At 61.8% G+C, this 223,760-nt stretch carries 224 protein-coding genes, 1 other RNA gene and 2 pseudogenes (2 of these 227 cut by a window edge); 106 read left to right on the plus strand and 121 right to left on the minus strand.

The window, feature by feature from the left end; translation table 11 throughout:
• The 13 genes from mdcH to J3P91_RS25760 form a co-directional block, all read right to left on the minus strand.
• Positions 1-419 carry the start of a malonate decarboxylase subunit epsilon gene (mdcH, locus tag J3P91_RS25700; RefSeq protein WP_434602108.1) on the minus strand. 502 nt of this gene lie to the left of the window's left edge, so the window shows 419 of its 921 coding nt (coding positions 1-419); its start codon is at positions 417-419; its stop codon lies beyond the left edge, outside the window.
• Entirely contained in the window at positions 416-1,039 is a 624-nt protein-coding gene (locus tag J3P91_RS25705; protein ID WP_434602109.1) for a malonate decarboxylase holo-ACP synthase, read from the minus strand. The genes mdcH and J3P91_RS25705 overlap by 4 nt, the downstream gene beginning before the upstream one ends.
• On the minus strand, positions 1,033-1,836 hold the full coding sequence (mdcE, locus tag J3P91_RS25710) for a biotin-independent malonate decarboxylase subunit gamma (protein ID WP_434571210.1): 804 nt from the start codon (positions 1,834-1,836) through the stop codon (positions 1,033-1,035). The genes J3P91_RS25705 and mdcE overlap by 7 nt, the downstream gene beginning before the upstream one ends.
• On the minus strand, positions 1,833-2,684 hold the full coding sequence (locus tag J3P91_RS25715; protein ID WP_434602110.1) for a biotin-independent malonate decarboxylase subunit beta: 852 nt from the start codon (positions 2,682-2,684) through the stop codon (positions 1,833-1,835). The genes mdcE and J3P91_RS25715 overlap by 4 nt, the downstream gene beginning before the upstream one ends.
• Positions 2,677-2,976, minus strand: a complete 300-nt coding sequence (locus J3P91_RS25720) for a malonate decarboxylase subunit delta (RefSeq protein WP_305498200.1) — start codon at positions 2,974-2,976, stop codon at positions 2,677-2,679. The genes J3P91_RS25715 and J3P91_RS25720 overlap by 8 nt, the downstream gene beginning before the upstream one ends.
• A complete protein-coding gene (locus J3P91_RS25725) occupies positions 2,976-3,851 on the minus strand; it encodes a triphosphoribosyl-dephospho-CoA synthase (RefSeq protein ID WP_434602111.1) in 876 nt (291 codons plus the stop codon). Before J3P91_RS25725 ends, J3P91_RS25720 begins: the two co-directional genes overlap by 1 nt.
• The gene (gene mdcA / locus J3P91_RS25730; RefSeq protein ID WP_305498198.1) at positions 3,852-5,522 is read right to left on the minus strand and encodes a malonate decarboxylase subunit alpha; all 1,671 of its coding nucleotides are present in this window, start codon (positions 5,520-5,522) and stop codon (positions 3,852-3,854) included.
• Positions 5,523-6,078: 556 nt separating this feature from the next.
• Positions 6,079-6,540, minus strand: a complete 462-nt coding sequence (locus J3P91_RS25735; RefSeq protein ID WP_434571205.1) for a chemotaxis protein CheW — start codon at positions 6,538-6,540, stop codon at positions 6,079-6,081.
• Positions 6,533-12,454, minus strand: a complete 5,922-nt coding sequence (locus J3P91_RS25740) for an Hpt domain-containing protein (protein ID WP_434602112.1) — start codon at positions 12,452-12,454, stop codon at positions 6,533-6,535. Before J3P91_RS25740 ends, J3P91_RS25735 begins: the two co-directional genes overlap by 8 nt.
• A 185-nt stretch (positions 12,455-12,639) precedes the next feature.
• Complete coding sequence (locus J3P91_RS25745; RefSeq protein WP_434602113.1) at positions 12,640-14,700, minus strand: methyl-accepting chemotaxis protein; 2,061 nt, start codon at positions 14,698-14,700, stop codon at positions 12,640-12,642.
• A 153-nt stretch (positions 14,701-14,853) separates the two neighbouring features.
• A complete protein-coding gene (locus J3P91_RS25750; RefSeq protein ID WP_434571202.1) occupies positions 14,854-15,393 on the minus strand; it encodes a chemotaxis protein CheW in 540 nt (179 codons plus the stop codon).
• Between the two features lie 10 nt (positions 15,394-15,403).
• Positions 15,404-15,769, minus strand: a complete 366-nt coding sequence (gene pilH / locus J3P91_RS25755) for a twitching motility response regulator PilH (RefSeq protein WP_186612056.1) — start codon at positions 15,767-15,769, stop codon at positions 15,404-15,406.
• Positions 15,770-15,817: 48 nt separating this feature from the next.
• A complete protein-coding gene (locus J3P91_RS25760) occupies positions 15,818-16,246 on the minus strand; it encodes a response regulator (protein ID WP_434571200.1) in 429 nt (142 codons plus the stop codon).
• A 224-nt stretch (positions 16,247-16,470) separates the two neighbouring features.
• On the opposite strand from J3P91_RS25760, the gene gshB reads away from it, so the two are divergent.
• The 7 genes from gshB to J3P91_RS25795 all read left to right on the plus strand — a co-directional run bounded on the left by gshB (position 16,471) and on the right by J3P91_RS25795 (position 22,518).
• Positions 16,471-17,442, plus strand: coding sequence for a glutathione synthase (gene gshB / locus J3P91_RS25765; RefSeq protein ID WP_434571198.1), 972 nt, complete (start codon positions 16,471-16,473; stop codon positions 17,440-17,442).
• Between the two features lie 96 nt (positions 17,443-17,538).
• A complete protein-coding gene (locus J3P91_RS25770; protein ID WP_434571196.1) occupies positions 17,539-18,435 on the plus strand; it encodes a TonB family protein in 897 nt (298 codons plus the stop codon).
• A 190-nt stretch (positions 18,436-18,625) separates the two neighbouring features.
• On the plus strand, positions 18,626-19,195 hold the full coding sequence (locus J3P91_RS25775) for a YqgE/AlgH family protein (RefSeq protein ID WP_305498183.1): 570 nt from the start codon (positions 18,626-18,628) through the stop codon (positions 19,193-19,195).
• A complete protein-coding gene (gene ruvX / locus J3P91_RS25780; protein ID WP_305498182.1) occupies positions 19,195-19,632 on the plus strand; it encodes a Holliday junction resolvase RuvX in 438 nt (145 codons plus the stop codon). Before J3P91_RS25775 ends, ruvX begins: the two co-directional genes overlap by 1 nt.
• Positions 19,633-19,714: 82 nt before the next feature.
• Positions 19,715-20,221, plus strand: coding sequence for a bifunctional pyr operon transcriptional regulator/uracil phosphoribosyltransferase PyrR (gene pyrR / locus J3P91_RS25785; protein ID WP_305498180.1), 507 nt, complete (start codon positions 19,715-19,717; stop codon positions 20,219-20,221).
• A gap of 24 nt (positions 20,222-20,245) precedes the next feature.
• Entirely contained in the window at positions 20,246-21,250 is a 1,005-nt protein-coding gene (locus tag J3P91_RS25790; RefSeq protein WP_003177495.1) for an aspartate carbamoyltransferase catalytic subunit, read from the plus strand.
• Complete coding sequence (locus tag J3P91_RS25795; RefSeq protein ID WP_434602114.1) at positions 21,247-22,518, plus strand: dihydroorotase; 1,272 nt, start codon at positions 21,247-21,249, stop codon at positions 22,516-22,518. Before J3P91_RS25790 ends, J3P91_RS25795 begins: the two co-directional genes overlap by 4 nt.
• 123 nt (positions 22,519-22,641) lie before the next feature.
• Here the strand turns inward: J3P91_RS25795 and J3P91_RS25800 are convergent, their stop codons facing one another.
• Entirely contained in the window at positions 22,642-23,070 is a 429-nt protein-coding gene (locus J3P91_RS25800; RefSeq protein ID WP_434602115.1) for an NINE protein, read from the minus strand.
• Between the two features lie 249 nt (positions 23,071-23,319).
• Here J3P91_RS25800 and J3P91_RS25805 point away from each other — a divergent pair, with 249 nt between their 5' ends.
• Positions 23,320-23,931: a C40 family peptidase gene (locus tag J3P91_RS25805; protein WP_434602116.1), complete on the plus strand. Its 612-nt coding sequence runs from the start codon at positions 23,320-23,322 to the stop codon at positions 23,929-23,931.
• Positions 23,932-24,078: 147 nt separating this feature from the next.
• Here the strand turns inward: J3P91_RS25805 and J3P91_RS25810 are convergent, their stop codons facing one another.
• The gene (locus J3P91_RS25810) at positions 24,079-25,113 is read right to left on the minus strand and encodes a type IV pilus twitching motility protein PilT (protein WP_434571187.1); all 1,035 of its coding nucleotides are present in this window, start codon (positions 25,111-25,113) and stop codon (positions 24,079-24,081) included.
• Between the two features lie 55 nt (positions 25,114-25,168).
• On the opposite strand from J3P91_RS25810, the gene J3P91_RS25815 reads away from it, so the two are divergent.
• The 9 genes from J3P91_RS25815 (at position 25,169) to J3P91_RS25855 (ending at position 31,924) form a co-directional block, all read left to right on the plus strand.
• Entirely contained in the window at positions 25,169-25,861 is a 693-nt protein-coding gene (locus J3P91_RS25815; RefSeq protein ID WP_434602117.1) for a YggS family pyridoxal phosphate-dependent enzyme, read from the plus strand.
• Positions 25,862-25,889: 28 nt separating this feature from the next.
• Positions 25,890-26,708, plus strand: a complete 819-nt coding sequence (gene proC, locus J3P91_RS25820; RefSeq protein WP_434571183.1) for a pyrroline-5-carboxylate reductase — start codon at positions 25,890-25,892, stop codon at positions 26,706-26,708.
• Between the two features lie 10 nt (positions 26,709-26,718).
• Positions 26,719-27,309 carry a YggT family protein gene (locus tag J3P91_RS25825; protein ID WP_434571181.1) on the plus strand — a complete coding sequence of 197 codons (591 nt, stop codon included), beginning with the start codon at positions 26,719-26,721 and terminating at the stop codon, positions 27,307-27,309.
• 255 nt (positions 27,310-27,564) lie between these two features.
• Positions 27,565-28,704, plus strand: coding sequence for a homoserine O-succinyltransferase MetX (gene metX, locus J3P91_RS25830; protein WP_434571180.1), 1,140 nt, complete (start codon positions 27,565-27,567; stop codon positions 28,702-28,704).
• A gap of 7 nt (positions 28,705-28,711) precedes the next feature.
• On the plus strand, positions 28,712-29,332 hold the full coding sequence (gene metW, locus J3P91_RS25835) for a methionine biosynthesis protein MetW (protein WP_434602118.1): 621 nt from the start codon (positions 28,712-28,714) through the stop codon (positions 29,330-29,332).
• Positions 29,333-29,358: 26 nt separating this feature from the next.
• Positions 29,359-29,793: a DUF4426 domain-containing protein gene (locus J3P91_RS25840; RefSeq protein WP_434602119.1), complete on the plus strand. Its 435-nt coding sequence runs from the start codon at positions 29,359-29,361 to the stop codon at positions 29,791-29,793.
• Entirely contained in the window at positions 29,790-30,386 is a 597-nt protein-coding gene (gene rdgB, locus J3P91_RS25845) for an RdgB/HAM1 family non-canonical purine NTP pyrophosphatase (protein ID WP_186612071.1), read from the plus strand. Before J3P91_RS25840 ends, rdgB begins: the two co-directional genes overlap by 4 nt.
• The gene (gene hemW / locus J3P91_RS25850) at positions 30,383-31,582 is read left to right on the plus strand and encodes a radical SAM family heme chaperone HemW (RefSeq protein ID WP_434602120.1); all 1,200 of its coding nucleotides are present in this window, start codon (positions 30,383-30,385) and stop codon (positions 31,580-31,582) included. Before rdgB ends, hemW begins: the two co-directional genes overlap by 4 nt.
• A gap of 18 nt (positions 31,583-31,600) precedes the next feature.
• Positions 31,601-31,924 (plus strand): DUF3392 domain-containing protein, encoded by a 324-nt coding sequence (locus tag J3P91_RS25855; protein WP_014340681.1) that lies wholly within the window; start codon positions 31,601-31,603, stop codon positions 31,922-31,924.
• Positions 31,925-32,046: 122 nt separating this feature from the next.
• Here J3P91_RS25855 and trmB read toward each other — a convergent pair whose 3' ends face one another.
• The 4 genes from trmB to J3P91_RS25875 form a co-directional block, all read right to left on the minus strand.
• On the minus strand, positions 32,047-32,772 hold the full coding sequence (gene trmB, locus J3P91_RS25860) for a tRNA (guanosine(46)-N7)-methyltransferase TrmB (RefSeq protein WP_434602121.1): 726 nt from the start codon (positions 32,770-32,772) through the stop codon (positions 32,047-32,049).
• 9 nt (positions 32,773-32,781) lie between these two features.
• Positions 32,782-33,576 carry a thiazole synthase gene (locus tag J3P91_RS25865; protein ID WP_434602122.1) on the minus strand — a complete coding sequence of 265 codons (795 nt, stop codon included), beginning with the start codon at positions 33,574-33,576 and terminating at the stop codon, positions 32,782-32,784.
• Between the two features lie 53 nt (positions 33,577-33,629).
• A complete protein-coding gene (thiS, locus tag J3P91_RS25870) occupies positions 33,630-33,830 on the minus strand; it encodes a sulfur carrier protein ThiS (RefSeq protein ID WP_434571171.1) in 201 nt (66 codons plus the stop codon).
• A gap of 91 nt (positions 33,831-33,921) precedes the next feature.
• Entirely contained in the window at positions 33,922-34,302 is a 381-nt protein-coding gene (locus tag J3P91_RS25875) for a DUF423 domain-containing protein (RefSeq protein ID WP_434602124.1), read from the minus strand.
• A gap of 73 nt (positions 34,303-34,375) precedes the next feature.
• Between J3P91_RS25875 and mtgA the strand changes: the two genes are divergently transcribed.
• Entirely contained in the window at positions 34,376-35,098 is a 723-nt protein-coding gene (gene mtgA / locus J3P91_RS25880) for a monofunctional biosynthetic peptidoglycan transglycosylase (protein ID WP_305498154.1), read from the plus strand.
• A 195-nt stretch (positions 35,099-35,293) separates the two neighbouring features.
• Here mtgA and rpoH read toward each other — a convergent pair whose 3' ends face one another.
• From rpoH to ftsY, 4 genes are all read right to left on the minus strand, one after another.
• Positions 35,294-36,148 (minus strand): RNA polymerase sigma factor RpoH, encoded by an 855-nt coding sequence (gene rpoH, locus J3P91_RS25885; RefSeq protein ID WP_305498153.1) that lies wholly within the window; start codon positions 36,146-36,148, stop codon positions 35,294-35,296.
• A 112-nt stretch (positions 36,149-36,260) separates the two neighbouring features.
• Entirely contained in the window at positions 36,261-37,283 is a 1,023-nt protein-coding gene (gene ftsX / locus J3P91_RS25890) for a permease-like cell division protein FtsX (RefSeq protein WP_434602125.1), read from the minus strand.
• Positions 37,280-37,951, minus strand: a complete 672-nt coding sequence (gene ftsE, locus J3P91_RS25895) for a cell division ATP-binding protein FtsE (RefSeq protein ID WP_024778908.1) — start codon at positions 37,949-37,951, stop codon at positions 37,280-37,282. The genes ftsX and ftsE overlap by 4 nt, the downstream gene beginning before the upstream one ends.
• On the minus strand, positions 37,948-39,381 hold the full coding sequence (gene ftsY / locus J3P91_RS25900) for a signal recognition particle-docking protein FtsY (RefSeq protein WP_434602126.1): 1,434 nt from the start codon (positions 39,379-39,381) through the stop codon (positions 37,948-37,950). Before ftsY ends, ftsE begins: the two co-directional genes overlap by 4 nt.
• 343 nt (positions 39,382-39,724) lie before the next feature.
• Between ftsY and J3P91_RS25905 the strand changes: the two genes are divergently transcribed.
• From J3P91_RS25905 to J3P91_RS25920, 4 genes are read left to right on the plus strand one after another with little or no spacing between them, the layout of a single operon-like run.
• Entirely contained in the window at positions 39,725-41,080 is a 1,356-nt protein-coding gene (locus J3P91_RS25905) for a M16 family metallopeptidase (protein WP_434602127.1), read from the plus strand.
• A complete protein-coding gene (locus tag J3P91_RS25910) occupies positions 41,073-42,563 on the plus strand; it encodes a M16 family metallopeptidase (RefSeq protein WP_434602128.1) in 1,491 nt (496 codons plus the stop codon). Before J3P91_RS25905 ends, J3P91_RS25910 begins: the two co-directional genes overlap by 8 nt.
• Positions 42,563-43,174, plus strand: coding sequence for a 16S rRNA (guanine(966)-N(2))-methyltransferase RsmD (rsmD, locus tag J3P91_RS25915; RefSeq protein ID WP_434602129.1), 612 nt, complete (start codon positions 42,563-42,565; stop codon positions 43,172-43,174). The genes J3P91_RS25910 and rsmD overlap by 1 nt, the downstream gene beginning before the upstream one ends.
• Positions 43,175-43,195: 21 nt before the next feature.
• A complete protein-coding gene (locus tag J3P91_RS25920) occupies positions 43,196-44,200 on the plus strand; it encodes a hydrolase (RefSeq protein WP_434602130.1) in 1,005 nt (334 codons plus the stop codon).
• A gap of 153 nt (positions 44,201-44,353) precedes the next feature.
• Here J3P91_RS25920 and J3P91_RS25925 read toward each other — a convergent pair whose 3' ends face one another.
• Positions 44,354-45,208: a sulfurtransferase gene (locus J3P91_RS25925; protein ID WP_434602131.1), complete on the minus strand. Its 855-nt coding sequence runs from the start codon at positions 45,206-45,208 to the stop codon at positions 44,354-44,356.
• A gap of 34 nt (positions 45,209-45,242) precedes the next feature.
• Complete coding sequence (locus tag J3P91_RS25930) at positions 45,243-45,914, minus strand: TetR/AcrR family transcriptional regulator (RefSeq protein ID WP_434571157.1); 672 nt, start codon at positions 45,912-45,914, stop codon at positions 45,243-45,245.
• A 149-nt stretch (positions 45,915-46,063) separates the two neighbouring features.
• On the opposite strand from J3P91_RS25930, the gene J3P91_RS25935 reads away from it, so the two are divergent.
• The 5 genes from J3P91_RS25935 to J3P91_RS25955 all read left to right on the plus strand — a co-directional run bounded on the left by J3P91_RS25935 (position 46,064) and on the right by J3P91_RS25955 (position 50,782).
• On the plus strand, positions 46,064-47,494 hold the full coding sequence (locus tag J3P91_RS25935) for a coniferyl aldehyde dehydrogenase (RefSeq protein WP_434602132.1): 1,431 nt from the start codon (positions 46,064-46,066) through the stop codon (positions 47,492-47,494).
• Between the two features lie 26 nt (positions 47,495-47,520).
• A complete protein-coding gene (locus J3P91_RS25940; RefSeq protein ID WP_434602133.1) occupies positions 47,521-48,066 on the plus strand; it encodes a twin-arginine translocation pathway signal protein in 546 nt (181 codons plus the stop codon).
• Positions 48,067-48,206: 140 nt separating this feature from the next.
• Entirely contained in the window at positions 48,207-49,802 is a 1,596-nt protein-coding gene (locus J3P91_RS25945) for a GMC family oxidoreductase N-terminal domain-containing protein (RefSeq protein WP_434602134.1), read from the plus strand.
• A 115-nt stretch (positions 49,803-49,917) separates the two neighbouring features.
• Positions 49,918-50,397, plus strand: coding sequence for a pantetheine-phosphate adenylyltransferase (coaD, locus tag J3P91_RS25950; protein WP_007897855.1), 480 nt, complete (start codon positions 49,918-49,920; stop codon positions 50,395-50,397).
• Between the two features lie 133 nt (positions 50,398-50,530).
• On the plus strand, positions 50,531-50,782 hold the full coding sequence (locus tag J3P91_RS25955; RefSeq protein ID WP_434571149.1) for a YfhL family 4Fe-4S dicluster ferredoxin: 252 nt from the start codon (positions 50,531-50,533) through the stop codon (positions 50,780-50,782).
• Positions 50,783-50,931: 149 nt separating this feature from the next.
• On the opposite strand, the gene J3P91_RS25960 is transcribed toward J3P91_RS25955, so the two are convergent.
• From J3P91_RS25960 to J3P91_RS25970, 3 genes are read right to left on the minus strand one after another with little or no spacing between them, the layout of a single operon-like run.
• A complete protein-coding gene (locus J3P91_RS25960; RefSeq protein ID WP_305498139.1) occupies positions 50,932-51,252 on the minus strand; it encodes a multidrug transporter in 321 nt (106 codons plus the stop codon).
• A gap of 55 nt (positions 51,253-51,307) precedes the next feature.
• Complete coding sequence (gene mutM / locus J3P91_RS25965; RefSeq protein WP_434602135.1) at positions 51,308-52,120, minus strand: bifunctional DNA-formamidopyrimidine glycosylase/DNA-(apurinic or apyrimidinic site) lyase; 813 nt, start codon at positions 52,118-52,120, stop codon at positions 51,308-51,310.
• A gap of 30 nt (positions 52,121-52,150) precedes the next feature.
• Positions 52,151-52,966, minus strand: a complete 816-nt coding sequence (locus J3P91_RS25970) for an HDOD domain-containing protein (protein WP_434574069.1) — start codon at positions 52,964-52,966, stop codon at positions 52,151-52,153.
• 231 nt (positions 52,967-53,197) lie between these two features.
• Here J3P91_RS25970 and J3P91_RS25975 point away from each other — a divergent pair, with 231 nt between their 5' ends.
• The 6 genes from J3P91_RS25975 (at position 53,198) to ilvD (ending at position 60,790) form a co-directional block, all read left to right on the plus strand.
• Positions 53,198-53,737 (plus strand): type 1 glutamine amidotransferase domain-containing protein, encoded by a 540-nt coding sequence (locus tag J3P91_RS25975; RefSeq protein WP_434602136.1) that lies wholly within the window; start codon positions 53,198-53,200, stop codon positions 53,735-53,737.
• A 110-nt stretch (positions 53,738-53,847) separates the two neighbouring features.
• Positions 53,848-55,044, plus strand: a complete 1,197-nt coding sequence (locus J3P91_RS25980; protein WP_434571144.1) for a class I SAM-dependent rRNA methyltransferase — start codon at positions 53,848-53,850, stop codon at positions 55,042-55,044.
• Positions 55,045-55,450: 406 nt separating this feature from the next.
• A complete protein-coding gene (locus J3P91_RS25985) occupies positions 55,451-56,533 on the plus strand; it encodes a SagB/ThcOx family dehydrogenase (protein WP_434602137.1) in 1,083 nt (360 codons plus the stop codon).
• Positions 56,530-57,483, plus strand: coding sequence for a diiron oxygenase (locus J3P91_RS25990; protein WP_434602138.1), 954 nt, complete (start codon positions 56,530-56,532; stop codon positions 57,481-57,483). The genes J3P91_RS25985 and J3P91_RS25990 overlap by 4 nt, the downstream gene beginning before the upstream one ends.
• Entirely contained in the window at positions 57,476-58,681 is a 1,206-nt protein-coding gene (locus J3P91_RS25995; protein WP_434602139.1) for an MFS transporter, read from the plus strand. The genes J3P91_RS25990 and J3P91_RS25995 overlap by 8 nt, the downstream gene beginning before the upstream one ends.
• 267 nt (positions 58,682-58,948) lie before the next feature.
• Entirely contained in the window at positions 58,949-60,790 is a 1,842-nt protein-coding gene (gene ilvD / locus J3P91_RS26000) for a dihydroxy-acid dehydratase (protein ID WP_434602140.1), read from the plus strand.
• A 220-nt stretch (positions 60,791-61,010) separates the two neighbouring features.
• Here ilvD and J3P91_RS26005 read toward each other — a convergent pair whose 3' ends face one another.
• Positions 61,011-62,066 (minus strand): haloacid dehalogenase-like hydrolase, encoded by a 1,056-nt coding sequence (locus tag J3P91_RS26005; RefSeq protein ID WP_305498132.1) that lies wholly within the window; start codon positions 62,064-62,066, stop codon positions 61,011-61,013.
• A 241-nt stretch (positions 62,067-62,307) separates the two neighbouring features.
• Between J3P91_RS26005 and J3P91_RS26010 the strand changes: the two genes are divergently transcribed.
• On the plus strand, positions 62,308-63,699 hold the full coding sequence (locus tag J3P91_RS26010) for an L-cystine transporter (protein ID WP_434602141.1): 1,392 nt from the start codon (positions 62,308-62,310) through the stop codon (positions 63,697-63,699).
• A 119-nt stretch (positions 63,700-63,818) separates the two neighbouring features.
• Here the strand turns inward: J3P91_RS26010 and J3P91_RS26015 are convergent, their stop codons facing one another.
• Positions 63,819-64,331, minus strand: a complete 513-nt coding sequence (locus J3P91_RS26015; RefSeq protein ID WP_434571137.1) for a dihydrofolate reductase — start codon at positions 64,329-64,331, stop codon at positions 63,819-63,821.
• Positions 64,332-64,408: 77 nt separating this feature from the next.
• On the opposite strand from J3P91_RS26015, the gene J3P91_RS26020 reads away from it, so the two are divergent.
• Both J3P91_RS26020 and J3P91_RS26025 read left to right on the plus strand, forming a co-directional pair.
• A complete protein-coding gene (locus tag J3P91_RS26020; protein WP_434602142.1) occupies positions 64,409-65,776 on the plus strand; it encodes a DUF2868 domain-containing protein in 1,368 nt (455 codons plus the stop codon).
• Positions 65,769-67,142: a GTPase/DUF3482 domain-containing protein gene (locus J3P91_RS26025; RefSeq protein WP_434602143.1), complete on the plus strand. Its 1,374-nt coding sequence runs from the start codon at positions 65,769-65,771 to the stop codon at positions 67,140-67,142. The genes J3P91_RS26020 and J3P91_RS26025 overlap by 8 nt, the downstream gene beginning before the upstream one ends.
• 172 nt (positions 67,143-67,314) lie before the next feature.
• Here the strand turns inward: J3P91_RS26025 and J3P91_RS26030 are convergent, their stop codons facing one another.
• Positions 67,315-67,806 carry a DUF523 domain-containing protein gene (locus J3P91_RS26030; RefSeq protein ID WP_434602144.1) on the minus strand — a complete coding sequence of 164 codons (492 nt, stop codon included), beginning with the start codon at positions 67,804-67,806 and terminating at the stop codon, positions 67,315-67,317.
• A 2-nt stretch (positions 67,807-67,808) separates the two neighbouring features.
• Positions 67,809-68,441 carry a 2OG-Fe(II) oxygenase gene (locus tag J3P91_RS26035; protein WP_305498123.1) on the minus strand — a complete coding sequence of 211 codons (633 nt, stop codon included), beginning with the start codon at positions 68,439-68,441 and terminating at the stop codon, positions 67,809-67,811.
• Positions 68,442-68,581: 140 nt separating this feature from the next.
• Between J3P91_RS26035 and J3P91_RS26040 the strand changes: the two genes are divergently transcribed.
• Positions 68,582-69,325, plus strand: coding sequence for a DUF2059 domain-containing protein (locus J3P91_RS26040; RefSeq protein WP_305498122.1), 744 nt, complete (start codon positions 68,582-68,584; stop codon positions 69,323-69,325).
• Positions 69,326-69,435: 110 nt separating this feature from the next.
• Here J3P91_RS26040 and J3P91_RS26045 read toward each other — a convergent pair whose 3' ends face one another.
• A complete protein-coding gene (locus J3P91_RS26045; protein WP_434602145.1) occupies positions 69,436-70,383 on the minus strand; it encodes an alpha/beta hydrolase in 948 nt (315 codons plus the stop codon).
• Between the two features lie 108 nt (positions 70,384-70,491).
• On the opposite strand from J3P91_RS26045, the gene J3P91_RS26050 reads away from it, so the two are divergent.
• The 14 genes from J3P91_RS26050 (at position 70,492) to J3P91_RS26115 (ending at position 80,232) form a co-directional block, all read left to right on the plus strand.
• Positions 70,492-71,067, plus strand: coding sequence for a DUF6436 domain-containing protein (locus J3P91_RS26050; protein ID WP_434602146.1), 576 nt, complete (start codon positions 70,492-70,494; stop codon positions 71,065-71,067).
• A 406-nt stretch (positions 71,068-71,473) separates the two neighbouring features.
• Positions 71,474-72,397 carry a sigma 54-interacting transcriptional regulator gene (locus J3P91_RS26055; protein ID WP_434602147.1) on the plus strand — a complete coding sequence of 308 codons (924 nt, stop codon included), beginning with the start codon at positions 71,474-71,476 and terminating at the stop codon, positions 72,395-72,397.
• 92 nt (positions 72,398-72,489) lie between these two features.
• Entirely contained in the window at positions 72,490-72,699 is a 210-nt protein-coding gene (locus tag J3P91_RS26060; RefSeq protein ID WP_003206573.1) for a hypothetical protein, read from the plus strand.
• 59 nt (positions 72,700-72,758) lie between these two features.
• A complete protein-coding gene (locus J3P91_RS26065; protein WP_434602149.1) occupies positions 72,759-73,688 on the plus strand; it encodes a type III secretion protein in 930 nt (309 codons plus the stop codon).
• A gap of 28 nt (positions 73,689-73,716) precedes the next feature.
• A complete protein-coding gene (gene sctI / locus J3P91_RS26070) occupies positions 73,717-74,091 on the plus strand; it encodes a type III secretion system inner rod subunit SctI (RefSeq protein WP_434602150.1) in 375 nt (124 codons plus the stop codon).
• Positions 74,092-74,104: 13 nt separating this feature from the next.
• The gene (gene sctJ, locus J3P91_RS26075) at positions 74,105-74,980 is read left to right on the plus strand and encodes a type III secretion system inner membrane ring lipoprotein SctJ (protein ID WP_434602151.1); all 876 of its coding nucleotides are present in this window, start codon (positions 74,105-74,107) and stop codon (positions 74,978-74,980) included.
• Positions 74,977-75,564 (plus strand): hypothetical protein, encoded by a 588-nt coding sequence (locus J3P91_RS26080; protein WP_434602152.1) that lies wholly within the window; start codon positions 74,977-74,979, stop codon positions 75,562-75,564. The genes sctJ and J3P91_RS26080 overlap by 4 nt, the downstream gene beginning before the upstream one ends.
• Positions 75,542-76,123: a type III secretion system stator protein SctL gene (gene sctL / locus J3P91_RS26085; RefSeq protein ID WP_434602153.1), complete on the plus strand. Its 582-nt coding sequence runs from the start codon at positions 75,542-75,544 to the stop codon at positions 76,121-76,123. Before J3P91_RS26080 ends, sctL begins: the two co-directional genes overlap by 23 nt.
• Before the next feature lie 263 nt (positions 76,124-76,386).
• Positions 76,387-76,611, plus strand: coding sequence for a serine kinase (locus J3P91_RS26090; protein WP_434602154.1), 225 nt, complete (start codon positions 76,387-76,389; stop codon positions 76,609-76,611).
• Complete coding sequence (locus J3P91_RS26095) at positions 76,598-77,023, plus strand: type III secretion system chaperone (RefSeq protein ID WP_434602155.1); 426 nt, start codon at positions 76,598-76,600, stop codon at positions 77,021-77,023. Before J3P91_RS26090 ends, J3P91_RS26095 begins: the two co-directional genes overlap by 14 nt.
• Positions 77,016-79,166 (plus strand): type III secretion system outer membrane ring subunit SctC, encoded by a 2,151-nt coding sequence (gene sctC, locus J3P91_RS26100; protein ID WP_434602156.1) that lies wholly within the window; start codon positions 77,016-77,018, stop codon positions 79,164-79,166. The genes J3P91_RS26095 and sctC overlap by 8 nt, the downstream gene beginning before the upstream one ends.
• Positions 79,163-79,372 (plus strand): HrpT family type III secretion system protein, encoded by a 210-nt coding sequence (hrpT, locus tag J3P91_RS26105; protein ID WP_434571108.1) that lies wholly within the window; start codon positions 79,163-79,165, stop codon positions 79,370-79,372. Before sctC ends, hrpT begins: the two co-directional genes overlap by 4 nt.
• Positions 79,373-79,378: 6 nt before the next feature.
• Positions 79,379-79,756, plus strand: coding sequence for a type III secretion protein HrpV (locus tag J3P91_RS26110; protein ID WP_434602157.1), 378 nt, complete (start codon positions 79,379-79,381; stop codon positions 79,754-79,756).
• A gap of 26 nt (positions 79,757-79,782) precedes the next feature.
• Positions 79,783-80,232, plus strand: coding sequence for a type III secretion system chaperone (locus J3P91_RS26115; protein ID WP_434602158.1), 450 nt, complete (start codon positions 79,783-79,785; stop codon positions 80,230-80,232).
• A gap of 133 nt (positions 80,233-80,365) precedes the next feature.
• Here the strand turns inward: J3P91_RS26115 and J3P91_RS26120 are convergent, their stop codons facing one another.
• The 12 genes from J3P91_RS26120 to J3P91_RS26175 form a co-directional block, all read right to left on the minus strand.
• Positions 80,366-80,884: a type III effector gene (locus tag J3P91_RS26120; RefSeq protein ID WP_434602159.1), complete on the minus strand. Its 519-nt coding sequence runs from the start codon at positions 80,882-80,884 to the stop codon at positions 80,366-80,368.
• 115 nt (positions 80,885-80,999) lie between these two features.
• Complete coding sequence (gene sctU / locus J3P91_RS26125) at positions 81,000-82,100, minus strand: type III secretion system export apparatus subunit SctU (protein ID WP_434602160.1); 1,101 nt, start codon at positions 82,098-82,100, stop codon at positions 81,000-81,002.
• A 15-nt stretch (positions 82,101-82,115) separates the two neighbouring features.
• A complete protein-coding gene (sctT, locus tag J3P91_RS26130) occupies positions 82,116-82,913 on the minus strand; it encodes a type III secretion system export apparatus subunit SctT (RefSeq protein WP_305498098.1) in 798 nt (265 codons plus the stop codon).
• Positions 82,913-83,167, minus strand: a complete 255-nt coding sequence (gene sctS, locus J3P91_RS26135; RefSeq protein ID WP_305498097.1) for a type III secretion system export apparatus subunit SctS — start codon at positions 83,165-83,167, stop codon at positions 82,913-82,915. The genes sctT and sctS overlap by 1 nt, the downstream gene beginning before the upstream one ends.
• Positions 83,168-83,176: 9 nt before the next feature.
• Positions 83,177-83,830: a type III secretion system export apparatus subunit SctR gene (gene sctR / locus J3P91_RS26140; RefSeq protein ID WP_305498095.1), complete on the minus strand. Its 654-nt coding sequence runs from the start codon at positions 83,828-83,830 to the stop codon at positions 83,177-83,179.
• Positions 83,827-84,927 (minus strand): type III secretion system cytoplasmic ring protein SctQ, encoded by a 1,101-nt coding sequence (sctQ, locus tag J3P91_RS26145; RefSeq protein WP_434602161.1) that lies wholly within the window; start codon positions 84,925-84,927, stop codon positions 83,827-83,829. The genes sctR and sctQ overlap by 4 nt, the downstream gene beginning before the upstream one ends.
• Positions 84,924-85,478, minus strand: coding sequence for a type III secretion protein (locus J3P91_RS26150; protein WP_434602162.1), 555 nt, complete (start codon positions 85,476-85,478; stop codon positions 84,924-84,926). Before J3P91_RS26150 ends, sctQ begins: the two co-directional genes overlap by 4 nt.
• The gene (locus J3P91_RS26155) at positions 85,468-85,887 is read right to left on the minus strand and encodes a hypothetical protein (protein ID WP_434602163.1); all 420 of its coding nucleotides are present in this window, start codon (positions 85,885-85,887) and stop codon (positions 85,468-85,470) included. The genes J3P91_RS26150 and J3P91_RS26155 overlap by 11 nt, the downstream gene beginning before the upstream one ends.
• Positions 85,874-87,232 (minus strand): FliI/YscN family ATPase, encoded by a 1,359-nt coding sequence (locus tag J3P91_RS26160; RefSeq protein WP_434602164.1) that lies wholly within the window; start codon positions 87,230-87,232, stop codon positions 85,874-85,876. Before J3P91_RS26160 ends, J3P91_RS26155 begins: the two co-directional genes overlap by 14 nt.
• A complete protein-coding gene (locus J3P91_RS26165) occupies positions 87,232-88,125 on the minus strand; it encodes an FHA domain-containing protein (protein WP_434602165.1) in 894 nt (297 codons plus the stop codon). The genes J3P91_RS26160 and J3P91_RS26165 overlap by 1 nt, the downstream gene beginning before the upstream one ends.
• 159 nt (positions 88,126-88,284) lie before the next feature.
• The gene (sctV, locus tag J3P91_RS26170; RefSeq protein ID WP_434602166.1) at positions 88,285-90,372 is read right to left on the minus strand and encodes a type III secretion system export apparatus subunit SctV; all 2,088 of its coding nucleotides are present in this window, start codon (positions 90,370-90,372) and stop codon (positions 88,285-88,287) included.
• A complete protein-coding gene (locus J3P91_RS26175) occupies positions 90,369-91,364 on the minus strand; it encodes a TyeA family type III secretion system gatekeeper subunit (protein ID WP_434602167.1) in 996 nt (331 codons plus the stop codon). The genes sctV and J3P91_RS26175 overlap by 4 nt, the downstream gene beginning before the upstream one ends.
• A 450-nt stretch (positions 91,365-91,814) precedes the next feature.
• On the opposite strand from J3P91_RS26175, the gene J3P91_RS26180 reads away from it, so the two are divergent.
• A complete protein-coding gene (locus J3P91_RS26180) occupies positions 91,815-92,366 on the plus strand; it encodes an RNA polymerase sigma factor (protein WP_305498082.1) in 552 nt (183 codons plus the stop codon).
• Entirely contained in the window at positions 92,363-92,959 is a 597-nt protein-coding gene (locus J3P91_RS26185) for a GNAT family N-acetyltransferase (protein WP_434602168.1), read from the plus strand. Before J3P91_RS26180 ends, J3P91_RS26185 begins: the two co-directional genes overlap by 4 nt.
• 108 nt (positions 92,960-93,067) lie before the next feature.
• On the opposite strand, the gene J3P91_RS26190 is transcribed toward J3P91_RS26185, so the two are convergent.
• Entirely contained in the window at positions 93,068-94,282 is a 1,215-nt protein-coding gene (locus J3P91_RS26190) for a cytochrome P450 family protein (protein WP_434602169.1), read from the minus strand.
• 166 nt (positions 94,283-94,448) lie between these two features.
• Between J3P91_RS26190 and J3P91_RS26195 the strand changes: the two genes are divergently transcribed.
• Positions 94,449-95,606 carry a serine hydrolase domain-containing protein gene (locus tag J3P91_RS26195; RefSeq protein ID WP_434602170.1) on the plus strand — a complete coding sequence of 386 codons (1,158 nt, stop codon included), beginning with the start codon at positions 94,449-94,451 and terminating at the stop codon, positions 95,604-95,606.
• A gap of 159 nt (positions 95,607-95,765) precedes the next feature.
• Here J3P91_RS26195 and J3P91_RS26200 read toward each other — a convergent pair whose 3' ends face one another.
• Positions 95,766-96,884, minus strand: coding sequence for a transglycosylase SLT domain-containing protein (locus J3P91_RS26200; RefSeq protein WP_434602171.1), 1,119 nt, complete (start codon positions 96,882-96,884; stop codon positions 95,766-95,768).
• Between the two features lie 151 nt (positions 96,885-97,035).
• Between J3P91_RS26200 and J3P91_RS26205 the strand changes: the two genes are divergently transcribed.
• The 4 genes from J3P91_RS26205 to J3P91_RS26220 all read left to right on the plus strand — a co-directional run bounded on the left by J3P91_RS26205 (position 97,036) and on the right by J3P91_RS26220 (position 102,845).
• Positions 97,036-97,524, plus strand: a complete 489-nt coding sequence (locus J3P91_RS26205) for a CesT family type III secretion system chaperone (RefSeq protein ID WP_434602172.1) — start codon at positions 97,036-97,038, stop codon at positions 97,522-97,524.
• A 213-nt stretch (positions 97,525-97,737) separates the two neighbouring features.
• A complete protein-coding gene (locus J3P91_RS26210; protein ID WP_434602173.1) occupies positions 97,738-99,660 on the plus strand; it encodes a type III effector in 1,923 nt (640 codons plus the stop codon).
• A 344-nt stretch (positions 99,661-100,004) separates the two neighbouring features.
• The gene (locus tag J3P91_RS26215; protein ID WP_434602175.1) at positions 100,005-102,413 is read left to right on the plus strand and encodes a penicillin acylase family protein; all 2,409 of its coding nucleotides are present in this window, start codon (positions 100,005-100,007) and stop codon (positions 102,411-102,413) included.
• 90 nt (positions 102,414-102,503) lie between these two features.
• Positions 102,504-102,845: a carboxymuconolactone decarboxylase family protein gene (locus J3P91_RS26220; protein WP_014340738.1), complete on the plus strand. Its 342-nt coding sequence runs from the start codon at positions 102,504-102,506 to the stop codon at positions 102,843-102,845.
• Positions 102,846-103,036: 191 nt separating this feature from the next.
• Here the strand turns inward: J3P91_RS26220 and J3P91_RS26225 are convergent, their stop codons facing one another.
• The 8 genes from J3P91_RS26225 to J3P91_RS26260 all read right to left on the minus strand — a co-directional run bounded on the left by J3P91_RS26225 (position 103,037) and on the right by J3P91_RS26260 (position 112,228).
• The gene (locus J3P91_RS26225) at positions 103,037-103,924 is read right to left on the minus strand and encodes an ABC transporter permease subunit (protein WP_305498066.1); all 888 of its coding nucleotides are present in this window, start codon (positions 103,922-103,924) and stop codon (positions 103,037-103,039) included.
• Positions 103,921-104,841, minus strand: coding sequence for an ABC transporter permease subunit (locus J3P91_RS26230; protein WP_434571068.1), 921 nt, complete (start codon positions 104,839-104,841; stop codon positions 103,921-103,923). Before J3P91_RS26230 ends, J3P91_RS26225 begins: the two co-directional genes overlap by 4 nt.
• Positions 104,838-105,980 carry an ABC transporter ATP-binding protein gene (locus J3P91_RS26235; protein ID WP_014340741.1) on the minus strand — a complete coding sequence of 381 codons (1,143 nt, stop codon included), beginning with the start codon at positions 105,978-105,980 and terminating at the stop codon, positions 104,838-104,840. Before J3P91_RS26235 ends, J3P91_RS26230 begins: the two co-directional genes overlap by 4 nt.
• A 71-nt stretch (positions 105,981-106,051) precedes the next feature.
• Positions 106,052-107,149: a polyamine ABC transporter substrate-binding protein gene (locus J3P91_RS26240; protein ID WP_434602176.1), complete on the minus strand. Its 1,098-nt coding sequence runs from the start codon at positions 107,147-107,149 to the stop codon at positions 106,052-106,054.
• A 185-nt stretch (positions 107,150-107,334) separates the two neighbouring features.
• Positions 107,335-108,432 (minus strand): polyamine ABC transporter substrate-binding protein, encoded by a 1,098-nt coding sequence (locus tag J3P91_RS26245; protein WP_434605230.1) that lies wholly within the window; start codon positions 108,430-108,432, stop codon positions 107,335-107,337.
• A gap of 198 nt (positions 108,433-108,630) precedes the next feature.
• The gene (locus J3P91_RS26250; RefSeq protein ID WP_434602177.1) at positions 108,631-109,995 is read right to left on the minus strand and encodes an aspartate aminotransferase family protein; all 1,365 of its coding nucleotides are present in this window, start codon (positions 109,993-109,995) and stop codon (positions 108,631-108,633) included.
• A gap of 57 nt (positions 109,996-110,052) precedes the next feature.
• Positions 110,053-111,411: a glutamine synthetase family protein gene (locus J3P91_RS26255; protein WP_434602179.1), complete on the minus strand. Its 1,359-nt coding sequence runs from the start codon at positions 111,409-111,411 to the stop codon at positions 110,053-110,055.
• A 40-nt stretch (positions 111,412-111,451) separates the two neighbouring features.
• The gene (locus J3P91_RS26260; RefSeq protein ID WP_434602180.1) at positions 111,452-112,228 is read right to left on the minus strand and encodes a gamma-glutamyl-gamma-aminobutyrate hydrolase family protein; all 777 of its coding nucleotides are present in this window, start codon (positions 112,226-112,228) and stop codon (positions 111,452-111,454) included.
• A 278-nt stretch (positions 112,229-112,506) separates the two neighbouring features.
• Here J3P91_RS26260 and J3P91_RS26265 point away from each other — a divergent pair, with 278 nt between their 5' ends.
• Both J3P91_RS26265 and J3P91_RS26270 read left to right on the plus strand, forming a co-directional pair.
• On the plus strand, positions 112,507-113,883 hold the full coding sequence (locus tag J3P91_RS26265; RefSeq protein ID WP_305498052.1) for a glutamine synthetase family protein: 1,377 nt from the start codon (positions 112,507-112,509) through the stop codon (positions 113,881-113,883).
• A gap of 278 nt (positions 113,884-114,161) precedes the next feature.
• Positions 114,162-114,794, plus strand: a complete 633-nt coding sequence (locus J3P91_RS26270; RefSeq protein ID WP_434571059.1) for a TetR/AcrR family transcriptional regulator — start codon at positions 114,162-114,164, stop codon at positions 114,792-114,794.
• Between the two features lie 77 nt (positions 114,795-114,871).
• Here J3P91_RS26270 and J3P91_RS26275 read toward each other — a convergent pair whose 3' ends face one another.
• The 7 genes from J3P91_RS26275 to J3P91_RS26305 form a co-directional block, all read right to left on the minus strand.
• Positions 114,872-115,087, minus strand: coding sequence for a TOBE domain-containing protein (locus J3P91_RS26275; protein ID WP_003177394.1), 216 nt, complete (start codon positions 115,085-115,087; stop codon positions 114,872-114,874).
• A 24-nt stretch (positions 115,088-115,111) separates the two neighbouring features.
• Positions 115,112-115,918, minus strand: a complete 807-nt coding sequence (ssuB, locus tag J3P91_RS26280; RefSeq protein ID WP_434602181.1) for an aliphatic sulfonates ABC transporter ATP-binding protein — start codon at positions 115,916-115,918, stop codon at positions 115,112-115,114.
• Positions 115,915-116,697, minus strand: coding sequence for an aliphatic sulfonate ABC transporter permease SsuC (ssuC, locus tag J3P91_RS26285; protein WP_434571056.1), 783 nt, complete (start codon positions 116,695-116,697; stop codon positions 115,915-115,917). Before ssuC ends, ssuB begins: the two co-directional genes overlap by 4 nt.
• A 7-nt stretch (positions 116,698-116,704) precedes the next feature.
• A complete protein-coding gene (gene ssuD / locus J3P91_RS26290) occupies positions 116,705-117,853 on the minus strand; it encodes an FMNH2-dependent alkanesulfonate monooxygenase (RefSeq protein WP_434602182.1) in 1,149 nt (382 codons plus the stop codon).
• A 24-nt stretch (positions 117,854-117,877) separates the two neighbouring features.
• On the minus strand, positions 117,878-118,843 hold the full coding sequence (locus tag J3P91_RS26295; RefSeq protein WP_434602184.1) for a sulfonate ABC transporter substrate-binding protein: 966 nt from the start codon (positions 118,841-118,843) through the stop codon (positions 117,878-117,880).
• 91 nt (positions 118,844-118,934) lie between these two features.
• Positions 118,935-119,528 (minus strand): NADPH-dependent FMN reductase, encoded by a 594-nt coding sequence (ssuE, locus tag J3P91_RS26300; protein ID WP_434602185.1) that lies wholly within the window; start codon positions 119,526-119,528, stop codon positions 118,935-118,937.
• Positions 119,529-119,838: 310 nt separating this feature from the next.
• The gene (locus J3P91_RS26305; protein ID WP_434602186.1) at positions 119,839-120,477 is read right to left on the minus strand and encodes a peroxiredoxin; all 639 of its coding nucleotides are present in this window, start codon (positions 120,475-120,477) and stop codon (positions 119,839-119,841) included.
• A 333-nt stretch (positions 120,478-120,810) separates the two neighbouring features.
• Between J3P91_RS26305 and mntA the strand changes: the two genes are divergently transcribed.
• Both mntA and hepT read left to right on the plus strand, forming a co-directional pair.
• Entirely contained in the window at positions 120,811-121,206 is a 396-nt protein-coding gene (gene mntA, locus J3P91_RS26310) for a type VII toxin-antitoxin system MntA family adenylyltransferase antitoxin (protein WP_434602187.1), read from the plus strand.
• On the plus strand, positions 121,196-121,624 hold the full coding sequence (hepT, locus tag J3P91_RS26315) for a type VII toxin-antitoxin system HepT family RNase toxin (protein WP_305498042.1): 429 nt from the start codon (positions 121,196-121,198) through the stop codon (positions 121,622-121,624). Before mntA ends, hepT begins: the two co-directional genes overlap by 11 nt.
• 84 nt (positions 121,625-121,708) lie before the next feature.
• On the opposite strand, the gene J3P91_RS26320 is transcribed toward hepT, so the two are convergent.
• From J3P91_RS26320 to argE, 3 genes are all read right to left on the minus strand, one after another.
• Complete coding sequence (locus J3P91_RS26320) at positions 121,709-123,037, minus strand: OprD family outer membrane porin (protein WP_434602188.1); 1,329 nt, start codon at positions 123,035-123,037, stop codon at positions 121,709-121,711.
• Positions 123,038-123,455: 418 nt separating this feature from the next.
• Positions 123,456-124,754, minus strand: coding sequence for an amino-acid N-acetyltransferase (gene argA / locus J3P91_RS26325; RefSeq protein WP_434571047.1), 1,299 nt, complete (start codon positions 124,752-124,754; stop codon positions 123,456-123,458).
• Between the two features lie 132 nt (positions 124,755-124,886).
• The gene (gene argE, locus J3P91_RS26330; RefSeq protein ID WP_434602189.1) at positions 124,887-126,044 is read right to left on the minus strand and encodes an acetylornithine deacetylase; all 1,158 of its coding nucleotides are present in this window, start codon (positions 126,042-126,044) and stop codon (positions 124,887-124,889) included.
• A 159-nt stretch (positions 126,045-126,203) separates the two neighbouring features.
• Here argE and J3P91_RS26335 point away from each other — a divergent pair, with 159 nt between their 5' ends.
• Positions 126,204-127,571, plus strand: coding sequence for an inorganic triphosphatase (locus J3P91_RS26335; protein WP_434602190.1), 1,368 nt, complete (start codon positions 126,204-126,206; stop codon positions 127,569-127,571).
• Between the two features lie 85 nt (positions 127,572-127,656).
• Positions 127,657-129,026 (plus strand): IS3 family transposase gene (locus tag J3P91_RS26340; protein WP_434605130.1). Its coding sequence is split into 2 segments (ribosomal slippage): positions 127,657-128,130 and positions 128,133-129,026, totalling 1,368 coding nucleotides; the frame shifts between segments, so codons are not numbered across the junction.
• A gap of 125 nt (positions 129,027-129,151) precedes the next feature.
• Here J3P91_RS26340 and J3P91_RS26345 read toward each other — a convergent pair.
• On the minus strand, positions 129,152-129,622 hold the full coding sequence (locus tag J3P91_RS26345; protein ID WP_434571043.1) for an Lrp/AsnC family transcriptional regulator: 471 nt from the start codon (positions 129,620-129,622) through the stop codon (positions 129,152-129,154).
• Positions 129,623-129,748: 126 nt separating this feature from the next.
• Here J3P91_RS26345 and J3P91_RS26350 point away from each other — a divergent pair, with 126 nt between their 5' ends.
• The 3 genes from J3P91_RS26350 (at position 129,749) to J3P91_RS26360 (ending at position 132,429) form a co-directional block, all read left to right on the plus strand.
• Positions 129,749-130,087, plus strand: coding sequence for a hypothetical protein (locus tag J3P91_RS26350; RefSeq protein ID WP_434602191.1), 339 nt, complete (start codon positions 129,749-129,751; stop codon positions 130,085-130,087).
• 151 nt (positions 130,088-130,238) lie between these two features.
• Positions 130,239-132,023 (plus strand): GspE/PulE family protein, encoded by a 1,785-nt coding sequence (locus J3P91_RS26355; RefSeq protein ID WP_305498037.1) that lies wholly within the window; start codon positions 130,239-130,241, stop codon positions 132,021-132,023.
• A gap of 85 nt (positions 132,024-132,108) precedes the next feature.
• Complete coding sequence (locus tag J3P91_RS26360) at positions 132,109-132,429, plus strand: DUF2388 domain-containing protein (protein WP_186707601.1); 321 nt, start codon at positions 132,109-132,111, stop codon at positions 132,427-132,429.
• A gap of 170 nt (positions 132,430-132,599) precedes the next feature.
• Here J3P91_RS26360 and gcvH read toward each other — a convergent pair whose 3' ends face one another.
• The 8 genes from gcvH to J3P91_RS26400 form a co-directional block, all read right to left on the minus strand.
• Positions 132,600-132,983: a glycine cleavage system protein GcvH gene (gcvH, locus tag J3P91_RS26365; protein WP_434602192.1), complete on the minus strand. Its 384-nt coding sequence runs from the start codon at positions 132,981-132,983 to the stop codon at positions 132,600-132,602.
• A 52-nt stretch (positions 132,984-133,035) separates the two neighbouring features.
• A complete protein-coding gene (gene gcvT, locus J3P91_RS26370) occupies positions 133,036-134,118 on the minus strand; it encodes a glycine cleavage system aminomethyltransferase GcvT (RefSeq protein WP_434602193.1) in 1,083 nt (360 codons plus the stop codon).
• A 161-nt stretch (positions 134,119-134,279) separates the two neighbouring features.
• Positions 134,280-135,902 (minus strand): ABC transporter permease, encoded by a 1,623-nt coding sequence (locus tag J3P91_RS26375; RefSeq protein ID WP_434602194.1) that lies wholly within the window; start codon positions 135,900-135,902, stop codon positions 134,280-134,282.
• Positions 135,903-136,089: 187 nt separating this feature from the next.
• Complete coding sequence (locus J3P91_RS26380) at positions 136,090-137,094, minus strand: extracellular solute-binding protein (protein WP_434602195.1); 1,005 nt, start codon at positions 137,092-137,094, stop codon at positions 136,090-136,092.
• 200 nt (positions 137,095-137,294) lie between these two features.
• Positions 137,295-138,512, minus strand: coding sequence for a 2-octaprenyl-3-methyl-6-methoxy-1,4-benzoquinol hydroxylase (locus J3P91_RS26385; protein ID WP_434574065.1), 1,218 nt, complete (start codon positions 138,510-138,512; stop codon positions 137,295-137,297).
• A gap of 61 nt (positions 138,513-138,573) precedes the next feature.
• A complete protein-coding gene (gene ubiH / locus J3P91_RS26390) occupies positions 138,574-139,761 on the minus strand; it encodes a 2-octaprenyl-6-methoxyphenyl hydroxylase (protein ID WP_434571034.1) in 1,188 nt (395 codons plus the stop codon).
• Complete coding sequence (gene pepP / locus J3P91_RS26395) at positions 139,758-141,092, minus strand: Xaa-Pro aminopeptidase (RefSeq protein ID WP_434602196.1); 1,335 nt, start codon at positions 141,090-141,092, stop codon at positions 139,758-139,760. The genes ubiH and pepP overlap by 4 nt, the downstream gene beginning before the upstream one ends.
• Positions 141,093-141,119: 27 nt before the next feature.
• Entirely contained in the window at positions 141,120-141,674 is a 555-nt protein-coding gene (locus tag J3P91_RS26400; protein WP_047226083.1) for a YecA family protein, read from the minus strand.
• A 130-nt stretch (positions 141,675-141,804) separates the two neighbouring features.
• On the opposite strand from J3P91_RS26400, the gene J3P91_RS26405 reads away from it, so the two are divergent.
• From J3P91_RS26405 to J3P91_RS26420, 4 genes are all read left to right on the plus strand, one after another.
• On the plus strand, positions 141,805-142,014 hold the full coding sequence (locus J3P91_RS26405; RefSeq protein ID WP_003177365.1) for a TIGR02449 family protein: 210 nt from the start codon (positions 141,805-141,807) through the stop codon (positions 142,012-142,014).
• Positions 142,011-142,328: a cell division protein ZapA gene (locus J3P91_RS26410; protein WP_039590276.1), complete on the plus strand. Its 318-nt coding sequence runs from the start codon at positions 142,011-142,013 to the stop codon at positions 142,326-142,328. The genes J3P91_RS26405 and J3P91_RS26410 overlap by 4 nt, the downstream gene beginning before the upstream one ends.
• Before the next feature lie 30 nt (positions 142,329-142,358).
• A non-coding RNA gene (gene ssrS / locus J3P91_RS26415) (6S RNA) lies at positions 142,359-142,538 on the plus strand.
• A 119-nt stretch (positions 142,539-142,657) separates the two neighbouring features.
• Positions 142,658-143,263: a 5-formyltetrahydrofolate cyclo-ligase gene (locus J3P91_RS26420; protein ID WP_434571030.1), complete on the plus strand. Its 606-nt coding sequence runs from the start codon at positions 142,658-142,660 to the stop codon at positions 143,261-143,263.
• Positions 143,264-143,295: 32 nt separating this feature from the next.
• Here J3P91_RS26420 and J3P91_RS26425 read toward each other — a convergent pair whose 3' ends face one another.
• Entirely contained in the window at positions 143,296-143,442 is a 147-nt protein-coding gene (locus J3P91_RS26425) for a hypothetical protein (protein WP_305498028.1), read from the minus strand.
• 195 nt (positions 143,443-143,637) lie between these two features.
• Between J3P91_RS26425 and J3P91_RS26430 the strand changes: the two genes are divergently transcribed.
• Positions 143,638-144,090, plus strand: coding sequence for an EVE domain-containing protein (locus J3P91_RS26430; RefSeq protein ID WP_434571026.1), 453 nt, complete (start codon positions 143,638-143,640; stop codon positions 144,088-144,090).
• A gap of 119 nt (positions 144,091-144,209) precedes the next feature.
• Here J3P91_RS26430 and J3P91_RS26435 read toward each other — a convergent pair whose 3' ends face one another.
• On the minus strand, positions 144,210-144,626 hold the full coding sequence (locus tag J3P91_RS26435; RefSeq protein ID WP_434571024.1) for a flagellar basal body-associated protein FliL: 417 nt from the start codon (positions 144,624-144,626) through the stop codon (positions 144,210-144,212).
• A 150-nt stretch (positions 144,627-144,776) separates the two neighbouring features.
• Here J3P91_RS26435 and J3P91_RS26440 point away from each other — a divergent pair, with 150 nt between their 5' ends.
• Both J3P91_RS26440 and glpT read left to right on the plus strand, forming a co-directional pair.
• Positions 144,777-145,754 carry an NADPH:quinone oxidoreductase family protein gene (locus J3P91_RS26440; RefSeq protein ID WP_434602197.1) on the plus strand — a complete coding sequence of 326 codons (978 nt, stop codon included), beginning with the start codon at positions 144,777-144,779 and terminating at the stop codon, positions 145,752-145,754.
• Positions 145,755-145,969: 215 nt separating this feature from the next.
• Positions 145,970-147,319, plus strand: a complete 1,350-nt coding sequence (gene glpT, locus J3P91_RS26445; protein WP_434602198.1) for a glycerol-3-phosphate transporter — start codon at positions 145,970-145,972, stop codon at positions 147,317-147,319.
• Here the strand turns inward: glpT and J3P91_RS26450 are convergent.
• From J3P91_RS26450 to J3P91_RS26475, 6 genes are all read right to left on the minus strand, one after another.
• Entirely contained in the window at positions 147,295-147,963 is a 669-nt protein-coding gene (locus tag J3P91_RS26450; protein WP_434602199.1) for a gamma-glutamylcyclotransferase, read from the minus strand. The two genes, glpT and J3P91_RS26450, sit on opposite strands and share 25 nt — an antisense overlap.
• A 309-nt stretch (positions 147,964-148,272) precedes the next feature.
• Positions 148,273-149,241 carry a CDP-6-deoxy-delta-3,4-glucoseen reductase gene (locus J3P91_RS26455; protein ID WP_434571016.1) on the minus strand — a complete coding sequence of 323 codons (969 nt, stop codon included), beginning with the start codon at positions 149,239-149,241 and terminating at the stop codon, positions 148,273-148,275.
• On the minus strand, positions 149,241-150,707 hold the full coding sequence (gene ubiD, locus J3P91_RS26460; RefSeq protein WP_434571014.1) for a 4-hydroxy-3-polyprenylbenzoate decarboxylase: 1,467 nt from the start codon (positions 150,705-150,707) through the stop codon (positions 149,241-149,243). The genes J3P91_RS26455 and ubiD overlap by 1 nt, the downstream gene beginning before the upstream one ends.
• Before the next feature lie 119 nt (positions 150,708-150,826).
• Complete coding sequence (gene rho / locus J3P91_RS26465) at positions 150,827-152,086, minus strand: transcription termination factor Rho (RefSeq protein ID WP_003206716.1); 1,260 nt, start codon at positions 152,084-152,086, stop codon at positions 150,827-150,829.
• Between the two features lie 240 nt (positions 152,087-152,326).
• Positions 152,327-152,656 (minus strand): thioredoxin TrxA, encoded by a 330-nt coding sequence (gene trxA, locus J3P91_RS26470; protein ID WP_003206727.1) that lies wholly within the window; start codon positions 152,654-152,656, stop codon positions 152,327-152,329.
• Between the two features lie 121 nt (positions 152,657-152,777).
• Entirely contained in the window at positions 152,778-153,485 is a 708-nt protein-coding gene (locus J3P91_RS26475) for a FadR/GntR family transcriptional regulator (RefSeq protein WP_434571012.1), read from the minus strand.
• A 254-nt stretch (positions 153,486-153,739) separates the two neighbouring features.
• On the opposite strand from J3P91_RS26475, the gene J3P91_RS26480 reads away from it, so the two are divergent.
• From J3P91_RS26480 to ppx, 5 genes are all read left to right on the plus strand, one after another.
• The gene (locus J3P91_RS26480) at positions 153,740-154,525 is read left to right on the plus strand and encodes a transporter substrate-binding domain-containing protein (RefSeq protein WP_434602200.1); all 786 of its coding nucleotides are present in this window, start codon (positions 153,740-153,742) and stop codon (positions 154,523-154,525) included.
• A gap of 21 nt (positions 154,526-154,546) precedes the next feature.
• Positions 154,547-155,215 (plus strand): amino acid ABC transporter permease, encoded by a 669-nt coding sequence (locus J3P91_RS26485; RefSeq protein ID WP_305498009.1) that lies wholly within the window; start codon positions 154,547-154,549, stop codon positions 155,213-155,215.
• A complete protein-coding gene (locus J3P91_RS26490) occupies positions 155,212-155,862 on the plus strand; it encodes an amino acid ABC transporter permease (RefSeq protein ID WP_434602201.1) in 651 nt (216 codons plus the stop codon). The genes J3P91_RS26485 and J3P91_RS26490 overlap by 4 nt, the downstream gene beginning before the upstream one ends.
• On the plus strand, positions 155,849-156,583 hold the full coding sequence (locus tag J3P91_RS26495; protein ID WP_039590243.1) for an amino acid ABC transporter ATP-binding protein: 735 nt from the start codon (positions 155,849-155,851) through the stop codon (positions 156,581-156,583). The genes J3P91_RS26490 and J3P91_RS26495 overlap by 14 nt, the downstream gene beginning before the upstream one ends.
• 258 nt (positions 156,584-156,841) lie before the next feature.
• Positions 156,842-158,344 (plus strand): exopolyphosphatase, encoded by a 1,503-nt coding sequence (gene ppx / locus J3P91_RS26500; protein WP_434571006.1) that lies wholly within the window; start codon positions 156,842-156,844, stop codon positions 158,342-158,344.
• 198 nt (positions 158,345-158,542) lie between these two features.
• Here the strand turns inward: ppx and ppk1 are convergent, their stop codons facing one another.
• Together ppk1 and hemB are read right to left on the minus strand one after the other, a co-directional pair.
• The gene (gene ppk1, locus J3P91_RS26505; RefSeq protein WP_434602202.1) at positions 158,543-160,759 is read right to left on the minus strand and encodes a polyphosphate kinase 1; all 2,217 of its coding nucleotides are present in this window, start codon (positions 160,757-160,759) and stop codon (positions 158,543-158,545) included.
• Between the two features lie 17 nt (positions 160,760-160,776).
• A complete protein-coding gene (gene hemB / locus J3P91_RS26510) occupies positions 160,777-161,790 on the minus strand; it encodes a porphobilinogen synthase (protein ID WP_434571002.1) in 1,014 nt (337 codons plus the stop codon).
• Positions 161,791-161,994: 204 nt separating this feature from the next.
• Here hemB and J3P91_RS26515 point away from each other — a divergent pair, with 204 nt between their 5' ends.
• Positions 161,995-162,618 carry a DedA family protein gene (locus J3P91_RS26515; protein WP_305498000.1) on the plus strand — a complete coding sequence of 208 codons (624 nt, stop codon included), beginning with the start codon at positions 161,995-161,997 and terminating at the stop codon, positions 162,616-162,618.
• Here the strand turns inward: J3P91_RS26515 and J3P91_RS26520 are convergent.
• Complete coding sequence (locus tag J3P91_RS26520; protein ID WP_434602203.1) at positions 162,599-163,834, minus strand: sterol desaturase family protein; 1,236 nt, start codon at positions 163,832-163,834, stop codon at positions 162,599-162,601. The genes J3P91_RS26515 and J3P91_RS26520 overlap by 20 nt on opposite strands.
• Before the next feature lie 122 nt (positions 163,835-163,956).
• On the opposite strand from J3P91_RS26520, the gene elbB reads away from it, so the two are divergent.
• Positions 163,957-164,625 carry an isoprenoid biosynthesis glyoxalase ElbB gene (gene elbB, locus J3P91_RS26525; protein ID WP_434570998.1) on the plus strand — a complete coding sequence of 223 codons (669 nt, stop codon included), beginning with the start codon at positions 163,957-163,959 and terminating at the stop codon, positions 164,623-164,625.
• Between the two features lie 119 nt (positions 164,626-164,744).
• Here elbB and J3P91_RS26530 read toward each other — a convergent pair whose 3' ends face one another.
• Both J3P91_RS26530 and J3P91_RS26535 read right to left on the minus strand, forming a co-directional pair.
• Positions 164,745-165,200, minus strand: a complete 456-nt coding sequence (locus J3P91_RS26530) for a YaiI/YqxD family protein (protein WP_434602204.1) — start codon at positions 165,198-165,200, stop codon at positions 164,745-164,747.
• Between the two features lie 53 nt (positions 165,201-165,253).
• Positions 165,254-167,152, minus strand: a complete 1,899-nt coding sequence (locus J3P91_RS26535) for an FTR1 family protein (RefSeq protein WP_434602205.1) — start codon at positions 167,150-167,152, stop codon at positions 165,254-165,256.
• Between the two features lie 312 nt (positions 167,153-167,464).
• Here J3P91_RS26535 and J3P91_RS26540 point away from each other — a divergent pair, with 312 nt between their 5' ends.
• The 4 genes from J3P91_RS26540 (at position 167,465) to J3P91_RS26555 (ending at position 170,737) form a co-directional block, all read left to right on the plus strand.
• Entirely contained in the window at positions 167,465-168,859 is a 1,395-nt protein-coding gene (locus J3P91_RS26540) for a COG3014 family protein (RefSeq protein WP_434570992.1), read from the plus strand.
• An 18-nt stretch (positions 168,860-168,877) separates the two neighbouring features.
• A complete protein-coding gene (locus tag J3P91_RS26545; RefSeq protein WP_434602206.1) occupies positions 168,878-169,249 on the plus strand; it encodes a DUF1425 domain-containing protein in 372 nt (123 codons plus the stop codon).
• 153 nt (positions 169,250-169,402) lie between these two features.
• Positions 169,403-169,990 carry a penicillin-binding protein activator LpoB gene (gene lpoB, locus J3P91_RS26550; RefSeq protein WP_305497989.1) on the plus strand — a complete coding sequence of 196 codons (588 nt, stop codon included), beginning with the start codon at positions 169,403-169,405 and terminating at the stop codon, positions 169,988-169,990.
• Positions 169,991-169,993: 3 nt separating this feature from the next.
• A complete protein-coding gene (locus tag J3P91_RS26555; RefSeq protein WP_305497988.1) occupies positions 169,994-170,737 on the plus strand; it encodes a penicillin-binding protein activator LpoB in 744 nt (247 codons plus the stop codon).
• 140 nt (positions 170,738-170,877) lie between these two features.
• Here J3P91_RS26555 and rhtB read toward each other — a convergent pair whose 3' ends face one another.
• The 3 genes from rhtB to J3P91_RS26570 all read right to left on the minus strand — a co-directional run bounded on the left by rhtB (position 170,878) and on the right by J3P91_RS26570 (position 174,096).
• Positions 170,878-171,510, minus strand: coding sequence for a homoserine/homoserine lactone efflux protein (gene rhtB, locus J3P91_RS26560; protein WP_434570989.1), 633 nt, complete (start codon positions 171,508-171,510; stop codon positions 170,878-170,880).
• A gap of 94 nt (positions 171,511-171,604) precedes the next feature.
• The gene (locus J3P91_RS26565) at positions 171,605-172,186 is read right to left on the minus strand and encodes a mechanosensitive ion channel family protein (protein ID WP_305497985.1); all 582 of its coding nucleotides are present in this window, start codon (positions 172,184-172,186) and stop codon (positions 171,605-171,607) included.
• A complete protein-coding gene (locus tag J3P91_RS26570) occupies positions 172,186-174,096 on the minus strand; it encodes an ATP-binding cassette domain-containing protein (RefSeq protein ID WP_434602207.1) in 1,911 nt (636 codons plus the stop codon). The genes J3P91_RS26565 and J3P91_RS26570 overlap by 1 nt, the downstream gene beginning before the upstream one ends.
• 50 nt (positions 174,097-174,146) lie before the next feature.
• On the opposite strand from J3P91_RS26570, the gene J3P91_RS26575 reads away from it, so the two are divergent.
• Positions 174,147-174,611, plus strand: coding sequence for a TIGR02444 family protein (locus tag J3P91_RS26575; RefSeq protein ID WP_434602208.1), 465 nt, complete (start codon positions 174,147-174,149; stop codon positions 174,609-174,611).
• On the opposite strand, the gene J3P91_RS26580 is transcribed toward J3P91_RS26575, so the two are convergent.
• Positions 174,608-175,738, minus strand: a complete 1,131-nt coding sequence (locus tag J3P91_RS26580) for an AlgP family protein (RefSeq protein WP_434602209.1) — start codon at positions 175,736-175,738, stop codon at positions 174,608-174,610. The two genes, J3P91_RS26575 and J3P91_RS26580, sit on opposite strands and share 4 nt — an antisense overlap.
• A gap of 193 nt (positions 175,739-175,931) precedes the next feature.
• On the opposite strand from J3P91_RS26580, the gene J3P91_RS26585 reads away from it, so the two are divergent.
• Entirely contained in the window at positions 175,932-176,597 is a 666-nt protein-coding gene (locus J3P91_RS26585) for an FKBP-type peptidyl-prolyl cis-trans isomerase (RefSeq protein ID WP_434602210.1), read from the plus strand.
• A gap of 57 nt (positions 176,598-176,654) precedes the next feature.
• On the opposite strand, the gene rsd is transcribed toward J3P91_RS26585, so the two are convergent.
• The 9 genes and pseudogenes from rsd to J3P91_RS26630 all read right to left on the minus strand — a co-directional run bounded on the left by rsd (position 176,655) and on the right by J3P91_RS26630 (position 183,454).
• Complete coding sequence (gene rsd / locus J3P91_RS26590; protein ID WP_305497980.1) at positions 176,655-177,113, minus strand: sigma D regulator; 459 nt, start codon at positions 177,111-177,113, stop codon at positions 176,655-176,657.
• A 164-nt stretch (positions 177,114-177,277) separates the two neighbouring features.
• Entirely contained in the window at positions 177,278-177,832 is a 555-nt protein-coding gene (locus tag J3P91_RS26595; protein ID WP_434602211.1) for a disulfide bond formation protein B, read from the minus strand.
• Positions 177,833-178,085: 253 nt separating this feature from the next.
• On the minus strand, positions 178,086-179,321 hold the full coding sequence (locus J3P91_RS26600; RefSeq protein ID WP_434602212.1) for a heme biosynthesis protein HemY: 1,236 nt from the start codon (positions 179,319-179,321) through the stop codon (positions 178,086-178,088).
• A complete protein-coding gene (locus tag J3P91_RS26605) occupies positions 179,318-180,448 on the minus strand; it encodes a uroporphyrinogen-III C-methyltransferase (RefSeq protein WP_434605232.1) in 1,131 nt (376 codons plus the stop codon). Before J3P91_RS26605 ends, J3P91_RS26600 begins: the two co-directional genes overlap by 4 nt.
• 84 nt (positions 180,449-180,532) lie before the next feature.
• Positions 180,533-181,231, minus strand: a pseudogene (locus J3P91_RS26610) (uroporphyrinogen-III synthase); the annotation flags it as partial.
• Positions 181,228-182,169 carry a hydroxymethylbilane synthase gene (gene hemC / locus J3P91_RS26615; RefSeq protein WP_434602213.1) on the minus strand — a complete coding sequence of 314 codons (942 nt, stop codon included), beginning with the start codon at positions 182,167-182,169 and terminating at the stop codon, positions 181,228-181,230. The gene hemC and the pseudogene J3P91_RS26610, both read right to left, overlap by 4 nt.
• Positions 182,170-182,296: 127 nt before the next feature.
• Complete coding sequence (locus tag J3P91_RS26620; protein ID WP_305497976.1) at positions 182,297-183,043, minus strand: LytR/AlgR family response regulator transcription factor; 747 nt, start codon at positions 183,041-183,043, stop codon at positions 182,297-182,299.
• Positions 183,040-183,189: pseudogene (locus J3P91_RS26625) on the minus strand (sensor histidine kinase); the annotation flags it as partial. The gene J3P91_RS26620 and the pseudogene J3P91_RS26625, both read right to left, overlap by 4 nt.
• 43 nt (positions 183,190-183,232) lie before the next feature.
• Positions 183,233-183,454, minus strand: coding sequence for a hypothetical protein (locus J3P91_RS26630; protein WP_434602214.1), 222 nt, complete (start codon positions 183,452-183,454; stop codon positions 183,233-183,235).
• A 51-nt stretch (positions 183,455-183,505) separates the two neighbouring features.
• Here J3P91_RS26630 and argH point away from each other — a divergent pair, with 51 nt between their 5' ends.
• Positions 183,506-184,900 (plus strand): argininosuccinate lyase, encoded by a 1,395-nt coding sequence (gene argH, locus J3P91_RS26635; RefSeq protein ID WP_434570970.1) that lies wholly within the window; start codon positions 183,506-183,508, stop codon positions 184,898-184,900.
• 138 nt (positions 184,901-185,038) lie between these two features.
• On the opposite strand, the gene J3P91_RS26640 is transcribed toward argH, so the two are convergent.
• The gene (locus tag J3P91_RS26640) at positions 185,039-185,698 is read right to left on the minus strand and encodes a glutathione S-transferase family protein (RefSeq protein ID WP_434602215.1); all 660 of its coding nucleotides are present in this window, start codon (positions 185,696-185,698) and stop codon (positions 185,039-185,041) included.
• Positions 185,699-185,822: 124 nt separating this feature from the next.
• Between J3P91_RS26640 and J3P91_RS26645 the strand changes: the two genes are divergently transcribed.
• From J3P91_RS26645 to J3P91_RS26655, 3 genes are all read left to right on the plus strand, one after another.
• Positions 185,823-186,107, plus strand: coding sequence for a hypothetical protein (locus J3P91_RS26645; protein ID WP_434602216.1), 285 nt, complete (start codon positions 185,823-185,825; stop codon positions 186,105-186,107).
• Positions 186,108-186,345: 238 nt separating this feature from the next.
• A complete protein-coding gene (locus J3P91_RS26650) occupies positions 186,346-186,591 on the plus strand; it encodes a TIGR02647 family protein (RefSeq protein WP_150724924.1) in 246 nt (81 codons plus the stop codon).
• Positions 186,592-186,766: 175 nt separating this feature from the next.
• Positions 186,767-189,610: a class I adenylate cyclase gene (locus J3P91_RS26655; RefSeq protein ID WP_434602217.1), complete on the plus strand. Its 2,844-nt coding sequence runs from the start codon at positions 186,767-186,769 to the stop codon at positions 189,608-189,610.
• A 6-nt stretch (positions 189,611-189,616) separates the two neighbouring features.
• On the opposite strand, the gene rnk is transcribed toward J3P91_RS26655, so the two are convergent.
• From rnk to cyaY, 3 genes are all read right to left on the minus strand, one after another.
• The gene (gene rnk, locus J3P91_RS26660) at positions 189,617-190,027 is read right to left on the minus strand and encodes a nucleoside diphosphate kinase regulator (RefSeq protein WP_305497965.1); all 411 of its coding nucleotides are present in this window, start codon (positions 190,025-190,027) and stop codon (positions 189,617-189,619) included.
• 258 nt (positions 190,028-190,285) lie between these two features.
• Positions 190,286-190,504: a DUF1289 domain-containing protein gene (locus tag J3P91_RS26665; RefSeq protein ID WP_305497964.1), complete on the minus strand. Its 219-nt coding sequence runs from the start codon at positions 190,502-190,504 to the stop codon at positions 190,286-190,288.
• A 4-nt stretch (positions 190,505-190,508) separates the two neighbouring features.
• Positions 190,509-190,841: an iron donor protein CyaY gene (gene cyaY / locus J3P91_RS26670; RefSeq protein WP_434570964.1), complete on the minus strand. Its 333-nt coding sequence runs from the start codon at positions 190,839-190,841 to the stop codon at positions 190,509-190,511.
• 184 nt (positions 190,842-191,025) lie between these two features.
• Here cyaY and lptM point away from each other — a divergent pair, with 184 nt between their 5' ends.
• Genes lptM through J3P91_RS26700 form a run of 6 tightly spaced genes read left to right on the plus strand, consistent with a single transcriptional unit; the run spans position 191,026 to position 195,638 of the window.
• Complete coding sequence (lptM, locus tag J3P91_RS26675; RefSeq protein ID WP_264428547.1) at positions 191,026-191,205, plus strand: LPS translocon maturation chaperone LptM; 180 nt, start codon at positions 191,026-191,028, stop codon at positions 191,203-191,205.
• A gap of 9 nt (positions 191,206-191,214) precedes the next feature.
• Positions 191,215-192,462: a diaminopimelate decarboxylase gene (gene lysA, locus J3P91_RS26680; RefSeq protein WP_434602218.1), complete on the plus strand. Its 1,248-nt coding sequence runs from the start codon at positions 191,215-191,217 to the stop codon at positions 192,460-192,462.
• Between the two features lie 4 nt (positions 192,463-192,466).
• On the plus strand, positions 192,467-193,297 hold the full coding sequence (gene dapF / locus J3P91_RS26685) for a diaminopimelate epimerase (protein ID WP_434570960.1): 831 nt from the start codon (positions 192,467-192,469) through the stop codon (positions 193,295-193,297).
• Between the two features lie 12 nt (positions 193,298-193,309).
• Positions 193,310-194,035, plus strand: coding sequence for a DUF484 family protein (locus tag J3P91_RS26690; protein ID WP_434602219.1), 726 nt, complete (start codon positions 193,310-193,312; stop codon positions 194,033-194,035).
• A gap of 2 nt (positions 194,036-194,037) precedes the next feature.
• A complete protein-coding gene (gene xerC / locus J3P91_RS26695) occupies positions 194,038-194,937 on the plus strand; it encodes a tyrosine recombinase XerC (protein WP_434602220.1) in 900 nt (299 codons plus the stop codon).
• Positions 194,934-195,638, plus strand: coding sequence for an HAD family hydrolase (locus tag J3P91_RS26700; protein ID WP_305497957.1), 705 nt, complete (start codon positions 194,934-194,936; stop codon positions 195,636-195,638). Before xerC ends, J3P91_RS26700 begins: the two co-directional genes overlap by 4 nt.
• Positions 195,639-195,973: 335 nt before the next feature.
• Here J3P91_RS26700 and sutA read toward each other — a convergent pair whose 3' ends face one another.
• The 4 genes from sutA to glnK form a co-directional block, all read right to left on the minus strand.
• The gene (sutA, locus tag J3P91_RS26705) at positions 195,974-196,297 is read right to left on the minus strand and encodes a transcriptional regulator SutA (protein WP_007941277.1); all 324 of its coding nucleotides are present in this window, start codon (positions 196,295-196,297) and stop codon (positions 195,974-195,976) included.
• A gap of 101 nt (positions 196,298-196,398) precedes the next feature.
• Positions 196,399-196,824: a secondary thiamine-phosphate synthase enzyme YjbQ gene (locus J3P91_RS26710; protein ID WP_434570954.1), complete on the minus strand. Its 426-nt coding sequence runs from the start codon at positions 196,822-196,824 to the stop codon at positions 196,399-196,401.
• Positions 196,825-197,037: 213 nt separating this feature from the next.
• On the minus strand, positions 197,038-198,372 hold the full coding sequence (locus J3P91_RS26715; RefSeq protein WP_305497956.1) for an ammonium transporter: 1,335 nt from the start codon (positions 198,370-198,372) through the stop codon (positions 197,038-197,040).
• A 34-nt stretch (positions 198,373-198,406) separates the two neighbouring features.
• A complete protein-coding gene (gene glnK / locus J3P91_RS26720) occupies positions 198,407-198,745 on the minus strand; it encodes a P-II family nitrogen regulator (RefSeq protein WP_002555808.1) in 339 nt (112 codons plus the stop codon).
• Between the two features lie 414 nt (positions 198,746-199,159).
• On the opposite strand from glnK, the gene J3P91_RS26725 reads away from it, so the two are divergent.
• The 5 genes from J3P91_RS26725 (at position 199,160) to J3P91_RS26745 (ending at position 202,043) form a co-directional block, all read left to right on the plus strand.
• Positions 199,160-199,420 (plus strand): accessory factor UbiK family protein, encoded by a 261-nt coding sequence (locus tag J3P91_RS26725; RefSeq protein WP_434602221.1) that lies wholly within the window; start codon positions 199,160-199,162, stop codon positions 199,418-199,420.
• A 400-nt stretch (positions 199,421-199,820) separates the two neighbouring features.
• On the plus strand, positions 199,821-200,252 hold the full coding sequence (locus J3P91_RS26730) for a hypothetical protein (RefSeq protein ID WP_434602222.1): 432 nt from the start codon (positions 199,821-199,823) through the stop codon (positions 200,250-200,252).
• 99 nt (positions 200,253-200,351) lie between these two features.
• The gene (locus J3P91_RS26735) at positions 200,352-201,152 is read left to right on the plus strand and encodes a hypothetical protein (RefSeq protein ID WP_434602223.1); all 801 of its coding nucleotides are present in this window, start codon (positions 200,352-200,354) and stop codon (positions 201,150-201,152) included.
• Positions 201,153-201,211: 59 nt separating this feature from the next.
• Positions 201,212-201,763, plus strand: coding sequence for an ABC transporter ATP-binding protein (locus J3P91_RS26740; protein WP_434602224.1), 552 nt, complete (start codon positions 201,212-201,214; stop codon positions 201,761-201,763).
• Positions 201,764-201,821: 58 nt separating this feature from the next.
• Positions 201,822-202,043, plus strand: coding sequence for a hypothetical protein (locus tag J3P91_RS26745; protein ID WP_434602225.1), 222 nt, complete (start codon positions 201,822-201,824; stop codon positions 202,041-202,043).
• Positions 202,044-202,087: 44 nt separating this feature from the next.
• Here the strand turns inward: J3P91_RS26745 and J3P91_RS26750 are convergent, their stop codons facing one another.
• The 8 genes from J3P91_RS26750 to J3P91_RS26785 are packed head-to-tail and all read right to left on the minus strand — an operon-like array spanning position 202,088 to position 208,970.
• Entirely contained in the window at positions 202,088-203,254 is a 1,167-nt protein-coding gene (locus J3P91_RS26750) for a spermidine synthase (RefSeq protein ID WP_434602226.1), read from the minus strand.
• Positions 203,255-203,301: 47 nt separating this feature from the next.
• A complete protein-coding gene (locus tag J3P91_RS26755) occupies positions 203,302-204,606 on the minus strand; it encodes an MFS transporter (RefSeq protein ID WP_434602227.1) in 1,305 nt (434 codons plus the stop codon).
• A gap of 47 nt (positions 204,607-204,653) precedes the next feature.
• Positions 204,654-205,781: a molybdopterin-synthase adenylyltransferase MoeB gene (gene moeB / locus J3P91_RS26760; RefSeq protein ID WP_434602228.1), complete on the minus strand. Its 1,128-nt coding sequence runs from the start codon at positions 205,779-205,781 to the stop codon at positions 204,654-204,656.
• Position 205,782: 1 nt separating this feature from the next.
• Positions 205,783-206,055 carry a MoaD/ThiS family protein gene (locus tag J3P91_RS26765; protein WP_434602229.1) on the minus strand — a complete coding sequence of 91 codons (273 nt, stop codon included), beginning with the start codon at positions 206,053-206,055 and terminating at the stop codon, positions 205,783-205,785.
• Between the two features lie 3 nt (positions 206,056-206,058).
• Positions 206,059-206,829, minus strand: coding sequence for a hypothetical protein (locus J3P91_RS26770; RefSeq protein WP_434602230.1), 771 nt, complete (start codon positions 206,827-206,829; stop codon positions 206,059-206,061).
• 1 nt (position 206,830) lies between these two features.
• Complete coding sequence (locus J3P91_RS26775; RefSeq protein ID WP_434602231.1) at positions 206,831-207,505, minus strand: TfuA-like protein; 675 nt, start codon at positions 207,503-207,505, stop codon at positions 206,831-206,833.
• Complete coding sequence (locus tag J3P91_RS26780) at positions 207,486-208,742, minus strand: YcaO-like family protein (RefSeq protein WP_434602232.1); 1,257 nt, start codon at positions 208,740-208,742, stop codon at positions 207,486-207,488. Before J3P91_RS26780 ends, J3P91_RS26775 begins: the two co-directional genes overlap by 20 nt.
• A gap of 51 nt (positions 208,743-208,793) precedes the next feature.
• Positions 208,794-208,970, minus strand: coding sequence for a hypothetical protein (locus J3P91_RS26785; protein WP_434602233.1), 177 nt, complete (start codon positions 208,968-208,970; stop codon positions 208,794-208,796).
• 354 nt (positions 208,971-209,324) lie between these two features.
• Here J3P91_RS26785 and J3P91_RS26790 point away from each other — a divergent pair, with 354 nt between their 5' ends.
• Positions 209,325-210,818, plus strand: coding sequence for a YifB family Mg chelatase-like AAA ATPase (locus J3P91_RS26790; protein ID WP_434602234.1), 1,494 nt, complete (start codon positions 209,325-209,327; stop codon positions 210,816-210,818).
• Positions 210,819-210,823: 5 nt separating this feature from the next.
• On the opposite strand, the gene J3P91_RS26795 is transcribed toward J3P91_RS26790, so the two are convergent.
• From J3P91_RS26795 to J3P91_RS26805, 3 genes are all read right to left on the minus strand, one after another.
• A complete protein-coding gene (locus J3P91_RS26795; RefSeq protein ID WP_434602235.1) occupies positions 210,824-212,038 on the minus strand; it encodes an aldose 1-epimerase family protein in 1,215 nt (404 codons plus the stop codon).
• 648 nt (positions 212,039-212,686) lie between these two features.
• Positions 212,687-214,663 (minus strand): methyl-accepting chemotaxis protein, encoded by a 1,977-nt coding sequence (locus J3P91_RS26800; protein ID WP_434602236.1) that lies wholly within the window; start codon positions 214,661-214,663, stop codon positions 212,687-212,689.
• 181 nt (positions 214,664-214,844) lie between these two features.
• Complete coding sequence (locus tag J3P91_RS26805) at positions 214,845-215,765, minus strand: LysR substrate-binding domain-containing protein (RefSeq protein WP_434602237.1); 921 nt, start codon at positions 215,763-215,765, stop codon at positions 214,845-214,847.
• 158 nt (positions 215,766-215,923) lie between these two features.
• Here J3P91_RS26805 and J3P91_RS26810 point away from each other — a divergent pair, with 158 nt between their 5' ends.
• The gene (locus J3P91_RS26810) at positions 215,924-217,318 is read left to right on the plus strand and encodes a NorM family multidrug efflux MATE transporter (RefSeq protein ID WP_434602238.1); all 1,395 of its coding nucleotides are present in this window, start codon (positions 215,924-215,926) and stop codon (positions 217,316-217,318) included.
• Between the two features lie 109 nt (positions 217,319-217,427).
• Here J3P91_RS26810 and J3P91_RS26815 read toward each other — a convergent pair whose 3' ends face one another.
• Positions 217,428-219,098 (minus strand): putative bifunctional diguanylate cyclase/phosphodiesterase, encoded by a 1,671-nt coding sequence (locus J3P91_RS26815; protein ID WP_434602239.1) that lies wholly within the window; start codon positions 219,096-219,098, stop codon positions 217,428-217,430.
• A gap of 274 nt (positions 219,099-219,372) precedes the next feature.
• On the opposite strand from J3P91_RS26815, the gene rep reads away from it, so the two are divergent.
• Together rep and J3P91_RS26825 are read left to right on the plus strand one after the other, a co-directional pair.
• The gene (gene rep, locus J3P91_RS26820) at positions 219,373-221,382 is read left to right on the plus strand and encodes a DNA helicase Rep (RefSeq protein ID WP_434570938.1); all 2,010 of its coding nucleotides are present in this window, start codon (positions 219,373-219,375) and stop codon (positions 221,380-221,382) included.
• A 54-nt stretch (positions 221,383-221,436) separates the two neighbouring features.
• Positions 221,437-222,009, plus strand: coding sequence for a xanthine phosphoribosyltransferase (locus J3P91_RS26825; RefSeq protein WP_434602240.1), 573 nt, complete (start codon positions 221,437-221,439; stop codon positions 222,007-222,009).
• Positions 222,010-222,116: 107 nt separating this feature from the next.
• On the opposite strand, the gene J3P91_RS26830 is transcribed toward J3P91_RS26825, so the two are convergent.
• Positions 222,117-223,760, minus strand: the 3' portion of a protein-coding gene (locus J3P91_RS26830; protein ID WP_434602241.1) for an acetyl-CoA hydrolase/transferase C-terminal domain-containing protein. Its footprint extends 291 nt past the window's final position; 1,644 of the gene's 1,935 nt are visible here — the last part of the coding sequence; the start codon falls outside the window, past its right edge — the gene reads right to left on this strand; its stop codon occupies positions 222,117-222,119.

Below are 223,760 nucleotides of genomic sequence, written 5' to 3' on the forward strand. Positions count from 1 at the left end.
CTGTGTACCTGGGCCAGCAAGGCTTCCACCACCGCGAGGTCCAGGCCGATGATTGCCGTCATGCCGTAGCCTTGCGGGTAGGCCTGCTGCATCAGTTCGCCGCGCAGGCTGACCAGTCGCAACGCATCCTCGAAAGCCAGCGCTCCGGCCACTACTGCCGCCGGATACGCACCGATGGACAGGCCCGCCACATAGTCAGGCGCGGGAGCCTGTTCCAGCAACCGACGGGCTGCCGCCACGCCGGCGATCAACAGGCACAGCTGCACGGCGCGGGTCGATTGCAACGCATGGGCGGTGTCCAACCGCAACACGTCCTCACCGAGCACAGCACTCGCCTCGTCCAGGATCCGCGGCGCCACCCCATGAAGCATGCCCACGCGCTGCGCACCCTGGCCGGGAAAGACGAAGAGGCTGCTCACGCGACCTGCTCCAACGAAGGCTGCCAGGGATCGCCCACCAGCCGGGCCTGAACATCATCCTTGAGCAAGACCCGACGGGACGAGCCCGCCCATTCGCGCAAGGCCACGGCGCCGCAAGGGGTTTGCAACTGCATGTCCACGGCGCATACCGAAGCATCCAGTAGCGCCAGCAACTCCTTGGCCTGGAGCCGATCCAGGCACTGCGGCGTGCGCAGAATCAGATCCAGGTCGCTGCGCTCATGCAGTGCCTCGACACCGGTGGCGAGTTCAAACCCGGCGCTGCCGCTGACACCCCAGGCCCAGCCACTGGCGTCGAGCAGCGGGCGCAACTCGGCCAGCGCTTGCAAGGCCGGGAGGTCGCGCGGGGATTGAACATGGCAGAGGTCCTCCGGGTGCACGCGACGCCGGATCGCCGCCACCGGCATTGATGCGGCGTAGCGCTGTTCGCGAGAGCGACCGCGCAAGCCCACGGCGATGTGTCCAGGCGAGGACAGCGCGCGGCGCACCACGACCGGTTGCCCGAGGTCGAGCGACTCGACAGCCCAGCCCGGCGCATCCGCAGGCAACTGCAAAGCAGTCATCCCCCAGAGCAGGTCATGGGCCAGGAGCATGCTCACCATTGCGCCCTCAACAATTGCCGAACGTGGCTGGACGCTGCCCGGTGAACAGCGCCCAGGCGACCGCTGAGATCCCGAGGCGTGCCCGCCACGTCGTTGATTGCCTGGAGCAAGCAGTCGCTCACCCGCGCCAGGTCCGCCGCCGTCGGCTGCTCGATCTGTTCGACCGACAAGGTCTCCCAGAGCAGTCCAAGGCTGGCAAAACTGTCAATGTCGTAGGCCATCGGCGGCACGCTGGCGGCCAGGGCTTCGAGTTCCTCGACGCTGCGCAGGGTGACCCGCGCTGCCGAAGCCTTGCCCATCGCATGGACCATCACGCCCGGGTCGCGCAAGGCGATCAACCGGTTGGCCTGGTAGCCGTGGGCGAGGAACGCACCGGACATCGCCTTGCCTACCAGCAAACCGATCACTGGATGCCCGGCCAGTCGGGCCCGGGCATAACTGTCCGCCGCGCCGGCCAAAGCCTGATGAATGCCCAGCGCTTCCTCACGCCGACCGTAGGCCTGGCTCGGCACATCGACGATGGCGATCAGCACACGTTTGCTGGCCGCGTTGCGATCGGCCTCGATGGCGTCGTCCACGGCGTTGGCCAGGCCCCAGCCTTCGAGCAAACCGACTTCGCCATTGCGCGCCCGAGGGAAACGGTTGGCGGGATCGGCCACGACAGCCAATAGACGCGCGGTTTGTTCGCCGAGTTGGACATCGGCCACTTTCAGCGAAGCAGGCAAGCCTTCCAACGGTTTGACGCCACCGCTCAAGGCCTCGAACCAGCGCAGGCCCCTCAAAGAATATGTATTCATGGACGTTCTCCCTGATACAACTGGCGAACCGCTGCCGGTTCGATTTGCACCTCGGTGTCCAGGCGCGACAGGCGCTGGAGGAACAATCTGGCTTGGCCACTGCGGTGTTCAGTGGGCACACCCAGATGCAACAGTTCGCAGACCTGACGACGAATCTGCGTCACGTCATCGGCGACGTAGCGGTCCACCAGCCCGGTCGCGAAACGTTGTTCACCACCGGTCAGGCTCCAGATGAACGGACGGTCGCGGGAGTCGTACTCATCGATGCCAGCTTCCTGCTCGATCACCTGCGGACCGTTCAGCCCCAGCCGCGCTTCCTGCGTCACCAGCAGATAACTGCACAGCCCGGCGGCGATGGACATGCCGCCGAAACAGCCGACGCTGCCAGCGACTACGCCAACCACCGGCTGGTATTGGCGCAGGTCGATAATCGCCGAATGGATCTCGGCAATTGCCGCGAGCCCGAGGTTGGCTTCCTGTAAACGCACGCCGCCGGTTTCCAGCAGCAACACGGCGCGGGTCGGGATGCCTTTGCGATTGTCCTCGGCCGCCAGCTCCAGGGCACCGGCGATCTTTGCCCCGCCGACTTCACCGAGGCTGCCACCCTGGAACGCGCCTTCAATGGCGGCGATGACTACCGGCAAACCGTCTAGCTCACCCTTGGCGATCACTACGCCGTCGTCGCTTTGCGGGACCACGCCCTGGCGCAGCAACCACGGCGACATGATCCGCTGGAACGGGTCGAGCAATTCGCGGAACGTACCGACATCGAGCAAGGCCTTGGCCCGTTGCCGGGCGCCGAGTTCGACGAAGCTGTGCTTGTTGAGCAACGCTGCGCTGTCAGTCATGACCGATCTCCTCGAAGCCTTGTTCCAGGCGCAGGCGCACCACGCCGGGGGTGGCGCCGAAATCGTGGATTTCAATGGCCATCGCGGGGGGCGTCTGGCCGTCGAACATGCGCGCGAACAAGTGTTGCCAGCGTTGCTCGCTGCCATTGACCGAGGTCTGCACCTGGATGGTCAGCTTGCCCGCCAGCCCGGGCTCGATCAGCACTTCGAGATCGCCCGAGCCGACGCAGCCGACCAGCGCCCGGCCCCGTGGCGGCTGCCCGGCGGTGAATTCAAAGGATAAGGTTTGCATCAGCACACTCCTGGGAAGAGGCCATCGCTGCGCTCGATACGGTCGAGAAACAGGCAAGCGGCGAGCAGGTCGGCAGCGCCGCCGGGCGAGGCGTTCAAGGCAATCAGTTGTTGGTCCAGCACGTGCAGCTGGCGACGACCGCCCAGGCTCGCACTGCCTCCGGCGTCGAGCACCGCCCTGGCGCCCTGCTGCATCGCCTGCAAACCCGCTTCGCCGGCGCGATAGAGCACGCAGGTGTCGGCCAGGCGGGTCATGATTGCCAGCAAGGCGTCGAGGCGGGCGTTCTGTTCGCCGACGCCGGCCGCGCGGCTGCGCTTGAGTTGCGGCAGGCCCAGGGTTGTCACCGCCGGAAATGCCAGTTGCGCTTCCTCCCGGGCACCGCGGGCGCCGTAGCGCTGGGCCACTTGGGCACCGTGGCTCAAGGGTTGAGGCGCATGACAGTCGTTGAGCAAGGCCAGGCGGGCGGCACGCAACGTGACGGCGCCAGCGCCACTGGACTCAGGTTCCAGCGCCGCCGCAGCGACCAACAGGCCCAAGGCCCAGATCGCGCCCCGGTGAGTATTCACACCGCCCGTGGTGGTGAGCATCGCGGCTTCACCTTCCCGGCCGATGCGCCCCAGGGCTTCACGCAGTGGCAAGCCGATCTCGCCACAGTCGAACGCGGCCTCGGCCATTTCCTTGAATGCCGGCCACAACGACAACGCCGAAGCGTGCATCAAGCCCAGGTGCAGATCGGTATGGGCGCCGCTACCGCGACGGTCCACCAAGGCCGGTTTGGGCGAGAGGTCGGCTTCATCGATCAACGCGTCCACTGCCAGGTCGGCCAAACGCTCAGCCAGGGATAAAGTTCCGGGTTGCAGATTCAGGGCGCGCATTTACCAACTCCTGAACTTGGCGGGTGGGTTGTAGAGGCCACCGGACCATTCCACCAGATCGGCCACACTCTTGGCCGCGAGCAACTCGCGGGTGGCGTCGGTGCGGCGGATGCCGAGGTCTTCGGGCAAGGCGATCAGCCCTTCGCGGCGCATCCGCGCGGTGTCTTTCGGGTCGTGGCGCAGGCCGATGGCGGTGACCCCGGCCACGGCGGCGATCATTGCCTGGCGTTCTTCCAGGGAGCGGGCCTTGTACAGGTAGGCGATGCCTTCTTCGGTCAGCAAATGGGTGACGTCGTCGCCGTAGATCATGATCGGCGCCAGGGGCATGCCGGCTTTCTTCGCCACGTCCACCGCGTCGAGGGTGTCGACGAAGGTCGGTTTGCCGCCCTCCTGGAACGTCTCGACCATCTGCACCACCAGTTTCTTGCCGCGTTCGAGCAGCGGCGCCTCGCCGTCGCCATGGCGCATGTCGAGCCAGGCCGGCGTGCCGTGACGGCGACCGCGCGGGTCGTGACCCATGTTCGGCGCACCGCCGAAACCGGCCAGTCGGCCACGGGTCACGGTGGAGGAATGGCCGTCGCCGTCCACCTGCAACGTGGCGCCAATGAACAGGTCCACCGCGTACTGCCCGGCCAGTTGGCAAACCATTCGATTGGAACGCAGCGAACCGTCGTGCCCGGTAAAAAACACATCAGGCCGGGCGGCGATGTAGTTTTCCATGCCCAGTTCGGTGCCGAAGCAATGCACGCTCTCGACCCAGCCACTTTCGATGGCCGGGATCAGCGTCGGGTGCGGATTGAGCGTCCAGTTGCGGCAGATTTTGCCCTTCAGTCCGAGTGATTCGCCGTAGGTCGGCAGGATCAATTCGATGGCGGCGGTGTTGAAACCGATGCCGTGGTTGAGCGACTGGACGTTGTGTTTTTCGTAGATCCCGCGAATCGCCATCATTGCCATCAAGACATGCACTGGCTTGATGTGGCGCGGGTCGCGGGTGAACAGCGGCTCGATGTAGAACGGCTTGTCGGCCACCACCACGAAGTCGACCCAGGATGCTGGAATGTCTACGCGGGGCAGGTCGCTGACGTCGTCCACCAACTGATTGACCTGAACGATGACGATACCGTCGCTGAACGCCGCCGGTTCGATCAGCGCCGGGGTGTCTTCGGTGCTGGGACCGGTATAGATATTACCGGCGCGGTCGGCCATGAAACCGGCCGAAAGCACCACGTTGGGAATCAGGTCGACCACCAGCCGGGCGTAGAGCTCGATGTAGGTGTGGATCGCGCCGATTTCCAGCAGGCCGTCTTCCAGCAATTGGCTGATGCGCAGGCTCTGGGTGCCGGCGAAAGAAAAATCGAGCTTGCGGGCGATGCCGCGCTCGAACAGGTCCAGGTGCTCGGACCGGCCGACGCTCGGCATGATCATGTGCAGGTCATGCAGCTTGCCCGGATCGGTCTTCGCCAGGGAACGCGACAGGAAATCCGCCTGCTTCTGGTTATTGCCCTCCAGCACCACACGGTCGCCAGGCAGGATCAACGCCTCCAGCGCCGCGACGATCTTGTCGGTGGGCAGGACCACACCGTCGGCAAGCCCCTTCACCAACGCCAGGCGCCGCTGCTTTTCGCTGCGCCGCCGCGTCCATCGCGAGTCGGGGGATATTGTTGTTGTCATGACCACTCCACGGGTTCGCTGTCGTGGAGCTCACCTTAGGAGTGTTGTGGCGTGGGCATCAATCAAGCTCGGCGGCGGATCGTTACGGTGGGAGTAATGGTTAGCCCGGATTGATGCGACCCTGTGGGAGCGAGCTTGCTCGCGATGGCGGTGTAAAAGCCAACATTGATGTCGCCTGACACTACGCTATCGGGAGCAGGCTCGCTCCCACAGGGTTTGAGGTTGACCTCTGATCCTGTGGCGAGGGGATTTAGCGAAACGTCGCACCACCCGTTGGGCGCGAAGCGGCGACGAGAGCGGGCATTGATCACCGAGTGCGGCGAGTTTCCGTGCAGTATTAATAGCGAGTCCTTAAAAGGGACTTATCGGTCCCAGTCTGGGACCAATCGCTGGCAGAGGCGACGCCGGGTTAGTGGCATGCCTGAAGTTCAATGCTCACCACGTACCCCTGTGGGAGCGAGCCTGCTCGCGATGGCTGCGCAACAGTCGACATTGATGTCGCCTGACCCACCGCTATCGCGAGCAAGCTCGCTCCTACATTAGTCAGATGGCTGACTCAGGCTCTTACCAACCCCGCCGCAACCACCAACTCTTCCAACGCCAGCAGATCCGGCACTTTCGCCACATGCTCGCCCACTTGCACGGCCGCCTGCTCCAACCCGCACAGCGGCACGTCGACGTAGCTCAACTGGGTGTCGAGCTTGCAGGAGCGCGGGATGCCCTGGACCAGCAGCGCGATGAAACGCAGTTCCGGGCGGCCGCCCAGGGCGTTGAGCACGACGATGCGGGCGCGCTCGCCGATCACGGTCTTCTGGCCGCAGGCCGACTCGAAGCTCAGCAGCGGGATCTGCCGTTCGCGCCAGCTTACCCAGCCCAGGAACCAGGGCGGGGTGTCCAGATCGAACACGCTGCTCTGGTAGTCGATCAACTCGGCCACGGCCACGTTCGGCAGGATCAGGTGACGGTCGGCCAGGGGCAGCAACAAACCAGTGAGATGGCTGGTGCGGTGCTCATGCATGGGTCTTGCTCCAGTGGGCGATGCTGTCGAGCAGCACCGACTCCTGGTACGGCTTGCCCAGGTAGTCGTTGACGCCGATGGCCATGGCGCGGTCGCGGTGTTTCTGGCCGGTGCGGGAGGTGATCATGATGATTGGCAGATGCGCCAGGCGCGGGTCGTTGCGCACTTGCGTCGCCACTTCGAAACCATCCATGCGGGGCATCTCGATGTCCAGCAGCATCAGGTCTGGCGAATGTTCGGCCAGCAATGCCATGGCGTCCACGCCGTCCTTGGCGGCGAGCACATGCATGCCGTGGCGCTCCAGCAGGCGACTGGTAACCTTGCGCACTGTTACCGAATCGTCCACTACCAGCACCAGCAAAGGCCGCTGCTGCTCGCCCTCGCCTTGCACCACGGCCGGACGGCGCGCCGCCTGGTTGGGCAAGGCGCGGATCGGCGCGAGCAGGTCGAGGATCAGCACCACCCGGCCGTCCCCCAGGATCGTTGCCCCGGACAAGCCCTGGACCGCCGAGAATTGCGGGCCGAGGCTCTTGACCACGATTTCCCGGGTGCCGGCGGTGGCGTCTACCTGCACCGCGACGTGTCGTTCGTTGCATTGCACCAGCAGCACCGGTAATGGCTGGCTCTGGCCGAGCAATTTCGGGCGGGCCCCGGTTTTCAGCAACTCGCCCAGGTAGCACAACTCATAACGTTGCCCGGCGTAGGTGTAGGTCGGCGGATCGAGCTGGTAGTAGCCATCCAGTTCGGCGGGCAATACCCGGACGATGCTCTCGATGGTGTTGAGCGGGATGGCGTATTGATCTTCGTGACACTGCACCATCAGCGCCCGGTTGACCGCCACGGTGAATGGCAGCCGGATACGAAAATGCACGCCCTTGCCCGGCGTCGAATCGATGACCATGCTGCCGCCCAGTTGCCGCACTTCTTCGTGGACCACGTCCATGCCGACGCCGCGCCCGGAGATCTGGGTGATTTTTTCCGCCGTGGAAAAACCTGGCTGCAGGATGAACTGCAGCACGTCGCGGTCGCTGATATCGCTGTCGGGCGCCAGCAGCCCACGCTTTATCGCCTTGCGCCGCACCGCGTCCAATGGCACCCCGGCGCCGTCGTCACGGATGTCGAAAATGATGTCGCCGCCTTCGCGGGACAGGTCCAGGCTGATGCGTCCCCGCGCCGGTTTGCCGGCTGCGATGCGCACATCGGCGGGCTCCAGGCCATGATCAACGGCATTGCGCAACATATGTTCCAGAGGCGCCGCCATGCGTTCGAGCACGTTGCGGTCCATCTCGCCTTCGGCATTGTCGACCACGAACTCGACGTCCTTGCCCAGCTCCTGCGCCACCTGCCGGACGATGCGCTTGAGGCGCGGCAGCATGCGCTCGAACGGCACCATGCGCGTACGCATCAGGCCTTCCTGGAGCTCGGTGTTGATGCGCCCCTGCTGTTGCAGCAGGTTTTCGGCGTCGTGGTTGCTGCGGTCGAGGGTTTCCTTGAGGTCAAGCAGGTCCGAGGCAGACTCGAACAGCGCCCGGGACAGTTGCTGGAGCTGGGAATGGCGATCCATTTCCAGCGGGTCGAACTCTTCGTAGCCCAGTCGCTCGGCGTCCACCTGCTGGCGGCTGAGAATCCGCCCCTGGGTTTCGGTATCCAGGCGTCGCAGTTGATCGCGCATGCGCTCGATGGTCGTTTCCATCTCGTTCAGGGCGATGCGCGCATCGTTGACCTGTTGCTCGATGCGCCCACGGAAAATCGACGTTTCCCCGGCCAGGTTGACCAGATCGTCGAGCAGTTCGGCAGAGACCTTGACCATGTCCGCGCCATCGCCCGGCGCGGCGGGCTCGGCTCGCATCGGCGGCGCGACCTGGGCCGGTGCCGGCTCGACCGGCATAACGACCTGGGGCGCCTCGCTGTCCTGCGGATGATTGACCGCCTGGATCTGCGCGATCAGCCGGTCGGCCGGCGGGCACGGCTGCCCGGCACGGACGGCGTCGAGCATATGGGCCAGCCGGTCATGGCTGCCTTGCAGCAAGGCAAAAAGCGCCGGGCTCGGTTGTAACAGGCCCGCCGACAACCCTTCGTAAAGGTTCTCCAGTTCGTGGGCAAGGTCGCCGATGGGCCCGATCTCCACCATCCGCGCGCCGCCCTTGAGGGTGTGCAGATCGCGCAGCAGGGTTTCCACCGCCTGACGGTTCGACGGCTCTTCCTGCCAGCGTTGCAACGCCGCCCCGGAACTGTCGAGGATATCGAAACCTTCCTCGAGAAAGATTTCCAGCAACTCCGGATCATGGCCCGCCGCGTCATTTTGCCGATGCCCCGCCACCTCGATGGCGCTCGGCTTGTCCTGGCGGAAACGATGAATGGCGTCGATCAGCGCCACGGGATCGCCCAGCGGTTGGCCTTGTTGCAGTTGCCCGAGCAACAGGTCGAGGCGTTCATGACTGCTGTTGAGCAGTTGCGCCAGCTCCTCGCTGTAACTGTAGCGGCGATCCACCAGTCCTTCGTATAGGGTTTCAAGCTCCCCGGCAAGGTCGCTCACCGGCCGCACATCCGCCATGCGCGCGCCGCCCTTGAGGGTGTGCAAGTCACGCTGCAGCGAGGACAGCGGCGCGCCGTTCTCCGGGTCGGCGAGCCAGCGCTGCAAGGCCTGTGCGGCACTTTCGAGAATATCCTGGGCCTCTTCGAGAAAGATCGCGGCAATATCGTCATCCACCGAAACAGCCGCCGGCGAACTGCGCTCCATCTCAGCCGTCGCATGACCCAGCTCGCGGATGCTCAACGTGCGGCTGCCGTCACTGCGGATCAGTCCCGTGGCCGTCGGGTCGAGGCCTTCCTGGAGCAGGCTGCGCAGGGCCTGCACCCGGGCAGGTTGCGCACGCACGTGCTGGCCGGCAGCCAATTCGTCGAGCATGTCGATCAACGCTTCGTGAGCAAGCTGCGCCTCATGGAAAAACCTGTCGCTGACCGCCAGGCTGCTCTCCTCGACGGCGCCATACAGGTCCAGCAAGGCTTCGCAGAGCTCGTCCACCGGGTGCAGGTCGGCCAGATGCGCGCCTTCGCCAAGGGTGGTCAACTCATCGAGCAGCGCGCTCAGCTCCTGGCCCTCGCCGGGGTGTTGCTGCCAGCGCCGCAGCAGGTTCTCCGCGTCCAGCAGGATATCCATGCCCTGGGCGAGAAAATTGTTGATCAATTGCGGGTCGCGCTTGGTCCGCACACCCTGGTCCGGCGTGTTGAGAGCCGTTTGCAGGCGTTCGACGGACAGTGCCTGGGTTCGCTGGATCAGGTCCGCGGCGCCGGGAATCGCTGCCAGCGGCTCGTTATGCAGTTGGCGCAGACCGCGGCGCAGCAACCCTTCAGCCTCCAGCAGCAGCTCGATCTCATCCAGGTCGAAAGCGATCAGGTGCGCCTTGTATTCCCGGGCCATCTCGTCCATCGCCCCGGCCAGTTCGGCGATCGGCAGCACACCGGCCATCGATGCACTGCCCTTGAGCGTGTGCAAGGCCCTTTGCAGCTCGTCGCTGGCCTGCAATGGCAGATGTTCGGCGGCCTGGTCGAGGAATCGATCAAGCGCGGCCAGATGCCCCTGGGCTTCGTTGTCGAAGATTTTCAGCAGCAAGGGGTCGAGAGCGACCACGTCCTGCTGGTCGTCATCTTCCTCATCGCCACCCTTGGCCAGGGCATGGGCGCGAGCGGCCAGACGGTCGACGTCGTCGCGCTGGCATTGACGCTGGGCAGCGAATTCAGCGACCAGTTCCGGCAGCAATCGCACCGCGTCCTCAAGCATTTGCCGAACCGAAGCGCCCGGCTCGACGCTGCGCTCCAGCACGCGGTTGAGCAGGTTTTCCACCGCCCAGGCCAACTCACCCAGCACCAGCGCCCGAACCATCCGGCCGCTGCCCTTGAGAGTATGGAAGGCCCGGCGCAGCTCAGTGAGCGCACCTTGGTCGTCGGGCTGCGCAGCCCAGCGCGGCAGGTATTCGCGCAGGACATCGAGCACCTCGTCGGTTTCCTCGAGGAAGACCTCCCGCAGCTCGTCGTCCACCGGATGCTCATCCACGGGCGGCGGCAGCAGGCTGCCGGGCATGCCTTTGGCCGGCGGGTTGACCGCCGAGACCGGGCTGGCCAGAACATCAGCGAGGGATTGCACAGTCTGTGGGTCGTCCAGTTCCTGCAAATCCTGCATGACCTGGGCCTCGTTCGGGCTCAGCCGGTCATCAAGCAAGGGCACGCGGGCTTCGTCGGGAAAGTAGCCGAGGGCGCCCAGGCTCCGCTCGACGCCGTCGAGCAGATTCTCGGCCGGCATCAACGGGTCTTCGCTCAAACGCTCCAGGTAATATTCCAGGCCGGTAATCACATCGGCCAGGTGATCGAGTGCTTCCCACCCCGGCTGGGCAGGGTCGAGCAGCAGGTGTTCACGGATGAAATCGTTGCAAGCCTCCACCAGGCGGGCGGCGCGGCTCAGGGGAATCATCGCCAGCGCCCCGCGGACCTGGGTCAGCAGCGCCGGCAATGGCTCAAGCTGCGCGCTGTTCCAGTGTGCGTCGATGTAGTCGACGATCATGTCCTTGGCCTGTTGCAGGCAGGTATGGGCTTCCTTGATCACGATCTGATGGATCTGGGTCAGGTCGGTCGTCGGCAGGCGATTGTCTTCGCGGCTTTCAGGCTCGACGGTGCCGACCATTCCGGCCAGGGTTGCCTCGACATACAGCAAGGCCCCGGCAACGTCCATGAGCGTCGCGTCATCAGGCTCGCGCTGGCCCTGGGCGAGGCTCAGTACGACGGCCAGTTGATCGATGATGACCTTGCGCGGCTGGCCGAAACCCAGCACCGCCAGGGTGTCGGCAATCTGCCGCAGGGGCGCCAGCAGGCTGTCCAGCTCCGAGGCATGCTGGCGGTCGCTGCGCACGAACAGGTCAAGGCGCTCCTTGACCCGCACCAGCTCCTCGCAGAGCGCTGCCAGCACCGAGCGCATGGCATCGCGGTCGGGCCCGGCCAGGCGCGCGCGTTCTTCGTCGACCATGGCGCTGTCGGGCAGCGCATCGTCCAGTGAGTAGCGTTCTTTCATGATCTGCATCTGCCCGCTGGGATGTTCGGCCTTGGCAATATAGAACAACAGACTCTTGAGCAGGTGTGGCGGGGCCGCTTGGTTGATGCCGGGCATGCCTTGCTCCAGCAAGCGCTTGAGTTCCTTGTCAGCATCCTTGAACAGGCTGCGCAGCGCCGGGCTGTTGGCGATACGCCCCTCGCGCATGCCTTCGACCAACGCCGAAGCGACCTGCCACAACGCATTGAGCGGCGCTGCGGCGCAAAGCGCTTCAAGGCGCTGAAAGACTTTGGCCAGGTAACCGAGGTGAGTCGCGTCGTCCTGCTCGCGCAACAGGCCCACCAAGGCCACCTGCAGGGTCTGGCGCAATTTGCGCAAGGTGCCCGGCAGGTCCGCCGGCGCGAGCCGCTTCAAGGCGTCCTCGCCCAGCGGCGCGATATCGGGCAGTTCCGGGCTGAACAGGCTGGTCTCCGACAACAGGCTTTCGCCCCGCGCACTGCGCAGGTCGTTGAGCAAGGGCAGCACCGCCAGCGGCAGGTCGCGACGAGCACCCTGCACCCGCTCGAGGTAGACCGGCAACTGGCCCAGGGCCTGGCGCAACAGGCTGATCGCCTCCTCGCGGTGGGCGATGCGGTTGTCCTGCAGCGCGCTGCACAGTTGCTCCATTTCCTCGGCCAGCAACGCCGCGCCGTAGAATTCGATCATCTGCAGGCCGCCATGGACCTGGTGAATGCAGGCCAGGCATTGGACAAGCGCATCCGACGCCTGGGGGTCGTCCACCAGGCGATTGAGGGCCAGGTGGGCCTGCTTCAGCGTTTCGGCAATCTCGCCCTTGACCCATTCCAGGGCCACGTAGTCGTGCCGATCACCCATAACCACTCCAAATCAACAGGCGTATGCCTGTGGTACGGCCGAGGACTCCGTGGCGAGGGAGCTTGCTCCCGCTTGAGTGCGCAGCGCTCACAAAATCTTTGGGGCGGCTACGCCCCCCAGCGGGAGCAAGCTCCCTCGCCACAAAAGCGCCCTTGCCACAGGGACATATCCTCCCAGCAGCCCAATCACACCTTATCCTCATCCGCCACAGGCGCCGCGGGCAAGGTAAACCCGGACACCGAGCGGCGCAGTTGGCTGGCCATTTTTGCCAGGTTGCCGATGCTCTCGGCCGTGGCGGTTGAGCCGGACGAGGTCTGGCTGGTGATCTGCTGGATCACGTTCATGGTCAGCGAAATCTGTCCCGCCGAGGTTGTCTGTTGCTGCGCCGCGTTGGAGATGCTCTGGATCAGCGCCGCCAGGGTCTTGGAAACGCCCTCGATTTCCTCCAGGGCGACGCCGGCATCCTGGGCCAGTCGGGCACCGCGCACCACCTCGGTGGTGGTCTGCTCCATGGAGATCACCGCTTCGTTGGTGTCGGCCTGGATCGCCCGCACCAGCGTCTCGATCTGCCGGGTGGCCGCCGAGGAGCGCTCGGCCAAGCGCTGCACTTCGTCGGCCACCACCGCAAACCCCCGGCCGGCATCGCCCGCCATGGAGGCCTGGATCGCCGCGTTGAGCGCAAGGATGTTGGTCTGGTCGGCGATGTCGTCGATCAGGCTGACAATGTCGCCGATTTCCTGTGACGACTCACCCAGGCGCTTGATGCGCTTGGCGGTGTCCTGGATCTGCTCGCGAATGTTGTCCATGCCATGAATGGTGTTGTGCACCACCTCGTTGCCCTTGTTGGCGATTTCCACGGAGCGCTCGGCCACCGCCGACGACTCGGCCGCATTGGCCGATACCTGGTCGATGGACTGGGCCATTTCATTGATTGAAGTCGAAGCTTCGGAAATTTGCTGGGCCTGGTGTTCCGACGCCTGGGCCAGGTGCATCGCCGTGGCCTGGGTTTCCTGCACGGCGGCGGCCACCTGGCCGGCCGTGAGGTTGATGGTCGCCACCAGATCGCGCAATTGGTCCACCGAATAGTTGATGGAATCGGCGATGGTCCCGGTGAAGTCCTCGGTAACCGAGGCGGTGACGGTCAGGTCGCCATCGGCCAGGTCCTCGATTTCGTCCAGCAGGCGCATGATCGCGTTCTGGTTGCGCTCGTTCTTTTCCGCGGTTTCGCGCAATTGGCGGTTGGTTTCACGCACCATCACCAGGCCGATGAGGATGATCGACATCAGTGCCAGCAGGCCCAGCACATACCCGCCGATGCTGTTGACGGAACGACCGCCGGCGAGGTTCTCGAAAGCGGTGGCCAGGTGAGAGGCTTCGTCGAGCAGGGTCTGCGACAGGTTGAAGATGTTGCCCGCCGACTCGCGGACTTTGAACAGCTCCGGTGAGGTCTCGAGGATTTCGTCCACCGACCCCGAGACGAATTCGAACAACTCGCTGATTTCCGTCAGGCGCGCCCGGGCGTCACGATCCTGGACCTGGGGGATCTTCAAGGTCGGGTCGCCTTGCAGCATGCCATTGAGCACCTGGCCAAAACGCACGGCGTCACGGCCGAAGGTGTCGGCAGCCTGGCTGGCGTTCTCGTCGCCGGCCAATACGGTATTCACCGCGCCGAGAATACGCTCGGCCAGCAGTGACTGGCGCTGGGCCATGGCCACCTGTGAGGCCGGGGCGCCTCGCTGCAAGAGGATTTCGACAACTTTTTCGTATTCGACCTGCAGTTGCGGCACGGTTTCGGCGAGGGTTGCCGCCACCTGGTGCAGCGACAGGACGGTCTGCTCACTGGAAAGAATCGCATCGGTGTTCTTCAGCAGGCGCTCCCAGTCCAGCTGTACCGCGCGCATCTGCGGGCGCAGGGTGGCGGGCGCCGGGGGCAGGCCGGTCACCGGGTCACCCTGCTTCAGGTAACCCCAGCGCTGGGCGAAATCGTTGCGCGCATCACTCAGCAACTTGAACGCGGCGGCCTTGCCGGCCGCGGCTTCGGTGGCGTTCTTGGCAATGCGCTGGGACAGCACCCGCAGCTCACCGGCGTGGCCGATGTACTGTTTGTCATAGGTGGACTGGGTGTTGAGGTACGCGAAATTGGCGAATAACAGCATGATGAGGACAATCAGCGCGACGAACAGCACGATGATCTGCGACCGACTGCGCGACGCTTCCAGAGGCTTGCCTGTTTTTGCTTTGATCATCGGTACTCGCCTGTCCCCAAAACCTCAAACCACTGCCATTCCAATGTGGGAGCGAGCTTGCTCGCGATAGCGGCGGTACAGCTTGCATAAATGTTGACTGTACTGGCGCCTTCGCGAGCAAGCTCGCTCCCACAGAGGCCGCGCTGCGGCCTGTCAAACCGCCACATTCATGAACCCTGGCGAACGCGTCACGGCAAACGGGCTGAACACCTGCCACTGCCGATCGCCAGGAAAACGGCCCTGGACGAAGGCCGATTCCGGGCCATCGAGGTAGCCAGGCAAAACCGGTTCCAGGCTGCCCTGGGCGAAATGCTGCAGCCCGAGGACTTCGTCCACCAGCAAGCCGGCGAAGACTTCTTCGTTATCGACCACCAGCACCCGCCGCTGCTTGCGCACACTGGACAGCTCGTGACCGAAAAAACCGCACAGGTCCATCAGCGGCAATAAACGCCCGCGCAGGTTAGCCACTCCGCGAACCCATGGCTTGACCCCGGGCAACGACGTGTAGCGCGGCTCGTGCAGCACTTCGCTGACCTCGCCCATGGGCGCCACGTACCAATGCTCGCCGAGGCGAAAACCGATCCCGCTCCAGCTGTCGCGATGGGTTGGCTGGGACGGCAGGTCCGCGCCCAGCAGCCGACAGCGCCGATCGATCTGAAGCAACAGTTCGAATGCGGTCAGGGAGTGGCTCATGGCCGCGCGTTCAACCCGCCAGTACTTTGTTCAAGGTCGCGATCAGGGTTTCTTCGTCTACCGGTTTGGTCAGGTAGTCCTTCGCCCCTTGGCGGGTCCCCCAGACCTTGTCGGTTTCCTGGTCCTTGGTGGTAATGATGATGACCGGGATATGCCCCGTGTCCGGGTCCTTGGTCAGCTGGCGCGTGGCCTGGAACCCGTTGAGGCCGGGCATGACGATGTCCATCAGCACCGCGTCGGGCTTTTCCTGGCGGGCCAGGGCCACGCCGTCGGCGCCATTCTCGGCTTTCAAGACCTGATGGCCGTGCTTTTCCAGCATGCCGGTCAATTTGTACATTTCGGTCGGCGAATCATCGACGATCAGAACTCGTGCCATGGTGTTCCCCATTTCTTCTGTAGACCCCAGGCCGAAGGCCGAGCGTCATTAATGTGCCTGGTGCGGCTGGACAGCGGCAAAACCCGGGACATGGGCCTGTATCGCGCCCAGCAATTCTTCCTTGCTGAAAGGCTTGGTCAGAAACTGATCGGAGCCGACGATGCGCCCCTTGGCCTTGTCGAACAGACCGTCGCGGGACGACAGCATGATCACCGGCGTCGCCTTGAAGGCGCTGTTGTTCTTGATCAGGGCACAGGTCTGGTAACCGTCCAGGCGCGGCATCATGATGTCGACAAAGATGATGCCCGGATGGTGGTCGACGATCTTGGCCATGGCGTCAAAACCATCGACCGCCGTGATGACCTCGCAGCCAACGTTGCGCAGCAAGGTCTCGGCGGTGCGGCGGATGGTCTTCGAGTCGTCGATGACCATGACCTTCAAGGCGCTGGGTTGCTGCTGCGTGAGATGCTCTGCCATTGCCACTGCAAACCGGTTTTTAACGCGTAAGTGTGATCGACAGCGCAAACCCTTGATGTTCAAGGCCCGCACGTCACATGGCAGCCTTTTTAGCACAGTCTCCATCGCCGATCTATCAGCCGCTCGGCACGGCGGTTTTTCCTTGACCGCCAAACTTCGGGGCGCCACTCTGACGCCACTTTTTCAAGCCATTCGTGCCCACCCCATTTTCGAGGAACCAAGCCATGAGCGTACGCGTCGGCATTGTCATGGACCCAATCGCCAGCATTTCCTATAAGAAGGATAGCTCGCTGGCCATGCTGCTGGCCGCTCAGAAGCGCGGCTGGGAGCTGTTCTACATGGAACAGCGCGACCTTTACCAGGCCGAGGGCCAGGCGCGCGCGCGAATGAAGCCGCTGAAGGTCTTCGCCAACCCTGAGAAGTGGTTCGAACTGGGCGCGGAAAGCGACGCGCTGCTGAGCGACCTGGACGTGATCCTGATGCGCAAGGATCCGCCGTTCGACATGGAGTTCGTCTACTCCACCTACCTGCTGGAGCAGGCCGAAAGCGCCGGTGTGCTGGTGGTCAACAAGCCCCAGAGCCTGCGCGACTGCAACGAGAAGCTGTTCGCCACGCTGTTCCCGCAGTGCACGCCGCCGACCATCGTCAGCCGTCGCCCGGACGTGCTGCGCGAATTCGCCGATCACCACGGCGATGTGATCCTCAAGCCGCTGGACGGCATGGGCGGCTCGTCGATCTTCCGTCACACCGCCGGCCATCCGAACCTGTCGGTGATCCTCGAAACCCTGACCTTGCATGGCAAGCAGCAGATCATGATCCAGGGTTACCTGCCGGCCATCGTCGACGGCGACAAGCGCATCCTGATGATCGACGGCGAGCCGGTGGACTATTGCCTGGCCCGCATCCCGGCGGCCGGTGAAACCCGTGGCAACCTGGCGGCTGGCGGCCGTGGCGAAGCCCGCCCGTTGACCGACAAGGACCGCTGGATCGCCGCCCAGGTCGGCCCGACGCTACGCGAGAAAGGCCTGCTGTTCGTCGGCCTGGACGTGATCGGCGAGCACCTGACGGAGATCAACGTCACCAGCCCGACCTGCATCCGCGAGATCGACAATGCCTTTGGCACCGACATCGGCGGGATGCTGATGGATGCCATCGAGAAGCAGTTGCAAGCGGCAAGCCACAAGCGGCAAGTCTGATGCAGCTTGTCGCTTGCAGCTTGAGGCTTGAAGCTAAAAACCAACATTGCGTTATCATGCCCGGCCTGTGAAACCCGCGATGTTGGTTTTTTTGTCATGACACTCCCGTCCGATCTGCCCCAAGAGCTCGCCCATCGTGGCGTGCGCCCGGCTGATCGCCTCGGTTTTACGCTGTTCCTGGCGGCACTGATCCACCTGGCGGTGCTGCTGGGCGTCGGGTTTGCCACGGTCGAACCCAAGCAGATCAGCCAGACCCTGGAGATCACCCTGGCGACCTTCAAGAGCGAAACCAAGCCCCAGAAGGCCGATTTCCTTGCTCAGGAAAACCAGCAGGGCAGCGGCACCCTGGAGAAGAAAGCGATTCCCAAGACGACCGAAATCGCGCCGTTCCAGGACAACAAGGTCCAGAAGATCACCCCACCGCCGGCCGCCAAGCCGGAAGTTCAGGAAACCGCGCCCAAGGCCGCCGTGACCACTACCGCGCCGAAACCGAAAAAGGCCCCGGTCAAGGAAGAGGTCAAGCCCGATCCCAAGCCCAAGGCGCCGGAACCGACCTTCGACAGCTCCCAGCTGTCCAGCGACATCGCCAGCCTGGAGGCCGAACTGGCCCAGGAACAGCAGCTGTACGCCAAGCGCCCGCGCATCCACCGCCTGAGCGCCGCGTCGACCATGCGCGACAAGGGTGCCTGGTACAAGGATGAATGGCGCAAGAAGGTCGAGCGTATCGGCAACCTGAACTACCCCGAGGAAGCCCGGCGCAAACAGATCTACGGCAATTTGCGGCTGATGGTTTCGATCAACCGCGACGGCTCGCTGTATGAAGTGCTGGTGCTTGAGTCCTCCGGCCAGCCGCTGCTGGACCAGGCCGCCCAACGGATCGTGCGCCTGGCCGCGCCGTTCGCGCCGTTCACTGGGGACCTGTCGGACATCGACCGCCTGGAAATCATCCGCACCTGGAAATTTGCCCGGGGTGATCGGCTGTCCAGTAACTGATCTTCAGGCAGTAACAATACCCTGTGGGAGCGAGCCTGCTCGCGAAAGCCATTGGTCACTCGGCATGGATGGCGGCTGGTACACCGCATCGCGAGCAGGCTCGCTCCCACAAGGGAATTTGCGTGCGCCGGACCATTTGCAGCACATCCCCGGCTTGTCAGTTCGGCCATGCGCCGCCACACTAGCGCCTATGAAAAACGTCAGCCCCACCTACCTCAAGCATCATTTCCTGATTGCCATGCCGCACATGGCCGATCCGAACTTTGCCCATACCTTGACCTACATCGTCGAGCACACGGCCAATGGGGCCATGGGATTGGTGGTAAACCGCCCGCAGGAGCTGAACCTGGCGGATATCCTTGAGCAACTGCGTCCCGAGGTCGAGCCGCCACTCCTGTGTCAGCACGTACCGATTTTCATCGGCGGCCCGGTGCAGACCGATCGCGGTTTCGTGCTCCATCCGTCGGGTCCCAAATTCCAGGCCACCGTTGATCTGAACGGCGTGTCGCTGTCCACTTCCCAGGACGTGCTATTTGCCATCGCCGACGGCGTCGGCCCGGAAAAGAGCCTGATCGCCCTGGGCTATGCCGGTTGGGAACCCGGGCAGCTGGAAGCCGAGCTGGCCGACAACGCCTGGCTGACGTGCCCGTTCGATGCCGACATCCTGTTCAACACCAGCAGCGAGTTGCGCCTGGAAGCGGCGGCCAGCCGATTGGGCGTGAACCTGGGCCTGCTTACCAGCCAGGCGGGCCACGCCTGATGGCCCTGCGCCTGCTGCTGGGCTTTGATTACGGCACCAAACAGATCGGCGTCGCGGTCGGCCAGGTCATTACCGGCCAGGCCCGCGAGCTGTGCACATTAAAAGCGCAGAACGGCGTTCCGGACTGGAACCAGGTCGAAGCGCTGATCAAGGAATGGAAACCCGACGCCGTGGTGGTCGGCCTGCCATTGAACATGGACGGCACGCCCAGCGACATGTGCCTGCGCGCGGAAAAATTCGCTCGCCGGCTCAATGGCCGCTTCAATCTGCCCTTCTATACCCATGACGAACGCCTGACCACCTTCGAGGCCAAGGGCGAGCGCCTGATGCGCGGCGGGCAGAAAGGCAGTTACCGCGACAACCCGGTGGACGCCATCGCCGCCGCCCTGCTGCTGCAAGGCTGGCTTGATGCCAACGCCGCCCTGTTCGAAACCTGATTTTTGAAAGCGCCGCCAAGGCGCTTTCTTCTAGCGACAAGCCGAGTCATGAGCACCGACCCGCAAACCTGAAGGAGCCAGCATGAGCCTGCCCAATCCTGCCGAACTGATCAGCCAGATGGCGATCCGTCTCACGGCGCACCTGGAACAACGTGGCATCAGCGAACCGCGCTACATCGGCATTCGCACCGGCGGCGTCTGGGTTGCCCAGGCCTTGCTCGATGAACTGGGCAGCGACTCGCCGCTGGGCACCCTGGACGTGTCCTTCTACCGCGACGACTTCAGCCAGAACGGCCTGCACCCGCAAGTGCGCCCTTCGGCGCTGCCGTTCGAGATCGAAGGCCAGCACCTGGTGCTGATCGACGACGTGCTGATGAGCGGGCGGACCATCCGCGCTGCCATGAATGAGTTGTTCGACTACGGTCGCCCGGCCAGCGTTACGCTCGTCTGCCTGCTCGACCTGGACGCCGCCGAACTGCCGATCCGCCCTAACGTGGTCGGCGCGACGCTGGCGCTGGCGGCCCATGAACGGGTCAAGCTTTCCGGCCCGGCGCCGCTGCAACTCGAACTGCAAGACCTCGCCCTTTAACTGCCCTTGCCAGAGTCCATCGCGATGACGCCTCTCGAAACCAAGCGCCCGCTGCAGCTCAACGATCAGGGCCAGCTGCGGCACTTCCTGTCCCTCGACGGCCTGCGCCGCGAGCTGCTGACAGAAATCCTCGACACCGCCGACTCGTTCCTCGAAGTCGGCGCCCGGGCGGTGAAAAAAGTCCCGTTGCTGCGCGGCAAGACCGTGTGCAACGTGTTCTTCGAAAACTCCACCCGCACCCGCACCACCTTCGAACTGGCGGCCCAGCGGCTGTCGGCGGACGTGATCACCCTGAACGTGTCGACATCCTCGGCGAGCAAGGGCGAAACCCTGCTCGACACGCTGCGCAACCTCGAAGCCATGGCCGCCGACATGTTCGTCGTGCGCCACGGCGACTCCGGCGCGGCGCATTTCATTGCCGAGCACGTGTGCCCGCAAGTGGCGATCATCAACGGTGGCGACGGCCGTCACGCTCATCCGACCCAGGGCATGCTGGACATGCTGACCATCCGTCGGCACAAGGGCAGCTTCGAGAACCTGTCGGTGGCCATCGTCGGCGACATCCTGCACTCGCGGGTAGCCCGCTCGAACATGCTCGCGCTCAAGACCCTCGGCTGTCCGGACATCCGCGTGATCGCACCGAAAACCCTGCTGCCCATCGGCGTCGAGCAATACGGCGTGAAGGTCTACACCGACATGACCGAAGGCCTGAAGGATGTGGACGTGGTGATCATGCTGCGCCTGCAACGCGAGCGCATGACTGGCGGCCTGTTGCCCAGCGAAGGCGAGTTCTACCGCCTGTTCGGCCTGACCACCGCGCGCCTGGCCGGCGCCAAGCCGGACGCCATCGTCATGCACCCGGGGCCGATCAATCGCGGCGTGGAGATCGAGTCGGCGGTGGCCGACGGGCCGCACTCGGTGATCCTCAACCAGGTGACCTACGGCATCGCCATCCGCATGGCCGTGCTGTCCATGGCCATGAGCGGGCAAACGGCCCAGCGCCAATTCGACCAGGAGAACGCCCAGTGAAGCTCAGCATTCTCGGCGCACGCGTGATCGATCCGGCCAGCGGCCTGGATCAAGTGACTGACATTCATATCGATGCCTGCAAGATCGTCGCCCTCGGCGCCGCACCGACAGGCTTCGTGGCGACCGAGGTCCTCGACGCCCAAGGCCTGGTGGCCGCGCCCGGCCTGGTGGACCTGAACGTTGCCCTGCGCGAGCCGGGCTACAGCCGCAAAGGCAGCATCGTCAGCGAAACCCGCGCCGCCGCCGCTGGTGGCGTGACCAGCCTGTGCTGCCCGCCGCAGACCAAGCCGGTGCTGGACACCTCGGCCGTGGCCGAGCTGATCCTCGACCGCGCCCGCGAGGCCGGCAATACCAAGGTCTTCCCAATTGGCGCACTGAGCAAAGGTCTGGAAGGCGAACAACTGGCCGAACTCATCGCCCTGCGTGACGCCGGTTGCGTGGCGTTCGGCAACGGCCTCAACAGTTTCCGCAATACCCGGACCCTGTGCCGCGCCCTCGAATACGCGGCGACTTTCGGCCTGACGGTGATCTTCAACTCCCAGGACCATGACCTGGCCGAAGGTGGCCTGGCCCATGAAGGCCCGACCGCCAGTTTCCTCGGCTTGCCGGGCATCCCGGAAACCGCCGAGACCGTGGCCCTGGCCCGGGACCTGCTGTTGGTCGAGCAGAGCGGTGTACGCGCGCACTTCAGCCAACTGACCAGTGCCCGTGGCGCCGCGCTGATCGCCCAGGCCCAGGCCCGAGGCTTGCCGGTGACCGCCGATGTGGCGCTGTATCAGCTGATACTGACTGATGAAGCGCTGATCGATTTCAACAGCGTCTATCACGTCCAGCCGCCGCTGCGCACCCGCGCCGACCGCGATGGCCTGCGCGAGGCGGTGAAGTCCGGGGTGATCTCGGCCATTTCCAGCCATCACCAACCCCACGAACGCGATGCCAAGCTGGCACCGTTCGGCGCCACCGAGCCGGGCATCAGCAGCGTTGAACTGCTGCTGCCGCTGGCCTTGACGCTGGTGGAAGACGGTTTGCTGGATCTGCCGACTCTGCTCGCACGCCTGAGCGCCGGCCCGGCCCAGGCGCTGCAACTGCCAGCCGGGAAACTGGCGGTGGGCGCGTCGGCGGACCTGGTGCTGTTCGACCCGGCCGCCTCCACCGTAGCCGGCGAAGCCTGGCGTTCCAAGGGCGACAATTGCCCATTCCTCGGCCACAGCCTGCCGGGCGTGGTGCGCTACACCTTGATGGATGGGCGGATTACCCACCAGGCCTGATACCGCGTCGCGCCTATCGCGAGCAAGCTCGCTCCCACAGGGGATCTTCGGTGAACACAGGATATGTGAACACCTCCGAGCCAATGTGGGAGCGAGCTTGCTCGCGATGCAGGCGACTCGGTCTTAATGGAAAGCCCCACGCTTCTGCGCATTACGAATCGAGACCTGATCGTTCAGCGTCCAGAAGTCATACAGCACCCCAAGGAAAAACACCCCGCCAGTCAGCAGGTAGATAATCCCGCTGAGCCACTTCCCTTGGTACATGCGGTGCACGCCCAACACGCCGAGAAACGTCAGCAGAATCCACGCCACGCTGTACTCGATCGGCCCCGGGGTGAAGCGCAGGTCGGCTTCGCGGTCCATGGCCGGAATCAGGAACAGGTCGATCAACCAACCGATACCCAGCAGCCCGAAGGTGAAGAACCAGATCGTGCCGGTGACCGGCTTGCCGTAATAGAAACGGTGGGCGCCGGTAAAACCGAGAATCCACAGCAGATACCCGATGACTTTGCTGTGGGTATCGCGGATTGCGCCCTGCTGATAGCTGTTCATGAATGGCCTCTTTTGCCTCGATAGAAAAATTTGTTCGGATCTTTTGTGACTTTTACATGTCTCGCCGACAAGCGGTCATGAGCGACTCGCGTCGGGGAAACGCCCGGATTACGGGGACCTTGTCGGACAATCGGGTCAAATTGTCGCAATTATGCGGCGTTCACGCTGGGTTCCGGATCGACAAACGGCCTCGGAAAGGCGAAAAAAGCTGTTATAAAGTTGCGCGCTAACCTTTATGAGCCCTGCCTAATGCGTCCATTTTTCAAGACATGGCTGACCATTTGCCTATTATTGCCACTGGCCGCCCACGCCACCAACCGTGAGCAACGTCTTCCGAACATGAACGGCTATACGCCCAAATCCCACGTTTCTGCTCCAACGAGCAAAAACAGGCAAAGCGTCCAGCGTGTGGGTAACGCTCACAGCCGGCTGGTGCCGCCCATGGCGACCAAGACCACCAGCAATGTGCTGAGCCGCGCCGTGAATGTACTGGGCACACCTTACCGTTGGGGCGGCAGCAGCCCAAGTAAAGGTTTCGATTGCAGTGGTCTGGTGAAATACGCGTTCAATGACGCCACGTTCGACCTGCCGCGTACCTCCAATGCGATGGCTGCCGGCCATGGCGAGAAAGTCGAGCGCAAGGACCTCAAGCCCGGCGACCTGATTTTCTTCAAGCTCAAGAGCCGTCGGGTCAACCACGTGGCCATCTACCTGGGCAACGACCGCTTCATCCACGCCCCGCGCCGAGGCAAGTCGGTGACCATCGACACCCTGAACAAGCCGTACTGGGACACCCATTACGTGGTTGCCAAGCGCGTGCTGCCGAAAGAGCCGGGGGCGATGCGGGTCGTTCAGCGTTGATCCAGCATTTTTGCTCTAGCTGAGGCCCCCATCGCGAGCAAGCTCGCTCCCACATTTGATTTGCGGCGAACACAATTTCTGTGGTCACTGAAGATCAAGTGTGGGAGCGAGCTTGCTCGCGATGAGGCCTGCAAAAGCACCACTTCTCTAAAAATTATCCGGCGTACGCGCCCGCTCGCGCGCGTGCTCGCGGCTGATCAGGCCCTTGCTCACCAGATCCTTCAGGCACATGTCCAGCGTCTGCATCCCCAGCGAGCCGCCGGTCTGGATCGATGAATACATCTGCGCGATCTTGTCTTCGCGGATCAGGTTGCGGATCGCCGAAGTGCCCAGCATGATCTCGTGCGCCGCGATGCGGCCGCCGCCAATCTTCTTGACCAGCGTCTGGGAAATCACCGCCTGAAGCGACTCCGACAGCATCGAGCGGACCATCGACTTCTCGTCGCCAGGAAACACGTCCACTACCCGGTCAATGGTCTTGGCCGCCGACGTGGTATGCAGCGTGCCGAACACCAGGTGCCCGGTTTCGGCGGCGGTCAGCGCCAGGCGAATCGTCTCCAGGTCGCGCATCTCCCCCACCAGGATCACGTCCGGGTCTTCCCGCAGGGCCGAACGCAGCGCCGTGGAGAAACCCTGGGTATCGCGATGCACTTCACGCTGGTTGATCAGACACTTGCGCGGTTCATGCACGAATTCGATGGGGTCTTCGATGGTGAGGATGTGATGGTGCTTGTGGCTGTTCAGATAGTCGATCATGGCCGCCAGGGTGGTGGACTTGCCCGAGCCGGTCGGCCCGGTTACCAGCACCAGCCCGCGAGGAACCTCGGTGATCTTGCGAAACACCTCGCCCATCCCCAGGTCTTCCATGGTCAGGACTTTTGAGGGAATAGTCCGGAACACTGCCCCCGCGCCCCGATTCTGGTTGAAGGCATTGACCCGAAATCGCGCCACGCCGGGTACATCGAAGGAAAAATCGGTTTCCAGAAACTTCTCGTAATCCACTCGTTGGCGGTCGTTCATGATGTCGTAGATCAGTTCATGAACCTGCTTGTGGTCCAGCGCCGGCAGGTTGATCCGCCTTACATCGCCGTCCACGCGGATCATCGGCGGCAGCCCGGCGGACAGGTGCAGGTCCGACGCCCCCTGTTTGGCGCTGAACGCCAGCAATTCAGTGATATCCATAGCGCTCCTCAATTCCAGTAGAATGCCGCGAACCTCAGACCGCTGGCCTCTCTTTATGACCACCATAGCAGACAACATTGCTCAGGTTAGATCGCGCATCCATGCCGCGGAGCAGGCCGCCCAGCGCTCAGGACACAGCGTCCAGCTGCTGGCGGTGAGCAAGACCAAGCCGGCCCAGGCCCTGCGCGAAGCCCACGCCGCAGGCCTGCGGGACTTCGGCGAGAACTACCTGCAGGAAGCGCTGGGCAAGCAGGCCGAACTGACCGACCTGCCCTTGATCTGGCACTTCATCGGCCCCATTCAATCGAACAAGACGCGCGCTATCGCCGAACATTTCGACTGGGTGCACTCCGTGGATCGCCTGAAAATTGCCCAACGCCTGTCCGAGCAGCGCCCGGCCGACCTGCCGCCGCTGAACATCTGCATCCAGGTCAACGTCAGCGGTGAAGCCAGCAAGTCCGGCTGCACGCCAGCGGACCTGCCCGCCCTCGCCAATGCCATCAGCACGCTGCCGCGCCTCAAACTGCGTGGGTTGATGGCGATTCCCGAACCAACCGAGGATCGCGCCGAACAGGACGCGGCCTTCGCAACCGTTCAACAGCTGCAAGCCAGCCTGGACCTGCCGCTGGACACGTTGTCCATGGGCATGAGCCATGACCTTGAATCCGCCATTGCCCAAGGCGCCACCTGGGTGCGCATCGGCACAGCGCTGTTTGGGGCGCGTGACTACGGCCAAGCGCCCAGCTGACTCACTTATCTCTTTATAAGGACCTGTCATGAGTAACACGCGTATTGCCTTCATCGGCGCCGGCAACATGGCCGCCAGCCTGATCGGCGGCCTGCGGGCCAAGGGCCTGGACGCATCCATGATCCGCGCCAGCGATCCGGGTGAAGAGACCCGCAAGCGGGTGAGCGCCGAGCACGGCGTCGAAACCTTCGCCGACAACGCCCAGGCCATCGAGGGTGTGGACGTCATCGTGCTGGCCGTCAAGCCGCAAGCAATGAAGTCCGTGTGCGAGGCACTTCGCCCGCATCTCAAGCCTCATCAATTGGTGGTGTCGATCGCCGCCGGCATTACCTGCGCCAGCATGAATAACTGGCTCGGCGCCCAGCCGATCGTGCGCTGCATGCCCAACACCCCGGCACTGCTGCGCCAGGGCGTCAGCGGCCTGTTCGCCACCGCACAGGTGAGCGCCGAGCAACGCCAGCAGGCTGAACAGCTGCTGTCAGCCGTGGGCCTGGCGCTGTGGCTGGACACCGAGCAGCAACTGGACGCGGTCACCGCTGTCTCCGGCTCGGGCCCGGCGTATTTTTTCCTGCTGATCGAAGCCATGACCGCCGCCGGAGAAAAACTCGGTCTGAGCCGCGAGATCGCTGCCCAACTGACCTTGCAGACTGCTCTCGGCGCCGCTCACATGGCGGTGTCCAGCGATGTCGATGCAGCGGAATTGCGTCGCCGCGTGACCTCGCCGGCCGGCACCACCGAAGCGGCCATCAAATCTTTCCAGGCCGGGGGCTTCGAAGCCCTGGTGGAAAAAGCACTCGGCGCCGCCGCGCACCGCTCGGCCGAAATGGCCGAACAACTGGGCCAATAAGGAGCCATTCATGATTGGATTGAACACTGCAGCGGTCTACGTCCTGCAAACCCTCGGCAGCCTGTACCTGCTGATCGTGCTGATGCGCTTCGTGCTGCAACTGGTGCGCGCCAACTTCTACAACCCGCTGTGCCAGTTCGTCGTCAAGGCGACCCAACCGCTGCTCAAGCCCCTGCGCCGGATCATCCCGAGCCTGTTCGGCCTGGACATGTCGTCGCTGGTGCTGGCGATCCTCGTGCAACTGGCGCTGATGGCCCTGACTCTGCTGCTGACCTACGGCACCACCGGCAACCCGCTGCAACTGCTGATCTGGTCGCTCATTGGCGTCGCCGCGCTGTTTTTGAACATCTTCTTCTTTGCCATGATCATCAGTGTGATCCTGTCCTGGGTCGCGCCGGGCAGCCACAACCCGGGTGCCGAGCTGGTGAACCAGATCTGCGAGCCGGCCCTGGCGCCGTTCCGCCGCATCGTGCCGAACCTCGGCGGCCTGGATATCTCGCCGATACTGGCATTCATGGTGATCAAGCTGATCGACATGCTGGTGATCAACAACCTGGCGGCAATGACCATGATGCCGGAGATCTTGCGGGTGTTGATCTGACTGGCACCGTATCCGTGGCGAGGGAGCTTGCTCCCGCTGGGCTGCGTGAAGCAGCCCCAAACCAGGCGCCACCGTCTGCCAGACAGTCCCGGGCAGCAGGTTTCAGGGCCGCTTCGCGCTGGAGCGCCAGCCCGGCCCAGCGAGAGCAAGCGCCTTCGCCACGGGATTAATCGGCGGTAATCTACCCCACCCTTTGCTTGCCGCTAACCCCAGCGGTCTTTAGACTTACGCCTCATTTCAACGAGAGCAGGGTCGATGCCAGCTGCCTTTCCCCCCGATTCCGTTGGTCTGGTGACGCCGCAAATGGCGCATTTCAGCGAGCCCCTGGCCCTGGCCTGCGGTCGTTCGTTGCCAGCCTATGACCTGATCTACGAAACCTATGGCACCCTCAATGCCACGGCGAGCAATGCCGTGCTAATCTGCCACGCCCTGTCGGGGCACCACCACGCCGCCGGCTACCACAGCGTCGACGACCGCAAGCCAGGCTGGTGGGACAGTTGCATCGGCCCCGGCAAGCCCATCGACACGAACAAGTTCTTCGTGGTCAGCCTGAACAACCTCGGTGGTTGCAACGGCTCCACCGGTCCCAGCAGTCTCAACCCGGACACCGGTAAGCCGTTCGGCGCCGATTTCCCGGTGCTGACCGTGGAAGACTGGGTCCACAGCCAGGCACGCCTGGCCGACCGCCTCGGTATCGCACAATGGGCGGCGGTGATCGGCGGCAGCCTCGGCGGCATGCAGGCGCTGCAATGGACCATTACCTACCCGGACCGCGTGCGCCACTGCCTGGCGATCGCCTCGGCGCCCAAGCTGTCGGCCCAGAACATCGCGTTCAACGAAGTGGCGCGCCAGGCGATCCTCACCGACCCCGAATTCCACGGCGGCTCGTTCCAGGAGCACGGCGTGATTCCCAAGCGCGGGCTGATGCTGGCGCGGATGGTCGGACACATCACCTACCTGTCCGACGATTCCATGGGCGAAAAATTCGGCCGTGGGCTCAAGAGCGAGAAGCTCAACTACGATTTCCACAGCGTCGAGTTCCAGGTGGAAAGTTACCTGCGCTACCAGGGCGAGGAGTTCTCCGGGCGCTTCGACGCCAACACCTACCTGCTGATGACCAAGGCGCTGGACTACTTCGATCCGGCGGCGAACTTCGACGATAACCTGGCGAAAACCTTCGCCAACGCCACCGCCAGGTTCTGCGTGATGTCGTTCACCACTGACTGGCGTTTCTCCCCGGCCCGCTCCCGGGAACTGGTGGACGCGCTGATGGCCGCGCGCAAGGACGTCTGCTACCTGGAAATCGACGCGCCCCAGGGCCACGACGCCTTTCTGATTCCGATCCCGCGTTACCTGCAGGCGTTCGGCAACTACATGAACCGTATTACGCTGTGAGGACGCCATGAGAGCCGATCTGGACATCATCCAGGAATGGATCCCCGCCGGCAGCCGCGTGCTCGACCTGGGCTGCGGCAACGGCGAACTGCTGACCTGGCTGCGCGACAACAAGCAAGTCACCGGCTACGGCCTGGAAAACGACCCGGACAACATCGCCGAGTGCGTGGCCAAGGGCATCAATGTCATCGAGCAGGACCTGGACAAGGGCCTGGGCAACTTCGCCAGCAACAGCTTCGACATCGTGGTCATGACCCAGGCCCTGCAAGCCGTGCATTATCCGGACAGGATTCTCGACGAAATGCTCCGTGTCGGCCGCCAGTGCATCATCACCTTCCCCAATTTCGGCCATTGGCGCTGCCGCTGGTACCTGGCGAGCAAGGGGCGGATGCCGGTCTCGGAATTCCTGCCGTACACCTGGTACAACACGCCGAACATCCATTTCTGCACCTTCGAGGATTTCGAAGAACTGTGCCGCGAACGCAAGGCCAAGGTCATCGATCGCCTGGCGGTGGACCAGCAGCACCGCCACGGGTGGGCCAGCAAGCTATGGCCTAATCTGTTAGGTGAAATAGGCATCTATCGGGTCAGCAGCCCGGGCCTCGCCGACCACAAGGTCGCGGTGTGAGCACCGGCCTTTTTCAGGAGCACGACATGAAGCGTCTAGCGTTGTTCTTAATCACCACCTGCCTGAGCGTGGGCACCATGGCTGCCGACGTCATCAAGGCCGAGCGCAAGGAAGTGTTCGGTGACGTGACCGTGCACTACAACACGTTCAATTCCACCTTCCTGACACCCGACATCGCCAAGGCCGCCGAGCTGATCCGCAGCAAGAACCAGGGCGTGATCAATGTCTCGGTGCTCAAGGGTGGCAAGCCACTGATCGCCCAGGTCAGCGGCACGGTGAAGGACCTGACCAGCAAGACAGTCACCCTCACCTTCCGCCAGGTCACTGAACCAGGCGCGATCTATTACATTGCCCAGTATCCGGTGGACCAGCAGGAAACCCGGACTTTCGAGATCAAGGTTCAGACCGGCGACAAGATCAACACCATCAACTTCAACCAGGAACTGTTCCCGGGCCAATGATGAACCTCACCCAACTCGTGCTGGCCAGCCACAACGCCGGCAAACTCAAGGAACTCCAGGCCATGCTCGGCGGATCGGTGCAACTGCGCTCGATCGGGGAATTCAGCCAGGTCGAGCCGGAAGAAACCGGCCTGTCGTTCGTCGAGAATGCCATCCTCAAGGCCCGCAATGCCGCGCGCATTTCCGGGCTGCCGGCGCTGGCCGATGACTCCGGTCTGGCGGTTGATTTCCTCGGCGGCGCGCCGGGCATCTACTCGGCCCGTTACGCCGATGGCAAAGGTGATGCGGCAAACAACGCCAAGCTGCTTGAAGCCCTCAAGGATGTGCCCGAGGCCGAACGCGGCGCACAGTTCGTTTGTGTGCTGGCCCTGGTGCGCCACGCCGACGACCCGCTGCCGATCCTCTGCGAAGGCTTGTGGCACGGGCGCATCCTTACCGAGGCCAGCGGCGAGCACGGCTTTGGCTATGACCCATTGTTCTGGGTACCCGAGCGCAACTGTTCCAGCGCCGAGCTGGGGCCGGTGGAGAAAAATCAACTGAGCCACCGCGCCCGCGCCATGGCCCTGCTGCGTCAACGCCTGGGCCTGCAATGATCGACGACGCTCCCGCACCGCTGATTCATGGCGGTGTACAAACGCCCCGGGCCCCGCTAGCGGAGCTGCCGCCCCTGGCGCTGTATATCCACATCCCGTGGTGCGTGCGCAAATGCCCGTATTGCGATTTCAACTCCCACACCGCCAGCCCGCAGTTGCCGGAAGAGGAGTATGTCGACGCTCTGCTGGCCGACCTCGACCAGGATCTGCACGCGGTTCATGGTCGACCGTTGAGCTCGATCTTTTTTGGTGGCGGTACCCCGAGCTTGTTCAGCGCCCGGGCCCTGGGCCGATTGCTCAAGGGTGTCGAGGCGCGGATAGCGTTCGCCCACGACATTGAAATCACCCTGGAAGCCAACCCCGGCACGTTCGAGCAGGAAAAATTCATCGCCTACCGGGCGTTGGGCATCAATCGCCTGTCCATCGGTATCCAGAGTTTCCAACAGGCCAAGCTTGAGGCCCTGGGGCGGATCCATAACGGTGACGAGGCGGTGCGCGCCGCCGGTATGGCTCGCCAGGCCGGCTTCGACAACTTCAACCTGGACCTGATGCATGGCCTGCCCGACCAGTCTCTCGACGACGCTTTGAGCGACCTGCGCCAGGCCATCGCCTTGAAGCCAACCCACCTGTCCTGGTACCAACTGACGCTGGAGCCGAACACGGTGTTCTGGAACCAGCCGCCGACCTTGCCGGAAGACGATACGCTGTGGGACATCCAGGAAGCCGGGCAAGCGCTGCTCGCCGAGCATGGCTACGCCCAGTACGAAGTCTCGGCCTATGCCCAGCCCGGACGGGCGGCGCGACATAATCTCAACTATTGGAGCTTCGGCGACTTCATCGGTATCGGTGCCGGTGCCCACGGCAAGCTCAGCCATCCGGACGGGAGCATCGTACGCACCTGGAAGACCCGCTTGCCGAAGGATTATCTCAACCCGGCCAAGCGCTTCCTGGCCGGGGAAAAGAGCCTCGCCAACGAAGAGCTGCCTTTCGAGTTCCTGATGAACGCGCTGCGCCTCACCGAAGGCGTACCGTCGCAGCTGTATCCGCAGCGCACCGGGCTGACCCTGGAAAGCCTGGCCGAAGGCCGGCGCGAAGCCGAACAAAGCGGGTTGTTACAGGTCGAACCGTCACGTCTGGCGGCGACCGAGCGCGGACAGCTGTTTCTCAACGACCTGCTGCAAAAATTTCTGAGCTGATCAAAACAAGGAAATCGAATGGATCTGGTACTCGACCTGCTCGCCACCGTGTCCCGCTGGAGCCGCAGCAACCTGTCGGAAATCTCCCTGGCACTGGTAGGCTGCCTGCTGGTGTTGTTTGGCGCTGACATCAAGGGCTGGGTCGAACAACGCCTGGGCAGCATCGCCGGCGCCTTGCGCGTCCCGCTGATCGCCCTGCTGTGCATGATCGGCAGCGGCGCCGCGCTGATCTACGCCACGCCGTGGATCGTCCGGGGCTTGAGCCAGTTCAACAACTACAGCCTCGCGCCGGTGTTGCTGGTGGTTTTGGTGCTGATCGGCGTCGTGGCGGATCGGCGCTGAACTCCAATACACCGCAAAACGAACTGTGGGAGCGAGCCTGCTCGCGATGAGGCCCTCACATCCAACACCCATGTTGACTGTCTGGCCGCCATCGCGAGCAAGCTCGCTCCCACATTATTGGCTTACGCCAACTTCTCGAACTTCAAATCCCAGACCCCATGCCCGAGCCGTTCGCCACGGCGTTCGAACTTGGTAATCGGCCGTTCCGCCGGACGCGGGACGTAGCGGCCATCTTCGGCCAGGTTGCAGTAGCCCGGCGCGACGTTCATCACTTCCAGCATGTATTCGGCGTACGGCTCCCAGTCGGTGGCCATGTGCAGCACACCGCCGACCTTCAACTTGCTGCGCACCAGTTCAGCGAACGATGCCTGGACGATCCGGCGCTTGTGGTGGCGACTCTTGTGCCACGGGTCCGGGAAAAACAGCATCAGCCGGTCGAGACTGTTGTCGGCCACGCAGCGGTTGAGCACTTCGATGGCGTCGCAATCGTAGACCCGCAGGTTGGTCAGCCCTTGAGTCAGTACGCCGTTGAGCAACGCACCGACACCCGGACGGTGCACTTCCACGCCGATGAAATCCTGGTCCGGCGCGGCCGCGGCCATTTCCAGCAGCGAATGGCCCATGCCGAAGCCGATTTCCAGCGAGCGTGGCGCCGAGCGGCCGAACACCTGGTCGAAGTCCACCGGCGCGTCGACCAGCGGCAGGACATACAACGGCGCACCCTGCTCCAGGCCGCGTTGCTGGCCTTCAGTCATGCGCCCGGCGCGCATCACGAAACTCTTGATGCGGCGGTGCTGGCGCTCTTCGCCTTCTTCCGGGAGGACCGGCGTGTCGTTCGATTCAGTCATCAATGGCTCTTACTTGATCAGACCATCCAGCGGCGAGGATGCGCTGGCATAGAGTTTTTTCGGCATGCGCCCGGCCAGGTAGGCCAGGCGACCGGCAACAATGGCGTGTTTCATGGCTTCGGCCATCAGGACTGGCTGCTGGGCGTGGGCGATGGCGGAGTTCATCAGCACCGCTTCACAACCCAGTTCCATGGCGATGGTGGCATCGGAGGCGGTGCCGACACCGGCATCCACCAGCACCGGGATCTTCGCTTCTTCAAGGATGATCTGCAGGTTGTACGGGTTGCAAATCCCCAGGCCCGTGCCGATCAGCCCGGCCAGCGGCATGACCGCGATGCAGCCGATTTCCGCCAACTGACGAGCGATGATCGGGTCATCGCTGGTGTAGACCATCACGTCGAAACCTTCCTTGACCAGCGTTTCTGCGGCCTTGAGAGTTTCGATCACGTTGGGGAACAGGGTTTTCTGGTCCGCTAGCACTTCCAGCTTCACCAGGCTGTGACCGTCGAGCAGCTCACGGGCCAGGCGGCAGGTGCGCACAGCCTCGATGGCGTCGAAGCAACCGGCGGTGTTCGGCAGGATGGTGTAGCGATCCGGCGGCAGGATATCCAGCAGGTTCGGTTCGCCCGGATTCTGGCCAATGTTGGTCCGACGCACGGCGACGGTTACAATCTCGGCACCCGAAGCTTCAATGGCCTGGCGGGTCTCTTCCATGTCGCGGTACTTGCCGGTGCCTACCAGCAGACGCGACTGGTAAGTACGACCGGCCAGGACGAAGGGCTTGTCGCTACGAACGATGCTCATGGGAAATCCTCTGTTGGGGTGAGGTTCTTGCGAATGCTGCGAAATCGCGGCGACTAACCGCCGCCGATGGCGTGGACCACTTCGACGTTGTCGCCATCATTCAACGTGGTGTCGGCGTGCTGGCTGCGCGGGACGATATCCAGGTTGAGCTCCACCGCGACGCGGCGTCCGGTGAGTTCCAGACGGGTCAGCAGGGCCGCGACGGTTTCGCCGTCGGGCAGTTCAAGGGGTTCGCCGTTCAACTGAATGCGCATGCCGGATGCCGCCATCATTTTTAGGGGCTGGCATTCTAGCCCGATCAGTCTGGACGACCCAAGCCCCTTGGTCAGCTACGAGCCGCAAGCTTCAAGCGGCAAGTTGTAGACGCCAAGCCGCAATGCCCAGGCAAAGCCAGCCTATCAGGAAGGCCATACCGCCCAAGGGCGTGATCATTCCCAGTTTGGTGACACCTGTAAGGGTCAACAGATACAGGCTGCCAGAGAACAACAGGATACCGATGACAAAGGAAATACCGGCCCAGGTGACGATACGCCCGGGAATGTGCGTGGCCAGCAATGCGACGCCGAACAGCGCCAGGGTGTGCACCAGTTGGTAGGTGACGCCGGTGTGGAAAATCGCCAGGTAATCAGCGCTCAGACGGCTTTTCAGACCATGGGCGGCGAATGCTCCCAGCGCTACGCCGGTGAAACCGAAAAAAGCCGCCAGCATCAGAAAGCTACGCAACATGGGAACTCCAGTCAGACTCGGGGGACAGGGTCTGTATAATGGCCCGCTCGACGGGTTCGGCCAAGCCATCTCTATGCTGCGTACATTGTTTCGACGATTCGTTAAAGCCCTGCTCTGGTTCGCCGTCGGCAGCGTTGCGCTGGTGCTGCTGTTTCGCGTGGTACCGCCACCGTTCACCGCGCTGATGATCGAGCGCAAGGTCGAATCCTGGTTCGGCGGCGAGCCGATCGACCTGCAGCGCGACTGGCAGCCCTGGGACCAGATCTCCAATAACCTCAAGATTGCGGTGATTGCCGGCGAGGATCAGAAGTTTCCCGAGCACTGGGGCTTTGACATCGGCGCGATCCAGGCGGCGTTTGCCCATAACGGGCGCGGCGGCTCGATTCGCGGCGCCAGTACCCTCAGCCAGCAAGTCTCCAAAAACCTGTTCCTGTGGTCGGGCCGCAGCTGGCTGCGCAAAGGGCTGGAGGCGTGGTTCACCGCGCTGATCGAAGTGTTCTGGCCCAAGCAACGGATTCTCGAGGTGTACCTCAACAGTGTCGAGTGGGACGACGGCGTGTTCGGGGCTGAAGCGGCCGCGAGACATCATTTCCGTGTAGGCGCCGGGGCCTTGTCCCGGCAACAGGCCAGCCTGCTGGCGGCGGTACTGCCCAACCCGCGGGTCTGGAGTGCCAGCCGGCCAAGCCCCTACATACTGCGACGCGCCAGCTGGATCCGGCAGCAGATGAGCCAGTTGGGCGGTGATGGTTACCTGCTGGAGCTTGACCGCGCGCGCCGCGCGCCGTGGGCTCAGTAGTCAAGAACGCTGAAGATCCACTGTGGGAGCGAGCCCGCTCGCGAATGCGGTGTGTCAGCGTACATTTATGTTCTGATACTCAGCATTCGCGAGCAGGCTCGCTCCCACAATAGGCCGCATCGAGGCCAGCATCACACAAACAAAAACGCCCCGATCATCACTGAACGGGGCGTTTTTCATGCCGGTAACGCGGGGTCAAGCCGCGATCGACACCTTGAGCTTGTTCATTGCACTTTTCTCAAGCTGGCGAATTCGCTCGGCCGACACGTTGTACTTCTGCGCCAGGTCGTGCAGCGTGGCCTTCTCTTCAGCCAGCCAGCGCTGGTAAAGAATGTCACGGCTGCGCGCATCCAGCACTTCCAGCGCTTCGTGCAGGTTGGTGTTGGAGTTGTCGCTCCAATCGGCGTCTTCCAGTTGACGCGCCGGGTCGTACCGGTGGTCTTCCAGGTAGTTGGCCGGCGATTGGAAAGCGCTGTCGTCGTCGGCCTCGGCGGCCGGGTCGAAGGCCATGTCATGGCCGGTCAGGCGGCTTTCCATCTCGCGCACTTCCCGGGGCTCTACGCCCAGGCTTTCAGCCACGCGATTGACTTCTTCGTTGTTCAGCCAGGCCAGACGTTTCTTCTGGCTGCGCAGGTTGAAGAACAGCTTGCGCTGGGCCTTGGTGGTCGCGACTTTCACGATGCGCCAGTTGCGCAGGATGAATTCGTGGATTTCCGCCTTGATCCAGTGCACGGCGAACGACACCAGCCGCACGCCCATTTCAGGGTTGAACCGCTTGACCGCCTTCATCAGGCCGACGTTGCCTTCCTGGATCAGGTCGGCCTGGGCCAGCCCGTAGCCGGAATAGCTGCGGGCGATATGTACGACAAAACGCAGGTGGGCGAGCACCATCTGCCGAGCCGCCTCAAGATCCTGCTCATAATAGAGACTCTCGGCCAGTTCACGCTCCTGCTCGGGCGTCAGCAATGGAATGCTGTTCACCGTGTGCACATAGGCCTCAAGGTTCGCACCCGGGACTAGAGCATAAGCAGGTTGCAAAGAAGTGGTCATACGAAAAAACCTCCGACTCACATAACTCGTGCAGTTCAGCACTGCGAAAATTGACCGGGAACCGTAGGACAAGTTCCCACAAAAACTGAAAGGTCAATACGCGCAAAAAATACTATTTTGGAGCAAGCTCACGCAGGTGGCGTGCTACCGCAATCCATGCACCGATATAACCCAACAGCACCGCGCCAAGCAAGAGCGACACGCCGTCGGCGACTGGCACACCGGCCAGTGAAAAATCACTGCCGTACAAACCGGCCAATCCCACTACCGCATCGTTCAGCCAATCCAGGCCGAACGCCAATACCCCCCAGGACAGGATCCCGGCACCGAAGCCATACAGCGCCCCCATGTAGAGGAAGGGCCTGCGAACATAACTGTCCGTACCGCCGACGAGTTTAATCACTTCTATCTCTGTGCGGCGGTTTTCAATATGAAGACGAATGGTATTGCCTATCACCAAAAGTAATGCAGAAACCAGAAGCACCGTCAGACCAAAGACAAACCGGTCGCCGAGCTTGAGTATCGCCGCAAGACGCTCGACCCAGACTAGATCAAGTTGGGCCTGTTGTACCTTGGGCAATTCCGAAAGTCTTTGTCTTAATGCTTCAAGGGTGGGCTTGCCGACCTCGTTCGGGGTCACCAGCACCACACCCGGCAGCGGGTTTTCCGGGAGTTCCTTGAGGGCCTCGCCCAGGCCGGACTGCTGCTGAAACTCTTCGAGCGCCTGCTCGCGCCCGACGTATTCGGCGTCGGCTACGCCCGGCATGGCCTTGATCTGCTCACGCAACGCCTGCCCTTCGCCCGGTGTCGTGTCCAATTGCAGATAGAGGGAGATCTGCGCCGCGCGCTGCCAGGAGCCGCCCAGGCGCTCGACATTATTAAGCAGTAATGACAGGCCCATGGGCAGGCTCAGGGCCACGGCCATCACCATGCAGGTGAAGAAGCTGCCGATGGGCTGCTTGCCCAGGCGCCGCAGGCTGTCGACCAGGCTGGCGCGATGGCTTTCGACCCAGGCGTGCAGCAGCGTGGCGAAATCCGGGCCGTCGTCATCGTCGCGTTTCTTTTTCTGCGGCTGCGGGTCGGAGGCCTTGGGAGCCACGCGCTCGGCCACTTTCGGGCTACGGGTTGCGCTCATACACCCGCCTCCCCGTCGCCGATCAGTCGACCGCGCTGCAAGGTGAGCATGCGATGACGCATACGTGCGATCAGCGCCAGGTCGTGACTGGCGATCAGCACGCTGGTGCCCAAACGGTTGATATCTTCGAATACGCCCATGATTTCCGCCGCCAGTCGCGGGTCGAGGTTACCGGTGGGTTCATCCGCCAGCAGCAAGGCCGGGCGGTGGACGATCGCGCGGGCGATACCGACACGCTGTTGCTGGCCGGTGGACAGGTCGCCCGGATACAGGTCGGTCTTGTCCGACAGCGCTACACGCTCCAGTGCCGAGTCCACGCGCTTGTTGATCTCGGCCTTGGACAGCCCGAGGATCTGCAACGGCAGCGCCACGTTGTTGAACACTGTGCGATCGAACAGCAATTGGTGGTTCTGGAACACCACACCGATCTGCCGTCGCAGGTAGGGAATCTGGGCATTGCTGATGGTGCTCAGGTCCTGGCCGGCCAGCAGCAGCTTGCCGGTGGTGGGCCGTTCCATCGCCAGCAGCAGGCGCAGCAAGGTACTTTTACCGGCGCCGGAATGGCCGGTGACAAACAGAAACTCGCCCCGACGGACCCGAAAGCTCAGCTCATGCAGGCCGACGTGACCGTTCGGATAGCGTTTACCGACCTGTTCGAAACGAATCATGAATGCTCCCGCTCGGCAAACAGTGCCTGGACAAAAGGCTCGGCTTCAAAGGTGCGCAAGTCGTCGATGCCTTCGCCCACGCCGATGTAACGAATCGGCAAGCCGAATTGCTTGGCCAGGGCGAAGATCACCCCGCCCTTGGCGGTGCCGTCCAGCTTGGTCAGGGCCAGCCCGGTCAGTTCGACGGTCTGGTTGAACTGTTTGGCCTGGTTGATGGCGTTCTGGCCGGTGCCAGCATCCAGCACCAGCAGCACCTCGTGAGGCGCCTCGGCGTCGAGCTTGCCGATGACCCGGCGGACCTTCTTCAATTCTTCCATCAGGTTGTCTTTGGTGTGCAGGCGACCGGCCGTGTCGGCGATCAACACGTCGATGCCACGGGCCTTGGCGGCCTGCACGGCGTCGAAAATCACCGAGGCGGAGTCCGCACCCGTGTGCTGGGCAATGACCGGGATCTTGTTGCGCTCACCCCACACCTGCAACTGTTCTACCGCGGCGGCGCGGAAGGTGTCGCCAGCGGCGAGCATGACTTTTTTGCCTTCGAGCTGAAGCTTCTTCGCCAGTTTGCCGATGGTGGTGGTCTTGCCGGCGCCGTTGACGCCGACGACCAGGATCACGAACGGCTTGTTCTGCGAAGCAATCACCAGCGGTTTTTCTACCGGCTTGAGCAGGCTGGTCAGTTCGCCTTGCAGGGATTTGTACAACGCGTCGGCATCGGTGAGCTGCTTGCGAGCGACCTTCTGGGTCAGGCTCTGGATGATGACGGAAGTGGCCTCGACGCCGACATCGGCGGTCAGCAGGCGGGTCTCGATGTCTTCCAGCAATTCGTCATCGATGACCTTCTTGCCGAGGAACAGGCTGGCCATGCCTTCGCCAATGCTGGCGCTGGTCTTGGACAGGCCCTGCTTGAGGCGGGCGAAGAAGCCGACTTTGTTTTCTTCGGCGCTGCGCGGCGGCTCGACCAGAGCCGGAACCTCAGCTGTTACAGCCTCTGGCTCAGGGGCGGGCTCGGGAGTGGCAGGCGCAACGACAACCGGTGTCTCGGCAATGGGCGCCTCGACCGGTTGCGTCGATGCCGGAATCGTTGGGGTGACATGCGCAGCCTGCTCATCTTCGACCAGCGCGACCGGTTCTTCGGCCACGGGCAAGGTCAGCCAAGGCGTTTGCCCGGCGGGCGGGGTCAGTGGCTGCTCGGCAACCGGCTCGACGGTAACCTCAGGCTCGACCGGCTGCAGCACCGGTTCGGCAATCGGCAGGACGATCGGCGCGGTCTCTTCTACCGCGGTCTCGGCCACAGTCTCGGCGGCCGGCTCTGGCGGCAGTTGCGGCTGCTCGACGACGGTTTCCTGCGGCTTCTTGCGCAGCCATCCGAACAGGCCTTTTTTCTCGCCAGCCGCAGCTGGGGTCTTCTTGTCGTCGTTGGAACCAAACATGGAGGACGGCTATCTCACGGTAGCGACGCGCCAGGCAGGCGCCTCGGTGATAAATATTCGATGCTGAACAGACTGCGTTTCATCCAGCTTGTTCACGCGCAACATTTTGTAGAGTTGTCTCGCGGACAACTCAAGTCGCTTTTTTCGAAGGACTGGTGGGACATTTTCGGCGAAAACATCGGGAACAGCAGATAAACCCGAGGCTTCTTCCGCAAATCCAAACAGCCACGAGCCGATAAAAGGCCCGATAGGCGTGGCCGCCAGTAAAACGGATCAGTATCCTAGCACCTCCTCGCCCGCCGAGGCTAAGGCCAAGCGGGCAGTCCAACAGGTTTAAACACGAATGAATGCTCTTGCCCGCCGCGCCGCTGGCCTGCTGCTCAGCACAGTTTGTCTGCCCTTTTCCGCCCTTGCTGCCGACCCGCAACCCACCCATGAATTTATCCTCGACAACGGTTTGAAGGTCGTCGTGCGCGAGGATCACCGGGCTCCGGTGGTCGTGTCCCAGGTCTGGTACAAGGTGGGCTCCAGCTATGAAACGCCGGGCCAGACCGGCCTATCTCACGCCCTGGAACACATGATGTTCAAGGGCAGCGAAAAAGTCGGTCCCGGCGAAGCGTCGTTGATCCTGCGCGACCTTGGCGCCGAGGAGAACGCTTTCACCAGCGATGACTTCACCGCCTATTACCAGGTACTGGCCCGGGATCGCCTGGGCGTGGCCTTCGAGCTCGAAGCCGACCGCATGGCCAGCCTGCGCTTGCCGCCGGAGGAGTTCAGCCGCGAGATCGAGGTCATCAAGGAAGAGCGCCGCATGCGCACCGATGACAAGCCCATGTCCAAGGCCTACGAGCGATTCAAGGCCATGGCGTACCCGGCCAGCGGCTACCACACGCCGACCATCGGCTGGATGGCCGACCTGGACCGGATGAAGGTCGAGGAGCTGCGCCATTGGTACGAGTCCTGGTATGCACCGAACAATGCGACCCTGGTAGTGGTCGGCGACGTGACGCCAGACCAGGTCAAGACCCTGGCCCAGCGCTATTTCGGCCCGATTGCCCGGCGCGCCGTGCCGGCGGCGAAAATCCCCCTGGAGCTGGCCGAGCCCGGCGAGCGCAAGATTACCCTGCATGTACAGACCCAACTGCCGAGCGTCATGCTGGCATTCAACGTGCCGGGCATCGCCACGGCCACCGACAAAGTCCCGGTCAACGCCTTGCGGCTGATTTCCGCGCTGCTGGACGGCGGTTACAGCGGCCGGATCCCGGCCCAGCTGGAGCGCGGCGAAGAATTGGTGTCCGGCGGCTCGTCGAATTACGACGCCTACACCCGTGGCGATACCCTGTTCACCCTGTCGGCGACACCCAACACGCAGAAAAACAAGACCCTCGCCGAGGCCGAAGCCGGCCTGTGGCGCTTGCTCGAACAACTGAAGACAACCGCCCCCACCGCCGAGGAACTGGAGCGCGTCCGCGCCCAGGTGATCGCCGGCCTGGTGTATGAGCGCGACTCCATTACCAGCCAGGCCACCGCCATCGGCCAGCTGGAAACGGTCGGCCTGTCCTGGAAGCTGATGGACACCGAGCTGGCCGAACTGCAAAGCGTGACCCCGCAGGATATCCAGAAGGCAGCCCAGTTGTATTTCACCCGCTCGCGCCTGAGCGTCGCGCACATCCTGCCCGAGGAGAAAGCTCATGAGTGAGCGCAAATCACCGCGCCTGGTGCTGATCGGCCTGGTATTGATCGCCGTGGTCGGCGCGCTGGCCTTTTACCTGTCGCCATCGACCAGCTCCAACGCCAGCCAGGCGCTGGACAAGGCCAAGTCCGGCAACAAGCTGCAATCGCTGGCTGAACTGGACGGCAAGGCGCCCAGCCATCGCCAGCTCGACGTGCAGACCTGGAAAACCGCCGACGGCGCCAAGGTGCTGTTCGTCGAAGCTCGCGAATTACCGATGTTCGACCTGCGCCTGACCTTCGCCGCCGGCAGCAGCCAGGACGGCGATGCACCGGGCCTGGCGCAGTTGACCAACGCGATGCTTAATGAAGGCGTGGCCGGCAAGGACGTCAGTGCCATTGCCGAAGGCTTTGAAAGCCTCGGCGCCGATTTTGGCAACGGCGCCTTCCGGGACATGGCCGTGGCTTCGCTGCGCAGTCTCAGCGCAGCCGACAAGCGCGAGCCGGCGCTGAAGCTGTTTGCCGAAGTTGTCGGCCAACCGACCTTCCCCGCCGACTCCTTCGCGCGCATCAAGAACCAGATGCTCGCCGGTTTCGAGTACCAGAAGCAGAACCCCGGCAAACTGGCGGGCCTGGAACTGATGAAGCGCCTGTACGGTGACCATCCGTATGCGCACTCCAGCGACGGCACCGCACAGAGCATCCCGCCGATTACCCTGGCCCAGGCCCGGGCCTTTCATGCCAAGGCCTATGCCGCCGGCAACGCAGTGATCGCCCTGGTGGGGGACCTGTCCCGTGCCGAGGCCCAAGCCATTGCCAACCAGATATCCGCCGCACTGCCCAAGGGCCAAGCCCTGGCGAAAACGCCGCCACCGGTGGAGCCGAAAGCGAGCGTCCACCATATCGAGTTCCCCTCCAAGCAGACCAACCTGATGCTCGCGCAACTGGGCGTCGGCCGCGACGATCCGGACTATGCCGCCGTGTCCATGGGCAACCAGATCCTCGGCGGCGGTGGCTTCGGCACGCGGCTGATGACCGAGGTACGGGAAAAGCGCGGCCTGACCTATGGCGTCTATTCCGGCTTCACGGCGATGCAGGCTCGCGGCCCGTTCATGATCAGTCTGCAGACCCGTGCCGAGATGAGCGAAGGCACGTTGAAGCTGGTACAGGATGTGTTCGCCGATTATCTCAAGAACGGCCCGACCCAGAAGGAGCTCGACGACGCCAAGCGCGAGCTGGCCGGCAGCTTCCCGCTGTCGACCGCGAGTAACGCCGACATCGTCGGTCAGCTCGGCGCCATGGGCTTTTATGACTTGCCGCTGAGCTACCTGGAGGATTTCATGCGCCAGTCCCAGGCGCTGACGGTCGAGCAGGTCAGGACCGCGCTGAACAAACACCTGAGCACGGACAAGATGGTCATCGTCACCGCTGGCCCGACCGTGCCGCAAAAGCCGTTGCCGGCCCCCACTGACAAACCTGCCGAGCAGCCGCTCGGGGTTCCGGAGCATTAATGGCCCGTCCATCCAATTCCAGCAAGAAACCCGCGCACAACGGGGTTAACCAGTTGCGCATCATCGGCGGCGAGTGGCGCAGCCGGCGCTTGAGCTTTCCCGATGCCCCGGGCCTGCGGCCGACGCCGGACCGGGTGCGCGAAACCCTGTTCAACTGGCTCGCGCCGTATGTGGCGGGTGCCCGGGTGCTCGACCCGTTCGCCGGCAGTGGCGCGCTGTTTCTCGAGGCCTTGTCCCGTGGCGCCGCCATGGGTCAGGCGCTGGACGCCAGCAGCCTGGCGGTCTCGAGCCTGAAAGAGCACCTGGGCACGTTGCGTTGCACCGTCGGCCAGGTGCAGACGGCGGATGCGCTGCGCTACCTCGACGGCCAGCCCGCGACACCTTTCGACCTGGTGTTCCTCGACCCGCCGTTCAACCAGAACCTGTTGCCGGCCGTCTGCGCGTTGCTCGAGGAACGGCAATGGCTGGCCGACGATGCCTGGGTCTACACTGAAAGCGAGACCGCCCCTTCGACCCTGGGCTTGCCGGCCAATTGGCGCCTGCATCGCGAGCAGAAATCCGGGCGGGTGTATTACGCACTGTGGCAACGTACGGCAGAGGCCGTTGGCTGAACCGCTGACCGTGCACCGAGAATGATCGTGTCCTGCGCACCTGAACGCTTCATACCCGCCCCGGGCCTTGGCAATCCACACCTGCAGACCTTGTGGGGCCCATTGTGGCGTAAAACCGTTCACATCGATCGCGAACGTGAGCGCCTCTGGCTGGACGATGGTGATTTCCTCGACCTCGACTGGCATGGCCCGCATAGCGCCGAAGCACCGCTGGTGCTGGTGCTTCATGGCCTGACCGGTTCCTCCAACTCACCCTACGTTGCCGGCCTGCAACGCGCGCTCAATGCTCAAGGCTGGGCCAGCGTCGCCCTGAACTGGCGTGGTTGCTCGGGCGAGCCGAACCTGCTGGCTCGCAGTTATCATTCCGGCGCCAGCGAAGATCTCGCCGCGGCTATCGCCCATCTGCGGGCCCGACGCCCCTTGGCGCCGCTGTTTGCGGTGGGCTACTCGCTGGGCGGAAATGTGCTGCTCAAGCATTTGGGGGAAGCCGGCAACGACAGCCAGTTGCAAGGTGCAATGGCGGTCTCGGTACCGTTTCGCCTGGACCAGTGCGCCGACCGCATCGGACAGGGCTTTTCCAGGTTCTATCAGGCGCACTTCATGCGGGAAATGGTCGCCTACGTGCGCAACAAGCAACGCCAGTTCCAGCATGACGGACGCGACGAAGGGCTCGCGGCCCTGGCAGCCCTGGGCTCGCTGGACAACATGCGCACCTTCTGGGATTTCGACGGCCGGGTGACAGCGCCGCTGCACGGCTTTTCCGACGCAGCGGATTACTACCGGCGCGCGTCCAGCCGCTATTTCATGGCGGGAATCAGTACACCGACGCTGGTCATCCAGGCCGCCGACGACCCATTTGTATTCCCCCACAGCCTGCCCGAACCCGGCGAGTTATCGGCCTCGACCCACCTGGAACTGCACCTGCGGGGCGGGCATGTGGGATTTGTCGACGGAACCCTGCGGCGCCCGGGCTATTATCTGGAACGGCGGATTCCCGGTTGGCTGGCTAGCCTGGCACAAGGCTGACGATTCGAAAACAACACAAATCCCCTGTGGGAGCGAGCTTGCTCGCGATAGCGATGGGTCAGTCACATTAAAGTTGACCGATACACCGCTATCGCGAGCAAGCTCGCTCCCACATTGATTTCGGGTGTCTCGTTATTCGCTATTCGCTATTCGCTATTCGCCCTTCGCCACGCCCCGCTGGGGATCGTTGATCCACTCGCTCCACGAGCCGGCATACAACCGTCCCAGCGGATAGCCCGCCAGGCACAAGGCAAACAGGTTATGGCACGCCGTCACGCCGGAGCCACAGTAAGCCACCAGCTCGGTGGGCGGGCGCTCGCCCAGTTTTTCAGCGAAACGCAGCTTGAGTTGATCGGCCGGCAAGAAGCGTCCATCGGTCCCCAGGTTGTCGGTGAATGCTGCGCATGACGCGCCCGGGATATGCCCCGCCACCGGGTCGATCGGCTCGACTTCGCCCTTGAAACGCGGCAGCGCCCTGGCATCCAACAGAGTCATGTCCGCATCACCGAGGCGTTGCTGCAACGCCTGCGCACTGAGCAGCAAGCTCGCGTCCGGCGCGCCGTTGAAAGTCCCGCGAGCAGCCTGCGGCGGATCCAGGCTCAGGGGCAGGCCGGCCGCATGCCAGGCCTTGAGCCCGCCGTCGAGAATATGTACGCCATCGCGTTTGCCCAACCAGGCCAGCAGCCACCAGGCCCGGGCGGCATAGGCGCCGGGGCCGTCGTCATACAGCACGACCTCGCTGTCATTGTTGATCCCCCAGGCCTGGAGACGCTCAACCAGCGCCTCGGGCTCCGGCAGCGGATGACGTCCGGTGACGCCCTTGATGACCGGCCCGCTCAGATCCCGCTCAAGGTCGGCGAACGACGCACCGGCGATATGGCCCTCGGCGTAACTGCGCTGGCCATAGTCCGGGTCCTCCAGGGCAAAACGACAATCGAGGATCACCAGCCCGGGCTGTGATCTCCGCTGTTCCAGGGCCTGAGGGCTGATGAGTTGCGCGATGGGCATGGTGAGCTCCTGTGGCTGAATCAAGGGGTCCGATCTACTGCCCTTCCTCCAGGGTCTGGGCCAGCGGGACATAAAATTCTTTGAACAGGGCATCTACCGCTTCGCGGGCCTGCTCGGTCACAAACCCCGCCTCCAGCACCAGCACCTGATACACGCCGCGCTTGATCGCCTGTTCGCTCAGGTGGCTGGAGTTTTCGCGCGTGGTGCAGAGGAACCGGACCCAGGACGTGAGGACAATCCAGGCATTGAGGGTCAGGGACTCGATCTGGACGCGGTCCATCGCCAGGATACCGGCGTCGACGAAACCTTCGTAGATAGCCGTGCCATGGATCAGGCAGCGTTGGGAAAAGCGCCGGTAGCGAGCCGCCAGTTCCGGGTCGCTGTCGAGCAGGTGCTCCAGGTCCCGGTGCAGGAACCGGTAGCGCCACATCGCCGAAAGCAGCTCCTGCAGGTAGAAGCGCTTGTCGTCCACCGTGGCCGCCCGCCCCTGGGGTGGGCGCAGGAAGCTGTCTACCAGGTTTTCGTATTCGCTGAACAGCACGGCGATGATCGCCTGCTTGTTGGGAAAGTGGTAATAAAGATTGCCCGGGGACATGTCCATGTGGGCGGCAATGTGATTGGTGCTGACACTGCGCTCACCCTGCCGGTTGAACAACTCCAGGCTGTTCTGCACGATGCGCTCGCTGGTTTTTATTCGTGGGGCCATGGCTTGGGCTTAATTCGAAAAATCATGTGATGGGCATCTTACGACCTATCGGTCACGGGAGAAAACCCACGCCATCGCGGAGGCGGCATTTGACTTTTTAGAGCACAAGCTCTAGAAATCCACCATTCCAACAATAATCCGGTGCCGACATGCCAGCCGACGTTGCCTACCTGCACCAGTCTCAACAGCAGCTGGATGAAATTCGGACGATCTTCGAGGCCCAGCGCCGTGCTTTCGCCGCTCATCCCATGCCAACGGCCGAGCAGCGCCGGCAGTGGCTCAAGGCATTGCGCGAATTGTTGAGCAACGAACGGCAAGCCCTGATCGACGCGATCAGCCAGGACTTCAGTCACCGCAGCGCCGACGAAACCCTGCTGGCCGAGCTGATGCCGAGCCTGCACGGCATCCATTACGCCAGCCGCAACCTCAAGGGCTGGATGAAACCTTCCCGGCGCAAGGTCGGCATGGCCTTCCAACCGGCATCGGCCAAGGTGATCTACCAGCCATTGGGCGTGGTCGGGGTCATCGTCCCGTGGAATTACCCGCTCTTCCTGGCCGTAGGCCCATTGGTCGGGGCCTTGTCGGCGGGTAACCGGGTCATGCTCAAGCTCAGCGAGGCGACCCCGGCCACCGGATTGCTGCTCAAGCGATTGTTAGCCCGTATCTTTCCCCAGGACCTGGTGTCGGTGGTGCTGGGCGAGGCTGACGTTGGCATTGCGTTCTCCAGGTTGCCGTTCGATCACCTGTTGTTCACTGGCGCCACCAGCATCGGCAAGCATGTGATGCGTGCCGCCGCGGAAAACCTGACCCCCGTCACCCTCGAACTGGGTGGCAAATCACCCGCCATCGTGTCCGACGACGTACCGCTCAAGGACGCCGCCGAACGCATAGCCTTCGGCAAGACCCTGAATGCCGGGCAGACCTGCGTCGCGCCGGATTACGTGCTGGTACCGCAGAGCCGCGTCGGAGCGTTCGTCGAGGCGTATCGCGAAGCGGTCCGCGGGTTTTATCCGACGCTGGCGGACAACCCGGACTACACCGCCATCATCAACGATCGCCAACTGGCGCGGCTCAACGGCTACATCGGCGACGCCACCAGCAAAGGCGCGCTGCTGATCGAGCTGTTCGACCAGGGCCAGGGACGCCGCATGGCCCACAGCCTGTTGCTCAATGTCACGGATGACATGACGGTGATGCAGGATGAGATCTTCGGCCCGCTGCTGCCCATCGTGCCGTACGAAGGCCTGGACCAGGCTTTTGCCTACATCAATCGGCGGCCTCGTCCGCTGGCGCTCTACTACTTCGGCTACAACAAGGCCGAACAGCAGCGGGTACTCAATGAAACCCATTCCGGCGGCGTCTGCCTGAACGACACGCTGCTGCATGTGGCCCAGGACGACATGCCGTTCGGCGGCATTGGCGCCTCGGGGATGGGCCACTATCACGGTCACGAGGGATTCCTGACCTTCAGCAAGGCCAAGGGCGTCCTGATCAAGCAGCGCTTCAACGCCGCCAGACTGATTTATCCGCCCTATGGCAAGCCGTTGCAGAAGCTGATCCAGAAGCTGTTCATCCGCTAACAAGCGTCTCCCGGGTAATAACAATAATGAGCCCAAACCTGACCGATACGCCCGCCCTGTCACGGCGTGGTTTGCTGCAACTGAGCCTTGGCGCCAGCGTTTTCCTCGCCACCGTCGGCCTGGGCGCCAGCCTCAGCGGCTGTTCGTCGAGCCAACCGGCGGACGGCCTGAAGGCCCTGCGCGACAGCGACCTGGCATTTCTACGCGCCGTCATTCCGGTGATGCTCGACGGCGCAGTGACGGCAGGAACGATCCAGGCCGCCACCGATGCCACGCTGCAAAGCCTGGATCGCGGCCTGGCGCACTTGTCTGCGGCGATGCTCAAGCTCACGCATCAACTGTTCGACGTGCTCACGTTGGGTGTGACCCGCGGGCCGCTGACCGGAATCTGGGGCGGGTGGGAAAACGCCAGCGCCGATGACATCCAACAATTCCTGACACGCTGGGAAAACAGCTCGCTGAGCTTGTTGCGCCAAGGCCACAGCTCTTTGCTGCAAATGGTGATGATGGCCTGGTACAGCCGGCCCGAGGCCTGGGCGCACTGCGGGTATCCGGGCCCGCCAACCGTTTGAAACCAGCTGAAATATTGTGGGAGCGAGCTTGCTCGCGATTGCGGTGTGTCAGCCAACAAGGATGTCGCTGATCCAACGCCATCGCGAGCAAGCTCGCTCCCACAGGGATTTTCATGGTCAATCAATAGAGAACCCCGAACATGCCCGTACCCGATCCGTTCCGCGAAGGCCTGGCCCGTGGCTGGACCACCTACAACGGCGCGCAACTGACCCAGGACCTCACGCTGGAAGCCGACGTGGCGATCATCGGCAGCGGCGCCGGCGGTGGCACCACGGCGGAAATTCTCAGTGCCGCCGGCTACAAGGTATTGCTCATTGAGGAAGGCCCGCTCAAGACCAGCCAGGACTTCAAGCTGCGTGAGGATCAGGCTTACACCAGCCTGTATCAGGAAGGTCTCGGGCGAATGAGCAAGGACGGCGCCATCACCATTCTCCAGGGCCGGGCCGTGGGGGGCACCACGTTGATCAACTGGACCTCGAGCTTTCGTACGCCTGACCAGACTCTCGAACACTGGGCGACCGAGCATGCCGTCCGGGGCCACCGCCCCGCCGAGATGGCGCCCTGGTTCGAACGCATGGAGCAGCGCCTGGGGGTGGCGCCATGGCTGATTCCGCCCAATGCCAACAACGACGTCATTCGCAAGGGCTGCGAGCAATTGGGCTACAGCTGGCATGTGATCCCGCGCAACGTACGCGGCTGCTGGAACCTGGGCTATTGCGGGATGGGCTGCCCGACCAATGCCAAGCAATCGATGCTGGTCACCACCATACCCGCCACACTGGACCAGGGCGGCGCCCTGCTCTATCTGGCGCGGGCAGAACGCCTGATCATCAGCAACGATGCGGTAGTGGAATTGCAATGCCAGGCCATGGACGAACGCTGCGTGGCGCCGACCGGACGGCGCATCAGGGTCAAGGCGCGGCATTACGTGCTGGCCGGTGGCGGCATCAACAGCCCCGCCCTGCTGCTGCGCTCCGACGCGCCGGATCCGCATCGATGCCTGGGCAAGCGCACCTTCCTGCACTTGGTGAACATGTCAGCCGGACTGTTCGATGAAGTCATCAACCCTTTTTATGGGGCTCCACAGTCGATTTATTCAGATCATTTCCAATGGCAGGATGGCGTCACCGGCAAAATGTCCTACAAGCTGGAAGTCCCGCCTTTGCACCCGGCCCTCGCAGCCACGCTGTTGGGCGGCTTTGGTGCGCAGAACGCAGCGCACATGGCAAAGTTGCCCCACACCCACGCCATGCTGGCGTTACTGCGCGACGGCTTTCACCCGGACAGCCCCGGCGGTACCGTGCAATTGCGCAGCGACGGCACGCCCGTGCTCGACTATCAGGTCTCCCCCTACACTTGGGACGGTTTGCGCCGGGCATTTCACAGCATGGCCGAGATCCAGTTCGCCGCAGGGGCCAGGTCGGTCATGCCGATGCACAGCGATGCCCGGCACGTTAAAACCCTGGCCAAGGCCCGCGCGCTGATCGACGGGCTGGACCTGGCCCTTTTCCGCACCCGCCTGGGCAGCGCTCATGTCATGGGGGGTTGCGCCATGGGCGAAGAGCCGAAACAGGCGGTGACCGACAGCCTCGGCCGCCACCACCAACTGCGTAATCTTTCCATCCACGACGGCTCGCTGTTCCCCACCAGCATCGGCGCCAACCCGCAACTGTCGGTGTACGGCCTGACTGCCAAACTGGCGACCCTGCTGGCCGAACGTCTGCAAAACACATGAAAAAACCGACTATTCGCAGCGCCTATAGTGCGTTCTTATCCCATCGCCGACTTGGCCGACCGAGTCGGCTGCGATACCATCCGACTCCCCAACGGACTCCCGCCAGGACGACGCGATGAACCGAGTGTTGTACCCAGGTACCTTCGACCCCATTACCAAGGGCCATGGCGATCTGGTCGAACGCGCCTCGCGCCTGTTCGACCATGTGATCATTGCCGTCGCCGCCAGCCCGAAGAAAAACCCGCTGTTCCCGCTGGAGCAACGTGTGGAGCTGGCCCGTGAGGTCACCAAGCACCTGCCGAACGTGGAAGTGGTCGGCTTCTCGACACTGCTGGCGCATTTCGCCAAGGAAAAGAACGCCAATGTGTTCCTGCGCGGCCTGCGTGCGGTCTCGGATTTCGAATACGAGTTCCAGCTGGCCAACATGAACCGCCAGTTGGCCCCGGACGTCGAGAGTCTCTTCCTGACGCCATCGGAGCGTTACTCCTTCATCTCGTCGACCCTGGTGCGGGAAATTGCGGCCTTGGGCGGCGATATCACCAAGTTCGTCCACCCGGCCGTGGCCGACGCGCTGACCCTGCGCTTCAAGAAGTAACCCGCCGACGCTGCGACTCGCTCGCAGCACAGCGCAGTCCATCGCCCCCGCGTGCACTGCGCTCGCCAATGCGGCACAATTGCGCTCATACGTTTTTCAAATGCCCGGGCTCAACGCCCCGGCCGGAGCTTGCATGTCCCTGATCATCACCGACGACTGCATCAATTGCGACGTCTGCGAACCCGAGTGCCCGAACGCCGCCATTTCCCAGGGCGAAGAGATCTATGTCATTGACCCGAACCTGTGCACCCAGTGCGTCGGGCACTATGACGAGCCTCAATGCCAGCAGGTCTGCCCGGTGGATTGCATCCCGCTGGACGAGGCTCATCCGGAGACTGAGGAACAGTTGATGGCGAAATATCGCAAAATTACCGGCAAGGAGTGAATCGGTAATCTGTAGCGCCTTTACTGGCCTCATCGCGAGCAAGCTCGCTCCCACAGGGGATCTATGGGCATCGCAGCATCTGCGTACTGAGCAAATCCCTTGTGGGAGCGAGCTTGCTCGCGATAGCGCCATCAGCCACACCCAATACCTCACTCCTGCCGCTCAAACCCCTCCCCAACACACCCCAGGCACCGCACAAACGTCGCTTTCGCCGGGTCGACCACCAACGCCTTCCCCGCATCGCCAACCCCGCCACCCAGCGCCGTAAAGGGCAACGACACGACAAACGCCCCGGCACCGATCACGGTGGCGGCGAGCAGCAACGGACGAGCAATCAGCAAGTCGCCGAGCATGGCGTACGCGGGTGGATTCTGGATGGTGTAGCGCGGGTCACCGCTTTCGGTGTTCGCCAAGGCAGGCAAGCCGACACTCAGCGAGAGTGCCAGGAGGAAAGTTCGAAGCAGAGTCATGGGGCGATCCTTCGGCTGAAACAGTATGACTACTGACTATAGACCGTAAGACGAATCACCTCTGGCAGCGCGGACACCAGACGCTGGCGCGCTGGCCCAGGCGGATTTCCCGCAGCCCCGTGCCACAGATCTTGCACAACTCCCCACCCCGACCGTACACGAACAGTTCCTGCTGGAAATAACCGGGCTGGCCATCGCCGCCGATGAAGTCTCGCAGGGTGGTTCCACCGCGTTCGATGGCATGGGCAAGGATGCGCTTGATCTCGATCGCCAGTTTCAGATAGCGCGCCCGAGAAATGCTTCCGGCGGCGCGCCGTGGGTCGATTCCGGCGGCGAACAGCGCTTCGGTCGCATAGATATTGCCAACGCCCACCACGACCGCGTTGTCCATGATGAACGGCTTGACCGCCATCGACCGCCCACGGGAAAGCTGGAACAGCCGTTCGCCGTCGAACAGGTCAGTCAGCGGTTCCGGCCCGAGGCGAATCAGCAGTTCGTGATTGAGCGGGTCGAGGCTCCAGAGCATCGCCCCGAAGCGACGCGGGTCGGTGTAGCGCAAGGCCAGCCCGGACTCCAGTTCGATGTCGACATGTTCATGCTTGAGGGCGGGCATGCCGATCTCGACCAGCCGCAGATTGCCAGACATGCCCAGGTGGCTGATCAGCGTGCCAACCTCGGCATTGATCAACAGGTACTTGGCCCGCCGTTCCACCAGCACGATGCGTTGCCCCGAAAGACGCACATCGAGGTCTTCGGGAATCGGCCAGCGCAAGCGGCGGTCACGCACGACGACGCGGCTGACCCGTTGCCCTTCGAGGTGTGGCGCGATCCCGCGGCGGGTGGTTTCGACTTCCGGCAGTTCTGGCATAGGGCTCTCGAATCAAGCGAAAGCTGGCACTCAGCGAGAGGCCAGGTCGCGGATTTCCTGTTTCTGGGTCTCGAAGTCGTACTCCGGCAGACCGATGTAATCGAGCACCAGTGGCCCGACGCAATTCCACTCGTGATCCTCGGCCTGGTTGCCCAGCACGCGATGGGAGGCACAGATGTTCTCGGACATCTTCAGGATCGCCAACAGGTTTTTCAACTGACTGTTATTGCGCGAAGATTCGTCGCTGAAAATCGCCAGGGCGTTGTGGTGATTGGCGATGGCCTGGCTGACGTGGTCCGGCAGGCGCCAGGACTTGGAGGTGTAGTAACCGACCACCGCATGGTTGGTGTTGAACACGCGGTTTTCGGTGTCCACCACCCGGATCTCGGCGCTGGCATTGGCATAGGCCTCCTCCAGCACGCCCATGTAAGTGGGGAACTGCTTGAGCATCAGCGGCACGCCGCAGTCATGGAACAAACCCAGGGCATAGGCTTCGTCGCCGTTCTGCAGGCCGACGCGCTTGGCCAGGGTCAGGCAGGTCATGGCCACGTCCTGGGCGGTGTCCCAGAAGCGGTTCAAGGTGACGATGGCATCGTCGTGCAATTCTCCCTTGATCGACTGCGCGTTGATCAGGTTGATAATCGACCGGCTGCCCAGCAGGTTCACTGCGCGCTGGATCGAAGTGATCTTGTTGCTCAAGCCGTAGTACGGCGAATTGACGATCTTGAGCAAGGCACCCGAAAGGCCCGGGTCCTGGGAAATCAGCTTGGCAATGGTTTCCAGGTCCGGGTCGGGCATGTACTGCTCCATCTGCAAATCCACCATGATTTGCGGCTGGGGCGGCACACTGATGCCCTGCAGGGACTGTTGGATCTGTTCAGCGGAAAGTTCTTTGGACATGGGTACACACTCTGGGTAAGGCCGGGAGTCTAACCCCTAAATCTGGATCCGACACACCACCGGTAAATTGGCGGAACTTTCGTACAAGCCTGAGCTTCGGAATCTGTAGGACCAATGCCCAAGTCTTGTAATAAGGCTTAGGTCGGCAGCCAACCCATTCAGCTTTAGGAGATTTTCATGCCCGCTAATCTGAACACCAAGCGCGTCGCCATTCTGGTCACCGACGGTTTTGAACAGGCCGAACTGACCGGTCCCAAAGAGGCGCTGGAACAGGCCGGGGCCAAGGTCGACATCATTTCCGCCAGCGACGGCCAGGTCAAAGGCTGGAACCATGACAAGCCGGCCGACGACTTCAAGGTGGACCTGACTTTCAAGGCGACGAATGTCGATCAGTACGAAGCGGTGGTGCTGCCCGGCGGCGTGCAGAATTCCGACACCATCCGCATCGACCCCGACGCGCAGAACCTGGTCAAGGGCTTCGAGGCGGCTGGCAAACCTATCGCAGTGATTTGCCATGGCGGCTGGTTGCTGGTGTCCAGCGGCCTGGTCAAAGGCAAGACCATGACCAGCTACAAGACGCTCAAGGATGACCTGGTCAATGCCGGCGCGAACTGGGTCGACCAGGAAGTCGTCCGGGACGGCACCTGGATCAGCAGCCGCCAGCCGGATGATATTCCCGCGTTCAACCGTGAACTGATCAACTCCCTGTCGGCCTGAAGCCCTTGTGGCGAGGCGAGCAGCGCAGGCTCCCTCGCCACATGACCACCGCCGGCCCCGCAAGGGTTGCAACACGGTATACTCCCGCTCTTTTTTCCGGAGCGACGTCAATGTCCCTGCCCAGCCTGCGCCTCAAAGCCAACGCCGACCGTCGCCTGCGCGCCGGCCACCTGTGGGTCTACAGTAACGAAATCGATGTGGCCGCCACCCCGCTGCACGGCTTCAAGGCCGGCGACCAGGCGGTCCTCGAAGCCGCCGGCGGCAAGCCGCTGGGCATCGTTGCGATGAGCCCGAACAACCTGATCTGCGCACGTCTGCTGTCCCGCGACGTGAAGCTGGCGCTGGACAAATCCCTGTTGGTGCATCGCCTCAACGTGGCGTTGTCCCTGCGCGAGCGGCTGTTCGACAAGCCGTTCTATCGCCTGGTCTACGGTGATTCCGACCTGCTGCCGGGCCTGGTGGTCGACCGTTTCGGCGACATCCTGGTGGTGCAGATCGCCTCCGCCACCATGGAAGCCCACAAGGACGACGTGATCGCCGCCCTCACCCAGGTGCTCAAGCCTAGCGGCATCCTGTTCAAGAATGATTCCGCGGCACGCGACGCCGAAGGCCTGGAGCGCTACGTCGAGACCGTCTTCGGTCTCGTCCCGGAGTGGGTCGCCCTGGAAGAGAACGGCGTGAAATTCGAAGCGCCGGTCATGCAAGGCCAGAAAACCGGCTGGTTCTACGACCACCGCATGAACCGTGCGCGCCTGGCACCCTACGCCAAGGGCAAGCGCGTTCTGGACCTGTTCAGCTACATCGGCGGCTGGGGCGTGCAAGCCGCGGCGTTCGGTGCCAGTGAAGTATTCTGCGTCGACGCCTCGGCCTTCGCCCTCGACGGCGTCGAGCGCAACGCCGCGCTGAACGGCGTCGCCGAGAAGCTGACCTGCATTGAAGGTGACGTATTCGAAGCCTTGAAGGAACTCAAGGCCAGCGAAGAGCGTTTCGACGTGATCGTCGCCGACCCGCCGGCCTTCATCAAGCGCAAGAAAGACCTGAAGAACGGCGAAGGCGCCTACCGCCGCCTCAACGAACAGGCCATGCGCCTGCTCAGCAAGGACGGCATCCTGGTCAGTGCGTCATGCTCGATGCACCTGCCAGAAGACGATCTGCAGAACATCCTGCTGACCAGCGCCCGTCACCTGGACCGCAACATCCAACTGCTCGAACGCGGCGGCCAGGGCCCCGATCACCCGGTACACCCGGCGATCGCCGAGACGCGCTACATCAAGAGCATCACCTGCCGGTTGCTGCCTAATAGCTGAGGCCGGGCGGGGCCACAGCCGTAGCGCTGTGGCCCTCATCCATTAACAATCTGATCGCAGCCTTGGCTGCGATTTTTTTTGCGCCTTTGGAAAGTTTCGGGGATGAATATATATCGTAGGAAATTACCCACGATATTATTGGAACTTTCCTACGCGGAATTTATTTGCCAATTATCAATCAGCAACTATGATCAAATTGCCACAACACAAGTGACACCCTCTGCAAATACAACATCATAAAAAAAAGGAACCGCATCATGAAAACAGTCCATCTGGAAACCAATAAAATAGCAAACCTGGCGAGCCTGATCGTTTCAAAAAGCCGCTAAGTAAGTGACGTGTGGGGCTGAGGTGTGCCGGCAACCCAGCCCCATTCAAACTCCGAACCACAGCGGAGCCTATATTAATGCATATAAATCCTTATCTATTTATACTTGCGCACCCGCCACACCAGATTATTTGGAACTATGAACATCACACTCAACATGAACTTGATCTTAGTTATTCAACGCGCCTAGCTCAACTCATCAGCGACCCCACCCTATTCGACAATCTCAACCCCATTGATGTCGATTTTTTGAACGCAGAGATATTAACAACAGAACCCAGGAAGCCTATAGATTGGAAATGGGATCCACTGTCTAAGATATTCCATATCGGCACAAAAAATATTCCTTGCGAAGCTGTTCCTCAAGATGTGCATGAATGGGCAGCGATTTATCTTGAACATTGCAACGAGGTTCTCTCGTCGCCGGCACCTTCAGCCAAGACAAAACCGGACTTGGACAAGCTAATTTTCCTTGCGCCCTGCTCTTGGCCGGACCTGCTGGACGTTTCGCTGACGCAGACGCTTATTGGCCGCCGCACGTCTCGCTCATTCAGCGAAGAATCCATTTCGCTTAAGCAGGTCAGCACCCTGCTTTATCTGACCCTGGGTTATCTGAGCGAACGTCATTTCGTTCAGGGCGCTGCCCAACCCGAAGCCTTAGGCGCGCGACGCAGCAGCCCTTCTGGGGGAGGCCTGAATGCCTGCGAAGGCTACCTTTACGTTCGCAACGTCGGGGGGCTACAGAGCGGTGTCTACAGTTATTACCCGGATGAGCATGCCTTGGGCCTGATCGGGCCTCTACCAACTGAACCTTTGGGCCTGTTGTTAGGCGGACAACATTTCATCAATACGCTGCCATTCGGGCTATTCCTAACCTCCCGCTTCGACAAACTCTGGTGGAAGTACGAACACTCCCGCACCTATCGAATGGCCTTCATAGAGGCAGGGCACGTGTCGCAGGTTTTCCTGATGGTCGCGACTGGTTTAGGGCTCGATACGTGGCTGACTGGAGCGCTAACCGACTGCAAAGTGGAACAACTGCTGGGTCTTAAAGAAAGCCCCGAACAACCTTTATTTTTTGTCGGTTGCGGCCAAGGCGATGGGCAAGTGCACTGCGAAGTGTTGAGGATATTGGCCGATGACCAGGACATGGTCTCATGACTGGCTCAACCTTTACCCAAACGCCTTGCTACACCTTGGGCGACTGGAATAACAAGGCAACGGTGCGAGTGCGCAAGGACGACTACCGCCTTCCCGAGGATCTGGAGCAACAACTGTTGAGCAAAGGCTGGTTCCCACCAACTTTCATCTCCTATATTCAACACCCACTTATCCAGGCATCTGGACGTTCCGTCGCTCAACGTCTTGAGGCCAATCACTTGGTGTATTTTTTAGACTACACCACGCTGCTGGAGCACCGCATCGTCAATCGTTCTGTGGAGACTATCGCTCATGGCGAACTTGCCGTGACGATTCCGAACATGATGAAAACTGCCGCGCTGCAGCTCTATACCGACGAAGGCTATCACGCACTGTTCTCCCATGAAGTAGCGGAACAGGTCGCGGCCATATATGACATCGACGATCGCCAAACGCCGAGACGCATTGACCGGCTGTTAGACATGATTAACACCATCAGTCCGGCGGATCGCCCACTTGCGTGGTTCCTGATGGGATTCGTCTCGGAAACAATAATCGCCAAAGAACTACTAGCCATCACATGCGATAGCCTGGTTTCCACGGTGTACCAAATGCTCAGGAATCATCTCGAGGACGAGGCACGCCACAGTCGCTACTTTGGCGAGGTGTTCCAGTTTTTTTGGACAGCCCTGGCCCCGACACAACACGATCAGGCCGCAAGGATGCTGCTGGAGATCATCGAGCTTTATTTCGAGCCAGACGTGCCCTGGCTGATGCGCAGCCTCGCCAGCGTAGGCTTCGACGAGCAGTCATCCTTTCAGATCATCGCCGACTTCCTACAACCGGACGCCCACTCCCAACGCCTTCGCTCCGGTGCGGTATCAACGTTCGCGGCCATGAAGAAGGCGCGCTTCTTTGACAACGAACACAACCGGCAGCTTTTCTCCCAAGCGGGGCTTATCGATGGCTGACACCATAATCCTTCCACACGCCCGCAAAGCCGCTACCGTCGGCTTACTGCTGACGCTGACATTGCTCGGTGTTTTCCCGATTGATGTGGTGTTGCCCTCATTCCCTGCACTGTCCGAGCATTTTCAAAGTCCCTCATCCGATATTGCCCTGTCCGTTAGCCTGTTCGCGGTGGGCATCGCTCTTTCGCAACTGCTGATCGGCCCGCTTTCCGATGTCATGGGGCGGAAAAACCTGCTGCTGATCGGGATCGCCATTTCAGCGGTGGGAGCAACGGGTTGCGTGCTCGTCGACAGCTACTGGTCCTTTCTGTTCTTCCGTGTCATCCAGGCCTTGGGATGCGGTTGTTTCGTCCTGTCCCAAGCGCTGATCCAGGACCTGTTCACCGGCCAGGAACAGCAGCGGCTGCGAATTTTGCTGGTCACCTGCGGCGGTATTTTCATTTCCTTTTCGCCCCTGGCGGGCACTGCGCTGCAAAGCTGGATGGGTTGGCGAGGCAGTTTCCTGGTGTTCACTGCACTGTCGATTGGGGTGTTCGCAAGCGTCTGTCGTTTACTTGAGCACTCTCGGGTCGACAGTCATCCCAGGCGTTTCAACTTCGTCGCATCCTATCGAAAGGTCTTCGGTGACTTCAGCTTCCTGGCCTATTGGTTGATTTCGGCGCTGGCTTTTTCCTGCCATTTTTCATTCATCGTCATTTCACCGCTGATCCTGATAGACCAGTTGCACTTATCACCCGAGGCTTTTTCGCTGGTACTGCTCGGCTATGGGCTGGCCTACATTGGCGGCGGCCTCATCGCGACCATGCTGAGCAACCGGATCGACCCGCAGACGCAAATCATGACGGGGCTGGGCCTGATCCTCGCCGCTGGCCTTCTGATGCTGGGGCTCGCCAACCAGTTGGGCTTGTCGGTGACCACTCTGTTGCTACCCATGATCGTATGCACCGCCGGGACGACCATCGCCCGGGCGGCAGCCAACAACCAAGCCATGACGTTGTTTCCGGGACAGGCCGGCACGTCCGCCTCGGCCGGTAGCGTACTGGTGTTCATCGTCGGCGGGCTGACCAGTGCCGTGATCAGCCTCATCCCGCTGGACTTGCAAGTCGCCCTGGCCCTGTGTCTGGTGTTGCTCAGCCTGCTCGGGCTGACGCTCAATGCCTTGGTCCGGCAACGTGACGGGGGGCTGTTGCCCGACTGAACGCTGCCAGTCGTCATTCCAGGCGCGAGATTGGTCTCGATCGGCGCTTTGCGTCATTTCATCCTGACGCCAGCGGTGTAGAATCGCGACATTCATCGCCATTCATCCCCGGCGGGTTTATGAGCTCATGCTGAGGCGCGCAGCGATCCTGCAAAGTCATCAGCCACGTCCGGACTCACGGCCAACCCAGAGTGTTCCAGACGTCGACAGAAGCTCACTTCCCCATTGATACCTGATAAGTACCTGATTAGCCGCCCGGAGTGCTCCATGCCTGATTACCGTTCGAAAACATCCACCCATGGCCGCAACATGGCCGGCGCCCGTGCCCTGTGGCGCGCCACGGGGATGAAGGATGACGACTTCAAGAAGCCGATCATCGCCATTGCCAACTCCTTCACGCAATTCGTACCAGGCCATGTTCACCTCAAGGACCTGGGCCAACTGGTTGCACGGGAAATCGAACGCGCCGGCGGGGTTGCCAAGGAATTCAACACCATTGCCGTGGACGACGGCATCGCCATGGGTCACGACGGCATGCTGTATTCGCTGCCCAGCCGCGAGATCATCGCCGACTCGGTCGAATACATGGTCAATGCCCACTGCGCCGACGCCATCGTGTGCATTTCCAACTGCGACAAGATCACCCCCGGCATGCTCATGGCTGCCTTGCGCCTGAATATCCCGGTGATCTTCGTGTCCGGTGGCCCGATGGAGGCTGGCAAGACCAAGCTCGCCAGCCATGGCCTGGACCTGGTGGACGCCATGGTGATTGCCGCCGACTCCAGCGCATCCGACGAGAAAGTCGCCGAGTACGAGCGCAGCGCCTGCCCGACCTGCGGTTCCTGCTCCGGCATGTTCACCGCCAACTCGATGAACTGCCTGACCGAGGCCCTGGGCCTGGCGTTGCCGGGCAACGGTTCGACCCTGGCCACCCACAGCGACCGCGAACAGCTGTTCCTGCAGGCCGGCCGGACCATCGTCGAGCTGTGCAAGCGCTACTACGGCGAAAACGACGAGTCGGTGTTGCCGCGCAACGTCGCCAACTTCAAGGCGTTCGAGAACGCCATGACCCTCGACATCGCCATGGGCGGCTCGACCAACACTATCCTGCACCTGCTGGCCGCGGCCCAGGAAGCCGAGATCGATTTCGACCTGCGCGACATCGACCGCCTCTCCCGCCACGTGCCGCAACTGTGCAAGGTCGCGCCGAACATCCAGAAGTACCACATGGAAGACGTGCACCGCGCCGGGGGGATCTTCAGCATCCTCGGTTCGCTGGCCCGCGGCGGCTTGCTGCACACCGACCTGCCAACCGTACACAGCAGGACCATGGCCGAGGCCATCGCCAAGTGGGACATTACCCAGACCAGCGACGAAGCCGTGCATCACTTCTTCAAGGCCGGCCCGGCGGGCATCCCGACACAAACCGCGTTCAGCCAGTCGACCCGTTGGGAAACCCTGGACGACGACCGTGAGAACGGCTGCATCCGCAGCGTCGAGCACGCCTACTCCAAGGAAGGCGGCCTGGCCGTGCTGTACGGCAACATTGCCCTGGACGGCTGCGTGGTGAAGACCGCCGGCGTCGACGAGTCGATCCATGTGTTCGAAGGCAACGCGAAGATTTTCGAAAGCCAGGACAGCGCCGTGCGCGGGATTCTCGCCGACGAGGTGAAAGCCGGCGACATCGTGATTATTCGTTACGAAGGTCCGAAGGGCGGCCCGGGCATGCAGGAAATGCTCTACCCGACTTCCTACCTGAAATCCAAGGGGCTGGGCAAAGCCTGTGCGCTGCTGACCGACGGCCGTTTCTCCGGCGGCACGTCGGGCCTGTCCATCGGCCACGCTTCGCCGGAAGCAGCGGCTGGCGGTGCCATCGGCCTGGTGCGCGATGGCGACAAGGTGCTGATCGACATTCCGAACCGTTCGATCAATCTGTTGATCAGCGATGAGGAACTGGCTGCGCGCCGCGTCGAACAGGACAAAAAAGGCTGGAAGCCGGTGGAAGTGCGTCCGCGCAAAGTCACCACCGCCCTCAAGGCCTACGCCCTGCTCGCCACCAGTGCCGACAAGGGCGCGGTGCGCGACAAGGCGATGCTTGACGGGTTGTAAGCGCCCCGAGCCACGTAAAAATGCCCCGCCAAGTGCGGGGCATTTTTATTGGACCAGAGATGTCCCCTGTGGCGAGGGAGCCTGCTCCCGCTGGGCCGCGAAGCGGCCCCAAGATCCGCCAAATGCGGAGCATCAGAAACACCGCACCCGCCGGTTCACGACTGCTTCGCAGCCGAGCGGGAGCAAGCTCCCTCGCCACGGAAGCCGTAACTGATCCGGTTTACTGGATATCTTCCGGCTTGACGATCACCCAGTTCTTGTCCGCTGTCACGGGCAGTCCTTCCTTGGCCTGGGCGGCTGCGTGCTTGGCCATCATGCCGTTGATCTGGGTCATGTACTTATCCTTGCGATTGACCCACAAGTGGATGCCGCCCTTGGCCACGTCTACATCATGGAACAGCATGTAGCCGTCGCTGCTCGGCGTGTCACCAGCCACCAGCACCGGTTTTTTCCATTCGTCGATATAGGTCAGGATCGCCGCGTGCTTGCCGGCCATCCAGGTCGCCGGCGTCCACAGGTACGGTGTGTACTCCAGGCCCAGATTGGCCTTTTCGTCATATTTTCCGTTGGTGATTTGCTTGCGGGCGGTGGTCAGTTCGCCGGTCTTGCGGTCCTTGAGCAGCGTGGTTACGCCAATGACGTTCTGCGGCTTGAGGTTGTAGCCATACTTGGGGTCCGAGGCAACCATGCGCACCAGCTCTTCGGAGGCGGCGGTCATGACATAGACCTCGATGCCGTTCTCCATCAGCTTGTTGTACAGCTCGGCCTGGCCGGTGAATATCTTCGGTGGGTTGACGTTGTACTGGACCACTTTGTCGCCATCGTAATACGTGGTCGGTACCGGTTTGCCGGAAGCCATCAGCTCATCGACGTAGCCCTTCAGTTCCTTGAGGGTATAGCCGGAAAACACCTGGGCCACCCACGGGTAGCAGACCATGTCGTCCACTTCGCAGAGTCGATAGTAATAACTGAACAGGCTTTCCTTGTGGTCGGCGGTGTCCTTGAATGGCATCAGCTTCAAGGACGGGTCCAGGCTTTCCCGGGTGATAAGCCCCTTGTTCTCCATGAACGGCAGCAGCGACTCTTCGAGGTCGTAGCGATAGCTGGTGTTGTCCATGTCGAACACCGCGTAATTACCTTTGTTGGCGTTGGCCGCGATCATCGCTTCCAGCGCCTTGGCCTGTTCCGCGGGCCAATGCTTGAGGTCAGTGGCGAGCGCCTGGCCGGCGAGGCCCAGGCCTATAGCGACAGCGAGCAAGCGAGGTACGAGCTTCATCGACATTTACTCCCAGGTTGTAGGAGCTCGACGCTAACAAATGCCCGTGACAGATCCCGCCTGTGCGCGACCGCTTGCGTCTCGATAACGCCAGCGGCATACCCCTGGGCGTCAACGCCTTATTCCAAAAGCGACAGTAAACATTCTTTTTAAGTATTAATTCTTTAGATATCAGGCTGTTAGGCTTTCCGGCTCACAGTCGCGACGCTTGGCGGCTGGCAAAAGTCTTTCGGAGTTTTTCATGAATCTACCGCTGATCCTCAATCTGTTGGTGTTCATCGCCTTGCTGTACGGCTTGGCGCAAACCCGTCACAGCACTTGGAGCCTGGCCAAAAAAGTGCTGCTGGCGCTGGTCCTGGGCGTGGTGTTCGGTATCGCCCTGCACACGATCTACGGCGCAGGCGACCCGGTGCTCAAAGCCTCGATCGGCTGGTTCGACCTGGTGGGCAACGGCTACGTGCAGTTGCTGCAGATGATCGTGATCCCGCTGGTCTTTGCTTCGATCCTCAGCGCCGTGGCCCGCCTGCACAACGCCTCGTCCCTGGGCAAGATCAGCTTCCTGACCATCGGCACGCTGCTGTTCACTACCGCCATCGCCGCCCTGATCGGTATCGCTCTGACCAACCTGTTCGGCCTCACTGCCGAAGGCCTGGTGGCCGGAACCCAGGAGCAGGCACGGCTGCAAGTGATCCAGAGCGATTACGCCGGCAAGGTCGCCAACCTGAATATCCCGCAACTGCTGCTTTCGTTCATTCCGCAGAACCCCTTCGCCGACCTGGCCAGGGCCAAGCCGACGTCGATCATCAGCGTGGTGATCTTCGCGGCGTTCCTCGGTGTCGCGGCGTTGCAATTGCTCAAGGATGACGCAGAGAAAGGCCAGAAGGTGATCAACGCCATCGACACCCTGCAAAGCTGGGTGACGCGCCTGGTGCGCCTGGTGATGAAGCTGACCCCGTACGGCGTACTGGCGCTGATGACAAAAGTGGTGGCTGGCTCCAACCTGCAGGACATCATCAAGCTCGGCAGCTTCGTGGTGGTGTCGTACTTGGGGCTGGGGCTGATGTTCGTAGTCCACGGCCTGCTGGTGTCCGCTGCCGGGATCAATCCGTTGCGCTTCTTCCGCAAGATCTGGCCGGTGCTGACCTTCGCTTTCACCAGCCGCTCCAGCGCGGCGACCATCCCCCTGAGTATCGAAGCCCAGACCAGCCGCCTCGGCATTCCCCGGGCGATCGCCAGCTTCAGCGCATCGTTTGGCGCCACCATCGGCCAGAACGGTTGCGCCGGGCTCTATCCAGCGATGCTGGCGGTCATGGTCGCGCCTACGATAGGGATCAATCCGCTGGACCCTGTGTGGATCGCGACGCTGGTGGCCATTGTGACCTTGAGTTCGGCGGGCGTGGCCGGTGTCGGCGGTGGCGCAACGTTCGCCGCGTTGATCGTGCTGCCGGCCATGGGCTTGCCGGTCTCGCTGGTGGCGCTGCTGATTTCGGTCGAGCCGTTGATCGACATGGGCCGTACCGCGTTGAACGTCAGTGGCTCGATCACCGCCGGGGCGATTACCAGCCAGGTGATGCAGCAGACGGACAAGGCCTTGCTCGATGCCGAGGAGCATGGGGAGTTGGTGCACGCTTGATGAGCGCCGCCTGAGAAATAGCTATCGCGAGCAAGCTCGCTCCCACATGGATCAGCAGTGATCACAGAATTCGTGTACGCCAAAGATCCAATGTGGGAGCGAGCTTGCTCGCGATGCTGTTAGCGCTTCTCCCATACCTCAAAGCTGTACGCCGGCTTGTCCCCTTCAGCCGGGTTCAGCTGGTTCGACACAAGTTTCCACTGGCTCGAAGCAAACTCCGGAAACCACGCATCCCCTTCCGGGCTCAGCGCCACGCGGGTCAGGTACAACCGATCCGCCTGCTCCAGTGCCTGCGCGTAGAGCTGGGCGCCACCGATCAGCATCAGCTCGTCAACGCCCTGTTCCAGCGCCCAGGCTTCGGCCCGCTCCACTGCGGCCTCCAGCGAAGAAAAGACTTCCGCGCCTTCCAGCACCAGGCCCGGCTGGCGGCTGACGACAATGTTCAAGCGTCCCGGCAGCGGCCGACCGAGGGAGTCCCAGGTCTTGCGCCCCATGATGATCGGCTTGCCCAGGGTGGTGGCCTTGAAGTATTTGAAGTCCCCCGGCAAGTGCCAGGGCATGCTGTTGTCGATGCCGATCACACGGTTTTCACCGAGGGCTGCGATCAGGCTTAAGGGAAGAGTTTTTTTCATGACGGCGAGGATACCAGAGGCCCGGACCGGCGCCACAGCGGTTATGCTGATTGCTCATTCGAGCAACGGAAGCCCTCGTGACTGAACTGCAAAACCTCTGGTTGACCGAGACGATACGCCTGCGTGAAGAACATGCCGGCCCGCTCGAAGACCAGGAAGCCAATCGCCTGGCCCGCGCGGGCGGCGGCGATCTGTCCACGCGCATCCGTCATCGCGCCCACTGGCTGGCCGAGCGCGATGGCCTCGTCCAGGCCCTGCGCCACTGGCTGCAAGGCGCGCGGCTGGCGCTGGTCGCATTGGCCGTGCTCGCCGTGGCCAGCGGCGCCGGCCTGGGCTTTGCCGCCCTCGGCGATGGACGCGCGCCGGTCAACGTATTCTGGGCCCTGGGCAGCCTGTTGGGGCTGAACCTGATCCTGCTGGTCGGCTGGGCCCTGGGCCTGCTGTTCGCCGGTGAGCAAGGCGCCACGCTCGGCCGCCTGTGGCTGTGGCTCAGCGAAAAACTCGCCCGCGACGCCAAGGCCGCGCAACTCGCGCCGGCGCTGCTGCTATTGCTGCAACGGCACAAGCTCAACCGCTGGGCCCTCGGCGTGCTGGTCAATGGCTTGTGGTTGCTGGCGATGCTCAGCGCGCTGGTCATCGTTTTGTTGCTGATGGCGACCCGGCGCTATGGCTTCGTATGGGAAACCACCATTCTCGGTGGCGAGACCTTCGTCGCCATGACTCAGGCCCTCGGTGCGTTGCCCGCCCTGCTGGGCTTCAGCGTGCCGAGCGTCGAGATGATCCGCGCCAGCGGCGACGCCGCGCTGGACATCGAAAGCGCCCGCCAGGCCTGGGCCGCCTGGTTGGTGGGCGTGCTGCTGATCTACGGCGTGCTGCCGCGCCTGGGCCTGGCGCTGTTGTGCCTGTGGCGTTGGCGCCGTGGCCGCGCCAGCCTGCGCCTGGACTTGAACCTGCCCGGCTACGCTCAGTTGCGTGAGCGATTGATGCCAAGCAGCGAACGCCTGGGCGTCAATGACGCCGCGCCCGCACAATTGCATCAAGTCGAAAGCGCCGTGGGCGCCATGGAAAGCGACGGCGCGCTGCTGGTGGCGATCGAGCTGGATGAACGTCCCTGGCCGCCGAAGCTGCCGGGCACCGTGAAAAGCGCGGGCATCCTCGACAGCCGCGAATCGCGCCACAAATTGCTTGAACAACTTTCGCGCTTCCCGCCCGCGCGCCTGGCGATTGCCTGCGATCCCCGGCGCTCGCCAGACCGTGGCAGCCTGGCATTGATCGCCGAACTGGCTCGCAGCGCCAGCGCCACCCGCGTCTGGCTGTTGCAGGCACCGCCCGGCGGAGCACTGGATGCCGAGCGCCTGGGTGACTGGCACAGCGCGTTGCAGCAGCTGCAATTGCCGTTCGCCGACTGCGCGCCGTTGAACTGGCTGGAGACGGGCCATGACTGAATCCATCAAGCCATTGAAGCTCGCCGTGGTCGGGCACACCAACGTCGGCAAGACCTCCCTGCTGCGTACCCTGACCCGGGATGTCGGCTTCGGCGAAGTCTCCCACCGCCCGAGCACCACCCGTCACGTCGAAGGCGCGCGCCTGTCGGTGGACGGCGAGGCGCTGCTGGAGTTGTACGACACGCCTGGGCTGGAAGACGCCATCGCCCTGCTCGATTATCTCGAACGCCTCGAGCGTCCCGGTGAACGCCTGGATGGCCCGGCACGCCTGGCCCGCTTCCTCGAAGGCAGCGAGGCGCGACAACGCTTCGAGCAAGAAGCCAAGGTGCTGCGGCAGTTGCTCGCCAGCGACGCCGGGCTTTATGTGATCGATGCCCGCGAACCGGTGTTGGCCAAGTACCGCGATGAACTGGAAGTCCTCGCCAGTTGCGGCAAACCGCTGCTGCCGGTGCTCAATTTCGTCAGCAGCGCCCAGCACCGTGAAGCCGACTGGCGCGAAGCCCTGGCGCGGCTGGGCCTGCATGCGCTGGTCCGTTTCGACAGCGTCGCCCCGCCCGAGGACGGCGAGCGACGTCTGTATGAAAGCCTGGCGTTGCTGCTGGAAAGCGCTCGCGGGCAATTGGAGCGGCTGATCGCGGACCAACAGGCCCAGCGTCTGGCACGCCAGCAGAGCGCCAGACGGCTGATTGCCGAATTGCTGATCGATTGCGCCGCTTGCCGGCGCAGCGTCGCCAGCGATGCCGAACTGGAACGCCAGGCCATCAGCGAACTGCGCAACGCGGTGCGTCAGCGCGAACAGCGTTGTGTCGAGGCCCTGCTCAAGCTCTACGCTTTCCGCCCTCAGGATGCAGCGGCCAGCGATCTTCCCTTGCTGGATGGCCGCTGGGGTGATGACCTGTTCAACCCCGACACACTCAAGCAATTGGGCGTACGGGTCGGTGGCGGCATTGCGGCCGGGGCGGCGGCCGGAGCCGGTGTCGACCTGCTGGTGGGTGGCCTGACCCTGGGCGCCGCCGCCCTCGCCGGGGCGATTGCCGGCGGCGCGCTGCAAACGGTCCGCAACTATGGCGACCGGTTGATTGGCAAGCTCAAGGGCCAACGGGAACTGAGCGTCGATGACAACGTGCTGCGCCTGTTGGCCCTGCGCCAACGGCAACTGCTGCAAGCCATCGACCAGCGTGGCCATGCGGCGATAGAGAGCATCCATATCGCCACGCCCCAGGACAAGACCTGGCGCGAAGGCAAGCTGCCTGAAGCACTGGGCAAGGCCAGGGCGTATCCGCAGTGGTCGTCGTTGAATCCCCAGCCACGACTGAGCCAGGCAGAACGACAGGAACAGATCGAGCTGTTGGCTGAACAACTCTAGACACCAAAACTCCCGTGGCAAGCATCCCCCCCGTGGCGAGGGAGCTTGCTCCCGCTGGGCTGCGCAGCAGCCCCAAAACCAGACACTGCGGTAGGTCAGGCTAAATCAATGGGGCCACTGCGTGGCCCAGCGGGAGCAAGCTCCCTCGCCACAAGAGCGACCGCGCACGCGTCTACAGCTCGCTCAGCGCTTCAAGGGCCAACGCCGCTTCCGCCAGCTCCAGTTCACTGAACACCCGAACCCCATTGCGCTTGAGCAATGCCGCCGTCACCCCTTCACCCCGAACCTTGACCCCGCTGAACGTGCCGTCATACGTCAGCAGGTTGCCACACGAGGGGCTGTTTGCCTTGAGCACGGCGATGCGGATGCCGTGCTCGCGCGCCAACGCCAGCGCTTGGTACGCACCGGATAGAAACTGCGCGCTCACATCCTCGCCCTCGGTGGTGATCACCGCCGCGTTGCCATCGAGCACTCGCGCGCCCTGGCCGCCTGGAATCTCCGCCGCCGGCCGGGGCGTGGGCAGGCCGCCGGCGACTTCCGGGCACAGCGGTACGACCCGACCTTCGTCGAGCCAATGCTGGAGCAAGTCGAACGGCCCGCTGGCGCCACCGTCGTAGCGCACGCGATGGCCGAGCAGGCAGCGGCTGACCAGGATCTTTTGCATGTTCAGAACAACTCGTTGCCACGGCGCCGGAACCAACCGGTCAAGGACAGCCGATCACGCGTGGCCGGCAGGACCTCATGGGGTATATCCCCCGACAGAAACACCACCAGGCAGCCGCCCGTGGGCACCACGTCATGCTCCACGCCTTCATCCAGGTACATACGCAACTGGCCGCCGTGCTCGGGCAGCCAGGCGTCATTGAGGTAGAGCACCGCCGAGACCATGCGCCGGTCATCATCGCGAAAGCGATCGACGTGCTTGAGGTAGAACGCGCCCGGCGGGTACAGGGCGAAATGACTTTCAAAATCCTCCAGGCCCAGGAACAGCCCCCGGTTCAAGGCCTCGCGGAGGCTGTCCATCAGCCCCAGGTAACGATCACAGGCCTCGACCTGGCCGGGCTCGATCCACTGGATGCGATCGCCACGAACCCCTTCGCGAATTTCCGAAAACGGCCCGCGCCCCACGGCGGCTGGAGCCAGTTCGCCTTCGGCGGCGCGCTGGCGACATTCGGCCGCCAGCGCGCGGGTGAGCGCATCCGGCAGGAAGATGTTCTGCTGCGACCAGCCGCGCTCGGCCAGGTCATCGACGATACGTAACAGCAACGGATGATCAGAAGGTATTCGCATGGCGCGCATAGTATTCCTGTGCCTGCAAAACCGACAGCGCCGCGCAGCGGGTTGGCTGCGCCTGTCAGCACCGTCGTACGAACTTGATACGAATTCTCGACAAGACCCCGCCCCCCACGGAGAATAGTCGGCTGCTGACAGGAGTCCCTATGCGCCGTTTGCTTTTCTCACTGTTGATGTTCTGCGTATTGCCCGCCTGGGCAGACAGCTATGACCAGTTGTACAAGGTCGCCGGCTGGCCGGAACAGCGGGCGCATTTCAATGACGCCTTGAGCGCCGCGCAGCAGCGCTACCAGAGCAGCTTGCCGCCGGCGGTCTTCCAGGCGCTGGTGAACAACAGCAACCAGCGTTTCGCGCCCCAGGCCATGGACCAGCGGGCCGAGGCGCAACTGCGCAGCAATCTTGCCGACCCGAACCCGGCCCTGGCTTTTTTCCAGTCGCCACTGGGCCGCAAAGTCGTCGCCGCCGAACTGCTCGCCACCCGCCGCGACCAATTGGCGAAGAACGCCAAGGGCCTGCCGAAGATGCAAGCCAGCGACAATCGCCTGCTGATCATCGGCCACCTGGCCCAGGCCCTGCCTGCCCGCGAAGCCGGCGCCGAAGTCAGCCTGGCGATTGCCGGCGTGGCGGCCGACAGCTTGAGCTCGATGATTCCCGGCCTGCTCGGCGGCGGCCAGGCCCAGGGCATGCTGAACGGCCAGCGCCAGCGCCTGATGGATCAGATCGGCGCGGACCTGAACAACACGTTGCTGTACGTCTACCGCGACCTGACGGATACCGAACTGGAAGAATTCGCCACGTTTGCCGAGTCGGCCGAGGGCCAGGCTTATTATCAGGCGGCATTGGCGGCGATCCGGGCGGGGTTGGCGGTGGGGCAGAATCTGGGGCAGTAATCTTCAGCGCCTGTTGCATCGTCTTCGCGAGCAGGCTCGCTCCCACACTGGTCCCCCAGCACACCCAATACCCTGTGGGAGCGAGCCTGCTCGCGAATGCAATAGCCCGGTCACCGCCGAATCCGGCCCATCCGCTTGCTCAAAAACCCAAACATCTCCTGCCGTATCGCCAACGTCTCGTTCGCCAGGTGATGCCGCCCCTCGGGCAACATCAAGACCTGCGGCCGATCGAACTTGCCGCGCAACACTTGCAGGTTATGCCGCCAATCCACGGTCATGTCCGCCTGCCCCTGCACGATCAGAGGTTGCCGCGAGCTGCTCGGCGCCGCCTCGATACGCCGGATCCACTGCGCCAGCGCCCCGACCCACGCAGTGGGCAGGCGCAGCGGTTGCAACGGATCGGCCTGCAGGAACGGCAGGAAACCCGGGTCGCTGGAGTTCTCGCTGAAGCGCCGGGCGATGCCGCTCACAAAAGGTTTGAGCAAGTAATAACTGAGGCGCGACCAGCCCCAGGCCCGTGGCCGAACCAAGGGCGACAACAGGATGACCTGGCCCTGGGCCGGGCTGTCCGCGCCGTGGTGCAGCACATGGTCCACCACGATCGCGCCGCCGGTACTCTGGCCGCACAGGTGCCAGGGTTGCGGCAGGTCCAGGGTCTCGGCTTCGGCCAGCAAGCCGCGCAAGGTCGCCTGGTATTCGGCGAAATCGCCTATGCTGGCGCGCTCGCCACTGGACAGGCCGTGGCCCGGCAAGTCGCAGCTGATCACCACCCATTGCTGATCCAGCGCCCACTCGACCAAATGCCGGTACAGCCCCATATGGTCGTAATAGCCGTGAAAGAGGAACAGCGTCCCCACGGCTTTTTCCGGCCACCAGACCTGGCCGACCAGTTCATACCCGGCAATGTCGAAACGTCCCAGGCCCCTGCGCAGGGTGCGCGCCGGAAAGTCCAGCCCATAGAATTGCTGGTAGGCCTGCGCTTGCGCAGACAGCGGTTGCCACTGCGCCAGGGGTTGCAGGCTGGCGCGCAGGTGATCGGGGTCGAAGGAGGCGGGCATCAATATTCCAGGCAAATGCGCATCGCGCGAAAACAGGCGTTATACGCCTGCGATATTCATCTGTCGCGCCAGCCATGGCAAGCTACGCGGCTTCAGAGGATCGACTCCATGCGCCCGTCCCACCGCACGACCTTGCTTGCCAGCCTCCTCGCCCTGACGTGCGCCCTCATCCTGTGGTTCGCCTACGACTGGTTCCAGGGGCGTTTCCTCCGGGCGTTCAGTCAACACACGGCGGTGTTTTCCGGAGACCCGTTGCGCCTGCCCGCCGACCTCGCCGGTCCGGGCGCAATCCGCCTGGTGCACTTCTGGGATCCGGCCTGCCCATGCAACGTTGGCAATCAGCAGCACCTCTCCGAGCTGATCGACAAATATGCGCCGCAAGGCGTCGAGTTCTACGCCGTACAAAAGACTGGCAGCCAAGGCCACTTGCCCAGCACTTTGAGCAATCTCAAGCCCCTGACGACGTTACCAGGCTCGGCACAGATTCCCGCCAGCCCCGCCGTGGCGATCTGGGACCGCAGCGGCAAGCTGGCGTACTTCGGGCCTTACAGCGAAGGCTTGACTTGCAACTCGAGCAACAGCTTTATCGAGCCAATACTCGAAGCACTCAATATTGACCGGGAAGTTAATGCGACTCATACGTTGGCGGTCGGCTGTTATTGCCCATGGTCGAACTCAAACTAATCCAACCCAACTACGATGCGTATTGTTTAAACGTCTGTAGGCGCCTTACAAAATCAGAGCTATTGCTCTTTTCTAGAGTACTTGCTCAAACAGCGATCTGGCGCTGAACCGTTTGTCGGATCCAATTTTTCGAAAAGCCTCCGACATCCCCCGATTTTCGCTCCAGACGCCAACCAGGCCGGTCGCGCAGGGGGTTTCGGGGCGTTCTGGCTGCCGAGCTGAATCGTTTAACAACCGTCGGCGCTACGTGAACTTTTCTTTAATCGCTTCTCTAACCCTCGTACAGAAGATGTTGATTTTCTCTGCGATTGCGCGGCGGCGCTATATATCGAGGAAGTTGGATACGCCTTTTCATCGTTTTACTTGTCGACCCTCCTAAACCAAACAAAAAATGGAATCGTCAGTGATGCAAAAGTTGTTATGCGCTGCACTTTCCACTCCCACGAAAGAGGATGCTCTCAATCTTGAGGCGTTTGCCCAGTGCGTCGCCCCGCTAGGGGTCGATGTGCTGTTGCGCGGCGAGACCGGCACTGGCAAGGACACGCTGGCGGAAAAAATCCACCGCATGTCCGGCCGCTCCGGCAAGTTCGTCGCCATCAATTGCGCCGCCATTCCCGAGTCCCTTGCGGAGAGCCAACTCTTCGGAGCCAATACCGGCGCGTTTACCGGTGCCAGCCAGAATCGCGCGGGCTTCGTCGAAGCCGCGCACAACGGCACGCTGTATCTGGATGAGATCGACAGCATGCCGTTAGGGCTGCAAGCCAAGCTGCTGCGTGTCCTGGAGTCGAGGACTGTGCAGCGGCTGGGCTCGACTCAGAACATCCAGGTGGACATGCGGGTGATTGCCTCGGCCCAAAGCCCGTTGGCGGAAATGGTCGAGCGTGGCGAGTTTCGTCGGGACCTTTATTTCCGCTTGAACATCATCAGCCTCAAGCTGCCACCGTTGCGCAGCCGCAAGGAACGCATCGTGCCGCTGTTCCAATCCCTGGTACGCCGGGAAGCCCAGGCACTCGACCAGCCCTACGTCGCGCCTTCGCCAGCGCTGTTGCGCCAGTTGCTCGGCTACGCCTGGCCTGGGAACATCCGCGAGTTGCAATCGGCCGCCAAGCGCTACGTGCTCGGCTTGCCGGCACTGCCCCGCGCCGAGCAGCTGGAGCACAACAGCTCGACCCTCAAGCTCAAAGAGCACCTGCAGCAGTTCGAAAAGATCCTCATCGAGGACTGCATGCGTCGTCACCATCACTGCATCGATAAAGTCATCGCCGAGTTGGGCATCGCCCGCCGCACGCTTTATTACCGGATGAAATGCCTGCAAATATCGACGAGCTGAGTGGATTGGTGGAACCGTTTTCGCAGCGGTCGCCACTTATTCGTCGAGACGTTCACGATCGTCTCGCCATTCCACAATCCGGAGATACGACTATGAGTTTTGGTGGAGCTTCTCTCGCCGCCTCCACGGCAGCCATGCAACAGATGGACGCCACGTCGGCGGCGATGACGACCATGAAATCCCAATTCGACCAGAAAAAACTGGTTGCCGACACCATGAACGCAATCGCGGCAGGGTCGATGGACACCGCGACCAAGGCCATCACCGCCATGGGGGAGGCATCCAAGAACATACGCTTCTGACCCTCTCGCTCCAGCCCCGCTCCGGCGGGGAATCCCATGCGCGTCGAGGGAGAAACCCGATGCAGATCCATTCGCCAGACAACCTTCGTAGCACCAGAGATTTGCTCGGTGACGACCCGACACTGCGCCAGGCCTCGCCTGCGAACGGCCTGGCGGATCGGGTCGTCGAGCACCTGGCGCTGCACGGTGCGAGCGATCGGCTGCGCGAGTCGCTCGTCCAATGGAGCAGCGAACACGGCTCGACTGGCGGGCAGCCCCGGTCAGGTTTATCCACCCCGCAGGACAGATTGGCCGCCGAGACCCAGGCCCCTCTGCATCTGGTGCTCGAAGATATTCTCGAGGAGATCAACGGAGGTACCGGATCCACCCTTGATGTCGACAGCGACGATGCCTATTCCAACGAAGATCTGTTCAACGACCTGGCGCAGATGCTCGCCCACCGCCGGCAGCCCATCGGCGATAACGACGTCGACAGCCAGAGCGATTTCGGCAACGCCAACAACCCGTTCTGCGGTGCGCTGTTCGGCGCTTGGGAGCTGGAAGGAGACCGCGCCACGCGGCGCGACCGCTACGACACCAGCCTGTCGTTGTTGCTCAAGATCATCGCGGTGCTGGGCCGAAGGAAACTGCTGACCCTGCTGGACATCGACGAAGAGCAAGGCCAGGCGCGTTATGAACAGGACGATCTGGACCTGCTGCTCGAGGTCGCGGCATTCATGGACCAGCACCCGTCGCGATACCCGCCACCGGCGAGCTTCGACGGGCAAAACTGGACATGGACCGAACGGATTGCCTGTGGCGCATGGCTGGAGGCTCAAGAGACACGGCTGTTCCAGCTCGCCCTGGAAGAACTGGACCTCGCTCTCGCCCGCCTGTCCGGCCAGCAGCCGCCTATGCAACGGCGCGGTCGACGCAGCCGGGAAGAAATCGAGTTTCATCTGAGCGTGACGGGTAGCGCTCGCAACGTCTTGAGGCTGATGTACGCCTGAAGGCCCACCTTGTAATCGGAGATATGCCATGACCGTACAAGCCATCGACACCACCAGCGTGGTTTCCACCGCAACCAAACCTGGCGCCAATGCGCGGGCGAGTGCCGAGACCAGCGATGTCAGCTGGTTCAACGCGCAAATGCGCGAAAAAGCCCCCGCACCCGACAGTGAAAACAATGTCGCGGCGAGGATCATCGATTCGTTGTCCAGCCGCTCCGGCGAATTGCAACGGCTGGACGATCGCGCCAACCGGGACATGCTCAAGGCCATCCGCACCGCCGATCCCCAGGACATGTTGCAGTCCAACCGGTCGCTGTCTTCCTTTCACTTGGAAAGCCTGATGACCGCAAAGATCGTCAGCAAGGGCTCCCAGGCGATAGAGAAGCTCACCAATCTCCAGTAAGGGAAAGCCGGTCATGTTCATGCGCGCATTCTCACCCTTAGTGCTGTGCCTGCTACTCGCCGGATGCGACGAGAGGACAGCGCTGCACAGCCATCTTTCCGAGCAGGATGCCAATGAAGTGATCGCGGAACTGGCGGACAAGAACGTCGAGGCCAGCAAGCAGGTCGATAAGGACGGGCTGACCGTGCTGGTCGAGCCAGCGGACATGAACAGCGCGGTACAGGTTCTCGAAGCCGCTGGGCTGCCGCGTCGATCGCGCTCCAGCCTGGGGGAGATCTTCCGCAAGGAAGGCGTGATTTCCACACCGATGGAAGAACGTGCCCGCTACCTCTACGCGCTGTCTCAGGAGCTCGAATCGACACTGTCGCAAATCGATGGCGTGGTGCTCGCCCGGGTGCATGTGGTGCTGCCGGAACGGGTCGCTCCCGGCGAGCCGGTCCAGCCCGCGTCGGCCTCGGTGTTTATCAAGCACACCAGTGCGCTGGATCCTGACAGCATCACGCCGAGAGTGCGCAACCTGGTCGCCAGCGGGATTCCCGGCATGGCTGACGCGGCCCAGAACCCGGCCAAGCTGTCGGTGGTCTTCGTTCCCGCGGCGGCTTATCAGGAACGGCGCAAGATGGCGTATTTCGGGCCGTTCCTCATGCAGGCCGACGACATCGGCTATTGGCGGGGAGTAACCCTGGCGGCCGGCCTCACCTTGCTCGCCCTCCTGCTGGGCGCCTCGTACGGCCTCTACCGGTTGTGGCGCAACGGCGTACTGGTGCTGCCACGATTCTTCGAGCGCAAGGGCGCAACGCCAGCGGGTGCGCAAAACGGCACGGCGCCTTCACTGTTCGCGGTGAAGAACCCGGGCGCCAAGCCTGACAGCAAGGGGACCGCTGCATGAACGCGGCGCTTGAATGGGCTCGCTGGTGGAGCCTGGCGTGGCGCGAAGCAGACCGTGACTGGTACCCAGCGGTCCTCGGCCTGCTGACCGGACCACAAATCGATGCCTTGGCCCGCGGGCATCACGCCGCTTTGGCCCGCGGTTTCGGCATGACGCCGTGCACACCGCCACAGCCCGACCCGGCGGTGTTGTCACTCTGTTGCGGCACGCCCCGAACCTTGGCCCTGGCCTGCCAATTGGTGGCGAACACCTGCTCGCCGTTGACGACGATGGACATGCTTTCGCCGCAGGACCGGGCGTGGTGCGGGCGCACCGCCAAGGCGTTGCGCCCCGGACATTGGCTCGAACCCGGCCACGACCCGCTTGCACTGCTGCGCGCCTGGCTGGGGGAGCGGACCTGGGAGCGCACTCGCCTGGCCTTCCCGCGCAGCAGGATCATTGCCCTCGAAACGCAGCCCACCCCACGGCCACCTTCCGCCAAGCTCAACACGCTCTGGCAGTCCGCGTGCTGGAAAGCCGAGCAAAGCCTGGCGCCAGCGCCCCCCCAAACGGAGATGCACGATGCTCGCTCGGCGCTCGCTTGACCTACGTCCCGGTGGCCAGGGCCTGTTGCAACCCTGTATTCCTCGCGAAACCCTGGTGGACTGTGGCCGAGCACAGGCCGTTCTCGAACAGGCCCAGGCCCACGCCACGCAGCTGATCCAGGGTGCCGCCGAAGAGGCGGGCGCCGCAGTGCTCCAGGCACAGGCGCAGTTCTGGGAAACAGCCGAAACCGTGCTCGCCACCTGGGAAGCCGAGCGCCAGGCCATGTGGGAACGGATCGAGACCAGCGCCGCGCAGTTGGTCAACGAGGCGTTGGGAACGCTGTTGAGCGAAGTCCCGGATCAGGCCCGCATCGATGCACTCGTTCGTCAGCTTGCCTCACGCCAGCATGATTCGGTCAGTGCGACTCTTCGTTGTCATCCCGACGACTTGACGAAGCTGAGCCAAAGTCTGGGCTCATCTGGCGAACGTCCCTGGACGCCGGTGGCGGATCCCAGCATGGAGGCGCATCAGCTGAAGCTGGAAACACCAGGCGGCACGTTCCTGCTCGATTGGGCCACGGCTGTTGAAGCGTTGCGCCTGCCAGAACCGCAGCGGTAGCCCAAACGACCCAGAACCCGTGGCGAGGGAGCTTGCTCCCGCTGCCCTGCGCAGCAGGGCTAAAATTTTATTCAGGCAGACCGCATCGGCCGGTTTTGCGACTGCTGCGCAGCCGAGCGGGAGCAAGCTCCCTCGCCACGGGGGATTCGGATGTCTGACGAATCCATCATCGCGCCTCCTGATCTTTTGCTCACTTTTCGCGGAACCGTCATCGGCGTAATCACCACTCATCCGGTGAATACGCTTACCTCGGAGTAACCGCCATGTCTTCTACCGATGCCATCCAGCGCCGTCTCGATACCTATTTCCAACGCGCCAGCGACAACGTCAACAACGCTGCAATGAACGCCGCCGAGAGCCAGTCACTCGACGATATGCACTCGTTCGTGACCAGCATGAACGGCATGTCGGTCGCGGTGAACGCGGCCACTCAACAGACCACCGCCCACCACAACCTCGCCAAGGCGATCATCGATGCAATGCCATGAGCTGCGCACACAGCTCGCTCGCTGGAAAGCCGACGTCGACGGCGCGGAACATTTCGCCATCGTCATCGATGATGGCGAAGCGATCTTCAAGAAGCTGGATGACGGCCTGCTGGTATCGGTCGAGTTGAATTTCCCGCCGGGCAACGAAGGGTCCCTGGAAGACCTTCTGCGGCTGGCGCAGCCAAGCCTCTCGCGATTCCCCGGTGCGTTGGCCCTTTCGCCCCAGGACGAGCGTTTATGGCTACTGGCGCAACTGGCGACAGACGCGCACATCGACGACCTGGTCGAAGTGCTCGAAGCGCTGCTCAACCAGCGGGACACCTGGCAATCGATTCTCCATAAAGAACAACGTGCCGTGGCGCGACGCCCCTCGCACTTTCACTCGCTCGGAACAGGAATCCGCCATGCCTAACAGGTGGCTTGCACCGTACCGCTCGATGGCCGCCGGCCAGGTACACTTTCGCCGGTCCATCGTCCGTCGCTGGACCAAGACATCGCTGCTTGCACTGGCATTGGCCGGCGCGCTGGGCGCGGGCATGCCGGTCGAAGCGGCGGTACCGACCGACTGGAAAAACACGCCCTACGCCTACGATGCCCAGAACACGCCCCTGCCCAAGGTACTTGGCGACTTTGCCAATACTTTCGGGGTGCAACTGGTGCTCGATGGCACCGTGAAAGGCAGCGTCGATGGCCGGATGCGCGCCGAAAGCCCCCAGGCATTCCTCGACCGGCTCGGTCTGGAAAATCGTTTCCAGTGGTTCATGTACGGCAATACCTTGTACGTCAGCCCTTTGCAAAACCAGGACTCCACGCGCCTGGAAGTGTCCGCCGATGCCGCGCCGGACATCAAGCAAGCCCTGACCGACATCGGCCTGCTGGACCCGCGTTTCGGTTGGGGTGAGTTACCCGACGAAGGCGTAGTGCTGGTCTCCGGCCCGGAACGCTACGTGCGCCTGGTGGCGCAGTTTGCCGAGGCGCGCAAGACACCTGAAGAGAAGCAGGAGGTGATCAGCTTCCCGCTGCGCTATGCCACCGCCGCCGACCGGAGCATCAAGTACCGCGGCGATACGCTGGTGATTCCCGGGGTTGCCAGCATCCTCAAAGGGCTGCTGGAAAGTCGCAGTGCGGTGTCCGGTGGAATGCAGGCGACCTCGCCCCAGGCCTCGTTCCAGAACATGCAGGCCCAGCAGTCCATGACGATGGGCAATATCGAGCAGTTGGCATTGAGCGGCATGGGCCGCCCGAACACCAACCGCGTGCAAGGCCCGGAAAGCGCTGGCAAGGGCGGCCGCGGTCGGATCCGCGTCGAAGCCGACGTGCGCAACAACGCAGTGCTCATCTACGACTCGCCCAAGCGTCGGGAGATCTACACGCCGCTGATCCGTGACGTGGACGTGCCACGCAAACTGGTAGAAATCGATGCGATCATTCTCGACATCGACCGCACCCAACTGGCCGAGCTGGCGTCGAACTGGAACGTCGAGAGCGGCGATCTGATCGGCGGCGCCTCGATGATTCGCCCAGGCGCCAGCTCGACGGTATTCATCCAGGACTACGGCGACTTTTCCGCGCAACTGCGAGCACTGGAAGGTCGCGGCCTGGCCTCGGTCGTGGCGAATCCATCAGTATTGACCCTGGAAAACCAGCCGGCGGTCATCGACTTCAGCCGGACCGAGTACATCTCCGCCATTGGCGAACGGGTGGCCACCGTCGAGCCCATCACGGCCGGCACCAGCCTGCAGGTCGTGCCCCACACCATCGAGACCGGCGGCCGCAACCAGATCCAGATGTTCCTGGACATCGAAGACGGCAAGATCGAGCCCTCGGAGGTCGGTCAGCAGACGCCCAGCGTTCGGCGAGGAGTGGTCAGTACGCAGGCGGTGATGGGGGAAAGCCGATCACTGGTGGTGGGTGGTTTTCATACCGAGGAAACCGGCGACAACCTCGAACGGGTGCCATGGCTCGGACGCATCCCGCTGATCGGACCGCTGCTGTTTTCCTCGACCACCCGCGAGACCAGCCGCCGTGAACGCGTATTCATCCTGACGCCCCGTCTGATTGGCGACCAGGTCGACCCGGCCCGCTACATCTCCGAGCTCGATCGTGAACAGGTGGACAGCGCAATGGCACGCCTGGAAGAGCGGCGCAACGGCACTCGCCCCATCGGTCGCATCGAGATCAGCGACGTGCTCGCCCAATTGGCCGATGGCAATATTCCGCCGACGTTCAAGCAAGCCGCCTCGATTCCTTACTCGGCCGACACGCTGTGCGCGTTGCAACCGGGGCTATCGCTGGACGCCGGGCGCGCCCAGTGGTTTGCCGGCCCGGACTATGGCATCGCCGTGGGCGTGGTGCGCAACGATGGCGACCGACGGTTGCGCTTCGACGAGGCCAGTTGCAGCACCCGCTGGACCATGGCCACCTCCGCCTGGCCGAAGGTGTGGCTCGAGCCCGGTGAGGAAACCGAAGTGTTCGTCGTCATGAGACAACCCAAGCGCACACCAGGTGGCGGGCGCTCTTCCCTCTTGCAAACCAGTGCGAGGATCACGCCATGAGTCGCACCCCGATGCTGCTCGTCTTGTTGCTGTGCCTGCCGGTTTTCGCCGGCTGCGCAAACCGTTGGGGCTGCCAGGGCGATGCCTGTAGCCGCGCCGAACCCGACAACGGCCGCTTGGTGATCTGGTGGTCGCCGGGTATGCGCGGCGGCCTGGGCTCCCCCGAACATCCGCTCGACCACTCGGTCGTTCCACTGGAGAACTGAAACGGTATGTCTTTTTCGGTACACAGCGTAAGCACCCGCCAGGCCTTTCAGAAAAACATCATCGCCGGCATCGCGACGTATTGGGAAATAGCCCCAGGCATCGAGTTCTGCCTGCGACGCGAGCCCCACAGCTTGGGGCTCGCGTTACAGATACAAAGCCAGGCGATAGGCGTGAGCCAGGTGCGACGGGCGCTCGAACGACGCTTTGCCCACCCGAGTGACTACGCGCAACTGTTCCTGTTTCTCGATCCGCAGCGCGCGCTGGTGGTCTGGCAGGCGCTGCCCGAATCACCGATCTCGTCGCAGATGCTCGACGAGATCCAGTCCCGGCAATTGTCGTTGCTGGGCCTGGAAGACCTTGACGATTATTCGGTTACTTACTGAAGGCCCGTGGCCGAGGGAGGCTTTGCATGACCACCACACCGCTCGCCCAGCGCTTGATCTCAGCCCTCGCGGAACACCTGCATGCGCAGCTGCAACTGGAGGGCGGCGTCTGCGCACTGTATGACGCAAGCAACCGGGAAGCCGTGATTATCGAGCTGCCCGACCACGGCGACGTGGCCATCCTCCATTGCGCGATCGATGTGCCAGCCCATGCACCTGGCCTGCACAAGCGCCTGTTGGAGCTCAACTTTCGACTGGATCTGCTCGGCGGCAGTTGGCTGGCCCTGGACGAAAAGGGCAGCGTTCGCTTGTGTGCCCATTGCCCGTTGTCGATGCTCGATGAGGCGCAGTTCTGCCATTGGATCGTCGGTTTCATCGGCCAGGTCGGCGAGGTGCGCGCACGCTTGATGCCGTCCGCTACGCCTGGTTGCCCACGCCCGGCCTCGCTCAACGCAAGTCGCACACGACTCGGCTAGACAACAAAAAACCGTGGCGAGGGAGCTTGCTCCCGCTTGAGGGCGAAGCCCTCACAAAAGGTCTGCTGCGCAGCCCATCGGGAGCAAGCTCCCCTCGCCACGGGTACAGCGTTTTTCCAAGTCATTGCGAGCCTTACCGAAGTTTCATCGCCTCACCTCCCTCCTGCATGACTCTCCTCGCAGTGTCCATGAAGCCCTTGGTGACTTCCGTCACCGTGTCGCTCATCAACTTGGCCATGTCGGCCGAGCTCTTGACGATCATCATTTCGCTCTGACGCTCCTCCATTCGCATCTGCATATCGAACTGCTTTTCCATCAACTGTTTTTGACGGGTTTCCATCTCACTCATGAACGAGTCGGGCGTGCGAGGCGGCGCGGTGGAACCGGGGCTTTGGGTGTCATCCAGCGGTCGATCGTCAGACGGCGTAGCCGTGCGCTCGGCACCCCGTGTCCGGGTCCGGCCGCGCTGGTGAACCGCAGGGGGCGACGAAGACGAGCGACCCCGCCCATGCAGGCTTTGAGTGCCGGTACGCTGCTGGGCGTCGCGAGGCTGCTGGCTCAACGAGGGCGAGCGCGACGAGTGCAAGCCGTCGACGCCATGCAGGGCACCCGTGCCCCTTACGGAATTGGCCAGTGAATTGGGTTCAGGCATAGGGAATCTCCACGAGTCGGTGTGTGCGGTGGGACTACCGGCAAGCCGGCTTCGCCCGGGCGATCCCGGGCTCACTACCTGAGTGGCACCCCGGTGCGCACCGGTTCCATCGACCTCAGCGCAGGTTCAGCTCCGGGATTTCGATCACCTCGCCCTTGGCCTCGTCATCCAGCTCGCGCAAGACCCGATAAATGTGCGCAACCGCCTGAAGCGTTTCCCGCGGGATATATCCGCCTACGTCTTCCTTGTAGATCGTTCGCGCCAGCCAGATGCATTGAATGACCGGGATACGCGCCGCCTTGGCTCGCTCGATCAGGGCACGCGCATCCGCATCGACGCCCTTGGTAATGAGCTGCGGCAACGGCGTCTCCTCCGGTCGATAGAGCAGCGCGACGGCGAAGTGCGTCGGGTTGACCACCAACACATCGGCCTCTTCCACCGGCTTGGTTTCCTTGCTGGCGGGTTGGCCGACCAACTGCCGGGCCAGGCTGCGTCGATGCATCTTGACGTGGGGATCGCCCTCCATTTCCTTGAATTCCTTACGCACCTCTTCTTCGCTCATACGCAGGCGCTTGGCGAAGAAATATTTCTGCAGGCCAAAATCGAGAATCGCCAGCACCAACAACACGCCCAGACAGATGTGCATGATGTGCCGGAACAGGCTGGCGAGCCCGCGCCAATAGCCATGCAGGTCACCGTTGACCAGGCTGATCAACGACCCGAGGGCAGGCATAGTCACTAGGTAAAGCACGCTGGCGATGAACACTGCCTTGACCAGCCCCATGAACAGCTGGATCAGCGCCTGGGCGGAAAACATCTGCTGGGCCTGGTTCAACGGGTTCAAACGGTTCGGATCGGGGTGAAGGGCTTCGGGCGCGAACAGGAAGCCGAACTGTACCCAACCGGCGATCAGGCGCGTGGCGATTGCCAACCCGACGGTCATCAAGGTGAAACTGAGCAACACGCCACCGGCATGGGCTAGGGTTTCCTCGAAGGCGCGCACGAAGTCGCCATCCAGACGATGCAACGGGAACAAAACCATTTCACCCAGCGCCTGCATGCTGTTGTCAGCCTGGGTCAATGCCACTTCGGTGACTGCCGTGAGTACCAACAGGCTGCTCAGGTCCTGGCTCTGGCCGACCTGGCCTTTTTTGCGGGCGTCACGGATTTTCTTCGGTGTCGCGCGCTTGGTCTTCTCCCCGCTGTCTTCACTCATGAACAAGCCCTTCCTTCAAGGCGCCTGCAACAGCAGGTGGAGCAGGTTGCGGATTTCCCCGTAACGGCCGAGACGGCCGGTCATCGCGTCCCATAACGTGGGCAGGTAGAACAGCAGGAAGCCCAGCCCGACCAGGCTTTTCGCCGGCATGGCGAGGACAAAGACCTGCAATTGCGGGCTATACAGGCTGAGCAAGGCCAAGGCGAACTCCACCAGCAACAGCAAGCCGATGAAGGGCGCCGCATAAAGCATCATGTGCATGAACATTTCGGCAAGCAGCCCGAGGAACACCCCGAAACCATCCGCGCCGGGCAACGGAAACCAGACCGTGGGCGACCAGACCAGATAGCTGTCCCAGATCACCTGGGTCAGCGTGCCGATGCCCAGGGTGGCGACTAGCAACAGGATCGTCATCTCCTTGAACAGGTGGCCCAACGGCGTCGTATCCGTGCCGAGTGCCGGGTTCAACTGGCCGCCGATGAGCGCACCGCGCTGGTTATCGAGCAAGGCCCCCACCGATTCGTACAGCCAGAACGGCATGGCCAGCAGCACCCCGAGCAGCAGGCCCAGCACCACCTCCTTGAACATCAACCCAGCCAGGGTCAGCCAACTGACCTGGGCATCAATCAGGGCCTGGCGGATGCCCGGCGCCGGCAACATGCCCAGGGCGAACACCACGGCATGGCGCGGCAGGCCTCGCAAATGCTGGAAGCAGAACACCGGGACCAGGTAAGCCACCGGATAGATACGCGCCATGCCAAGGGCGATCGACAGCAGCAAGTCCAAATAGGGAAGGAAGGCCTGGGTCGTCATCAGGTGCTGGCCATCAGTTCAAAAGCCCGACGCAACAGGCCCAGCAGCTCGGCGCCAATCCAGCGACCGGTGACCAGCAAGGTCAGCCCGACGGCCACCAGCTTGATGCCGAAGGGCAAGGTCTGGTCCTGAATCTGCATCAAGGCCTGCACCAGGGAAGTCAGCACGCCGACGATCACCGCGACAATCAAGGGCGGCGCGGACAGCAGGACCACCAGCAACATGCCTTCCTTGAACAACGTCATCGCGTCCATCGCATGCCCTCAGAGGTAGGAGTAGAACAGGCTGTCGAGCAATTGCGTCCAGCCTTGCACGAGGACGAACACCAGCAGCTTGAGCGGCAACGAAATGGTCATCGGCGCGACCATCTGCATACCGAGCGCCAGCAGCAGGTTGGACACGATCAGGTCGATGACAATGAACGGGATGTAAATCAGGAAGCCCATCTGGAAGCCCGCCTCGAGCTCCGACAACATGAAGGCCGGGATCAGCAGCATCAGGTCGTCGCGACTGGCTTGCTCGGCGCGCTCCTTGGGCCACATGCGCTGGGTGTTTTCCAGCAGGTGGGTGAGGATGTCCGGGTTGGTATTGCGCGACATGAAGGCTTGCAGCGGTTTTACCGCGTTCAAGGCAGAACCCTGCAACGCCTCGGTATTGCTGAAATCCAGTGGCCGCTCCTTCAGCTCCTCGGCGATGTCGTGGCCGACCGGCGCCATGATGAACAACGTCGCCGCCAGCGCAATGGCATACAGCGCCATGTTCGGCGGCACCTGCTGCACGCCGATGGCGTTGCGGGTAATCGTCAACACGATGGCGATCTTCAGGAAGGCGCTGCAAATGATCAGCAACAAGGGAACCAATGAGATCCCGCCGATGAACAGCGCCAGCAGAAACGGGTCGACCCCCTGGAAGCTCATCCAGCCACATCCACGCGAGTGATCTGCAGACCGAGCCGGCCATCAACTTCTACCAGTTCGCCGTGGGCCAAGGCCCGTTCGCCATGGAACAACGCCGCCGCGCCCGGCGCCACGCCCTGGACCTGGAGCACCGAGCCGGGTGCAAGGTCGCGCAACTCGCCCAGGGTCAGGCTCAAGTGGCCGCAACGTATCGTCAGCGCCAATGGCAGGTCGTCGAAACGCTCGCGGATGGCGGTAGGATCTGCAACCGGCGCCTGCGTGGCATCGGAGTCGACGGGGTAAGGCGCTGGTTGCTCGTCGACTTCAGGTGCCTGAACGTCGGGTTCGTAGCGAGTGGTGTCGTCCCAGTCGGGCGTCAGGATGTCGGTGTCGGCGGTGGTGCTCATAGCGGTTTCCTCCAGAGCGAGCAAGGTCAGGCGCAACGGCGCGGCGCGGTCGTACACCCGCACCCGCGCACATTGCCGGCCCAGGCGAATGATTCCCTGGCCGGATGGATCGAACAGGGCGGACTCCGGAACCAGCACGTCACCGGGGCGCAGCGCGGCCACGTGCCTGGCGGCCAACGTCAGGTGCCCCAATGGCAGCGGAACATCCAGCGCAAGGTCATCGCCCCAGGGCACATTCCGACGTTGCCAGGGCGCTGCGCCAAGCACCCCCAGCAGGGTCGTCCCGGCGATTTCCAGATGGCTCGTGGCACGGGCCGCGCCTGTTTTCACCTCGATCCGGCAGGCGATGCCCTCGACGACGTGACCGGCCAGCGGTCTCATAAAACCGAATGCCTGCCGCAAGGACTCGCTCAGGGTTTGCTGGAACAGCGCCCAGAACCAGGCGTCATCCGCGCAAGGCTCGGCGGGCAGGACCACTGGGCACTCGCCGAACAGGCTGAGTACCGGACCGGGCTCGTCGAGGGCCAGGGCACCTTGCGCACACTCCAGCACAAACGACGTAGCTCTCGCCGCGCCGCTGGCCGGGGTCAGTTCCACCACGCCCGCTTCGCCCGCCACCTCGAACGGCAGACTGACGCCAGCCCCCAAGCGCTGCCGGGCGGCGGCGTCATCGCTGCACATCGATCGCAGCGCCAATGCACGTACGCTCATGTCGCACTCGCCTCCTCTGCGGATGCCACGCGCACCGTCACCGGCTGGCCCAGGCTCTGACCCAACGCCTCTTCCAGGCGCCCGGACCGACTCGATAACCGCGCACGTACTTCTTCGGTTTCGCCACTCAGGCCAATGTCCCAGCCAGAGGTCCCGGCGAGACGCTGCGCAGAGACCCTGATCCGTCCCAGGTGGGGAAGGTGCAGCAGCAGGTCCAATTGCTGGTCGAGCGTGGCCCGCAGACGTGGCGACAGCTGATCGACAAAGGCGTCCACTTCGCCGCTCTCCAGACCCACCCACCCTGACAGGGAGCCGGCGCCGGCGGTGTCGTCCTCGCAACTGCCCCGAGGTGCGTCGACCCATTGGCGAAACCAGTAGCCGTCGCTGCGCCCGGCGATCACTTCGGGGTCGCGTTCGGAAGCGGGCGCAGGCTCGCGGGCCGCCGGACGGGTGGCCCGACTCACCTGGACAGGCGCGTACTCATGCGCACGCGGCGCGTGGCGAGCGGATGCAAGCGGCGGTCCACCGCGTACGGTGCGTTCATTCATCATCGGGAACCTCCACCAGGTATTCCATCATGGCGCCGAGCTTTTCCAGGTCACGCCTGCGCCCTTGCAATCGCTGCTGCGCGGCTTCGGTATGGCGTGCCTGCTGCGCCTGTTCCTCGTCCAGCGCCTGCAAGGCCCGCGCTTGCTCCGCCAGCTCGCCGATCAAGCGCCGCTCCTCGGTGCTCCAGGCATTGAGTTCGCAAATGCTCAGCGCACGGCCACGGTGCTCGCCGTAGAGGGCCTCGCGCTGAGCCGCCTGCTGCTCACAGGCTGCCTGCCAGCGCGCCCGCGCGGCGGCGAACGCGGCCTGGCGCTCGCGCAAAAGCTCGCGCTGCTGGCGCCAGGCCCGTTCGGCTTGCGCCTCGCGATGCCGGCGCACCGGCGCCAGGGCGTCCAGATCAGCCCGGGACATAGGCGGTCAATTGCTGGAGGTGGGCCAATGTCGACGTGAACGTCTCCGGCTCGCGCAAGTCCTGGCGCAGGAATGCGTCCAGGGCGCTGCGGGACTCCACCGCCAGGTCGGTCAAGGGGTCGGCGCCGGCCTGATATTCCCCCAGGCGCAGCATCAGCTCGATCTGCTCGTAGGCCGACAGCAACCGCCGCAGATTGATGCCCGCTCGAAGGTGCTCGGCCTCGGCGACATTGGCCAGGGTGCGCGAAAGGCTGGCCAACACGTCGATCGCCGGGTAATGACCGCGCTCGGCGAGTTTGCGCGACAGCACGATGTGACCATCAAGCAGCGAACGCACTTCATCCGCCACCGGATCGTTCATCGAATCCTGTTCGATGAGCACCGTATAAAGCGCGGTGATCGCCCCCTCATTGCTCAACCCGGCCCGCTCGACCAGACGCGGCAGCAGGCTGTAGACCGAAGGAGGCAAGCCGCCGCGCCCCAGCGGTTCGCCGGCGGCGAGGCCGATTTCCCGTTGGGCCCGGGCGAACCGGGTCAGCGAGTCGATGAGCAGCAGGACGCGCTGGCCGCGGGCGCGAAAACCCTCGGCCAAGGCCGTGGCGGTGAATGCCGCGCGGGCCCGTTCCATGCTGGACCGGTCGGAGGTGGCGCACACCAGGACTGCACGAGCGCGCAATTCATCATCCAGTTCATGGTCGAGAAATTCGCGCAACTCGCGCCCACGCTCACCGATCAAGCCGAAGACAATGACATCGCAGTCAACGTTGCGGGCGATCTCCGCCAACAATGTGGTCTTGCCGCAGCCGGCGCCCGCGAACAACCCGACACGCTGGCCTTCGCCAAGTGTCAGCGGGCCATCGATGGCCCGTACGCCGGTCATCAAGGGCTGTCGAATGCGCGGTCGCGCGGTCGGCGCAGGCGCCTCGCCAATCACTTGCGAGGCCTGCAGCACCTGCGCGCCGGCGAAAGCGCCCACGCCACCGTCCAACAGGGGCCGACCGAAGCCGTCCAACACTTGCCCAAGCAATTGCGGGCCGACAGTCACCCGATGGGGCATGCCCAGCGGCTCCACGACAGCGCCGACCCGCACGCCCTCCAGGCCACCCAAGGCGCTGAGCAAGGCATCGTGACGGTCGAAGCCGACGATTTCGGCGAGCAACGGCTCGCGCGCGTCACGTTCGACCTGGCAGAGGTCTCCGATCTGCGCTCCCGGCAGCCGGCATTGCAACAAGATGCCGCTGACCCGCTGTACCTGTCCGCGCACCATGACCGGCGAGAACCGACGCAGATGCGCCCGTTGTCCGGCCTCCCAGCTCTCCAGCCGTGCAATGGCCGCCTGCGTCATCACCAGGTGACCTCGTAGCGTTGCTCACCTTCGAAGGTGACCTTGCCGGCATCGATCGCGGTCAGGCGCAGCCCATCGATCTGGTCGCCCAGAAACAACCGGCGGCCGTCGGACGTGACGACGTGGCCATGTTTGCCGCCGACGATCTGAGCGATCTGAAACGGCAGTTGACTCAGCCGCTCCCTGACGTTGGTCGTGATCGCGACCGACGTATCGTAGCGGGCATGGAAACGCTCGATCAGCCGTTCGACCATCGCCAGGCGTTGACGCGGCAACTCACCCACCAGGGCCAGTCGGCCGTCCTGGACCTCGGTCTGCACATGGGCATCCAGGTCACGCTCCTGAAGCATGCGATCGAGCTCCAGGTGGACCGCCTCGACAGTGTCCAGGGCCACCTTGGCCGGCTTGAGCTGTTGCACCGCGCCGGGCGCCACAGTCGGTGCCGGCTGGCTGGTGAAGGCCAAGGCGCTGGAGGCAACGGTAATCACCGCGGCAGCGATGCCCAGGCGCTTGGTCCAGGAAGGCCGCGCCGCGGCCCTTTGCGGTTCGCGCTCTACCGCCAGGTGCGCCGCATCATCTAGGGCTGCTTCTTCAGGCCAGGGCTGATCCGCCGGGGCCAGGCACAACCAGACGCCAGCGATAGAAAAAGGCGCATTGCTTTGCAACGCCCCGGCGGGAATCCAGGGCTGGCCTTGTGCATCACAGACCTTCCCCTCCAGCGAGTCCAGCAGCCATTGGCCCTGAACCTGCCTGAGGGCCACGTGATGTGCGCAGATACCTGGATCGTATAACGCCAGGTCGGCGTCTTCCGCCGCTCCCACTACCCATTGCTCGCCCACCAGCGGCAACGCCGCACCTCGGTGCAGACCACTCAATACACGCAGCTCGAACATGGCCAACTCCTCAAGGCGCGACGGGTGTGCGCCCACAATCAGGTTGAACGACGGGGCACGGGTAGCCCTCGTCCACTGTCACAGCCAGGCCATCGAACGCGCCTGGATTTACATCGTTACCCGTGGCAGCACTGCCCACGCGCCGAGGGGAAAAAACCCTCATGCGGCGTCCTCGATCCGCAGTTGTTCCTGCTCGAGATCGAAGCGCCCCAGCACGGTGACCTGGGCATTGCTGTGCAACTCGCTGAAGGCAAGTACGGGTACGTGATTGAACTCGTCACGCAGCAAGTCACGCAGCGGCGCGCGCAAGTCCTGGGCGACCAACAGCACCGCCACGCGTTTGGCCCGCAACGGGAAGCCTTCGCGCAGCTGCAAGACCAAGGCGCGGGTATGTACGCTTTCCAAGGCAAAGAAGGTTTCCGTCTGGGTCTGGCGCAGCGCGTCGCGCAGCAGCCCTTCGGTTTCCGGCGTCAGCAGCCAGACGTGCAAGCCGTCTTCATCACGGTACTGGTGATAGATCTGCGACTTCAGGGCGATGCGGGCGTAGTCGGTGAGCGCACCGACATCGCGCTCGTGCTGCCCATGCTCGATCAACGACTCGGCGATCAATCGCACCGCCCGCAGCGGCACGCCTTCGCCTGCCAAGCGTTGCAGCACGGCGGCGAAACGGGCCAAGGGCATGGTCCGCTGCAGCTCCTGCACCAGCTCTGGCTGTCCGGCTTCGAGCCAGCTGAGAATCGACTTGCTTTCCTGCAGGCCGAGGAACTGCGGGCCGGTGGCAAACATGGCCCGGCTCATGCGTTCCACCAGCAGCTCCCCCGCCGGCACCGCTTCCACGCGCTCGTCCGCCAGCAGCGGGTCGTCGGGGGCCAGCCAAAGCCATTGATGCTCGTCACGCACTTCGCTGCCGACCCGGGCATCCTGCGGCTCGAATGGCAGCGGCCCGCGCGCCACCGCCACGCGGTCACCGAAAGTTGCCCGCAACATCGGTACTTCGTGCACGCAGAACCGGAACTCGTCGTCTTCCAGCTGCGTGCTGTATTCGATCTCGAAGGGCGGCAAGGTCAGGCCAAAACCTGCGACCAGCGCGTTGCGCTTTTTGCGGATCGACTGGATAACGTCCTTGGCGGCCGGGTTGCCTTCCATCGCCTTGGAAAATTGCAAGAGATAGGCCCGGGTCGGGTCGAAGCTGCGCAGGTCCTCGGCGCCATTGTGTTCCGGGGTGACGACCGTTTCAGACTGCTCCGCCTGGCGGGCCTGTTTTGCCCGGCCATGCAACTGGATGATGCCCGCCGTGCCGGTGATCAAGGCGATCACGATGAACACCAGCGTCGGCATGCCGGGCAACGCGGCGAAGCCGAGCATTCCCACCGAAGCGATGACCCAGGCCTTGGGCTCGGCGGTCAACTGCTTGGCGATTTCCTTGCCTACGCTGCTGCCGGCTGGCTGTCCTTCCGGCGAGACGCGGGTGATGATCATGCCGGCGGTCAGGGAAATCAGCAGGGCCGGAATTTGCGCGATCAGACCGTCGCCAATGGTCAGCACGGCGTACAAGTGCATCGAGTCGGACGCGCTCATGTCATGCTGGACCATGCCGACCGAGAAGCCACCGATGAGGTTGATCACCACGATCACCAGGCCTGCGATGGCGTCGCCCTTGACGAACTTCATCGCCCCGTCCATCGCCCCGAACAGTTGGCTTTCCTTGTTCAGTTCCTCGCGGCGGCGGCGGGCTTCGCTGACATCGATGAGGTTCGCCCGCAAGTCGCTGTCGATGGACATCTGTTTGCCAGGCAGCGCGTCCAGCGTGAACCGCGCCGCCACTTCGGCGACCCGCTCGGAGCCCTTGGTGATCACCAGGAAGTTGACCACCGTCAGGATCAGGAAGATGACCAGCCCGACCGCAAGGTTGCCCCCCACCACGAAATTGCCGAACGCCTGGACGATATGACCCGCGTCGCCCTGGAGGAGAATCAAGCGCGTGGTCGCCACCGACAGCGCCAGCCGGAACAAAGTGGTCAGCAACAGCACCGCCGGGAACGAGGAAAACGCCAACGGACGCGGCAGGTACAGCGAGAGCACGATCAGCAGGCAAGAGATGCAGATGTTGATGGCGATCAGCGCATCGACCACCGCCGTCGGCAACGGCAGGATCAGCATGAACACGATGCCGAGCACCACGAACGCGCCGGCCACCTCGATACGTTGCACCGCCGCCTGGGCGACTTTGTTCAGCATGGCGATCATGGACGCGCTCCAATAACCGGTTCGGCGGTTTGTCCACGGGTCTCGCCACGGGAACGCTCATCGAGCAGCACGAGCAGATTCTTCAGCGCGCTCTGGCGGCTTTTGGCATCGCGCCAGAGCGCCAGCGGCAAACGCTTGAGCAAGGGGTACAAGCCGTTCAAGGAGACCAGTTGGTCGCGCTCTTGATCGCCGCCCAATTCACGGCCGATGCGACGCACCTCTGCCGAAGACAGGCCGCTGCTGACAAACCCCAGCATGCGCTGGAGCAACAGCACGGCCGTGAGCTGGCTGGCCGGGCAACTGTAGGCCAGTTGCTCGAGCAAACGGCGACAGCTTTGCAGCACGCTGCTCAGTTGCGTCGAGGCAGCGAGGCCGATCAGCAACGTACGCAACAGAGCGGTAGGCCGCGAAGGGGCATGGGCGGCGATGTCATCAGCCAGCGCGCGGCGCATCATGTCGAGCCCCGAGACGAATGCCGCTTCGCCGAACAGGCCAAGCAACGCCTGCATCATGGTGGGCAAGGATTGCTTGAGCACCACGGTGTCGTAATAGAGGCGCCGTACCGCCTGGCGCAGTTCCGGATCGCCACCGGAGGCCCGCAGGGCCTCGGCGATGTTCATGCCGGCCTGGATCTGCGCGCCATAACGCTCGCGCAACAGTTGCAGATAGTCGCGGGCACGCTTGGCTTCGACGAGACGACCCTGCGTCTCGGCGTCCAGCAGTGCCTGCTTCAGGATCAGGTCGGTGCGGGCCGGATCTCCGCCAGTCGATTGCACCAGTTCTTCAAGTACCGGCTGGCCACCGAGCAAGACGCCGGCCTGGGCAGCCATGGCCCCCAGGCTCTGCTTGCCTGGGTGGCCGAGTTGGTCGTACCACTCTTCCAGTTGTTCACGGGTCTCGACCCGCACCTGGCCCACCTCGCTGCGGGCATTACGGATGCGGCGCTGGTTCAGCGCCTTGGTATTGCGTTCCACATGATGGCTGAAGGTCATGCCGACCTCCTCCATCGAACTGGACTGCGTGGCCTGCGACGACTCGACAGGCCTGCCAACGCCCGCGACAGCCGAAACGGCCTGGGCGAGATTGGCGGCAATGTGCGCATTTGTCGGGGCTTCTACTTTCATGATGGCCGGGAGCGTGGTTTCGGACGCTCAGTGGGTGGCGGTGATCCACCATTCGGTTCCATCGCCATCACGGGCTTTTCTAAAGCGAACGACCGAGTCGTCCGCGGGCCGTTTCCCGAAGAGCCGGTCGGTGCAATTTCATGCAGTGGACGTCTGGAAAGCCGTGCACGGCCTTGCACAAATAGAGCACTTGCACTAATAAAAAACCATTAAATTTCAACTAGATAAGCGTTAAATCCGGCTTGGCACAGGTCCTGCTGAAGGGGAAAAGTCGACACACCCGTCGACACCAGGGAACCCATTCAGAGGGATTTATTGATGAACAGCCTGAACCTCATGCTTCCCCCGCAAACCTCACCGACACGTCCGAGTGCGCCCGGTGTCAGCTTCGGCGAGGAGCGTAAGCTGCGTCTGTTTGTGCAAAAGCGTGTACTCAATCAAGACGACGCCGACGACATCATCCAACTCACGTATCTGGAAGCCTGGCGCAACCAGGAAAAATTCAAGGGGTTGGCCAAGCCGGACACCTGGCTATGCGGCATCGCCTTGAACCTGATACGCAATCACTTCCGCCGTTTCTATGCGCAACCGCCACTGAGCACGTTCGACGAAAGCGATTTTCACGAATCCAGCGACGACATCGACCTGAGTGAATTGTGCGACAACCGGCGGCTGCTGGACCGCACGCTGCTGGCGATGGACGCCCTGCCCAAGGACATGCGCGACACCTTGTGGACCGCCGTGGACACCGAGAGCAGCTACCGCGATGCCGCCGAACGGCTGGGCGTGCCCATCGGCACCGTGCGCTCACGATTGTTTCGGGCCCGTGAACAACTCAAGAAAAGCGTCTATGGAGAAACCCGGCCATGACCCGTAATCGTTTGAACAGCCGAGCCGACCTGCCACGTGGCGTACGTCGCTATACGCCCGATGACCTGCCGGTGATGACGGATATCTTCAACGAAAGCGCTCTGGGGGGAACCAGTTCCCCGGTACTCAGAGCGTTTTCCCTGAAGGAAATGACGTTCTTCGTCGATTGTTTCGTCAAGGAAGGTGACCCGATCTACGTGCTCGAGCGCGGCGGCGAGGTGGTCGCCTGGTTGATCGTCAACCGCTTCTGCTGGGGTGCCCAGGCCTGCCGGTTGACCGGCGAAGTATCGATCTATGTGCGCAACGACCACATTGGCAGCGGCGTCGGCATTCGCCTCGGCCAGGCCGCCGTGGTGTTGGCCAGACGTTATGGTTTCGAGACGCTGGTGGCCTGGATCATCGAGCACAACGAGGCGAGCAAGCGGGGCGTGCAAGGATTGGGAGCGACGCTATGGGGACGTTTTCCGGGTATCGCCCGATTCGCTGACAAACGTGCGGATGTGGTGCTCTATGGATTGGACCTGATGCCTATCGACACCACACCCGTCAGCGCTTCAGTGCCTGCGAAGACAAGGGAGGCCAGCCTGGCCTGAATCAACGGCTCGTCCGGCAAGAGGCCGGGCGAGCCGTTGCCATTTTTTGCACTGGCAACCGTTGATCTCGTGGCGATGACTTACCCGCAAACCCACTTGGCCACCGGGTCAATCCACCGACCAACGCACCGGCAACGCATCCGGCCCCCTGAAATTGGGTACATAGCGCCAGCGCACGGCGCTGGGCTCCACCGCCAATTGCAGCCCGGGACAACGCCGCAGCAAGGTCGCCAAGGCTATCTCCAGTTCCTGCCTCGCCAGCGAAGCCCCCAGGCAGTAATGAGTACCTTTGCCAAAAGACATGTGCGGGCAGGCCGGGCGAGTGATGTCCAGTGTGTCCGGATCGGCGCACATCGCCTCGTCACGATTGGCCGCCCCCACCACCGCCACCAGCAGTTGCCCCCGCTGCAAACGCTGTCCGGCCAGTTCCGTGTCCCGGGTGACGAAACGAACCATGGCCCGTTCCACCGCCGAGTCATAACGCAAGAACTCTTCCACCGCGTCGGGCATCAATGTCGGCTCATCCCGCAATTGGATCAATGCCTCAGGATGCTGCACGAGCGTGTGCACGGCATTGCCAATCATCGATGCCGAAGTTTCGTGCCCGGCGATGATCAGCAGCGCGATCATGCTGCACAGCTCACTTCGGCTGAGCATACTGCCCTCTTCCTCGACCTGGGCCAGGGCCGACACCAGATCGTCGGCCGGTTGGGCCCGGCGCTGCTCGATCAAGGCGAGCATGTAGTGGGCAAATTCTTCGTAGCAGCGCTGCAGTTCGCTCAGGTCATGGCCCACCTGCCGGACAATCATGTGGGACCAGCGCCGGAAATCGTCGCGATCCTGAGCAGGGACGCCCAGCAGTTCGGCGATGACGGTAATCGACAGAGGAAAGGCATATTGGCTCACGACGTCCATCTGTCCGCTCGACTGCACTGCGTCCAGCAACGTCTCGGCGATTTGTTCGATGCGCGGTCGCATGGCGTTCACTGCCTTCAAGGTGAAGGCCTTGTTGACCAGGCGACGCAGGCGGCGATGGCTCTCCCCGTCGCGGTTGAGCATGTGCTCATTGAGAAATGCGATGGACTGCTCGCCGCCGAGCATCGCCGCGAATCGCGGATCGATGCGCGACGGATCACGGGCGAAGCGATCATTGTCCAGCAGGACCTCTTCGACTTCCCGGGCACCGGTGACGTACCACATCGGCAACTGCCCGTCGGGCTGGCTGAGGAACACCGGAGACGCCTGGCGCAGCGCCGCATAGTGCCGATAAGCCTCGCCGCGAAACGCGTCGCTATTCAAATCAAGGGTCCGCTCGTACGCCATGAACACTCTCCAGAGGAAGGAATCGTTGCCCATGAGTGGCTGGACTGGCGTAAAAAGATCCCTGCCAGCGCAAGCTCGCCCACCAGCCCCCTATCGCCTGTCACCGGATGAACCGTTTGCCCGGCCAGCGTCACTCAAGGGGAACCCAACCCCGCGTGGAGCTGACATGACGCATGCACTTGCCATCCATGGCCACTGTGACCCTCGCTTCGAGCCGGTCAGAGAGGCTTTTATCCAACTGATGAAAAGCCCTTTCGAACGCGGCGCCGCCCTGTCCATCCAGATCGACGGCGAAACGGTGATCGATCTGTGGGCCGGAATTGCCGGGCCGGAACCGGACGTCCAATGGCAGCGCGACACGCTGCTCAACCTGTTCTCTTGCACCAAGCCGTTCACCGCAGTGGCGATAATGCAGCTGGTGGGCGAGGGACGCCTGGACCTCGACACGCCGGTCTGCCGCTACTGGCCCGAATTCGCCAACGCCGGCAAAGCATCCATCACCGTGCGCCAGGTACTGTGCCATCGCGCCGGGCTACCGGCGTTGCGCACTCCCCTCGCGCCGGAAACGCTTTACGACTGGGACACCATGGTCGACCTGATCACCGAGGAGCAGCCCTGGGCCGACGCCGGCAAACAGCAGACCTATTCGCCGCTGCTGTTCGGCTGGATTCTCGGTGAATTGCTGCGCCGGGTGGATGGCATGGCCCCGGCGCAAAGCATCCACCAGCGGGTGGCGCTGCCACTCGGGCTGGATTTCCATATGGGCCTGGACGACGCGGACATCGCTCGATGCGCCTACATGGCGCGCACCAAGGACGACGTCGATGACGAGGCCTTTGGCCGAGTGCTGCAGTTCTTGCTCAACGAGCCGACGGCCATGAGTTCATTGGCCTTCGCCAATCCGCCGATGGTGCTGGGGCGCAGTAACGAAATCGGCTGGAAGCGGATGACCCAGCCGGCGGCCAACGGCCACGGCAACGCCCGCAGCCTGGCGGCGTTCTACGCCGGCCTGCTGGACGGACGCCTGCTGGAATCACCGCTGCTCAACGAAATGCTGTGCGAGCACAGCGCCGAATACGACCCGACGATCCAGACAGCCACCCGTTTCGGCCTGGGCATCATGCTCGATCAGCCGGACGTGGCGAACGGCAGCTACGGCATGGGAGCGAGCGCGTTCGGCCACATGGGCGCCGGTGGCACCATCGGCTTTGCCGACCCGGAGCGCGGCGTGGCGTTCGGCTTCGCCTGCAACACCATCGGCTCCTACGTCCTGATGGATCCTCGCGCACGCGGCCTGGCGAATGTTGCGATGGATTGTTTGTAAAATCCGGAATCGGCGATGTTAATCCGTGGCGAGGGAGCTTGCTCCCGCTGGATTGCGCAGCGAACCCATTTGTCTGATGGGCGCTACGCACCCAAGCGGGAGCAAGCTCCCTCGCCACGGGTTAGATATCAACAAGCGAATCGTATTGCACCAGTGCGCTCACACCCCAGGTGGCACTGCCGCCTCGGCCACCTGCGGCTCGACCGTATCTGGCGAAGCGACCACTTGCTCTTCGCCATCGCCGACCCGGGGCAACGCGGCCTTGGCGATCATGTCCGGTTGCGCCAGCAACTTGCGCGATGCTTCCACCGGCATCAGCAAACGCCCCATTACGCGGCCACGGCCGGCCGGGTTGAGCATGCGCAACTCCCGCTCATGCACCCCCGACAACTGCGCCAGCTGCGCCAGGTCCACCGGCTGCGCCAAGGCGACCATCTGGAAGTACGGCTGGTCGGCAATGGGGGTCAGGCTCACGCCGTAGTCCGCGGGAGTGTTGATCAGTTGCGATAAAGCCAGCAGCCGCGGCACGTAATTCTGGGTCTCGCCGGGCAGCGACAGATTCCAGTAATTGGTCGCCAGGCCACGGGCGCGGTTACGCGTGATGGCGTCGCGTACCCGCCCTTCCCCGGCGTTGTAGGCAGCCAGCGCCAGCAGCCAGTCGCCGTCGAAGTAATCGTGCAAGTAAGACAGGTAATCCAGGGCAGCCCGGGTGGAGGATGGAATATCCCGGCGCTCATCGTAGTCACCGTGCTGCTGCAATTGGTAACGGCGTCCGGTGGCTGGAATGAACTGCCAGAGCCCCAACGCCTGCGCAGGCGAACGTGCATTGGGATTGAACCCGCTTTCGATGGCCGGCAGCAAAGCCAGCTCCAGGGGCATGTTGCGCTTGTTCAGCTCGCCCACGATGAAGTGCAGGTAACGGCTACCGGCACGGCCGGTCTGGGTAAGAAAAGCCGGGCGCTCCATCAACCAGCGACGCTGCTCGTCGATGCGGGCCACGCCCTGGGTCCGGGTCTGCAAGGAAAATCCCTGGCGCATGCGCGCCCACAGGCTGCCGCCGCTTTGCGGGGATGACTCGCCAATCTCGATGATCGTGTCCGTGGGCGCCGGCTCAAGCCAGCGTAGCTGCGCGCGGTAAGGCTCGTTGGCGAAACGGTCGCCAATGGTCAACTGTGGTTCGAGATGCTGGCATCCGTACAGCAAGGTCCCCATGGCCAGCATGGACAAGCCTTTGGGGATGGATCGCAGAGCTGGCGAAGACGCAAGTGATCGGGACATGGGCGGTCAACCTTGAATGAGGTGGCGCCATTGGGTGGCAGATCACCGGCCAGCGGTTCCACACCGGTCCGTGGAACCGAAATGCCTCGGCTGTCACTCATCAGGGGCAGCAGGCGCTCGTCGGTGCCTGAATGACAATGCGAGGTCCATCATGGCGTCACCCACCTATTGCAAGCTGATCGATCAGCTGTGCGAACTCACGATGATTCCCAGCCCGTCAGCGTTCTACGAAGAGGCGAACCTGTCGGTCAAGGATGTGGACTTTTCCTTGAAGCACACGCCTGGCGTGGGCGAGGGAGACGTCTTCATCTACTGCGGCTTCGGCCCCCTGCCCGTGGCGAATCGTGAAGCGGTCCTGCAACGGCTGCTGGAAACCAACCTGTATCTGCTCAGCGGCGCGTTCTGTCCATCGCTGTCGTACAACCGCGACAGCAAACAGGTGGTCCTGATCGGCCACGTCCCGCTGGACGGCCTCACAGCCGAGCGCCTGCTCGGGCTGATGGGGGGTGCCGCCGACATGGCGCTGATCTGGCGCGATGGCTATTTCTTCGACGGTGCCAGCCCAGACGACGCCGCCAAGACCGCCCAGCACAAACCCACCCCGCGTAGCGCAGGGCTCAACAACGCCCTGTCGATCTAGGAAGGAGAACACGACATGCCAGCAGTATCAGTAGGCGGAACCTCAAGTTCGGCGCCGTTACCCCAACAGGACGATCGGATCACGCCGGTAAGACCCAGCCTGTCCGATCAGGTCCGCCCATCCACCACGCCCCTGGTGCCTTACCACTTTGAAGGGAAAGCGAGCGACAAGACCCAGGACACGCTCAAGACCAGGCAGCATCGCCTGACCGCATTGATCAAGGACCTCGGCAAGAAAAGCCCTGATAACGACCCCATCGGTTATGCGCGGCAGCATATGGCGCTGGAGGCCACCGTGCTGGACTTCGCACCAGGGACCAGTTTTCAAGACATCCAGAAGCACCTCGCCGAACTCGGCGGCACGCCCCACCCGATGCTGTCAGGCCAGGAAGAAACCGAAGCATTCGCCAAGGATTTCAACGAGTACCTGGCCAAGAACGAGGGCGACAGGGAAGAGAGCGGAGGTTTCAAAGCGGTCTGGGACAAGCACTGCGAACGCGTTGGTAATACCCTCGGTGCCTATCATTCGCTGTGTCAGGAAGTGATCGATCAAACCCCGGGAGAAGGCGATCTCAAGCTGCTGCGCAGCAGTCATGAAGCTTTTCGCGGTTATGCCAAAGGCGTCACGCAAGCCATGACGCAGGACATGCCCCAGCGGCTGAACACGTTCATGGAAAGCCGGATCGAGCACGCGCAACTAGCGGCGAACAACGAGAGCCTTCCCCAGGCCGATCGAGACAAGGCGAGGGATGAGTTAGGCCAGTTGCGTGAGGTCAACAAAGAGCTTGGCGGGTTGCTGAAGAAGGAGGACGACAAACCTAGCAAGCTGGCAGCGGCGACGAAAAAAAACGAGGTGCTGGACACCGCGCTGAAGAACGTCGCACGCCAGGACTACGTGGCCGAACTCAAGACCCACAGCGGCTTCGTGACAGGCCTGGCTGTATTTGCCGACGCAGGAATCCCCCAAGGCCTCGCGTCTGCCGGACACTTCGGCGCCGCCACCGCGGCGATCGACGAGGCGATGGCGGACCAGTCCTTCGGGAAACATGTGGCGGCGACGTCAACCGTCCTGGGTACCGCCCACAAGGTAATCAGCGATGGCCTGCGCCCGTTTGTCCAGGTCGTCGTCGACAAGACGATCGGCCGGGGGCTGGAAAAGGTCGACCCGCTGGCGGTATACCCCAAGGCCCTGCAAGACATCACCGTGAACGGACGCCGGGTTGCCAACGCCCAACGTGAGACCATCGACGCGACACAGAGCGAAAAGCGAGCCGATTTCAAACTCAAACAGAACGCCAACAATTTTGGCACCATGAGCGGCGACTTCACCGGTTACCTCGCCTTCGGCGCGGCTCATGCGGTGAGGGACACGATAGATCAGTTCACGTCCGTCAACGCCTCCGGTATCGCAGCTCGCAGTGTCGCCTCTGCGGTAGGCGGCACCTTCATGGCGGGCGGGCAGGCGGTTGCCAAATATGCCCAGACCCATGGCGATGAGCAAATCCCCACCTACCGCGTCACGAAGGAAAACCGCGAGTGGAAAGAACTCCTGCCCAAGGCGTTTGCCGAGGCGACTGGCAAGCTCAACCCGATCAGCATGGCCAATGTCAGTGACTTGGCCAACCGGATCGTGGGGGTGGGCCCAGGGATCGCCATGCGCACCGGCGTTGGGGATGCCGCCGCGGTGGGTGAAGACCCTGAAGTCAAAGAAAAAATGGAGCAGATCGTCACTACCTTCTTCTCGTCCGGCCTGACGCTGCTCCCATTCTTTGCCAACAGCGTGGCGGCACCGCTCGAGAACAAGGCACTGAGCGACGGCACTGACGACCTTGCCAAGCGGGCACAGGTACCGTGGCAGAACGTAACCAACCCTAACCGGGACACCCTGCCACACACCCAGACCGAAGGTTTGACCCGCAACCTGGAGAACGTCTATCACGTCACCCGCGGGCTGACCCAGATTGTTCCGCAGGGCAGCCTCTCCGCGCTCAACATCACCTCCGACTTTGCCAAGGGGTTGGTAACGAATCGGAAAAAAGCGCCCGCTGGCGACAACATGGAGCTGGCAGAACGCGGCGAAGCCCCGCCACAGAGCGGACCGTCCAACGAACCAACACCCACCCCTCGACCTAACTGAGAAAGCCGCCGGACCATCGCTCGGTGGCCCGGCATCCCTCCTTCCACGCTGGCCGCAGGAACTTCCCTGCGCCAGCCCTCGCGACATACTCCGACCGCCCCCGTGGCGAGGGAGCTTGCTCCCGCTCGGCTGCGAAGCAGTCGTAAACCGGCCAATGCGGTATGACTGAATTACCATGGTGCCTGGCTTCTGGGGCTGCTGCGCAGCCCAGCGGGAGCAAGCTCCCTCGCCACGGGGATTCGCTCGAGTTGGGAAAAATCCTCCCGAGGAACGATGCGTCGGGAAGCGCTCGCGTGTTAAACAGGGGACCAACGGGACCGCTGCCACTCGCATAAGGAATGACCATGAAACGCCTGCTCGTCGCTTTCCTGTCACTGGTTGTCACCGCCATCATCGTCGCGGGCGGCTACCTCTACAGCAAGCAGCCCACCCGCCAGGGCACCGTGCAGCTGCAGGGGCTGCAAGGCTCGGTGACGGTGCGCTACGACGAACGTGGGGTGCCGCATATCCGCGCCGAGAACGAAACCGACCTGTACCGCGCCCTGGGTTATGTCCACGCCCAGGACCGACTGTTCCAGATGGAACTGATGCGCCGCCTCGCCCGTGGCGAGCTGGCCGAGATCCTCGGGCCGAAGCTGCTCGACACCGACAAGCTGATGCGCAGCCTGCGCATCCGCGAACGCGCCGCCAGCCATGTAGCCGAGCAGGATCGCCAGTCGCCGGCGTGGATCGCGACGCAGGCTTATCTGGACGGCATCAATACCTACCAGCAAACCCATACGCGGCCGCTGGAGTTCGATGTGCTGGGCATTCCCAAGCGGCCCTTCACCGCTGAAGACACCGCCAGCATCATCGGCTACATGGCGTACAGCTTCGCCGCCGCCTTTCGCACCGAACCGCTGTTGACTTACGTGCGTGACAAACTCGGTGCCGAGTACCTGAATATCTTCGACCTCGATTGGCAGCCTCAGGGCGTCCTGCAAAAAGATCCCGCAAGCGGTCCGTCCCTGACCAACAATGACTGGAAAGACCTCAACGCCCTGGCGCGCCTGAGCGAACAGGCCCTGGCCGAAAATGGCCTGCCGCAGTTCGAAGGCAGCAACGCCTGGGCGGTTTCCGGCAGCCGCACGCACAGCGGCAAGCCCTTGCTGGCGGGTGACCCGCACATCCGTTTTTCCGCGCCGTCGGTGTGGTACGAGGCGCATTTGTCGGCGCCGGGTTTCGAGCTCTACGGCCAATACCAGGCGCTGGTGCCCTTTGCGACGCTGGGCATGAACAAGGATTTCGGCTGGAGCATCACCATGTTTCAGAACGACGACCTGGACCTGATCGCCGAGAAGACCAACCCGGACAACCCCGAACAGGTCTGGTATCGCGACCAATGGGTGGACATGACCCGCAGCGAACAGCAGATCGCCGTCAAAGGCCAGGCAGCCGTGACCCTGGTGCTGCGCCAGTCGCCCCATGGCCCGATCGTCAACGATGCCCTCGGCGCCAATGCCGGCAAGACGCCGATCGCCATGTGGTGGGGGTTCCTGGAAACCCGCAACCCGATCCTCGAAGCCTTCTACCAGCTCAACCGCGCCGACACCCTCGCCAAGGCTCGCAGCGCGTCGGCCAGGATCCACGCGCCGGGCCTGAATGTGGTCTGGGCCAACGCCAAGGGTGATATCGGCTGGTGGGCCGCGGCGCAGTTGCCCAAGCGCCCGGAGGGTGTGAAGCCCGGTTTCATTCTCAATGGCGGTAGCGCTGAAGCGGAAAAACCGGGCTTCCTGCCTTTCAGCAGCAATCCCCAGGAAGAGAACCCGGCCAGGGGCTACGTTCTCTCGGCAAATTTCCAGCCGGTGCCGGCTAGCGGGATCGAAATTCCCGGTTATTACAACCTTGCCGACCGAGGCCAGGAGCTGGATCGGCAGTTGAGCGAGAAACAGGCCAAATGGGATATCCAGACCACCCAGAAGCTGCAACTGGGCACCACCACCGCCTATGGCCCGCGCCTGCTTGCGCCGCTGTTGCCGATACTGCGCGAAGCGGTCAGCGACCCGCAGGAGCGCAAGTGGCTGGAACAACTGGCTGGATGGAAGGGCGACTACCCGCTGGATTCCGTCAACGCCACGCTGTTCAACCAGTTCCTGTACGAGCTGGCCGACGCGGCCCTGCGCGATGAACTGGGCGATGGTTTCTTCGAAACCGCACTGTCGACCCGGGTGATAGATGCCGCGCTGCCACGCCTGGCCGCCGCAAAAGACTCGCCTTGGTGGGACGACCGCTCGACGTTGGGCACTGAAACCCGTACCGATACGGTGATCAAGGCGTGGAACAAAAGCCTGGTGCACTTGAAGGCCACCTTGGGCGAAGACGCCAGCCAATGGCAATGGGGCAAGGCCCACACCCTGACCCACGGGCATCCGTTGGGCCAACAGAAACCGCTGGACCGGGTCTTCAACGTCGGCCCGTTCGCCGCCCCCGGTACCCATGAAGTGCCCAACAACCTCTCGGCCAGGATCGGCCCGGCGCCCTGGCCGGTGACCTACGGCCCCTCCACTCGACGCATCATCGACTTCGCCGACCCGACCCACAGCGTCACCATCAATCCGGTCGGCCAGAGCGGCGTGCCGTTCGACAAACATTATGAAGACCAGGCCGATGCCTACATCGAAGGGCTGTATCACCAGGCCCACCTCGCGGAGGAGGAAGTCACGGCCAACACCCGCGGCACCTTGAAACTGTTGCCCGCCAGGGCACAGCCCTGAATCCTTTCTTGACCGTCGGCAGGCTCGATCGCCATTGATGGTCAAGACTACAGGGGCCCAAACCCCGTTTACCTCAATGGAGTCCATGCAATGTTCAATAACTGGTCCGAGCTGCTGCCCACCATCAAGAGCGCCTTTGGCGCCCTGGGAAAAAGCAATCCGAAAATGGTCAAGGCCTACATGGCCCTGGATGAAGCGGCGGCCGAGAACAATGTGCTCGATGCCAAGACCCGCGAACTGATTTCCATCGCCGTGGCGATCACCACTCGCTGTGATGGTTGCATCGGCGTGCACACCGATGCCGCCATCAAGGCCGGCGCCACTCGCGAGGAAATCGCCGCGACCTTGGCGACGGCGGTCTCGCTGAACGCCGGCGCGGCTTACATTTACTCGTTGCGGGCGCTGGAGGCCCATGACGCGCTGAAGAAGTAGCCGGCAGGTGCTATCGCCTTCGCGAGCAGGCTCGCTCCCACAGGGGATCTGAGCCAGGTCGCAAAGTTAGGAACAACATAAAACCTGTGGGAGCGAGCTTGCTCGCGATGACGGACTGACAGTCAACCTCTTCACTGACTGTAATATCGCTATCGCGAGCAAGCTCGCTCCCACATGGTTCCGCTCCTCAATCAGGCCGAAGTGGTCTCGGGCCGGCGCACCTGCGGTTGTTTCCAGGAATCGGCGGCGCTTTCCTCGATGGCTTGCTGGATCGCTCGCTTGCGGTTTTCTTCGGCGCGGCGGCTGAAGTACCAGACCAGGAAGGTCACCAGCGACACCGCCAGCAGGATCAGGCTCGCCACCGCGTTGATTTCCGGCTTGACCCCCAGGCGTACCGCCGAGAAGACTTCCATCGGCAACGTCGTCGAGCCAGGACCGGAGACGAAGCTTGCCAGCACCAGGTCGTCGAGGGACAACGCGAACGACATCATCGCGCCCGCCGCCAGCGATGGCGCGATCATCGGGATGGTGATCAAAAAGAACACCTTCCACGGCCGCGCACCGAGGTCCATGGCTGCCTCTTCGATGGACAGGTCCAGCTCACGCAAGCGCGCCGAGACCACCACCGCCACATAGGCCGCGCAGAACGTCGTATGGGCGATCCAGATCGTGACGATGCCACGCTCCTGTGGCCAGCCGATCATCTGCGCCATCGCCACGAACAGCAGCAACAGCGACAGGCCGGTGATCACTTCCGGCATCACCAACGGCGCGGTGACCAGGCCGCCGAACAACGTGCGGCCCTTGAAGTGGGTGATACGGGTCAGCACGAAGGCCGCCAGCGTACCCAGCGCCACCGCGGCGATCGCGGTGTAGCAGGCAATCTCCAGCGAACGCACCACCGAGCCCATCAGTTGCGAGTTGTCCAGCAGGCCGACGTACCACTTGACCGACCAACCGCCCCACACCGTCACCAGTTTCGAGGCGTTGAACGAAAAGATCACCAGGATCAGCATCGGCGCATAGATGAACAACAGCCCCAACACCAGCATCAGGCTTGAAAAACTGAAGCGCTTCATTCCTTGCCCTCCATTTCCTTGGCCTGACTGCGGTTGAACAGGATGATGGGCACGATCAGGATCGCCAGCATCACTACCGCCAGGGCGGATGCCACCGGCCAGTCACGGTTGTTGAAGAATTCCTGCCACAGCACCTTGCCGATCATCAGCGTTTCCGGACCGCCCAGCAGTTCCGGGATCACGAACTCACCCACTACCGGGATGAACACCAGCATGCAGCCTGCGACGATGCCGTTCTTGGACAGCGGCACGGTGATTTTCCAGAAGCTGTTGAACGTGCTCGAACCCAGGTCGGACGCAGCTTCCAACAGGCTCGGGTCGTGTTTGACCAGGTTGGCGTACAGCGGCAGGATCATGAACGGCAGGTAGGAATAAACCACGCCGATATAGACCGCCAGGTTGGTGTTGAGGATCTGCAAGGGCTCGCTGATCCAGCCCATGCTCATCAGGAAGCCATTGAGCAGGCCGTTGTTGCTGAGGATGCCCATCCACGCGTAGACGCGGATCAGGATCGCGGTCCAGGTCGGCATCATGATCAGCAATACCAGCACCGTCTGCATCTCTTTGCGGGCGTTGGCGATGCCGTAGGCCATCGGGTAGCCGATCAGCAGGCACAGCACGGTGCTGATCAGGGCCATCTTCAGCGAGCCGAGATAGGCGGCGATGTACAGTTCGTCCTCGCTGAGCATCGCGTAGTTGGCGAGGTTGAGCAGCACTTGCAGCTTCTGGTCGACGTAGCTATAGATCTCGGTGTACGGCGGAATGGCCACGTCGGCTTCGGCGAAGCTGATCTTCAGGACGATGAAGAACGGCAGCATGAAGAACAGAAACAACCAGATGAAGGGCACCCCGATGACCAGCTGACGGCCACCGGGCGTTATTCGAGCGAGTCGGCGTTTGAGCTTGCGCATGTTCATGAGCGAAGCACCACGCCGCTGTCGTCTTCCCACCAGACGAACACCTGGTCGCCCCAGGTCGGGCGCTGGCCGCGGCGCTCGGCGTTGGCGACGAACGACTGCACCAGCTTGCCGCTTGGCAATTCGACGTAGAACACCGAGTGGCCGCCCAGGTAGGCAATGTCATGGACCTTGCCGCTGGACCAGTTGTGCTCGCAGGTTGGCTGCTCGGAGGTGACCAGCAGCTTCTCCGGGCGAATGGCGTAGGTCACGGACTTGTCCTGCACCGAAGTGCTGATGCCGTGGCCGACGTAGATATTGCGATCAAGGTCCTTGCAGGTCAGCACCGCGTGGCCCTCGGCGTCGTCCACCACTTCGGTCTCGAAGATGTTGACGTTGCCGATGAACTCGCAGACCAGGCGGCTGGTCGGGGTTTCGTAGATGTCGATCGGGCTGCCGATCTGGGCAATCCAGCCCAGGTGCATGATCGCGATGCGCTCGGCCATGGTCATGGCCTCTTCCTGGTCGTGGGTCACCATTACACAGGTCACGCCGACCCGCTCGATGATCTCCACCAGCTCAAGCTGCATCTGCGAGCGCAGCTTCTTGTCCAGGGCGCCCATCGGCTCGTCGAGCAGCAGCAGCTTCGGCCGCTTGGCCAGGGAACGGGCCAGGGCGACGCGCTGGCGCTGGCCGCCGGAGAGCTGGTGCGGCTTGCGCTTGGCGTACTGGCTCATCTGCACGAGCTTGAGCATCTCGGCCACGCGGGCATCGACCTCGGCTTTCGGGATCTTGTCCTGTTGCAGGCCGAAGGCGATGTTCTGCGCCACCGTCATGTGGGGGAACAAGGCGTAGGACTGGAACATCATGTTGATCGGCCGCTCGTAGGGCGGCATGTCGGTGATGTCCACGCCATCGAGGAAGATCCGCCCCTCCGTGGGCCGCTCGAAACCTGCCAGCATGCGCAGCAAGGTGGATTTGCCTGATCCCGAACCGCCGAGCAAGGCGAAGATCTCGCCTTTCTTGATTTCCAGGGACACATCGTCCACGGCAATCGTCTCGTCGAACTTCTTCGTGACCCGGTCGATCTTGACCAGCACCTGCTTGGGTGTCTGGTCGCCCTCGAGGGCTTTCTTATAGGCGCCGGAGGCAACTGCCATTTACGAAACTCCCACAAAATTTGCAGCTCGCCCAAGACGGGCGAACCTTGGAAAAGTTAGAGCGCTTGACGCTATTTACCCGACTTGACCTTGGTCCAGCTGCGGGTCATGAGTCGTTGGATCTTGGGCGGCAACTCGGAGTTGACGTAGAGCTTGTCGACGACCGCTTGCGGTGGATAAACCGCTTCGTCGGTGCGTACTTCCTGGTCCATCAGTTCGCCAGCCTTCGGGTTCGGGTTGGCGTAACCGACGACGTCGCTCACCTGGGCGATGACCTCAGGCTTGAGCAGGTAGTTGATGAACGCATGGGCCTCCTTGGCGTTGCTGGCGTCGCGCGGGATCGCCAGCATGTCGAACCAGAGGTTGCCGCCTTCCTTGGGAATCACGTAGGCGATGTCGACGCCCTTGCCGGCCTCGCTGGCACGTTCGCGGGCCTGGAAAATGTCCCCGGAGAAACCGGCGGCCACGCAGATCTCGCCGTTGGCCAGATCGGAGATGTACTTGGAGGAATTGAAGTAGGTGACGTAAGGCCGGATCTTGAGGAGCTGGGCCTCGGCCTTCTTGTAGTCTTCAGGGTTCTGGCTGTTGGGGTCCAGGCCCAGGTAGTTGAGCATGGCCGGGATCATCTCGTCGCCCGAATCGAGGAACGAAACACCGCAGCTGGAGAGCTTCTTGATATTTTCCGGTTCGAACAGCATGGCCCACGAGTCGATTTTCTCGACGCCCAATACCGCCTTGACCTTCTCGACGTTGTAGCCGATGCCGTTGGTACCCCACAGGTAAGGCACGGCATATTGGTTGCCCGGGTCGTTTTTCTCCAGGCGCTTGAGCAGCGCGGGGTCGAGGTTGGCGTAGTTGGGCAATTGCGCCTTGTCGAGCTTCTGGAACGCACCGGCCTTGATCTGCTTGCCCAGGAAGTGGTTGGACGGCACGACCACGTCGTAACCGGTACGACCGGCCAGCAACTTGCCTTCCAGGGTTTCGTTGGAATCGAACACGTCGTAGACCGGCTTGATCCCGGTGGCTTTCTCGAAGTCCGCCAGGGTGGTCTCGCCGATGTAGTCCGACCAGTTATAAATATGCACGGTGGAGGCGGCCTGGACACCGACGGCGAGCGTCAGGCCGGCACCGACCAGCAAAGCGTTGCGTAACAAAGAAAAGACAGGCACGTGGAGGTCCTCTTAAATAGTTGGGCCCAAGTTGCCCCCGTTACCGGGCAACGAAATGCCCTGCAACAAAACCGGCGCGCAACTTACCCTCGATAAACCGATCCGGCAAAACTTTTAGTTATTTAATTGCGCCTGTTGCCGCCGCCGTGACGACGTCGACAACAGGAGATTGCTTCAAGCCGGCTTTATTTACCGGATTTGATCTTGGTCCAGCTGCGGGTCAGGATCCGCTGGGTCGCGGCCGGCAGGTCGGCAATCGCGTAGAGCTTGGCCTTCACTTCGTCCGATGGGTAAATGCTCGGGTCACCGGAGATTTCCTTGTCCACCAGCGGGGTGGCGGCCTTGTTGCCGTTAGGGAAACGTACTTCGTCGGTGATCTCCGCCATGATTTCCGGCTGCATGATGAAGTTCATCCACTTGTAAGCGGCTTCGACGTTTTCGGCATCCTTGGGAATGGCGACCATGTCGTAGAACGAACCGGCACCTTCCTTCGGAATGGTGTAGGCCACTTTCACCTTGCCGCCAGCCTCGGCAGCACGGCTCTTGGACTGCTCGATATCACCCGAGTAACCCACGGCCACACAGATGTTGCCGTTGGCCAGGTCCGAGATGTACTTGGAGGAGTGGAAGTAACCGATCGATGGGCGCAGCTTGAGGAACAGGTCTTCGGCGGCTTTCAGATCAGCCTTGTCCGTGCTGTCTGTCGGCTTGCCCAGATAGTGCAGGGCCACCGGAATCATTTCGGTCGGCGAATCGAGGAAGCTCACGCCGCAGCTCTTGAGCTTGGCGATGTTCTCCGGCTTGAGCAGGGTGTCCCAGGAATCGATCTTGTCGACGCCCAATGCGGCCTTGACCTTCTCCGGGTTGTAACCGATGCCGATGGTGCCCCACATGTAGGGGAAGGCGTGTTTGTTGCCCTGGTCGCTGGCATCACCGACGGCCTTGAGCAGGTCGGTGTCGAGATTTTTCCAGTTCGGCAGCTTGGACTTGTCCAGCTCTTGATAGACACCGGCCTTGATCTGCTTGGCGAGGAAGTTGTTCGACGGCACGACGATGTCATAGCCGGATTTGCCCGCCAGCAGCTTGGCCTCCAGGGTCTCGTTGCTGTCGAAGACGTCGTAGACGACCTTGATCCCTGTCTCCTTTTCGAACTTGGCGACCGTGTCCTTCGCGATGTAGTCCGACCAGTTATAGACGTGCAGCACTTTGTCGTCCGCCTGGACGGCGCCCGCCATCACACCCGCCAGGGACATGGCGAGGAGGGTCTTGCCAGCTATCTTCATACCTAATGTCTTCATGCTTATTGCCTTCATGAAAAAGTGCTCCAGTTATTCTTCTTGGCCACGGTTCAGTAGCCGGCTCTCTGGCAACTTGAACAGCAGGGGTAGTCTGGCAAGTTACAGGGCAGGCTTTCAACACAAGCCCAGCCTTTATTCACACCGGGCGAGGCCCATGTCGGCACCTCGCACAGAGCCTAGCACTCAGCCTTGCAGCGCACCGAGCGTCAGGTCCAGGCAGTGCCGCGCCTTGGCCACCAATTCGTCGATCTCGGCCTTGCTGATCACCAGCGGCGGCGCAATGATCATGGTGTCGCCGACCGCACGCATGATCAGCCCGTTATCGAAGCAGAACTGCCGGCAGATCATGCCCACGCCCTTGCCTTCGTAGCGTTTGCGCGTGGCCTTGTCCTGGACCAGTTCGATCGCCCCCAGCAAACCGACGCCGCGCACTTCACCCACCAGCGGATGATCGTTCAGTTCCCGCAGGCGCTGCTGCAAATACGGTGCCGTTTCGCTGTGGACGCGCTCGATGATCTTTTCTTCGCGCAGGATACGGATATTTTCCAGGGCCACCGCAGCGGCCACCGGGTGACCGGAGTAGGTGAAGCCGTGGTTGAAGTCACCGCCTTCGTTGAGCACCGCGACCACATCGTCGCGCACGATCAGGCCGCCCATGGGGATGTAACCCGAGGTCAGGCCCTTGGCAATGGTCATCATGTGCGGTTTCAACCCGTAATGATCGGTACCGAACCACTCACCCGTGCGGCCAAAACCGCAGATGACCTCGTCGGCCACGAACAGGATGTCGTATTTGGCGAGGATATCCTTCATGCGCGGCCAGTAGCTGTCCGGCGGCACGATCACGCCGCCGGCGCCCTGGATCGGCTCGGCAATGAACGCACCGACGTTGTCGACGCCGATCTCGAGGATCTTTTCTTCCAGTTGATTGGCGGCCCAGATGCCGAACTCTTCGGGGCTCATGTCGCCGCCTTCGCCAAACCAGTACGGTTGGGCGATGTGGACAATACCCGGGATCGGCAGGTCGCCCTGCTCATGCATGTAGGTCATGCCACCCAGGCTCGCGCCAGCCACGGTTGAACCGTGATAACCGTTTTTGCGACTGATGATGACTTTCTTGTTCGGCTGCCCTTTGATCGCCCAGTAGTGGCGGACCATACGCAGCATGGTGTCGTTGCCTTCGGAGCCGGAGCCGGTGAAGAACACGTGGTTCATGCCTTCCGGGGCGATGTCGGCGATGGCCTTTGACAGTTCCAGCACCGGCGGGTGGGCGGTCTGGAAGAACAGGTTGTAGTACGGCAGCTCGCGCATCTGTTGGCTGGCGGCGTCCGCCAGCTCATCGCGACCGTAGCCGACGGCCACGCACCATAGGCCGGCCATGCCGTCGAGGATCTTGTTGCCTTCACTGTCCCAGAGGTACACGCCCTTGGCGTGGGTGATAATGCGCGGGCCTTTCTCTTTGAGCTGTTTGAAGTCGCTGAACGGTGCCAGGTGGTGATCGCTGCTCAGGGCCTGCCATTCACGGGTTTGCGGGTTGTTGCGGGTCATGCGGATTCTCCTTTTATTCCATTGGGGGCGGGGCTTTCGGCGGCCCCGCCCGGCGCATCAGACGGCAAAGAGCAGGAATTCCCGCTCCCACGAACTGATGACGCGCTTGAAGTTTTCATGCTCGGCCCGCTTGACCGCGACGTAGCCCGTGATGAATTTCTTGCCCAGGTACTTCTCGATGGTGGAGCTATTTTCCATGCGCTCCAGGGCATCTTCGATGGTCAGCGGCAAACGCAGGTTCCGGCGCTCATAACCACGGCCGACTACCGGCGCGCTCGGATCGATGCCCTCGACCATGCCGATGTAGCCGCACAGCAGGCTGGCGGCAATCGCCAGGTACGGGTTGGCGTCGGCGCCCGGCAAGCGATTTTCCACGCGACGGTTCTGCGGCCCGGCGTCCGGAACCCGCAAGCCCACGGTGCGGTTTTCTTCGCCCCATTCGACGTTCACCGGCGCCGAGGTGTCGGGCAGGAAGCGGCGGAACGAGTTGACGTTGGGGGCGAACAGCGGCAGCAGCTCGGGGATGAATCTCTGCAGGCCACCGATGTGGTGCAGGAACAGCTCGCTCATGGTCCCGTCTTCGTTGGAGAAGACGTTCTTGCCGGTTTCCTTGTCGATGATGCTCTGGTGCAAGTGCATCGCACTGCCCGGCTCGCCGGTCATCGGTTTGGCCATGAAGGTGGCGGCCACATCGTGTTTGAGCGCCGCCTCGCGCATGGTGCGCTTGAACACCAGGATCTGGTCGGCCAGCGACAGTGCATCGCCATGACGGAAGTTGATTTCCATCTGCGCGGTGCCGTCTTCGTGAATCAGGGTATCGAGGTCCAGTTCCTGCAATTCGCACCAGTCATAGACGTCCTCGAACAACGGGTCGAATTCGTTCGCCGCTTCGATCGAGAAAGACTGGCGACCGGTTTCCGGGCGACCGGAACGGCCAATCGGCGGTTGCAGCGGAAAGTCCGGGTCGTCGCTGCGCTTGGTCAGGTAGAACTCCATCTCCGGCGCGACGATCGGCTGCCAGCCCTTGTCGGCGTAGAGCTTGAGCACCTTCTTCAGCACGTTGCGCGGCGACAGCTCGATGGGGTTGCCTTGCTTGTCGTAAGAATCGTGGATCACCTGGGCGGTGGGCTCGATGGCCCAGGGCACCAGGAAGACTGCGTTTTCGTCCGGGCGGCAGATCATGTCGATGTCGGCGGGGTCGAGCAGTTCGTAATAGATGTCGTCTTCGACATAGTCGCCCGTTACGGTCTGGAGCAGAACGCTCTCGGGCAGGCGCATGCCTTTTTCGGCGATGAACTTGTTGGTCGGCGAGATCTTGCCCCGGGTAATGCCGGTCAGGTCGCCAATCATGCATTCGACTTCTGTGATCTTGTGGTCTTTCAACCAATCGGTGAGCTGGTCGAGGTTGTTACTCATAAATGCCTCTAGGCGTGAGTTTCCTGACTGCTATTAGTCGTCAGGCGTTGTTTGACGCATCGGCGTCGCGTTGTGTTGCCCTTGCTCGGCAGGCATCGCCAAATGCCTGGAAAATCGCAAGGTAGTGCGGGTTGGAGCCTACCGCCCATTCAGGGTGCCATTGCACTCCTAAAGCAAAAGCCTTGCCTTGTACCACCGAGACGGCTTCGATCAAGCCATCCGGCGCCAGCGCTTCGGCCCGCAGCCCCGAGGCCAGGCGCTCGATGCCCTGGCTGTGGATCGAGTTGACCTCGACCTGCGGCGGCAGCCCTAAAGACGCGAGGATACCGCCAGGCTGGACATGCACGGCATGGGCAGGACCATATTGGACCTCTACCGGCTGGGTGTCGTCTTCACGATGATCGATGAAGGTTCCGACTTCATGAACTTTCTGATGCAGGCTACCGCCAAAGGCAACGTTCATTTCCTGGAAACCGCGACAGATGCCCAGCACCGGAACGCCCGCGTCGACCGCTGCGCGGATCAGCGGCAGGGTAATGGCGTCCCGTGCAGGATCATGAGCGGTGCCTGGCGCGCTGGCCGGGCCCTGGTAGTGAAAAGGTTCTACATTGGAAGGGGAGCCGGTAAAAAGAATACCGTCCAGGGCGTCCAGAATATCGGACGGGGAGAACAGATCCGCCAGGGACGGGATCAGCACCGGCAAGCCCTTGGCGGCCGTTGCGACAGCCCGCGCATATTTGTCGCCAGTGGTGTGATACGCATGCAGACCGATCTGCCTGGAGCAGGTGGTGATGCCGATTAACGGCAGGCGAGACATGAAGCACCCCGGTATTATTGCTGTTATGGGTTTGAATCGAGCTTAGCCTTGTTCATTTTTTTACACAACACCCCCGTAAAAAATACAACACGGCCCGCTCAAGCCTGCGGGGGACAAGCCCCTCAAAGGGAAAAAAACGCCCCAAATTGCCTCAAAAAAGCCCTGCAGGTGCTTTTTTAGGGCAAAAAAGGCCCTGCTTGACTTCGGCATGCCGTTCGGGTTGACTGGCTTTCGAAGAGATCAATGATTGATATTTTTAACAACAAAGGTGTTGCATCATGTCGGTACCCCCGCGTGCCGTTCAGCTTAACGAAGCGAACGCGTTCCTTAAGGAACATCCTGAGGTTCTGTACGTTGACCTTCTGATTGCGGATATGAATGGTGTGGTGCGCGGCAAGCGCATCGAACGCACCAGCCTCCACAAGGTTTACGAGAAAGGCATCAACCTGCCGGCCTCTCTATTTGCCCTGGATATCAATGGCTCGACGGTGGAAAGCACCGGCCTGGGCCTGGACATCGGCGATGCCGACCGCATCTGCTATCCAATCCCCGGCACTCTGAGCAACGAACCCTGGCAGAAGCGCCCCACCGCGCAACTGCTGATGACCATGCACGAGCTTGAAGGCGATCCGTTCTTCGCCGACCCTCGCGAAGTCCTGCGCCAGGTCGTGACCAAGTTCGATGAACTGGGCCTGACCATCTGCGCGGCATTCGAGCTGGAGTTCTACCTGATCGACCAGGAGAACGTGAACGGCCGTCCACAGCCGCCCCGCTCGCCAATCTCCGGCAAACGCCCGCACTCGACACAGGTCTACCTGATCGATGACCTCGACGAATACGTCGACTGCCTCCAGGACATCCTGGAAGGGGCCAAGGAGCAAGGCATTCCCGCCGACGCCATCGTCAAGGAAAGTGCCCCGGCGCAGTTCGAAGTGAACCTGCACCACGTGGCCGACCCGATCAAGGCTTGTGACTACGCGGTACTGCTCAAGCGGCTGATCAAGAACATCGCCTACGACCATGAAATGGACACCACCTTCATGGCCAAGCCGTATCCAGGCCAGGCGGGCAACGGTCTGCACGTCCATATCTCGATCCTGGACAAAGAAGGCAAGAATATCTTTGCCAGCGAGGATCCCGAGCAGAACGCCGCGCTGCGTCACGCGATCGGCGGTGTGCTCGAGACCCTGCCCGCGCAGATGGCGTTCCTCTGCCCGAACGTCAACTCCTACCGTCGTTTCGGCGCACAGTTCTACGTGCCGAACTCGCCGACCTGGGGCCTGGACAACCGCACCGTGGCCTTGCGCGTACCGACCGGCTCCGCCGATGCCGTACGCCTGGAACACCGTGTCGCCGGCGCCGATGCCAACCCGTACCTGTTGATGGCGGCGGTCCTGGCGGGCGTGCACCATGGCCTGACCAACAAGATCGAGCCCGGCGCGCCGGTCGAAGGCAACAGCTACGAGCAGAACGAGCAAAGCCTGCCGAACAACTTGCGCGATGCCCTGCGCGAACTGGACGACAGCGAAGTCATGGCCAAGTACATCGATCCCAAGTACATCGATATCTTCGTGGCCTGCAAGGAAAGCGAGCTGGAAGAGTTTGAACACTCCATCTCCGACCTTGAGTACAACTGGTACCTGCATACCGTTTAAGCGGTTGTAGTAGAAAGGAACGCCGCAGGCCGCCAGGGCTGCGGCGTTTTTGTTTTCGTCGTTCCCGTGGCGAGGGAGCTTGCTCCCGCTGGGCTGCGTAGCGGCCCCAAGATACTGAAGCGGTAAACCTGCATCGTTGCAGTGGCTGATTTGAGGGCTGCTCCGCACCCCAGCGGGAGCAAGCTCCCTCGCCACAAAAGCTCGTCACCTCACGAGTGCAGGTATGGACCAGCCTCCCGGTCTGCGTACAATGCCCGGCAGCCCCGCAGGAGAGCTTCATGACACGCACCGCCACCCCTCGCAAACCCCGCGCCCGCAGCCAGGCCCGGATCGACTCGATCCTCGATGCCGCCCGCACGCTGCTCGCCGCCGAAGGCGTGGCCAGCCTGTCGATCTACAGCGTCGCCGAGCGCGCCGGGATCCCGCCCTCCTCCGTCTATCACTTCTTCGCCAGCGTCCCGGCCCTGCTCGAAGCCCTGACCGCCGACGTCCATGCAGCCTTTCGTGCCTGCCTACAAACACCGATCGATCATGCAGCGCTGAACCATTGGCACGATCTGTCGCGGCTGGTGGAACAACGGATGCTGGTGATCTACAGCGAGGACGCCGCCGCTCGCCAACTGATCCTGGCCCAGCATGGCCTGACTGAAGTCACCCAGGCCGACCGCCAGCATGACTTGGAACTGAGCGAGCTGATGCACACCGTCTTCGCCCGCCATTTCCAACTGCCGCCCTTGCCTGCCGATGTCGACGTGTTCGCCTTGGCCATGGAACTGGGCGACCGCGTCTACGCCCGCTCGGTACACCAGCACGGCCAGATCACCCCGCGCATGGCCGAGGAAGGCATGCGCGTGTTCGATGCGTATCTGGGGCTCTATCTCCCTCCGTTTCTGCCCAAGCGCTCTGATTGAATCGTTCCCACGCAGAGCGTGGGAACGAAAAAACCCCGAAGGGCTCAAGCCATCCGGGGCTGCAGGTCAAGCATCGTTCACAACTTGGCGATAGACACCTCGGTGGATTTGACGAAGGCAATCACTTCGCTGCCAATTGCCAGTTCCAGCTCCTTGACCGAGCGGGTGGTGATGACCGAGGTGACGATGCCCGAGGCGGTCTGCACGTCGATTTCCGACAGCACGTCGCCTTCGACGATTTCCTTGATGGTGCCTTTGAACTGGTTGCGTACGTTGATGGCTTTGATAGTCATGATGTCGTTCCTGTCTGGATGAAGTTATTGCGCCCAACGCAGTTGCGTGGGCAAGGGTGAAACGGGTTCGGGATCCGGCGGTTGGCCGGGCAAGGACAGCACGCGGTTGAGGACTTCGGTTTCCAGGCTCGCCAGGCGATGCGAGCCGCGAGCACGCGGGCGCGGCAAGTCGATGGCCAGGTCGAGGCCGATCTGGCCGTCTTCGATCAGGATCACCCGGTCGGCGATCGCCACCGCTTCGCTGACGTCGTGGGTCACCAACAGCACGGTGAAGCCGTGTTGCTGCCAGAGACGCTCGATCAGTTGCTGCATTTCGATCCGGGTCAGCGCATCGAGCGCACCCAGAGGTTCGTCCAGCAACAGCAGGCGCGGTTGATGAATCAGCGCCCGGGCCAGGGCCACCCGCTGTTTCTGTCCGCCGGACAACGCCGCCGGCCACTCGTGTGCACGATCAGCCAGGCCCACGGCATCCAGCGCCTGCAACGCTTGTGGTCGCCAGTCGCCCTTGAGGCCAAGGCCGACGTTGTCGATGACTTTTTTCCAGGGCAGCAAACGCGCCTCCTGAAACATCAGGCGTGTGTCTTCCCGTGCAGCGCTCAGCGATGCCGAACCGGCCAGCAACTCACCGCCCGACGGCTGATCGAGACCGGCCAGCAAGCGCAGCAAGGTACTTTTGCCGCAGCCGCTGCGGCCGACCACGGCGACGAACTGCCCGGCCGGGATATGCAAGTCGATGTCACGCAACACCTGGCGCGAACCAAAGGTCTTTTGCAGATTGCGCACCGCCAGCGGGATACCTCGCAGCAGGCGCGGCGGTTGTTGGGCGGTCATGCGACACCTCCCTTGTTCACCTGATAGGCCGGATGCCAGCGCAGCCAGACGCGTTCAAGCCCGCGAGCAGCAAGGTCGGCCAGTTTGCCGAGCACGGCGTACAGCAGAATCGCCAGCACCACCACGTCGGTCTGCAGGAATTCCCGGGCATTCATCGCCAGATAACCGATACCGGAGCTGGCCGAGATGGTTTCCGCGACGATCAGCGTCAACCACATGAAACCCAGGGCAAAACGCACGCCCACCAGGATCGAAGGCAAGGCGCCCGGCAGGATCACCTGGCGAAACAGGCTGAAGCCGGATAAACCGTAGCTGCGGGACATCTCCACCAGCGCCGGGTCGACATTGCGAATCCCGTGGTAGGTGTTGAGGTAGATCGGAAACAGCGTGCCCAGCGCCACCAGGAAAATCTTCGCCGACTCGTCGATACCGAACCAGAGGATCACCAGTGGAATCAGCGCCAGGTGAGGCACGTTACGCACCATCTGCACGGAGCTGTCCAGCAGCCGCTCACCCCATTTCGACAGGCCGGTGATAAAACCCAGGGCCAGACCGATGCCGCCGCCAATCAGGAAGCCGACCGCCGCGCGCCAACCGCTGATAGCCAGGTGCGTCCAGATCTCACCGCTGCGCACCAGGTTCACCCCGGCCTCGATCACCGCCACCGGCGCCGGCAGGATCCGCGTGGATAACCAGCCGGCCGATACCGACAATTGCCACACCGCCAACAACAGCAGCGGCACCGCCCACGGCGCGAGATTGTGGATAAGTTTTTTCATGGCCGCCTCAGCTCTGCGAAGCGGCTTTGGGCAGGATATCGTTGGCGACCATTTCACCGAACGGGCTCACATAACCCTGGCTTTTCGGCAGTTCCGGGCGCTCCACATCGAGGTGCGGGAACAACAGTTCCGCCACCCGATAGGACTCTTCCAGGTGTGGATAACCCGAGAAGATGAACGTATCGATACCCAGGTCGGCGTATTCCTTGACCCGCTCAGCCACGGTCGGGCCATCGCCCACCAGCGCCGTCCCGGCACCGCCACGCACCAGGCCGACCCCGGCCCACAGGTTGGGACTGACTTCCAACTTGTCGCGGCGACCGCCGTGCAGCGCGGCCATGCGTTGCTGGCCCACCGAGTCGAAGCGCGCCAGGGACGCCTGGGCACGGGCGATGGTTTCGTCGTCCAGATGGGAGATCAAGCGGTCGGCCGCTTGCCAGGCTTCGCCGTTGGTTTCCCGCACGATCACATGCAGGCGAATGCCAAAACGCACGGTGCGCCCAAGCTTCTCGGCCTTGGCCCGCACCTGGGCGATTTTTTCCGCGACGGCGGCGGGTGGTTCGCCCCAGGTCAGGACCATTTCCACCTGCTCGGCGGCGAGATCCTGGGCGGCTTCCGACGAGCCGCCGAAATACAATGCCGGACGCGGTTGCTGGATCGGCGGATAGAGCAGCTTGGCGCCCTTCACACTGATGTGTTCACCGTCGTAATCAACCGTCTCGCCTTCCAGCACCCGACGCCAGATCCGGGTGAATTCCACCGATGCCTGGTAGCGTTGCTCGTGGTCCAGAAACAGCCCGTCACCGGCCAGCTCGTCCGGATCACCACCCGTCACCAGGTTGAACAGCGCCCGCCCGCCGGACAGCCGATCCAGCGTCGCGGCCTGACGCGCCGCCACCGTCGGGGAAATGATCCCGGGGCGCAGGGCAACCAGGAACTTCAGGCGCTGGGTCACCGGAATCAACGAAGCGGCTACCAGCCAGGAGTCTTCGCAGGAACGCCCGGTAGGAATCAACACCCCGCCAAAACCCAGCCGATCGGCAGCCTGGGCAATCTGTTGCAGGTAACCATGATCGACGGCGCGGGCGCCTTCAGCGGTGCCAAGGTAATGGCCGTCGCCGTGGGTGGGCAGGAACCAGAAAATATTGAGGCTCATGGAGTGGTCTCCTAAGGGATCGAATTACTGCGCGTTCGCAACGGCCGCCGGCGGCGTCCAGATCACGTCCTTGATGCTCAAGGGCTTGGGAATCAATTTGAGCTGATAGAAGCTGTCGGCGATTTTCTGCTGCGCCGCGACCACCTCCGGCGTCAGGAACAGAGCCCCATAGCCTTGGCGTTTCACCGACGTCAGGGTGATATCCGCCGACAGGCCGAGCAGCGGCGAGACCTGTCGGGTCACGTCTTCAGGGTTGGCCTTGGACCACTCCCCAACTGCACGCACCTCTTCCACCAACGTCGTGATGACCTGGGGATTTTTTTGCGCGTAAGGTTTGGTCGCCAGATAGAACTGGTGGTTGTCGACGATGCCCTTGCCGTCACGCAGGGTGCGTGCCTGCAACTGTTGTTCGGCGGCTGCCTGGTACGGGTCCCAGATTACCCAGGCGTCCACGCTGCCGCGCTCGAACGCGGCACGGGCATCCGCCGGCGGCAGGAAAACCGTCTGGATGTCGGAATATTTCAGGCCGGCATCTTCCAGCGCGCGTACCAGCAGGTAGTGAACGTTAGAGCCTTTGTTCAGCGCGACTTTCTTGCCCTTGAGCTCCTGCACCGACTGGATCGACGAGCCCTTGGGCACCAGGATAGCCTCGCTGTTCGGCGCCGGTGGCTCGTAGGCGACATAAAGCAAATCCGCGCCTGCCGCTTGGGCAAACACCGGCGGGGTTTCGCCAGTCACGCCAAAATCGATCGAGCCTACGTTCAGGCCTTCCAGCAGCTGCGGGCCGCCGGGAAATTCGGTCCATTGCACGTCGACGCCTTGGGCGGCGAGGCGTTTTTCCAAGGTGCCCTTGGCCTTGAGCAGAACCAGCGTGCCGTACTTCTGATAGCCGATCCGCAAGGTTTCGGCCTGAGCCTGGGTGATGGCGCCGAAGGACACAGCCGCAGCAAACAGAGCGACCAGCCCGCGACGCAAAATGACAGTGCGCATGGCGCCTCTCCTTTTTGCTGTGGGGTTTTGGCTGCACCTGCTTGGCCGTTGACGGCTGAGTAAGGTGGAGTTGAATCAGCGATGTAACGAGTCAGATGCTCCAGCGAGCACTCAACAGACGTTCGTTCAATACGCTGGGATCCAGCGGCTTGGGCCGCCGGGCCATGGCGCTGTAGAACTGTCCAAGCGCCTCGTCCAGACGCTGCTGCAGGGCCGGCGCCAATTGCGCCTGGGCGCTGCCTTCGCCGTAAGCGATCTGGTTGTCCTCGGCGAAAATCCCATGCAGCATTTCCTGGGCCTTGAGCGCCGACAACACCGGCTTCAGGGCGTAGTCCACCGCCAGCATGTGGGCGATGCTGCCGCCTGTCGCCATGGGCAACACTACCTTATGGGCCAGCGCGCGTTCGGGCAGCAGGTCCAGTACCGTTTTCAACGCGCCGGAGAAAGACGCCTTGTAGACAGGCGTAGCGATCACCAGGCCGTCGGCGTTTTCGATCTGGGCCAGCAGGTCCAGTACCTTGGGGCTATCGAAGCGGGCATGGAGCAGATCCTCGGCGGGAAAATCACGCACCTGATAGCTCACCACTTCCACACCTTGCTGCTGCAACCAATGTTGCGAGCGCTCCAGCAGCACTCCTGATCGGGAGCGCTGGCTGGGACTGCCGCCGAGCGAGACAACCAACATGCCAACCATTCCTTGAATTCACGTGCGATTCGCGGTGGGCGATCTCGCTGTATGGAGCAAACCATAACAGGGCATTCATATATCTTTAAATCATATTTGTTCATTTGGTTATGCATTTTAGAGATATACGGTCAGCTTTCCTTGAGGCAATAAAAAAAGGCCGTCGAAACGGCCAAAACCCTTGATGCACAGAAGATCAACTGTGGGAGCGAGCCTGCTCGCGATAGCGGTGTGTCACTCGACCTCAATACTGGCTAATCGACCGCCTTCGCGAGCAGGCTCGCCCACAGGTTCTGGTTCTGGTTTTGCCTCAGCGATTGGGCTGCGGAGTCAGGCGCAGGTATGGTTTGACGGCGCGATAGCCTTTGGGAAAGCGCTGCTTGAGTTCCTCCTCATCCTTGAGCGACGGCACGATCACCACTTCATCGCCATCCTGCCAGTTGGCCGGCGTGGCGACCTTGTAGTTGTCGGTCAGCTGCAAGGAATCGATCACCCGCAGGATTTCATTGAAGTTGCGTCCGGTGCTCGCCGGGTAGGTGATGGTCAGGCGGATCTTCTTGTTCGGGTCAATCACGAACAGGGAACGCACGGTCAACGTGTCGCTGGCGTTGGGGTGGATCAGGTCGTAGAGGTCGGACACCTTGCGGTCGGCGTCGGCCAGGATCGGAAAATTGACCACGGCATTCTGGGTTTCGTTGATGTCCTCGATCCACTTGTGATGCGAGTCCACCGGGTCTACCGAAAGGGCAATGGCCTTGACGCCGCGCTTGGCGAATTCATCCTTGAGCTTGGCGGTAAGGCCCAGCTCGGTGGTGCACACCGGGGTGAAATCCGCTGGATGGGAGAACAACACACCCCAGCTATCACCGAGCCATTCATGGAAGCGAATCTTGCCGGCGCTGGAATCCTGTTCGAAATCGGGGGCGACGTCGCCGAGTCTGAGGCTCATGGTGCAGCTCCTGGTTGAGTAGTTGTGGCCCAACTGTGCACCGCTTTTCATTGCTTGAAAAAGAATGAATACCCATTTGGCTAGATCTTGATGGAATATAAAAAATTGTTCATTGGCGCCTTGGCGTATATCGGACCAAGATCATTGTCGAGGTTTCGAGAAGGCCTCGAGTTGCTGGAAAGAGGAGAAGGTTCGGGGAAGGCTACAGGGGTGGGCCGGACCCGAAACGCAAAAGCCCCGCCCGGCGTGCTGCCGGGCGGGGCTTTTTTTTTCTGCATCTGCACTCCGCAAATTATTGCGGCGATTTCAGGATGAGCGGCTAGGATAGGCAGCATGAACACTCAAGCCTTGCTGACTCATCTGCATCACCATCTCCCTGGGCTGCTGGCGGTTTACCTGTTCGGTAGCCATGCACAGGGCACCGCGGGACCTGACAGCGACGTCGATCTGGCGGTGCTCGTGTCCGGCGAGGTCGACCCTGTTTCGCTGTGGCAGCTCTCAGGAGAGTTGGCGGATATCGCTGGCACTCCGGTGGACCTGATCGATCTACGCGCGGCAACGACCGTCATGCAATACCAGATCGTGACCCGAGGCCAGCGGCTCTGGGCCAGAGACGTACAGGCGGGTTTGTATGAATGTTTCATTCTCAGCGAAAAAACCGCTCTGGATGAGGCTCGGGCAGGTTTGCTCAAGGATATTCAGGAAGAAGGCAGCGTGTATGGCCGATGATGTTTTGATCAACAAGGCAGCAAGTATCGAGCGTTGCGTCGCCAGGGTGCGGGAAGAATACGAGAAAGATCCCGCTACGTTTGCCACCGATTTCACTCGCCAGGACTCGGCAGTCCTGAACATCCAACGGGCGTGTGAAGCGGCACTGGACATGGGACAGCACTTGATTCGACGTGAGCGGCTGGGTGTTCCGCAAAGTGCTCGCGATACATTCGAGCTGCTTTTGCAAGGTGGCTGGCTGGAGGAAGGCCTGGTGAAAAACCTGAAGAACATGGTGGGCTTCAGGAACATCGCCGTGCATGACTATCAAGCCCTGCAACTGCCGATCATGATCGCAATCATTACCGGGCACTTGGACGATTTCCTCGGGTTCAGCGCGTACATCTTGCGCAAGGACGCGACGCAGTCCAAGGGATAAAGACTCTATCCGTCTCGCTGAGCCAAAAACGCAAAAGCCCCGCCCGGCGTGCTGCCGGGCGGGGCTTTTTTACTTCGCTACGTCTTACATGAAGTTGTAAGTGTAGTTGAAGATCAGGCGGGTCTGATCCTGGTCGGCGATACCGGTGCTGCTGCCACGGTAGGAGCCATGACGCAGGGTAGTGCCGAAGCCCTTGAGCGGGCCTTGCTGGACGACGTAGTCCAGGCGCATGTCGCGTTCCCACTCGGAAGTTTCGCTTCCGCCGGTAGCAGACTTGATGTCGTCACCGTGCAGGTAGGCAATCGCTGCCTTCAGGCCAGGGACGCCCAGGCCGGTAAAGTCGTACGAGTACTGACCAAAGGTGGTGTTCTCACCCGCACGGACGAACTGATGGATCATGCTGTCGGTGAACAGGTAGAAGCTCGAGCCACCGGCGCCTTCGTTGCGGCCGCTGTCATTGAGCAGGTTGCCCTGGTTCATGTAGACGAAGCCACCATCGTCGCCAACTTGCTGGTGACCCAACAGGAACGCGCTGCCACCCAGGGTGTAGGTGAACATGGCGCTCCAGGTCTTGTTATCGACCTCGCCCGGGTTCTTGGCATAACCGCCGTTGTTGTTGAAGCGATAGCCTGGGTCGCCGTTACGGCCATCCGAGCTGCTGTCGAAGTAACGCAGGTCAGTCTTGAACGACTGGCCTTCGCTGATCGGGAAAACGTGTACCGCACCCAGGAAGTGCTGCTTGTAGTAATCCTGCAGGTTGGCGTAGTAGTACTGCAGGGTCAGGTCTTTGGTGACTTTCCAGTCAGCACCGGCGTAACGGAACTGGTTGCTGTCCTCGGTACCACCTGCCACTGCCAAGCCCGTGCTGTTGGTACCGGCACGGCCTACGGCGCGCTCCAGTTGACCGGCGTTGAACGTCACGTTGTCCAGGTCCTTGGAGGTGATAGTGCCACCTTCGAAGGTTTGCGGCAGCAGACGGCCATCGTTGGCGACCAGGATCGGCAGGTTCGGCTGCAGAGCACCACCCAGGTGGGCCTCGGTCTTGGAGAAAAGCGCCTTTACGTTGGCCGACCCACGGCTCCAGCTGTGCTCCGCGGACCCGTCGGAGTCACTTGGCGAGAAGGAGTTATTGGCGTCTGGACGCTGACCTTTACCACCATCAAGGTGAAGACCAACCATCGCCTGGGCGTCGATACCAAAACCAACGACACCTTGAGTGAAGCCGGACTTGTAGTCGAACTTCAGGCCGGTCGCCGCTTCACGCTGGTCTTCAGCGCCTTCACGGTTGTCGTTGTCAAAGTACATGGTGCGAGAACTGACGGACGCCTTGCTGTCCTCGATGAAACCGGCGGCGCCTGCCTGCTGCGCCATTACCCCAACGGCCACAGCCAGGGCCAAGGTGGACTTCTTCATGTATCGCTCCTCTCGTTTTCTAATTCTTGTGTGTCTTTGGTTCCGGTTCGAACGCCCGGAATCCGCGGATGCGCGATTAGCGCCAGACCGTGACTGGCAAGTCAACCGTAACCCTTTCGGACTACGACCATGGTCTAACCCCGCGACACCGGCCGGAAGAATAAAGGATTCTTTATAAATCCAAAAAGAATTGTTTCACCAGTTTTCAGCTCGTTTCGACATATGCTTGCCATCAAAGCGTCATCAAGCCCTGACTCGGCTTATCGGCGACGCCGTGGATTCCTGAATGGTGTTTCGTCGGGCCTCGCGCGCGACATGCCAATGCGTGCGCATGCCGCGATCTTGAGGCTCTCCAGACTAGTCGCTGATGGTCTGAAATCAAGAAAGTCGCGGCAGCGTGATGGGATAGGCGGGTTGTTTACAGCGATTTTTCGAAGATTTTCGAATTACGCTGATAGTTGTACAACGAAGCCCGCGCCGCCGGCAGGCGGTCGACACTGCTGGGCTCGAAGCCGCGCTCGCGGAACCAGTGTGCGGTCCGGGTCGTCAGCACGAACAGGGTCTTGAGCCCTTGGGCGCGGGCCCGGGTTTCGATCCGCTCCAGCAACTCATCGCCCCGGCCACCGTGGCGGTATTCCGGATTCACGGCCAGGCAGGCGAGTTCCCCGGCATCCGAATCGGCGATCTGGTACAGCGCCGCGCACGCGATGATCATGCCTTCGCGCTCGACCACGCTGAACTGCTCGATCTCGCGCTCCAGCACCTCGCGGGAACGCCGTACCAGAATGCCCTGCTCCTCCAGAGGACTGATCAGGTCCAGCAAGCCGCCGACATCCTCGATGGCGGCTTCGCGCACCACCTCGAATTGCTCCTGGGCCACGAGCGTGCCGCTGCCATCGCGGGTAAACAGTTCGGCCAGCAGCGCACCGTCCTCGGCATAGCTGACGATGTGGCTGCGCGCCACGCCGCCCCGGCAGGCCTGCGCCGCCGCATCGAGCAGCTCGGCCTGGTAGTCACTGCCCAGGCGTTGCATATGAGCCGGGACCTGTTGCGGACGCAGCTCGCGAACCAGCCGCCCATCCTCGCCGATCAGGCCCTGCTCGGCGCCGAACAACAGGAGTTTGTCGGCGGCCAGATCGATGGCCGCCCGGGTCGCAACGTCTTCACACGCCAGGTTGAAAATTTCCCCGGTCGGTGAATAGCCCAACGGCGACAGCAGAACGATCGAGCGCTCATCCAACAGCCGGTTGATGCCCTTGCGGTCGACCCGACGCACCTCCCCGGTGTGGTGATAATCCACGCCTTCGAGCACACCGATCGGCCGCGCGGTAACCAGGTTGCCGCTGGCCACGCGCAACCGCGAGCCTTGCATCGGCGAAGAAGCCATGTCCATCGACAGGCGCGCCTCGATGGCAATGCGCAACTGGCCGACCGCGTCGATCACGCATTCCAGCGTCGCGGCATCGGTGATGCGCATGCCATGGTGGTAGTGCGGCGTCAGGCCGCGGGCAGCGAGGCGGGTCTCGATTTGCGGACGCGAACCGTGCACCAGCACCAGCCGCACGCCGAGGCTGTGCAGCAACACCAGGTCATGGACGATGTTGCCGAAGTTGGGGTGCTCCACCCCGTCGCCAGGCAGCATGACGATGAAGGTGCAATCGCGGTGGGCGTTGATATAGGGCGAAGCGTGACGAAGCCAATTGACGTATTCGGGCATGAACCTGGGCCTGTAATAAATAACAGCCTAAAAAAGACGAAGCGGAACGCACAGCGGGCTGGTGGTTATCGTCGGAACAGGCTTGGCGACACGCGCGCTCTCCTCATGAATACGGGTCCGCAAGCGGACAATTTAACCGGCGCTGGCCGGTGTCAGGCAGTAATGGCCGATCAACTGCCGCAACAGCTGCACGGTAGGCTGCAAACGTGACATTTCAAGGTATTCGCCAGGCTGGTGAGCGCAGGCGATATCGCCAGGCCCCAATACCAGGGTTTCGCAACCGAGGCGCTGAAGATAAGGCGCTTCGGTGCCGAACGCCACTGCTTCGGCACGATGCCCGGTGAGCCGTTCGGCCACCCGCACCAGCTCGGCGTCCTCGGCCTGCTCGAACGGGGGCGCTTCGGGGAATAGCGGTGCGTAGTCGATCTTCACCTGGTGGCGTTCGGCGATGGGGTCGAGCTTCTGCCGGATCGCCGCCCGCAGCACCTCTGGATCCATGCCCGGCAGTGGGCGCAGGTCGAACTCCATGGAGCATTGGCCGCAGATCCGGTTGGGATTGTCGCCGCCATGAATGCAGCCGAAATTGAGGGTCGGCTGCGGCACGGTGAACTGTGGATTGCGGAACTCACGCTGCCATTGCAGGCGCAGGCCACGCAGCTCGCCCATGGCGTCGTGCATCGCTTCGAGCGCGCTGCGGCCCAGGCTCGGGTCGGAGGAATGGCCGCTGCGCCCGAGGATGTCGATACGCTCCATCATCACGCCCTTGTGCATGCGGATCGGCTTCAGCCCCGTCGGTTCGCCTATCACCGCCGCGCGTCCGAGCGGCCGCCCGGCCTCGGCCAGGGCACGGGCGCCCGCCATGGAGCTTTCTTCATCGCAGGTGGCGAGGATCAGCAACGGCTGCTTGAACGGCTGGTCCAGCAACGGCCGCACCGCTTCGATGGCCAGGGCGAAAAAACCTTTCATGTCACAACTGCCCAGGCCCACCCAGCGCCCGTCGACCTCGGTGAGCTTGAGCGGGTCGGTCTGCCACAACGCGCCATCGAACGGCACCGTGTCGCTGTGCCCGGCCAGCACCAGCCCGCCGGGCCCCGTGCCGAAGCTGGCGAGAAGGTTGAACTTGCCGGGGCTGACCTGCTGGATATCACAGGAGAATCCCAGTTCCGACAGCCAGCCTGCCAGCAGCTCGATCACGGCGCTGTTGGACTGGTCCAGCTTGGGCTGGGTACAACTGACCGAAGGCGCGGCGATCAGGGCAGCGAACTGATCTTTCATGGACGGCAAAGGCATCGCTGGCTCCCGGGCTTACAAATTGGGGGTCCATCATAGAACCATCGAGAGCAAGGATGGAACCGTTCGGCGCGGAGGACCGACGAGTCCTGTACACTGCACGACCCTGGCAGCCACATCTTCCCCCGGCTGCGCACCCGATTCCTGGATTTTCCGGCCATGCAGAAAGAAACCGAAATCAAACTCCGCGTCAGCCGCGAGACCCTGGCAGCCTTGCGCGAGCATCCGCTGTTGAAAAAACGCAACAAGAGTGGCTGGGAACGCCACGAATTGATGAACCAGTACTTCGACACGCCGGAACGTGACCTCGCCCGGGCCAAGGTCGCCCTGCGCCTGCGTCGCGATGGCGAAGAAGTCATCCAGACCCTCAAGACCCGCGGCCAGAGCGTTGCCGGCCTGTCCGAGCGCAACGAATACGACTGGCACCTGCCCAAGGCCAAGCTTGACCTGAAGAAGCTCGAAGGCGAATGCTGGCCCGAGGCACTGGCGGACCTGGACAAAAAAACCCTCAAGGCAATCTTCACCACCGATTTCGTCCGCGAGCGCGCCGAAATTGCCTGGGGCCGTGGCAAAAGCAAGGTGGTCATCGAGGCCGCCCTGGACCTGGGCCACGTGGTGGTCGGCAAGCAGAAGGAAGAAATCTGCGAGCTGGAACTGGAACTGCGCGAAGGCGAACCCGCCGCCCTTCTGGAACTGGCCGCCGAACTGGCCGCGACCCTGCCCTTGATGCCTTGCGACATCAGCAAGGCTGAACGTGGCTATCGCCTGCATGATGCGAGCAGTTACGCCCTGAGCCTGCCGGCTCCGCAACTGACGGCCGAAACGCCGCTGGACGATGCTTTTGGCGCATTGAGCTGGCATTTGCTGGGCAGCAGCCAGCGCCTGGCCGAACAATATCGTTTCAACGGCCACTGGCGCCTGCTGCAGGACTGGGTGGAAAACCTCGCCGAACTGCGCGCATTGCTCAGCAGCCTCGGCCAGGCCGCGCCGCGTCAATCGACCCATGATCTGCGCGTCGCCCTGGATGCGCTGCTGGAAGACTGGCGTCCCCTGGTCCAGGCCGGCCTCGACGACGAAGACGTGCGCAAGGCGGCGCCGGAGCAATTCCTCGAAGAGCTGCAGGACCCGCGCTGGGGCCTCTTCTCTCTTGAAGCTTCGCGTTGGTTGCTGGCCCGCAGCTGGACCGCCGACCGCAACACCCGCGGCAATCGCCAGGGCGCGGCGCAACTGGGCAGCTGGCTGCCGCGCCTGCTCAGCGAAGAAGCTTCGTCGCTGCAACTGCAACGCTACCAGCAACAGCCGGAAGACCTGGCCGAGCAACTGCCGCGCATCGAACGTATCCAGGCCTGGCTGCATCATGCCCGCCAGGTGCTGGAAATTCCTGAGATGGACCGGCTTTACGGCGAATTGAACAAGCTGGCGCAATTGGCCAACGAACCGATCACCGACGAGCTCCTGGATGCGCGCAAGCAACAGGCGATTGCGGTTTACCAGAATCGGGCCTGGAAGACTTTGCTGCGCCTGTAAGATCGCCATCGCGAGCAAGCTCGCTCCCACAGGGTGGACTGCACCCCAAAAGTTGGACACCAACCTGACTTTTGGCGGTGTTTCCATGGGCAAATTTTCGCTTCAGTTCAAAATTACGGCGATTGAGGCTTATATCAATGGCAATGAAGGCTTTCGAAAGGTAGCTCACCGCTACTTGATCGACTGCAGCCTGCTTCGGCGCTGGGTCGCCACCTATCAGGCTCGAGGCAGTGCTGGGCTGCAATCGCATGGTCACCATTACAGCGCGGCCTTTAAACGCTCAGTCATCCAATGCATGCAAAAAGAGCGGCTCTCACATCGGGAAGTCGCCGCGCGGTTCGGGCTCGGTCAGTCCTCGCAGGTGGGCATTTGGGAGCGGCAGTACTACAGTGGCAGTCTTCCTGCCCTGATCGTACCCAAGAGAAAAAAGGCTGTTGTCATGCCCAAAAAAACGCCTGTCCCTGATCACTCCCAACCCGTGGACGACGATTCGAAGAGCCGAGAGCAACTGAAGGCCGAACTCGAATACCTACGTATGGAGAACGCTTACCTAAAAAAGCTCGAAGAGGTAAGGGAGGCTTCGAAGAGGAGTCGCCCCGGGAAAAAACCATCTCCGTAATGGCGTTGAGATCCAGGTTTCCTCTGGACAGTCTGCTGAAGTTAGCCAACCTGGCCCGCAGCACGTTCTATTACCAGGTCAGCGCCCTTCAGAAACCTGACAAATATGCCTCGCTGAAAACGAAGATCCGCGACCTCTACGACCAGCACGAAGGGCGATTTGGCTATCGCCGCATCGCTTTGGCACTTCAAAAGAAAGAGTCGGTCAGTGAAAAAATGATTCAGCGCCTGATGGACCGCATGGGCCTTAAATCCTTGGTGCGCCCAAAAAAGTATCGATCTTATAGAGGGCAAGTTGGAACCGTCGCGGCGAATCTTCTGGAGCGTAATTTCGTCGCGCAACGGCCCAATCAGAAATGGGTAACGGACGTCACCGAATTCAAAGTCGGATCAAAGAAGCTCTATTTATCGCCGGTAATGGATTTGTACAACGGCGAGATCATCGCCTATGAAACCGCCCCGCGCCCATGCTTTGCCTTGGTGACCGGAATGCTGGAAAAGGCCTTCGAGCGCCTGCAAGGGCCGTCTCATCTGCTGCTGCACTCTGACCAGGGCTGGCAGTATCAGCAACCTCGCTATCAGCATGCACTGAAGCAACGCGGCATAAAGCAGAGCATGTCACGTAAGGGAAATTGCCTCGACAACGCGGCGATGGAGAGTTTTTTTGGCACCCTGAAATCCGAGTTTTTCTACCTAAAACGCTTTGAAAATCTGGAAGAGCTGAATGTAGGGCTGGACGAGTACATCAGTTATTACAATCATGAGCGGATCAAATCGAAGCTCGGTGGACTGAGCCCTGTGGAATACAGGACTCAATCCGTGGGCATGTGGCAGTAGACCGTCCAACATTTTGGGGTCAGTCCAGGGTCCAGCGTTGCACACAGATTTTGTGGCCGCTGAAGATCAACTGTGGGAGCGAGCTTGCTCGCGATGAGGCCAGCCCAAACATCGCAAAAACAAGCTCAGCGCACCACCGGCAAACTCGTCGTCGACTTGATCTCCGACAGCGCCACGATCGAGTTCACCTCCTGAATCCCCGGCACCATCGACAGCTTTTCGAAAAAGAATCGCTCATACGCCTCGATGTCCGCCGTGACGATGCGCAGCAGAAAATCCACCGACCCCATCAGCACGTAGCACTCCAGCACCTCGGGAAACCCGCGGATCGCCTCGGTGAACTCGGTGAAATTCGAGCGACCGTGGGCGTTGAGCTTGATTTCGGCGAAGATCTGCGTGTTCAGGCCGATTTTCTTGCGGTCCAGCAGCGTCACCTGTCCCCGAATGATCCCCTCCTCCTTCATCCGCTGAATCCGACGCCAACAGGGCGACTGGGACAAGCCAACCTGCTCGGCGATCTGCGCGCTGGACAGCGAAGCATCCTCTTGCAGCAACGCCAGTATCCTGCGGTCGAAGCTATCCAGCTCATTGTGCATAAATAAACCTGTAGTTTTCCGATATGCGAATCAGTTTATTCAACATAGGTTCGAAATAGCTCATCTTAGGTAAGAAATACCCTCCGGCGCATGTAAATATTTCTCCCGACCTCCAGGAGACCGAACATGCACTCACTCGCAACCGTATCCACCGCCCCGACCCGCGCCGACGCCTGGCACGCCGCCAACGCCCATTGCCGCGTGCATTATCAGATGCAGGCCGAAGCCGAGCCGGACGTGCTGTGTCGAGCATTGAATCTGTTCGCCTTGCAGGGCCTGACGCCACAGCAGGTCCACGTCGAGCGTCAAGACGATCTGCTGACGCTGGACATTGTCCTGGATGGGCTGAGCTGGCACCGTGCCCAGGTCATTGCTGAAAAATTACGTAACCTGATCAGCATGTGCTCTGTGGACCTGCAGGACGCAGATATCACGCGGGCCGGACGGGTTCTGGCGGCCGGTTGAGGGGGGCGCAGGCAAGAATTGGAAACGCATTGGTCGGGTAGTGGCCCAACGGTCCATAAGGTCGGGACTATTCTTTTGCACAACAAGCCGGGACGCCGAAGCGTCTGCATCGCGGCTTTGCTGCAACTGTCCAATAGGAACCCGAACGCCCATGTCCACCAAACACGCCACTCAGGATCGCTGGCTGGACCTTAACGATCTGCTCCGCCAACTGGTCGCCCAGGGCCTCATCAGCCAGGATTCAGCCGAAACCGCGCTCAACGCTCGGCGCCGGCATAACGCCAACAGCCAGTTGCACCCGCTGGAGTTCATCGCCAACCAGCACCTGGACGACCTCAGCCGACCCGGCAAGCGCCTGGACCTTGAGAACCTGACGCTGTGGCTGGCCCAGCAGGCCGACCAGCCCTACATGCGCATCGACCCGTTGAAGATCAACGTGGCGGCCGTTACGCCGCTGATGTCCTATGCCTTTGCGCAACGTCACAAGATTCTCGCAGTGGCGGTTGACCGTGACGCCGTCACCGTCGCCAGTGCCCAGCCTTACGTCAGCAGTTGGGAAGCCGACCTGACCCACGTGCTCAAGCTGCCGGTCAGGCGGGTGGTCGCCAACCCGGTGGATATCCAGCGCCTGAGCGTGGAATTCTATCGCCTGGCCAAATCCGTCAGCGGCGCTACCACCGTCGATCAGCAACCGAGCAACCTGACCAACTTCGAACAACTGCTCAACCTCGGCGCCAGCGACCAGGAGCCGGACGCCAACGACGCCCATATCGTCAACATTGTCGATTGGCTGTTCCAGTACGCCTTCCAGCAGCGGGCCAGCGATATCCACATCGAACCGCGCCGGGAGCAGGGCACCGTACGCTTTCGCATCGACGGGGTGCTGCACACCGTCTATCAGTTCCCGCCGCAGGTGACGATGGCGATCATCAGTCGCCTGAAAAGCCTGGGGCGCATGAACGTCGCGGAAAAGCGCAAGCCCCAGGATGGTCGCGTCAAAACCAAGACTCCCGACGGCAACGAAGTGGAATTGCGCTTGTCGACCTTGCCGACCGCGTTCGGCGAAAAAATGGTGATGCGGATCTTCGATCCGGAAGTATTGCTCAAGGATTTCGACCAGCTGGGCTTCTCCGCCGACGACCTGCGTCGCTGGCAGGACATGACCCGCCAGCCCAACGGCATCATTCTGGTCACAGGCCCCACCGGGTCCGGCAAGACCACGACGCTCTACACGACGTTGAAAAAACTGGCGACGCCGGAAGTGAACCTCTGCACCATCGAAGATCCGATCGAGATGGTCGAGGCCTCGTTCAACCAGATGCAGGTCCAGCACAACATCGAGCTGTCTTTCGCGGCGGGCGTACGTGCGTTGATGCGGCAGGACCCGGACATCATCATGATCGGCGAGATCCGTGACCTGGAAACCGCCGAAATGGCGATCCAGGCAGCCCTCACCGGACACCTCGTCCTCTCGACCCTGCACACCAACGACGCGCCGAGCGCCATCAGCCGCCTGCTGGAGCTCGGCGTGCCGCATTACCTGATCAAGGCCACAGTGCTCGGGGTCATGGCCCAGCGCCTGGTGCGTACGTTGTGTCCGCATTGCAAGGCGCCCATCACCCTGGATGAAGATGACTGGCAAACCCTGACGAGGCCCTGGCAGGCCCCGCTGCCGACCAACGCCCAGCAGGCTGTCGGCTGCTCGGAATGCCGCGATACCGGCTACCGGGGGCGGGCCGGGGTGTACGAGATCATGCAGTTGAGCGACAGCGTCAAAGGCCTGATCCACCCAGACACCGACCTGCTCGCCGTGCGCCGCCAGGCCTTCAAGGAAGGCATGCGCAGCCTGCGGCTCTCGGGCGCGCAAAAGGTAGCGGCGGGCCTGACCACGGTCGAAGAAGTACTGCGGGTGACGCCACAGAGTGAACAGAAGTAGCGCGTGGCGAGGGCTGACTGCGGGTCATGGAACTGAATCGAGGCTGCGGCAATCCAAAGTCATAGTTAACCCTGTGGAGTCACCTATCATGCGTCTCAAACTTGCTGTCGCGACCCTGGCCTTGCTTTCTCTTCCTGTTGGCTCGGCAATGGCCGACACGTTTTGGCGTAACGTCATCTCATCCGGTGCGACCACCGGTTCTACCTACCTGACCTTCAAGGACAACAAGCTGATCGTCGCCGCCCAGGACGACGCCGGCAGCTTCGTCGCCAGTGACGGCGGCATCCGTGGCCCCTACCTGGAAGCCGCGATGCAGAAAGTCCGTGCCGACAACCCAGGCCTGCAAGCCACCGACATGGAACTGGCCAACGCGATCCTGGCGAAAAACGCCGTCGCCCAGGAATGATGTCCGGCCGATAAAAAATGCCGCTCGATTGAGCGGCATTTTTTTGCCCGACGGACATCTCACAAACCAACGTGGGAGCGAGCCTGCTCGCGAAAGCGGTGTGTCAGCCAACCTCGATGTTGCTGATTTATCGCCTTCGCGAGCAGGCTCGCTCCCACAGGCATCAAGTGTTACTCGCCGATAGCAGCCTTATAGCCGGCAGCATCGAGCAACTTGTCCAACTCGGCCTTGTCGCTTGGCTTGAGCTTGAAGATCCAGGCGCCGTACGGATCGGAGTTCAGCAGCTCCGGCGAGCCGCCCAACTCTTCATTGATCGCAATCACTTCGCCGGCAATGGGGGCGTAGATGTCGGAAGCGGCCTTGACCGACTCCACCACGCCAGCCTGATCACCAGCAGCAAAAACCTTACCGACCTCGGTCAGCTCGACAAACACCACATCGCCCAAAGCTTCCTGCGCATGGTCGCTGATGCCTACGGTGACGGTACCGTCGGCTTCCAGGCGGGCCCACTCGTGGCTTTCGGCAAAACGCAGTTCGGCGGGGATATCACTCATATTCTGTGTCCTCAAGAGAAAGTGTCAGCGGCCGGCGGCCCGCCGCAAAAGGTTAGATCAGGGTTTTGCCATGGCGGACGAAGGTCGGCTTGACCACCCGTACCGGGTACCACTTGCCACGAATTTCCACCTCGGCACGGTCGGCGGTGGCCATCGGAACACGTGCCAGGGCAATCGACTTGCTAAGCGTAGGAGAAAAACTACCACTGGTGATCTCTCCTTCGCCAACATTGGCGATACGGACCACCTGATGAGCGCGTAGAACACCACGCTCCTCAAGTACCAGCCCGACCAGTTTGTGCTGCACGCCAGCCGCCAGTTCGGCTTCCAGCGCCGAGCGGCCGATAAACTGGCGACTCGCAGGTTCCCAGGCGATGCTCCAGGCCATGTTGGAGGCCAGCGGCGAAACATCCTGGTGAATGTCCTGGCCATAGAGGTTCATGCCCGCTTCCAGGCGCAAGGTATCGCGAGCTCCAAGGCCGATGGGAGGAATGCCAGCGCCCACCAGATCGTTGAAAAAGCTCGGGGCTTCATGGGCCGGCAGGACGATTTCCAAACCATCTTCACCGGTGTAGCCGGTACGGGCAATGAACCAGTCACCGTCGGCACGGCCTTCGAAGGGCTTGAGCTGCTGGATCAATTGGCCGCGTGATTGCGTGACCAGTTCGGCAATCTTGTGCCGGGCCTGCGGCCCCTGGATGGCCAGCATCGCCATTTCGGGACGCTCGTGCAGTTGCACATCATATTCACCGAGCTGTGCCTGCATCCAGGCCAGGTCCTGGTCGCGGGTCGAGGCATTGAACACCAGCCGGTAACCCTCCTCGACCCGGTAAATGATCATGTCATCGACAATGCCGCCACGCTCATTGAGCATAGTGCTGTACAGCGCACGGCCGGTGTTCTGGAGGCGATCGACGTCATTGGCCAGCAAGCGCTGCAGCCAGGCCTTGGCCTGGGGGCCGGCAACATCGATCACGGTCATGTGGGACACATCGAACACACCGCAATCGCGGCGCACCTGATGGTGTTCCTCGACCTGCGAGCCGTAGTGCAAAGGCATATCCCAACCGCCAAAATCGACCATCTTCGCGCCAAGGGCGAGATGCAGGTCATACAGAGGCGTACGCTGTCCCATGGGTTTCTCCTTCCGGGCGTGGCGAAGGTGCGGACGGGTACTGCACAGCACGAACGCCTGAAAAAAAGCGCCCTCAGCTACCCGGTCCGACGGACGGACCGCACCGAATGCCGCGCATTGTATCCGCATGCCATGGCACTGGCACCTGGAGCCGCTCTCAATTAATTCAGAACGCGTCGATGAGCCGAGCGCCGTATCAATCCGATGACCGGCAACAGCCCGACCAGCACCAGGGTCAGCGCCGGCAATGCAGCCCGTGCCCACTCCCCCTCGCTGGTCATCTCAAAGACCCGCACTGCCAGCGTGTCCCAGCCGAACGGGCGCATCAGCAGGGTGGCGGGCATTTCCTTGAGCACATCGACAAACACCAGCAACGCCGCGCTCAACGTGCCAGGGAGTAGCAACGGCAGATACACTTTGAAAAACAGTCGTGGCCCACTGACGCCAAGGCTTCGTGCGGCCTCGGGCAATGACGGACGAATCCGCGCCAGGCTGCTTTCCAGCGGACCGTAGGCCACGGCCAGGAAACGTATCAGGTAGGCCAGCAGCAACGCCGACAAACTGCCCAACAGTAACGGTTTGCCCGCCCCGCCGAGCAGGGTCGATAGCGGAATGACCAATTCACGGTCCAGATAACTGAACGCAAGCATGATCGACACCGCCAGCACTGAACCCGGCAAGGCATAACCCAGGTTCGCCAGGCCGACACCGGCGCGGATCGGGCGGGTCGGCGCCAAGCGACGGGCGAACGCCAGCAGCAAGGCCACGCAGACGGTGACCAGGGCCGCCAGGCCGCCCAGATAGAGGGTATGGATGATCAACCCGGCATAACGCTCGTCCAGGTCGAACCGACCGCGCTGCCAGAACCACACCACCAGTTGCAGCACCGGAATGACGAACGCGCAAGCGAAAACCAACAGGCACCAGCTGCTGGCCGCCACCGCCTTGAAACCGTGCAAGTGGTAAAGCGCCTTGACCCGGGGCCGTTCGTTGCTGGCCCGCTGTGCTCCCCGGGCACGGCGCTCACCGTAGAGCACCACCATCACCGCCAGCAGCAACAGGCTGGCCAGTTGGGCGGCGCTGGAAAGACTGAAGAAGCCGTACCAGGTTTTATAGATGGCGGTGGTAAAGGTGTCGAAGTTGAACACCGACACCGCGCCGAAATCCGCCAGGGTTTCCATCAGCGCCAGCGCCACGCCAGCGCCGATCGCCGGTCGGGCCATCGGCAGCGCCACCCGCCAGAACGCCTGCCAGGGCGATTGGCCGAGGACCCGGGCCGCTTCCATCAATCCCTTGCCTTGGGCCAGGAAGGCGCTTCGCGCGAGCAGATAGACATACGGATAGAACACCAGCACCAACACCAGGATAACCCCACCGGTCGAGCGCACCCGGGGCAGGCGCAAGCCGCTGCCGAACCATTCGCGCATCAGGGTCTGCACCGGGCCGGCAAAATCCAGCAGGCCGACGAAAACAAACGCCAGCACGTAGGCGGGAATCGCGAACGGCAACATCAACGCCCAATCGAGCCAGCGCCGACCGGGAAATTCGCAAAGGCTGGTAAGCCACGCCAGACTGACCCCCAACAACGTCACGCCGACACCCACACCCAGGATCAGCGTCAGGGTATTACCCAGCAGGCGCGGCATCTGGGTCTCCCACAAGTGGGACCAGATCTGCGCATCGATGCTCTGCCAGGACAGCAGCAGCACGCTCAACGGCAACAGCACCAGCGCAGCGACGGCGAAGACCAGGGGATACCAACGGCGTTGGGCGGGGTGGGTCAAGGAAAACTCTCGTAAGACAAACGGTCATGTGGCGAGGGAGCTTGCTCCCGCTGGAGGGCGAAGCCCTCCCGGGATATCTGCCAGGACCTATATGCCGGGGCATGATCTGGGGCTTTGGGGCTACTGCGTAGCCCAGCGGGAGCAAGCTCCCTCGCCACGGGTCGTCAATGAGCTGAAAGGGATCGTCTCAGTTCCAGCCGGCACGATCCATCAGGCGAATGGCTTCGGCCTGGCGTTTACCCGCGACTTCCACCGGCAGCGTATCGGCCTTGAACTGGCCCCAGGCGGCGACTTCCTTGGACGGCTGGACTTTCGGGTTGGCCGGGAATTCCTGGTTCACGTCGGCGAAGATGCTTTGCGCTTCAGGCGTGGTCATCCATTCCACCAGTTTTTTCGCGGCGTCCGGGTGCGGCGCGTGCTTGGTCAGGCCGATACCCGAGAGGTTGATGTGCACGCCACGGTCCGCCTGGTTCGGCCAGAACAGCTTGACCTTCAAGTCTGGCTTCTGCTGGTGCAGGCGACCGTAGTAATAGGTGTTGACGATGCCAACGTCGCACTGGCCGGCATTGATCGCCTCAAGCAGCGCGGTGTCGTCGGAGAATACGTCGGTGGACAGGTTCCTGACCCAGCCTTTGAGGATCGCCTCGGTTTTTTCAGCACCATGGGTTTCGATCAGGGTCGCGGTCAGCGACTGGTTGTAGACCTTTTTCGAGGTCCGCAGGCACAAGCGGCCTTCCCATTCCTTGCCGGCCAGCGCTTCGTAAGTAGTCAGCTCACCCGGTTTGACCCGGTCAGTCGAGTAGGCAATGGTCCGCGCACGCAGGCTCAGGCCGGTCCAGGCGTGGGACGACGCACGATACTGAGGGGGAATGTTGGCATCGATTACCGGCGAGGTGAACGGCTGCAGAATGCCCATCTGCTCGGCTTGCCAGAGGTTGCCGGCGTCGACGGTCAGCAGCAGGTCGGCGGTGGCATTTTTGTCTTCGGCCTTGATCCGCTGCATCAGGGGCGCTTCCTTGTCGGTGATGAACTTCACCGTGACGCCGGTCTTCTTGGTGTAGGCATCGAAAACCGGTTTGATCAGCTCATCGATGCGCGACGAATAGACCACCACCTCATCGGCAGCCTGGGCGACGGAAGTGCCGATCAGGGTCAGTGCGAGGGCGGACAGCAGGCGTTTGGTGGCCGACATGGTAGCGGTCTCTCGATTGTGAACAGAGCGCAAATGATAAGGACTCACATTTAGCACCACAATCGAACAGTGGGTAGACACGTTTCCAAATGTTGCACAGATAGGATGGGGGGATGTTCCGGCCTCATCGCGAGCAGGCTCGCTCCCACATTTGATCCGGTGAAACCTGTGGGAGCGAGACTGCTCGCGATAAGCCTTTCTCAGACCTTGGCCAGATCCGGCAAATCCCCGGTCAGCCCCAACGCCTCGCGTACGAACAGCGCCTTGGCTTCCGGCATGCGGTCTACCAGCTTCAGACCGGTATTACGCAACCAGCGCACCGGCAATGGATCGGCCTGGAACAGCCGCTCGAAGCCTTCCATCGCCGCCATCAGCGCCAGGTTATGGGGCATGCGCCGCCGCTCATAGCGGCTCAACACCTTGAGATCGGCCAACCGCTCGCCACGCCCTGCGGACTGCAACAGCACCTCGGCCAACACCGCGGCATCCAGGAAACCCAGGTTGACGCCCTGTCCGGCCAGGGGATGGATGGTATGCGCCGCATCGCCGATCAGCGCCAGCCCTTCGGCCACGTAACGCTTGGCGTGGCGTTGGCGCAGCGGTACGCAGACGCGAGGATCGGCGCCGAGCACCGCGCCTAGCCGGCCCTCGAAAGCCCGCTCCAGTTCGGCGCAGAAAGCGCCGTCATCCAGTGTCATCAAGCGCTGCGCTTCGCCAGGCGTGGTCGACCAGACGATCGAGCACCAGTCCTGCTGGCCGTCGCGCGCCAGTGGCAGGAAGGCCAGCGGACCATTGTCGGTGAAGCGTTGCCATGCGGTCTGGCGATGAGGTCCGGCGCAGCGCACGCTGGTGACGATCGCGTGATGCAGGTAGTCCCACTCGCGAGTGGCGACCCCCGTCAGGCGGCGCACGGCGGAGTTCGCCCCGTCGGCGGCAATCACCAGTGGCGCGCGCAAGGTGCGCCCGTCAGCCAGGGTCAACAGCCAGTCGTCGCCGGAGCGGCGCATCTGCTCCAGGCGCGCATTGGCCAGCAGCCCCAGGTCGCAGTCATGCAACCGGTCCAACAGTGCATCCTGAACGACGCGGTTCTCGACGATGTGGCCAAGCACTTCGGCATGCAGGCTGGCGGCGGAAAAATGAATCTGCCCCGTGCCGCTACCGTCCCAGACATGCATGTCGGTGTAGGGACTGGTGCGTCGGGCGACGATACCGTCCCAGACGCCCAGACGATCGAGAATCCGCTGGCTGGCCGCCGACAGGGCGCTGACCCGGGGTTCGAACGCTGCCTGGGAATCAAAGGGCTTGACGCTCAGCGGGCTGCCGTCGAGCAACAACACCTGCAAGCCGCTGCCCTGCAACGCAAGCGCCAGGGCGCTGCCGACCATGCCGGCACCGACAATCAACAGATCTGCGCGCAATTCCATGCTTTAAGCCTGTGCTGCTGGCGACATGAGCCGCCGGTGAAAGGGATAAGCCGTATCAAGCATCGGGGCGAGTCCCCAAGCCCATGGCCTGGCGGGCGAACCAGCGCTTGGCCGGGGGCAGCAGGTCAAGGCCCAGCAGGCCGAGATTGCGGCCCACGGATACCAGCGGCAGATCGCTGCTGAACAGCCGCGTGACCTGGTCGGAGAAGCCGACGGTCAGGGCCTGGTCCATCCGCTGGCGCTCGCGATAGGCTTGCAATACAGAGAAGTCGCCGGGCGTGCTGTCGCTCCCGAGCAATGCATCGGCCAGTGCCTGCGCGTCACGCAAGGACAGGTTGAAGCCCTGCCCCGCTATGGGATGCAGGCTATGGGCAGCATTGCCGAGGATCGCCAGGTGCGGACGTACCTGCTCTTCGGCTTCCACCAGCGCCAGCGGATAAAGGTGTCGCGCACCCACCTGCTTCAACGTGCCGAGGCGATAGCCGAACACACTCTGTAGCTCACTGAGAAAACTACGCTCGTCGAGGGCTGCCAGCCGTTGCGCATCCATGCCCTGGCGAGTCCAGACCAACGCACAACGATTTTCCGGCAGCGGCAACAAGGCCATCGGGCCATCGTCGGTAAAGCGTTCGAAAGCCATGCCGTTGTGGGCTTCGCTGGGGGTGACGTTGGCAATCAACGCGCTCTGGTCGTAAGGGCGATTGCGCACACCGACGCCCAACTGCTCACGCAGTCCGGAGCGTCCACCGTCGGCCAGTACGGCGAGGTCGCATTCCAGCGTGGTTTCGTCATCCAGCGTCAAACGATAACCACCGACTAGCGGCTCCATCCGGGTGACTTGCGCCGGGCAGCGCCAGCTGACCACGTCCTTGTCCAGCCCTTGCCACAGGCATTGGCCGAGCCAGGCATTTTCCACCACGTAGCCGAGGGCCGGCACGCCCTCCTCCATGGCGGACAACCGTGCGGTGGAAAACCGTCCGCGGTCGGAAACGTGAATCTGTTTGATCGGTTCTGCGCGGCGGGAAATTTCCTGCCAGAGGCCCAGGCGCTGATAAATTTGTCGCGCACCGAAGGAGAGCGCCGATGAGCGCGCGTCATAGCTCGGCTGCCAGGTGTCGCCGGGGGCGAACGGCTCGATCAGCATGATCTTCCACCCCCTGGCCTTGGCGCCTGCCTGCAAGGCGAGCGCCAGGCTCGCGCCGACCAGGCCGCCACCAATGATCGCCACGTTGACCCGGCTCATGCCGCTTGAGTCCGTGCGGCGGCCATCAGGGCCTCGATCTCGACGACCGTTTTCGGCACGCCGCGGGTCAGGATTTCACAACCGGTCTTGGTCACCACCACGTCATCCTCGATGCGCACGCCAATGCCGCGCCATCTCTTCGCTACGCTGCGATTGTCCGGGGCAATGTAGATGCCCGGCTCCACGGTCAAGGCCATGCCAACCTCCAGCACGCGCCATTCGCCACCGACCCGGTACTCACCGACGTCGTGCACGTCCATGCCCAGCCAATGACCGGCACGGTGCATGTAGAACGCCCGGTAGGCTTCGCTGGCGATCAACTGGTCCACCTCGCCTTCCAGCAGCCCGAGACGCACCAGGCCCTCGGTAATGACCCGGACCGTAGCTTCATGGGCCTGGTTCCAATGCTTGTCCGGGCCAATTTCAGCGAACGCCGCTTCCTGGGCCGCCAGCACGACCTCATAGATCGCCTTCTGCTCGGGCGAAAACTTGCCGCTGACCGGCCAGGTACGGGTGATATCGCTGGCGTAGCAGTCGATTTCACAACCGGCATCGATCAGCACCAAGTCGCCATTCTTGAGCGGCGCGTCGTTCTGCTGGTAATGCAGGATGCAACTGTTACGCCCCGCCGCAACGATGGAGCCGTAGGCCGGCATCTTTGCGCCGCCCTTGCGAAATTCGTAGTCGAGCTCGGCTTCCAGGCTGTATTCGTAAAGCCCGGGGCGTGCCGCTTGCATGGCGCGGATGTGCGCCTGGGCGGAAATCCGCGCCGCTTCGCGCATCACTTTCACTTCCGCCGCCGATTTATACAGGCGCATATCGTGCAGCAGATGATCCAGGGCAACAAATTCGTTCGGCGGCTGGGCACCAAGGTGGGCCTTGGAGCGAATCACGTTGATCCACTCCATCAGGTGCCGGTCGAATTCGGGGTTGCTGCCCATGGCCGAATAGACCCGGTCGCGACCTTCGATCAGGCCCGGCAGGATGTCGTCGATGTCGGTGATGGGAAACGCGTCGTCGGCGCCGTAGTCCCGGATCGCCCCTTCCTGGCCAGCACGCAAGCCATCCCACAGTTCACGTTCGGCGTTGCGCTCGCGGCAAAACAGGATGTACTCGCCGTGAGCGCGACCGGGCATCAGCACCAGCACCGCTTGCGGCTCGGGGAAGCCGCTGAGGTACTGGAAGTCGCTGTCCTGGCGATAGACGTGCTCGACGTCGCGGTTGCGGATCGCAACGGCGGCGGCGGGCAGGATTGCGATGCTGTTGGGTTCCATCTGCGCCATCAAGGCCTTGCGGCGACGGCTGTATTCCGACTTCGGGATATGAATCATGGGCAGACGGTGTTCCCTTTCAAGCGATCAGTGCAGGGACGGCTTGGCAGCCGGTTCAGCGGTTTTTTTGGTCTCGGTAAACAGCAGCAACGGCGCGACCCGCAGGTACTCCATCACTTCCATGTAGTCGCTCTCGCCGTCGTCGGATTCTTCCAGGGCGTCCTGCACCTGGGAGATGGCCGCCAGGTCTTGCAACACTTCCTTGGCTTCATCGCTCAAGGCGTATTCGCGGCGGGTCAGGCCGAAGCCTGCCAGGAAACCCTGGCACCACTGACCCAGCGCAGCGGCGCGTTCAGCCAGCGGCGCGTCATCGGTGGGCAGCAACAGGACGACGGTCATGTCGTCACTGGTCAATTCACCCTTGACCATTTCCTGCAGGCCGATGAGCGCGTTGCGCACGTTGTCCGCCGGCTCGCCTTCAAGCAGTTCGGCGGCGTCGGCCAACCAGCCGTCGGCATCAAAACCGGCGCCGGCACAGCTGCGGCCGAGCAGCAGGCCATGCAGTTCGGCGGGCGAGACAGGGTGGCCGCTGGTGCTCAGCAGGGTGGCAAAGGCTTGGTACGGAGAATTCTGAATGGGCATGGGCAGCTAGGCGCCAGACGGCGCTATGTCTAGAATGGAGGCCTTGTATCCTACATCGACAGACTCGCCAAGACCATTAAAGGCTGTGCGACCCAAATCCCTCCATCAGACACATTCTTCAGTGGACACAATGGAAGACACCGACCTGCAAGCGCTGATGGCCAGACTCGAGCTGCTAATTGACCGGGTCGAGCAACTTAAGAGCCAAAACGGACTCCTATTAGCTCAGGAAAAAACCTGGCGCGAGGAACGCGCGCACCTCATTGAAAAAAACGAAATCGCCCGGCGTAAGGTCGAATCGATGATTTCGCGCCTCAAGGCCCTGGAGCAAGACTCATGAGTTCAAGCAATAGCGTTACCGTGCAGATCCTCGATAAAGAGTATTCGATCATCTGCCCCCAGGAAGAGCGCAGCAACCTGGTGAGCGCCGCCCGTTACCTGGATGGCAAGATGCGCGAGATCCGCAGCAGCGGCAAAGTCATCGGCGCCGATCGCATCGCCGTGATGGCCGCCTTGAACATTACCCACGACCTGCTGCACCGCCAGGATACGCCGGACGTACAGGTCAGCGGCTCGACCCGTGAACAGGTCCGCGACCTGCTCGATCGGGTGGATCTGGTACTGGCTACCGATCCGGACGTCAGCAAGGGCTGATTCGCGAGGCAGCCTGGGGTATACTTGCGTCACTCCCTGGGGTGCTTGCCAGTTGGTGATGTCCCTGAGCCGATACGCACAACCACGGGGGTTGCACGTTGGGGCCGGTGTGCATGTCCGCTTGACGGAAAGCCTTAACGCCTCCTGCAACTTCCACCTTGAACTTTCGGGTTCAAGGGCTAAGCCGACAGCGGTTCATCCGGGGAGCCTGATTCTTGAAACAATGCCAGTCATCATGACTGGCATTGTCGTTTCTGGCGTTTGGCGTTTTCTGGTCCCGCCGTTTGCGGTTACGCTGTGCCGATGTCACCGTCTCGCGAAGCATCGATATGACCGAACCTGCGTTGCCGACCCGCCCACAACTTCGCCGCCTGCTACGCCAGGCCCGTCGTGCCCTGACCCCGGCCCAGCAACGGCAAGCCGCCCACGGGCTTTATCGGCAACTGGCACAGCATCCGCTGTTTCGCCGCGCAAGACACATCGCCCTGTACCTGCCCAACGACGGTGAGATCGACCCACGCCTGCTGCTGCGCGCCGCCCAACGTCGGGGCAAGGCGACTTATCTGCCAGTACTCAGTCCCTGGCCGCAGACCAGGATGGTGTTCCAGCGGATCCATCCCGGCGAAAAAATGCGCCCTAATCGTTTCCGCATCCCGGAACCACGCAAGAATATCGCCCGGCAGCGCAAAGTCTGGACATTGGACCTGGTATTGCTGCCGTTGGTGGGGTTTGACGATGCCGGCGGACGCCTGGGCATGGGCGGCGGCTTCTATGACCGCAGCCTGGCGTATCTGTCGCGACGCAAACAATGGCGCAAGCCGACGTTGCTGGGCCTGGCCCATGAGTGTCAGAAGGTCGAACGATTGGCGCAGGCAAGCTGGGATGTACCGTTACAGGGAACGGTCAGTGACAGGCGTTGGTATCTGGCGAGCTAGACGCCGCGAAACAGCGGCGTCCAGAAGACGGCTCAGCGCTTGAGTGCGGGCGCGGGCTGGGTGATTTCCATCGGTGCATCATTTTTGTTGGCCCATAAGCTCTGGGCATAACCCGTGGTGACGACACCCAGGCCGAACAGAATGACCAGGACCCACAACAAATCCGGTTTGCGTTTCATCGATTGCCCCCCTCAAGGCATATCACACACGATGACAGCAGCGGTTTTCTTATCTGGCCGTGCAGCAGCGTCAAGCTTGGAAGGCCGGCATTTTGCGGCAACGTGAACCGACACGCAAATGCTGGCGTCAACCGACTGTCGGTTTGTCATAAAATCGCTGAACCTTTTTATCGCCACCACCCAGGAGTAGAAATCATGGCCTACTGGCTGATGAAATCCGAGCCCGACGAATTGTCCATCCAGGGCCTGGAAAAGCTCGGCCAAGCGCGCTGGGACGGGGTTCGCAACTACCAGGCGCGCAATTTCCTGCGAGCCATGGCGGTAGGCGACTCATTTTTCTTCTATCACTCCAGTTGCCCGGAGCCAGGCATTGCCGGAATTGGCAAAATCATCAAGGCCGCCTATCCCGACCCAACGGCCCTGGAACCTGACAGTCATTACTTCGAGGCCAAGGCCAGCCCGGAGAAAAACCCCTGGACCGCCCTCGACGTCGCCCATGTCGAGACATTCCCACGGGTGCTGAAGCTCGACTACCTCAAACAGCAAGCCGCCCTGGCCGAAATGCCGCTGGTGCAAAAAGGCTCGCGACTGTCGGTGATGCCGGTGACAGCTGAGCAGTGGGCAGCGGTCATTGCCTTGAAATCCTGACCAATGCAGTGCCCTGTCGACCGCTTTCGCGAGCAGGCTCGCTCCCACAGGGGAATGGTGTTGCCCACAAGACTCCTGTGGGAGCGAGCCTGCTCGCGAAGGGGCCCGCCCGGACAAACCTACTGAATGATCAGGTTGTTGAACAACAGATCATCCACCATCGGCTTGCCCGTCTCGTCGTTCATCACCTGCTGGGTCTGCTTCAACGCTTCCTGCCGCAGCTTTTCCTTGGCTTCAAGGTTGTTCATGGTTTCGGTCGTCTGCTGGGCAAACAGCGCCACCAACTGATTGCGAATCAACGGCTCGTTAGCCTTCACCGCCGCAGCGGCGGCGTCACCAGTCACGCGCAGGGCAACGTCGGCCTTGTAGACCTTCAGCTTGGTCGTTCCGTCCAGGCCATAATTGCCCACGAATGGCGGGCTGAGCGTGATGTAACTGACCTTCGGCGCCTCGCCTTCTTTGGCTTCCTTGGCTTCTTCGGCCATCGCCGCCACAGGCAACGACAGGGCCAGCATCAACATGATCCACGCTTTCACATTCGACTCCTCATCCGATTTGCGGCCCAGCATACCGCCCCCTCGTCCCAGCACAAGCTTATGGCCGGCTATCAGGGGCGGGCATGCTCGTTGACCCCTTCACTCTCACACCTACACTTATCGGCCATCACTCCCAAAGGAATAGCCCTGATGAAAGCCGTGCTGTGCAAAGAATTCGGCCCCGCCGAATCGCTGGTGCTGGAAGACGTCGCCAGCCCCGTCGTGAAGAAGAACGAAGTGCTGCTGGACGTGCACGCCGCCGGGGTGAATTTTCCTGATACGTTGATCATCGAAGGCAAATATCAATTCAAGCCACCGTTCCCGTTTTCCCCCGGCGGCGAAGCAGCGGGCGTCGTCCGCGAGGTGGGAGAAAAGGTCAGTCACCTGAAAGTCGGTGACCGGGTCATGGCGCTGACCGGCTGGGGCAGTTTCGCCGAACAGGTGGCAGTCCCGGGCTATAACGTGCTGCCCATTCCTGCCGCCATGGAATTCAACATTGCCGCCGCTTTCAGCATGACCTACGGCACCTCGATGCATGCCCTCAAGCAACGGGCCAACCTGCAACCCGGTGAAACCCTGCTGGTGCTCGGTGCCTCCGGCGGCGTCGGCCTGGCGGCGGTGGAAATCGGCAAGGCCATGGGCGCCCGGGTGATCGCCGCCGCCAGCAGCCCGGAAAAACTCGCGGTAGCCAAGGCCGCCGGCGCCGACGAACTGATCAACTACACCGAAACCAGCCTCAAGGATGAAATCAAGCGCCTCACCGACGGCCAGGGCGCCGACGTGATCTACGACCCGGTGGGCGGCGACCTGTTCGACCAGGCGGTCCGCGCCATCGCCTGGAACGGCCGGCTGCTGGTGGTCGGCTTCGCCAGCGGGCGCATTCCCGAGCTGCCGGTGAACCTGGCCTTGCTCAAGGGCGCTGCCGTAGTAGGCGTGTTCTGGGGCTCCTTCGCCCAACGCCAGCCGCAGGACAACGCCGCCAACTTCCAGCAACTGTTTGGCTGGTTCGCCGAAGGCAAGTTGAAACCGTTGGTGTCGCAGGTCTATCCGTTGAGCAACGCCGCCCAGGCGATCAATGACCTGGGGCAGCGCAAGGCGGTGGGCAAGGTGGTTGTGCAGGTTCGCTGATTGCCCAAGCTGTTTACCTGAACCGGGTCGCAGCGCTACGGCCCGGTTCCGCCATCCCCATACCGCCCTCCATTTATACCTGAGCGACATGTTCGTAAAAGAACATGCCATCTCCCACATTTCCGCTGTTTGCCCGATGCGAACCGGTGCTATTTTCGGTAATGAAACTGTAACATTCGCATCCGCAGTCAAAACAAGAAATCTGGAGCCCTTGAATGTTTGCTTTCTTTCGTCCCGCCGCACATCAGGCTCCATTGCCTGAAGAAAAAATAGACAGCACCTATCGGCGCCTTCGCTGGCAGATCTTCGCCGGCATTTTTATTGGTTATGCCGGTTACTACCTGCTGCGCAAAAATTTTACCCTGGCGTTTCCGGATCTGATCGCCCAAGGCTATACAAAGGGCCAGCTGGGGGTGGCGATATCGGCAATCGCGATCGCCTACGGTCTTTCCAAGTTCCTGATGGGCATCGTGTCCGACCGCTCCAACCCGCGTTATTTCCTGCCTTTTGGCCTGATAGTGTCAGCCGGAGTGATGTTCATTTTCGGTTTCGCACCGTGGGCAACCTCAAGCGTGACCATGATGTTCATCCTGTTGTTCATCAACGGCTGGGCGCAAGGCATGGGCTGGCCACCAAGCGGACGCACCATGGTGCACTGGTGGTCGCAGAAAGAACGCGGCGGTGTGGTTTCGGTATGGAACACCGCCCATAACGTCGGCGGCGGCTTGATCGGCCCGCTGGCAATACTTGGCATGGGCTGGTTCAACGACTGGCACAGCAAGTTCTACGTACCGGCAGCGGTGGCTTTGCTGGTCGCTGTATTTGCCTTCATCGTCATGCGCGATACGCCGCAATCGACAGGCTTGCCGCCCATCGAGAAATACAAAAACGATTACCCGGAAGGCTACGATGCCAGCCATGAAGAAGAATTCAGCGCCAGGGACATCTTCGTCAAATACGTGCTGCGCAACAAGATGCTCTGGTTCATCGCGCTGGCCAACGTTTTCGTCTACCTGTTGCGCTATGGCATTCTGGACTGGGCACCGACCTATCTCAAAGAGGTCAAGCACTTCGATTTCGACAAGACGTCCTGGGCTTACTTCCTGTACGAGTGGGCCGGCATTCCCGGCACGCTGCTATGCGGGTGGATGTCGGACAAGGTCTTCCGGGGCAACCGCGGCCTGACGGGCATGGTGTTCATGGCATTGGTGACCGTCGCGACAATCATCTACTGGCTGAATCCGCCGGGTAACCCGATGGTCGACATGATCTCGCTGTTCGCGATTGGCTTCCTGATCTATGGCCCGGTCATGCTGGTAGGTCTGCAGGCTTTGGAACTGGTGCCCAAGAAAGCAGCAGGTACGGCTGCCGGCTTCACCGGCCTGTTTGGTTATCTGGGTGGCTCAGTCGCGGCCAGCGCCATGATGGGCTACACGGTGGACTATTTCGGCTGGGATGGCGGCTTCATCCTGCTGGTCGGTGCCTGCCTGATGGCCATGGCATTCCTCGCGCCAACCCTCTGGCACAAGCAGATCGCCAGTCAGAGCCGCGACGCGATCGCCTGATCCAGCGCTGATTTGCAGCGCTTGAGCCGCGCCTCCAGATTACGGTCTGGCATGGCGTGGCTGCGCAGGGCGTGGATGGTCTGCTCGACATAATCGCGAGTCGTGCCATACCGCCCGCAGGCGCTTTCGAACACCTGGCTCAGCACATGATCCGGCAGATTGCCGGCATAGCTGGGCAGGTGTCGCTCCAGGACAAAACCCAAGGCCTGAACCCGATTGCCATCTTCCAGCCGACAGCTGAGCCAGTGCGGCCGATAGGACGGCACGGGCATCTCGCGTTGCCACAGGGCCAACAGCGAATCCTGCAGGTTTTCTTCCGGCAACCGGTAGGCGAAACCGCTGCACGAACCGCCGCGATCCAGCCCGAACACCAGCCCTGGCAATTCCGGGGTGCCACGGTGTTCATGGGACCACAGATACAACCCGCGATGATAACCGTGCACTCGCCCGCGCATACGCTCCACCGCCGTGCATTCGGGCCGCCAGATCAACGAGCCGTAGGCGAACAGCCAGACTGGGCCGCCCTGGTGCAGGCTCATGGTCGAGTGCATCGACGCAAGCAGTTGTTCCCGGGTCAGCTGTGGCCCCAACTCGAGTCTTGGCGGATACAGCGCGCAGGTGATGGCGGATTCGATAGCGGTCATGGCCGGTAGCGGATGGCTCCTCGCTGATTGTGAATGGCTTGGCAACGCCAAGGTACTGGCGCTTCATGGAACGAAGGCAAGTTGGATGCCATCGGGCGTCCATATACGTTATCGGTATCTAGCTGACAGAACTAAATACCGAAACGAAATATGGGCCGTTATATCGATCGGCATTCGTTCTTGTGGCGAGGCAGCTTGCTCCCGCTGGACTGCGCAGCAGTCCCAGATGAGGCGGTCGCTGCGCAACCGAGCGGGAGCAAGCTCCCTCGCCACGAAGAACTCACCGAGCCTAGGTTGGACGAACGCGGTTCAAGCCCGCGGCGCGTACGCAAACACATCCGCACGCATCTGATGAGCATCCATGCCGGCCTCCACCAGCGCATCGAGCGTGGCGTAAATCATTGCCGGTGAGCCGCTGGCGTAGACGTGGACGCTGGAAAGATCGCTGATGTCCTCGCACACGGCTTCATGGAGCATCCCGCAGCGCCCCTCCCAGCCGCACAAGTCGCTGACGACTTTGTGCAGGAACAGGTTCGGCAGTTTTTTCCACTCCTCCCAATGCTCGATTTCATAGAAATCCTCCGGCCGCCGCACGCCCCAATACAAATGCACCGGGTATTTGAAACCGGCGGCCCGGCAGTGCTCGATCAGGCTGTGCATCTGCGCCATGCCGGTTCCAGCGGCGATCAGCACCAGCGGGCCATCCGGCAACTCGGACAAGTGGGTATCACCGAACGGCATTTCGATGCGCACGGTAGGATTGCGCCGCAGTTGCTCCAGCAGCGCCAGCGCACTGCTTTCGCGCGCCAGTACATGTAGCTGCAGGTCCCGCCCCGAGTGCGGCGCCGAGGCCAGGGAGAACGCCGATTTTTCGCCGTTCTCGCGCTCGATCATCAAGTATTGCCCAGCGTGATAGCGCGGCGGCTTGCCCGCCGGCGCCCGCAGGCGCACCCGCCAGACATCGCCGCCGACGTCACTGCATTCGGTGACCTGGCACGCCAGGTTGCGCACCGGCAGTTCACCCGGCGCCAGCACGCCATCCCAGAGCACCACGCAATCCTCCAGCGGCTCGGCAATGCAGGTAAAGATCTCGCCGTGATCACGCACCTCACCGGCCTGCGTCACGCGACCTTCCACCAGCAGCGCGCCACAGACATGGCAATTGCCATTGCGGCAGCTCTGCGGACATTCGTAGCCCAGGCGCCGGGCGCCATCGAGAATCCGCTCTGCCGGCTGTATCTCCAGCACCGCGCCGGAAGGCTGCAAGGTTACACGCATCAATCTATTCCTAACTGATTCCAGATGGCATCGATCCGTTGGGTAACGGCTTCATCCTTGACGATAACCCGGCCCCATTCACGGGTGGTTTCACCGGGCCATTTATGCGTGGCATCGAGCCCCATCTTCGACCCCAGGCCGGACACCGGCGAGGCGAAGTCGAGGTAGTCGATCGGCGTATTCTCGATCATCACCGTGTCGCGCTTGGGGTCCATGCGCGTAGTGATGGCCCAGATCACGTCGTTCCAGTCCCGTGCGTTGATATCGTCATCAGTGACAATAACGAACTTGGTGTACATGAATTGTCGTAAAAACGACCAGACGCCCAACATCACCCGCTTGGCATGCCCCGGATACGACTTCTTCATGGTCACCACGGCCATGCGGTACGAGCAGCCTTCCGGTGGCAGGTAGAAGTCAGTGATCTCGGGGAACTGCTTCTGCAGGATCGGCACGAACACTTCGTTCAGCGCCACGCCGAGGATAGCCGGCTCATCGGGCGGGCGTCCGGTGTAGGTGCTGTGGTAGATCGGCTTGATCCGATGGGTGATGCGCTCGACGGTGAACACCGGGAAGCTGTCCACCTCGTTGTAATAACCGGTGTGGTCGCCGTAAGGACCTTCATCGGCCATTTCGCCGGGGTGGATCACGCCTTCGAGAATGATCTCGGCGGTGGCCGGCACTTGCAGGTCGTTGCCACGGCATTTCACCAGCTCGGTGCGGTTGCCCCGCAGCAGGCCGGCGAAGGCATATTCGGAGAGGCTGTCCGGCACGGGCGTGACGGCGCCAAGGATAGTCGCCGGATCCGCGCCCAGGGCCACCGAAACCGGGAATGGCTGACCAGGGTGTTTTTCGCACCACTCACGATAATCCAGCGCGCCACCCCGATGGCTCAGCCAGCGCATGATGACCTTGTTGCGGCCAATCACCTGCTGACGATAGATACCGAGGTTCTGGCGATCCTTGTTCGGCCCTTTGGTGACGGTCAGGCCCCAGGTGATCAGCGGCCCCACGTCGCCCGGCCAGCAGGTCTGCACCGGCAGCATGGCGAGATCGACAGCGTCGCCCTCGATCACCACTTCCTGGCAGATCGCGTCCTTGACGACTTTCGGCGCCATGGAAATGATCTTGCGGAAAATCGGCAGCTTCGACCAGGCGTCCTTCAGGCCCTTCGGCGGCTCCGGCTCCTTGAGGAACGCGAGCAGCTTGCCGATCTCGCGCAGTTCGCTGACAGCTTCGGCCCCCATGCCCAGGGCTACACGCTCCGGTGTGCCGAACAGATTACCCAGCACCGGGATGTCATAGCCGGTCGGATTTTCGAACAGCAGTGCCGGGCCCTTTGCCCGCAGGGTGCGGTCGCAGACCTCGGTCATCTCCAGCACTGGGGACACCGGCACCTGGATGCGCTTGAGTTCGCCGCGCTGTTCCAGACCGCTGATAAAGTCGCGCAAGTCGCGATACTGCATGCAAAGCCTCATGGTGACCGTGGCGTTCGGGGGCCCGAGTTTAACGCCGCCCGTTCGCAATAGTGAATGCACAGACAGCAAAAAGCCGGGTTTCCCCGGCTCTTGCTGGCCTGCTCGACTTACTTGCGCTTCATCGACAGGAAGAACTCATCGTTGGTCTTGGTCGTTTTCAGCTTGTCGACCAGGAACTCGATGGCCGCCACTTCATCCATCGGATGCAGCAGCTTGCGCAGAATCCACATGCGCTGCAACTCGTCATCGGCCGTCAGCAATTCTTCGCGACGGGTACCGGAACGGTTGATGTTGATGGCCGGGAACACACGCTTCTCGGCGATGCGACGGTCCAGGGGCAGTTCCATGTTGCCGGTACCCTTGAACTCCTCGTAGATCACTTCGTCCATCTTCGAGCCGGTTTCAACCAGCGCGGTGGCGATGATGGTCAGCGAGCCGCCTTCTTCGATGTTCCGTGCGGCACCGAAGAAACGCTTCGGCTTCTCCAGAGCGTGGGCATCGACACCACCGGTCAATACCTTGCCGGAGCTCGGGATCACGGTGTTGTAGGCACGGGCCAGACGGGTGATGGAGTCGAGCAGGATCACCACGTCCTTCTTGTGCTCGACCAGGCGCTTGGCCTTCTCGATCACCATTTCGGCAACCTGCACGTGACGGGTCGGCGGCTCGTCGAACGTCGAGGCGACCACTTCGCCGCGCACGGTGCGCTGCATCTCGGTCACTTCTTCCGGACGCTCGTCGATCAGCAGCACGATCAGATGAACTTCAGGATTGTTACGGGCGATGTTGGCCGCGATGTTCTGCAGCATGATCGTCTTGCCCGCTTTCGGCGGCGCCACGATCAGACCGCGCTGGCCTTTGCCGATAGGTGCGCACAGGTCGATGACACGACCGGTGAGGTCTTCGGTGGAACCGTTGCCGGCTTCCATCTTCATGCGCACGGTCGGGAACAGCGGGGTCAGGTTCTCGAAGAGAATCTTGTTCTTCGCGTTTTCCGGACGGTCGAAGTTGATCGTATCGACCTTGAGCAGCGCGAAGTAACGCTCGCCTTCCTTTGGAGGGCGGATCTTGCCAACGATGGTGTCACCGGTGCGCAAGTTGAAGCGACGGATCTGGCTCGGCGAGACGTAGATATCGTCCGGGCCGGCGAGGTAGGAAGCGTCCGCGGAGCGGAGGAAGCCGAAGCCGTCCTGGAGAATCTCCAGCACGCCATCACCGGAGATTTCCTCGCCGCTTTTTGCGTGCTTCTTGAGCAGGGAGAAAATCACGTCCTGCTTGCGCGAACGGGCCATATTTTCTATGCCCATCTGTTCGGCCAATTCGAGCAGTTCGGTAATCGGCTTTTGCTTGAGTTCAGTCAGATTCATATAGGAATGACGTAATCATTTATGGAGGGGGAAATTAAGCTTTTGGCTTAATGAGGCCGCGCCGCAGAGAAGGCGACAGGATCGCGTACTTGTTCGAAAGGAGAGCGTCGGCGACGGCTTGCAGGGGGCAATGGAGAAACCAGTGCGGGGCCGAATGTAACACCTCGATTTACGAGCGTCTAGCCCTGGATAACGAAAAAGCCCCGCGATTTGCGGGGCTTTTGGCAGAACATTCGACGCTTAGATGTTGGCGTCGAGGAAAGCTGCCAGTTGCGACTTCGACAGCGCGCCGACCTTGGTGGCCTCGACGTTGCCGTTCTTGAACAGCATCAGCGTCGGGATACCACGCACGCCGTGCTTGGCCGGGGTTTCCTGGTTTTCGTCGATGTTCAGCTTGGCGACGGTCAGTTTGCCCTTGTAGGTCTCGGCAATTTCGTCCAGGACCGGAGCGATCATTTTGCAAGGACCGCACCACTCAGCCCAATAGTCGACCAGCACTGCGCCTTCGGCCTTGAGTACGTCAGCTTCGAAGCTAGCGTCGCTAACGTGTTTGATCAGATCGCTGCTCATGGAAATCTCCGGGGTAATCAGCAAAAAAACGTGGCCCATCATAGCTGCCCTTCCCAGGTTCAGGAAGCCGCAGTTGATTGAGTCTCGCTATGGAGATTGATGGCTTTGGGTATGGCCCGCTTCATGAAGCGGCCGGTGCGATGAATGAGATACCGGTACGCAACGCCGCATTACGTACATGTTCCTGCATGGTTTTTTGCGCGGAAACCGATGCCCGGCGGGCCAGGGCGCGAAGGATCTTGCGATGTTCCTGCCACGTCTCCATCGCCCGCTCCGCCCTGATGAACGGTAGTTTCTGGCTTTCCAGGAAGATATCGGCGCTGGCGGTGAGAATGCCCAGCATCGCCTGGTTGCCGCTGGCCAGCAGGATCCGTCGGTGGAACTCGAAATCGAGCCGCGCCGCCGCGTCGAAATCCCCCGCTTTCAACTCTCGGCGCATGGCCTCGACGTTGTCATCCAGGGCATCGAGCTCATCGGCGCTCAACGTGACGGCCGCCAACCCGGCCGCGAACCCCTCAAGGGCATAACGCAACTGAAAGATATCCACCGGCGAGGCCTGCGCGGCGAAGGGCCAACCCGGCGTTGGTTCGCTGCGTGGGGCTTGCGCCGGTGATTGCACGAATACCCCCCTCCCTGGCTGCACGCTGATCATGCCCAAGGCACTGAGCGATGAAAGCGCCTCGCGCAGTGAGGCCCGGCTCACCCCCAGCTGCAAGGCCAGCTCCCGTTGTGACGGCAGCGCATCCCCCGGGCCGAAACCTTGATCGGCGATCAGCTTGCGGATGCCTTGGAGGGCGACTTCCGGAACGGCACGAGAAATGGAATTCATGGTTTTTCAGGGAAACCGAGTCAATGAGCGGCTAGTTGTAAAGCTATTCGAAGCCCTCGGCAAGTCGTGCCCCAGCAGGGTTCGGCGGCTTGTATCAACGCTCGATAAAGGTGCGAAACGCGACGCAACTGTTCAGACCAGTCAGACCGATGCTCGCCAGCAAAATCGCGGCTTTGGTGGATCAGCAAGGCCTTTGGCATGGCCTGTGCTCTGTCCGATCAGAGAAATCACATCATCGACTGCGGAGATTCACCATGATCCAGCGTTGCAGCGTCCTGCTCACTGCCCTGTTTGCCAGCCTGATGCTTTGCCAATTGCCCGCCCACGCCGATGGCCTGGAAGACGTGGTCAAGCGCGGTACGCTCAAGGTTGCGGTGCCTCAGGATTTTCCACCGTTCGGCTCCGTGGGTCCGGACATGAAGCCACGCGGCCTGGACATCGATACGGCGAAACTGCTGGCCGACCAGCTCAAGGTCAAGCTTGAACTGACGCCCGTCAACAGCACCAACCGCATTCCATTCCTGACCACTGGCAAGGTCGACCTGGTGATTTCCAGCCTGGGCAAGAACCCTGAGCGTGAAAAAGTCATCGACTTCTCCAGAGCCTACGCGCCGTTCTACCTGGCCGTATTCGGCCCGCCTGACGCCGCCATCAACGGCCTGGACGACCTCAAGGGCAAGACCATCAGCGTCACCCGTGGCGCCATCGAAGACATCGAGCTGAGCAAGGTCGCCCCCGAAGGCACCATCATCAAGCGCTTCGAAGACAACAACTCGACCATCGCCGCCTACCTGGCCGGCCAGGTGGACCTGATCGCCAGTGGCAACGTGGTGATGGTCGCCATCAGCGAGCGCAACCCCAAGCGCGTTCCGGCGTTGAAAGTGAAACTCAAGGACTCGCCGGTGTACGTGGGCGTGAACAAGAACGAGCCGGCGCTGCTGGACAAGGTCAACCAGATCCTCGCTACGGCCAAGACCGACGGCAGCCTGGAAAAAAATGCCCAGACCTGGCTCAAGCAGCCATTGCCGGCCGACCTCTGACCGTCGCTTGAGAGGCTGAGCATGGCTTATCAGTTCGATTTCCTGCCGGTGGTGCAAAACACCGAGCTGCTGTTGCGCGGCGCGCTGTTCACCCTTGAACTGACGGCCATCGGCGCGTTGCTCGGGGTCGGCCTGGGCATCGTCGGGGCGGTGGTTCGGGCGTGGAATATCCGTCCGTTCGCGGCGATCTTCGGCGTGTACGTGGAACTGATCCGCAACACGCCGTTCCTGGTCCAGCTGTTTTTCATCTTCTTCGGCTTGCCGTCCCTGGGCCTGCAGATTTCCGAGTGGCAGGCGGCGGTGCTGGCGATGGTGATCAACCTCGGCGCGTATTCCACCGAGATCATCCGGGCCGGCATCCAGGCTATCCCACGGGGGCAACTGGAAGCCGCCGCGGCACTTGCGATGAGCCGCTTCGAAGCGTTCCGCCACGTGGTCTTGCTGCCGGCACTGGGCAAGGTCTGGCCGGCGCTGAGCAGCCAGATCATCATCGTGATGCTCGGCTCCGCCGTCTGTTCGCAGATCGCCACCGAAGAGCTGAGCTTCGCCGCCAATTTCATTCAGTCGCGCAATTTCCGCGCGTTCGAAACCTACGCGCTGACGACGCTGATCTACCTGTGCATGGCGCTGTTGATCCGCCAGTTTCTCAACTGGATCGGGCGTCGCTACATTGCCAGGAGCAGCCAATGAGCGATTTCACTTTCTGGGACGTGGTGCGCAACCTGCTCACCGGCCTGCAATGGACCCTGGCGCTGTCGCTGGTGGCGTTTATCGGCGGCGGTGTGATCGGCTTGCTGGTGATGGTGCTGCGCATCTCCAAACGCGCCCTGCCGCGTAATGTCGCCCGGACCTATATCGAGCTGTTCCAGGGCACGCCGCTGTTGATGCAGTTGTTCCTGGTGTTCTTTGGCGTGGCCCTGGCCGGGGTGGAGATTTCGCCCTGGATGGCTGCGGCGATCGCCCTGACGCTGTTTAGCAGCGCTTACCTGGCGGAGATCTGGCGCGGTTGTGTCGACTCGATTTCCAACGGCCAATGGGAAGCGTCCGCGAGCCTGGCGCTCAACCCGCTGGAACAGTTGCGCTACGTGATCCTGCCCCAGGCCCTGCGCATTGCCGTGGCGCCGACCGTGGGCTTCTCCGTGCAGGTGGTCAAGGGCACGGCCGTGACGTCGATCATCGGCTTTACCGAACTGACCAAGACCGGCGGCATGCTCGCCAATGCCACGTTCGAGCCGTTCATGGTCTACGGCCTGGTGGCCCTCGGTTATTTCCTCCTTTGTTACCCCTTGTCCCTCAGCGCGCGCTATCTGGAAAGGAGACTGCATGCCTCTGCTTAGAATTTCCGCCCTGCATAAGTACTACGGCGATCACCACGTGCTCAAAGGCATCGACCTGAGCGTCGAGGAAGGCCAGGTGGTAGCGATCATCGGCCGCAGCGGTTCGGGAAAATCCACCTTGCTGCGCACCCTGAACGGTCTCGAATCGATTAACGACGGCGTGATCGAAGTCGATGGCGAGTACCTCGACGCGGCACGCGCCGACTTGCGCAGCCTGCGCCAGAAAGTCGGGATGGTGTTCCAGCAGTTCAATCTGTTCCCGCACCTGACGGTCGGCGAGAACGTGATGCTCGCGCCACAAGTCGTGCAAAAAGTGCCCAAGGCCAAGGCGGCCGAGCTGGCGCGGCAGATGCTGGAGCGGGTCGGGCTCGGCGAGAAATTCGACGCCTTCCCGGACCGTTTGTCCGGCGGCCAACAGCAACGGGTCGCGATTGCCCGCGCCCTGGCGATGTCGCCAAAGGTGCTGCTGTGCGATGAAATCACCTCGGCCCTGGACCCGGAGCTGGTCAATGAAGTGCTCAGCGTGGTGCGGCAATTGGCCAAGGAAGGCATGACGCTGATCATGGTCACCCATGAAATGCGCTTTGCCCGGGAGGTGGGGGACAAGCTGGTGTTCATGCACCAGGGCAAGGTGCATGAAGTGGGGGACCCGAAGGTACTGTTCGCCGATCCGCAGACGGCCGAGCTGGCGAACTTCATCGGTACGGTCGAGCCTGCCTGAACTTTGCTGGCAAGACCTTCTGTGGCGAGGGAGCTTGCTCCCGCTCGACTGCGCAGCAGTCGCAGGCCCTGCCAGCCGGTTTATTCCTGATGTATCGGGTTGATTCATTTGGGGCTGCTGCGCAGCCCAGCGGGAGCAAGCTCCCTCGCCACAGAAGCCAAGCCGAGCTGCTCTGGGTCAAGGGTTTGGATCAGGCGCGTTGGCGTAAGCGGTCGATCGTGGCAGGATGGCAAGGTTATCGACCGAGACTTTTTGACCATGCCGCTATCCCAAGCCAAGAATCTGTCCCTGATCGCTGCCATAGACCTGGGCTCCAACAGCTTTCACATGGTCGTCGCCAAGGCCCAGAACGGGGAAATCCGCATTCTTGAGCGACTCGGCGAGAAGGTCCAGCTGGCCGCCGGTATCGACGAAGAACGTCAACTGAGCGAAGAATCCATCCAGCGCGGCCTCGACTGCCTCAAACGGTTTGCCCAACTGATCAACGGCATGCCCCTGGGCGCGGTGCGCATCGTCGGCACCAATGCCCTGCGCGAGGCGCGCAACCGCGGCGAATTCATCCGGCGCGCCGAAGAGATCCTCGGCCATCCGGTGGAAGTCATCTCCGGCCGTGAAGAGGCCCGCCTGATCTACCTGGGTGTTTCCCACACCCTGGCGGACACCCCGGGCAAGCGCCTGGTGGCGGACATCGGCGGCGGTAGTACCGAATTCATCATCGGCCAGCGCTTCGAACCACTGTTGCGCGAAAGCCTGCAGATGGGTTGCGTCAGCTTCACTCAGCGCTACTTCCGCGACGGCAAGATCACCCCGGCCCGCTACGCCCAAGCCTACACGGCGGCGCGCCTGGAAATCATGAGCATCGAGCACGCGCTGCACCGCCTGGCCTGGGATGAAGCCATCGGTTCCTCGGGCACCATTCGCGCCATCGGCCTGGCGCTCAAGGCTGGCGGCCATGGCAGCGGCGAGGTCAACGCCGAAGGCCTGGCCTGGCTCAAGCGCAAAGTGTTCAAGCTGGGCGAATCGGACAAGATCGACTTCGAAGGTATCAAGCCTGATCGCCGGGCGATTTTCCCGGCGGGCCTGGCGATTCTCGAGGCGATTTTTGACGCCCTCGAACTGCAACGCATGGATCACTGCGAAGGTGCCCTGCGTGAGGGCGTGCTCTACGACCTGCTGGGGCGCCATCATCACGAAGACGTCCGCGAGCGCACCCTCGGCTCGCTCATGGAGCGTTACCACGTCGACCAGGAACAGGCGGCGCGGGTCGAGCGCAAGGCCCTGCACGCGTTCGACCAGGTGGCCGACGACTGGGACCTGAACGACGGTGTCTGGCGCGAACTGCTGGGCTGGGCCGCCAAGGTGCACGAAGTCGGCCTGGACATCGCCCACTACCATTACCACAAGCACGGCGCCTACCTGATCGAGCACTCGGACCTGGCGGGTTTCTCTCGCGAGGACCAGCAGATGCTTGCGCTACTGGTGCGTGGTCACCGGCGCAATATTCCCAAGGATAAATTCGCCGAGTTCGGCGATGACGGCATCAAGCTGATCCGCTTGTGCGTGCTGTTGCGCTTCGCAATCCTCTTCCACCACATCCGCGGCACCCAGGAAATGCCCCAGGTAACCCTGCATGCCAATGGTGATCAACTGGATGTGATATTCCCGGACGGCTGGCTGGAAGAAAACCAACTGACCCAGGCCGACTTCGCCCAGGAAGCGGAATGGCTGACCCGGGTTGGGATTGTGTTGAATATTCACTGATCGGCGCCACGGCACGCTCCCCCGTGGCGAGGGAGCTTGCTCCCGCTCGACTGCGCAGCAGTCGCAGGATCTGCCTGAAATGGAAGTTTTCCTGATACACCGAGCTGAATGGCTTCAGGGCTGCTGCGCCCGAAGCGTCGGACCGACCCAGCGGGAGCAAGCTCCCTCGCCACGAAAAGCCGATCCCGCCTCCAGGCGTTAACGAACCGCCAACACCGGGCTGCTAAGCCGATCCAGCAAGGTCGCCTGGGCACTGCGCGGGTTCTGGTTGCCGGTCGGTGTGTTGCGGATGTAACGGCCGTCCGACTGCAGGCTCCAACTGTGGGTGTTGTCGGTGAGGTAGCTTTCCAGCTCTTTCTTGACCCGCAGGATCAGCTTCTTGCCCTCCACCGGGAAGCAGGTCTCGACACGCTTGTCGAGGTTGCGCTCCATCCAGTCGGCACTGGAGAGGAACATTTGCTCCTCGCCGCCATTGAGGAAATAGAACACCCGCGTGTGCTCCAGGAAGCGCCCGATGATCGAGCGCACATGGATGTTGTGGGACACCCCAGGAATGCCCGGCCGCAGGCAGCACATGCCGCGTACCACCAGGTCGATGCGCACGCCCGACTGGCTGGCCTTGTATAGCGCGCGAATGATCTTCGGATCAGTCAGCGAGTTGAATTTGGCGATGATGTGCGCGGGCTTGCCGTCCAGGGCGAACTGGGTTTCCCGGGCGATCATGTCGAGCATGCCCTTTTTCAGGGTGAACGGCGCATGCAGCAATTTTTTCATGCGCAGCGTCTTGCCCATGCCGATCAGTTGGCTGAACAGCTTGCCGACGTCCTCGCACAGCGCATCATCCGAGGTCAGCAGGCTGTAGTCGGTATACAGCCGAGCGTTGGCGGCGTGATAGTTGCCGGTGCCCAAGTGCGCGTAGCGCACAATCTCGCCGGCCTCGCGCCGCAGGATGAGCATCATCTTGGCGTGGGTCTTGTAGCCAACCACGCCGTAGATCACCACCGCGCCGGCCGCTTGCAGGCGGCTGGCCAGTTGCAGGTTGGATTCTTCGTCGAAACGCGCACGCAATTCGATCACCGCGGTGACTTCCTTGCCGTTTCGCGCCGCGTCCACCAGGGCGTCGACGATCTCCGAGTTGGCGCCGCTGCGATACAACGTCTGGCGCACCGCCAATACGTGGGGGTCCTTGGCGGCCTGGCGCAGCAAATCGACCACCGGCGTGAACGACTCGAAGGGGTGCAGCAGGAGGATGTCCTGTTTGCTGACCACACTGAAAATGTTCTCGCTGTTTTGCAGCAGTTTCGGAATCTGCGGCGTAAACGGCGAGTATTGCAGCTCCGGATGGCTGTCCAGGCCGGTGATGCTGAACAGCCGCGTCAGGTTCACCGGACCATTGACCTGATACAGCTCGGTCTCGTGCAGGTTGAACTGCTTGAGCAAGTAGTCGGACAGATGTTTCGGACAGGTGTCGGCCACTTCCAGGCGCACCGCATCGCCGTAACGGCGGGAGAACAGCTCGCCGCGCAGGGCGCGGGCCAGGTCTTCGACGTCCTCGGTGTCCACCGACAGGTCGGCGTTACGGGTCAGGCGGAACTGGTAGCAGCCCTTGACCTTCATGCCCTGGAACAGGTCATCGGCATGGGCGTGGATCATTGACGACAGGAACACGTAGTTGTCGCCAGGCCCGCCGACGTCTTCCGGCACGCGGATGATGCGCGGCAGCAGGCGCGGCGCCGGAATGATCGCAAGGCCGGAATCGCGGCCAAAGGCGTCGATGCCTTCCAGCTCGACGATGAAGTTCAGGCTCTTGTTCACCAGCAATGGGAACGGGTGCGTCGGGTCGAGGCCGATCGGGGTGATGATCGGAGCGATCTCGTCACGGAAATAACGGCGTACCCAGGTCTTGAGCTTGGTCGTCCAGTAGCGGCGACGGATGAAGCGGACCTGATGTTTTTCCAGCTCCGGCAACAGGATGTCGTTGAGGATCGCGTACTGGCGGTCAACATGACCGTGTACCAGCTCGCTGATGCGCGCCAGGGCCTGGTGCGGTTGCAAACCATCGGCACCGGCCTGCTCGCGGGCGAAGGTGATCTGTTTTTTCAGGCCGGCGACGCGAATCTCGAAGAACTCGTCCAGGTTGCTGGAAAAGATCAGCAAAAACTTCAGCCGCTCCAGCAGTGGATAGGACTCATCCAGTGCCTGCTCCAGCACGCGGATGTTGAATTGCAGTTGCGACAGCTCGCGGTGGATGTACAGGCTGCTGTCATCCAGGTTGGTGATCGCGATCGCCGGAGCAGGGGCCGGCTCGGGCACGGCCGCTGGAGCCGACTCCAGCTCCGGCGGCGTTTCGGCGGCTTGCTCGACCACGGGCTGAGCGTCTTTTACGGCAACTTCTGTGAGTCCTTCGGTATTCATCGCAAGTTCCTGGGAGGCTATTTCTGCTCTCGTAACAATTGGGCGGCGCGCACGGCAAAGTAGGTCAGGATGCCATCAGCACCCGCACGTTTGAAAGCGGTCAGGGACTCGAGAATCACCCCTTCGCTCAACCAGCCGTTCTGGATCGCGGCCATGTGCATCGCATACTCGCCGCTGACCTGATAAACAAAGGTCGGTACTTTGAATTCTTCCTTTACCCGGCAAAGAATGTCGAGATAAGGCATCCCCGGCTTGACCATGACCATGTCTGCGCCTTCTGACAAGTCGGCAGCCACTTCGTGCAAGGCTTCGTGGGTGTTGGCCGGGTCCATCTGATAGGAAGCCTTGTTGGCCTTGCCCAGGTTCAGGGCCGAGCCGACCGCGTCGCGGAACGGACCGTAGTAGGCGCTGGCGTACTTGGCCGAGTAGGCCATGATGCGCACGTTGACATGGCCGGCCACTTCCAGGGCTTCGCGGATCGCCTGGATGCGACCGTCCATCATGTCGGATGGCGCCACGACCTGGGCCCCCGCTTCGGCGTGGGACAACGCTTGCCTGACCAGCGCATCGACGGTGATGTCGTTCTGCACGTAGCCTTCTTCGTCGAGAATGCCGTCCTGACCGTGCGTGGTAAACGGGTCCAGCGCTACGTCGGTGATCACGCCGAGCTCCGGGAAGCGCGCGCGCAGGGCACGGGTCGCGCGCTGGGCAATACCCTCGGGGTTCCAGGCTTCGGCGGCGTCCAGCGATTTGAGCGCTGGCGGGGTGACCGGGAACAGCGCCAGCGCCGGGATACCCAGTTCCACCCACTCGGCCGCCGCTTCGAGCAGCAAGTCGATGGTCAGGCGCTCCACGCCAGGCATCGACGCCACCGCTTCACGACGGTTCTCCCCGTCCAGTACGAACACCGGCAGGATCAGGTCATTGGTGGTCAGCACATTTTCACGCACCAGCCGACGGGAGAACTCATCACGGCGGTTGCGGCGCAGACGGGTGGCGGGGAACAGACGATTGGCGGGGGTAAAGCTCACGGCAGACTCCTGAGCCCGCAGACGGGCGAGCGTGACAGTTATAAGCGGTCATTATGACGAACGCATGACAGTTGTGCTGAAGCGCGACCACTAGTCGCAGTGATCGTCTTCTGTAGGAAATGTTCACGTCGAGACACATTTCGATACTTTCCTGAATGTGCCTGAAGGGTTAGGCTGCGCGTTCATTTCGCCAGCACCCAGACAATGCTCCAACAATTTCTGCATGACTTCGGCTACTTGGCCCTGTTTATCGGCACGTTCTTCGAAGGCGAAACCATCCTCGTGCTCGCAGGCTTCCTGGCGTTCCGTGGCTACATGGACATCAACCTGGTGGTGGTCGTGGCATTTTGCGGCAGCTACGCGGGCGATCAGCTGTGGTACTTCCTGGGCCGCAAACATGGTCGCAAGCTCCTGGCGCGCAAGCCGCGCTGGCAGTTGATGGGGGATCGCGCGCTGGAACACATCCGCCGCCATCCGGACATCTGGGTACTGAGCTTTCGCTTCGTCTACGGTTTGCGCACGGTGATGCCGGTGGCGATCGGCCTCTCCGGCTATCCTCCGGGTCGCTACCTGCTGCTCAACGGTATCGGCGCGGCGATCTGGGCCACGGCCCTGGCGGCCGCCGCGTACCACTTTGGCGCGGTGCTCGAAGGCATGCTGGGCAGCATCAAGAAATACGAACTGTGGGTACTTGGCGCCCTGCTGGTTCTGGGCTTGGGCCTATGGCTGCGTCGACGCATCAAAAACGCTCGGCTGGCCAGACAAGTCCTTGCGGCAGAACGTCTCGAACAAGCCAAGTCCGCCGAAACTACGACGCCAGGCGAGTAAGACGGTTGCGGCAATAGTACAAGCCAATGCCGCTGATCAGGCTGTAGCTGAGCAAGCCAACCCAGGCCACCGGGCTGGCCGGCCATAACCCGGCCAGCGGCGCCAGCCACACCAGCGGCAGGTTCGCAGCCAGGCGCAAAAGCTCGAGCCTCAGCGCCCACGGGCGATTCTCCAGAGTCGCGCCCAACACGAACAGACCCAACGCTACCGCTCCCCACCCCAACACCAGGGCAGTGGCCGGAAGGCTGTTTTCCAGGTTCATCAAATAACTGCCCAGGGCGACGTAGAAGCAAAACTGCAGCGCCACGTACCCTTGCTGGCGTCCGGCCAGGGGCACTTCGAATTTGCGGAACCGGCTCAGATCCGGCTTGTTCAGCGGGTACCTGGCGGCCACATCGGCTGGCCGCCAACCGGTGGGCATGAACCAGATCCGCAGCTTGTCCCACCAGCGCTCGGCGCGCCGGGCATCGGCCCACAGTTGCGCATAGAACTGCAGATTGGCCCACAACGGATTCCAGCTCGCCAGTGGCGTGGTCACGCCGAAAATGACCGGCTCGTTGTCGTCCTCTTCCTGGAAGGTGCCAAACAGACGGTCCCAAATAATGAACACGCCGCCGTAGTTGCGATCCATGTAGAGAGGGTTCTGTGCATGGTGGGCACGATGATTGGATGGCGTGACGAAGCACCACTCCAGCCAGCCGAGCTTGGGGATGTGCTGGGTATGCACCCAGAACTGATAAAGCAGGTTCAACGCCGCGACACTGACGAACACCAGCAGCGGCACGCCCAGCACCGCCAGCGGCAGGTAGAAGATCCAGCTCAGCAGGAAACCGCTGCTGGTCTGGCGCAATGCCGTGGAGAGGTTGTAGTCCTCGCTCTGGTGGTGCACCGAATGGGCGGCCCAGAGGATGTTGCGCTCGTGGCCCAAGCGGTGCAGCCAGTAGTAGCAGAAGTCATAGAACACAAAGGCGAATACCCAGGTCCAGGCCTGGTCGGTAGGCCATTGAAAGACCGCCAGATGCTCCAGGGCAAAGGCATAGGTCACCAGGCCCACGCCCTTGGTCAACAACCCCGTCGTGGTCGACAGCACACCGGTGCTCAGGCTGTTGATCGCGTCCGCCAGGCGATAGTGGCTCACGCCACGCCAGCGATCGGCCAGCAACTCGACGGCAATCAACACGAAGAAAAACGGCACGGCATACAGGATGAAATTCATGACGCGACCCGGGCATGCAAGGCAGGAAGGAGCTGGCAGATTAGGTGTAGCTGCCGGATGCCCCTATGGCAACGAGTGACAAATTAGTAGACATTTAACGCCATGAATCTGGAGAAAAGCCCATGAGCAAAAAAGTTGCAGTGATCCTTTCCGGCTGTGGCGTGTACGACGGCGCAGAGATCCACGAAAGCGTGATCACTTTGCTGCGTCTCGACCAGCGCGGCGCGCAGGTCCAGTGTTTCGCCCCCAACATCGCCCAATTGCATGTCATCAATCACCTGACCGGCGAGGAAATGCCCGAGAGCCGCAACGTGTTGGTGGAATCGGCGCGCATCGCCCGGGGAAATGTGAAAGACCTGCGCGAAGCCAGGGCCGAGGACTTTGATGCGCTGATCGTGCCCGGCGGCTTCGGCTCGGCGAAAAACCTCTCCAACTTTGCCGTCGAAGGCGCCGGTTGCAGCGTCCAGCCGCAAGTCCTGGCGTTGACCGAAGCCTTCGCCGAGGCCGGCAAGCCGGTTGGGCTGATCTGCATCTCACCGGCCCTGGCGGCGAAAATCTACGGCCCTGGGGTAACCTGCACCATCGGCACGGACGCCGACACCGCCGCTGCCGTGACCAAGATGGGCGGGACTCATGAAGAGTGCCTGGTCACCGATATCGTCGAAGACACCGCGCGCAAGCTGGTCAGCACCCCCGCCTACATGCTGGCGCAGAACATCAGCGAAGCGGCTTCGGGGATCAACAAGCTGGTGGACCGGGTGCTGGAACTGACGCACGAGAATGATGAGTGACCACACACAATCAACTGTGGGAGCGAGCTTGCTCGCGATGGCGTCAACTCAGTCGCATAAGTGCTGACTGACACACCGCTATCGCGAGCAAGCTCGCTCCCACAGGGAATCGGACACATTCAGGAGATTCGAGACAACCGCGTCAATATCCGATCCAGCGCATTGGCAAATCCCTGCTTGTCCCGCTCGCTGTACGCCGCCGGGCCACCGCCCATGTGGCCCTGTTCCCGCAAATCGGTAAACAGGTTGCGCACCGCCAGTCGATCGCCCATGTTCTGCGCGTCGAACTCCTTGCCCCTCGGGTCAAGGGCTGCGACGCCTTTCTTTACCAGGCGGTCGGCCAGCGGCACGTCGCTGCAGATCACCAGCTCGCCCGGGACGGCATGCTCCACCAGATAATCGTCCGCCGCATCAGGCCCGCTGGGCACCACGATCAGCTTCACCAGAGCCAGGCCCGGCTTGATCTGCGGCTGCCCGGCCACCAGTACTACTTCAAACTGGCGCTTCAAGGCGAACTTGACCACCAGGTCCTTAGCGGCCTTGGGGCAGGCGTCGGCGTCGATCCATACACGCATCGGGTATTCCTCTTCAAAAGCTTGCTCGCGATTATGAGCGCAGCGAATGCTTTTCAGGAAACCTGCACCCGACGCTTCTCCGCCACCCAGCTGCGCCCATACAGCACAACGATCGCAATGATCGCCACCGCCTGGGCCGCCAGGGAATAAGCATCGGCATGGATGCCCAGCCAGTCGAACTCGAAGAACGCCACCGGCCGCGTGCCGAAGATCCCGGCTTCCTGCAAGGCCTTCACGCCATGGCCGGCAAATACCACCGACAACGCACACAGCAAACCGGCGTTGATGCTGAAGAACAGCGCCAGCGGCAATTTCGCCGAGCCGCGCAAGATCACCCAGGCCAGTCCCACCAGCAGCACCAGCGCCGTCGCGCCGCCGGCCAACACCGCGTCATGGCCGGCCGGGCCGGCCTGCAGCCACAGGGTTTCGTAGAACAGGATCACCTCGAACAGCTCTCGATAGACCGAAAAAAATGCCAGGATCGCAAAACCGAAACGGCCTCCGCCGCCGACCAGGCTGCTCTTGATGTAATCCTGCCAGGCCGCCGCGTGGCGCCGGTCGTGCATCCACACACCCAACCACAGCACCATCACGCTGGCGAACAACGCCGTCGCGCCTTCGAGCAATTCGCGCTGCGCGCCACTGACATCGATTACGTATGCGGCGAGCGCCCAGGTCGCCAGGCCGGCCAGCAGCGCCAGGCCCCAGCCAACGTTGACGCTGCGCACCGCCGACTGCTGGCCAGTGTTGCGCAAGAACGCCAGGATCGCCGCCAGGACCAGGATCGCTTCCAGGCCTTCGCGCAGCAGAATCAGCAAGCCCGAAATGTAGCTCAGCGACCAGCTCAAGCCATCGCCACCGAGCAGGCCGGCGGATTCTTTCAACTTGGCCTTGGCCGCGTCCAGGCGTTGCTCGGCCTGCTCGACCGGCAAACCGTCCTGCAGGGACTGACGGTAGGCCATCAAGGCCTTCTCGGTATCTTTACGGACGTTGGCGTCGACATTGTCCAGTGAGCTTTCCACCAGCTCGAAGCCTTCCAGGTACGCCGCCACCGACAGGTCGTAGGCCTGGTCGTGGTCACCTGTGCGATACGCCGCGATGCTCTTGTCCAGGGTAGCGGCGGTGTAGTCAAGCAACTGCGCCGGACCGCGCTGCACCTGCGGTGGCTGGGCGCGCTGGGCGCGGAACGTCGCCGCTGCCGCGGGCCCCTGGGCGGCGAGGACTTCGGCCGGGGTCTGGCGGGCCAGGTCGGCAAGGTTGAAGGCCTGCTCGCCCTTGGCCGCAGCCGGGTCGGCGCTGAAGCTGGCGATGTAGGTCGCCAGGTCCCAGCGTTGACGGTCGTCGAGCTGATCGGCGAAGGCCGGCATATCGGTGCCTTCGACGCCCATGCCCAGGGTGTTGTAGATCGCGTAGAGGCTCAGGCGATCCAGGCGCTGCCCGTCGCGCAGGTTCGAGGGCGGCGGCTCCAGGCCGACACCTGCCGGACCGTCGCCGGCACCGCTGTCACCATGGCACACCGAGCAGTTCTGGGCATACAACGGCGCCCCGCGCGTCGGGTCCGGGGTGATCACCGGCGCCTGGCTGACCTCATAGGCTACGGCCAGCCTGGCCCCCAGCTGCCGCGCCAGACGGGCCACGTCAGCGCCGTCCTGGCGCTGGCTGATCGCACTGCGCAACGTACCGATGCCTTGCGTCAGCTCAGCTTTTTCCGGCTTGCCTGGCAGCGCGGCGACCAGCCCTTCCAGCACTTGAGCGAATTCCAGTTGCTCGCGATATTCGGCATCGTCGATGACCTTCCCCGCGTCGACGGTCGCCGGGTAATCCGCCCCGATGTAATCCAGCAAGTGCAGCGCCTGTGGCGCGCCTTCAACAGTGTCAGCCAGCAGATCGGCACTGCAAAGCGCAAGCATCGGCAGCGCAATCCAGGCCAGGAAACGAAACGGGGCAGTCATGAATGACTCTCGATTGGAAATAAGAAGTAACACATTGTTCACTTCCAGTGCGCTTGGCTCAAGCACCGATGTGTTCCGGCCAAGCATTTTCATCGGATCTTCATGCTTTGAAGATGACATCACAAAAACATCATTTAGAAACTAAAAAGCCACTACACAAGCAAATCCACTGCTTATAATGCGCCGCCTTCTTATTAGAGGAAGGCATAAAAGCTCCTCTGGACTTGAGGAACCGACGGCGCAAAGCGCCTGTCCGTGGATCGCCCCAGCCCGACCCGCACACCCCGGCTGATACTCAGGGAAGAAGTGTTCATGGCATCCCGTGCTCTTTTCTCGGTCGCCCTCGGCGCGATCACCTTGCTGTCCGGCTGCTCGGCGTTTCGCAACTACGACAGCGAACTGGCGCAGACCAATCAGCAACTGGCCTCGGGCAACGTCGACGCGGCATTGACCCTGCTGGAAAAAAACAACACCAGCAAAGACAAAGACCTGCTCTATTTCTTCGAAAAGGGTGAGCTGCTGCGCGCCAAGGGCGACCTGTCCGGCAGCCAGACCGCCTGGACCAGCGCCGACCAGCAAGTTGGGCAGTGGGAAGACGCCGTCAAGCTCGATACCGCCAAGTACGTTGCGCAGTTCGGCAGTTTCCTGGTCAATGACAAAGTCCGGCGCTATGAGGGTTATGACTATGAAAAGGTCATGCTCACCACTCAAATGGCGTTGAACCTGCTGGCGGTGAATGACTTCGACGGCGCACGGATGCAGATCAAGAAGACCCACGAGCGCGAAGCCGTGATCGCCGACCTGCGCGACAAGGAATACCTCAAGCGCGAGGAGGACGCGGAGAAACAGGGGGTCAAGACCGAATACAAGGACCTCAAGGGTTATCCGGTCGCCAGCCTTGACGCCCCTGAAGTGGTCAGCCTGAAAAACAGTTACCAGAGCGCGTTCAGCCATTACCTGGCAGGTTTCGTCTACGAAGCCCTGGGCGAGAAAGATCTGGCCGCGCCGGGTTATCGCAAGGCCGCCGAACTGCGCCCCAACACCCCGCTGCTGGAACAGGCGCTGCTCAACCTCGACAAGCCTGCCGCGAAGGACGACGACAGTGACGTCCTGATTGTGGTACAGAGCGGCCTGGCGCCATCCCGTGACTCGATGCGAATCCCGCTGCCCTTGCCGATCAGCGGCAATGTGGTCATCACGCCACTGTCCTTCCCGCTGATCAAGCCGGACACCTCCACCGCGACCTTCGCCCAGATCGGCGTCGACGGCCGCCAGCTGGACCTGACCCAGCTCAACAGCACCACCGCCATGTCGCGCCGGGCGCTGCGCGACGACATGCCGGGGATCATCCTGCGCACGACCGTGCGTGCCATCACCCGTGGCGTCGCACAGAAACAGATCAACGAAACCAACCCGCTGGCCGGCCTGGCCGTGGGCATCACCTCGGCCGTGCTCGAAGGCGCCGACACCCGCACCTGGCGCACCTTGCCGGACTACACCCAAGTGGTGCGCCTGCGCCTGAAGAAGGGCGAACACCAGGTCACCCTGCCAAGCGCGGTAGGCGGCTCGGTGGTCAAGGTCAAGGTTGATCAGCGCTACCAGGTCATCAGCCTGCGGGCGGTGGGCAGCCAGGTCTTCGCCGGCGGCCTTGCGGCCCAGGTGATCCCGAGCGCCAACCCGACCGCCATCGCCCTCAAGCAACCTTAAGAACGGAGTCTTGTTCACATGCGTTTAAAACTGATCGCCGTCGGCGCCCTGGCCTTGCTGGCCGGTTGCGCCACCCCACCACCACCGGAGCCGGGCACTGCCGCCAGCAAGGTCGTGGCGATGGGCAAGACAAAAAACATCGTGGTCGGCGCCATGCGCGTCGCCCGCGAAAACGGCTACATGACCGTCAACGTGCAGTTGAGCAACACCAGTTTCAATAACAAGACGATGTATTACCGCTTCGCCTGGCTGGGACCGGAAGGCTTCCCGATCGCCGAAGAGGAAAGCTGGAAAACCCTGACGCTGTATGGCGAACAGACCCGCTTCCTGCCGGCCATCGCACCGACGCCCAAGGCCGTGGACTTCCGTTTGGAAATCAATACCCCTTGAGGTGCTGGACCTGTGGGAGCGAGCTTGCTCGCGATAGCGTCGGGTCAGCCAGCGATGGGGTGAATGACACACAGCAATCGCGAGCAAGCTCGCTCCCACAGAAAAGCGCCTAGTGATTTCTACTCCTTTTTTCAGATTTTAGAGAGCACCTAAATGTTCCTACGCATCTCCTCCCTCGCCCTCGCCGCCCTGCTGGTCAGCGGCTGCGCCAACAACTCGCCGGTCCTGGGCAACAAGAACATCAGCTATGGCGACACCAAGGCCGTGGAAACCGTCACCAACGAATTCGGCTCCACCGACTTGCAGATGATCGCCGAGTCCATGACTCGCTCCCTCGCCCAGTCCGGCATCCTGCAGGGCCGTCCGGTGGTGCAGGTCTACGACGTGAAGAACAAGACCAGCGAGTACATCGATACTCGCGAGATCACTACCAGCATCAAGACCCAACTGATGAAAACCGGCGCGGCACGCTTTGCCAGTGACAACAATGCCATGGACAGCCAGGTCGACCAGCTCAAGCTGCAGAACCAGAGCGGCCTGTACAAAAAAAGCACAGTGGCCAAGACAGGCAACATGATCGCCGCCAAGTACCGCATCGAGGGTTCCATCAGCTCGATCGTCAAGCGCAGCGAAGACTACAAGGACGTCTTCTACAAATTCAGCCTGCAACTGATCGATGTTGAAAGCGGTCTGGCCGAATGGATGGACGAGAAAGAAATCCGCAAGACCACGGAGCGTTAAGCCATGCGTACATGGATCGGCATCATGGCCCTGGCCTGCGCATTCAGTGCGCAGGCGGCCCCAAGAGTCGCAGTGACTGACCTGGCGTACCAGCAACGCGTGGAAGAATACATCCACACCGTTTCGGCCCAGAGCAACTTCCAGGCGAACCCGTACAGCGCCAGCGCGTCGTCGAGCTACGAAGAGATGGAAGCGACCAGCAGCTACATTGAGCAAGGCGAACTGCGCAAGTTCACTGGCGACATCAAGGGCGAGATCCTGCGCAGCGGTATGTTCCAGCTGGTGCAGGGCACGCCGCACACCGCATCGTCCACGGGCGATGTCTATGACGTGATCAAGCGAATCAAGGCCGGGCATTTCAAGGGCGCCGACTATGTGCTGTTCGGCACCGTGTCGGACATCGATTTCACTCGGGACATCAACGAGTTGGGCACTGCCGACAGCTACTCGGCGGTGCTCGCACTGTCGCTGGTGGCGGATTTCAGCCTGATCAACACCAAGACCTATGAAATCACCTCGGCCTTCACCGCCATGGGCGAGGGCCAGGACACCAAGCTGTTGAACCACCGGGACGTGCGTATCAGCCTCAATCGCCCACGGGTCGTGCGCGAAGTGTCCAAGGCGCTGGGTGAAGACGTGGCGCGGCAGTTGAGCGAGCAGCTCGGTGGCCCGAGCCATGAGCAGCCTGGCGAGCCGGTGCAGCGCAATAACCTGCCGAGGGATACCGCGCCGGTAATCCTGCGCTGAAGCGCATTGCCAGCTAAGTGCTTTCGTGGCGAGGGAGCTTGCTCCCGCTCGGTTGCGTAGCGACCGCCTCTTTTGGGGCTGCTACGCAGCCCAGCGGGAGCAAGCTCCCTCGCCACAAGAGCTCGCCTTCGCCACGGTAACTACACCGCAGCCCTGCGAATCGTCGCCAGCAGACCTGCCGCGCCGATGAACAGCCCGGCGAAGGTCCGGTTCATCCGCCGTTGCTGTTTCGGGGTACGCAACAGGCGCAAGACCTTGGATGCCAGCCCGGTGTACCCGGCCATGACAATGAGGTCGACGCAGATCATGGTCACGCCCAGGATCAGGTATTGCTTGACCAACGGGGCATGAGGATCGATGAACTGCGGCAGCACCGCGAGCATGAATACCAGCGCCTTGGGGTTGCTGACATTCACCAGGAAACCGCGGAACACCAAAGCCAGGGGTTTGCCGATGGGGCGCACCGCCGCGTCGTCGCTAAGGTCTGCAGGAATGGCCCGCCATTGCTTGACGCCCAGATAGACCAGGTACGCCACGCCGAACCACTTGATTGCGTAGAAGGCGGTAGCTGACGCGGTGAGAATCGCGCCAACACCGGCGGCGACAATCACGATCTGCAACGCCAGGCCCAATTGCAGGCCCAGGGCGTTCCAGTAGCCACGCCAGAAACCGTATTGCAGACCGCTGGACATCGATGCAATGGCACCGGCGCCCGGCGAAAGGCTGATGACCCAGCAGGCGGCGAAGAACGCCAGCCACGTTTCCAGCAACATCGCACACCTCGGCTCAGTTCCGTCGAAACGAATAAGCTAATGCGCCGCCGTGCGGATAACCACCGTTTTTTTCAGAACTAGCCCTGGGATCGGACTATTCGACGAAACCGCCGACCGGAAACGCTTCGCTGCCGCGCCAGCGCCGGACCGAACGCTGGAAGAACAGGCTGTTGGGCACCTGCACCATGGAGCTGCCGGTACCGAGCTCCTCGGGTTCGATCAAGGTGGTGTAGAGCAGGTTGATCGCCACCACCCGCCCCTTGATGCCAGGCTTGTCGGTGGCCTCGACCAGCTCGACCACGTCACCCAGGCGGAACGGGCCGACGGTGTAGATCAGAATGGCGCAGAGCAGGTTCGACAGCACGCTCCAGATGGCGAAGAACGCCACCGCAGCCACGGCGACGAACCCCGACAACGCGGTCCACAGCACCGTGGCCGAGACGCCGAGGCGTTCGAGCGCCACCAGTACCGCGCTGCCCATGATCAGCCAGCGCAGCACCCCGCGCAGGATGATCACCAACTGGGGCGGCAGTGGGTAGCGCTCACCGAGCCCCGTGAGGAAGCGCGCGACGACACGCTGGGCAACATAACCGACCAACAGAATCAGCAGGATTTGCACACCGAGCCAGATCGGCTCGATCCACATGACGGGTATAGGCAGGGACAACGCTTCCATCAGGACAACGCCTCCAGCTCCGCTTGCAGGTTTTCCAGCAACTCCAGGGCTTGCATCCACGCCTCCTCAAGTTCCGCTTCTCGAACTTTCAGCCTGGCCTGTTCAGCCAGCAGATCACGCAGCTCGTCCTTGCGCGCTGCCTCGTAGAGACCGCTGTCGCCAAGGCTGGTTTCGATTTTCTGCAGCTTTTCATGCAGCTTGCCCAACTCGGCTTCGAGCTTGTCGGCCTCGCGCTTGTGCGGCGCCAACTGCTGACGCAACGCTGCCGCGGCCTGGCGCTGGGCCTTCTTGTCGGTTTTGTCCGGGTTCACCGGGGTGCTGCTGACCGGTGCGTTGCGCTGGCGATATTCCACCAGCCAGCGCGCATAGTCTTCGAGATCGCCATCGAACTCCTCGACCTTGCCGTCGGCCACCAGGAAGAAGTTGTCCGTGGTGCTCTTGAGCAAATGCCGGTCGTGGGAGACCACCAGCACCGCGCCGCTGAACTCTTGCAAGGCCATGGTCAGGGCCAGGCGCATCTCCAGGTCCAGGTGGTTGGTCGGCTCGTCGAGCAGCAACAGGTTCGGCCGGTCCCAGGCGATCAACGCCAGCGCCAGGCGCGCCTTCTCGCCACCGGAGAAATTCAGCACCGGCTCGTCGATACGCGCGCCGCGAAAGTCGAAACCACCGAGGAAATCGCGCAGAGTCTGTTCACGCTCGGTCGGCGCCAGGCTTTGCAGATGCAACAGCGGGCTGGCCTTGGCATCGAGCGAGTCCAACTGATGCTGGGCGAAGTAGCCGACCACCGTGTTTTCGCCGCGCGTCAGGCGTCCGGCCAAGGGCTGGAGCTCGCCAGAGAGGTTCTTGATCAGGGTCGACTTACCGGCACCGTTGGGCCCCAGCAGACCGATCCGCGCGCCTGGGGTCAGTTGCAGCTTGACCTTCTCCAACACGGTCTTGTCGCCATAGCCCAGGCGCGCGTCGGACAGGTCGATCAACGGGCTGGAAATCTTGCTCGATTCGCGGAAGACAAAATCGAATGGTGAGTCGACGTGGGCCGCCGACAGTTCTTCCATCCGCTCCAGCGCCTTGATCCGGCTCTGGGCCTGGCGGGCCTTGGTAGCCTGGGCCTTGAAGCGGGCAATGTAGCTTTCCATGTGCGCACGTTGCGCCTGTTGCTTCTCGTAGGCCTGCTGTTGCTGGGCCAGACGTTCGGCACGGGCACGCTCGAAGGCACTGTAGCCGCCGCGGTACAAGGTGAGCTTGCGCTGGTCGACATGGGCTACGTGATCCACTACGGCGTCGAGGAAGTCGCGGTCGTGGGAAATCAGCAGCAGTGTACCGGGGTAACTCTTGAGCCACTCTTCGAGCCAGATGATCGCGTCCAGATCCAGGTGGTTGGTCGGCTCGTCGAGCAGCAACAGGTCCGACGGACACATCAGGGCCTGCGCCAGGTTCAGACGCATCCGCCAGCCACCGGAGAAGTCGCCGACCTGGCGATCCATCTGTTCGTTGGTAAAGCCCAGGCCGGCCAACAATTTACGTGCCCGGGCGTCCGCGGTGTAGCCGTCGGCACTGTCGAGCTCCGAGTGCAGGCGCGCCTGGGCGGCACCGTCATGGGCGGCTTCGGCCGCGGCGAGATCGCGTTGCACCTCACGCAGACGCAGGTCGCCATCGAGCACATAATCCACGGCCAGGCGTTCGAGCGTATCGACCTCCTGACGCATGTGGGCGATGCGCCAATCCGCCGGCAGGAAGCAATCGCCGGAATCCGGGTGCAACTCGCCGCGCAGCAAAGCGAACAGGCTCGATTTGCCGGCGCCGTTGGCACCGATGAGGCCGGCTTTGTGGCCGGCGTGCAGGGTCAGCTCGGCGTCTTCTAGCAGACGTTGCGGGCCACGCTGTAAAGTCAGGTTCTGAAGTCGAATCATAATGGCGGCGGAGTCTACCAGCTTCGCTCGCAACTGGCGCGAGTAGCACGATGTCCTCTGATCTGTGGAGCTTTTCGATCAACCTTTATGCCAGGCCTGGCGTGGAAGCGGCGTGCCTGGCGTTGCAGGCAGAAGGCGCGAACGTCTGCCTGGTGCTTTGCGGGCTGTGGCTGGAACAACGCGGGGTAACCTGTGATGAGCAGAGGTTGCAGCAGCTTCGGCACGTGGCCGGCCCCTGGGACGCAGCCGTCGTCCAGCCATTGCGGACGTTGCGCACACAATGGAAAGACCTCGCCCGCCAGGACGCCGGGCTGGGTAGCCTGCGCGAACAGATCAAGAAACTGGAGCTGGAAGCCGAACGACAATTGCTGGAGCGGCTGGAAGCCACGGCAGGGGACTGGCCCAAGGGCCAGGATGAAGCGACAGCGCAGTGGTTGCAGAGGCTGGTGGCGAATGCCGGCCAAACCAACCGCGACGCGCTGCATCGGCTGCGCGTCGCGGCAGTCACCCCTTAGGAAGCGCGGGGCGGAGTGGTGCTCGGCGCGGTGGTTACGCTTGGGTTCACCGCTGGCGCCGGCGTGCTGGTCGTTGGCGCAGGCGTCACTGCGGCCGCTGGTGCTGGCGCGGCAGGTTTGGCAACCGGAGCCGTCACCGGTTTTGCAGCAGCAGGCTTTTTCACGGCAGGCTTCGCAGCGGGTTTGGCTGCAGGTTTTGCAGCGGCCGGCTTGGCCGTTGTCGGCTTGGCGGCTGGTTTGGCTGCTGCGGGTTTTGCCACGGCCTTTACAGGTGCTTTGACGGGAGCCTTGGCAGCAGCAACCGGCTTGGCCGCCGATTTGACAGCAGGCTTGGCGGCAGCGGGTTTGGCAGCGGCAGGCTTGGCGGCCGGCTTCGCGGCAGCAGGTTTGGCCGCCGCTTTCGCAGCAGGCTTGGCAGCGGCGGTCTTCGTCGCAGCGGGTTTGGCAGCAGCGGTTTTAGCGGCAGGCTTGGCGGCAACTTTTGCGGCAGGCTTGGCGGCAACAGGCTTGGCAGCAGGAGCTTTGACGGCAGGCTTGGCAGCTGCTTTCACGGCCGGTTTTTTCGCCGCAGGTTTCGCAGCGCTGGCAGCGACTGGTTTCACGGCAGGTTTGGCAGCCGGCTTGCCGGCAACTTTGGCGACTGGCTTGACGGGCGCCTTGGCCGCAGTTTTTGCCGCGACAGGTTTAGCCGCTGGCTTCTTGGCCGATACAGCGGCAGGCTTGGCCGCGCGAAGGCTCAGCGCCTTGCTGGCGGCTTCCTGAACGCGACCGACACCTTGGGCCAGCTTCAGGCTTTCCTGGGCATCACGCTTGAGTTGCAGGATGTAGGCGCGGGTTTCGGATTGACGATCCTTCAAGGCATCGAGCAGGTCTTCGAGTTCCTTCACGGCATCCTTGGCCTTGGTTTGTGCCTTGGCCTTGCCGGCGGTTGCCGCGTCTTGCAGCTTGGTTCGCGACTTGTGCAGTTTTTCCTGCGCCTTGCCACGTTGTTTTTCCAGCTTGGCGAGCAGTTTTTCAGCATCAGCCAGAGCTTGGGAGCAGGCATTTTCCAGATGCTCGAGCAAGCTGCCCGACAATTGTTGGAGCAAGTGCAACGGAGTGTTTACAGGCTTCTTGGTGGCCGACATGGTTTACCTCCTGACTGACGTGAGTGCGGCTCATACTAGACCTCTGCTGCAACCGCCGCTAGGGCATGTTGACACTACACAAGGCGTTGCGTTGCACGAGGCAAAAAATAGTCTGCAGCACTGCCAGGACAAATCGCTTTGAGCGTTATCGACACTGGCATAATCCCTCGAATCGAGGGCGGAGAACGTACACATGTCGCGTCACCTTTTTTTATTTCTTTGCATGGTTTGCTCCCTGGCTCAGGCCGCTGAAAAGTCCGACGCCAACGACGGTCGAGACCTGGCCTACAGCCTCGGCGCCAGCCTGGGCGAGCGCCTGCGTCAGGACGTGCCGGACCTGCAGATCCAGGCCCTGGTCGAAGGCCTGCAGCAGGCCTATCTGGGTAAACCGTTGGCCCTGGCAGATGAGCGCATTGAACGGATCCTGGCCGAACATCAGGCGCAACTCCTGGCGCAGTCGTCCACGCCGCAAACGCAAATGGCGCTGAAGAGCGAGCGGAAATTTCTCGATGAGGAAAAAGGCCGGCCGGGCGTCCAGCAATTGTCGGACGGCATCCTGCTGACCGAACTCAAGCCGGGCAGCGGCGCGAAGGCCGGCCCCCACGGCAAGGTCCAGGTGCGGTATGTCGGTCAATTGCCGGACGGCACCGTTTTCGATTCCAACTCTCAGGCGCAGTGGTTCAATCTTGACAGCGTGATTGATGGTTGGCGCAGCGCACTGCCGCAGATGCCGGTGGGCGCGAAGTGGCGATTGGTGATTCCTTCGGCCCTGGCCTATGGCGCCGAAGGTGCCGGGGACGTGATTCCACCCTTCACGCCGCTGGTGTTCGAAATTGAATTGCTGGGCGCAACGACCTGAAGCCGTTAAACGAAAAACGGCGCGCAAAGCGCACCGTTTCCTGTCACCGCCAAGCCCTCAAGCCTGGGCGGTAGCCTCTTCCTTGTGGGCGTTGTGCAGCACCTCGATCAGGCAATCCTCCAGCTCGAAACGCTCATGCAACAAACCGCCCAGTTCCTTGAATTTTTCCGCTACGCATTTGCCTTCATCACAGAGGTCATTGAAGGCCAACAGCTTCTCGGTGATGACATCGATGCGCGGATAAATCGTATCGGCCAGTTCCAGGCCGCGTTTGTCATTGAAGGCCTTGGCCTCGCCCGTCAGTTGCTCGTAGATCTCGAAATGACCGGCCGACACATAGTCCACCAGCACACCGCAAAATTCCTGCAAAGGCTTGCGACTTTCACTCAGTGCTTCAGGCTTGTCGCCAAGAGCATCATAGGCTCGAACCAGTTCATGACGCTCCTGCAACCAGCGGTCGATCAGCAGATGCACCCCACCCCAGCGTTCCTGAGCATTCTGACAACTTTCGAGCATGGTGATTTCTTCCCTTCTGAGTCACACCCCCCGCAGTCTGGAGCACACCTGGATGACCAGGAACGAGCCAGACACAACCAGATCGAGTGGCATGATTCCAATGATACGTGCCGGCCAGATTATGCCCGCACGACAACTGCTTCAAGGTACGCAGGCTATAAAGTTCATACAAGTGTTTGATCCAGCCTTCGGACCAACTGCGACGTCTCGTCGCCGAGCGGTGGCACCAGGGCATTCCAGGCCAGGCGCAGCAGCAGATAAGTCATCGAGATGAAGAGCGCGATAAAAAACAGCAGGCTCCATTCAGGGATGCTCAGACGAAACAGCGTCCAGGAGACGCTCGTGCAATCGATCGCTCCGTCAAGCGCGCGATGCATGGCGTGCCACCACAAATCGGCGCCCCTGAGCTTGGCGAGGCAGTCGGGCAACAGCTCGATCGAATCGCTCTGCGCAAGGACGTGATACCACGCCAGCGCCAGCCCTCCCGAGACGAAGGCCACGCCCACCGCCGCATACACAACGCTAGCTCTCAGAGCCGGGCCATGCACGCAAGCGGCAAGACAGGTCATCAGGAACAGCGTCAGGCATAACCGCTGCAAAATGCACAGGCTGCACGGGGTCAGACCGACCGCATATTCCAGGTAAAACGTGATCCCCAAAACCAGAGCCGCGGCGATGGAAGCCAGGAGAAACAGAGAGCGAGAGCTGGCCAAAGACATGGCGGTTCCGTAACAGAAAAGACAAGCGGTTACGGTAGAGGAAAGCCCTCGGACCTTTCAAGACGAGGCGTTGCGGAGACTTCGTCAAAGATGTAAGGAATACCCGACAAGCACCACGAGACTTGGCGCAGCAGGCTGTAGGATTTTACTGAAGAGAGCTTCAGCGGCCGCATAACGGACCCAATTCACCTTCGACGGGATGGAAATGCGGCAAGGAAGCTAAGCTTCCTCGCCACGATGATTCATTAGTAATTCAAGTGCTCGGAACCGGCAAGGGTGCCGCCAGCAAGCGCTCGTCCAGCAGTCCCAGCCCCTCTTGGAATAACTGGTTGCTGCGCTCCGCATCGCCCAGTTGCGCCAGCAAGCGGGCCAGTTCGGCACAAGCCTCAGGGTTGCGCTGGATGCGCAGGCTGCTTTCGAGATAATCCCGCGCCTTGCCCCACAAGCTGTTTTGCAAGCACAGACGCCCCAGCGTCAGGAGCAGGCTCGGGTCATTCGGATGCTCCTTGAGCCAGCCCTCGGCCGCTTGCAACTGGCGGCTCGGGTCAGCGCCGCGAACCAGTCCGTACAAACGCGCCAGGTGGCTGTCGTAGTGACGCTTGAGCGCAACCCGCAATACCTCCTCAGCCTGCGCCTGGGCGCCCAGCTGACGAAGTTGCTCGGCATAGGCGAGCACCATTGCCGGTTCCTGGCGTTGGGCTGAGGTGAGCTGTTGCCAGGCCCGATCGAGCGATTGCAAGCCGACGCTTCCGTCAGCTTCGCGATGGGCAGCCAAGGTGAGGTTTTCACCCCAGGCCCGCCGTTCCAGCTCAGCCAGTTCGGCGGGCGGCAGGACCTTGTCCTTGCGCAGCTCCGGCAACAGCCGGATCACCGCCGACCAGTCACCGCGCTGCTGGTGCAAGCGCTGCAACTGACGCAGGGTCTGGGCATTGTGAGGATGGCGTTCATGCATGGCTTGCAGCGTGCTCAACGCACCGTCGGTGTCACCCCGGTCCGTCTGCAACTGGGCGTGAGTCAGCGCGATGGCCAGCTCGGCCTGGGGCTGCCGCTCCAGGGCGCGCTCAAGCAGACTGTCGCTTTGCTCATAGAGGCCTTGTTCATTGGCCGCGCAGGCGGCGCCGAGGTAATACAACAAGGGCTGGCGCTCGGCTTCGGCGGCGCGGTGAAGATGCCGCTGGGCGCTGGCCCAACGGCCTTCGGCCAGGTCCAGCTGGCCATGTTCGATTGCAACTTGTACGCGACGACTGCGGTTGCGTCGCGACCACGGGTTGACCACGCCAGTGGACGTGGTTACCAGCCCGACCAGAGCAAACACTGCGCGCCACAACAGCCAGATCACCGCGATCAGTGCGAGGGTGACCCACAGGCCGGCTTCGTAGCGGAAGCTCTTGTACGCCACCAGCACGTAACCCGAATGCTCGGAAATCGCCACGCCCAGCAAGGCTGCGGCCGCGATGACCACGAACAGAATCACGTAGAGACGCTTCATGGCGCGGTCTCCTGCCCGCCCGCCTTGGGCAGCGGCTTGACCGAGTCTTCAGCATTCAGGTTGCGGCGCTCGAGGTAGGCCTGGACGGCGCTCAGGGTGCCGGTCAGGTCCGGCGTGACCACTGTCACCGGCAACTTGCTCAACTCGCCAACCCGCTCGAGCATGATCTTGCTTTGCGGGTTGTCCTGGTTGAAGTTGTTCCTGAGCACGTCACGCGCCTCGGCCAGCGCCTGGGTGTACACCGCCGCCTGACCATTGAGCGCGGCCCATTGCGCCTGCTCCAGCGCCAGGCTCAAGGCCAGGCGCACCTGGACCAGGCTCTGTCCGGCCAGGAGTGGACGGACGTTTTCATCGGCATTGAAATCGATGCGGATATAACGCGAGATTCGGTCCCACCACTGCGCCCAGCGACTGGCACCATCGCCGTCGCTCGTCAGCCCCAGCAGCGACTCGCCACGGTCCTTGTATTCGGGCGCAAGCTCGGTCAGTTGCAGCACCTGGTCACGCAAGGCACCCAGTTGCAGGAACAGCCCGGTGCGATCCGGCTGCTCGGTGCTGCGCAGCGCAGCGAGGGTCTTGGCCAATTGTTCGCGGGCAGCGAACGAGCCCGGGTCGTTCTGCTCGCGCAGGATTTCATCGGCGCCCTGTACCAGCGCCTGGGCACTGCTGATGTCCTGCAGGGCGGAAAGACGCAGGCTGGCCAGGCGCAACAAATGCTCGGCTTCGGCCAGGCGCCAATCCTTGCGGCTGGCACCCAACACGGTTTCCAGGCGCTGGTTGAGACGCTGCTGGTCGCCTTGCAACTGGGCAACCTGACGGCGGCGCTCCTCCAGTTCTTCGGCCGGAGGCAATTGCTCCAGGCGCGCGCTCAGGCGTTGCTCATTGAGCTTGAGGCCCTGGGCCTGGTCATTGAGCGACTGGACCTGCGCGGATTGCTGTTGGGTGTTGGCTTGCAGATGACGCACTTGCCATACACCCCAGCCACCCACGGCGACGCCGGCAGCCCCCAACAACAATGCGACAATCGCCAGCCCGTTGCCGCGACGCGGTGCTATCGGCGACGCCGTTTCAAGCGGCGCATCGAGCGCTGGCTGGTCCTGATCTTTTGGCAAGGCTGTTTCGCTCACGTATCCATCCTTTGCATTGGAAAACGGCACGGATTGTTCCCGTAATGCCGCCAGCAAAGCCGCGGCGCTGGCGCCACGGCAATCAATAACTGTCCGGGCCCCGGCGGCACGCGCCATGTCGGCGACCCTGGGGCTTGGAACGAACAACGGCAGCCGCGCCAGGGCGGGCCACGCTTCACCGGCGAGCCGGCGCAGATGCTCGAAGCTCTGCCCACTGCTGACCACCAGCGCGTTCAAGCGTTCCGCTTCGACCCTGGCCGGCAGTTCGCCCTCGGCGTATTGCGGCAGGCCGCGCCGGTACAGCTCAAGATAGTCGACACTAGCACCTTGCTCGCGCAAACGCTCTGCCAGCAAGCCGCGCCCACCCTCACCGCGGACGATCAAGACACGGGGATCGGGCCGGTCGATAGCCTGGCGCAACGGCCCGAGCTCAAGCAAGGCTTCGCTGTCGTCGCCGTTATCGGGATAAAACACGCTGAGGCCGGCATCGGCAAGAATCTGTCCGGTTGCGGCGCCCACGCTGAACCATGGCAAGACCGGAGGTTGCGGCCAATACTGACGCAGCAGCTCCACGCACAAGCGCGCGGCGGGCTTGCTGACCACGATCACGGCGCAATACTGATTCAATTCGCGGAGGATCGCCTGCCCGGATTCGGTCACCGGGACCGGCTCGATATCCAGCAGCGGCAGGCTGCTGCTGTAGATTCCCGCATCCGCCAGCACAGCCGCCAGGGCCGCCGATTCGTCCGTCGGCCGGGTCAGCAGCAGCCGCCAGCCCGTCACGCGTGGCCGGCCTCGCCGTAGACTTTCTTGAGGATGTCATCGGCGCCCTGGCTCAGCAGGTCTTCGGCCACCCGCACGCCCAGCGCCTCGGCATCGCGGCGCGGTGCTCGGGCCTGGGCGCTGAGCAGTTGGCCGCCGCCGGGATCGCCCACCAGGCCACGCAGCCAGACCTGCTCGCCTTCGAGCACGGCGTAGCAGGCAATCGGCACCTGGCATCCGCCGTTCAGATGCTTGTTCAGGGCGCGTTCGGCGAAGACCCGCGTGGCGGTGTCGTCGTGGTGCAGCGGCGCCAGCAGCGCATGGATTTCGCTGTCGGCGCTACGGCATTCGATGCCCACCGCGCCTTGCCCACCGGCCGGCAGACTGTCATCAACGCTGATGGCCGAGGTGATGCGATCTTCAAACCCGAGCCGGATCAGGCCGGCGGCGGCGAGGATGATCGCGTCGTATTCGCCAGCATCGAGCTTGGCCAGGCGCGTGTTGACGTTGCCGCGCAGGAAGCGGATCTGCAGGTCCGGACGCCGCGCCAGCAACTGCGCCTGGCGACGCAGGCTGGAAGTGCCGACCACACTTCCCGGGGGCAATGCTTCAAGACTGGAAAAGCTGTTGGAGACAAACGCATCACGCGGGTCTTCCCGCTCGCAGATGCAAAAAAGGCCCAGGCCTTCGGGGAAGTCCATGGGCACATCTTTCATCGAATGCACGGCGATGTCGGCTTCGTTGTCCAGCAGAGCGGTTTCCAGCTCCTTGACGAACAGGCCCTTGCCACCAATCTTGGACAGTGGCGAATCGAGCAGTTTGTCACCGCGACTGACCATCGGCACCAGCGATACGATCAGGCCAGGGTGGGCCGCTTCCAGGCAGGTTTTGACGTACTCGGCCTGCCAGAGAGCCAAGGCGCTTTTACGGGTGGCGATGCGGATCTCGCGAGGGGACATGGATCAATCCGTACTTAAAAGATACGGCAGATAATAACAGCTCAGCCAAATCCGCTTTGACTTGAATCACGACGCGAAGGCCTCCCTGGCCGCCAATCCTGGAGATGGAACGCTGCGGGACGCCACGCTAAAGCTGTTGCATCATCTTGCGCACGCCCGCCACATGCCGCCGGCTGACGATCAGCGCGTCGCCATTGAGCCCCTTGAGGTAAAGCTGGAAGTGCCCGAGGGGGGTGCGTTGCAAACGCTCGATACGCTCGCGAGCCACCAAGGCGTTGCGGTGGATGCGTACGAACCGTTCGCCGAACTCGTCCTCCAGCGCCTTGAGCGGCTCGTCCAGCAGCACTTCTCCGCTTTCGTGGCGCAAGGTCACGTATTTGTGGTCGGCAATGAAGTAGACCACCTGGTTCAACGGAATCAGCTCGATACCTTTTCGGGTCCGTGCGCTGATATGGCTGCGCGGGCCGCTGCCGCTCTCGGCGGCCGGGCGGGTAAGCGCCGCCAGTTGCACGCGGTTCGGTCGCTCAGCCTTGCGCAACGCTTCTTCCAGCGCCTCGACGGAGACCGGCTTGATCAGATAGCCCACAGCACCGGCCTGCAACACCTCCGGAGGAAAATCGTCCCGGGTGGTACAGAACACCACCGCGGGAGGCGACTCGCGCTCGCACAGCTTGGCCGCGACCTGCAGCCCGTCCAGGCCAGGCATGCGAATGTCGAGCAGCACGATATCCGGCTTGTGGCTGTCGATAAGGGCCAACGCCTCTTCGCCATTGGTGGCGCTCGGCTCCAGGACACTGTAACCCTCGAGTTCGCCAAGCATTCGGCTCAGGCGCTCGCGGACCAGTGGTTCGTCGTCAACGATCAGGACATTCATATTGCGCTGGATTCCTGCGTGAGTCTCGCACAAGGATAGCGTAGACAGGGGAAGTGACATCCGTCACCGCGATCCACGCTAAGACTCGTCCGAGGGCCAAAAAGTGCCGCGAGGTGGTTGCCTATCTTTACCAGCGCTTGCCTACCGGAGCTCGAGGCCTGTTGTCGCACAACGTCGCCACAGGGACTGTTAACACTCGATCTGATCAATATGAGCACCCCCCATTTTTTTGGTGCGTCCGATGCGTCCAAGATGAAAAAGCAAAGCCCTACGTCCACTGTAGACGGTTGCCACGACGATATTGCTCAATCGAAAAATATCGTTGTGCAAAAACCCGGCAAATGCGTGGCTTTTCCGGGTAAAAAACCTGCCGACCATTGCCAGCGCCAGCCCCGGCAACCCTGCTATCATCCGCCGCAGCCTTAACCGCTACTTTTTCTTCAGCCGATCACGAGCGAATTCATGAGCACTGACAAGACCAATCAGTCCTGGGGCGGCCGCTTCAGTGAACCCGTCGACGCCTTCGTCGCCCGCTTCACCGCCTCCGTCAACTTTGACCAGCGCCTGTATCGCCACGACATCATGGGCTCGATCGCCCACGCCACCATGCTGGCCAAGGTCGGCGTGCTGACCGATGCCGAGCGCGACAGCATCATCGATGGCCTGAAGACCATCCAGGGCGAGATCGAGGCCGGCCAGTTCGACTGGCGCGTGGACCTTGAAGACGTGCACATGAACATCGAAGCGCGCCTGACCGACCGCATCGGCGTGACCGGCAAGAAGCTGCACACCGGTCGCAGCCGTAACGACCAGGTCGCCACTGACATCCGCTTATGGCTGCGTGATGAAATCGACCTGATCCTGGCTGAAATCACCCGCCTGCAAAAAGGCCTGCTGGAACAGGCCGAGCGCGAGGCGGAGAGCATCATGCCGGGCTTCACGCACTTGCAAACCGCGCAACCTGTAACGTTTGGGCATCACATGCTCGCCTGGTTCGAGATGCTCAGCCGCGACTACGAGCGCCTGGTCGACTGCCGCAAACGCACCAATCGCATGCCCCTGGGCAGCGCCGCGCTCGCCGGCACGACCTATCCGATCGACCGTGAATACACCGCGCAACTGCTGGGCTTCGATGCGGTGGGCGGCAACTCGCTGGATAACGTTTCGGACCGCGACTTCGCCATCGAATTCTGCTCCGCCGCGAGCATCGCGATGATGCACCTGTCGCGCTTCTCCGAAGAGCTGGTGCTGTGGACCAGCGCGCAATTCCAGTTCATCGATCTGCCCGACCGCTTCTGCACCGGCAGCTCGATCATGCCGCAAAAGAAAAACCCCGACGTGCCGGAGCTGGTACGGGGCAAGAGCGGCCGGGTATTCGGCGCGCTGATGGGCCTGCTGACCCTGATGAAAGGCCAGCCACTGGCCTACAACAAGGACAACCAGGAAGACAAGGAGCCGCTGTTCGACGCCGCCGATACCTTGCGCGATTCGCTGCGAGCGTTCGCCGACATGATCCCGGCCATTAAGCCCAAGCATGCGGTTATGCGCGAAGCGGCCCTGCGCGGCTTCTCCACCGCCACCGACCTGGCCGATTACCTGGTCCGCCGTGGCCTGCCGTTCCGTGACTGCCATGAGATTGTCGGCCATGCCGTGAAGTACGGCGTCGACAACGGCAAGGACCTGGCGGAAATGAGCCTGGAAGAACTGCGCCAGTTCAGCGACCAGATCGAGCAGGACGTGTTCGCGGTGCTGACCCTGGAAGGCTCGGTCAATGCCCGTGATCATGTTGGCGGTACGGCGCCGGCGCAGGTAAAAGCAGCGGTCGTTCGTGGCCAGGCGCTACTCGCCAGCCGATAAGCCAAAAGCCAAAAGCCAAAACTTCGCGAGCAAGCTCGCTCCCACACTGGTTCCCCATGTTCACAAGACTTTGTGTTCACTGAAGATCCGTTGTGGGAGCGAGCCTGCTCGCGAAGGCGTCCTCAAGGCGCCAGAACCTTATTTCCTGGCAGCAATCTTCGCCAGGAACGCCGGCATTTCCGCCTCTCGATCCACCGCAATCCGCTGCACGTGCGGATTCTGCCCGAGCAGCTCCATCAAGGCCCTGGCCTTCGGCATCTCTGCCAGCAAGTCGATATCGAAAACCTTCTTGCCCACCGGCAGGGCCAGCGAAAGGCTGTAGTAGAAATACAGGTCGGCAATGCTCAGGCTGTCACCCGCCACATAAGGCGAGAATTTTCCGTGCCGGCCAAGCGAGGCAAACCCGAGCAATAACTCGCCCTTGGCCTTGTCCTTGATCGCCTCGGGCACCGCCATGCCAAAAAACGCTTCGGGATAGCAGGCACGTCCCGGCAGCTCGATGTACAACTCGATTTCCCGGCACAAGGCCAGCACCTGGGCGCGCTCGAACGGGTCGTTGGGCAGCAGGGCCTTGCCCGGCTGGGTTTGCTCGATATATTCCAGAATGACGCTGGTCTCGTTGATAAAGCCCTGCTCGGTCTTCAATACCGGCACCTTGCCGCGCGGGCTGATAGCCAGGGCTTCCGGGGTCTGGGCGCCAAAGAACTGGACCTCTTCGAAGGGCAGCCCCTTCTCCAACAGCGCCAGCTTGACCATGTTGTAATAATTGCTGACAGAAAAACCATAAAGCTTGAGCATTCCATAGCCTCCAGGCCGTGCGGGGTTGGCAGCCTTGGGTTATAGACCGGCGGGACATTTCGCGCCAGGCGCATCACGCTGCTGAATGCAGGTAAACTGGCGGCCTTTTCTACAGGAGGCTGCCATGAGCGAGCCAAGCGATATCGAACATGACGAAGAAGAATTCGTCGAATCCACGCTGATCCAGGCCATCGAGAACCAGATCGAAAGCGACAACCCGCCAGCGGCCAAGGCCACCTTCAACAAGTTGACCCTGGTCGGTTATGAGCATGACGACATACTCAACCTGATGGCCCACGTGCTGGCGGTTGAAATCGACGCGATCCTGGAAGAAGACCGCCCGTTCAATACCGAGTGGTACGAAGCCGCCTTACGCGCCTTGCCTGAGCTGCCGCCGGAAAAGAAATGACCCGACGGGCAACGCCGCTCTTGTGGTGAGGGAGCTTGCTCCCGCTCGGCCGTCCGACGCTTCGGGCGCAGCAGTCGCAAATTTTCGGGGTCGCTTCGCAACCCAGCGGGAGCAAGCTCCCTCGCCACAAAAAAATCGCTTTAAACAAAAAAGCACCACACTGACACTGGACAGCTCGGCCGAGTGCGCTCACCTTAGTGACGCTGTCGACCAAATTCCTAGAAAGTCTGGAGTCCTTATGTCGCTTACCCCTGAGCTGGTTGCCGAACTGGAAATCCTTGCACTCTTTAACCTGGACAGTTCCCAGGAAGGCCTGAAAATTCATCAGACCGCTGCCCCGAAAGCCATCGCCGCTGCCAAGCGCCTGTTTGAAAAAGATCTGATAGACCAACCCGATGGCGGTTATCTGACCAGCCTGGGGCGTGATGCCGCGCAAAATGTGCAAACTGTCCTGACGATACTCCGCGCCGAAGAAACCGCCTGATCTCCTCCCGCCCACGGAAATCCCTTTGCCTCGGGGTTTCCGCAGGCGCACGGCTTCTTTCGCAAAAATCCTGACGTCAAAATCATTTTCAGCTCAAGAATTCCACGATTCCGGCGTTAACCTGCCATCACTTGTGCTTCCCCACGTGCGACGCCGCGAGCCGGTTTGAGCTGACATGACCCGCAATCACGAAATACGCCCCGATCTGGACCAGGGAATCGACCGCAAGGTCCTTAGCCAGTTACGCGCGCGTTTCCTCAAGCTCAATACCGGCCGCATGGAGCGCGCCCTCGAAGGGTTATCGACCCGCCAGCAGGGCGTATTGACGCTGCTTCCGCTGTTCTTTCACGTCAACCATCCACTGCTGCCTGGCTATGTCTCCGGCAGCACGCCCGCCGGGTTGTCGAATTACGAGCCCGACGCCAATGTCCTCGCCGAGGCCCAGCGGCTGACCCGCTCGTTTTCGTATAAGCCGCGCCATGGCAGCCACCCTCCGCGGCCAATCCTCGGCCTGTTCCTGATGGGCAGCCTCGGCACACTCGCCCAGGCCGACCAGAGCGACATGGACGTATGGGTGTGCCACGGCCCGGACTTGAGCGACGATGAACTTGCCGAGCTACGCAAGAAATGCCAGCTGCTGGAAATCTGGGCCGCCACCCAAGGCGCCGAGGCTCACTTTTTCCTCATCGACCCGGCGCGATTCGTCCGCGGCGAACGGGACAACCAGCTCAGCTCCGATGACTGCGGCACCACCCAGCATTATCTGTTGCTGGACGAGTTCTACCGCACCGCCATCTGGCTGGCCGGGCGCACGCCGATCTGGTGGCTGGTGCCGGTCTATGAAGAAGAGAATTATCAGCAATACACCCACACGCTGATTTCCAAGCGCTTCATCCGTGCCGACGAAACCCTGGACCTGGGGCATCTGGCCTACATCCCGCCGGGCGAATTCATCGGCGCCGGGCTCTGGCAGTTGTTCAAGGGCATCGAGTCACCCTACAAATCCGTGCTCAAGCTTTTGCTGACCGAGGTCTACGCCAGCGAACACCCGGACGTGCGCTGCCTGAGCCTGCGCTTCAAGCAGGCGGTGTTCGCCAATCGCCTGGACCTGGACGAGCTGGACCCGTACATGGTGGTTTACCGCCGTCTCGAGGAATACCTCAACGCCCGTGGCGAACCGGAACGCCTGGAGCTGATCCGCCGCGCGCTGTACCTGAAGGTCAATCGCAAGCTCACTGGCCACGCCCGCAGTAGCGGCTGGCAACGCAACCTGCTTGAACGCCTGGCGCGGGACTGGGGTTGGGATCAACGCCAACTCGCGTTGCTCGACAGCCGCAGCCAATGGAAGGTCCGTCAGGTCAGCAATGAGCGGCGCGCATTGGTCAACGAGCTGACCTACAGTTATCGTTTCCTGACCCAGTTCGCCCGCACCGAAAAGACCGTCAGCCTGATCAACAAGCGCGACCTCAATGTCCTTGGCCGACGGCTGTATGCGGCCTTCGAGCGCAAGGCCGACAAGGTCGAGTTCATCAATCCCGGGATCGCCCCGGACCTGGCCGAAGACACCCTGACCCTGGTCCAGTCGCCGAACAAGAAAGAGCCGGGGCAGAACCAGTGGGGTTTGTACAACGGCAGCCTGAATGCCTTGGAATGGGAGAATTTCGCGCCGATCAAGCGCAGCCGCGAATTGCTCGAATTGCTCACCTGGTGCCACCGCAACGGCGTGATCGACAGTAGCACGCGCCTGGCGCTACACCCCGGCGACAGCGACCTGAGCGAGTTCGAGCTGTTCAACTTGCTGGGCAGCCTGCAACAGTCCATCGCCCTGCCCCTGGCCACGGTTGACGAAGAACAGCTGCTGCATGCCAGCGTACCCGGCGAAGTGCTGATCCTGGTGAACGTCGGCGTCGACCCGCTCAAGCATCACCGCGACCTGAACATCCTGATGACCACCGAGCGCACCGACTCCTTGAGCTACGCCGGTGTCCGCGAAAACCTGGTCTTGACCCTCGACCAGGTCACCCTCAACAGCTGGAATGAAGTACTGGTCAACCGGTTCGACGGCGAGCACGCCTTGCTCGATTGCCTGCGCGACTACCTCAACGACTTGCCCCTTACGCAGCGCCAGCCACGCTTGCAGGTGCGCTGTTTCTGCCACAACCGTGCGCAGTTCATCGCGCGACGGGTTGAAGAAGTCATCGAGACCGCCCAGACCTTGCTGCTGAGCAAACTCAACTACCGCTACCTGCTTCAGGTCCAGCAGCATTATCACGTGCTGGAGCTGGTGCCCGGCCAGGTCAACCATGTGGCGTTGAGCAGCCTGCCGGCGTTGATGGACTACCTGGGCGAAGAGTTGACGGCGTACAGCCCGCTGCATCTGGACGCGATGGCCATGGAAGAACACGACGCGGCCCTGATCCTGCCCATGGGCCAGCCCGAGTGCATCCAGGTGTTCTACCGGGTCTACGAGGACGAAGCGGAGCTGTATGTGCTCGATGAATTCAACGCGTTGTGGCAGCAGCGCCTGCCGTATCACGATGACCAAAGCCTGCTGGTGCCGCTGCAGCGCTTCCTGCAGTCGGTGCTGTATCGCCGCGACGCCTTGCTGCCGATGGACGCCACCCAGCCGTTGACCCTGGAAGTCCTTTATTACCAGCTCCTGCCTTCGGGTAACGGGCGGGCCCGGCGGGTCGAATCACGGCAGGCGCCGCAGACGCCGGTCAACAAGCCCTTCTACGACGTACAGGCGATCATCGGCAAAGCGGCGCACGGGCAAGTGCACGTCACCCTCTATTGCGACCAACGGGAATTTTCGGAGCTGGAGCATGGCGACCAGCTGTTTCATGTGGTCGCCAGGGAAATCGTCGGGCAGCGCCGCGACGCCGAACGCTATCGCTGCTATATCACCGACCTGGACCTCTCCGGCCTGGTCGGTGACGGTGCCTGCCCAAGCATTTTGTTCCTGCGCTACAAGGCCGACCTGGAGCGCGCACTGAACGAAGCATTGAATCAGGTCTGACGGGGTTCAGGACGGGAAATCACCGCCATTGGCCGGCTGGGACTCGACTTCCAGCAACGTCAGCTTCAAGGTCTTGCCACCCGGCGCCGGCCAGTCGATGTGCTGCCCCACCTTCAAGCCCAGCAAGGCACTGCCCACCGGAGCCAGGATCGAAATCCGGCCCTCGTCGGCGTTGGCGTCCTTCGGGTAGACCAGCGTCAGATGGTAATCCTTGCCGCTGCTTTCCTCGCGGCAGTGCACGCGCGAATTCATGGTCACGACATCGGCGGGCACTTCATCGTGGCCGACCAGTGTCTCGGCGCGATCCAGTTCGGTTTGCAACGCGATCACACCGGGAAGCGTGTCATCCAGGCTGTCGATCAAGCGCTCCAGACGTTGTACGTCCAAGCGAGTCAGGGTGATGGAAGGTGCGGTCATGATCCAGGCAGACTCCTTTCTTCTGCACGAAAAAAGCAAAACCCCGCCACATAAGACGGGGTTTTCACGCGCCTCGATGAGTTGAGGCGTTGCTGGACACTACCACAGCTCAATAAATATACAACCCGGATGGTTCTTGCCCATCTGGTGGAAGGCTTTTGTGGCGAGGGAGCTTGCTCCCGCTGGGTTGCGAAGCGACCCCAAGAATCTTGCGACTGCTTCGCAGCCGAGCGGGAGCAAGCTCCCTCGCCACGGGCGTCATGACAAAGACTTGCGTTTGGCCGCCTCGGCACAGATCACCCGCCGGCGCTCATCATCCGCCGAGCGCCATTCGCGGATATCTTCCACGTGCCGGAAACAGCCGAGGCAGACCTTCTGCTCATCCAGCTTGCACACGCTGGTGCAAGGCGACGGAACGGCGGGGCTGACGTTGCTGTAGAGCGGCTTGGGTGGCCGCGCCGGGGCTGGCTGGCTCACGCGTTCACAGTCCTTCGAATTCGAGCTCAGCGCCCGCCTGCTGCTTGACGATGCGTTCGAGCATCTCGCCCAACTGCTCTTCGCTCTTGTCGCACATCCAGCGCTCGCTTTCCTCGTCATAGTCGAAGTGAAAACCACCGGACACCGCCGCCAGCCACAACTGCCGCAACGGTTCCTGGCGGCTGAAGATCAGCTGGGTACCGTTTTCGAACTTGACGGTGAGTACACCGGCGGAAATTTCCAGATCGATATCCAGGCCACTGTCATCGAACACATCCTCCAGCGTTTGCTGGGTCGCATCGACCAGGTCGTGGAAACGGGCTTCAGTCAAACTCATTGCGGCAACCTCGAAAATGTCTGCTCATGCTCAAGCGCCGCAAGATACGGACGCTTCCCGGCGATTGCAAAGGATATACCGGTTGAGACAACCAGCGCCGCCGGACGGGCGCCCCGTTGCATAGGCAAGCTGACGGGTGGCCGGTATACTCCGGCGCAATTAACGCATTTTCAAGGATTTCGCCATGAAGCGCCTGATCTCTTCCCTTGCTGCGCTCGTCGCGGTTGCCTGCCTTGTGACAGCCTGTGGTCAAAAAGGTCCGCTGTACCTGCCTGATGACAGCAAGTCTCCCGAAGAACAAGCAGAGCAGGCCAAGTCGTCGCAATCCAAGTCACACGCGCACGACACCCACACCACTTACTAAGGGACCGCCATGGACGCTTTTAACTACCGTGGCGGGGAGCTGTTCGCGGAAGGGGTTGCCCTGTCCGCGATAGCCGAACGTTTCGGCACGCCGACCTACGTCTATTCCCGTGCCCATATCGAAGCCCAGTACCGCACCTTCGCCGATGCCCTCGAAGGCATGCCGCACCTGGTGTGCTTCGCGGTAAAAGCCAACTCGAACCTGGGCGTGCTCAACGTCCTGGCGCGCCTTGGCGCCGGCTTTGACATTGTATCCGGTGGCGAGCTGGAGCGTGTGCTGGCCGCGGGTGGCAGCGCCGACAAGATCGTTTTCTCCGGTGTCGGCAAGACCCGCGAAGACATGCGCCGCGCGCTGCAAGTCGGTGTGCATTGCTTCAACATCGAATCCACCGACGAGCTGGAGCGGTTGCAGGTCGTCGCCGCCGAGCTAGGCGTGCGCGCACCGGTTTCCCTACGCGTGAACCCGGACGTCGATGCTGGCACCCACCCGTACATTTCCACTGGTCTCAAGGAAAACAAGTTCGGCATCGCCATTGCCGACGCCGAGGACGTGTACGTACGTGCGGCCCAGCTGCCAAACCTGGAAGTGCTGGGCGTCGATTGCCATATCGGCTCGCAACTGACCACCCTCGAACCGTTCATCGATGCCCTCGACCGCCTGCTGGCGCTGGTCGATCGCCTCGGCGACTGCGGCATCTACCTGCGTCACATCGACCTTGGCGGCGGTGTCGGCGTGCGTTATCGCGACGAAGAACCGCCATTGGTGGCCGACTACATCAAGACCGTGCGCGAGCGCCTCGAAGGCCGCGACCTGGCATTGATGTTCGAGCCCGGTCGCTACATCGTCGCCAATGCCGGCGTGCTGCTGACCCAGGTCGAGTACCTCAAGCACACCGAGCACAAGGATTTCGCCATCGTCGACGCGGCCATGAATGACCTGATCCGTCCAGCGCTGTACCAGGCCTGGATGGATGTCACCGCGGTGCGCCCACGCGATACCGCGGACCGCGCCTACGACATCGTCGGGCCGATCTGCGAAACCGGCGACTTCCTGGCCAAGGGCCGGGAGCTGGCGCTGGAAGAAGGCGATCTGTTGGCCGTGCATTCGGCGGGTGCCTACGGGTTTGTCATGAGTTCCAACTACAACACTCGCGGCCGTTGCGCCGAGGTGCTGGTAGACGGTGATCAGGCATTCGAAGTGCGCCGCCGCGAGACGGTAGCCGAGCTGTTTGCCGGCGAAAGCCTGTTGCCGGAGTAATACCATGCTGCTGCGTTTTACCAAGATGCACGGCCTGGGCAATGACTTCATGGTCCTCGACCTGGTCAGCCAGCACGCGCACATCCTGCCCAAGCATGCCAAGCAATGGGGCGACCGCCACACCGGCATCGGCTTCGACCAGTTGCTGATCGTCGAGGCGCCGAACAACCCGGACGTGGATTTCCGCTACCGGATCTTCAATGCCGACGGTTCCGAAGTGGAGCAATGCGGCAACGGTGCGCGCTGTTTCGCCCGCTTCGTGCTGGACAAGCGCCTGACTGCCAAACGGCAGATTCGCGTCGAGACCAAAAGCGGCATCATCGAACTGGATGTCCGCAGCGACGGCCAGATCGGCGTCAACATGGGCGCCCCACGCCTGGTTCCGGCGGACATTCCGTTCCAGGCACCGGCCCAGGCCCTGAGCTATACCGTCGACGTCGACGGTATGCCGGTGGAATTGGCGGCGGTTTCCATGGGCAACCCCCATGCCGTGCTGCGGGTGGATGATATAAACAGTGCGCCCGTGCACGAACTGGGGCCGAAGATCGAGCATCATCCGCGCTTCCCGGCGCGGGTGAACGTCGGCTTCCTGCAGGTCATCGATCGGCATCGCGCGCAACTGCGTGTCTGGGAACGCGGCGCCGGGGAAACCCAGGCGTGCGGCACCGGCGCCTGCGCTGCGGCCGTCGCCGCGATCAGCCAGGGGTGGATGGATTCGCCATTGCTGATCGACCTACCCGGCGGGCGCCTGTCCATCGAATGGGCAGGCCCTGGCCAACCGGTGATGATGACCGGCCCGGCCGTACGCGTATACGAAGGACAAGTTCGTCTTTGAGTGAGCCAAACCATGACCGATAAGCCTCAGGTTCCAGCCCCGCAGCCCGACGAATCCCCGAGCCAGAACCCGGAAGCCGCAGCCGTGGCCGCTTACCTGGAGGCCCATCCGGACTTTTTCGTCGAGTATGAAGACCTGCTTTCGACGATGCGCATTCCCCACCGGCGCGGCGATACCGTGTCGCTGGTGGAGCACCAGATGAAGATCCTGCGCGAACGCAACATCGAAATGCGCCACCGTCTTTCGCACCTCATGGACGTGGCGCGTGACAACGACCGGCTCTTCGACAAGACCCGTCGCCTGATCCTCGCGTTGATGGACGCCAGCACACTGGAAGACCTGGTGATGAGCGTCGAAGACAGCCTGCGCCAGGATTTCCAGGTGCCTTTTGTCAGCCTCATCCTGTTTGGCGACAACGCCATGCCGGTTGGGCGCTGGGTGACACACGCCGAAGCGCAGACCGCCATCGGCGGCCTGCTCACGGAAAACAAAAGCGTCAGCGGCAGCCTGCGCGAACATGAGCTGGATTTCCTGTTCGGCGAAGAACAACGCAAGCAGATCGGCTCTACGGCCGTCGTCGCCATTGCCCACCAGGGCGTGCACGGCGTGCTGGCCATCGCCAGCCGCGATCCGCAGCACTACAAGAGCTCGGTCGGCACATTGTTCCTGAGTTATATCGCCGAAGTCACCGGCCGCGTGCTGCCACGGGTTGTCGGTTCGCTGCGCTCGGTACGCTGACGATGGAACGGCAACTGGACGCCTACTGCGAGCACCTGCGCAGTGAGCGCCAGGTGTCGCCCCACACCTTGTCGGCCTATCGCCGCGACCTCGAAAAGGTGCTGGGCTGGTGCCAGAAACAGAATATCGGCAGCTGGTCGGCCCTGGATATCCAGCGCCTGCGCAGCCTGATTGCCCGCCTGCATCAACAAGGGCAATCCTCCCGCAGCCTGGCGCGACTGTTGTCGGCGGTGCGCGGCTTGTACCAGTACCTCAACCGTGAAGGCCTTTGCGACCACGACCCGGCCACCGGCCTGGCACCGCCAAAGGGCGAGCGTCGGCTGCCCAAGACCCTCGACACCGACCGCGCCTTGCAATTGCTGGAGGGCGCCGTCGAGGATGACTTTCTCGCGCGACGAGACCAGGCAATCCTCGAGCTGTTCTATTCCTCGGGCCTGCGGCTTTCGGAACTGACCGGGCTGAACCTGGAACAACTGGACCTGGCCGACGGCATGGTTCAGGTGCACGGCAAGGGCAGCAAGACCCGCCTGCTGCCTATCGGCCGCAAGGCCCGGGAAGCCTTGGACCTGTGGCTGCCGCTCCGGGCAATGGCCAACCCGGCCGATGATGCGGTCTTCGTCAGCCAGCAAGGCCGGCGCCTCGGGCCGCGAGCGATACAACTGCGGGTCAAGGCTGCCGGTGAGCGCGAACTTGGGCAGAACCTGCATCCACACATGCTGCGACATTCGTTCGCCAGCCACCTGCTCGAATCGTCCCAGGACCTGCGCGCCGTCCAGGAGCTGCTCGGCCATTCGGACATCAAGACCACCCAGATCTATACCCATCTGGATTTCCAACACCTGGCGACGGTCTATGACAGTGCCCACCCCAGGGCCAAACGCATCAAGGGCGACGAATCATGACCATCGAACTCATCACTTTCGACCTGGACGACACCCTGTGGGACACCGCCCCGGTGATCGCCAGCGCCGAAGCCGTATTACGTCAGTGGCTGACCGATAACGCACCGGACCTGGGCGACTTTCCGGTGGAGCGCTTGTGGGCGATCCGCACGCAAGTGCTCAGCGAAGAGCCGGACCTCAAGCACCGCATCAGTGCCTTGCGCCGACGCGTGCTGTTCCGAGCGCTGCAAGACGCCGGCTACGATCAATGGCGGGCTTCGGAGCTGGCAGACCAGGGATTCGAGGCCTTCCTGCATGCCCGACATCAACTGGAGGTCTTTCCCGAGGTACAGCCCACCCTGGAATTGCTCGCCAATGATTACGCCCTTGGCGTCGTCACCAATGGCAACGCCGACGTGCGGCGCCTGGGGCTGGCGGATTACTTCAAGTTCGCCCTGTGCGCCGAGGACATCGGCATCGCCAAGCCCGACGCCCGGTTGTTCCACGAAGCCCTGCAACGCGGTGGCGCGACCGCGCAGACTGCCGTGCACATCGGCGATCACCCGGGCGACGACATCGCCGGCGCCCAACAGGCCGGCCTGCGCGCAGTATGGTTCAACCCGACAGGCAAGGCGTGGGACGCCGACCATGCGCCGGATGCAGAAATCCGCAGCCTGACCGAACTGCCGGGGTTATTGGCAGGATGGCATAACCCGCGCTGAGCCCCCGACAACCACAACGCCGCCTATGTGGGAGCGAGCCCGCTCGCGAAGAGGGCGGCAGATCCCACATCGATGCCAACAGACACACCGCTATCGCGAGCAGGCTCACTCCCACCCTGGATCTCTTATGCCCTGCGATTCCAAGCCAGGCATAAAACCCTGTGGGAGCGAGCTTGCTCGCGATGACGGCGGCACATCCAACATCGATGTGACAGGTAAACCGCTATCGCGAGCAAGCTCGCTCCCACAGGATCGGCGTATGGTCCTAAACTTTATCCGGCCCATGAAAAAGCCCGCAGCGACGGCGGGCTTTTTCAGCAAGCAAGGGCAGATACTCAGATCGGGCGGCTGCCGTACTTGTTGTCAGGCTTCTTGGGCGGATCGGCGACCACATTGGCCTCCACTTCCTGCACCTTGCCACCCCGGGCCAGGAATTCCTCCATGGCCTTGGCGAGCGCATCACGCTCCTTGTTCTTGGCCTCTACGCTCGGCAACTCGTCGACCGATACCGCCGCCTTGGCCTTGCCTTTGGCGGTCGGGACCGGAACATCGGCACCGTCATCGTCAGCGACGTCTTCAGCCGCCGCTTCCAGGCCTTCTTCGGCCTCGTCTTCATCACCTACTTCGAGGTCGTCGTTTTCCAGATCATCGTCGCTCATGTTCTACCTCATGACTTGCGAAAAGCAGATTAGTTATAGCCCAGCTTCGCCATCTGTCGAAGGCTGCCAGAAAAAATTCAACATCCGCCAACCATCAGCGGTCATGCCCCTTCACCGTACAAGGTGGCGAGGACTTTACGAGTACCGCCATGATCACGGTGCTCGCCCAGATAAACACCTTGCCAGGTGCCCAACGCCAACCGTCCCGCCGTCACCGGAAGACTGAGCTGACATCCCAGCACGCTGGCCTTGAAGTGCGCCGGGAGGTCGTCCAGGCCTTCGTCGTTGTGCTCATAGTCGGCGGTTCCTTGTGGGATCAGCCGATTGAAAAATCGTTCGAAGTCTCGACGTACCGCCGGATCGGCGTTCTCGTTGATGGTCAGCGAGGCCGAGGTGTGCTGCAGCCACAGATGCAACAGACCGACACGACATGCCTTGAGTTCAGGCAGGCCGGCGAGCAACTCGTCCGTTACCAGATGAAAGCCCCGGGGCCTTGCCCGCAGGGTTATCAGCGTCTGTTGCCACATACAGTTCTCCGCACGTTCGGCGCGCATTCTAGCGCGCTCTGGGAAAAAACAAAGGGCCTAATATTCCTGCTTTCCTGTAAGTCTTTGGCGGTAGAAAAACCCGTGTCGCATACACAACAAAAGGCGTCGGAAAAACCAGCACGCCCTGTGAGCAATGACAAACTCCAGACAAAAAAATGCCCGGCGAACCGGGCATTTTTTATTGGAGCGCGATTACAGGTTGTAACCACGTTCGTTGTGCTGGGCCAGGTCCAGGCCCACGGCCTCTTCTTCCTCGGAGACCCGCAGACCCATGACGGCGTCGAGGACCTTGAGGATGATGAAGGTGACAACCGCCGTGTAGATCACGGTGAAGCCTACGCCTTTGAACTGAATCCACACTTGCGCACCGATATCGGTCACGGTGCCGAAGCCGCCCAGGGCTGGCGCTGCGAACACACCGGTCAGGATGGCGCCGAGGATACCGCCGATGCCATGCACGCCAAAGGCGTCCAGGGAGTCGTCATAGCCGAGCTTGCGCTTGAGGGTGGTGGCGCAGAAGAAGCACACCACGCCCGCCGCCAGGCCAATGACCAGGGCGCCCATCGGGCCCACGGTGCCGGCCGCCGGGGTGATTGCAACCAGGCCGGCCACGACGCCCGAGGCGATGCCCAGTGCGCTTGGCTTACCGTGGGTGATCCACTCGGCGAACATCCAGCCCAGCGCGGCGGCTGCGGTGGCGATCTGGGTGACCAGCATCGCCATGCCGGCGGTGCCGTTGGCCGCGACGGCGGAACCGGCGTTGAAACCGAACCAGCCCACCCACAACATGGCCGCGCCCATCAGGGTGTAACCCAGGTTGTGCGGTGCCATCGGCGTGGTCGGGAAGCCTTTGCGCTTGCCCAGCACCAGGCACGCCACCAGGCCTGCGATACCGGCGTTGATGTGCACCACGGTGCCACCGGCGAAATCCAGTACACCCCAGTCCCACATCAGGCCGCCGTTGCCGGACCAGACCATGTGCGCAATCGGCGCATACACCAGGGTGAACCACACTCCCATGAAGATCAGCATGGCGGAGAACTTCATCCGCTCGGCGAACGCGCCGACGATCAGGGCCGGGGTGATGATCGCGAAGGTCATCTGGAAGGTGATGAAGACTGCTTCAGGGAACAACGCTGCCGGGCCGGTGATGCTGGCCGGGGTGACGCCCGCCAGGAACGCTTTGCCCAGGCCGCCGACGAAGGAGTTGAAGTTGACGACGCCCTGCTCCATGCCGGTAGTGTCGAACGCGATGCTGTAGCCATAGATGACCCACAACACGCTGATCAGACCGGTAATGGCGAAGCACTGCATCATCACGGAAAGAATGTTTTTCGACCGAACCATGCCGCCGTAGAACAGCGCAAGGCCAGGAATGGTCATGAACAGAACAAGAATCGTGGCCGTCAGCATCCAGGCGGTGTCGCCGGAATTGAGGACTGGGGCTGCCGCTTCTTCTGCCATGGCCAGGCCAGGCATTACGAAGGACAACAGGGCTCCTAGCCCTGCGAATTTACGCAGAGTCATATTGTTTTCTCCTGGGGCGTTGGGGTTTGGCGGCTTAGATAGCGTCGGTATCGGTTTCGCCGGTACGGATGCGGATAGCCTGTTCCAGATTGACCACAAAGATCTTTCCGTCACCAATCTTGCCGGTGTTGGCGGCCTTGGTAATCGCCTCGATGACCCGATCAAGATCCTTGTCGTCGATGGCAACGTCGATCTTCACCTTGGGCAGGAAATCGACCACGTATTCCGCGCCGCGGTACAGCTCGGTGTGACCTTTCTGCCGACCGAAGCCTTTGACTTCAGTGACGGTAATGCCCTGCACGCCGATTTCGGACAGCGACTCGCGCACGTCGTCCAACTTGAACGGCTTGATGATGGCAGTGACTAGCTTCATGAAACTCTCTCCCGAATTGGTGGACTTGCCCCAGGAAAACAAACCCGACTCAAGTCTAAGCGCAGTGCCTGGCTTTGTAACGCGTCGTCGGCCCAAGTTGCCCGACTGGCGCCAGCTGACTACTCCTGACGAAACTCCCCGCTCCGCCTGCTGCACTGCATTCGTCACAGCGACTGCATCAGTGCATGGGTCATCAGCCACTAAGCAGAAAGCTTGCCATCTGTGCCCAACCCCCCGGATTTCAACCCCTTGACCACCGCGCCCGCCCGGCACGCGCCACGAACCGGAGCGATACGCACAACAACGGTGCGGTGACGCCCGGCGCAGTGCGCGAAAAGCGTGCATCCACGCCTGGCGAATTGACTATAGACCCTGCGTGATACACTGCCCCCCATCGTTTCCAGGACACCTGCCATGCTTGCCCCCAAAGATCTCCTCGACGCCCTGAGCGGCCACGCCTCCCGCCTGTTGAGCGGCGACACTCCCCTGCCCAAAAGCGAAATCGAAAGCCAGTTCAAGGCGCTGCTGCAAAGCGGCTTCAGCAAGCTGGACCTGGTGAGCCGGGAAGAATTCGACAGCCAGATGGTCGTGCTGGCCCGAACTCGGGCGCGGCTGGAGAGCCTGGAGGCGAAGGTGGCGGAGTTGGAGGCGAGGCTGAATCCACCTGCGGAATAACGCGTACTTCTGAAGGCATTACCCAGGGCCGCGATTTTTGGTTTTTTACTTGCGGCCATCCCAATAGCGGGAAACTTTCTCTCGCCCTTTCTCTTCCGGATGAGTTCGGCGCATCAGCCGCGACGGCCATCTTCGCGAAAAATCCTACAAAAACTTCCTAAATTCGTCGAATACGCGAACTTTATCCGAAACCCCGTTAAAGCTTCCCTGGCATTCGCCGCTAAATCTTCGTAATGGAATGCGCTAACGAGCTGGACTTTGCGCAAGTCGGACTTTCAACGAATGGGGCCGACGCGAAGTAACCGGAATGGACATGCAGCCAGCATCAAGGCTGTAAACCGGGCAAGGCGGACGGCTATCCGTCGTGCGACATACGAACATGTCTAACAGGTAAAACGGCATGCAATTGAAAAAATGCAGCGTCGCGGCTTTGGCCGTTTGCTCCCTGCTCGTCGCTGGTGCGGCGCAAGCAGGTCCATTGATCCGGGTAACCGTCAAAAACCTCGGCAATGTAGAGGCCAAGTACTCGGTCATCGGCAATAACGAAGCCCTCACCAACGCCAATGCACAACCCAAGCCCGAGGATACGATCAAACCGCAGCAGTCCAGCTCCTTTGAGGTGCGAGATCAACGCAACCCTGCCATTGCCACCGCGGTCGTCCGCTATAGCGTCGACGGCAAAACTTGCGTGTTCAGTACCTTTTACAGCAACCCCAAGATACCTAAATGGACGAAAGATGCGCAGAGCAGCAACGGAGCTCGCTGCACGGCGGCAATTACTTCGGTAAGCGCGTCCGACCATTCGTGGACCACCGAATTCACGATCAGGTAAACCCCGGCAGGTGTGTCCAGGGCGGCCATACGAGGCGGCCATGGCCTTATCAAACGCAGCGCACAAACCGCACTGCAGTTGAGCTACGGAGATAAAACAATGGATGGTATCAACGGCGCACGTACGCCCTACGCAACAACCTTGAAAACCACCTCAAGCCTCATAAAACCTACCGACCACAAAGCCGGCCCCGGTCCGACGACCGAGGTGCAACCCAGCGCCCTGAAAGACAATACCGATACCGCCCAACTCTCGCCGCTGGCACAGATGCTCAGCGACGCGGCAGCACGTGCAGCAGAACGGGACGCCAGCAATGACCGTACTGGTTTGGCGTACATTGCCAAGCGAGTCACACAAGACATTTACAGCCCTGTCTTCCAAAGAAACAAGCAAGTTAACGACGCCGAGGTGCCGACGTCGGACGACCCGCAGCGGCTGGAACAGGCTCAACAGGCGACGAACCACCTCAACAACAAGGGCGCCAACCCTTTTCAGGATCTGTCCCTCGAGCAACTGACGTTGATCGTCTACGACGACAGTGTTGACTTTACCGTCAATGAACGCAGGGCCGCTTGGAGCGCGGCCCATGATTTGGAATCCGCATGGGCCAAGTCAGTGTTTTATAAGAGCATCGGGGAGCAAGAGCGCAATGGGTATGTGTCCCCGCAGCACTTCCAGGACACTCTCAATCATTACAAGAACCTGCCGCCCATCATGGAGGCACAAGTCTTCGGCGACTACGAAGCCGATTACAACCAAATGATCAAGAGCGCCGAACTTGCCAAGGCGCGGAAGATAAGCGGCAGCGACGATGGAATGCCCCCATGGCAATCGTTGCTTGAGCTGATGCTGGCGCAACAGCAGAAAGACAAACCCGAAACGCCCGCGACAGACGCCTGAGCAGGCTTCGACCCTGAACCCCTTTCCATGAAAGGGGCTCGCTCAGGATGGAAGAACGAATGCCTGAACATCTTCCTCCCGAGCTGATCCGCGTACAAAGCATGAGCCATATCCATGGCATCGACGCGACCGCACGCGCCACCCTGCACGATGTGTCGCTGACCATCAATGCAGGACAGAGCTGCGCCATTATCGGCGCCTCGGGATCCGGCAAAAGTACCCTGCTCGGCTTGATCGGCCTGCTTGACCAACCTTCGACCGGGCAGGTCTACCTGGCTGGCCGCGACATGACCCAGGCAAGCGCTGACGCTCGCGCGATGATGCGCAACCGACACATCGGCTTCGTCTTTCAGAGCTTCAACCTGCTGCCACGCCTGGACGCCCTGGACAATGTCGCGCTGGCGCTGCTCTATCGTAGCATATCGCGCCAAGCTGCCCAGGCAGCCGCGCGGCGCCAGCTATTGCAGCTCGGGCTGGGCGAACGCCTGCATCATCGCCCGGCACAATTGTCAGGCGGCCAACGTCAGCGCGTGGCCATCGCGCGAGCGCATACTGGCCATCGGAATACAGAACGAGGCGGCCGACCAGCAGGACGCAGGCGCGCGCTATAAGGTCCAGGTGTCGATTGATACGGCCGTCGCCGCTTTCGACCCCCCGCTGCGGACCGGTATGAGCGCACGTCTGGCAGTGATTCTGTACCGCGACGAACAAAGCATCGCCGTACCGCCGAGCGCCCTTCGCCGCGATGAATCCGGGGCGACCTACGTGCTGCACCGGGCGACGGCACAAGCCCGCCCCGAGCGCGTAATGGTCAGCCCACGTACAACCGTCGCGCAAGGAGTGGTCGTGCAAGGGCTTACGCCCGGGCTTGTCGAGGTGCCGGGTTCATAAAACCGCAGTGAAAAAGGCTCGCCCGGAGAAGCCAGTAAGGCGCTTCAGGGTTTATTGTCGCTGGGACGTGAGTAAACACTCGATGACAATCGCGCTAGCGCCCGTCGAAAACCTTCCACTTTGGCCAAATTTCCCCGGGTTCTGTGGGTAATAACGCCATAGGCGTAAGGAAGTAAGCCCTCCAGCCAGTCTCGCGGGTGGATCTCGACGCTATTCTCCAGTGTCGCGACGACCCAGTCGGGCAGCCATGACATATCGCGGTCCGAGAAGTTGACTTCGCCTGCGATCAGCAACGCCAGCGTGGTTCGCAGCGAAGACTTGTCCTCAAACAATCGTTCTTGCAGCGCTTGGCAAGCGCCCGGGTCATCTAGTAATGCAATTAGATCGTTAGGCTTGTTCAGCTTTAACGAGACCGGAAGCAGCGCAGACAAGGCTGGTAACGAGTTTGCCCACCGCCTTTGCACCTCCAGATCGATCCCGGCGAAGTCCAGCGCCGGCGGCACAAGCGACGCGTGACGAAAAACCGTGGGGGTCAGGTACCGCAGGCGAAAGCTCATGATGTCCATAAAAAGACGGTCACTGGCACACAAAAACTCCACGACAGGTGTAGTGCCCAGCGTGGTAGAAGGCGGGGGACCGATGATGAACGTTGCATTGCGTCGATGGGGCAGGTGACGAATGTCGCCCCAGCTTTCGCTCAGGCAGTGAGCGAGCCAAGCCTGGGGCGTAGAACCATTGAACGGATCCAGGTTCATAGGAACGCCAAAGCCGTTGAACACTACGTGGCCGAGAGGATTGAGGCGGCTCTTCAATAGTTGGTGAAATCCGTGATCAAACACGATCGGGGCATAAGCGCTCTGGGTGTAGAGGTCGACAATAATGACGTCGTACCGATCAGGAGTGGCCATCAGGAAGTGCGCGGCATCGACGATCACGCTGTCAAAGTTGATATGCGCTGCAAGTCGGTTCCGGTTGTCGAGGCTGCGCACCTGCGCGGTCTCGTCCAGGTCAACGGCCAACAGATTGGCAACTCTGGTACTGGCTGCGATCGGCGCCAGCGCCAAACCATCCGAAAGCCCAAGCATCAGAACCGAGATCCGATCCTTGGAGGGATCCCCGAGAAATCCAGCACAACCCATGTCGTCATAATATTGGCCGCAGAAAATCCGTTCATTTTGAGCAGACCCAGGTCGATCCTTGAAGTCCGGCATGGTCTAAGGCAACTCAGTTATAAAGAGGCTGGGGTACGGCGGGCGCGTCAGTGCACAAACGCTTCAGGGTATTTATCCAGATAGACATCATTGAGCTGCGTATCCTGGGAGCGCATGAAAGTTTTGAAGTCGGGCACCAGAAAGACCAGCAGAGACAACAGCAGCACCATGACGCCCAGCAGCGTGATTGTCAGTGCGACCCCCAGAGGAGCAATCAGGATGTTCATCGCCAAACTGCCCAAGGGACTGGCCGCCGCAGACAGAAATGAAACCGTGGCAAAAATCCTGTTGCGATGGAGCTTTGGCGTTGCCAGCAACCTCACGGCGGAGGTGGGGATGTTGATCAACATCAGGCCGACACCACCGCAGAAAAAGGCCATGGTAACAATGAGGGGCGATGAAACGGTCCCGACCACCACGAGGTTGCACCCCAGTAATGCAAAACCTGCGGACACACACATATCCCGGGGGATCCGACTGGATAACCAACCGATGATCTTGTAACTGCCCGCCAGAATGCCCAGTCCGAAGGACGAATCCAGAAGACCGATGTAAGTGACCGGGTATTGAATGACGTCCTTTACGTACAGTGGGATCAGGATGGTGAAGAATGGAAAAAGGGCAAAGTTGACCAGCATTGCAATGATGGCCAGGTAAAATTCAACTTTCACTCCGTAAACCACTTTGAAGCCGGAATAGATCATGCTGAGGCCGCTGGCATCCGTCGCCTTTTCGCCTTGGGGAGAGGCGCCGATGTGGCTCGGGATGGTCGCGATCAGCGCTCCGGCGATTAGAATCGCGAAGAAATCGGCGGCAAAGGCGAAAGTGATACCGAACCCGTAGATCAACCCGCTGGCCAATACCGGCCCCAACAGAATGGAAAAGGACGACATCACGCTTTTGGTCCGAAAGGCCAGAGAGACTTTATCGTCGTTTGCAAACAAAGGAATAATTGACGCCTGGAGAGGGTCGCGTACGCCGATGATCGCGCTACTGATCATCATCAGCGCGCCCACCGTCCAGGGGTTGAATGATTCCGTGGCGGACAGCAACACCATCAACAGCGCTGTCAGCAGGCTGATCCAGAAGGCAAGTTTGATGATCAGAATTTTGTTGTATTTGTCTCCCAGCCATCCCAGCAGAGGTTTGGCTAACACTTCTGCCGCGATGGAACAGGCAACCATATTGGCGAAATTGAGTGCAGAGCCCGTTTCCTGCAAGGCCCACCACGCCACCGCCAGCTGATTGCACCGGCCCCCCAGAACCATCAATAAAAAGCTGAATTGCACTTTCAGCAGACGTCGGTCGATGCCGGGCATGCCCCACGTAATGCCTGAAAAATTTGCATTCATTTATGTACCTTTTGATCCGAATTGGGTGACTGCGTAATCACGGGCATTCAAGAAACGACGAGGTGATTCTCATCAGGGTAAATCGCCATATATCGCTCGATTCCACCCTCCAGGCTGTAGAGTTCCGCTTCCTGGCTGAAGCTACGAACTGCTAGCAACGCCGCCTTACTCCTGACGCCGGTTTTGCAATAGAAAACGATACGGCGGGCGGTATCGAGTTCTTGCTGGCGGTTGATGATGTCTTTGAGCGGAATCAGACTGCCGCCCAGCGAACCTTGTTGATGCTCGGTGACGTCGCGTACGTCGATCAATTGAAATGGCGCTTGCGTCGCTATCCAGTCGTGCAGTTTGTCGGGCGAAAGCCAGTCGCTGTCGCGCCACGCAGACGTGGTAGCAGCTCCAAGCAGTTTCGCAAGATGTCGGTCCCGTGTTTTTTTATTGATGTTCAAAAGGTTGAAAGTGTTTTCCAAGCAATCAATGGACAATAACTTTCCGCTCAAGGGCTCTCCTGCATGTAGGATGAGCTTGAGAACTTCATTGGCCTGAAAGCATCCTACCAGGCCAGGAATAACACCAAGAACGCCTGCTTCCGAGCAGTTTTGTGTCAAGTGCGGTGGCGGCGGTGTTTCGAACAGATCCCGGAGGCATGGCCCTCGTTGCTGGGTGTGCCGGTCGTAAGAATTGAATACCGACACCTGCCCCTCGAACTGACTGATCGAGGCATAGACCATCGGTTTTTCACACTCGACACAGGCGTCACTAATGAGATATTTGGCGCCGAAGTTATCGGTGGCGTCGACGATGATGTCGTACTCCGCCAGCGTCGAGAGGATATTGTCCGGTTTCAGCATCGTGGCAACGGTGTGGACGACAATGTTAGGATTCAACTGATTGATGCGACGCTTGGCTGCCAATACTTTCAGGTCGCCTACGTCGGCAGTTGAATAGAGAATTTGTCGGTGCAGATTGCTAACGTCGACGATGTCGCTATCAACAATACCGATCCTCCCGACGCCAGCTCCTGCCAAGTACAGAAGTACCGGGCAGCCCAGTCCGCCGGCGCCGACTACCAACACCTTGCTGTCATTAAGGCGCTGCTGCCCCTGAGCACCGACCTCGCTGAGGATGATTTGGCGGGCGTAACGGGAGGTTTCCGCATTCAGGTTGCATTGCATGTCAGCCACCTGCCACTGCGTTGATCAAAATCAATTGCGCATTACTGTCCAGAGGACAACGACGATCATGCTCACTGACCACAGGCATGCCGTTAACGAACAACCCCACGAACGGAAGCGGGTACAAATCCTCAGTGAAAACCGGGCCAATCAGATCGGGATACTGTGCGGTCAGATTGCTCAATACATCGATGACGCACAAGCCCTCGATAGCGTGTGTTTTATGCTGGTCGGTGTAGGATAAAAACTGCCGGGGAAAGTGTACGACGGCCATGGGTCATCCTTGTACGGTGTCAGTTGTCAGATCGCTGGAAAACGCATCCAGCCTGGAGGTAATCAGTTTTCCGATTTCGGACAGTTCGACCGAAGCCTGAAGAGTGGCCAGGCTTTTGAAGAAGTACTGGCGCAAATAGTCGAGTCGTTCGGGACGAGCTCGCACGGAACCGCTGCCCAGCAACCTCAGGTGGTAGTTCACGGCGCTGATCGCAAATAGGCAGGCCAGTAGGACACCCCGAGGATTCTTGCCGCCGGTTCCTGATGGCAATATGTAGTCGCTCGAACTGTCCTTGAGCTGGAAATCGTAAATCTCAGCGATCAAGCTGGACCAGATATGGGACAGTTCATGCACAAGTAACTCTTCAAGGTCCGTCATGCTGGTAAATGCCGCCTCGCCCAAAAACATCTGTTGCGGCAACACGGGGTTGGTCAGGCTGACTTGTTGATTCAGTAACTTATGTATATTAACCGGAAGCTCCAATAAGCTGGTCCATTCCGGCAGCAAGGCCTTGAGGTTGCTCTTCGCTTCGCCCAACATGATCTGCTCGGCGTTACAGAGAGCTTGATGGGGCGGAAATGCAGGCGCACCTTCGATGTGCTGGCTATACAAGGTCGTAGCGAAGTCTGGCTGCAAATAAGTGATTAAAGGCAACTGACCACCGTCAATATTTTTCCGTACAACGGCGACGAGCGTTAAAAGTTTTTTACTATTAAAATTAGCGTGCACAAAAGGCAAGCCATTTATTTCAAACAGCATCTCTGATGGCGACATTTTATTTTACCGTCCTCGTCCACGGTTGAAGCTTAAGAAAATCGATCAAGTCCAGATTCTTTATCCTATAGATAGAAAAATTTGCCAGGGCACTATCTATTATTTCCGCCGCAACAGGGAGCGCCTGCAAGGCGTCTTTCAAACAATTCAGCGTTCGATGCCCATACCACATATTTTTCAGATAGTGAAGTAGGTGCTGTTCTTGTTCTGGCGTAATAATCTGCACAGCCACCCACTCACTCAAAAACTTCCTAATATGGATAAGTGGTTCGCTAAGTGAAAGAAAAGGCTCTTGTGATTGATGTATCAGAGTTACTTCGTCGTCCGACATATCCGGATCGCTGGCAAATTTTCGATACACTTCACCAAAACCTGTCATTCCCAGCGTATCCATTTCACAAGCGCGAATGGCACCCATGGACGATAATCCCCAAATGCGCCAACCCGCAGCTAAGGCGTCAAGTATCTCGGCATGGCCGACAGCAGGGTGTGCATGAAATACGCCATCAACAATAGCCAAATTCGAGGGGGACGATTGCGCTACCAAGCGCTCGACATCGCCGCGTTTGATCGGCGGTCGTATTACTAGGCCGTCACTGCAGAGTAATTGACTGTCTATTCCTTGCAGAGAGGGGCCAGCAAAAAGTGTACAAATCTCAAGCGCTTTGTTTGACATATGTACTTAACCTCGGACCGACTCTTTTCAAACCGGGTTCAAAGGTTTCAAGCCCCGGGATAATAACTCTGACCACAGTGATGTCGTCTGACGCTTTACTGAGCAAGACCCTTAGCACGGTACTGAGCCCGACGCGCTGCAACCGCTCGATAAGCAACTCCCAGGCCGATTCGATCGTGGGAATAGCGGCTTCCTGGCATTCGATAGAAGAGTAATCGATCATCTGGTTCCGAGAGGTGGCCGCGGTACGCAAGCTTGAGATGGCCTGAAGTTCGACCGAACGGCCCTTCCTCTCGAAGTATTTGACGCGCTCGATGATGTCGTCCCGGCCCCCGTGGATGTGACTTAGACGGCTTTGGGCAGCCTCGCAGATAGCGCGGATCAAGGCGATTTCCTTGATGGGATGTAACCCTGAACCGGTTGCCACAGAGATGGGCGCTTGGGAGGATTCCTCCATGATAAAAGCTTGAAAGCAGGCCAAGCCAAAACAGTTTTCTGTGTGACGAACCGCTAGGCTTAATCCTGAGCCACTGATTTTATTGACAAGGGCTTTGGCTTCTGCACTACAGCTGTCCAGATTGACGAGGCGGGAGCGGTCATACATGTGATTAAAAGCTTGAATATCGCGCTCCATGAGTTCGCAAACAGCATGTACCGAGGCTTCCACTAGCTCATTGCCTGAAGCCAGCCCACTGGAGCTCTCCCCGAAGAGTTGTTGTCCAGGGTTTTCGGGGTAAGGAATGAACACCAGTTCGGCGGGGACAAGCACCTTTTGTCTGCGCAATATATCTTCAGCTTCGATAGCCATGATCAGAGAGTCGGCGTCGGCTGAAAAGCCATACAACATGCAGAACTGACTGAATTTTATCCGTCCTTCATGGCTGCCAATGATTTGCCTCGGCGTAGTCCTCAGCAACTTCAATTGTGCCGTATTATATTGCGCAAGGCTGAACTCGATGGCCTCCATGTATGCGCCTATTTTAGCCTCCGTTGCCCTGAGGCCTTTACCGGCATTAACGCACAGCGCCCCCTTCAACGCATCGGGTCGTATACTGGCAAACACGGGAATGCCAATACAGTCCAGCCAAGTGGTGTCCGTCACTCGGGTAATACCCAAGCGCGGGGCTACATCATTGACGATGATCTTTAAGGTTTCTTCGGCACTGCGGCGACGAAGGCTCGAACTAAGCCTTTGCATAAGGGCTACCTTTGAATGATGAAAGGTATAAACAAGCATTATGCTCAACACAATAGAAAGCGGGAGGGGATTACTTCCCTCCCGCTTTTATCAGGCTGCGATTTTTACATCTTCAGCCAGAGCCAGCGTCAAAACATTGTTATTTGACTGATGAGCCACAAAACCAGCATGCATTAAACTTTCATCATTCAGGATCACGGAAAATTTCTCCGCAGTTTCTGCGTCCAGTTCAAGCTCGAAGACACCATTATTAACTAGAGAGTCCATATTCTTTGTCCTATCCGTAGTATTGCGTTCAAGGAAGTTCGTTGCGCAACGCCTATAAGGATTTGCAGATAAGGAAGATCATGTCAACACAATATTTTTCAACTTCAGATTGTTTAAACGTTTACATTTTCCGACTCGTGCGGTGATTTTGGATAAGAAGGTCAAGACAGATCGCCAACCATACACAATGAGTAGCGGCGAAAACGAGTCACGCACTCCTCTTCCATCGACTGATTATTTTTTCGCAACATTCCGCCAAAGTTTCCCTTCCAATCGCTCCACCGAAGCGCTCCCTCACAACTAACCTTCAAGAACCGCAGGATGCGGTCCTCTCTACCACTCAAGGAACGATTCATGTCACTCGCCATCGTTCACAGCCGCGCCCAGGTCGGCGTCGAAGCACCCGCTGTCACCGTCGAAGTCCATCTGGCCAATGGCTTGCCGTCGCTGACCATGGTCGGCCTGCCGGAGGCGGCGGTGAAGGAAAGCAAGGATCGGGTGCGCAGTGCGATCATCAACTCGGGGCTCAGCTTTCCGGCGCGACGCATCACCTTGAACCTGGCGCCGGCGGACCTGCCCAAGGACGGCGGGCGGTTCGACCTGGCGATTGCCCTTGGCATCCTGTCGGCCAGCGTGCAGGTGCCGACGCTGATGCTGGACGACGTCGAATGCCTCGGCGAGCTGGCGTTGTCCGGGGCGGTACGACCGGTGCGCGGAGTGTTGCCCGCGGCGCTGGCGGCACGCAAGGCTGGACGCATGCTCGTGGTGCCTTGGGCGAATGCCGAGGAGGCCTGCCTGGCGTCGGGACTGAAAGTGATCGCGGTGAATCACCTGCTCGAAGCGGTGGCGCATTTTAATGGCCATACCCCGGTCGAACCCTTTGTTTCCAACGGGCTGCTTTCGGCCAGCAAGCCCTACCCCGATCTCAGTGAAGTCCAGGGCCAGGCCGGGGCCAAGCGCGCGTTGCTGATCGCGGCAGCAGGAGCCCATAACCTGTTGTTCAGCGGTCCGCCAGGTACCGGCAAGACGCTGCTGGCGAGCCGTTTGCCGGGGTTATTGCCGCCCTTGGCCGAAAGCGAGGCCCTGGAAGTCGCGGCGATCCAGTCGGTCGCCAGTTGCGTGCCGTTGAGCCATTGGCCGCAGCGTCCGTTCCGCCAGCCGCATCATTCGGCGTCCGGCCCGGCGCTGGTGGGCGGTGGGTCCAAGCCGCAACCGGGAGAAATCACCCTTGCTCATCACGGCGTGCTGTTTCTGGATGAGTTGCCGGAATTCGACCGCAAGGTGCTGGAAGTGCTGAGAGAACCGTTGGAGTCAGGGCACATCGTGATATCCCGCGCCCGCGACCGGGTGCGCTTTCCGGCGCGCTTCCAGCTGGTGGCGGCGATGAATCCCTGCCCGTGTGGCTATCTCGGCGAGCCCAGCGGTCGTTGCTCCTGCACACCGGACATGGTGCAGCGTTACCGCAACAAACTGTCCGGCCCGCTGCTCGACCGGATCGACCTGCACCTGACCGTGGCCCGGGAAGCCACCGCACTGAACCCCAAGAGCGAACCGGGGGACGACACCGCCACCGCCGCCGAACGGGTGGCCGATGCCCGTGAACGCCAGCAAGCACGCCAAGGCTGTGCCAATGCGTTCCTGGATCTGCCGGGCCTGCGCCGGCACTGCAAACTGTCCACCACCGACGAAGCCTGGCTGGAAACCGCTTGCGAACGGCTGACCCTGTCGCTGCGAGCCGCCCATCGTTTGCTCAAGGTCGCCCGGACATTGGCCGACCTTGAGCAAGCGGAGCGAATCAGCCGCGAACATCTGGCCGAAGCCCTGCAGTATCGCCCCGCCACGGTTTGAACCGCCTATGGCTTGCTCAGGTCCACCAACGGGGTATCGCGCACCTCGGTTTTCCGATCGCCCTGGATGTCATCGATGCGCTTGAGGGCCTTGTCCACGGCAACCTTGTTTGCCAGAAGGCTATAGTGGATCTGGAATTGCTTGCGCTCTTTCGGTGCGATGGTCGGCACCAGGCCCAGTGGTCGCTGATAGCGACGGTTGTAGGAGAAACTGGTGCCCGGCTCCAGGCCGGTCACGTAGCCCTGGCCTTGGGTATCGGTGTTTTTCCACAGGGAAAATACCGGAAGCGTCCCGGTGTTGAAGCCCACCGATACGCCGAGGCTACCGGCCTTGTTGTGCAATACGGTCAGCGTATCGCCCTTGGCGTCGGCGTAAGGCACGACGTTGTAGACGGTTTCGTCGTAGTCCTTGGTTGGGGCCCGATAGGTTTGCCAGTCTTTCAGGTCGCCCTTGGCCTTGTCATTGAACGGCGACACCTGTTTGACCGGTGCTGCGAAGCGCGCATCCTGCTCCAGGAATGGCGTACTGAAGTTGCTGTGATAGAGCGCCTGGTATTCCTTCGGATAGTCGCCGTTGTTGGTCAGCGTGTCGCTGAGCGCGAAGGTCACGCTACCGGGTTCGGTGACCAGTTCGGTCTGCACCGAAAAGTCGACTTTCTTGAACGCCTGCTCCTTCAACTCGCCTCGCAGGGTAATCGCGTAGGGCGGTTTTTCATCGATGTGCAGGGTGACTTTGTTCGCCGGGATATTGGCCGCGCGGCCGTGCAAGGTCAGCAGCTCGCCATTGTCCATGCCCGGATGACCGACCCATTCGTAGCCGCAGCGGGTGACCAGCTCGTTGAATCCTTCCAGCCAACCCAAGCCGCCCCGGCCATTGAGCTCGATGAATGCCGGATTGACCACTTCCTTGACCGGCGAATCCCACCCCATACGGACATCGCCGACCGAGGCCTGCAGCACATTCATGCCGCGGGTCGGGACGACCGAGAGTTTCATCGTGCCGTTGTCGATATCGACGATGCTGACGCCTTCCTGGCGACCGCCGTGCAGGGTGCGCATCGTCACGGAAAACGGCTTGTCGGTCTTCACACCGAGCTGCTGACTGGTGATTTGCCAGGGCTGTGCGGCCTTGTCGGTATCGAGCAGGACATAATCCCAGGCCATGGCGTGGGAGGCAGCACCGAGGGCGCTGAGGGCAACGAGGAGTTTGAGCGGAGTCATGGAAACGACCTTTTATTGGAGTTGTGCGTTTTTTATAGACTTGAAGAAACGTTTCAGCAAGCCGAAAAACAGCAATCAACCGCAAAAAGGAGCGTGCCTACAGAATCAGGCCGCTTTTTTTGGGAGCGAGCCTGCTCGCGAAAGCGGTGAGTCAGTAGCTAGAGATATGGCAGGAAGGCCGCCTTCGCGAGCAGGCTCGCTCCCACAGGGGAATTGCGGCGGAACATCTCTGCGTCCCACCTGGAATCATTGTGGGAGTGAGCCTGCTCGCGATAGCGGTGGGTCAGTTGATAGAGATATGGCAGGAAGGCCGCCTTCGCGAGCAAGCTCGCTCCCACAGGGGAATTGCGGCGGAATCATCTCTGCGTCCCACCTGGAATCATTGTGGGAGCGAGCCTGCTCACGATAGCAGTGGGTTAGCTGACCGCGATGTGGCTGGAAGGCCGCCTTCGCGAGCAGGCTCGCTCCCACAGGGGAGTTGCGGCGGAATCATCTCTGCGTCCCACCTGGAATCATTGTGGGAGCGAGCCTGCTCGCGAAAGCGGTGGGTCAGTTGATAGAGATGTGGCTGGTCAGCCGTCATCGCGAGCAAGCTCGCTCCCACAGTAGTGCTGGGTGAGCTTGCTCGTGATGTTGCCGCAGGAAGCCTCAGCGGAACCGATCAACCTCTTTGCGCAGGTCCTGCGCCAGTTTTTCCAGTTCCTTGGCGGTGATCGCCAGGTTCGAGACTACTTCGCGTTGTTCGCTGTTGGCCATCGCGATGCTTTGCAGGTTGCTGCTGAGCAAGGTCGCGGTGCTGCTCTGCTCTTGGGTGGCCGTGGTGATCGCTGCAAACTGCTGGCCGGCCGAGCGGCTTTGCTCGTCGATGCGCGCCAGGGCCGAGGCGACGTTGGCGTTGCGCGACAAGCCTTCCTGCATGAGCAGGTTGCCCTTCTCCATCGTACTGATGGCATTGCCGGTTTCCTGCTGGATGCTGTTGATCATGCCAGAGATTTCGTCAGTGGCCTGGCGGGTACGCGACGCCAGGCTACGGACCTCGTCGGCCACCACGGCAAAACCACGGCCCTGTTCACCCGCGCGCGCGGCTTCGATGGCAGCGTTCAAGGCCAGCAGGTTGGTTTGCTCGGCAATCGAGGTGATCACGCCGACGATGCCGCCAATTTCCTGGGAGCGCTGACCCAAGGTGTTGATGACCGTGGCCGTGCTGTTCAACGCGCCAGCGATCTGTTCCAGCGATGACGAAGCTTCGTCCATCGAGGTACGGCCGATGCGGGTCTGCTGGGCGTTGTCCTGGGCCAGACGCTCGGTATTGCCCATGTTATCGGCGATGTTCAACGAGGTGGCGCTGAACTCTTCCACTGCGCCCGCCATGCTGGTGATTTCGCCGGACTGCTGCTCCATCCCTTCATACGCACCGCTGGACAATCCGGACAACGCCTGGGCACGACTGTTGACCTCCTGCGAGGCCTTGCGGATATGCTCGACCATGGTCGACAAGGCTTGGCTCATCTGGTTGAAGGCACGGGCCAGTTGGCCAATTTCATCGTGGCTGGATACGTTCAGACGCACGCTCAGGTCGCCGGCGCCCAGCGCTTCGGCCTGACGTACCAGATCGCCCAAGGGCGCCAGTTTGCTACGCAACAGCCACACCGCCGCGCCAACCGCCAGCAACATTGCCAGCAGGCTGCCAATGGCCAGTTGCGTACCGACGTTCCAGGTTACTGCGTTGATTTCGGTTTTCGGCATGCTCGCCACCACCGCCCACGGCCCGCCCTCGAACGTCACGGCGACGCTGTAGAATTCTTCTGCGGTGTCTTCCCAGAACGCACCCTTGCCCGGCTTCTTGATCAAACCGGTGATAGCCGCGGTGGCGTTGTCCAGCGCCTGCACACCCGCTGGCGGTACCAACCATTTGTTCTGTTCGTCCAACAGCGCCAGGGAACCGGTCTGGCCGATGCGGAAGCGCTTGAGGTTGTCGAATTGCGCATTCTGCGCATCGGTGTAATCGAATCCTACATACAACACGGCAATAATCTTGCCGCTGCCGTCGCGAACGGGCGTGTATTGCGACATGTAGAAACGACCGAAGAGCAAGGCCCGGCCGATGTAGCTCTGCCCGCTGATCACCGGGCCGTACGCCGGGCCCGCGCGGTCGAGTACGGTGCCGATGGCCCGCGTACCGTCCTGCTTGCTCACCGAGGTACTGACGCGGATGAAGTCGTCGCCGCTACGCACGAATATAGTCGCCACGCCGGCGGTCATCGCCTTGAACTCGTCCACTTCCTTGAAGTTGTTGTTCAACACTTCGCTGCCCAGGCTCAAGCCTGGCGTCTGCACGCCCGCCACCGTCACCGACTGGTCCGGATGCACGCTCAGACCCGCGCTGAAGCGCTTTTCGAACAGCCCCGCCAACCGCTGGGTGCTCTCGCGCAAGGTGCTATGGAAGGTATTGAGCTGGTCGGCCATCAGGCGCGCTTCGCTGGCCAGGTGCTCTTCACGAGTGGAAAGGTTGGCGGCGTCCAGTGAACGCAAGGCGAAGACGGTACTGCCGGAAATCACGACCGCCAGTATCACGGCAAGGGCAAGGCCTAGCTGTGAGGCGATCCGGGCGCGGGGTTGAGACATGACGGCTCCTGGCCGAGAGACTGGATCATCCTGATCACGTCGCACGCTCGGCATTCTATTTTTTGAGGTGTGGGCCCTTTCTGTACGAAGGTTCTATGTTCACGGATTCGGCCGCAGAACCGAATACTTGAGCGCTTTGGAAGGAATAAAGCCAAGTCGCCAGCGGGGCCTGTTTGTCCCTTCAGGCCAGGCGTTTCACGTCGGGCAGTTGCATGGCGCTTACCTCGCCCTGGAGAAAATCGCTAAGCCTGCGCAAACGTTCACCTCCAGGCCGGGTCTTCGGCCAGACGAGGTAATAGTGCTCGCCGCTGGCAACAGCCGTAGGCCACGGCAGACTCAAGCGTCCTTGGGCAACGTCCTCGGCGACCATCAACAAATCGCCCATGGAGACACCATAGCCCCGCGCGGCAGCGATCATGCCCAGTTCCAGCGTATCGAACACCTGGCCGCCCTTGAGCGAGACCTTGTCCGCCAGCCCCATGCGCTGCAACCAGTTGCGCCAATCCCGGCGATCCGGCGTGGGGTGCAACAGCTCGGCGCTGGCCAGCCGCGCCACGTCCCAGGGTTGGTCGTTGAGCAGAGTCGGTGCGCCGACTGGAATCAGCTCCTCGGGGAACAGCAGACTGGCCTCCCAGTCCGCCGGAAAGTGCCCGTTGCCCAGCAGAACCGCGCAGTCGAACGGCTCGGTGTTGAAGTCCACCGAGTCGACGTCCATCCAGGCGCTGGTCAATTGCACTTCGTTGCCGGGTTGCAGATGCCGAAAGCGGCTCAGGCGCGCCAGCAACCAACGCATGGTTAGGGTCGACGGAGCCTTCATGCGCAAAATTCCGTCCTCGCCGTGCAAGGTATGGCAAGCACGCTCCAGCGCCATGAAACCCTCCCGCACGCCCGGCAGCAGCAGGCGTGCCGCCTCGGTCAGTTGCAGGTTGCGGCCGCTGCGCTGAAACAGCCGACAGGCGAAGTGTTCCTCAAGCGTGCGAATGTGCCGGCTGACCGCGCTCTGGGTAATCGACAGTTCTTCAGCGGCCCGGGTAAACGAGCTGTATCGCGCCGCCGCTTCGAATGCCCGCAACGCATAAAGAGGAGGGAGGCGACGAGACATCGGAAAGGCTCCTGTGGCTTTTTTCGAACCCTATCAGAAGATTCGCCCAGCATGAGTTTTAATCATGCCAGCAATCGGATTTATCCTTTTGTGCAAACCACCGCATGCGCCGAGAATCGACGTCTTACTGCCTTGTTTGAACATGGAGCGTGACGATCATGCGGCATCCGGTGCGTACCGAACTCTGGGCCATCCTGCGGCTGGCGGGGCCGTTGATTGCTTCGCAGCTGGCGCACATGCTGATGGTGCTGACCGACACCTTGATGATGGCGCGCCTGAGTCCGGAAGCCTTGGCCGGTGGCGGTCTGGGGGCGGCGAGTTACTCGTTCGTGTCGATTTTCTGCATCGGCGTGATCGCTGCAGTCGGTACGCTGGTCGCGATCCGCCAGGGCGCTGGCGATATTGAAGGCGCCACCCGGCTGACCCAGGCCGGGTTATGGCTGGCCTGGTTGATGGCGCTGGTGGCCGGGTTGCTGTTGTGGAACCTCAAGCCGGTGCTGCTGTTGTTCGGCCAGACTGAAACCAACGTCCTCGCCGCCGGCCAGTTCCTGCTGGTGCTGCCGTTCGCCCTGCCCGGCTACCTGAGTTTCATGGCCCTGCGTGGATTTACCAGCGCGATCGGCCGGGCCACTCCGGTCATGGTGATCAGCCTCGGCGGCACGGTGGCCAACTTCCTGCTCAACTACGCGCTCATCACCGGCATGTTCGGCTTGCCGAAGCTCGGCCTGATGGGGATCGGCCTGGTGACGGCGATTGTTGCCAACTGCATGGCCCTGGTGCTCGCCTGGCACATCCACCGGCACCCGGCCTACCGCGCCTATCCATTACTTGAAGGCCTGTCGCGGCCCAATCGCCAATACCTCAAGGAACTGTGGCGCCTGGGCCTGCCGATTGGTGGTACCTACGCCGTGGAAGTCGGGCTGTTCGCGTTCGCCGCGCTGTGCATGGGCACCATGGGCAGCACGCCGTTGGCTGCGCACCAGATCGCTCTGCAAATCGTCTCGGTGGCATTCATGGTTCCGGCGGGCATGTCGTACGCGATCACCATGCGCATCGGCCAGCATTACGGCGCTGGGCAATTGCTCATGGCGCGCCTGGCCGGACGGGTCGGGATCGGCTTTGGCGCAGCGGCGATGCTGGCCTTCGCCATGGTGTTCTGGCTGCTGCCCAATCAACTGATCGGTTTGTTCCTGGATCACAATGACCCGGCGTTCCGCCCGGTGATCGACCTGGCTGTGAGCCTGCTGGCCGTGGCGGCGTGGTTCGAGCTGTTCGACGGTACGCAAACCATTGCCATGGGCTGTATCCGTGGCCTGAAGGACGCCAAGACCACCTTCCTGGTGGGCCTGGCTTGCTACTGGCTGATTGGCGCGCCCGCTGCCTGGTGGATGGCCTTTCATTTGAACTGGGGGCCGACTGGTGTCTGGTGGGGCCTGGCCCTGGGGCTGGCGTGCGCGGCGGTGAGCCTGACGTGGGCATTCGAGTGGAAGATGAAGCGGATGATTCGCAGCGAGCCGGAGCAGCAGAATTTCGAAGCGATCCAGGCGAAGTGAAACATTTCCCCTGTGGGAGCGAGCCTGCTCGCGAAGGCGGTGTGTCAGTTGGTGGATGTCCGGCTGACACCCCGCTTTCGCGAGCAGGCTCGCTCCCACAGGGTTTGTGTCAGCTCACGATTTCCTGCGTCGCCTGGCCACCTTCAAACGCCAGGTATTCAACCAACTCCACCAACGGCAGCGGCTTGCTGATCAGGAAGCCCTGCACCTGATCGCAACCGAAACCCCGCAGCAGATCCATCTGTTCATGGGTCTCGACGCCTTCGGCCACGACTTCAAGATTGAGGTTATGGGCCAGGTTGATCATCGCATGCACCAGCTTGCGGTTCTCTTCACGCTGCTCCATGCCGCCAACGAAACTCTTGTCGATCTTGAGCAGGGCGATGGGCAGGCTGTTGAGGTGCACGAACGAAGAAAATCCGGTACCGAAATCGTCCAGGGAGAACCGCACGCCCAGGCGCCCCAGGGCATCCATGGTCTGCTTGACCAGTTCGCTGCGACGCATGACGGCGGTTTCGGTGAGTTCGAACTCCAGCCACTGGGCCTCGACACCCCGTTCGCTGATCAACCGACTCAAGGTCGGCAGCAGCTGGCTGTCCTGGAATTGCCGGAACGACAGGTTGATCGCCATGTGCAGCGGCGCCAGGCCCCGCTCGCGCAGGGCCTGCATGTCTCGTAGCGCCCGGGAAATTACCCAGTAGCCCAACGGTACGATCAGGCCGCTCTGCTCGGCCAGCGGCACGAATTCGCTTGGCGGCAGCAGCCCGCGCTCGCCGTGACGCCAGCGCACCAGGGCTTCGAGGCCGACAATGGTGCCATCGGCAAGGTTCAGCCGCGGCTGGTAATGCAATTCCAGTTCGTCGCGACGCAGCGCCCGGCGCAGTTCGCTTTCCAGGTCGGCGAGACTGCGGGCGTTGCGATTGATGCGCTCATTGAAGATATGAAAAGTGCAGCCTTGCGTGCTCTTGGCCTGCTGCATGGCGATATGCGCGTGCCACATCAGCGGGTCGGCACCGGCCTGGGCGCGAGCATGGGCGATCCCCAGGCTGCAGCCGATCAGCAGGCTCTCGCCATCGACCCAGTAGGGTTCGGCCATGGCTTCGGTGATGCGCTCAGCCATCCACTCGGCCCGCTGGGGCGCGCGGCGGGTATCGATCAGCAGGGCGAATTCGTCGCTGCCCAGCCGCGCCAGTTGATCACCGACTTCCAGCGCGCCCTTGAGCCGCGAGACCACCTGCAGGATGAGACGGTCGCCGGCCTGATGACCGAGCGCGTCGTTGGCGTGACGAAAGTTATCGAGATCCAGATGGCCGAGCGCCAGGCCACGGCCTTCGTTTTCAGCCAGGCGTGCCGCCAGCAGGGTCTGGAAGCCTTGGCGGTTGGCGATGCCGGTCAACGGGTCCTGCTCGGCGAGCCGTTGCAGAGTATTTTCCAGCACCCCGCGCTCGCGCACATGACGAAGGCAACGACGCAGCGTCGCCTCATCGAGTACGTCACGCACCAGCCAGTCGCTGACGCCGTCCGGGGGAGTCGCCGGTTCGTGCTCAAGCAACAGGACCGTTGGCAGGCGGCAACGACCGGGCGCCGGCTGCAAAGCGGCGATAGTCAACAGGACCGCATTGCGGTTGTCTTCGAACAGGCTGCTGACCGACTCCCAGCTCGGGGCGCTGAGCAACACGACCGAGGGGCCCATGGGCGCCAGGCACTCGCGCAATATCGCTGACCACTCAGGCGTTTCGGCCAATAACAGCAAACGCAAGGGTTCGACAGGCGTAGACAAGCTGACTCCCTAGACTCTGCAAGGTGGTAGGCGCGGGGCATTATGACTCGCCGACGGGCAATCACCAATGCCAATGGTTCTCAAACACTCGGTTTTGACGGTTTTTCACCTTAAAAACGAACGTTAGACCCAAATCCCGTCCGCATCCTGAGGGAAAGTAACAAAAGCGGCAATTGAAGATGATGTGCAGCGTCACAAGTCGGACAGAGCAGCACAAATCTCAGAGCCTGTTAAAATGCCGGCCCATTTCGCAAACGACTCCCTGAACCCTGTCATGTCCCGACTCAATCCCCGGCAGCAAGAAGCCGTGAACTATGTCGGCGGCCCTCTTTTGGTGCTCGCCGGTGCAGGCTCCGGCAAGACCAGCGTGATCACCCGCAAGATCGCGCACCTGATCCAGAATTGCGGCATCCGCGCCCAGTACATCGTCGCGATGACCTTCACCAACAAGGCCGCGCGGGAAATGAAGGAACGGGTCGGCGGTCTGTTGCGCGCCGGCGAAGGCCGTGGCCTGACGGTCTGTACGTTCCACAACCTGGGCCTGAACATCATTCGCAAGGAACACGCGCGACTGGGCTACAAGCCGGGCTTCTCGATTTTCGACGAGACCGACGTCAAGGCCTTGATGACCGACATCATGCAGAAGGAATACTCGGGCGACGACGGCGTCGACGAGATCAAGAACATGATCGGCGCCTGGAAAAACGACCTGATCCTGCCGCCCGAAGCCCTGGAGAACGCCCGCAACCCCAAGGAACAGACCGCCGCCATCGTCTACGCCCACTACCAGCGCACCCTCAAGGCCTTCAACGCGGTGGACTTCGACGACCTGATCCTGCTGCCGGTCAAGCTGTTCCAGGACCACGCCGACATCCTTGAGAAATGGCAGAACAAAGTCCGTTACCTATTGGTGGACGAATACCAGGACACCAACGCCAGCCAGTATCTGCTGGTGAAACTGCTGATCGGCAAACGCAACCAGTTCACCGTGGTCGGCGACGATGACCAGTCGATCTACGCCTGGCGCGGCGCGCGGCCGGAAAACCTGATGTTGCTCAAGGAAGACTACCCATCGCTCAAGGTGGTGATGCTGGAGCAGAACTATCGCTCCACCAGCCGCATCCTGCGCTGCGCCAACGTGCTGATCTCCAACAACCCCCACGAATTCGAAAAGCAGCTGTGGAGCGAAATGGGCCACGGCGACGAGATCCGTGTGATCCGTTGCCGCAACGAAGACGCCGAAGCCGAGCGCGTGGCCATGGAAATCCTCAGCCTGCACCTGCGCACCGACCGGCCGTACAGCGATTTTGCGATCCTCTATCGCGGCAACTACCAGGCCAAGCTGATCGAGCTGAAGTTGCAGCATCACCAGATCCCCTATCGTCTGTCGGGGGGCAACAGCTTCTTCGGACGCCAGGAAGTGAAGGATCTGATGGCCTACTTCCGCCTGATCGTGAACCCGGACGACGATAACGCCTTCTTGCGGGTGATCAACGTGCCACGCCGGGAAATCGGTTCGACCACCCTGGAAAAACTCGGCAACTACGCCACCGAGCGCAAGATCTCGATGTACGCCGCCACCGATGAAATCGGCTTGGGCGAGCACCTCGACAGCCGCTTCACCGACCGCCTGGCGCGCTTCAAGCGCTTCATGGACAAGGTCCGCGAGCAGTGTGCCGGCGAAGATCCGATCGCGGCGCTGCGCAGCATGGTCATGGACATCGACTATGAAAACTGGCTGCGCACCAACAGTTCCAGCGACAAGGCCGCCGACTACCGCATGGGCAATGTCTGGTTCCTGATCGAAGCGCTGAAAAACACTTTGGAAAAGGATGAAGACGGCGACATGACCGTCGAGGACGCCATCGGCAAGCTCGTTTTGCGGGATATGCTCGAGCGGCAGCAGGAAGAGGAAGAAGGCGCCGAAGGCGTGCAGATGATGACGCTGCACGCCTCCAAGGGCCTGGAATTTCCCTACGTGTTCATCATGGGCATGGAAGAGGAAATCCTCCCGCACCGCTCCAGCATCGAAGCCGACACCATCGAAGAAGAACGGCGCCTGGCCTACGTCGGGATTACCCGGGCGCGCCAGACGCTGGCCTTCACCTTCGCCGCCAAGCGCAAGCAGTACGGTGAAGTGATCGACTGCGCGCCGAGCCGTTTTCTCGATGAACTGCCGCCGGACGACCTGGCCTGGGAGGGCAACGACGACACGCCGACGGAAGTCAAAGTCGTTCGCGGCAACAGCGCCCTGGCGGATATACGCGCGATGTTGAAGCGCTAGAATCGATTATTTTTCACTGACTTCAGGCGCCGACGCGTCATCAGAGGAGGCTTCATGGAAGCCCTGCACCAGAAAATTCGTGAACAAGGCATCGTGCTTTCCGATCAGGTCCTGAAAGTTGATGCGTTCCTCAACCACCAGATCGACCCGCAGTTGATGAAGCTGATCGGCGACGAATTCGCCGCGCTGTTCAAGGATTCGGGCATCACCAAGATCGTCACCATCGAGGCCTCGGGCATCGCCCCGGCGATCATGACCGGGCTGAACCTTGGCGTGCCGGTGATCTTCGCGCGCAAACAGCAGTCGCTGACCCTGACGGAGAACCTGTTGTCCGCCACCGTGTATTCGTTCACCAAGAAGACCGAAAGCACCGTCGCCATCAGCCCGCGCCACCTGACCAGCAGCGACCGAGTGCTGATCATCGATGACTTCCTGGCCAACGGCAAAGCCTCCCAGGCGCTGATTTCCATCATCAAGCAGGCCGGCGCTACCGTGGCCGGGCTGGGCATCGTGATCGAGAAATCCTTCCAGGGTGGCCGCGCTGAGCTGGATGCCCAGGGCTACCGCGTCGAGTCGTTGGCGCGGGTGAAATCGCTGGTGGGTGGGGTAGTGACCTTCATCGACTGATCTCCCATATCCCCTGTGGGAGCGAGCTTGCTCGCGATAGCGGTCTGTCAGACACATTTTATTTAGCAGATACACCGCCATCGCGAGCAAGCTCGCTCCCACAGGGGTCAGGTTGCTTGTTGTTGCACAGTCGCCTTCAGCCCCGCCAGCAGCAACCGCTGGGCCAACTCTTCCTTGAGCCCCTCCGGGCTCGTCAGCTGCATCCGCTCCAGATGCCCGGCAAACTCCCAAGGTTCGGGTGCATCCAACGCGGCCTTGCCCAACTCCAGGATCTCGGTGAGCTTGAATTTGCTCTTGAGCCAGTTCAGCGCTCGCAGCAGATCCCGCTCCAGCCCATCGAAATCGCAGCCCAACGGATACTCCGGGAACAAATTGGGATGCCGCGCCTGGATCGCCTGCAAACGCTCCGACGTGTTGTCGGCGAAACGTGGGTCGAGACGGAAATCCTTCGGCAACTTGCCGGCGCTCTGGGCCTGCTCGATCAGCCCCGGCTGGAAGCGTGAATCGCTGATGTTGAGCAATGCCTCGATCACCGCCGCGTCGGTCTTGCCGCGCAGGTCGGCAATGCCGTACTCGGTCACGACGATGTCCCGCAGGTGCCGGGGAATCGTGCAATGCCCGTATTCCCAGACGATATTGGAGCTGACCACGCCGCCTGACTCGCGCCAACTGCGCAGCAGCAGGATCGAGCGCGCCCCTTCCAGTGCATGCCCTTGGGCAACAAAGTTGTATTGCCCACCCACACCGCTGAGCACCCGCCCGTCTTCCAATTGGTCAGCCACCCCGGCACCGAGCAGCGTCATGGTGAACACCGTGTTGATGAACCGCGCATCAAGCCGCTGCAGGCGCTTGAGTTGTTCCTGGCCGTACAGCTCGTTGATGTAGCTGATGCGCGTCATGTTGAATTCGAAGCGCCGGCTCTGCGGCAATTCGCGCAAACGCTCGTAGAAGCTGCCCGGGCCGAGGAAGAACCCGCCATGGATGCAAATGCCGTCGGGTTGCGCCGCCTCGTCGAGTGTCCCGGCGTTAGCCTGCTCCTGGGTCGGCTCATCGGGATAGACCTTGCGCCGGATAATCCCGGCCTCCGCCAACACCAGCAAACCGTTGACGAACATTTCGCTGCAACCGTACAGCCCTTTGGCAAACGGCTCGGTCCCGCCCTCTCGCTCGATCAACTGCGCCCACTGGCTCAGATTCAGGTCCGCCAGCAACGCCTGGTAACCGGCGTTATCGGCCTGGCGCGCCAACAGCGCCGCCGTCAACGCATCGCCCATGGAGCCGATGCCGATCTGCAACGTACCACCGTCACGCACCAGGGTGCTGGCATGCAGGCCGATCAAATGGTCCTGGAACCCCACCGGCATGTTCGGCGTGGAGAACAGCGTGTGGCTGTCCTTCTCGTCGATCAGCAGGTCGAACGCGTCAATGCCGATTTCCGCGTCACCGGGCATGTAGGGCAATTCGCTGTGGACCTGCCCGACCATGAGGATGGTCTCCCCCGCCTCGCGTCGCCTGGCAATCATCGGCAACAGGTCCAGGGTGATGTCCGGGTTGCAGCTCAGGCTCAGGCGATCCGGATGCTCCGGGTCGCTCGCCACCAATTGCGCGATCAGGTTCAGGCCGGCCGCGTTGATGTCCCGCGCCGCGTGGCTGTAGTTGCTACTGACGTAGTCCTGCTGCGCCGCTGCACTGTGCAGCAGGCTACCGGGCTGCATGAAGAATTGCTGCACGCGGATGTTTGCCGGCAGGCT

The organism is Pseudomonas sp. Z4-7 (assembly GCF_051131965.1).
Taxonomy (GTDB): domain Bacteria; phylum Pseudomonadota; class Gammaproteobacteria; order Pseudomonadales; family Pseudomonadaceae; genus Aquipseudomonas.

Bases quoted from the DNA above. Each gene is read 5' to 3' on its own strand.
- J3P91_RS26475 (WP_434571012.1), bottom strand. From the start codon at position 153,485: ATGAATTCCATTTCTCGTGCCGTTCCGGAAGTCGCCCTCCAAGGCATC.
- J3P91_RS26050 (WP_434602146.1), top strand. From the start codon at position 70,492: ATGCGCCCGTCCCACCGCACGACCTTGCTTGCCAGCCTCCTCGCCCTG.
- J3P91_RS26255 (WP_434602179.1), bottom strand. From the start codon at position 111,411: ATGAGTAACAACCTCGACCAGCTCACCGATTGGTTGAAAGACCACAAG.
- J3P91_RS26495 (WP_039590243.1), top strand. From the start codon at position 155,849: ATGCCTCTGCTTAGAATTTCCGCCCTGCATAAGTACTACGGCGATCAC.
- J3P91_RS26175 (WP_434602167.1), bottom strand. From the start codon at position 91,364: ATGACCTTCAGCCATCATGTGGAACGCAATACCAAGGCGCTGAACCAG.
- J3P91_RS25920 (WP_434602130.1), top strand. From the start codon at position 43,196: ATGATCGTGTCCTGCGCACCTGAACGCTTCATACCCGCCCCGGGCCTT.
- J3P91_RS25865 (WP_434602122.1), bottom strand. From the start codon at position 33,576: ATGAGCATCGTTCGTAGCGACAAGCCCTTCGTCCTGGCCGGTCGTACT.
- J3P91_RS26380 (WP_434602195.1), bottom strand. From the start codon at position 137,094: ATGTCGGCCACCAAACGCCTGCTGTCCGCCCTCGCACTGACCCTGATC.
- J3P91_RS25825 (WP_434571181.1), top strand. From the start codon at position 26,719: ATGATTGGATTGAACACTGCAGCGGTCTACGTCCTGCAAACCCTCGGC.
- J3P91_RS25725 (WP_434602111.1), bottom strand. From the start codon at position 3,851: ATGCGCGCCCTGAATCTGCAACCCGGAACTTTATCCCTGGCTGAGCGT.
- J3P91_RS26655 (WP_434602217.1), top strand. From the start codon at position 186,767: ATGACCCGCAATCACGAAATACGCCCCGATCTGGACCAGGGAATCGAC.
- pyrR (WP_305498180.1), top strand. From the start codon at position 19,715: ATGAGCCTGCCCAATCCTGCCGAACTGATCAGCCAGATGGCGATCCGT.
- argA (WP_434571047.1), bottom strand. From the start codon at position 124,754: ATGCCCGAATACGTCAATTGGCTTCGTCACGCTTCGCCCTATATCAAC.
- J3P91_RS26195 (WP_434602170.1), top strand. From the start codon at position 94,449: ATGACGCATGCACTTGCCATCCATGGCCACTGTGACCCTCGCTTCGAG.
- sctT (WP_305498098.1), bottom strand. From the start codon at position 82,913: ATGACGACCCAGGCCTTCCTTCCCTATTTGGACTTGCTGCTGTCGATC.
- J3P91_RS26555 (WP_305497988.1), top strand. From the start codon at position 169,994: ATGCGTACATGGATCGGCATCATGGCCCTGGCCTGCGCATTCAGTGCG.
- argE (WP_434602189.1), bottom strand. From the start codon at position 126,044: ATGCCTTTGCCGTCCATGAAAGATCAGTTCGCTGCCCTGATCGCCGCG.
- J3P91_RS26710 (WP_434570954.1), bottom strand. From the start codon at position 196,824: ATGTGGCAACAGACGCTGATAACCCTGCGGGCAAGGCCCCGGGGCTTT.
- J3P91_RS26045 (WP_434602145.1), bottom strand. From the start codon at position 70,383: ATGCCCGCCTCCTTCGACCCCGATCACCTGCGCGCCAGCCTGCAACCC.
- sctU (WP_434602160.1), bottom strand. From the start codon at position 82,100: ATGAGTGAAGACAGCGGGGAGAAGACCAAGCGCGCGACACCGAAGAAA.
- J3P91_RS26015 (WP_434571137.1), bottom strand. From the start codon at position 64,331: ATGAAAAAAACTCTTCCCTTAAGCCTGATCGCAGCCCTCGGTGAAAAC.
- sctJ (WP_434602151.1), top strand. From the start codon at position 74,105: ATGTTCATGCGCGCATTCTCACCCTTAGTGCTGTGCCTGCTACTCGCC.
- J3P91_RS25735 (WP_434571205.1), bottom strand. From the start codon at position 6,540: ATGCATGAGCACCGCACCAGCCATCTCACTGGTTTGTTGCTGCCCCTG.
- ubiD (WP_434571014.1), bottom strand. From the start codon at position 150,707: ATGCAGTATCGCGACTTGCGCGACTTTATCAGCGGTCTGGAACAGCGC.
- mntA (WP_434602187.1), top strand. From the start codon at position 120,811: ATGAACACTCAAGCCTTGCTGACTCATCTGCATCACCATCTCCCTGGG.
- ubiH (WP_434571034.1), bottom strand. From the start codon at position 139,761: ATGAGCCGGGTCAACGTGGCGATCATTGGTGGCGGCCTGGTCGGCGCG.
- sctQ (WP_434602161.1), bottom strand. From the start codon at position 84,927: ATGAGCGTACGTGCATTGGCGCTGCGATCGATGTGCAGCGATGACGCC.
- J3P91_RS26275 (WP_003177394.1), bottom strand. From the start codon at position 115,087: ATGACTATCAAAGCCATCAACGTACGCAACCAGTTCAAAGGCACCATC.
- ruvX (WP_305498182.1), top strand. From the start codon at position 19,195: ATGGCCCTGCGCCTGCTGCTGGGCTTTGATTACGGCACCAAACAGATC.
- J3P91_RS26205 (WP_434602172.1), top strand. From the start codon at position 97,036: ATGGCGTCACCCACCTATTGCAAGCTGATCGATCAGCTGTGCGAACTC.
- mtgA (WP_305498154.1), top strand. From the start codon at position 34,376: ATGCTGCGTACATTGTTTCGACGATTCGTTAAAGCCCTGCTCTGGTTC.
- J3P91_RS26645 (WP_434602216.1), top strand. From the start codon at position 185,823: ATGAGCGAGCCAAGCGATATCGAACATGACGAAGAAGAATTCGTCGAA.
- hepT (WP_305498042.1), top strand. From the start codon at position 121,196: ATGGCCGATGATGTTTTGATCAACAAGGCAGCAAGTATCGAGCGTTGC.
- J3P91_RS25945 (WP_434602134.1), top strand. From the start codon at position 48,207: ATGCCCGTACCCGATCCGTTCCGCGAAGGCCTGGCCCGTGGCTGGACC.
- sctC (WP_434602156.1), top strand. From the start codon at position 77,016: ATGCCTAACAGGTGGCTTGCACCGTACCGCTCGATGGCCGCCGGCCAG.
- rsd (WP_305497980.1), bottom strand. From the start codon at position 177,113: ATGCTCGAAAGTTGTCAGAATGCTCAGGAACGCTGGGGTGGGGTGCAT.
- J3P91_RS26245 (WP_434605230.1), bottom strand. From the start codon at position 108,432: ATGAAGATAGCTGGCAAGACCCTCCTCGCCATGTCCCTGGCGGGTGTG.
- J3P91_RS26530 (WP_434602204.1), bottom strand. From the start codon at position 165,200: ATGCGTGTATGGATCGACGCCGACGCCTGCCCCAAGGCCGCTAAGGAC.
- J3P91_RS26080 (WP_434602152.1), top strand. From the start codon at position 74,977: ATGAACGCGGCGCTTGAATGGGCTCGCTGGTGGAGCCTGGCGTGGCGC.
- xerC (WP_434602220.1), top strand. From the start codon at position 194,038: ATGGAACGGCAACTGGACGCCTACTGCGAGCACCTGCGCAGTGAGCGC.
- ssuC (WP_434571056.1), bottom strand. From the start codon at position 116,697: ATGAAAAAACTTATCCACAATCTCGCGCCGTGGGCGGTGCCGCTGCTG.
- J3P91_RS26520 (WP_434602203.1), bottom strand. From the start codon at position 163,834: ATGAATTTCATCCTGTATGCCGTGCCGTTTTTCTTCGTGTTGATTGCC.
- rep (WP_434570938.1), top strand. From the start codon at position 219,373: ATGTCCCGACTCAATCCCCGGCAGCAAGAAGCCGTGAACTATGTCGGC.
- J3P91_RS26060 (WP_003206573.1), top strand. From the start codon at position 72,490: ATGAGTTTTGGTGGAGCTTCTCTCGCCGCCTCCACGGCAGCCATGCAA.
- J3P91_RS26095 (WP_434602155.1), top strand. From the start codon at position 76,598: ATGCAATGCCATGAGCTGCGCACACAGCTCGCTCGCTGGAAAGCCGAC.
- J3P91_RS25705 (WP_434602109.1), bottom strand. From the start codon at position 1,039: ATGGTGAGCATGCTCCTGGCCCATGACCTGCTCTGGGGGATGACTGCT.
- J3P91_RS25935 (WP_434602132.1), top strand. From the start codon at position 46,064: ATGCCAGCCGACGTTGCCTACCTGCACCAGTCTCAACAGCAGCTGGAT.
- J3P91_RS26620 (WP_305497976.1), bottom strand. From the start codon at position 183,043: ATGAATGTCCTGATCGTTGACGACGAACCACTGGTCCGCGAGCGCCTG.
- J3P91_RS26185 (WP_434602168.1), top strand. From the start codon at position 92,363: ATGACCCGTAATCGTTTGAACAGCCGAGCCGACCTGCCACGTGGCGTA.
- J3P91_RS26160 (WP_434602164.1), bottom strand. From the start codon at position 87,232: ATGACGCAGGCGGCCATTGCACGGCTGGAGAGCTGGGAGGCCGGACAA.
- rpoH (WP_305498153.1), bottom strand. From the start codon at position 36,148: ATGACCACTTCTTTGCAACCTGCTTATGCTCTAGTCCCGGGTGCGAAC.
- J3P91_RS25790 (WP_003177495.1), top strand. From the start codon at position 20,246: ATGACGCCTCTCGAAACCAAGCGCCCGCTGCAGCTCAACGATCAGGGC.
- J3P91_RS26110 (WP_434602157.1), top strand. From the start codon at position 79,379: ATGTCTTTTTCGGTACACAGCGTAAGCACCCGCCAGGCCTTTCAGAAA.
- metX (WP_434571180.1), top strand. From the start codon at position 27,565: ATGCCAGCTGCCTTTCCCCCCGATTCCGTTGGTCTGGTGACGCCGCAA.
- J3P91_RS26220 (WP_014340738.1), top strand. From the start codon at position 102,504: ATGTTCAATAACTGGTCCGAGCTGCTGCCCACCATCAAGAGCGCCTTT.
- J3P91_RS25810 (WP_434571187.1), bottom strand. From the start codon at position 25,113: ATGGATATCACTGAATTGCTGGCGTTCAGCGCCAAACAGGGGGCGTCG.
- ftsY (WP_434602126.1), bottom strand. From the start codon at position 39,381: ATGTTTGGTTCCAACGACGACAAGAAGACCCCAGCTGCGGCTGGCGAG.
- J3P91_RS26120 (WP_434602159.1), bottom strand. From the start codon at position 80,884: ATGCCTGAACCCAATTCACTGGCCAATTCCGTAAGGGGCACGGGTGCC.
- mutM (WP_434602135.1), bottom strand. From the start codon at position 52,120: ATGCCAGAACTGCCGGAAGTCGAAACCACCCGCCGCGGGATCGCGCCA.
- J3P91_RS26580 (WP_434602209.1), bottom strand. From the start codon at position 175,738: ATGTCGGCCACCAAGAAGCCTGTAAACACTCCGTTGCACTTGCTCCAA.
- J3P91_RS26425 (WP_305498028.1), bottom strand. From the start codon at position 143,442: ATGAAACGCAAACCGGATTTGTTGTGGGTCCTGGTCATTCTGTTCGGC.
- J3P91_RS26535 (WP_434602205.1), bottom strand. From the start codon at position 167,152: ATGACTGCCCCGTTTCGTTTCCTGGCCTGGATTGCGCTGCCGATGCTT.
- J3P91_RS25960 (WP_305498139.1), bottom strand. From the start codon at position 51,252: ATGACTCTGCTTCGAACTTTCCTCCTGGCACTCTCGCTGAGTGTCGGC.
- J3P91_RS26805 (WP_434602237.1), bottom strand. From the start codon at position 215,765: ATGTCTCGTCGCCTCCCTCCTCTTTATGCGTTGCGGGCATTCGAAGCG.
- J3P91_RS25805 (WP_434602116.1), top strand. From the start codon at position 23,320: ATGCGTCCATTTTTCAAGACATGGCTGACCATTTGCCTATTATTGCCA.
- J3P91_RS25840 (WP_434602119.1), top strand. From the start codon at position 29,359: ATGAAGCGTCTAGCGTTGTTCTTAATCACCACCTGCCTGAGCGTGGGC.
- J3P91_RS26440 (WP_434602197.1), top strand. From the start codon at position 144,777: ATGAAAGCCGTGCTGTGCAAAGAATTCGGCCCCGCCGAATCGCTGGTG.
- glpT (WP_434602198.1), top strand. From the start codon at position 145,970: ATGTTTGCTTTCTTTCGTCCCGCCGCACATCAGGCTCCATTGCCTGAA.
- J3P91_RS26735 (WP_434602223.1), top strand. From the start codon at position 200,352: ATGGATGGTATCAACGGCGCACGTACGCCCTACGCAACAACCTTGAAA.
- sctS (WP_305498097.1), bottom strand. From the start codon at position 83,167: ATGGACGCGATGACGTTGTTCAAGGAAGGCATGTTGCTGGTGGTCCTG.
- J3P91_RS26230 (WP_434571068.1), bottom strand. From the start codon at position 104,841: ATGAACATGCGCAAGCTCAAACGCCGACTCGCTCGAATAACGCCCGGT.
- J3P91_RS26005 (WP_305498132.1), bottom strand. From the start codon at position 62,066: ATGAAGCTCGTACCTCGCTTGCTCGCTGTCGCTATAGGCCTGGGCCTC.
- J3P91_RS26715 (WP_305497956.1), bottom strand. From the start codon at position 198,372: ATGACTCTGCGTAAATTCGCAGGGCTAGGAGCCCTGTTGTCCTTCGTA.
- J3P91_RS26040 (WP_305498122.1), top strand. From the start codon at position 68,582: ATGCGCCGTTTGCTTTTCTCACTGTTGATGTTCTGCGTATTGCCCGCC.
- rhtB (WP_434570989.1), bottom strand. From the start codon at position 171,510: ATGTTGCTGGAAACGTGGCTGGCGTTCTTCGCCGCCTGCTGGGTCATC.
- J3P91_RS26650 (WP_150724924.1), top strand. From the start codon at position 186,346: ATGTCGCTTACCCCTGAGCTGGTTGCCGAACTGGAAATCCTTGCACTC.
- J3P91_RS26755 (WP_434602227.1), bottom strand. From the start codon at position 204,606: ATGAATGCAAATTTTTCAGGCATTACGTGGGGCATGCCCGGCATCGAC.
- J3P91_RS26190 (WP_434602169.1), bottom strand. From the start codon at position 94,282: ATGGCGTACGAGCGGACCCTTGATTTGAATAGCGACGCGTTTCGCGGC.
- J3P91_RS26305 (WP_434602186.1), bottom strand. From the start codon at position 120,477: ATGAGCCTCAGACTCGGCGACGTCGCCCCCGATTTCGAACAGGATTCC.
- J3P91_RS26335 (WP_434602190.1), top strand. From the start codon at position 126,204: ATGCAGAAAGAAACCGAAATCAAACTCCGCGTCAGCCGCGAGACCCTG.
- J3P91_RS26750 (WP_434602226.1), bottom strand. From the start codon at position 203,254: ATGCCGGACTTCAAGGATCGACCTGGGTCTGCTCAAAATGAACGGATT.
- J3P91_RS25760 (WP_434571200.1), bottom strand. From the start codon at position 16,246: ATGGCAGAGCATCTCACGCAGCAGCAACCCAGCGCCTTGAAGGTCATG.
- J3P91_RS25955 (WP_434571149.1), top strand. From the start codon at position 50,531: ATGTCCCTGATCATCACCGACGACTGCATCAATTGCGACGTCTGCGAA.
- J3P91_RS25995 (WP_434602139.1), top strand. From the start codon at position 57,476: ATGGCTGACACCATAATCCTTCCACACGCCCGCAAAGCCGCTACCGTC.
- J3P91_RS26180 (WP_305498082.1), top strand. From the start codon at position 91,815: ATGAACAGCCTGAACCTCATGCTTCCCCCGCAAACCTCACCGACACGT.
- J3P91_RS26215 (WP_434602175.1), top strand. From the start codon at position 100,005: ATGAAACGCCTGCTCGTCGCTTTCCTGTCACTGGTTGTCACCGCCATC.
- J3P91_RS26450 (WP_434602199.1), bottom strand. From the start codon at position 147,963: ATGACCGCTATCGAATCCGCCATCACCTGCGCGCTGTATCCGCCAAGA.
- ssuD (WP_434602182.1), bottom strand. From the start codon at position 117,853: ATGAGCCTCAATATTTTCTGGTTCCTGCCCACCCACGGCGACGGCCAT.
- rsmD (WP_434602129.1), top strand. From the start codon at position 42,563: ATGGCCCGTCCATCCAATTCCAGCAAGAAACCCGCGCACAACGGGGTT.
- moeB (WP_434602228.1), bottom strand. From the start codon at position 205,781: ATGCAATGCAACCTGAATGCGGAAACCTCCCGTTACGCCCGCCAAATC.
- trmB (WP_434602121.1), bottom strand. From the start codon at position 32,772: ATGACTGAATCGAACGACACGCCGGTCCTCCCGGAAGAAGGCGAAGAG.
- sctL (WP_434602153.1), top strand. From the start codon at position 75,542: ATGCTCGCTCGGCGCTCGCTTGACCTACGTCCCGGTGGCCAGGGCCTG.
- J3P91_RS26065 (WP_434602149.1), top strand. From the start codon at position 72,759: ATGCAGATCCATTCGCCAGACAACCTTCGTAGCACCAGAGATTTGCTC.
- J3P91_RS26540 (WP_434570992.1), top strand. From the start codon at position 167,465: ATGGCATCCCGTGCTCTTTTCTCGGTCGCCCTCGGCGCGATCACCTTG.
- J3P91_RS25940 (WP_434602133.1), top strand. From the start codon at position 47,521: ATGAGCCCAAACCTGACCGATACGCCCGCCCTGTCACGGCGTGGTTTG.
- J3P91_RS25930 (WP_434571157.1), bottom strand. From the start codon at position 45,914: ATGGCCCCACGAATAAAAACCAGCGAGCGCATCGTGCAGAACAGCCTG.
- glnK (WP_002555808.1), bottom strand. From the start codon at position 198,745: ATGAAGCTAGTCACTGCCATCATCAAGCCGTTCAAGTTGGACGACGTG.
- J3P91_RS26825 (WP_434602240.1), top strand. From the start codon at position 221,437: ATGGAAGCCCTGCACCAGAAAATTCGTGAACAAGGCATCGTGCTTTCC.
- rdgB (WP_186612071.1), top strand. From the start codon at position 29,790: ATGATGAACCTCACCCAACTCGTGCTGGCCAGCCACAACGCCGGCAAA.
- J3P91_RS26570 (WP_434602207.1), bottom strand. From the start codon at position 174,096: ATGATTCGACTTCAGAACCTGACTTTACAGCGTGGCCCGCAACGTCTG.
- J3P91_RS25815 (WP_434602117.1), top strand. From the start codon at position 25,169: ATGACCACCATAGCAGACAACATTGCTCAGGTTAGATCGCGCATCCAT.
- J3P91_RS25925 (WP_434602131.1), bottom strand. From the start codon at position 45,208: ATGCCCATCGCGCAACTCATCAGCCCTCAGGCCCTGGAACAGCGGAGA.
- mdcA (WP_305498198.1), bottom strand. From the start codon at position 5,522: ATGACAACAACAATATCCCCCGACTCGCGATGGACGCGGCGGCGCAGC.
- J3P91_RS25745 (WP_434602113.1), bottom strand. From the start codon at position 14,700: ATGATCAAAGCAAAAACAGGCAAGCCTCTGGAAGCGTCGCGCAGTCGG.
- J3P91_RS26700 (WP_305497957.1), top strand. From the start codon at position 194,934: ATGACCATCGAACTCATCACTTTCGACCTGGACGACACCCTGTGGGAC.
- J3P91_RS25750 (WP_434571202.1), bottom strand. From the start codon at position 15,393: ATGAGCCACTCCCTGACCGCATTCGAACTGTTGCTTCAGATCGATCGG.
- J3P91_RS25775 (WP_305498183.1), top strand. From the start codon at position 18,626: ATGAAAAACGTCAGCCCCACCTACCTCAAGCATCATTTCCTGATTGCC.
- J3P91_RS26035 (WP_305498123.1), bottom strand. From the start codon at position 68,441: ATGCGCGCCATGCGAATACCTTCTGATCATCCGTTGCTGTTACGTATC.
- sctI (WP_434602150.1), top strand. From the start codon at position 73,717: ATGACCGTACAAGCCATCGACACCACCAGCGTGGTTTCCACCGCAACC.
- ilvD (WP_434602140.1), top strand. From the start codon at position 58,949: ATGCCTGATTACCGTTCGAAAACATCCACCCATGGCCGCAACATGGCC.
- J3P91_RS26565 (WP_305497985.1), bottom strand. From the start codon at position 172,186: ATGGAAGCGTTGTCCCTGCCTATACCCGTCATGTGGATCGAGCCGATC.
- J3P91_RS26405 (WP_003177365.1), top strand. From the start codon at position 141,805: ATGGAAGACACCGACCTGCAAGCGCTGATGGCCAGACTCGAGCTGCTA.
- J3P91_RS26410 (WP_039590276.1), top strand. From the start codon at position 142,011: ATGAGTTCAAGCAATAGCGTTACCGTGCAGATCCTCGATAAAGAGTAT.
- metW (WP_434602118.1), top strand. From the start codon at position 28,712: ATGAGAGCCGATCTGGACATCATCCAGGAATGGATCCCCGCCGGCAGC.
- ssuE (WP_434602185.1), bottom strand. From the start codon at position 119,528: ATGTTGGTTGTCTCGCTCGGCGGCAGTCCCAGCCAGCGCTCCCGATCA.
- ftsX (WP_434602125.1), bottom strand. From the start codon at position 37,283: ATGAGCGCAACCCGTAGCCCGAAAGTGGCCGAGCGCGTGGCTCCCAAG.
- J3P91_RS26745 (WP_434602225.1), top strand. From the start codon at position 201,822: ATGAGCGCACGTCTGGCAGTGATTCTGTACCGCGACGAACAAAGCATC.
- J3P91_RS26515 (WP_305498000.1), top strand. From the start codon at position 161,995: ATGCTCCAACAATTTCTGCATGACTTCGGCTACTTGGCCCTGTTTATC.
- sutA (WP_007941277.1), bottom strand. From the start codon at position 196,297: ATGAGCGACGATGATCTGGAAAACGACGACCTCGAAGTAGGTGATGAA.
- J3P91_RS26585 (WP_434602210.1), top strand. From the start codon at position 175,932: ATGTCGCGTCACCTTTTTTTATTTCTTTGCATGGTTTGCTCCCTGGCT.
- J3P91_RS26490 (WP_434602201.1), top strand. From the start codon at position 155,212: ATGAGCGATTTCACTTTCTGGGACGTGGTGCGCAACCTGCTCACCGGC.
- J3P91_RS25905 (WP_434602127.1), top strand. From the start codon at position 39,725: ATGAATGCTCTTGCCCGCCGCGCCGCTGGCCTGCTGCTCAGCACAGTT.
- J3P91_RS26575 (WP_434602208.1), top strand. From the start codon at position 174,147: ATGTCCTCTGATCTGTGGAGCTTTTCGATCAACCTTTATGCCAGGCCT.
- J3P91_RS25975 (WP_434602136.1), top strand. From the start codon at position 53,198: ATGCCCGCTAATCTGAACACCAAGCGCGTCGCCATTCTGGTCACCGAC.
- J3P91_RS25985 (WP_434602137.1), top strand. From the start codon at position 55,451: ATGCATATAAATCCTTATCTATTTATACTTGCGCACCCGCCACACCAG.
- proC (WP_434571183.1), top strand. From the start codon at position 25,890: ATGAGTAACACGCGTATTGCCTTCATCGGCGCCGGCAACATGGCCGCC.
- J3P91_RS26775 (WP_434602231.1), bottom strand. From the start codon at position 207,505: ATGTCAAACAAAGCGCTTGAGATTTGTACACTTTTTGCTGGCCCCTCT.
- J3P91_RS26785 (WP_434602233.1), bottom strand. From the start codon at position 208,970: ATGGACTCTCTAGTTAATAATGGTGTCTTCGAGCTTGAACTGGACGCA.
- elbB (WP_434570998.1), top strand. From the start codon at position 163,957: ATGAGCAAAAAAGTTGCAGTGATCCTTTCCGGCTGTGGCGTGTACGAC.
- dapF (WP_434570960.1), top strand. From the start codon at position 192,467: ATGCTGCTGCGTTTTACCAAGATGCACGGCCTGGGCAATGACTTCATG.
- J3P91_RS26800 (WP_434602236.1), bottom strand. From the start codon at position 214,663: ATGTCTCAACCCCGCGCCCGGATCGCCTCACAGCTAGGCCTTGCCCTT.
- J3P91_RS26055 (WP_434602147.1), top strand. From the start codon at position 71,474: ATGCAAAAGTTGTTATGCGCTGCACTTTCCACTCCCACGAAAGAGGAT.
- hrpT (WP_434571108.1), top strand. From the start codon at position 79,163: ATGAGTCGCACCCCGATGCTGCTCGTCTTGTTGCTGTGCCTGCCGGTT.
- J3P91_RS26690 (WP_434602219.1), top strand. From the start codon at position 193,310: ATGACCGATAAGCCTCAGGTTCCAGCCCCGCAGCCCGACGAATCCCCG.
- mdcE (WP_434571210.1), bottom strand. From the start codon at position 1,836: ATGAATACATATTCTTTGAGGGGCCTGCGCTGGTTCGAGGCCTTGAGC.
- J3P91_RS26810 (WP_434602238.1), top strand. From the start codon at position 215,924: ATGCGGCATCCGGTGCGTACCGAACTCTGGGCCATCCTGCGGCTGGCG.
- thiS (WP_434571171.1), bottom strand. From the start codon at position 33,830: ATGCGCATTCAGTTGAACGGCGAACCCCTTGAACTGCCCGACGGCGAA.
- J3P91_RS25990 (WP_434602138.1), top strand. From the start codon at position 56,530: ATGACTGGCTCAACCTTTACCCAAACGCCTTGCTACACCTTGGGCGAC.
- J3P91_RS26165 (WP_434602165.1), bottom strand. From the start codon at position 88,125: ATGTTCGAGCTGCGTGTATTGAGTGGTCTGCACCGAGGTGCGGCGTTG.
- pilH (WP_186612056.1), bottom strand. From the start codon at position 15,769: ATGGCACGAGTTCTGATCGTCGATGATTCGCCGACCGAAATGTACAAA.
- lpoB (WP_305497989.1), top strand. From the start codon at position 169,403: ATGTTCCTACGCATCTCCTCCCTCGCCCTCGCCGCCCTGCTGGTCAGC.
- J3P91_RS26420 (WP_434571030.1), top strand. From the start codon at position 142,658: ATGACCGAACCTGCGTTGCCGACCCGCCCACAACTTCGCCGCCTGCTA.
- J3P91_RS26595 (WP_434602211.1), bottom strand. From the start codon at position 177,832: ATGTCTTTGGCCAGCTCTCGCTCTCTGTTTCTCCTGGCTTCCATCGCC.
- cyaY (WP_434570964.1), bottom strand. From the start codon at position 190,841: ATGAGTTTGACTGAAGCCCGTTTCCACGACCTGGTCGATGCGACCCAG.
- J3P91_RS26640 (WP_434602215.1), bottom strand. From the start codon at position 185,698: ATGCTCAAGCTTTATGGTTTTTCTGTCAGCAATTATTACAACATGGTC.
- J3P91_RS25855 (WP_014340681.1), top strand. From the start codon at position 31,601: ATGGATCTGGTACTCGACCTGCTCGCCACCGTGTCCCGCTGGAGCCGC.
- J3P91_RS26355 (WP_305498037.1), top strand. From the start codon at position 130,239: ATGTCCACCAAACACGCCACTCAGGATCGCTGGCTGGACCTTAACGAT.
- ssuB (WP_434602181.1), bottom strand. From the start codon at position 115,918: ATGACCGCCCAACAACCGCCGCGCCTGCTGCGAGGTATCCCGCTGGCG.
- J3P91_RS26260 (WP_434602180.1), bottom strand. From the start codon at position 112,228: ATGTCTCGCCTGCCGTTAATCGGCATCACCACCTGCTCCAGGCAGATC.
- J3P91_RS26485 (WP_305498009.1), top strand. From the start codon at position 154,547: ATGGCTTATCAGTTCGATTTCCTGCCGGTGGTGCAAAACACCGAGCTG.
- gcvT (WP_434602193.1), bottom strand. From the start codon at position 134,118: ATGGGACAGCGTACGCCTCTGTATGACCTGCATCTCGCCCTTGGCGCG.
- J3P91_RS25910 (WP_434602128.1), top strand. From the start codon at position 41,073: ATGAGTGAGCGCAAATCACCGCGCCTGGTGCTGATCGGCCTGGTATTG.
- hemC (WP_434602213.1), bottom strand. From the start codon at position 182,169: ATGTCCCCTCGCGAGATCCGCATCGCCACCCGTAAAAGCGCCTTGGCT.
- J3P91_RS26790 (WP_434602234.1), top strand. From the start codon at position 209,325: ATGTCACTCGCCATCGTTCACAGCCGCGCCCAGGTCGGCGTCGAAGCA.
- J3P91_RS25720 (WP_305498200.1), bottom strand. From the start codon at position 2,976: ATGCAAACCTTATCCTTTGAATTCACCGCCGGGCAGCCGCCACGGGGC.
- argH (WP_434570970.1), top strand. From the start codon at position 183,506: ATGAGCACTGACAAGACCAATCAGTCCTGGGGCGGCCGCTTCAGTGAA.
- lptM (WP_264428547.1), top strand. From the start codon at position 191,026: ATGAAGCGCCTGATCTCTTCCCTTGCTGCGCTCGTCGCGGTTGCCTGC.
- rnk (WP_305497965.1), bottom strand. From the start codon at position 190,027: ATGACCGCACCTTCCATCACCCTGACTCGCTTGGACGTACAACGTCTG.
- J3P91_RS26010 (WP_434602141.1), top strand. From the start codon at position 62,308: ATGAATCTACCGCTGATCCTCAATCTGTTGGTGTTCATCGCCTTGCTG.
- gshB (WP_434571198.1), top strand. From the start codon at position 16,471: ATGAGCGTACGCGTCGGCATTGTCATGGACCCAATCGCCAGCATTTCC.
- J3P91_RS26725 (WP_434602221.1), top strand. From the start codon at position 199,160: ATGCTTGCCCCCAAAGATCTCCTCGACGCCCTGAGCGGCCACGCCTCC.
- sctR (WP_305498095.1), bottom strand. From the start codon at position 83,830: ATGAGCTTCCAGGGGGTCGACCCGTTTCTGCTGGCGCTGTTCATCGGC.
- J3P91_RS26480 (WP_434602200.1), top strand. From the start codon at position 153,740: ATGATCCAGCGTTGCAGCGTCCTGCTCACTGCCCTGTTTGCCAGCCTG.
- lysA (WP_434602218.1), top strand. From the start codon at position 191,215: ATGGACGCTTTTAACTACCGTGGCGGGGAGCTGTTCGCGGAAGGGGTT.
- J3P91_RS25770 (WP_434571196.1), top strand. From the start codon at position 17,539: ATGACACTCCCGTCCGATCTGCCCCAAGAGCTCGCCCATCGTGGCGTG.
- J3P91_RS26295 (WP_434602184.1), bottom strand. From the start codon at position 118,843: ATGCGCACTGTCATTTTGCGTCGCGGGCTGGTCGCTCTGTTTGCTGCG.
- J3P91_RS26270 (WP_434571059.1), top strand. From the start codon at position 114,162: ATGACACGCACCGCCACCCCTCGCAAACCCCGCGCCCGCAGCCAGGCC.
- trxA (WP_003206727.1), bottom strand. From the start codon at position 152,656: ATGAGCAGCGATCTGATCAAACACGTTAGCGACGCTAGCTTCGAAGCT.
- J3P91_RS25875 (WP_434602124.1), bottom strand. From the start codon at position 34,302: ATGTTGCGTAGCTTTCTGATGCTGGCGGCTTTTTTCGGTTTCACCGGC.
- J3P91_RS26225 (WP_305498066.1), bottom strand. From the start codon at position 103,924: ATGAAGCGCTTCAGTTTTTCAAGCCTGATGCTGGTGTTGGGGCTGTTG.
- J3P91_RS26250 (WP_434602177.1), bottom strand. From the start codon at position 109,995: ATGACCCGCAACAACCCGCAAACCCGTGAATGGCAGGCCCTGAGCAGC.
- J3P91_RS26765 (WP_434602229.1), bottom strand. From the start codon at position 206,055: ATGGCCGTCGTACACTTTCCCCGGCAGTTTTTATCCTACACCGACCAG.
- hemW (WP_434602120.1), top strand. From the start codon at position 30,383: ATGATCGACGACGCTCCCGCACCGCTGATTCATGGCGGTGTACAAACG.
- J3P91_RS26265 (WP_305498052.1), top strand. From the start codon at position 112,507: ATGTCGGTACCCCCGCGTGCCGTTCAGCTTAACGAAGCGAACGCGTTC.
- J3P91_RS26455 (WP_434571016.1), bottom strand. From the start codon at position 149,241: ATGCGTGTAACCTTGCAGCCTTCCGGCGCGGTGCTGGAGATACAGCCG.
- J3P91_RS26400 (WP_047226083.1), bottom strand. From the start codon at position 141,674: ATGCCCATTCAGAATTCTCCGTACCAAGCCTTTGCCACCCTGCTGAGC.
- ppx (WP_434571006.1), top strand. From the start codon at position 156,842: ATGCCGCTATCCCAAGCCAAGAATCTGTCCCTGATCGCTGCCATAGAC.
- J3P91_RS26235 (WP_014340741.1), bottom strand. From the start codon at position 105,980: ATGGCAGTTGCCTCCGGCGCCTATAAGAAAGCCCTCGAGGGCGACCAG.
- J3P91_RS26090 (WP_434602154.1), top strand. From the start codon at position 76,387: ATGTCTTCTACCGATGCCATCCAGCGCCGTCTCGATACCTATTTCCAA.
- sctV (WP_434602166.1), bottom strand. From the start codon at position 90,372: ATGATCGCCATGCTGAACAAAGTCGCCCAGGCGGCGGTGCAACGTATC.
- J3P91_RS25980 (WP_434571144.1), top strand. From the start codon at position 53,848: ATGTCCCTGCCCAGCCTGCGCCTCAAAGCCAACGCCGACCGTCGCCTG.
- J3P91_RS26345 (WP_434571043.1), bottom strand. From the start codon at position 129,622: ATGCACAATGAGCTGGATAGCTTCGACCGCAGGATACTGGCGTTGCTG.
- J3P91_RS26200 (WP_434602171.1), bottom strand. From the start codon at position 96,884: ATGTCCCGATCACTTGCGTCTTCGCCAGCTCTGCGATCCATCCCCAAA.
- pepP (WP_434602196.1), bottom strand. From the start codon at position 141,092: ATGATTCATATCCCGAAGTCGGAATACAGCCGTCGCCGCAAGGCCTTG.
- J3P91_RS26545 (WP_434602206.1), top strand. From the start codon at position 168,878: ATGCGTTTAAAACTGATCGCCGTCGGCGCCCTGGCCTTGCTGGCCGGT.
- J3P91_RS26630 (WP_434602214.1), bottom strand. From the start codon at position 183,454: ATGATAGCAGGGTTGCCGGGGCTGGCGCTGGCAATGGTCGGCAGGTTT.
- J3P91_RS26730 (WP_434602222.1), top strand. From the start codon at position 199,821: ATGCAATTGAAAAAATGCAGCGTCGCGGCTTTGGCCGTTTGCTCCCTG.
- J3P91_RS26780 (WP_434602232.1), bottom strand. From the start codon at position 208,742: ATGCTTGTTTATACCTTTCATCATTCAAAGGTAGCCCTTATGCAAAGG.
- J3P91_RS25715 (WP_434602110.1), bottom strand. From the start codon at position 2,684: ATGACTGACAGCGCAGCGTTGCTCAACAAGCACAGCTTCGTCGAACTC.
- J3P91_RS26740 (WP_434602224.1), top strand. From the start codon at position 201,212: ATGCCTGAACATCTTCCTCCCGAGCTGATCCGCGTACAAAGCATGAGC.
- J3P91_RS26155 (WP_434602163.1), bottom strand. From the start codon at position 85,887: ATGTCCCGGGCTGATCTGGACGCCCTGGCGCCGGTGCGCCGGCATCGC.
- J3P91_RS25800 (WP_434602115.1), bottom strand. From the start codon at position 23,070: ATGAACAGCTATCAGCAGGGCGCAATCCGCGATACCCACAGCAAAGTC.
- J3P91_RS26320 (WP_434602188.1), bottom strand. From the start codon at position 123,037: ATGAAGAAGTCCACCTTGGCCCTGGCTGTGGCCGTTGGGGTAATGGCG.
- J3P91_RS26115 (WP_434602158.1), top strand. From the start codon at position 79,783: ATGACCACCACACCGCTCGCCCAGCGCTTGATCTCAGCCCTCGCGGAA.
- J3P91_RS26025 (WP_434602143.1), top strand. From the start codon at position 65,769: ATGACTGAATCCATCAAGCCATTGAAGCTCGCCGTGGTCGGGCACACC.
- J3P91_RS25740 (WP_434602112.1), bottom strand. From the start codon at position 12,454: ATGGGTGATCGGCACGACTACGTGGCCCTGGAATGGGTCAAGGGCGAG.
- J3P91_RS26030 (WP_434602144.1), bottom strand. From the start codon at position 67,806: ATGCAAAAGATCCTGGTCAGCCGCTGCCTGCTCGGCCATCGCGTGCGC.
- rho (WP_003206716.1), bottom strand. From the start codon at position 152,086: ATGAATCTGACTGAACTCAAGCAAAAGCCGATTACCGAACTGCTCGAA.
- J3P91_RS26600 (WP_434602212.1), bottom strand. From the start codon at position 179,321: ATGAAGCGTCTCTACGTGATTCTGTTCGTGGTCATCGCGGCCGCAGCC.
- J3P91_RS26430 (WP_434571026.1), top strand. From the start codon at position 143,638: ATGGCCTACTGGCTGATGAAATCCGAGCCCGACGAATTGTCCATCCAG.
- ppk1 (WP_434602202.1), bottom strand. From the start codon at position 160,759: ATGAATACCGAAGGACTCACAGAAGTTGCCGTAAAAGACGCTCAGCCC.
- coaD (WP_007897855.1), top strand. From the start codon at position 49,918: ATGAACCGAGTGTTGTACCCAGGTACCTTCGACCCCATTACCAAGGGC.
- gcvH (WP_434602192.1), bottom strand. From the start codon at position 132,983: ATGAGTGATATCCCCGCCGAACTGCGTTTTGCCGAAAGCCACGAGTGG.
- J3P91_RS26770 (WP_434602230.1), bottom strand. From the start codon at position 206,829: ATGTCGCCATCAGAGATGCTGTTTGAAATAAATGGCTTGCCTTTTGTG.
- ftsE (WP_024778908.1), bottom strand. From the start codon at position 37,951: ATGATTCGTTTCGAACAGGTCGGTAAACGCTATCCGAACGGTCACGTC.
- J3P91_RS26795 (WP_434602235.1), bottom strand. From the start codon at position 212,038: ATGACTCCGCTCAAACTCCTCGTTGCCCTCAGCGCCCTCGGTGCTGCC.
- J3P91_RS26150 (WP_434602162.1), bottom strand. From the start codon at position 85,478: ATGATGAATGAACGCACCGTACGCGGTGGACCGCCGCTTGCATCCGCT.
- J3P91_RS26350 (WP_434602191.1), top strand. From the start codon at position 129,749: ATGCACTCACTCGCAACCGTATCCACCGCCCCGACCCGCGCCGACGCC.